This window comes from Paenibacillus agri, from assembly GCF_013359945.1.
In the GTDB taxonomy this organism is placed as follows: Bacteria; Bacillota; Bacilli; order Paenibacillales; family Paenibacillaceae; genus Paenibacillus_AQ; species Paenibacillus_AQ agri.
In genome coordinates this window covers 1-173,557 of record NZ_JABWCS010000208.1, presented here as the reverse complement: position 1 = coordinate 173,557, position 173,557 = coordinate 1, and the positions used below count along the sequence as shown (strand labels likewise).

Genomic DNA, 173,557 nt, shown 5'->3' with positions numbered 1-173,557 from the left:
TTGATCCCGGAATTTTCGAGGGTGGATAACACTTCTTCGGAGACTCCGCGCTCCTTGATATGGCCGATCATCGTGTCGGGATTCAGGGATGCCATGCCGCATTCATAGTGGCCCACAACGATGACTTCATCCGCATTCAGCTCGTATAGCGCAACCATAACACTACGCATAACACTGCCGAATGGTTGGGAGATAATGGCGCCGGCATTTTTAATAACTTTGACATCACCGTTCTTGAAATTCATTGCTTTAGGCAGCAGTTCTACTAGACGTGTATCCATACAGGTAATTACCAGCGTTTTTTTAGCCGGGTACCGACCGGTGAGGTAGGCTTCATATTCTTTGTTTTCTACGAATTTTTTATTATGTTCTAGAATGTCGGATACTTGGCTCATGTTCTTTGTTCCTCCTTGGGGTTTAACGGGTAATTTCCGCCGGGCATGCTGCTCCTTCACCAGGAAGCGGGGCTTCTGTACCTCGTATATCTCTTATTAGTATATTTTTTCCGTAAATCTGTGAATCGCTATCCAGCTTAAATGAAGTGAACCGTTCTTCGCCATCCAGCCGCATTTTGTCTTCATAGAAGATTTCCTGCTGCCGACTGACGATGAAAGGAAGGCCGCCAGCGTCGATCCTGAGATCTTCGGGACCAGCTTGATCCACGATCAGGAGTACGTTGATGCCGTCACAGCCGCACCCTTGCGTATCATAAAAGAGCTTGAAAATACCTGGCTGATCTCCAAGCCTTTCTTTCAATTTCCTCTCCGCTAAGGGTGTAACTTGAATGATCAATGCCTTTCACGCTCCTTTAGCATAATGTGAAGTCCAGTTGGCTTCGAGTAGTGTAATCAAAGTATTTCAAATTAGAGAGTTCAAGCTCTGAAACTGATTATACGGATTATAATAAACAGTAGTCAATATTCTAAAGTATTCTTAGTTTTTTCGAACTGTGGTCAATATATTCACCCTTGTGATGGAACAGAAAATGATTTCCACCTCCTATTTTTGAAATACTACAGAAAAATAGTTGAGGATACAATATGCAATTATTCTAATTCAATGAAGGCAGGACCGCTGCTTTTAAATAATGCCTACTAACTTCATTTAGCTATATTCTTGTAGGTAAAGTTGCTTATCAGTATTTAAAAAAGTATCATCAAGAGGAGCAGACAAAATAGAGAAAGCAGGTGCTCCATACATGGAACAACAAGTATCGCAAGAGTGGGAGAAATTCAGTGGTTTATTGTCTAAAATGAGCGGTTACCGCGAGGCCATCGGGCTTCTGCATTGGGATCTGCGTACAGGCGCACCGCGCAAGGGTGCGGAGATCCGTTCCCAGACTGTAGGGATGCTGAGTGGTGAATATTTCAGACTGGAGACCTCGCCCGAGATGGGGCAGTTCACCGAATATTTCAGCCGTCCTGATATTCAGAGTCAATTGAATGAGGTTCAGAATAAGATAGTGCATGATTGCCGTAAGGAATATGAGCGCTCTAAGAGCATTCCGCCGGAGAAATATGAGGAATATGCTGTATTGGCAGCTCACTCGGAAACGAAGTGGGAAGATGCCAAGGAGAACAGCGATTTTGCCGGCTTCGAGCCTTTCCTTACGAAGATTGTAGCCTTTAAGCAGGAGTTTATTGATTACTGGGGAGTAAATGGCACCCGCTACGACACTTTACTCGATATGTATGAGCCGGATTTGACGGTTGAGAAGGTTGATGAAGTGTTCGGTCGTCTGCGCAGCCGTCTCGTTCCGCTAGTAGAGAAAATCGCAGCTTCTCCAAACAAGCCGGACACAAGCTTTTTGCAGCAAATCTTCGAACAAGAGGGGCAGGAGCAATTTGGACTCTTCATCTTGAAGCAGATGGGTTATGACTTTGATGCCGGACGTCTGGACGAGAGTGTGCATCCTTTTGCCACAGGACTGAATCCGGGAGATGTGCGCATTACGACCAACTATATTCCTGATAATGTCACTAGCGCTGTGTTCAGCTCGCTACATGAAGGCGGACACGCCCTGTATGAGCAAAATATCAACCCCGAGCTTGTAGGCACACCACTCGCTCAAGGTGCATCCATGGGAATTCATGAATCCCAGTCCCGTTTGTGGGAGAACATGATCGGCCGCAGCCTGCCTTTTTGGGAGCGGTATTACAAGGATCTGCAGCACTACTTCCCGGTACAGCTTGCCGGTGTTGACGTTAAGGATTTCTACCGGGCCATTAACAGTGTGGACAATACGTTCATTCGCATTGAAGCAGACGAGTTGACCTACAACCTCCATATTATTGTCCGCTATGAAATTGAGAAGCTAATCTTCAATGAAGGACTTGCCGTGAAAGACCTGCCGCAGGTCTGGAATGCCAAGTACCAGGAGTATCTGGGGATTACCCCTCCAACCGATGCGCTGGGCGTATTGCAGGACGTGCATTGGTCGGGTGGAGACTTTGGCTATTTTGCCTCCTATTCGCTTGGGAACATGTATGCCGCTCAGATTCTGAACACGCTCCGTAAAGAGCTGCCAACGTTCGATGAACTGGTTTCGTCCGGCAACCTGCTTCCTATTAAGGAATGGCTGACTGACAAAATTTATCGGTACGGACAAAGTTTAACGCCTTCACAGATTATTGAGCAAGTAACTGGCGAACCACTGAACCCGGATTATCTGGCCGATTATCTGGAAGAGAAATACACAGCGCTCTATCAACTGTAAGCCATAAGACAGGCGCGGGGGTCATCCGGCAGAGTGGAATGGCACCCGCGGAACGGCTATAATAGAAGGAAACCGCAAACGGAAGGATTTGGGTATGGCAAATACGTATACTTACAGTCGCCGGGAAGAGGTCGCAAATGCGATTACGCATGGAATCGGTACGGTCCTTAGTGTAGCCGCGCTGGTCCTGCTTGTTGTTTTTGCAAGTTTGAAGGGAACGGCTTGGCATGTGGTCAGTTTCTCCATTTATGGAACTACCATGCTGCTTCTGTATCTCAATTCAACATTGGTTCATAGCCTCAAAGAGGGTAAGGCGAAGGATTTGTTCGAATTTTTCGATCATTCTTCCATTTACTTGTTCATCGCGGGAACGTACACTCCGTTTCTGCTGGTAGCTATTCGAGGGACCCTCGGCTGGTCGTTGTTTGGCATTATTTGGGGAATTGCTGCTTTCGGTGTGTTCTTCAAGGCCTTTTTCGTCAAAAAGTTTCTGTTCATGTCCACCGTCTTCTACATTGCCATGGGCTGGCTGATCGTGATCGCCTGGAGCCCCTTGTCAGCTGTAGTGGCTAGTGGAGGGATGACGCTGTTGGTTGCCGGCGGTATCTTGTATACCTTGGGGACGGTCTTCTATGTATGGCGTGCGTTCCCGTTCCATCATGCCGTCTGGCATGTCTTCGTGCTGGCAGGCAGTGTGACACACTTCTTCGCCGTGTTGATTTACTTGCTGCCCATCCGTTTATAAAGAGCAAAAATCGCATACATGGGGCATACATGGCAACAAATTTGCTTAAAGAAAAAGATGACAAGCAAAAAAGCTTGACATCTTTCTTTGTTTTGGGTAATATAAGGGACGTTGTGAAGCTGTAAAGTGTTTTTCCTTGACGAAGGGAGTGCCCTTAATGAGTCAGGAGAATAGGCTCGAGAAAACGAATCGAATCAATTTGCTTTTCGCTTTTTACGAACGGCTGCTTACGGATAAGCAGCAGACGTTCCTTAAATATTATTTTCACGACGATTTCTCCTTGGGTGAAATCGCCGCTGAGTTTGATATCAGCCGCCAGGCGGTGTACGAGCATATCAAGCGGGCGGAACAGGTTCTGGAGAATTATGAAGAGAAGCTCGGTTTGCTGGTGAAGCATGAGACCCGTAGCCGATATTTGGAAGAATTGCGCAGACTGCCGGATGATGGGATGCTGCCTGAGCAATATAAAGTGCGGTTCATGGACATTGTGGATCGTTTGCAGAGGTTAGAATAGCATGAAGGGAGGAACTGCATATGGCGTTTGAAGGTTTGACCGGAAGGTTGCAGAATGTATTCAGCAAGCTTCGCGGCAAGGGTAAGGTATCCGAAGATGATGTCAACGAAGCCATGCGCGAAGTGCGGCTGGCCCTGCTGGAAGCGGACGTTAACTTCAAGGTCGTCAAGGACTTTGTGTCCAAGGTGAAAGAGAAGTCCGTCGGCAAGGAAGTTATGGATAGCTTTACGCCCGGCATGGTCATTATCGACATCGTTAACAAAGAGCTGACTGAGCTGATGGGCGGAAGCCAGGCGAAGCTGGCCAAGTCGAACAAGCCACCGACCGTGATTATGATGGCGGGTCTGCAAGGGGCGGGTAAGACCACCACTTCAGGCAAGCTGGCAAAATTGCTACAGAAGGGCAATCACCGTCCGCTTCTGGTAGCGTGTGATATTTACCGCCCGGCAGCGATCAAGCAGCTTGAAGTGCTTGGTGAGCAGATCAAGGTTCCAGTGTTCTCGCTGGGAGACAAGATCAGCCCGGTAGAAATCGCTAAGCAAGGCCTACAGCATGCCAAGGACAACAACTTGGATTATGTCATCATCGATACCGCAGGCCGCCTGCATATTGATGAAGCGTTGATGGAAGAGCTGAAGCAGATTCACACGGCTTTGACTCCTGATGAAGTGTTGCTCGTCGTTGACGCCATGACAGGTCAGGACGCCGTTAACGTCGCAGATAGCTTCAACAAACAGCTTGAACTGACTGGTGTTGTGCTGACCAAGCTGGATGGTGACACCCGTGGTGGTGCTGCATTATCCGTCAAAGCTGTTACTGGCTGCCCGATCAAGTTCGCCGCGCTAGGCGAGAAGATCGACGCGCTGGAGCCGTTCCATCCGGAGCGGATGGCTTCTCGTATCCTCGGCATGGGTGACATGCTGTCGCTGATTGAGAAAGCCCAAGCGAACATTGATACAGAGAAAGCCAAGGAAATGGAACGTAAGATGCGTAATGCAGAATTTACGTTCGACGATTTCCTTGAGCAAATGGATCAGGTTAAGAAGCTTGGCCCGATCGACCAGATCCTCGGTATGCTCCCTGGAATGAATCAGGCCAAGGGCATAAAGGACCTCAAGGTCGATGACAAGCAGATGGACCGTGTCGAAGCCATTGTTCATTCCATGACTAAGGCTGAGAAACAGCAGCCTGAGATCATCAATCATAACCGTCGCAAACGGATTGCAGCCGGAAGCGGCACCTCAGTTGCTGAGGTTAACCGTCTCATCAAGCAGTTCGACGAGATGCGTAAGATGATGAAGCAGTTCTCTGGTATGATGGGTGGCGGAGGCAAGGGCTCCAAGAAGAATGCCATGAAGCAGCTCAAAGCACTTGGCGGTAAAGGCATGAAGTTCCCTTTCCGTTAAGTTAATTATCCACAGTATAACGTAGGATAATTCTTCTTAGTCTTTAAGCTTTTGATTTTAATCTTTTGAACTTGTTGATTGTCCACAGTATAACGTCGGACAATCAATGGTCTTCCTAGATACAGTAAGTAATCAAGCGTGTCCCGCAAGGGACGATAAGCGCTCATGCATCTCCCGTCCTTAGGTACCGCCACTCTGAACACCTACGCTAGTTGCACTTAGCAGGTGTCCAGAGGGTGCAACCCTTTGGGGCCCTCCCTTGGAAGGGAGGGTTTGGGAGGGATCGATACTTTTATAAGGAGGTGAATTTCGTGGCAGTACGTATTCGTCTGAAAAGAATGGGTGCACATAAAGCGCCTTTCTATCGTGTAGTGGTTTCCGATTCCCGGTCCCCTCGTGATGGTCGTTTCATCGAGGAAATCGGTTACTATAACCCGGTTGAACAACCGGCAGTAGTGAAGATCGATGAGGAAAAAGCTCTTAAATGGCTTCAAACAGGTGCGCAAGCATCCGACACCGTTCGCAACTTGCTTTCCAAAGCTGGTGTGTTGAAGAAGTTCCATGAGCTTAAGAATCAGAAATAATGACTGATTGCGAGGGTCCTCTATGGAAGAATTAGTTGGTGTTATTGCTAAGGCTTTAGTGGATCATCCAGAGGATGTGGCCGTACGTATCGTGGAGAAGGATCACCTGATTGTCTATGAACTTTCCGTTCATCCTGATGATGTCGGCAAGGTCATCGGCAAGCAGGGTCGGATCGCCAAAGCGCTCCGTACCGTAGTCACATCTGCAGCAGTCAAGAGCGATAAGCGCGTAACCGTAGATATTTTATCTTAACTGATACGCACAAAGAGGGGCTAGGGATTGTATATCCCGGCTCCTTTTTGTTCAATTATATAAGAACGGATAAGTCTCACATGGTAAAGGAGAGGAATGTATGACCGAAGAATTAACCGTAGGCAGGCTTGTCAACACTCACGGCATTCGCGGGGAGATCAAGATTCTGTCTCATACGGATTTTCCGGATGTGCGGTTTGCGCCTGGCAAGAAGCTAATTGTGATTCCGGCAGATGGCAGCCCTAAATTTGATGTGATCGTAGACAGCGCACGGGAGCACAAGGGTATGTATATTGTTAGACTCAAAGGCTATACCAACATCAACCAGATCGAAAAGTACAAGGGAAGCATGCTTAAAGTGCCAAGTGATGATTTGGTAGAGCTGCCGGAGAACGAGTACTATTTTCACCAGATTGTAGGCTGTGATGTGTACACCGAAGACAATGACAGTCAGCCACTTGGGACAATCACTGAAATTCTTCAGCCTGGAGCCAATGACGTATGGGTGGTTAAGCCACCAAAAGGACAGGATATCCTGATTCCAGTCATTAACGATGTAGTAGTGGATGTTGACATCCAGGCTAAGCGTATTAAGGTCCGTTTGATGGAAGGTCTACTTCCATGATCAGAATTGATGTGTTGACGCTCTTTCCCGAGATGTGTGAAGGTGTCTTCGGCACAAGCATTCTGGGAAAGGCTCGTGAGAAAGGGATTGTGTCGCTGAACGCCGTGAACTTCCGTGACTTCTCCGGCAATAAGCACAATACCGTGGACGACACACCGTACGGCGGAGGTGGTGGGATGGTACTGAAGCCCGATCCAATCTTCGCAGCGGTGGAACATGTGCTGGCAGAGTCTACTGGTTCTACTGTTGTATCATCTGAGTATTCTACTGAGGGACACATGGATCAAGAAGGTACTAAACCACGAATTATTCTTATGTGCCCGCAAGGCAAAACCTACACTCAGCAGATTGCCGAAGAACTGGCACAGGAAGAACATCTGATCTTTATCTGCGGCCATTATGAGGGCTACGACGAGCGAATCCGGGAGCATCTAGTGACGGACGAACTGTCCATAGGCGATTACGTATTGACTGGGGGAGAACTCCCGGCAATGACCGTTATTGATTCGATCGTTCGCTTGCAACCGGGAGCGCTTGGCAATGAGACCTCAGCGGTGAGTGATTCGTTCAGCACAGGACTGCTGGAGTACCCGCATTATACTCGTCCAGCAGAGTTTCGTGGCTGGAAGGTGCCAGATATACTGCTCAGTGGTCATCATGCCAACATTGAAACTTGGCGTCGGGAGCAAGCCTTGCAGCGAACACTGGAACGTCGTCCGGATCTCTTAGAGACTGCAGAGCTTACAGCGAAGGATCGGAAGACCCTGGAACGTCTGAAAAACGATGGTCAAGCCTGATTTGGAGAAAAGTTGCTCATATTTGTCATATTTAACGCCTCTTTAACGTAATATATAACGTTGAGGAGGCGTTTTTTGTGATGTCCGTTTCTGAAAGCATCCCAATATCGTTTTTCTAAAAAATGATATATATATATAAGATGAACAAAAGAAAGTAACAAAAAGCGAGAAGGAACGAAGGGGGAAGTTTGGAACTGTAGGAGCGAAGCGCTCGCCTGAAAGCTTTTCGCAGGAAAGCTCGCATCGGAAGCCTAAGCTGTCTCCAGATTTCAACCGCTAGAAGCGGTTATAAAGAGGAAATCTGGGGACAACAGCGACCGGAAGTCCAAACATTCCGCCGTAGTGACGACCGAGTCTTACGTGAGGATCATCTTAAGTTCATATTATATAGAAGAATCACATCAAAAGGGCCATTGTGCGTTGCAAGCTTATATTTGGGGTAATAAAGAGAGGTGCCGAAATAAACTATCCCGCTGAAAACGCAGCTAATTCAAGATAAGCGAAAGGAATGACTACAGTGACTACGACTACGAATACGCAGAAAGAATTCAAGCAGACCGTGGACGATGTCCAGCAGGAAGCGGAGCCGCTCCGCACGGTGAACGATATTATCGATTTCTATACGAATCGAAAATCCTAAACAAATGAATTCTTATCCGCATAATCAACTCCCTTAGTATAGCAAAACAATAAGACCATTAAAGCTAGACGATGACAATCGCTGCTTTAATGGTTTTATTAATATTAAGGTATGTTTCTGTGCAAAACATCATAGCTTTTAGGGGCAACTTGTCTCTTGTTATTTATTAGCAAAAACAGTACTATTATTATACCTATGCAACACCAAACCAAGGAGGGGCTGGTTGTATGGCTAAAAAGAGTAGCCTATTTATTAACGAAGGTGTGCTGCGCATCGCCATATTCATTATGCTGTCATCGCTTACGTATACGGTCCGCAACTATTCATGGGCAGTTACATTCCTTGTGCTTCTAGCCATTTACTCGCTTGTAACAGGTGTATTCAAGCTCTTTAAGGAGTCTTGAATAGGCTTACATGAATGTAGGCTAACCCTTCATGGGTTACGTACCGCTAACTAACATGTATCCTCGATTAACACATCACGACTGTTATCCTGGAGGTAAGCTTTAAAACCAAAAGCAGCACCGCTCAGGCTACGAAACCTGAAAGGTGCTGCTTTGTTCTTCTTCTGAAATCGGAGTAACAGGATTTGAACCTGCGACCTCGCCCACCCCAAGGGCGTGCGCTACCAGGCTGCGCTATACCCCGGCAAAGGTAGCTTGCTCGGCAATAAGGAAAATGTTCTAGGGTATATCCAATATATGTAATCTATAAACTATATATAACCCAAAATCGCTTGTCGTGCAAGTGAAAAATGAAATTTAGAGCAGATGTTTTTTAGTGATATGTAAACGTTAACAATATGAATCTAGTATTGATAAATTGTTAATAAATTGTATTGGATATTTTACAAAGGCTGTGCTATACTCTTGGCACAAGGAAAGGAGGTGCGTTCACATCAAGCATGACATGTTGAGCGTATCCCTTACCCGGACCAACGGCTAATATCATTAGCTTTGGTGGCGCGGGATACGGATCAAAGTTTTAAACTAGCGCCTTGGGTAGAAAGACCGTCTTCGGACGGTCTTTTTTATGTTTTCTACTTATATTTAAGGCTACCTTGTCTTCTGATACCTGTCACTTCGCCGTTACCGGCTGATCCCTCCCCTCATAAAATACACTACTACGAATGAGGAGGAGTTATTTGGTGGAGGCTTATCATAACTGTTTGCGCTGCATGAATAGACGCGTGCGAATTTTGACTGTAGATGGACAGCGGCATGAGGGAGTTATCGTGAATGTTGACAGAAATAATGTTTATTTAAAAAGTGATGGAGCTGACAGGGTGCAGACGTCAGCATTTTTCGGAAATCCTTTTGCTGCCAATGATATTTTGGTCCTGAGCTTGTTTACGCTGCTCGCTATCGCGCTGGTATAAGGAATTAGGCTGCAAAAGACCGCCCCTCGTGATGAGTGGCGGTCTTTTGCAACTGCTTAGGCATATGGCCGGAGGGCTGCAAGAGCCTCATAGCCAGAGTTAATGTTACTTGTGAACGGTTATTGCGCCAATATCAGAGCTTAGGGAGACCAGCGGCCCGCCGTTACCCACCGTGCTCTTTCCTTTGGCAGCTCCTTTGATCTGACCGATCTCACTGGCGGTCTCGAGACTGTAGTTCAAACCGTCGGCCAGGGTAGCTGTAATGGCTCCGACATCCGTCTTGGCTTTCAGGCTGCTTCCTTCGTTGAGGGTGGCTATGTTCAGAGTAATGCTCCCTGTATCGGACTCAATGGTGGACTTGCCGGCAATCGTAGCATCGCTAATGTGGATAGCTCCTACGTTGGTGCTCACCCGGTACGTTCCTTGCAAACCGCTCAGCTGGATTTCACCGACATCGTTAGAAACCTGGTACATATCTACGCTCTTTGGAACCTCAATGACATAATCAATGCTGAAATCAGAAGAGCCATACTTGCGCTGTGCCCAGCTCCACAGATCTTTCTTAGGAGCGTCTTTGGCATGGGTGGAGATGATTAGTTTATCTCCGCTGGTCTGAACAGAAACCTCGGCGTTGTCGAGGATTTCCTGACGTTCTTGCTCGCTGTTGAAGTTTTTATAGGACTGAACCGTGGCCTTTACGTTAATTTGATCTCCACCAACGGCCCTTAGCGCTATGGCACCTACGGAATTTTCGATACTAAGCGCGGATGCAGACCCGATTGTCTGAGATACCTGCAGTTCCTTGGTTATGCTGCCTTCCTTGAAGCCTGCCACGACTTTATCTGCTGTATCCTGTGCGGCTTGTGTAACAGCTGCTGCAGCTTGGCCCAGCCCTTGCTTTACAGCCTCACCGAGGTTTTGTTCCACGCCATCCGGCTGGGATTGTTCCGATTCCTGGTTTACTTTGGCTTTGCCGGGCAACTCCGTGCATCCTGCCAGCAATGTTAAGGATACAACGGCGAGTGCTGCGATCATTTTTGGACTATTTTTTTTCATATGTATGGCTCCCCCTTGAAATTGTAAAGACCCTGCACTGCTAATTCGCTCAGTCAATACGTATTATAATTAGTATAACTGTTATGGGAATTTATTGAAAACAGGCTGTGGGCGGGTTGTCATCCTAGACCTAAGACTAGGCATAGGACCCCAACTGTAATTGAGCTTCTAGATGTGATAAAATCAGTTCATATGAAGCTTAGCTGCGGGTTCATCCAAAACAAATCAGGGAGGGAATAGCGAATGGCTTATATTGTTGGCCTTATTGTTTTGCTGGTGTTGACCGGGGTGTATGTTATATTCCTAAACCGAACTGCCAAACGCAAGAATGAGCGCAGTGGGATGAACAGCAAGGTCATCTCAATGGAAAGCCACCGCAGAGCGAAGCATTCCTCCGGCGAACAGCTATGCTCCTCCTGCAAAAAGAAAAACGGTAAGCTGATCTTTTATGCCCAAGATAATGGAACTGTGGTCGGTTTGTGCAAGGATTGCAAAGCTCAGGCCAAGAAACGTGACATGTTGCCGCTTTAAAATAAAAATAAGTATATGTTGAAATGGCCCGTCTTTTATGATATTATTACTTTTGTTGTGTGGAATACGGTGGTCCGCTGTCGATAATGAGGGAGAGCCAAGATCTCTCCGGAAGAGGCATGAACACCTGTACGGAAGGAGGAAGTCCTTAATGAGTATCCTACAAGAAATTACCCAAGAGCAACTTCGCAAAGATATCCCGAGTTTTCGCCCGGGTGACACTTTGAAAGTGCACGTAAAAGTTATCGAGGGAACTCGTGAGCGTATCCAGTTGTTCGAAGGCGTTGTAATTAAACGTCGCGGCGGTGGAATCAGTGAGACTTTTACGGTTCGTAAAATTTCTTACGGTGTTGGTGTGGAAAGAACATTCCCTATCAACTCGCCTAAACTCGAGAAAATCGAAGTGGCTCGTCGCGGTAAAGTTCGTCGTGCGAAGCTGTACTATCTTCGTGAACTGCGCGGTAAAGCTGCGAGAATTAAAGAAATCCGTCGCTAGAATTAGTGACAAAGGGAAGGGGCTTGAATTCAAGCCCCTTTCGTTTTACCATGAGAGTATTAAGTATATGGATTTTCAGGCTGTTTCCTGAGATTACAGGGAGAATAATCATTTAGGATGGATTCGGCAGCATTTCAAAGAGACACTCTGTCTGGCTGGAGTACTCTCATTCAATTTGTATACAATGCATCAGAGATATAGAGCGCTGGGGATCGGCTTCTCCGAAAAGGCCTCCTGAAGGAGTAACTATGGAGGGGTTTTTGGCAGGAGTTTTTTTGTGTTGTATAGTTAGTGTAGCATAAAGAGAGGATGGTGAACTATGCAGCAGGATTTGCAGCAGGGTCAAGGGGAGTCCGAAGAGTCCACTCGGCAGAACCCACCCAAGCAGAAAAATGAGGTATTGGAATGGATTAAGGCAATAGCGATTGCATTAGTTCTGGTTATTCTGATCCGCTGGCTTTTGTTCAAGCCGTTTATTGTAGACGGACCTTCCATGCGGCCTAATTTTCACACCGGTGAGCGGGTAATCGTCAATGAGATACTGTACGACATTCGTTCTCCGCAGCGGGGAGAAGTCATTGTATTCCACGTTCCATCCGAAGGTCGCGACTTTATTAAGCGTGTAATCGGGGTGGCCGGTGATACGGTGAAGGTTGAAGGGGATGTCGTTACAGTTAACGGCAAACCTGTGAATGAAACTTACATTCAGGGTGCTATTGATGAGGCGCATAAGAATAACACGCTGTACAATAATAAGAACTTCCCTAATGAAGATTTTACGGACGGTACGGTACCTGAGGGTCATGTCTTCGTAATGGGAGATAACCGTTCAGACAGCACAGATAGCCGAATGATTGGTTATGTGCCGCTGGGTGATATTGTCGGCCGTGCGGATCTAATCTTCTGGCCGGTGAAGGATATTACCTGGATTAATCATTAAAAAGAATGACACAGAGATGAATCAAAGGAGGTGACGGCAATGGCCATTCAATGGTTTCCTGGTCATATGACGAAGGCTAGACGACAAATCGAAGATAAGCTGAAGCTAATTGATGTGGCGATAGAGCTGCTCGATTCCCGTCTGCCGCTTTCCAGCCGCAATCCGATGATTGACGATATTTTGCGGGATAAGCCCAGATTGATTATTTTGAACAAAGCAGACTTAGCCGATCCTGAGGCCACACGGAAATGGCTGGAGTATTTCAAGGCGCAGGGGCACGTAGCTTATCCTGTGGATGCTTCTACCGGAACAGGTGTCAAGGATATCCCTGAGCAGGTCAAGCTGCTGCTGAAAGAAAAGATTGATCGTCAGATTGCTAAAGGGATGAATCCGCGTCCGATGCGTGCACTGATCGTCGGTATTCCCAATGTCGGAAAGTCTACTCTGATTAACCGGATGGCAGGACGCAATATTGCTGCTACTGGGGACCGTCCTGGTGTTACTAAAGGACAGCAGTGGATCAAAACAGGCGGAAATCTGGAGCTGCTGGATACCCCTGGTATTTTGTGGCCTAAATTCGAGGACCAGAATGTTGGTTATCGTCTTGCCGTAACAGGGGCAATCAAGGAAGAAATTCTGAATGTCGAAGACATTGCTTTTTATGCGGTGAAGTATCTGGTGAAGGATTATGGTTCCAGATTCAAGGAGCGGTTCGGCGTAACTAAGCTTCCAGAGGATCTGGAGAATCCTGATGAGATTGTAGCCGTGATGGAAGCCGTCGGACGTAAGCGCGGTTGTCTGGTTAGCGGCGGCAGGGTTGATCTGGAAAAGGCTTCCCGTACGCTGCTGCACGAACTTCGTGCCGGCAAGCTCGGACGATTCACGTTGGAAGTGCCGGAAGACCAAGGTAGCTTGCAAATATAGAAGACCGGGTATGGACGAGCCATCCGCTTAGCGGGTGGCTTTTTTTGATCCAATCGAGTGGGAAGGGCTCAACATGTAGGTACTTTTTATAAGGATTCTAAGGAGATGCTGTATTATTTTATAGGTTTTCGCAAGGGTAATCCTGTGTTAAGCTGGCTTAAAAGAAGAGTAGGCAGTTTTTTTTATAATATTAATAGAATAGATGACTGGTGGGTGTAGAAGCGTGAGTATCGATATGTTGCTGTATGAAAAGGAAGGCTGGGAGCAGTCGTATCAGCGGATTGCTGGTGTAGATGAAGTAGGAAGGGGCTGTCTGTTCGGGGACGTCGTTGCTGCGGCGGTGATCCTGCCGGAAGGCTTGATCATTGAAGGCGTGGATGATTCCAAGAAGCTGTCTGCCAAGAAGAGGGATGCTCTGTTTGAGCTCATTATGGAGCAGGCGCTGGCGGTTGGTGTAGGTCATGTGGATGCTACCGTTATAGATGAGATTAACATTAAACAGGCGTCCAGGCTGGCGATGAGAAAAGCGGTGGAGGGTCTGAACCACTCCCCTGATTATATGCTGGTCGATGCAGAAAAGGTAGATCTGCCGCTGCCGCAGCGGGCCATAATCAAAGGGGATGCCAACAGTCAATCCATTGCCGCAGCTTCCATCGTAGCGAAAGTGACGCGGGACAGGCTGTGTGAAGGTTTGTGGGAAGAATTATACCCGAACTACGGCATTGCGATACATAAAGGTTATGCGACCAAGCTGCATCGTGAACAGATTACAGCGCTCGGTCCGACACCGATGCACCGGCGCAGTTTTATCGGTAGAATTCTGGCAGAGCAGCAGACGTTGTTCTAGTTGGTCATGAGCCCGCAGTTTGTTCTTATAAAAGAATGATTTTTTCCGATATATATGTAAAAGAACAACTGGAGGAGGGCAAAAGATGAATATCGGTTCACTGATCCGTGGGCTGCTTGGTGACAGCAAGCCGGGTGAGCCCAAGTCTGTGGAATTAAAGGAAGGTCAGGTCGTTCGCGGTGTGGTTCTAAGCGTATCTGATTCGGGAAAAGAGGCTGTGGTGCAAATTCAGGGTGCCCCTGTCCGGGCGGAGCTGGAGACACCGCTTCAACCGGGGCAGACGTTGAATCTGCAAGTAGCTCCTCCTGGAGAAAACGGATTGCCGGTTCTAAAGCCGGTCTCCCCTGGGCAAACGGCTACCCCGCAGAGTATGGGTGAAGCATTGGAATCGCTTGGATTGACGGATGCCAAAGCTGGACGGGAGATTGTGCTGGCGATGCAGACCGGAGGTCTGGCATTAACAAAGGAAACGGCTGCAAAGCTGAATATGATCATGAATGCCAAGCCACCCGGTGTTCCAGTAGAACAGTGGCTGGAAGCGGCCGTGATCTCTGTTAAAAGAGGACTACCTGTAACGGCTGAAAGTGTGAGAGGGCTGCAGCAGGCTGTGTTTGGTCCTCCATTACACCAATTGTTATCAGCGCTCGAGGAACAATTGAACCTGTGGGCAGAACAGGGGGCCAGCAAAGCGGGCGCAGAAGGCAAGGGAGCAGCGGTTCCGCCAAACCCGGGAACTGCGAACGGTATGAATGCTGCCCCGGCATCCGTTGGTAACTCTCAGCTGGAGGGAGGAGCTTCCCAAGGCAAGAATGTGGGTACAGCTGCCATACCAGTTGCAGACAATGGGGCTGGTAAAGCAAATGGAGCGATAGCGACGACTGGTACTTCTGCTGATGTTGAAAGTGCTGCTAATCCGAGCACGTCGGGAACGACAGGAACTGGAGTCAATTCAGCGGGCACAAGTAACGCCGGAACTTCCGCTGGCAGTTCTGCACCGTTGAATGGCAGCGTTAATGCCGGTGGGAGCGGAGGGGCTGCATCGGTGGCTGTGGATCAAGCTTCTGTATTGACGGGGGTTGCCACTGGGGGTGGCGAAGAGGAGAGCCCGGGGGTTAATGTTGCTAGAAGCAATGAAGCATCGACGCCAAAAGCTTCTGCAGCCGCGTCTTCTGCCGGGGCAGAGGCAGTTGGTGCCGCCGAAGAAGAGGCGGCACCGAATAGCGCCGCGAAGCTCAGCGGCGCAAGCGATGGGCCTGCTGGGTCTGCAGCAGGCAAGCTGACGGCCGGACCGGCAGAGCCGTCCGGCACTGCCCTGCTCGCGAAGCTGCAGGGCGTACTGTCCGAGCTGCGCAGCACGCTGCCGCAGCTCACAGCTGCCCCGCCCGCTAGCGCGGCGGGCGGTCCCCAAGCCCCTGCGGCTGATACGCCGCTGGGGCAGATCGCCCCGCCTCCAGCTGCGGCGGGGCAAGAGCCCGCGCTGGCAGCGCCGCGCGGGGAACGGCATGCTGCGGCAGTGACGCCGCAGCCGGGCACCGCCCCGGCCCACGACACTGAGTCGTGGGTGGGGCGGGTGCTGAAGCTGCTCGGTGCGGAGCACGAGCAGCAGGCCGTCCGCGGCAGCGGCGCAGCCGCCGCGGAGGTGCGCCCCGCGGCCGTGCCACTGGCGGCCGCGGGAGGGCGTGAGGCCCAGCTGCCGCAGGCGCTGGGCGGGGCGTCCGGCGCCGGGCATGACGGCGCCGAGACGCTCAAGGGCGTGCTGCTGCAGGTGATGGGCAGCAGCGAGGTTCCGCCCGCGGTCAAGGAAGCCGCGGGCCAGTTAGTGCAGCAGCTGACCGGGCAACAGCTGCTGCTGAATACAGACCGCACGGCTCCTTTTGCCCAGGTCACCCTGTTCCTGCCTCTTCATGGACAGGATGGTCAAGAGACGGCCTCTGTCCATATTCAATCCCGGCGGGGACGCAAAGGGGAACTGGATGCGGCGAATTGCCGGCTCTGGTTCGATTTGGATATGAAGCAGCTCGGGCAGACTCTGGTTGACGTGCAGGTGGTGAATCGTATTGTCAGCCTGAAGATGCACAACAACCATCCGGCGGTGCTGGAATTGCTGGAGCAGCGGCGTGACGATATCGGGGTGGCTGTGGAGTCGATAGGCTATCAATTATTGTCTTTAAGAACAGAGCCGTTACCGGAGAAGAGCTTGGCTGACCATTCAGATAGTGGCAGCAAGCTGGCTGACTATGTCCCGGATTCGTACAAAGGAGTAGATTACCGTATATGAATGAGCCTGAGAATGAAATCCGGCAAAATTTTAAAAAGGCAGTTGCGCTGAAATATTCCCCTGATCAGGCCGAGGCTCCAGTCGTGGTCGCCAAGGGACAGGGCGTTGTTGCGGATATCATTCTTCAGAAGGCCAAGGAGAGCGGTGTAGTTATCCAGGAGGATGCGGCGCTGGTCGAGGTACTCTCCAAACTGGATCTGGATCAGCAGATTCCGCCCGAACTGTATCAGCTGGTGGCGGAGATATTAAGCTTTGTCTACCAGAGCGACCGTGCTGCATCGGAGCTGGAACTATAATGGAGAGCGGAGCTTCAGGAATACCTTATAACCGCAAGCAAAAGGGTGCCGCTGCCGAGGCGGCGGCGGTATATTACTTGTCCTCTCAGGGATACATCATTGTAGAGCGTAATTGGCGCTGCCGAAGCGGTGAGATTGACATCATAGCAGAGCACGAGGGTAGCCTGATCTTTGTAGAGGTCAGAAGCCGAAGTGGAACGCTGCGGCAGGGTACACCAGAAGAATCGGTCAATGGTCGTAAGATCCAACAGGTACGCAATATGGCACTAATTTATCTGCATATGACAGGTCAGGAGGAGCGACGGATTTTGTTTGATGTGATCGCTGTTTGGTTGCAGGAAGATCTTAGCGTAGCTTCCATGACCCATATCCGTGGGGCGTTTTAACAAGGCTTGTTTCCCGGTTACATCAAGAAGCCATTCCGGAGCCTCTGCACAGGTGGGTCATTTCTGAAAAGAAATGGGTAAACATTAGTGTAACTTTTCATTAGCACCACGAGGAGGGCTTCCCATTGAAGAACCAGCCACTAGAGATACAGGTGAATTTTGCATGTCAGCATTGCGGACAGAAGCTTGAAGCCAAATTGGGTGCCGAGCCAATGTCAATTGTTTGCTGTAGCCAGTGCAGCAAGACCTTTACCGTCATGCGGCCGGCCATTTCCGAAGAAATACTGATTGATTGGGAGAATGAAGCCCTGTTTCAGAAAATACGCGCTGAGAAGACCCAGAGCAGTAATAGCAGTCTCTTGGCACTTATTATAAGAGTTATAGAATTGCTGACCTGGCGGGACAAGGGTAATGGACAGGTAGAAGCCATTAAGGAAATGCGCGGCTGGCTGATTGAGAATGAAAGTGTACCTCCTTTGGAAGAATTAATTCAGATGGATATGCAAGACCGGATAAACAGGCGGGATTTCGGAAAATAACCGGCAGAACCTATATTTATTCAGGAAAAGAGGACGGATAATGGCAAAAGTATTTTTTACCTCTGATCATCATTTTGGTCATAAGCTGATTATTGACTTTGAGTCCCGGCCGTTTGCCGATGTCGCCCAAATGAATGAGAGCATGATCGCAAGCTGGAATACTGTCGTCGCTCCGGAGGACAAAGTGTTTCATCTGGGAGACTTCTCTTTTCTAAACAAAGAAGACACCAGCAGCATTGTTGCCCGGCTGAACGGGTACAAAACCCTCATTTTAGGTAACCATGACCGTGGACGAAGCCGCAATTGGTGGCTGGAGACGGGATTCCATGAAGTTAGCGAATATCCGATCATCTATAAGGACTTCTTTTTTCTCTCCCATGAACCGATGTACATGAACAAGCATATGCCTTACGTAAATGTGCACGGTCATATTCATGGGCAGAAATATGAAGGGAAAAATCATTTCAATATATGTGTAGAACACTGGGATTATCGCCCGCTTTCCTTTGAACAGATTAGAGATTCTGTTGTAGTTAGCGAAGAAGGATAATGACGAAGTGTTTTGCATATTTATGCAAGTTCGAGTCTTTTTACATGGGTGCGAGGAATGTTAGATGGGGACAACCTTCAGAAGCAGATTGCTTAAGGACAGCAATTGAATTTATAATGAACCTTAACCATGAAAATCATAGGATTTACCGGAAAATTAGGAAGCACCTATTTTCTTGAAACGATAGCGCCTGTTAAGGGCATATTTCAAGAGGAGAGGTGTTTTTTGTTATGTACGGAAAGATTTATAGTGCCTGTTTGTATGGAATAGAAGGCATCATGATTGGCGTTGAGATCGATATTGCGGATGGATTACCCCAAACGACTATTATCGGATTACCTGATTCAGCAATTCGTGAAGCTGTGGAACGAGTACGTGCTGCCGTTAAAAATTGCGGGTACCGCTATCCGCAGCAGCGGATCACGATTAATCTGGCCCCCGCAGATCTGCGCAAGGAAGGTTCTGCCTTTGATCTGGCCATCGCTGTCGGCATACTGGCGACTAGCGGTCAGCTTGTCATGCCCACAGCATCAGAAATGCTGTTGCTTGGCGAACTTGCACTTGATGGCAGCATAAGACCCGTGAATGGTGTGCTGCCTATGGTTGAGGCTGCGCGCAGTGCCGGTTTACGGTCTGTGCTGCTGTCCCGGGACAACGCTGCAGAAGCCGCGCTGATCAGTGGAATGACTATTTACGCTGCTGACCATTTGCGAGATATCCCTGAACCGGATACAGGAGAGAGCGTTCAGATCAAGAATAGTACACAGATTAAGAATAGTGCACAGATTAAGAGAAGTACGCTGATTCAGCAGGCTCATTCAGCCGGGGACAAGCAATATACTGATTTAATGACCACCGCACGATGCGATAATCATTATGACACAGACACAGACACAGACACAGACACAGACACAGACACAGACACAGACACAGACACAGACACAGACACAGACACAGACACAGACAATTTAGCTCACTCCAGAGGCAGAGGGGGTGCTCCCCAAGCAGAGCTTCCTTTTCCCGTAACCGTAGTTAATGGTCCTGCTGTAAGAGAACGCCCGCCAACAAAGGTGCTTTCTCTGGAGCATCTTAAATATACTCCCCGGAACCTCTCTTCCCGCGACTCTGAAGTAACAGAGAACGAAATGACTGAGGATTACAGTGATGTATTGGGACAGCAGCATGTCAAACGCGCGCTGATCATCGCAGCCGCTGGGATGCACAACATTATGCTTATGGGCCCTCCAGGAACAGGGAAAACCATGCTGATTAAGCGGTTGCCGGGTATTCTGCCATCCTTGAATGAACGGGAAGCGCTGGAGGTGACCAAAATTTTCAGTGCAGCCGGAAAGCTAAAGGATGCCGGAAACGGGCTACTGCGAACCCGTCCGTTCCGCTCTCCGCATCATACGATTTCGGCGGCAGGTCTGATCGGCGGCGGGGGCACGCCAAAGCCGGGTGAAGTCAGCCTTGCTCACCGCGGAATTCTGTTTCTGGACGAGCTTCCCGAATTCTCGCGAAATGTGCTTGAAGTGTTGCGGCAACCGCTTGAAGATGGAGTGGTCACGATAAGCCGGGCACGGGCGGCTTTCACTTTTCCGGCTCGTGTGATGCTGGCCGCATCGATGAATCCGTGCAGCTGTGGCTTTCTCGGAAGCGGGAATCCGCAGCAAGTATGCACGTGCAGCCCAGCCAAGATTGCAGCTTACCGGGCCAAGATTTCGGGGCCGCTGCTAGATCGAATTGATCTGCAAGTGGAGGTGCCACGTCCAAGAGAATGGGAACGGCAGGGACATGTACAGTCTTCCGCCGAGATGCGTGCTGAAGTGGCTGCAGCCCAAGCCATTCAGGCAGAGCGATACAAGCGGCTGCCGATCTCATGGAACAGCGAATTATCCGGCGCTGCCTTGCGCCGGTATGCCAAGCTAGGTCCGGCAAGTTCAGTGATACTATATGACATTCTGGAGAGTCTCGGACTCAGCATGCGTGCGCATGACCGGATCATCAAGCTGGCCCGAACCATCGCCGATCTGGCCGGAGCATCGGACATAGAATCAAATCACATCGCCGAAGCGGTTCAATACCGCAACTTGGACCGGCAGGTGACGGCCTTGGAATAACAATGTAGAGGAAGATTCCCAATCCTAAGTTATTGATTTGACTATATTAGTGAAATGAAGATTCAAACAGAAGATCAGACGTGATTCTAAGATACTGTTAATTATTCCGGTTTCTATGCAGTAGCTGGTGAAGTTAGGGCTTTAGGGGCAAACCGCGCCTCCCCTTTACCAGTCATCTTAACAGAGAAAAATGTTCTACTTCCCAAATTAAGTGCAATTTCGTACCTTATTTTTCTTGAATATAGGCAAAAGAAGTAAATAAGGGCATTTTTGTATCTTAATTTTCGAAAAAGTACCCTGAACGGGGTATTCTGGAAGATTTAAGCTACAATATTGCACTTAGTTGCCGCTAAGTCTTAGCTGCAGAGTATTTAAGGTACAAAAATGCCGTTAATTGCACTTCGGGAATAACTTCTAGACTTTGTTAATGTGTTCTATACAGCACGCGACCGGAAGTCCAAACATTCTACTGAAGTGACGAGCGAGCTTTACGTTCGGATCTTTAAGTTCTCCTTATAGAGCAAGAAAAAAGACTCAACAACTACATTGCTTTCAAAAGGAACTGGTCAAACCATCTACATAACAGTAACCCCTTCCGTAGGCTGGAGTTTATTTATGGGAGCGAACGGACCGTATAGCTGCTAATGTTCACATGAAGTTGTCCTGAAAGATGGAGCGGACTCAGATGACGTTATTTCCTACAAAACAGCGAAAGCTGAACGGGATTTCTGCCCATAGGGTCTTTAGAGTCCGTTATCTTTCTAAATGGCTGGATGTATAGGCAATAAGGACTCTGAAGTCCGCTCCTTAACTAAGCAAGCAATGATTTTGTAGTCGTGACGTGAAAAACACCCCTTATTATAATTGAGGCCACTGAAAAAGACTCTACAAAAAATACACGAGAAAAACGAGCCTCTAGAATGGCTTCTACGGCTCGTTTCGCGTTCCGGGAATCATATTTGACCCCCTGAAATTGTTGTGCTTCGATAAAACAAGTAGTTTTTCAGTGGCCTCTTCTAATTACTGGATATATCAATCAAGCATGTAGTCCAGTATTATTTTAAGAAGTACACTTTAGGTGCCCTAGAGGGTCTTTTGTTATTTATGGTTTAGTAAGTTCAGAAACATCTTTTTCGAATGCTTGCATGTACTGCTTGAGCTTGCCGTTATCCAGTTTATTGCTAGAATCGTTGGCCTTTGGAGGATTAGACTGTAATTGCTGGTACAAGAAATCCACTTCAGCAGATAATTTTCCCCAAGTATTTTTAACCGAGCTGTATTCGTCGGAAAGAGATTGTATGTATTTATCGTACTCTGATTTTTTGTCGATGGCTTTCCCTAATTGCTCCATTGTAAAATCAATATCCAGGCTTTCACCTGTACTGCTTGTTCCGTCGGCGAGGTACCAGCTTATATCAACAAATCCGGTATTCCAAATGTCTGAAACAATAAAATTTTGAATTTCTTGAAGTGTAGCTTTAGGATCGGTAGCAGAATTCTCTACAGAAGAGTTCTCAGGAATTGGGTGCTTAAATTCTTTCCTAACTACATCAAATGTTTGCTTGTCCGTAGCACTTGTAACCCAAACTATTTTTTCGTCTACGAACAGGACGATTATTTCACTGTTAGGAAGGGATGATTTTGTTCCTTCTATTAGGACGATCTTGTTTTTCTTGCCTTCCTTGTCTTTATAATCTTGCGATTCAAGGACTTTGGGGTCTTGAAGCTTTGAAGATTCGGGGATCTCTTTAGCTGCAAGTAATTGGAATATCGGCTGGGCCTCCGTGTGGATATTGTCAGTTATGAATGCTTTCTTGGCTTCAGGATCAGTTCCGTTCATAAAGACATTAACATATTCAAGAGCTGTCTTTTCATATGCATTTAGTTTCTTCTCTTTTTTTGAATCTGCAGCAATGGTGTTTTTATTTGTGTTAGAATCTGTATTTGCTTTAGAATTTGTGTTTATGTTTGTATTCGATGCTTTACCGTCAGAAGAGCTACAGCCAGATAGTAAAGTTGCCGTAATAACAATACCTAGAGCCAATTGTTTTTTAGAAATCTTAATTACCCCCTCAAAATATTAATTAATAAAAGCATAATTATAGAAATATATGTTAATATTACCTTTCTGTTGTTGATATCCAAATTATACGATGGGTAATGTATAAGGTTTCGTAAATTTAGCAGAAGGCAGTGAACAGTAAGGTTTCGATAATTAGACAACAAGGAATCTGAAAATACTAAATCGAATAAGAAAGATATATTAATCAATGCATGGTTCTTTAAGACAGATCAAACTTTCGATACCATGAGAACTATGAAAATTACCGCGTAGGATGGAGTGATGCTGTACATGGAATGTTTAGGATGTAGAATCGCTAACGGTATTGAACCCAACTTGAATATTGTTTATGAAAATGAATTTATTACTTGTGTGCTTGATATTGCTCCATTTAATGAAGGACATACTCTAATCCTCCCCAAAAAGCATTATAGGGATGTCGAAGAGATGGAATCAGAGACTGCTTATGCTATTATGGATGCTTCGAAAAAACTTTCAATTGCCTTGAAAAGTTTGTTTAAACCTGACGGTATAAGGATTTGTCAAGATGGAGGACAATTTAATGACCTTACTCATTACCACATGCATCTGATTCCAAGGTACGAAGGTGATGGATTCACCTGGGGCGAACCACTACACCCACATGGTGCTGAGAAACGATTAAACCAAACCAAAGAAAAGATTCTCAAGGAATTAAGTGAGGAATAAATCAACATTGTAGTTAAATGTAACTAAAAGTAAAGTCTAGAGACAGAACTTTGAAACGCAAAAACAGCCACCCGGCACTCCGGGTGGCTTGTTTGTATCGCGCTGATTCCAAGCGTATAAGGCATATTACATAACAGAGGCAAAGATTAATTTTTTTGAAGAGGTGCGGTAGATAAGTCCAGCTTGCTTACAGTACGTTCAATTCCACTGCAATATTACCGCGGGTAGCGCGGGAGTAAGGACAGGCACCGTGAGCGGCTTCTACAAGAGAAACTGCGGTGTCGTGGTCAACGCCTTTTACAAGAACATCCAGTTTGACTGCGATGCCGAAGCCGCCATCTTCCACTTTGCCTAAACTTACAGTTGCAGTGACTTCGCTGCCTTCGATTTTTACTTTACCCAGTCGTGCTACCATGTTCAGCGCGCTGTCGAAACAAGCCGAATATCCTGCAGCGAACAGTTGCTCAGGATTAGTTCCTTCACCGCCAGCACCGCCCAATTCACGTGGTGTGCTGATATTCAAGTTAAGCTTTGGAGTTTCGGATTCGATATAGCCGTTTCGTCCACCCACCGCTTTTACTGTTGTTTCATACATTTTTTGTTGGATAGTCATCATTATAAATCTCTCCGTTCCGTTATTTATATATTGTACACAATTTAATTTAACACAAATAAAATAATAGTCAAACTATTTTTTGCAATAATTATGATATCGAGAGTGATTTATGATAAAATAGTTCTATAAGGTGGGTGAAGAGATATGCAAGAAAAGTCAACAAACACCGAGCTTTTGCTCGATAATCATCTATGTTTTACCATTTATGCCTGTTCACGTGAGATAACGAAGCTGTATCAGCCTTATCTCGACAAAATAGGCGTGACGTATTCGCAATACCTCGTAATGATCGTGTTATGGGAACGAGAACAATGCACGGTGAAGGAACTGGGTGAAGCTCTGTTTTTGGACTCCGGCACGCTGACACCACTCCTGAAGCGTCTTCAAGCGGCAGGGCTTATTTTGCGGGAGCGTTCGCTTCAGGATGAGCGCAAGGTACTCATTTCCCTGACACCGCTCGGATGGGATTTGCAGAAGGAAGCAGCTTGTATTCCAAGTAAAATGATGGAAGGTACGGACATGTCTGAGAAAGAACTGGGAGACCTTCTGGTTCAGTTCAAAGATTTGCTGGGGCGTGTTCATAGTGCGAATACGAGTGCTTCCAAGAAATAGTAGCGGAATGAAGTCAAGATGATTGTTCGCATTCCGGCATGAAACCAAGCGAAAATGTGTGTATAAATTATGAATTATTTTAAGGAAAGCGTTTCAAAAACGTGTTACAATATTCTGGGTTTCCTTTTTGGGCATATAGGTTATATGTAAGCTAAGTCTTAGATGAGACCTTATGTTTCCCGCAGAAACGCAAGCCGTCCATACGGGCGGTTAATCCGTTTCTACCTGCTCCGGGCAAGTGAACTGTTGTACCGGCCTGAACCCGGGCATCGCGGCAATCAAAACGGAAAGCGGAATGACTGCAGGCTGCCTGCTCGGTCACCGCAACACTTTAGGAGGCTTCCGGAATGAATATCCACGAGTATCAGGGAAAAGAAGTGCTTAAGAAGTACGGCGTAGCCGTACCGAACGGAAAAGTAGCTTATACGGTGGAAGAAGCGGTCGCAGCCGCAGAATCACTGAGCACCCCGGTGGTAGTTGTGAAAGCTCAGATTCATGCAGGTGGACGCGGCAAAGCTGGCGGCGTGAAGGTGGCCAAGAATTTGGATGAGGTTCGCAGCTATGCTGCTGAGATTCTCGGCAAGACACTTGTCACTCATCAGACCGGCCCGGAAGGTAAAGTGGTGAAACGGCTTCTCATCGAAGAGGGCTGCCAAATTGTGAAGGAATATTATATCGGACTTGTTGTGGACCGCGGAACTGGCCGCGTCGTAATGATGGCTTCCGAGGAGGGCGGAACGGAGATTGAAGAAGTTGCCGCTACACATCCCGAGAAGATTTTTAAGGAAATTATTGATCCGGCAGTAGGGCTTCAGACCTTTCAGGCCCGTAAACTTGCATACAGCATAGCCATTCCGAGCGAATTGGTAAATAAAGCCGTCAAGTTCATGCAAGCGCTATATTTGGCTTTTGTGGATAAGGATTGCTCCATTGCGGAGATCAACCCGCTGGTCGTTACAGGTGACGGAAATGTTATGGCGCTGGATGCCAAACTGAATTTTGATTCCAACGCTCTGTTCCGCCATAAGGACATTCTGGAGCTTCGTGATCTGGAGGAAGAAGATGAGAAAGAGATCGAAGCCTCTAAATACGACCTTAGCTACATTGCCCTGGATGGCAATATTGGCTGTATGGTGAATGGTGCGGGCTTGGCTATGGCTACTATGGATATTATTAAATATTATGGCGGAGAACCCGCCAACTTCCTCGATGTAGGGGGCGGTGCTACTACTGAGAAAGTTACTGAAGCATTTAAGATTATTTTGTCCGATGCTAAGGTTAACGGAATTTTCGTCAACATCTTCGGCGGTATCATGCGCTGTGATGTCATTGCCAACGGTGTGGTGGAAGCTGCCAAGCAGCTCGGATTGACCAAACCACTGGTGGTGCGTCTTGAAGGTACCAATGTGGCACTAGGTAAGGAGATTCTGGCCGGATCGGGACTGAATATCGTACCTGCCGACTCGATGGCGGATGGGGCCCGTAAGATTGTTTCTCTCGTATAATAATAGCCCTGCGGAGTGGTTTCGCAGTGGATCGTATTTGACAAAATGATTAGGGATGTGACGAAGAATGAGCATTCTTGTAGATAAAAATACGAAAGTGATCACGCAGGGAATTACGGGTTCGACCGGTTTGTTTCATACCAAAGGCGCGCTGGATTACGGAACCCAGATGGTTGGTGGTGTAACGCCAGGTAAAGGCGGAACGACGGTCAACATTACGCTGGAGAATGGGGAAGAGGTCAGTCTGCCGGTATTTGACACTGTAGTCGCAGCCAAAGCGGCAACAGGTGCAACCGCTAGTGTAATCTATGTACCGCCAGCATTCGCCGCAGACTCTATCATGGAAGCCGTAGATGCGGAACTGGATCTCGTAATCTGTATTACAGAGGGGATTCCGGTACTTGATATGGTGAAGGTATCGCGTTATATGGAAGGCCGTTCCACAGTCCTGATCGGGCCTAACTGTCCTGGAGTCATTACCCCTGGAGAATGCAAAATTGGCATAATGCCAGGTTATATCCACTTGCCGGGCTATGTCGGCGTAGTCTCACGCAGTGGAACTTTGACCTATGAGGCGGTTCATCAGCTGACTACGCGGGGAATTGGACAATCCTCTGCCGTAGGTATCGGTGGTGATCCTGTCAAAGGTTCGGAGTTTATTGATATTTTGAAGTTGTTTAATGAAGATCCGGGTACTAAAGCGGTCGTCATGATCGGTGAAATCGGCGGTACAGCGGAGGAAGAAGCAGCGGTTTGGATTCGCGATAATATGACTAAGCCGGTAGTCGGCTTTATTGGCGGGGCTACTGCACCTCCAGGCAAGCGGATGGGTCATGCCGGTGCCATTATTTCGGGCGGAAAAGGTACAGCCAGTGAGAAGATCGCTGTTCTGGAAGCATGCGGAATTAAAGTGGCGCCGACTCCGGCAGAGATGGGCTCTACTTTGGTAAGCGTGCTTGAAGAACGCGGTATTTTAAGTACATTTACCACTCACTAGCATTTATTTTAACGTTAATAATATGTACATGAAAGGCTCTGCGCTGCAGGGTTCTTTCGTGTATAATGTGATCAGAGGTAAGCAACCTTTTGTTCCTGCGGGAATGGAAGGTTGCTTTTTTGCGTATTTGCGCAAATCCGGGATTGTAGAGAGGACTTGCAATTATAAGCGGTGTGTCACAAAATAGGGAGGTCGGTCCTTCCATTAAAAGGGAGAGAGTGCAAAATGAAGGAACGTGATTTATTATTCGGTCTGAATGAGGTTCAGGGGGTCGGTTGGAAGAGCATTGATAAGATTTGTGCTGCCGGTTTATTGTCGGAAAAAGCATTTGCTTGTGTTCCTGAGGATTGGGAGCGCATCGGACTGAACGGGAAAGTGGCGGCTGCCCTTGCCTCCATATATACACCCGAATGGATCGCCGAGAGACACTCTTTAATAGAAGAAAGAGGAATTGGTCTGGTAACTATACTGGATGAGGATTACCCCGCTATGTTAAAAGAAACGGTAGAGCCCCCTTGGATACTATACTATCGCGGACGACTGGAACTGTTATCCCGCCCTGGAATTGCCATGGTGGGCACCCGTGTGCCTACTGCATACGGTATCAAGGTTGGTGAAATGCTGGCAGGCGAATTAAGTGCAGCCGGTCTGACGGTAGTCAGTGGTCTTGCCAGAGGGATCGACAGCGTCTGTCATAAAGCTGCCCTGAAAGGTCGCGGAAGTACGATTGCTGTGACAGCAACGGGAATGGATAAGGTCTACCCTCCCGAGAACCGGGAGTTGCTGCGGAACGTTGCACAAGACGGGCTGGTGCTGACCGAATACCCTTTAGGGACGCCGAGTCACCCGGGTCTCTTTCCAAGGCGCAACCGGATTATTGCGGGTCTGTCCCTTGGAACCGTGGTAGTGGAAGCCGACAGCCGCAGCGGTTCGCTTATTACAGCTGATGCAGCTTTGGAGGCAGGGCGTGATGTGTTTGCTGTTCCAGGACCACTTACATCTCCCAAAAGCAGAGGGGCGCTAGATTTGATTAAGCAGGGGGCGAAGCTTGTCACAGGCAGTGCAGATATTGTTGAAGAATATCAGTTTTGTCTGCCTCAACCTCCAGTAAATACAAGAGATAACGGGGATGCTGAACCTCTGGACAAAGAGGGGCCCGGTGAAAAGAAATTGACAAGAGAGGAGTCCCAACTATACCATATACTGCATCAGGGGCCCTTTACCTTGGATGAGCTTCTAGCGAGAAGCCAGTGGGATTTTGGACTTTTGCATTCAGTTCTGTTATCTTTAATCATAAAAAAAGCGGTAACACAATTACCGGGTGCCATTTATAAGATTATTTAAAAATATAAGAGGACATCATGATGATGAATCTTCCTTGTATTTTCGAAGGAACTTATTTATTTTCGAAGGTCCCCGCCAATTTTTGAAGAAGACCGCAGTATAAAGGTTTGGGTAGAGGGGCTATCTTGTATAGAAGGTTTTAGTGTTAATGAGGAGGACGTATTATGGCGGATACATTGGTTATTGTCGAGTCGCCCGCGAAAGCGAAGACGATCGGCAAATATTTGGGCAGTAAATATATTGTTAAAGCATCCATGGGGCATGTTCGTGACTTGCCTAAAAGTCAGATCGGCGTAGAGGTCGAGAATGACTTCAACCCGAAGTACATTACTATTCGTGGCAAAGGCTCCGTGTTGAAAGAATTGAAGGATGCCCGCAAAAAAGTGAAAAAAGTATATCTGGCGGCTGACCCGGACCGCGAAGGAGAAGCTATTGCCTGGCATTTGGCCCATGCGCTGGATCTGGATAATACCGAAGAATGTCGGGTGGTTTTTAACGAAATCACCAAGCAAGCCGTTAAGGACGCATTCAAGACCCCGCGGAAAATCAACATGGATCTGGTGAATGCACAGCAGGCTCGCCGGATTCTGGATCGGCTTGTGGGTTACAAGATCAGTCCATTATTATGGAAGAAAGTCAAAAAAGGCTTGTCTGCCGGACGGGTTCAATCGGTTGCTGTCAAAATTATTATGGACCGCGAGAACGAGATCGGTGAGTTTGTTCCTACGGAATATTGGAGCATTACCGCCAAACTTGGTATCCGCGATACGAACTTTGAAGCTAAGTTCCATAAGCTGAACGGTGAGAAGAAAGAACTGAACCAAGAGAGTGATGTTCAGGAGGTTCTTCAGGCGATCAAGGGAGCCGATTTTACAGTTAGTCAGGTAAAGGAAAAGGAACGGCAGCGTCATCCTTCTGCGCCGTTTACCACCAGTTCATTGCAGCAGGAAGCGGCTCGTAAGCTCGGTTTCCGGGCAGCCAAGACCATGTCGGTAGCTCAGCAGCTGTATGAAGGTGTGGAATTAGGCAAAGAAGGTACTGTTGGTCTTATAACTTACATGCGTACGGACTCTACGCGGATTTCGGCGACGGCGCAAGAAGAAGCAAAAGAACTGATTCTGTCCAAGTACGGTGAGAAGTTTGTACCAGAATCTCCGCGTCAATATTCCAAGAAGGCTGCTGGAGCCCAGGATGCGCACGAAGCGATTCGTCCAACCTCCGCTCTGCGTGAACCTGAGACAGTAAAGGAGTTCATGAGTCGTGATCAATTCCGTCTCTATAAACTCGTCTGGGAACGGTTTGTTTCCAGCCAGATGTCTTCAGCCCTGCTGGATACGCTTTCGGTGGATATTGCCGCAGGACCAGCCATTTTCCGTGCTGTGGGCTCCAAGGTATCTTTCCCCGGCTTCATGAAAGTGTATGTGGAAGGGAATGATGACGGCACGACGGATGAGGAGAAGTTCCTTCCGCCGCTTCAGTCAGGAGATCACCTGAATACACAAGACATCGATCCGAAGCAGCATTTTACACAGCCGCCGCCACGTTATACGGAAGCAAGGCTCGTTAAGACGCTGGAGGAGCTGGGCATAGGGCGTCCAAGTACGTATGCCCCAACGCTGGAGACGATCCAGAAGCGTGGTTATGTGGCCATTGAAGAGAAGAAATTCATGCCGACAGAGCTGGGTGAATTAGTCATCGAGCAGATGGAGGAATTCTTCCCGGAGATTCTGAACGTTGAATTCACAGCCAACATGGAAGGCGATCTTGACCATGTGGAGGAAGGCTCAGAGGACTGGGTGAAGGTACTGGCTGAGTTCTATGAATCCTTCGAGAAGCGGCTGGAGTTCGCTGAAGAAGAAATGAAAGAAATCGAGATCGAGGATGAAGTCTCCGACGAGCTCTGTGAAAAATGTGGCAAGCCAATGGTGTATAAGCTTGGCCGCTTCGGGAAGTTTCTGGCTTGTTCGGGATTCCCGGATTGCCGGAATACGAAGCCAATCGTCAAAGATATTGGCGTTAACTGTCCGAAATGCCATGAGGGCAAAGTAGTAGAACGTCGCAGCAAGAAGGGTCGCGTCTTCTACGGCTGTGATCAGTACCCGGGTTGTGATTTTGTCTCCTGGGATCGTCCGTCTTTGAAGCCTTGTCCTGCTTGCGGTTCTTGGATGGTAGAGAAGCGCAACAAACAAGGGGTCAAGCTGCAGTGTACCTCATGTGATCATACAGAAGCAGTTCTGGACAATGATAGCGACAACGAAGAATTAGCAGAATAATAGGTTCAGGAGGAAAAGAAGTTGACGGATATTTCGAGAGTTACAGTAATTGGTGCCGGTTTGGCCGGTAGTGAAGCAGCCTGGCAGATTGCCTCGCAAGGGGTGCCGGTTAGATTATATGAGATGAGACCGGTTGTGAAGACTCCGGCCCATCATACAGACAAATTTGCCGAACTGGTGTGCAGCAACTCGCTGCGCGCCAACGGACTAGGCAATGCTGTAGGCGTATTGAAGGAAGAAATGCGCCGCTTAAATTCGCTTGTTCTGGGAGCAGCGGACCGGAATGCGGTCCCGGCTGGTGGTGCGCTTGCAGTGGATCGCGACGGTTTCTCCGGCGAGATTACCTCTACTTTGCACAATCATCCTCTCATTGAGGTTATAAATGAAGAGCTTACGCATATACCGGAGGAAGGGATCGTTGTCATTGCGACTGGTCCGCTGACCTCCCCATCGTTGTCCGCTGAGATTAAGGCTCTGCTGGGAGAAGAATATTTCTACTTCTATGATGCGGCTGCTCCAATCGTCGAGAAGGACTCTATCGATATGGACAAAGTCTATTTGGCTTCCCGTTATGACAAAGGTGAGGCGGCATATTTGAACTGCCCGATGACAGAAGAGGAGTTTGATGTCTTCTATGATGCGCTGATCACTGCAGAAACAGCGGCACTTAAAGAATTTGAGAAAGAGATTTATTTTGAAGGCTGTATGCCGATTGAGATTATGATGAAACGTGGCAAACAGACCGCGTTGTTCGGGCCGATGAAGCCAGTAGGCTTGGTTAACCCGCATACAGGTAAGCTGCCTTATGCCGTTGTGCAATTGCGTCAGGATAATGCGGCAGGAACGCTGTATAACCTTGTAGGGTTTCAAACCCATCTCAAATGGGGCGAGCAAAAGCGAGTGTTCTCTCTGATTCCAGGACTTGAGAATGCGGAGTATGTTCGTTATGGCGTTATGCACCGCAACACCTTTATTAACTCGCCTAAGCTGTTGCATCCTACCTATCAGATGAAGGGTCATGAGCGGCTGTATTTTGCCGGTCAAATGACAGGTGTAGAAGGTTATGTAGAATCGGCAGCTTCCGGCCTAATCGCTGGTATTAACGCCGCCAGAGCCGCTAAGGGACAGGAAGGTCTGATCTTCCCTGGGGATAGTGTGCTTGGTAGTATGCCTGCTTATATCACTTCGGCCGACCCAGAGCACTTCCAGCCGATGAATGCTAACTTTGGATTGTTGCCGAAGCCTGAAAAGAAAATTCGCAACAAGAAGGAAAAGAACGAGCTGCTGGCCCACCGTGCGCTGGATAGCTTGGCTGAATACGCAATTCGTGAACAATTGAATTATATCGAACCTGAGATCAGCGAAGTCCAAGAAGAGGAAGAGAGCTTATCTTGATAAGGAGGCAGCAATCATGATTCCCAGCTTTCATGCAACTACAATTTGTGCAGTAAGACATAACGGTCAGGCGGCGATAGCCGGCGACGGCCAGGTTACATTCGGAGAAAGCGTCATTATGAAGACGACAGCCAGAAAAGTACGGCGCCTCTATCGGGGTCAAGTCATTGCTGGCTTCGCAGGTTCTGTCTCTGACGCTATTACATTGTTCGAGAAGTTTGAGGGTAAGCTGGAGGAGCATCACGGTAACTTGCAGCGCGCAGCAGTAGAACTGGCCAAGGACTGGCGTCAGGACCGTGTCCTGCGCAAGCTGGAGGCACTAATGATTGTGATGAACAAGGAAGGCATGCTGCTGATTTCCGGTAACGGAGAGATCATTGAACCGGATGATGATGTGTTGGCTATCGGTTCGGGCGGCAACTTTGCCTTAGCTTCTGGTCGTGCTCTTAAACGTCACGCGTCGAATCTGACTGCGGCAGAGATTGCGAAGGAAGCCTTGCAGATTGCATCCGAGATTTGTGTATATACGAATTCCAATATTATTGTTGAACAATTATAGGCATAGCAGCCATAGAAGAGATGGAGGAAGTCACGATGGTGAATCAATCGCTAACCCCGCGCCAAATCGTAGCTGAGCTGGATAAATATATCGTAGGTCAGAAGCAGGCCAAGAAATCCGTGGCCGTTGCACTCCGCAATCGGTATCGGCGCAGTCTGCTTGCCGAAGAACTGCGTGATGAAGTTGTTCCGAAGAACATTCTGATGATCGGACCTACCGGTGTGGGTAAAACTGAGATCGCCCGGCGTCTGGCCAAGCTGGTCAATGCGCCTTTCATCAAGGTCGAGGCTACGAAGTTTACCGAGGTTGGTTACGTCGGCCGTGATGTAGAGTCCATGGTTCGGGATCTTGTGGAGACTGCCATCCGGATGGTGAAGCTGGAACGGACCGAGAAGGTTCAGGACCGGGCGGAAGAGCTGGCTAACGAACGGATCGTTTCTATTCTGGTGCCTTCCTCCTCCAAGAACAAATCCCAGCGTAACCCCTTTGAGATGATTTTTGGGGGGAATGGGGGCCAGGATGAGTCCAAGGAGGAGACCGAGCAGGACAGTAGCCTCAGCGAACGCCGTAGAGGGGTCAGATTCAAACTTCTGGCCGGGCAACTGGAAGAGGATATCATCGAAGTGGATGTAGAGGACGCATCTCCTAATATGATGGATATGTTTGCCGGACAGGGTAATGAGCAGATGGGGATGAACATGCAAGAAATGTTCGGCAGCCTTCTGCCTAAACGCACCAAGAAGCGCAAGCTGCCGATTAAGGAAGCCCGCAAGGTGTTGATCCAGGATGAAGCTTCCAAGCTGATTGATATGGATGATGTAATCCAGGAGTCTGTGGCGAGAGCCGAGCAATCCGGGATTATTTTTATCGACGAGATTGACAAGGTAGCTAGCCAAGGCAAAGGTTCGGGTCCAGATGTCTCCCGTGAAGGCGTGCAGCGTGATATTTTACCTATCGTCGAGGGATCAACGGTGATGACCAAATACGGCCCTGTGAAGACCGATTACGTGCTCTTCATTGCCGCAGGTGCTTTTCACATTGCTAAGCCGTCAGACCTTATTCCTGAGCTTCAGGGGCGCTTTCCAATTCGGGTTGAGCTGAACAGCTTGACGCTGGAGGATTTTGTATCTATTTTGACGGAGCCGGAGAATGCATTGACCAAACAGTATGTTCACTTGCTCCAGACAGAGAACATCGAAGTGCAGTTCCAGAAGGAAGCCATTGAGGAAATCGCTAAGATTGCAGCGTCTGTTAATCAGAACATGGAGAATATCGGTGCCCGCCGTTTGCATACCATTTTGGAGAAGCTGCTGGAGGATCTTTCCTTTGAAGCGCCTGAGCTGACACTGGATACAATGGTAATCACTCCGGAATATGTTCGTGACAAACTATCGGGTATTGCCCAGGATCGTGATTTGAGCCAATACATTCTTTAAATTGACAGCATTCGAGATTATTCGAATTTAGGTAGTTGGAATTAGAAATATGCAATATCTCCTCGATCTCGAGGAATATTATGTAAATATATGAAGAATATTATTTTTAATATAAGGAGCAATGTAATAAAATAGCATTTTTGTGCTTTAAGCCCTCTCTTTTCTGAAAAGATAGGGCTTATTTCTTATTGTAATAATATACAAATTCTAAGAGAATCAAAGTATGTGAGATCGCTAGTGGAATAAACCACTGACAACTTTCGACCTATAACCAGACATTGGGCACTATTTTGGACTTATTTGTCGAATCAAGAAGGGATTCGTAAAGTTGCTGTGGAATTCTTTTTATTACGAAAGCTTTTGGAAGGAGGATTTCCGTGGGATTGCTGAATAGTGTCAGTTTTCAACGATTGCAGGGAGGCATTGAAGCTGCTAATCAACGACAATCTGTGCTGGCTAATAATGTGGCCAATGTCGATACACCAAATTTCAAACGCTCCAATGTTTCATTTGAGAGTATTCTTCAGCAGCAAGAGCTTGGGCTTCAGTCGGATCTGAACGCTAGAGTGACAGATCGCCGGCATTTTCAATTCGGTTCAAACAAGATCGTACCGGCTTCCGTCTACAGCACAGATCAAACCACCTCAATGAACAATAACAACAATAACGTAGATGTTGACAGAGAGATGGCTTTAAGCGCTGAAAATCAGCTCAGATACAATTCATATGTCGGGCTGTTGAATAGCCAATTTACGATGATGCGCTCAGTTGTTGAAGGGAGATAATGCTCAATGAACTTTGGTAGCAGTTTTGGGATAAGTGCTTCTGCATTAACCGCTCAGCGGTTGCGGATGGACGTAATCAGCTCGAATATTGCCAACGCAGAAACGACAAGAGCTTCGGTAGTGGATGGCAAGGCTGTTCCTTATCGGCGGAAGATGGTCGTTCTGGAGACAGCAGAAGGCAACAAGTTCTCGGACATCCTTCAAAATAAGATGAATGGTGACGTCAAGGGTGTAACCGTCCAGGCCATTACGGACGATTCTTCTCCGTTCAAGCCGGTATTCAATCCAAGTCATCCCGATGCAGATGAGAATGGATATGTGTATATGCCGAATGTGGACATCACTAAGGAAATGGTGGACATGCTGTCTGCATCTCGCTCCTACGAAGCGAATGTAACGATGTTGAATGCATCGAAGGCCATGGTAAGCAAAGCGCTCGAAATCGGACGCTAACCGTAAATTTGACCAAGGGGGAACATAGTTGATACCGAATAATCTAGCTATAGGCTCACAGGGAGTTCAGCAGCTTGCACTTAAACCGGCAGCATCACAATCTTCATCTGGTCCGGCAGTGAATGACACACAAAGCTTTGGCTCTTACCTGGAAAATGCATTGAATCAAGTGGCTGCCCAAGAGCAGCAGTCGAAAGAGATGAGTAACAAGTTTATTCTCGGAGAAGTGAACGTGGACGAGGCAATGATTTCTTCGCAACAGGCATTGCTTAGTTTGCAGCTTACGACACAAGTCCGGAACAAGGTGATAGAGGCCTATCAGGAAATTATGAGAACTCAAATCTAAATAATCCTAGCTTAGTTTCGGATGGGGTGACACTGTGAATGAAAGATTTGCCCAGTACCGGGAAAAAGCAGCCCAGTATTGGAACAGATTCAGCAACCAACAGAAGATATTATTCTTTGCTACACTTGGCATTATTATTGTAATTATTGTGGTTCTTACGATGCAGTTGTCCAAGACAGAATATGAAGTTGCATTCAGGGATCTGGACAGTACGGATTCCGCGGCAGTCATGACCTATCTGGACTCCAAAGGAACACCTTACCGGTTGAGTCCTGACGGAAAGAGCATTTCTGTACCAAGTACGGAGGCAGCACGGATCAAGGTGGACATCGGTTCGCAGGGAATTGTGCAGGGTGGCTCCATCGGGTACAAAATCTTTGACGAGAACTCGTCTATGATCGGTACAACAGACAGTGAGTTTAATGTGAAATATAACAACGCTCTGAATGGTGAAGTAGAGCAGTTGATGAAACGGATGCAAGGCATTCAGGATGCCAAGGTGCTGGTCAATTTGCCGAAAGAGACGGTATTTGCCTCACAGGCTAACCAGGAGAAGGCTTCCGCTTCCGTTGTACTTACATTTAAACCTGGATTCAGACCAAGCCAGGATAATATTGACGGATACTTCAATCTCGTGAAGACTGCTGTGCCAAATCTGCCAGTTGAGAACATTACGATCGCCAACAATGAGGTTGAGCTGATGCCAACGGCCAAAGGCGGCCAAGGCGGAGTCTCCAATCAGGTGGAAGAGAACTTTGCGCTGCAGAAGAAATTCGAAGAAGATGTCAAAAAGGATGTTAAACAATTTCTTAGCAGACTGATGGGACCTGAAAAGGTAGATGTACTCGTCATGTCCAAGCTGAACTTCGACAAGGAGAGCCGAAAGGAAGATCTTGTCGCACCGGTTGATACTGAGAATATGAAGGGGATCGAGATCAGTTCCCAGATTATCAGCAACTCTTATTCCGGTCAAGGTAACACTACGGGTGGCGTGGCTGGTACGGGTTCCCAGGATGTTGCCGGATTCCCATCTGCAACAGGTACGGGGCAGTCGACTTCGGATGAATCTTCGGAGACTAGAAACTTTGAAGTGAACCGAATCACTAAAGATATCGTTGCGAGTCCGTACTCTGTAAAAGATTTAACCATTAATGTTGCAGTTGAACCACCTGATGGACAAAATTCTTTGGATCAGCCAACAACAGCTGCTATCCAGAACATTTTGGTCAATGTTGTACGGGCATCCTTGGCTGGTTCTGAGGTTACTTATACAGACGCAGAGTTGGCTAAAAAAGTTTCGGTGTTCTCGCAACCATTTGGTTCCAGTACTGCAGCAGCCGCTGCTACCGGACTTGCTAAATGGATGATTTGGGCCATTGGCGCCGCTGCGCTGCTTGTGGGTGCCGGAGTGGGATACTTCATCTATCGGAGACGCAACAGAGCCGAGGAAGAAGAAGAGGAAGAAGATATTCCTCTGCAAGTTCCGACTGAGTTTCCTTCCATTAATTTGGAGAGCGTGACGAATGAAAGCCAGGTTCGCAAGCAGCTTGAGAGTCTGGCCAAAAAGAAACCGGACGAATTCGTAAATCTGCTGCGTACATGGCTTGCAGACGAACAGAGGTGAACTGATTAATGGCAAAAGCTACTCAGCAGACACTTAGCGGTCGCCAAAAGGCTGCAATTCTGCTAATCACACTTGGGCCGGAAGTGTCGGCGCAAATATTCAAACATTTAAGGGACGATGAAATCGAACAGCTTACGCTGGAGATTGCCAATGTGCGTAAGGTTGATAGCGGTGAAAAAGAGTCGATTATGGCGGAATTTCACCAGATTTGTCTCGCCCAGGAATATATTTCACAAGGCGGTATTAATTACGCCAAGGAGATTCTGGAGAAAGCACTGGGCTCGCAGAAAGCACTGGAGGTTATCAACCGTCTGACAGCTACGCTGCAGGTACGGCCGTTCGACTTTGCTCGGAAGGCAGATCCCAACCAGATTCTCAACTTTATTCAGAACGAGAATGTACAGACCATTGCACTTGTCTTGTCCTATCTTCAATTTGAGCAGGCTGCGGCGATCCTGTCTTCATTACCACAGGAGAAACAAGCAGAGGTTGCACGGAGAATTGCCGTCATGGACAGTACTTCTCCAGAAGTCATTACCCAGATTGAACGAGTGCTTGAGCAAAAGCTGTCGGCGACGGTTACTCAGGACTACACCAACGCTGGTGGCATAGAGTCCATCGTCCAAATCCTGAATGGCGTAGACCGCGGTACAGAACGCACGATTCTGGATTCCTTGGAAATTCAGGATCCGGAGCTTGCTGAAGAAATCAAGAAACGGATGTTTGTCTTCGAGGATATTGTCAACGTGGACAACCGTTCGATCCAGCGTATTATCCGCGATATCGAGAATGCAGATTTGCAGCTCGCCCTCAAAGTGGCCAGCGAGGAAGTTCGGGATGTTATTTTCCGCAACATGTCCAAACGTATGGCAGAAACATTCCGCGAGGAAATGGAGTACATGGGTCCGGTGCGGCTGCGTGATGTGGAAGAAGCCCAGACTCGTATTGTTGGTACGATCCGCAGACTGGAAGAATCCGGTGAGATTATTATTGCCCGCGGTGGAGGAGATGACATAATTGTCTAAGCTGATCAAACACTCCCAATATGTTCCGGTAGATGTACTCAAGAGGTTGGAACAGGCCCGGCATTATGCCGGCCTTACCGAAGAACCCGATCCGGAGGAATCTACTGGAGAAATCCACTATCAGGATCCCGCACAGGAAGAGGCGGAGCAGGCCCGCAAGCAAATGCTGAAGGATGCGAAGGAGTTTGCCGAAGGCCAGGTGCGAGATGCCTCCCTTGAGGCCGAGTCCATTGTGGAAGCGGCGCAGGCGGAAGCCGAAGAGTGGTGGCGGCAACGTCGGGAGCAGGATGAGCACCTTGTAGAGGCAGTTAAATCCGAGGCATTTCAGCAAGGCTATCAGGAAGGCATCCAGAAGGCAGAGGAAGAGATGCAGCGGAAGTTAGCCGAGATGATGGAAGAAGCCAGGGCAGTATTGCAAGAAGCCTATAAGGCAAGAGACGTTATTATTCAGGAGGCTGAGCCTTTCCTCGTAGAACTGAGTTGTGACATTGCTGAGAAGATCGTGGACAAGCAGTTGACCTTGGAGCCGCAATTCGCAATGGAACTAATTCGTAAGAATCTGGCGCGTAAGCGCGAGCAAGGATTGATCTCGCTCTGTGTGTCACCTGCACAGTTCGCGTTTGTGAATGCAGCTAGAGAGGAATTGGCGCTCGCGGTGGATTCTCAAGCAGAGCTACAGATTTTGCCCGACTCAACGGTAAAAGACCAGGGCTGTGTGATCCGGTCTTCCTTTGGCAGTATTGATGCCCGTATCGATACCCAGCTTTCGGAGATAAAGAAAGAACTGGTACGAATCGCGCTGGATACCGAGGAGCATGGAAGTGGTGAAGAGTATGCTTGACAGTGGACGTTACAAAGAGCAACTTCGTAATCTCGATCCGGTCAGAATTAACGGTAAGGTTACGCAAGTTATTGGTCTTATGGTGGAATCGGAAGGACCAGACGCCAGCATTGGAGATGTATGTTACATCTACCCGACTAAGGGCAGTAAGCCATTGCAGGCTGAGGTCGTGGGCTTCCGTGATAATAAAGTATTGCTGATGCCTCTGGGTGAGCTTCAGTCCATCGGTCCAGGCTGTGACGTAGTCGGTACAGGGAAACCACTTAGTGTTCAAGTTGGCTCCGAACTGCTCGGCAAGGTGCTTGACGGCCTTGGCCAGCCGCTTGATGGCTCGCTAATACCGGCCCGGATGCCTCATAGCTCGACTTTTAATATTCCGTCCAATCCGCTGACCCGGCCACGTGTGCATGAACCGATCAGTATTGGAGTGCGCGCTATTGATGGGCTGTTGACCATTGGCAAAGGACAGCGGGTTGGGATTTTTGCGGGTTCAGGAGTCGGAAAAAGTACACTGATGGGCATGATCGCCCGCAATACCTCGGCAGATGTGAATGTCATCGCGCTCATTGGAGAGCGGGGCAGGGAAGTGCTTGATTTTATTGAACGTGATTTGGGTCCGGAAGGATTGCAGCGTTCAGTAGTTATTGTAGCTACCTCGGATCAGCCAGCGCTGATCCGCATCAAAGGGGCATTGATCGCTACCACCATCGCCGAATATTTCCGCGATCGCGGACTGAATGTCATGCTGATGATGGACTCTGTTACCCGCTATGCGATGGCTCAGCGCGAAGTGGGACTTGCAGTCGGCGAGCCGCCGGCGATGAGGGGGTACACCCCTTCCGTTTTTGCAAGCCTGCCGAAGCTGCTGGAACGTGCAGGGACAGGTCCAACCGGATCAATAACGGCGTTCTACACAGTGCTGGTGGATGGGGATGACATGAATGAGCCGATCGCAGATGCGGTTCGGGGAATATTGGATGGTCATATTGTGCTTAACCGTAGCATTGCTAACAAAGGACATTTTCCAGCCATTGACGTGCTCGCCAGCATTAGCCGTGTTATGAAGGATATCGCTCCGGAAGAGCAGATAGCGGCTGCAGAGAATGTGAAGCGGCTCATGGCCGTGTATAAGGATTCAGAAGATTTGATCAATATCGGAGCCTATCAACAAGGCTCTAATGCCCAGATCGATGAGTCGATCCATTATATCGACAGCATTTGGGAGTTCACCAGACAGAAGGTCAATGAAAAAGTGACGCTTACTGAAGTTCAGGAATCTTTAATTTCCCAGTTCTCAAGGAGTTGATTCAGTATTATGAAATTTCATTATACGTTTCAAAAGGTCGTAGACTTGAAGGGTAACGAAAAGACACAGGCAGAGTGGATGCTCTCAAGCGCGCTCGGAGAACTGCAGGCACAGGAGAAAAGCCTCGAGGAATTGACTGCCCAGCGCAGCGATTTGATGATGGCTCTGCAAAACGCAGCGGAACACAAAACACCGATGGTGAAGATACGGGAAATGCAGGATTATGTTGATTATCTGGACAAATGCATTGTTCGCAAGCATGCGGATATCGGCCGTGCACATCAGGAAGTTCAGAGAAAGCAAGATCAACTCAGCAATAAAATGTTGGACGAAAAAGTATGGCTGAAGGCAAAGGATAAAGCCCAGATGCTGTTTCAGCAAAATATGATTTTACGGGAACAAAACGAACTGGATGAGATGGCTACCGTCCGCTTCGCGATGAAATCCCTCTAACCCGGGAGGTTTCCCCTAGTGGCAAATAACGAAGTTGAATTGGAAAACGAAGGGTCAGCAGGAAAGTTTGAGCGTTTCTTGTTCTTGATGATACCGATTATATTTACGCTCGTACTGCTAGGCGTACTGTTGACACTTTTCAATATGGATATCCGCAATAATGTGTTTGCGATTGCGAATAAGATTCCTATTTTGGAAAAATGGATTCCTGATCCGCCAGCGGATCCTTCCAAACCTGCGGATCCGAAGCAACAGGCCCAGAAGCAAGCCGAAAGCTCAAATTCTACTATTAAAGAATTGAAGTCACAGCTTTCCAAGCAAGAGGAGAACTTGAAGAAGATTACTGAAGAGAAAACGGCTCAGGACAACAAGGTCCAGGCGCTTGAGTCTCAGGTGGATGCGATGACTCAGGAAGCAAAGGCTGCCGAAGAAGCAAAAGCTGCTACCACTGAAGATGATTATCTGAAGCAGGTCAAGGATTTGGCCAAGCTTTACGCCGGGATGAAGCCTTCCAAGGCAGCACCGATCATGGAGAATTTGACACAAGAGGAAATGGTGCAAATCTTCAGCGTGATGAATAATGCCAGCAAAACCGCAATCCTTGAAAAGATGGATCCGAAGAAAGCAGCGGATGTTTCTATTAAGCTGAAGGAAGAGACAACTTCTTCGGACCTGGCTATTGCTGCCCTTCAGTCTCGACTGAAACAAGATTCCAAAGCAGCAGCGGCAACGCCTGCAAATACAAGCAAGAATCTGGACAAGGAAAAGCTGAATCAAACATTCTCCACGATGACACCTGCAAATGCGGCATCTCTGCTCGGAGAAATGTACAAGATCAGTCCGGATAAAGTAATTACGATTCTGAACACCGTTAGTGATTCGGTTCGATCATCTATTTTGGGAGAAATGACGAAAAATGATAGTCCTCAGGCTGCCAAGATTGTCAACCGGCTGATGGGTGGCAAGTAAACCTGAAAGGAGGTGAACAATTACAATGAGTTTGATTATTCAATCCCTTTTGGGCAGCAATGCATTAGCTGGAAATTCTCAGTCTGGGACTGCAGCGGGTGCTGCCACAGCCACAACACAGCCTTTCGCCCAGACACTTGTACAAACGATGGGTACAAATGCTACGTCAGTTACCCCGCAGACAGTGGGAGACTTAACCTCATTGCTGATGGGACTGCTCACCGCTACGCAGCAAACTGTAAGCGAATCTGGTGATCAGCAAGGTCAGCAGAAGCCTGAGGATTTGCTAAAAGCTATGACAGAGGAACTGGAGAAACAGGATGACAAGATCAGCAATGATCCTGTGCTGCAAGCGGCGCTTCAGGGATGGTTGATGCTGGTGGCGGCGGTAGGAAACACGCCTCAACAGTCAACTGAAGGTGGAGGTTCTAGAGGTGAAGGCCTGGAGAGTAGCTTACCGCCTCTAGCCCAGCACTCAGCCACTTTGCGATTTGCGCTTCAGGATGAGCTTCATCATCTGGTCAATGTGATTCAGCAATCAGCGGATAAAGGAGACGAAGCTGCAGTCGCCAAAGGTGTTGAACTGGTAAACCAGCTCTCGGCAATGCTAGAACAAGTAGTGCCATCTGTTAAACAAACGAGCACAGCAAATGCTCCTAACGTTCAGTCATCCACGGCTTCCTTTGAACAGCTTTTAGGTGTGGACAGTAAGGATAAGACTCAAGAGAAGGCAGCGCCTGTGCTTCGGCCTACTCTAGTAGACGCGACGACAGTTAAAGGCACGGCGGTATCCTCCCCAACCACTGTACAGCAAAGTATAACGGGAGAACAGGCTGGCACCCCAACTGTTTCTGAAGCTAAAGCAGTAACGGCTGGTTCTGTCACAGCGGTTTCGAAGGAAGAGGAGTCGGCACAGGTGAAACCAGCAGAAGCTGGCGATCATGAAATCATCACTGCAGGTCAATTATCTCTACGTGGCGGCGTTACTTCGCTGCATAAAGCGGAAGCCCCTATACCTCAGGTTCCTGTACATCAGTTTGCTGAAGAAATGACAGGCTTTATTACAGGAAAGTTAGAGATCGTGAGAAAAGGCAGTGCTGCTGAAGCTACGATTTCATTATTCCCGGAACATCTTGGACAGGTTGATGTCAAAATTACGATGCAGAATGGTCATCTTGTCGCGCAGTTCATGACTGAGCATGCAGCCACTAAAGATATGCTGGAACAGCAAATGACTCAGCTACGTGCGGCATTGCAGTCCCAGGGCTTGCAGGTAGAGAAACTGGAAGTGACTCAGAACAATACACCACTGCATTCCCAATTCGGGCAGGAAGGACGCCAACCAGGCTCAGGTGGACAACAGTCCGGAAACAACCGTTCGAAGCAACGCAGTGAAGACTCTGGAGATGCCGTTCTTGCGGCGGAGCTTACTGGTGAATGGAGAGATTGGGTAGCGAGTGAAGGAAGCGAAGAACGTAATCACGGAGGTTCCTTCTCAGCTAAAATCTAAACGGGAAGAAGAGAGGTGAACGACGATGGCTACAACAACACCACCGGTATCGAGCAGGGACCAGTGGAATTTTAATCCTGAGGATAACAACAAGAAGACAACCGGTGATTCCAAGTTGGGAAAAGATCAGTTTCTGAAAATTTTGATTACCCAGCTGCAAAATCAAAATCCACTGCAACCGATGGAGGATAAAGAGTTTATTGCTCAGATGGCACAGTTTACTTCGGTAGAGCAGCTCACAAACATCTCAAAGCAGCTGACGGAAATGAACCAGTCACTTGGCTCTGTTTCTGGGCTGATCGGAAAGCAAGTAACCTGGATGGATAGTAAGACTTTTGAGGAGAAATCCGGCAAAGTAGACTCCATTCTGGTGAGCAATGGTCTTCAGTATGCGGTGGTTGGCAATGACAAAATTGCATTGACTGACATTACCAAAATTCAGAATGAAGTGCCGCAAACCGAGAATACACCAGACAACGGAACTGGAAATAATGACGCAAGTCCAGTCGATACCAAAGCGGACGCTAATGACGTTGGAGATTCTTCGGTCAATGACAAGGAGAGCGGGGCGGAGCAATGAGTGACCGGATGACCATAGGCCAGCTGTATCCGGCAGCCGTTCATCCTTCAATCCTGCAGCGACCGTCCGTTGCCAAAGATGCAGCAGCCCCGGAGTCATCCTTTGAGAGCTTACTGCAGCGGAATATGCTGAAATTCAGCAACCATGCCGCTAAGAGATTGGAACAAAGAGGGATTGAACTTGGAAGTCGTCAGTTGGATGAGATTTCATCCGCAGTAGACAAGGCTGCTGCCAAGGGAAGCAAAGAGTCATTGATATTAATGAAGGATATGGCGCTGATTGTCAGCGTACCTAACCGCACAGTGGTTACGGCTATGGATGGCAGCTCGATGAAAGACAACGTGTTTACGCAAATTGATAGTGCAGTAATTATATCTTAAAACCGGCCGGTCCTAACGGAGAGCCGGAGAGGCCGCCGACCGACTGAAGCGGTTCTTAACTCCAAATAGCTTTACATTCCACGAGTCATATAGACTCTATAATCTGGGAGGACGACATTAAATGTTAAGATCAATGTATTCTGGGGTCTCAGGAATGCGCGGTTTCCAAACCAAGCTTGATGTCATCGGTAACAACATTGCAAATGTCAACACTGTAGGTTTCAAATCCGGTCGAGTTATGTTTAAGGACATCATGAGTCAGACGGTATCCGGTGTTACGGCTCCAACCGATGGCGGACAAGGCGGGGTGAATGCGAAGCAGGTAGGTCTTGGTGTAAGCATTGGTTCTATTGATACGATGCATCTGCAAGGTAGTGCGATGACCACCAACAATCCAACTGACCTGCGGATTGACGGGGATGGATTTTTCCTCGTGAAGCTTAATGGAGACCAGGAAACACCTTTCCTGACGCGTGCAGGGGATTTCAAGCCGGATTCAGCAGGCAACCTCTTAACCTCTGACGGTCTGCATGTTGTGGATTCCAACGGGGATCCCATCGTGTTCGACGAAGACGTAACAGCTTTCTCCATTTCCAGCGACGGCACGATTATCTTATCGAGAGCTGACGGCACAACCGAGCCAGGACCTCAAATCGGAGTCGGCAAAGTTGCCAATCCGCAAGGTTTGGAGAAAATCGGTGGAAATCTGTACCGGATGACCTTGAATGCTAATCCGGATGGCGTACTTGAGCCTACCACTGCGAACAATGCTGAAGCCGGAACGGGGTCCATCGTTGCAGGTCAGCTGGAGATGTCCAATGTGGATCTCACCGGAGAGTTTACGGAAATGATCGTGACACAGCGCGGTTTCCAGGCCAACTCACGCATTATTACAACTTCTGACGAAATTCTGCAAGAAGTTGTGAATCTGAAGCGTTAATTTTAAATAACGTTATTAATGAATCAATTTCATAATGCGGATTTTCATCCGAATAGGGGCAGTATCTAGTTATACCAAAAACATGTACAACTAGATATCGATGATTAGACGCTCACTTATGGAATTATGAAATTGATTTAATAGCTTGCTATTATAAATTATAACGTTCGCCAATAGGCGAGGATGCACAATCGGGGGAGAGGTTCTCCTCTCCCTATTTTTGTTAGGAGGCCTGTCATGATTTCCGTAACAAGATTAAATGGTACACCCATGTGGCTGAATGCCCTGCTGGTGGAGATGGTTGAGGAAAGCCCGGACACGTATATTACGCTGGTGACGGGAAAGAGACTGATCGTGCTTGAGAAAGCCGATGAGGTCATTGCAAAAATCCGTGATTACAACAAGGACATCGGCACGAATGCGGCCACCATTAAATTCCAAAACTTGGAGGAGCTTTCATGAAAAAGATGCTGCCTTGGCTCATTACAATATTACTGGCAATCACTTTGATAGTAGTGGCTGCGTTTCTGTTAATGGACAAGCTATTCCCAAGCAATTCCAATGATGTGGATCAAGCCGTGCAAAATGTGCAGACGAAGCGTTTAAGTGCTGATGAGATTGTCGCACTAACGGCTGAAATCAAGGACATCAAAACTAATTCAGCTGACCCCGATTATATCGTTTTAATAAATTTGGCTTTTCAACTGGATTCTGTGAAATCCAAAGAAGCGTTTGAGAAGATCCAAGAGATTAAAATCAAACCTATTATTATCAAGACGCTTGCGGACTCAAAGCCTGAAGAGTTAAATGGAGCAAGCGGTAAGGATCAGCTTACCAGCAAGCTAGTCAATCTGATTAACAAATCGTTGACTGAAGGCAAGCTGACTCAGATTCAAGTTACCAATTTCGTACTTGCAAGACAGTAGTAACCGGGGGATAAATCCTTGATGGGGGGGTGATTGAATTGGTTGATGTACTTTCACAAAACGAAATTGATGCTCTGCTTGCTGCACTGTCATCCGGTGAAATGGATGCCGATGAGCTTAAGAAAGAAGAAACACAGAAAAAGGTTCGCTCCTATGACTTCAAACGGGCTGTACGTTTTTCGAAAGATCATATCCGCAGTCTTACGCGGATTCATGAGAATTTCGCCCGCTATTTGACAACGTACTTTTCAGCCCAATTGCGCACGTTTGTGCAGATCAATGTCGTTCAGGTAGAGCAGCTCCCTTATGATGAGTTTATCCGCTCCATTCCAAAAATGACGATTTTGAATATCTTTGAAGCCGAGCCCCTGGAAGGGCGAATGGTTATGGAGGTACACCCGAATATCGCTTTTGCCATGCTTGACAGGCTACTTGGCGGTTTCGGAACTGCACCATCCAAAATTAATTCGTTAACCGAAATTGAAACAACGATTATGGAGCGCATTTTCAGCCGGTGCTTTGAAAGCTTGCAGGAAGCCTGGAAGACGGTTCTGGATATTGAGCCGCGTATGGAAGCGCTGGAGACCAATCCACAGTTTATGCAAATCGTGTCACCAAATGAGACGATTGCCCTGATTTCCTTAAGCACTAAGATCGGGGACACAACTGGGATGATCAATTTATGTATTCCTCACGTCGTGCTGGAGCCAATTATGTCCCGACTTTCGGTGCACCAATGGTTCGTTTCAGAGAAGAAGACGAGAGATCCAGAAGAAATTAATGCAATAAAAGCAAGGGTACATAAGGCACAGCTACCGATTGTGGCTGAGCTTGGTGAATCCAGGCTGTCCATAGCCGAGTTTCTCGGACTTAGTGTCGGTGATGTAATCTCACTGAACAGAAATGTGGATTCCGGACTGTCGATTAAGGTAGGAGACAAGCTGAAATTCATTGGAAGTCCCGGCATGATTAAGGATCGGGTAGCGGTTCAAATAGACGAGATTGTCCATGAAGGAGTTGAGGAACTTGACGAGTAAAGACTACTTATCCCAGGAAGAAATCGACGCTCTTCTGCGACAATCTGCGGAGGGCACGATGCCTGCAGCGGTAAAGACGGTAGATGATTTTCTGACACCGTTTGAGCAGGATGCCTTGGGTGAAATAGGGAATATAACGTTTGGCAGTGCGGCGACCGCATTGTCCACATTGCTGGGCAAAAAGGTTGATATTACAACACCTCAAGTATCTATTATTACACGGGGTGAGTTTGAAGAGACGTTTCCTAAGCCGCATGTAGCGGTTCATGTGCAATATGTCGACGGGTTCCAAGGAATTAATTCACTCGTGATCAAGATCCGTGATGCACAGGTTATTGCTGATCTAATGCTTGGCGGAGAGGGTGAACCTAAGGAAGAAGAGCTGAACGAAATCCATATCAGTGCAGTTCAGGAAGCTATGAACCAGATGATGGGGTCTTCCGCAACGTCGATGTCGACCATCTTCAATCGGTTTGTTAATATCTCACCACCCGGGATTGACATTCTTAACATGTCTAGCGGAGAAGGCGTAGGAAGTCTGCCTGATGATGAGACACTGATTCGCATTGCTTTCCGGCTTAAAATCGGTGATTTGATCGATTCGACCATCATGCAGCTTTTGCCCGTGCGTTTTGCCAAAGACATGGTTACGATGCTGATTGGTGATGTAACGCCTACTGAGCAGGAGACAGCAGCTTCAACAACGATGTCTGCACCAGCACCTGCCCAACCGGCTCCAGAAGCACCTCCGGTCCAGCAGGCGCCGCCACAGCAGCCTCAGGGAGGGGCTCAGCAGCCTTATCCGCCACAGGGAGTGCCGCCGTATCCGGGAATGCCGGAAGGTGGGTACTATTATCCGCCAGCAGGAATGCCTGCGTATGGAATGCCTGGTATACCGCCATACGGGATGCCGCCGCAAGGAATGCCATATGCGCAGACACCACCGCTGCCTAACCCGGCACAGAATCGCAATGTCAATGTCCAGCCGGTGCAATTTGCCAATCTTAATGGGGGCGCCTTCGGCAACATTGACGAAAATAATTTAAATTTATTGATGGACATACCACTGAAAGTCACCGTAGAATTAGGAAGGACCCAGAAGCAGATTAAAGATATTTTGGAAATGTCGCAAGGCTCGATTATCGAGTTGGACAAGCTGGCCGGTGAGCCTGTAGACATCCTGGTTAACAACAAACTTATTGCCAAAGGGGAAGTCGTAGTTATCGACGAGAACTTCGGTGTTCGTGTTACGGATATCGTCAGCCAGTGGGACCGTATTCAAAAATTACAATAGCGTACTTAGGGAGGATTTTGTAAAAATGGCTAATCGAATTCTAATCGTGGACGATGCAGCATTTATGAGAATGATGATCCGGGATATCTTGACCAAGAACGGATTTGAAGTAGTGGGCGAAGCCCAGGACGGTTCTCAGGCGATCGAGAAATTTAAGGAACTGCGTCCTGATCTGATCACGATGGACATTACTATGCCTGAGATGGACGGAATTGCCGCCCTGAAAGAAATCAAAAAAGTGGATGCAAGCGCCAAGGTTATTATGTGTTCCGCCATGGGCCAGCAGGCTATGGTTATCGATGCAATCCAAGCGGGTGCTAAGGACTTTATTGTGAAGCCGTTCCAAGCAGACCGTGTTATTGAAGCGATAAACAAAACGCTGGGCGTGTAGGAACCAGATATGCCGAGCAACACAGAACCGCTTGGAACGGGTAATACCCTGCTGAACTTGTTTAACGTTATTTTAGTTCTTGCGGTGATCATTGTTCTTATTGTGCTGCTGATCCGCTTTCTTGGCCGCCGCAATCAGACTTGGATGAGCGGACGCTCCATGCGCACACTTGGTGCGGTGGGGCTTGGTCCGGGCAAGTCGATGCAAGTCATTGAGGTTGGCAGCAGCCTGTACCTGATCGGAGTCGGAGAGGACGTATCCATATTGGATAAGGTGACCGACCCGGATGAGGTAGCGTTGATTATATCGGCCTTCGAGGATCAATCCTCGGGCCGTAACAACTTTCTCGTGCCGCTTATCTCTAAACTAAGAAACAGGCAGCGCGGGAAGGTTTCATCTCAGGAAATTGAACTTAGTGAAACATCATCCTTTTATGAGACACTTCAATCCAAACTTCGCTCTGCGCCTGAGCGCAAAGAGAAGATGGAGGAGCTGCTTCGGGAAGATGCCGCCAAGAATGAGTCGAGGGATTTATGAAAAAAAAGCTAATTCTCGCTTTTCTGCTGCTCAGTAGCCTTAGCATTCTTATGATTCATACGATGCACGCTGATCCTATCCCTAATATTAATGTGCAAATTGGGGGTAGTGATAGTTCCAGCGGGGGTACCAGTTCTATATCCATATTGCTTCTTATTACGGTTCTGAGTGTTGCCCCGGCATTTGTTATCCTGATGACCAGTTTTACCCGGATTGTCATTGTACTGGGCTTTGTCAGAACCTCGCTCGGTACACAATCGATGCCGCCGAACCAGGTGCTGGTAGGGCTTGCTCTTTTCCTTACGCTATTCGTGATGGCACCAACATTCTCAACCATTAATGAGACGGCACTGCAGCCTTATATGAAAGGTACAATTACTCAGAGCGAGGCGCTGAACAAGGCAGCTGATCCAATGAAGGAATTCATGTTCAAACAGACGAATTCCAAAGACCTGTTACTGTTTATGAAATATACAGGGTATACGGGGACAGACAAGCCGGCTACATACAGCGACATCCCATTAACGGTCATTGTACCTGCTTTTGCAATCGGTGAAATGAAAAAAGCATTTACTATGGGTTTTCTTATTTTCATACCATTCTTAATTATTGATATTGTGGTAGCCAGTACCCTGATGGCAATGGGGATGATGATGCTACCGCCAGTTATGATCTCGTTACCTTTCAAAATTATGCTCTTTGTACTAGTAGACGGCTGGTACCTGGTCATAAAATCACTGCTATTGAGCTTTAACACCTGACGTTTATGAGGAGGCATAGGGATGAGTACGGAATTTATTATCGGTCTAGCTGGCCAAGCCGTATATATCGTGCTGGAAACTAGCGCGCCCATGCTGATTCTGGGTCTGGCGGTTGGGCTAATTATCAGTATCTTTCAAGCTACGACACAGATTCAGGAGCAAACGCTAGCGTTTGTTCCCAAAATCGTCGCAGTAATGCTGGCCTTGCTGCTGTTCGGGCCTTGGATCATTACGAAATTGGTCGACTTTACAAGCCAGATTTTGGGCAATCTCCATATGTACATCGGTAAGTAACGGATATGGAGATCATGCTGCAAAGTTTTCCCGTCTTTCTGTTGTTTTTTTGTCGAATTTCAGCATTTTTTGTTGTCGTTCCTGTGTTTTCGTCCAATGGAGTGCCGATGACCTTCAAGATCGGTCTTTCCTTTTTTGTAGCACTGGTAGTGTTTAGTGCGAGTGGAACCGGGTTGGTTGTTCCGCAGGACATTAGTTATGTTCTACTGATTGCCAAAGAGATTTTAGTTGGACTCCTACTGGGTTTCATAGGCTACCTCATCTTTATGGCGATACAAACAGCGGGTTCCTTTATTGATATCCAAATCGGATTCGGGATTGCGAATGTCATTGATCCGATGACTGGAGCTTCCGCACCGATTTTCGGTAACTTCAAGTATATGATTGCGCTACTGATGTTCTTGAGTATGAACGGACATCATTATCTGCTGGATGCAATCGTGTACAGCTATAATTGGGTTCCTATTAATAATGAACTATTCCTGAAAATGATAGACGGCAGCTTGTCGGAATTCCTTGTTCGTACATTTGCCCAATCGTTTATCCTTGCTTTTCAAATGTCTGCGCCCTTGGTGGCGGCATTGTTTCTGACGGATATTGGCCTTGCTTTTCTGGCTAGAACGGCTCCTCAATACAATGTATTTGTGATTGGGGTTCCGCTTAAAATCATTATTGGTCTGGCGCTTCTACTTTTGCTGATGCCAGGTTTGGCAGTTCTTTTCAGAAGCATGTTCGATATTTTGTTTGAATCTATGCACAACTTGCTGAAGCTGATGGGGAATAGTCCATAGGTGACCATAAGGAGAGATAGTTATGCCGCAGCCTAGGCGCTATAAACTGGATCTTCAGCATTTCGGGGGAGAAAAAACAGAAAAAGCAACCCCTAAAAAACGACAGGATGCGCGCAAAAAAGGCCAAGTAGCCAAAAGTGCGGAGCTGTCGGGTGCTGTCGTGCTGTTATCCGCAGTGCTAAGTTTATCCATGTTTGGCGGTTATATGAAGGAACGCTTTATGACTTTGTATATGGATATTTTTCAAAATAGGATGCTGCAGGAGATTACACCAGAGAATGTGATGAAAATGTTCAGCGGGTACGGAGTGCAGGTGCTTTTGCTACTGGCTCCGCTGTTTGGGGTTACTTTTTTTATGGCATTGGTCTCCAATATCATGCAGGTCGGCTTTATGGCATCCGGACAAGGGCTAACCCCCAAGTTCAGCAAAATTAATCCGATCAAAGGATTTAAAAATATTTTTTCTATGCGCTCACTGGTGGAATTTCTTAAATCCATCCTCAAGCTGCTTCTGATTGCGTATTTAGTCTACAGTACGCTATGGGGGCAAAAAAGAAACATCATGTCACTGTCGCATATCGATACGGAAGGAATTTTCAAATTCGTAGCCAAGCTGACAATGACACTCGGACTCAAGATAGGCGCAGTACTGATGGTTATGGCTTTTCTCGATTATATGTATCAGAAATATGAGCATGAGAAGAGTCTTAAAATGTCCAAGCAGGATATCAAGGACGAGTATAAGAAAATGGAGGGTGACCCTCTAATTAAAGGCAAGATCAGGGAGCGCCAACGCAGGATGGCTATGCAGCGGATGATGCAGGAAGTTCCTAAAGCGGATGTGATCATAACGAATCCGACGCACTTTGCAGTAGCACTGAAATACGACGGTTCCATGATGGAGGCGCCACAGATTATTGCCAAGGGCCAGGACTACGTGGCACTCCGAATCCGGGAGCTGGCCAAGGAGCATGGCGTTGTGACTATGGAAAACAAGCCGCTTGCACGGGCGCTGTTCCAGAGGGCTGAAATCGGGGATACCGTCCCTGCAGATTTGTTCCAGGCAGTTGCCGAAGTACTGGCGTATGTATACAAGCTTAAAGGTAAGAAGAGATAAGGCGGGGGAGGTTAAGGACATTGAAAGCTAGAGATCTATCTGTTTTGGTGGGCATCATCGGTATTGTGCTTATGATGATTCTGCCTATCCCGTCCTGGCTTCTGGACGTTTTACTGGTTGTTAATATTTCAATTGCGTTAACCATCATATTGGTGGCTATGAATACTAAGGAAGCTTTGCAGTTTTCAATCTTTCCTGCATTGCTTCTGATTACAACGTTGTTCCGCCTGGCGCTGAACATCTCAACAACCAAGCTGATTCTCTCTGAAGGTGATGCAGGTGCTGTTGTTGCTACCTTCGGTAGCTGGATTGCCGGCGGACAAATTGCTGTCGGTTTTGTCGTGTTTCTGATTCTGGTAGTTGTTCAATTTATAGTTATCACCAAAGGTTCCGAGCGTGTCGCCGAGGTAGGCGCGAGATTCACACTCGATGCGATGCCCGGAAAGCAAATGAGTATAGATGCCGATCTCAACGCCGGCATGATCAATGAACAGCAGGCCCGTGAGCGTCGTCAGAAAGTAGAACGTGAAGCAGACTTCTACGGTGCGATGGACGGGGCCAGTAAGTTTGTCAAAGGGGACGCTATTGCCAGCATCATTATCCTCCTTATTAACCTGATCGGCGGATTTATCATCGGGATGGTAGTGCACGGAATGCCTTTTGCTGAAGCACTGTCAACTTATTCTGTACTGACTATTGGTGACGGACTGGTCAGCCAGATTCCTGCCTTGCTCATCTCGACCGCTGCCGGTTTGATCGTTACCCGCGCTTCTTCGGAAGGCAATCTGGCAGAGGATTTGACAGGACAATTATTGTCTTATCCAAAGCTGCTATATATTGTAGCTGTAACGGTAGCCTTCCTGGGATTATTTACACCGATTCATCTCACAACAACGTTGCCGTTAGCTGGATTGATGGCCTTTGCTGCTTACCGGATGAGTCAGAATCTCAATAAAAAGCAGATTGCGGAAGAACAGCTTGTGGAAGAAAAGCAGATCGAAGAAGTGCGCAGCCCCGAAAGTGTTATCAACTTGCTTTCAGTCGATCCGATTGAGTTCGAATTTGGCTACGGCTTGATTCCTTTGGCAGATACGGGCCAGGGCGGGGACTTGCTCGACAGAATTATCATGATCAGGCGGCAATGTGCGCTTGAGATGGGACTAGTGGTGCCTGTTATTCGCATTCGCGACAATATTCAACTAAAACCGAATGAATATGTCATCAAAATTAAAGGAAATAACGTTGGCGGCGGTGAATTATTACTTAATCACTATCTTGCCATGAGCCCAGGATATGATGATGAGTCTATCAACGGGATTGAAACCGTGGAGCCTTCTTTTGGACTGCCAGCTCTGTGGATTGACGAATCCGTAAAAGAACGTGCTGAGTTGTCAGGTTATACCGTAGTAGACCCGCCGTCTGTAGTAGCGACACATCTTACTGAACTGATTAAGCGCCACGGGCATGAGTTGCTCGGACGTCAGGAAACCAAAATGCTGGTCGACAATTTGCGGGAGAACTACCCTGTACTTGTGGATGAGCTCATTCCTTCGGTATTGGCCATTGGGGATGTACAGAAGGTGCTGGGGAAATTACTTCGTGAGAAGATTTCCATCCGGGATCTCGTAACCATCTTCGAGACGCTCGCAGACTATGGAACCTACACCAAGGACCCTGACATTCTTACCGAGTACGTGCGTCAGTCCTTGTCGCGACAAATTACCCAACAGTTCTCCCAAACCGGGGAGACGCTGCGGGTAATAACCGTAGGGCCGACACTGGAAAAGAAAATCTCGGAAAGTGTGCAGCAATCGGAGCAGGGCAGTTATCTTGCACTGGATCCGGTGTCCACACAAACGGTCTATCAGCGACTGACCGAGCAGATCAATCGGCTGCTTCAGTCGGGACAGCAACCAATTGTGCTGACCTCACCGAATATCCGCATGTATTTGCGGCAGGTGATTGAACGCACGATGCAGGATATTCCGGTGCTCTCTTACAGCGAGCTTGAACCGAACATTGAAATTCAAAGCGTTGGAGTGGTGAATCTATGAGAGTGAAGCGTTATGTGGTGGATACGATGCCTGATGCTATGTTGTCCATCCGCAATGAGCTAGGCAGCGACGCCGTCATTCTTAGTACCAAAGAGATCAAAGTAGGCGGGTTTATCGGACTCTTCCAAAAGAAAAAGATAGAAGTGGTTGCTGCCGTAGAGAAGGAGCAGAAGCCAGCTGCTCCGGCACCGCCGCCAGCGCCTTCTCTTAGCATACCGCGCAATGCCGTTCCGCAGGCGTATAAAAGAGCATCTGCCACGCCGCAGGCTGTTGAAGAGAAACCAGCTCCTGCGGAGAACCGCACGTTTGCCGAGATTGCCGCAGCCCTGTCTGAGGCCATAGGTATTCAGGAGGCACCGGTTGTGCCAGCTCCGGCCTTGCGACAAGATCCGCCTTCGACTTCGGAGGAGATGAAACAGCCTTTGCTGAGTAAGGAGCCTGAGTTCCCGCTCCTAAATGTTGACTTCATAGAGGAGGCGAGAAGGCCTGTTATAAATGAAGCATCAGCGCCTGATCCTGAGGTGTTGCGGGAAATTCGCGAAATGAAGCAGTGGATGGAACGGATTGCTCGTCACTCCTCAGGCTCGCGTGAATTGCCGGATAGCCTGGAGATACTCAGGAGCCAACTGGTGGATCAGGAGATGGATACGGTGCTGGTTGAAGAGTGGATTAGCACTATTTTTGACCGCTGGAATGATGAAGGGCGAACCTGGAGACCTGAGCAGTTCGATCAATGTTTGGCTGAACAGATCAGCAGCTTTCTCAAGGGCCGTGTAGCTCAGGGGATAAGCCCGGATACACAGATCGTATACATTGCCGGACCTACTGGCGTTGGTAAAACAACGACAATTGCCAAGTTGGCCGCCGAGCAACTCTTCAAGTATGGCCGTAGAGTGGGCTTGATCACCTCGGATACATACCGGATATCGGCTGTAGATCAGCTACGAACCTATGCGTCTATTCTGAACATTCCACTGGAAGTGGTTCAGTCACCGGGAGATCTGCAGCGGGCGATGTTCCGACTCGAAAGCTGTGATCTCGTATTGATGGATACAGCGGGACGCAATTACCGCAATGAGATGCTTGTTGCTGAATTGCAGAGCCTGCTGGCCAAGGAGCTAAGGAGCGAGACTTATCTGGTTCTTAGCATGACCTCCAAGAGCCGGGATATGAAGAAGATTGCCGAGCATTTCGGCAGGTATCCGCTGGATAAAGTAATCTTTACGAAGCTGGATGAAACGGGAAGCTACGGTCCTCTTTTCAATGTACTGAATGATTTTCCGTTAACCTTGTCTTACTTGACCAATGGGCAGAACGTTCCGGATGATCTCTTACTTGCTTCTGAAAAAGAACTATCTGATATGCTCTTGGGAACAGGTGGGTATTAATGGATCAAGCGCAATCTTTAAGACATCTTGTGTCCAGCCAAGACACCAAACGTATAACCAAGGAAGGTTCTGCTGCCAGGGTTATTACAGTCTGCAGTGGAAAAGGCGGTGTTGGCAAATCGAATTTCACACTGAATTTTGCGTTGGCCCTTCAGTCACTGGGCAAGAAAGTTCTTTTATTCGACGCTGATATCGGGATGGCGAACATAGATGTGTTAATGGGGGTCTCTCCCAGATATAATCTCTATCATTTGCTAACAAGAGAAGCCGATATTCACCGGGTCGTTCAACTCGGGCCGCAAGATCTTCCTTTCATTGCAGGAGGCTCTGGCATGGACGTGCTGTTCTCGCTCTCTGAGGCTGATCTCAATTATTTTACAACCCAGATCGCCGAGATTGCCGACAGCATGGATTTTATTCTGTTTGATACAGGTGCTGGCTTGTCCAAGGAAACGATGAAATTCATCTCGTCTGCCGATGACTGTCTGGTGGTCACCACCCCAGAGCCAACGGCTATAACTGACGCCTATGCACTAATGAAAGTGGTACATAACTCTCAACCCGATGTTTCTTTCAGACTTATTGTCAATCAAGCCGGGGACATACGGGAAGCAGCAACAACTAGTGATAAAATTCGAATGGCAGCTAGCCGGTTTTTACAACTGAATCTTCCTTTCTTGGGTCATATCAGCAGTGATTCCCATGTGGTTCAGGCCGTGAAAAGACAAGTACCGTTCATTCTAGCCTACCCAAACAGCGCAGCAGCTAAAGACGTTCATCTTCTAGCTGTTCGTTATCTGGCAAGCGATGCTGCCATAGAAACCAAAGTTCAGGGGATTAAGGGGTTTATTCGCAAGTGGTTAATACGAAACAGGTAGTACATGTTCTGAACTCAGGAACAGAGGTGGAAATGATATGAAGCCATATAAAGTTTTGGTTGTTGATGATTCTGCATTTATGCGCAAGATCATTTCCGATTTGATTGAAAACGATGCTGACTTTCAGGTAACGGCAACGGCAGCCAATGGCCGTGAGGCGATTGAAAAAGTAAACGAGCTATGCCCCGACCTTGTGACCATGGATGTGGAAATGCCGGAAATGAATGGCCTGGAAGCGCTGAAAATAATCATGGCCGAGCGTCCGCTTCCCGTAATTATGCTGTCAGGCATCAACGAGGAAGGCATGAAGGAGACCATTCTAGCACTGGAGTGGGGGGCCTTCGACTTCATCCGCAAGCCATCGATTTCCAGCTCACAAGATATCATCGCCGTGGGGGAATCGCTGCGTGAGCAGATGAAAGAAGCGATGCTGGCCCGTCATCAGAGACAAGTCAGAGAAACTGCTATTCATGCCATCGAAGTTACACCTGTTGAGCCTGTAGCGCCACAGGAGCAAGCCGCTAAACCAAGTATACAAGCTGTAAGAAAGAGTCTGGAGCTTCCAGCCAACAACTCCGGGTTGCCGGCAAACAAGCAAGCCGATGCAGATAGAGCGATTAAGCCGGCAGAGGTGACTCGCACTGCTAATCCTGTCCAGAAAAAAGCTGCACCGGAGAGCAAAACCACGAAGAAATCGGTTTTACCACCGCCAGCTTCTGCAAAGCCTGCTTCTGAGAAGTTCAGGAGTCGCCTCAAAACAGAGCGTGAGTCTACGAATGTACTCCGGTTACAACAGGAAGCCACTGCTGAACCGGCAGAGATGACCGGCGCTCCAACCCCGGTCCGGAACTCCGGTTCTGCGAAGGGGCTCAGCAAAATCGTCGCTGTAGGTTGTTCAACCGGAGGGCCACGAGCCCTCAAGGCGCTACTGGAGAACATACCGGCCGATTTCCCAGCCCCGATCGTGATTGTGCAGCATATGCCGCCTAACTTCACGAAGTCGCTGGCACAGCGACTGAATACCTTCAGTCCGCTGGAAGTGGCAGAGGCGGAGCCGGGTATGATATTGCGGCAAGGGGCCGCCTATATCGCCCCGGGTGGCTATCACATGAAGGTTATTCCAACCGCTGGCGGGCAATATACCCTTTCTCTTACGAAGGAAGAGGCACGCAACGGCCATAGGCCGTCTGTAGATATATTATTTGAATCCTTGCTTCCGCTTTCGTCGTTGGAACGTCATGCTGTGCTCATGACAGGAATGGGAAGCGATGGAGCACGAATGATGAAGGCTCTCTATGAATCCGGCGTTTGTTCAACCTTTGCCGAGAGTGAAGAGACTTGTGTTGTATATGGGATGCCGCGCTCTGCGGTTGAACTGCAGTGCGTTAGACATATCCTGCCGTTGCAGGAAATAGCTCCAAGACTGGTGCAAGCCGTTAAATAACGGAAAAGCGAACTCGAAGGGGAGGTACCCGCTTATGGACATGAATCAGTATTTATCCATGTTTATTGATGAGTCAAATGATCATCTGCAGTCATTGAACGAAAATATGATGGGGCTGGAAGCAAATCCTGAGGATCTGAGCATCGTACAGGTAATTTTCCGCTCTGCGCATACCTTAAAAGGTATGGCGGCTACTATGGGCTTTGAGGATTTGGCTTCACTCACTCACCAAATGGAGAACGTGCTTGACCTGGTTCGTAACAACAAATTGCGGATGCAGGATTTCATTTTTGACACCTTATTCAAAAGTCTGGATGCCCTGGAATCGATGGTTCAGGACATTACTGGGGGCGGAGAAGGCAAGGCAGATGTTTCTGCCATTGTAGCCGATCTTCAGGCCATTGTTCGCGGTGAAGTTCCTGCAGCAGGTGGTGCATCGACTGGGAGTGCTCCAGCAGCTTCCGGGCAGGCTGAGACTCCAATACATCTGGACGAGTTCCAGTTCTCTGTCCTGGAGCAGTCTATTCAGGAAGGCCATAAGGTTATGTTCGTGGAGGTTGCAATTCGTGAGGATTGTCAGCTTAAAGCGGTACGCTCTTACATGGTGTTTGATCTCTTGGAACGCTCCGGTGAGGTCGTTAAATCCTTCCCTTCCGTTCAAGATATTGAGCAGGCGAAATTTGATCACAGCTTTTCACTCTATTACATAACTCAAAAGGATGCTAGTGAAATTCAGGCCATGATCCTGAACCTGTCGGAAATTGACAAGGTGACGGCTATTGCGCTGGATCAGGAATCCTTACATCAGCTTGGTCAGGACACGGCGGCAGCCACTGCCGAAGCAGCTGCCGCTGCTTCTGAGGTAGCTGTTGCTGTGGAAACTCCTGTTGCACCAGCTGCTACATCCACTCCAGCACCAAGAGCGGCTGCTAAAGAGGAAGGGGCCAAGTCCCCGGCTGCTGGCCGAACGGGCGGTACGCCGTCGCGAACCATCCGGGTGGATATTGAGCGTCTGGATGTCCTGATGAATCTGTTCAGTGAACTGCTTATTGACCGGGTCCGTCTTGAACAGCTGGCTTCGGAAATGCAAAGTGGTGATCTTACCGAAACGGTAGAGCATATGAGCCGGGTTAGCGCCGATTTGCAGAATATCGTAATGAAGCTGCGCATGGTGCCGGTGGATACGGTATTCAACCGGTTCCCGCGGATGATTCGTGACCTTGCCAAGTCTTTGGACAAGAAGGTTGATCTTGTAATTACCGGTGCTGAGACTGAGATGGACAGAACCGTCATTGATGAAATCGGCGATCCGCTCGTGCACTTGCTGCGCAATGCCGTTGACCATGGGATCGAATCTGTTGCCGACCGGATTGCTGCTGGCAAGCCGGAGACCGGAACTGTTAACCTGCGCGCATTCCATAGCGGTAACCATGTATTTATTGAAATTGAAGAAGATGGAAGAGGGATTATCCCTGAGAATGTTCTGAAGTCTGCTGTTAAGAAAGGGATTCTTACCCAAGAAGAAGCGGCAAGCAAGACGGATGAAGAAGCTTATCAAATGTTGTTCGCCCCAGGCTTCAGTACGGCGGAAGTCATCTCCGACGTTTCCGGACGTGGCGTGGGATTGGACGTTGTTAAGGCCAAGATTACTGCGCTGGGCGGCAATGTTACCATTTACTCCACACCGGGTAAAGGGACTAACTTCTCGGTACAGCTTCCACTTACACTGTCGATCATTGCGGCAATGATGATTAAGCTGGGCTCGGAGAAGTATGCGATTCCGTTATCCTCGATTGTAGAGACAGGCATCATCAAGCAAACTCAAATCCGTACCATTCATGGCAACAAAATGCTGGAGTTCCGAGGCAGCCATATTCCGCTCGTTTCCTTGAGCCGCATATTCTCCATACCCGATTATGATGAAAGTACTGAGGAAGAAACAGAAATCGTTGTGGTCCGTAAGGGAGAACGTCTCGTGGCCCTGGCGGTACAGGATTTTATCGGGCAGAACGAGATCGTAATCAAGAATCTCGGCAAATATCTGCCTGAGATTCAAGGCATATCCGGCGCTACGATTCTTGGTGACGGACAGGTGGCACTCATTATTGATCCGAACGCTTTTATTAAATAACTAGGATAGAACAGGGAGGTTCATTCCATGGCTGAAGATATTAAAGTGATAGTGTTCAAATTAGGTGTCGAAGAATACGGCATTGAAGTGGATAAGGTGCAGACCATCGAGCGTATGATGCCGATCACACGTGTACCAAAGACGTATTCTTTTATCAAGGGAGTAATCAATTTGCGCGGGGTTGTGATCCCTGTGATTGATCTTCGCGGCCGCTTCGGCATTGCTGAGGCTGAGCACACCGACCAGACAAGAGTAATTATAGTAGCTGTGAACGAGATGGAAGTAGGCTTCATCGTAGATTCCGCCAATGATGTCATTGATCTTAACAGGGATTCCATTGATACACCTCCAGATGTTGTGGGTGGCATCAAAGCCAAGTACTTGGACGGGGTGGCCAAAATCGGGGAAGACCGTCTGCTGATCATGCTCAATTTGTCCGAGGTGCTCAACAAGAGCGAAATCGTACAATTGGAAGGCCTGGAGGGCTAACCAGTGGAGTTGTTCAAAAACTTCAAGGATTTCAAAATGGACGTGCTCAAGGAAGTCGGTAATATAGGAGCAGGTAACGCTGCCACCGCGTTATCTCAGCTGCTGGGCAAACCGATTGATATGGCCGTACCAAAGGTCCAGCTGCTCAACTTTGAGGAAATTACTGAGAAAGTCGGCGGAGCCGAAGAATTGGTGTATGCCGTATTCCTGCGGGTTGAAGGTGATGCACCTGGCAATCTGTTCTTCATCCTTACACCGGAAGCTGCCGTCAATCTGCTCAGCCGTGTGGCCGGGATCGAGCTGTCTGGTGGGGAAGAATTGAGCGAAATGGAATTATCCGCATTGAATGAAATCGGCAACATTTTGGCTGGTTCCTATCTGTCCTCACTAGCCGATTTTACTTCGCTTACCATGTACCCAACGGTGCCGGCACTCGCAATGGACATGGCCGGTGCAATTCTGGGCTACGGCCTGTTACAGTTTGGGCAAATGGGCGATGATGCTTTGCTGATAGATACGACGTTTCTGGAAGGGCAAAATGAGATTGAAGGACAATTCTTCCTCATCCCCGATCCGGAATCGTTCCCGAAAATCTTCAAATCACTAGGAGTTCCTTTCGACAATGATTGATGAACAAACCATCATAAAGGTAGGCATGGCAGATCTTAATGTCGGGAGTCAGGGTCTGATTCGTACAACTGGACTTGGCTCCTGTGTAGGATTGACCCTGTATGATCCGGGCAAAAAGCTGGCGGGAATGGCGCATGTAATGTTGCCTTCCTCTGAAATTGCCAGGGAGGGGCAGCTCAATATCGCCAAGTTTGCCGATACAGCTGTGCCGGAACTATTGAACCGTCTGCTGGCACTTGGGGCGGTCCGCAGCCGAATCGTCGCCAAGATGGCCGGAGGCTCGCAGATGTTTGCCTTTGCTGGAGGGAGTGACACCATGAGGATCGGGCCTCGTAATGTGGAATCCTGTAAGTTGGCACTTGAAGCTTTGAACATTCCGTTAATCGCTGAAGATACCGGCGGCAATTATGGCCGTACGATAGAGATCGCCTGTAGCACCGGAGTCTTGTATATCCGAAGTGTGCAAAAAGGCGCTAAGGAATTATAATGATGATTGGAAACATTTTGATAAATTTGCTGTCTGGCGTGGTAGGATTTATGTTGACCTTCCTTGTCACTTACGGAAATAACTTACTAATGACCAGTCTGATTCGAGGATTATTTGGATTTATCACCTGGTTCTTGCTTGCATTTCTTCTTAGATGGGTATTGGGTGTTATGATGAAACAAACGGAACCACAAGAACTCACGGACCCTGCTGCAGGGGATGGCGAAGAAGCGCTGGGTGCCAGACTAAATATCAGCACTCCGGATGAGGATGAGGAATTGAAGAATCTTTTGAAGCCTAAGCCGGCCGAAGGGAATGGGGATAACGGAGGATTCACACCGCTAAATCCGCCCAAGCTGGTTACTATGAAAGATCCTGAAGAATTGGCCAAGGCCGTTCGTCACCTGAAAGAAGAATAAGGTAGTGCTGCAGGAACCGGTATTCGGCCAAGCTGTACGGTTCCTCACTCAGGGCACGCTGACTAAACTTTGGGAAGGGTGAAAGCTGTTGAACGAGCGTAAAGCTTCTCAATCGGAGATAGACGAGCTATGGACACAGTGGAAAGAACACGGCGATCCTGAAGCGAAGAAAAAGCTGATTGAGAGTTATCTCCATATTGTAGATTACGTATCCAGCCGTTTGGCTGTAGGATTGCCCAAGAACGTATCCAAGGATGATTTAGCCAGCAATGGTGTTATGGGACTGATTGATGCCATTGAAAAATTCGACTATAAGCGGGGGCTCCAGTTCCAGACCTATGCCTCCTGGCGGGTACGTGGGGCGATCCTTGATTCTTTGCGCCAGAGTGACTGGGTTCCCCGGTCGGTGCGGGAGAAAGCCAAAAAAATCGAAGATGCTTATCAACAGATGGAACAGAAATATTTACGGTCTGTTACCGACGAAGAAATGAGTCAATACCTGAATATTAGCGAACAAGAATTTCAAAATATGCTGCAGGATGTGGCCGTTATGTCACTCTGCTCACTGGAAGACCCCATTCGCGAAGAAGAATCGGAGACCCGGATGTCCATCCTTGTGGATGACAAGGCAAAGAACCCGGATCGCAAGGTGAACGAATTTTATTTGCGTGAGACCCTTACCAAAGGCATTGAGAAACTAACGGTGAAAGAACGGACCGTGGTGTCCCTTTTATATTATGAAGATTTGTCTTTAAGCGAAATTGCCGAGGTCATGTCACTATCCCCCTCGCGGATTTCGCAGCTCCATTCTAAAGCTATTTTGCGGCTGAGGGGAACGCTGGAGAAAAACCGTGATCTTCTTATGCAAAACGATTAACCGTACTGCGGTGACAAGGGGGAGTATAATTTGATCGGTCATTATGCTTTGAATCAGTACCTGAGCATTACATTCTCGGATGACAAAGGAATTGCTTACCTCCAGTTTTCCAAAAAAGACGAGAATTTTTCCTGTTCGATCGAAGAGCTGGAGGCTTTTCTGCACAGTCATAATATCAGATATGGTATTCAACGGGATATTGTCCAGCGTCTCAGTACTCATCCCGAGGAGTATTTCTTCAATAGAGTACCTATAGCGATTGGAGACTCCGCCGAGAATGGTACCGATGGACGAGTTGTTCTTACCATTGATATGGAAGAGAACCGTGGGCCGGCTGAGAAGGCTGACGGGAAGGTCGACTATAAGGATTTGGTCCGGCTACAAAATGTCCGTAAAGGCCAACTGATTGCCAAGACCGTTCCTCCATTAGCCGGTAAACCAGGTAAAATGGTGACGGGTGAAGAACTACCATTTAAGGCTGGTCGGGAAGCCCAGTTTAAAGTCGGTAAAAATGTCCTGGTCAGCAATGAAGAGACCTCGATGTATGCTGCAATAGACGGCCTTGTGACGATTACGGATAAAGGCAAAATCAACGTATTTCCGGTGTATGAAGTCAACGGTGATGTGGATTACAGTACGGGAAATATTGATTTTGTGGGTACCGTTGTTATCCGTGGTAATGTTCTCACCGGGTTCTCTGTTAAATCGGAGGGCGATATTCGGGTGGTTGGTGGAGTGGAAGGTGCTGAACTAATCGCCGGAGGCTCCATCGAGATTACAGGCGGCATTATCGGTTATCACAAAGGCCATGTCAGCGCTGGTAAAAATGTAAAGGTGTCCTTTATCCAAGACGGGAATGTAGCTGCAGGAGAAGACGTTATTGTCTCGCAGAGCATTATGCACTCTGATATACGTGCTGGACACGACGTAGTGTGTAATGGCACAAAAGGTCTGATTGTCGGTGGAACTGTTCAGGCCGGCGAGCGGGTGATCGCACGGACAATAGGTAACACGATGTCTACGGCAACAGCTCTTGAAGTGGGGGTATTACCAGAGCTGAGGAATGAGATTAATGAACTCCGTCAACAGCTCCGCCAACTGCTTGAGAATGATGACAAGACCACCAAAGCCCTTTATCTTTTGAATCAATTGGCGAATAATGGTCAGCTGTCTCCCGACAAAATAGCACTTCGCGTCAAGCTTAATGCAACAAAGCAATCCCATCAGAGGGAAGAGACAATTATCAAGAGCAGAGTGCTTGAGATCGAGAAAATGCTAGAGGATACAGGTAGAGCCAGGATAGAAGTTGTCAAGACGATATACGGAGGATGCAAAATCGTAATTGGCAGATACACTAGATATGTAAAAGACCCGACAGAGCGGGTCGTTTTCGCGTACAGCGAAGGTGATATTTCAATCACGCCGTACATCTAAACTCAGGTGGGCAGCATCGGCGGCCGGCCATTTACAAATTCCTATTTTGTGAAAAGAGGGTCGACATGAGTCTGAAACCGGTGGAGTTGCAAATTGCTGTGCCTCGGACAACAGAGGCGGGAAGAATTCAGAACGAGCTTCAGCATCGTCCTGCAGCAGACCAGCAGCAGCTAGCTGCACAGAATGTTAAGCAAAGCCAGGAAATGACTCAGCGCACTGGGGAGGTCGATGATCCTTCAGAGCCTGCCTTGCGTGATGATGGTGGACGGGGCAACAATCCAGGAGGACATTCTTCGCAGGAAAAAGGTCACAAGTCTGATGGAAGCCGTGATGCCGAGCATCCGTACAAAGGGCGCCGGATCGATTTGAGCCTATAACGAACTAATATTATTTTTTAACAAAAGGGGATTTGGCACTTGCAACCATGGGGGTATATTGTGCTGGTGGGCGCTGTCACAATCGTGTACGCCCTGATTATGCCGGCGCGGGCCCGGGAGGGCAAGAAAACAGAACAGCAAAGCCTTAAGGAGACTGAGGCGGCGCTTGAGCTCTATATGGCGGATATGGAGCGCGAGAATGAAGAGCTGGTTCAATTAGTGAGCAGCATCAAGCAGCAGTCCCAGAGCAACCAGGCGACACTGACTGAGCAGATCATGGATCTGCAAGGGGCTTTGAGCGAACAGCAGGAGCATTCCAAGCAGCTCGAAGCCAGAATGAACGAAGAAGCGGAAACCTTGCGTCAATTGGCGGCCTCACTTGAAAATCAAGCGAATATTCAAACAACTGTTGCAAATGACGTCGAGCATGTGGTGGCACCGCCTGAGATAAAGCCAAAGCCAGTGAGTTCCATTAAACTGCGTTACCCGCGTTTATTTGAACTGCATGAGGAAGGCAAGTCCATAGACTCCATAGCCAAGACTGCAGGGCTTCAGCGGGGAGAGGTGCAACTGATTCTCCAGCTTGCCAAACAGGAGGAATCGATAGGATGAAGAATCGTTCCTTTCTGCTTGGACTTGGCTCTGGCCTAGTTGCCGGGGCTCTGCTGCTTCAGGTTATGATCTCGGGCAATGCAGCGCCGCTCACGAAAGAGCAGGTGCTCAAGGGGGCGGCGCAGCTGAACTTGAAAGTCTCTGATGAATCAGGCAAGCTACTTACGCCTGGGGAGTCTGCGTTGGAAGTTCAGCCCGGTAGCACGGAAGGTCCATTGGGCGAGGCAGGAGACACCCGAGAACCGGTTAGTACGGAGGTGCCAGCCGTCATGGAGGCTTCTCCGCCGCCCTCGGCACCGGCTACAGCAGTCGTTCCGTCGCCTGCTGCCACGCCGAAAGCTACCGAGCCTTCGACTCCTGCAGTTCCCTCTTCGCCAGCAGAAGAGATTGCTCAGCAACCGAAGGATACAGGGACTCCAGACGTTCCAGAGCAGCCTGAGACACCAAAGTCACCTAAACCAGAAGTGGTGACTGTGCGGATTCCAAGCGGCATCACTTTGACAAGAACAGCTGATTTGCTGGCCCAGTCGGGTGCGGTCAAAGATAAAGAGGCTTTTCTGAAGTCGGCTAAAGAACGTAAGATCAACACAAAGATTCAGTATGGTACCTACAGCTTTGAAAAGGGTGAGAGCATCGACTCCATTATTGAAAAGCTGATTACGCTGAAGAAGTAGAGTCGATAGAGCTTGGATGCAGCTATAGCATTATTTTGTAGAAAGATGGAAATCCTGTTCCGGCAGTCATTAAACTGCTTGAAATACGGGATTATCCATCTTTTTTGCTAAAATTACAAGTTGGGCGTTGCAACCATTATTAAATTATGGTATATTAATTGACGGTGTTAAAACACACGCCGGTTGATTTCAGGCAAGCGGTGCTTTCTTTCGAAGAAAGTCTTGCCGAAAAATGACACATGGCGGAGGAGACACACAATAAACCAAAATTAGGAGGTGTGTGAAGATGGCAGTAATCTCCATGAAGCAGCTTCTCGAAGCTGGGGTACATTTCGGTCACCAGACTCGTCGTTGGAACCCAAAAATGGATCGTTATATCTTCACTGAAAGAAACGGAATTTACATTATTGACCTGCAAAAAACGGTTAAAAAGGTAGAGGAAGCTTACAACTTTGTTAAGAGCGTCGCTGGCGACAACGGCACTATCCTTTTCGTAGGAACAAAGAAACAAGCTCAAGATTCCGTAAAAGAAGAAGCTGAACGTTCGGGTATGTTCTACATTAACCAACGTTGGCTGGGTGGTACCCTTACTAACTTCCAAACTATTCAAAAGCGTGTTGATCGCCTGAAGAAATTGGAAGCTTGGGAAGAAGACGGTACCTTCGCAGTTCTGCCTAAGAAAGAAGTTATCCTTCTTCGCAAGGAGAAAGATCGTCTTGAGAAATTCCTGGGCGGAATCAAGAACATGAAAGGTCTGCCAAGCGCGTTGTTCATCATTGATCCGCGTAAAGAGCGCATCGCTGTTGCGGAAGCTCGCAAATTGGGTATTCCAATCGTTGCTATCGTTGATACCAACTGTGATCCAGACGAAATCGACTACGTAATTCCAGGTAACGACGACGCGATTCGCGCTGTAAAACTGTTGACTGGTAAAATGGCTGACGCTGTTGTCGAAGCTCACCAAGGCGAAGACACAACTACAGCTTAAGTAGTAGTTACAACATAAACAAGAACTTAAATGAAAAGGGTGGTTGGCAGGTGGATAACCTCTCACTGCCCTTTTTTTAGGATATTAGCAAGAAAACGACAACATATCTGGAGGGAATAATCAATGGCAGTAGATGCAAAGGCAGTAAAAGAGCTTCGTGAAAGAACAGGCGCAGGTATGCTGGATTGCAAAAAGGCGCTTGAAGAAGCAAACAATGACATCACGAAAGCCGCTGAATTGCTTCGTGAAAAAGGTTTGTCCGCAGCAGCCAACAAAGCTGGACGCGTTGCAACAGAAGGCGTTGTAGAATCCTACATCCACGCTGGCGGCCGTATTGGCGTACTCGTCGAAATCAACTGTGAAACTGACTTCGTTGGTAAAACAGATTCCTTCAAAGAGTTCGCACGCGATATCGCTATGCAAATCGCAGCAGCTAACCCGCTTTATGTACGTCGCGAAGAAGTTCCACAAGCAGACGTTGAGAAAGAAAAAGAAATTTTGAAGGCTCAAGCCCTGAACGAAGGCAAGCCTGAGAAGATCGTTGAGAAAATGGTTGAAGGCCGCATCAGCAAGTTCTATGAAGAGTACTGCCTGCTTGAGCAATCCTTCGTTAAAGACCCTGACAAAACCATCTCCCAATTGCTGAACGAAAAAATCAGCACCATTGGTGAAAACATCTCCATCCGTCGTTTTGTACGTTATGAGTTGGGTGAAGGTCTGGAAAAGAAAGTTGATAACTTCGTTGAAGAAGTTATGGCACAAGTTAAACAATAATCTAGTCCTCCGGGTAACCGGGAGAATTGAATAAAGGCAAGCATCAAAAGAGCGGAACACGTACACTTAGTGTTCCGTCTTTTGTAAGAAAGTGAGGGTATACAATTGGAACAGCCGGTATTTAAGAGAGTAGTCCTTAAAGTTAGCGGTGAATCATTAGCGGGACAAAACGGATATGGTATTGATGCCGACACGATTATCTCCATCGCGGAACAAGTTAAAGAAGTTGTAGAACTTGGAGTACAGGTAGCCATCGTCTGCGGCGGCGGCAACATCTGGCGCGGAATCGCTGGTAGCGCAAGCGGCATTGATCGGGCAACTGCCGATTATATGGGCATGCTGGCTACAGTGATGAATTCTCTTGCCCTGCAGGATGCACTGGAGCAAATCGATGTGCCTACACGTGTGCAGACTTCGATTTCAATGCAACAGATTGCTGAGCCGTACATTCGTCGCCGGGCGATCCGTCATTTGGAGAAGGGCCGTGTTGTGATTTTCGCAGCAGGTACAGGAAATCCGTTCTTCTCTACAGATACCACTGCAGCTCTACGGGCAGCCGAGATTGAAGCAGAGGTTATTCTGATGGCGAAGAACAAAGTGGACGGTGTATACTCCGCCGATCCTTTCAAAGACAGTACAGCTGAGAAGTACGAACAGCTTACCTACATGGATGTACTGAATAAGAATCTTGGCGTGATGGATTCCACCGCTTCATCTCTCTGCATGGATAATAATATACCGCTCATCGTGTTTGCCATTACAGAACAAGGTAATATCAAACGAGTCGTTCTTGGTGAGAAGATCGGGACGATTGTTAAGGGGAGTGTAGATTAATGCCACAAACGATTAAGAAAAATGCTGAAGAGCGTATGGAAAAAGCGATTTTGTCGCTGAAGCGTGATTTGGCAACACTGCGTGCGGGCCGTGCTTCTACAGCGCTTTTGGACCGTATCCAGGTAGAATATTATGGTGCACCTACACCTGTGAATCAGCTCGCGAACATCAGTACACCGGACTCCCGGACACTGCTGATTCAGCCGTGGGACAAATCTTCGTTGTCTGACATCGAGCGTGCGATCATGAAATCGGATCTTGGCTTGACGCCGGCTAATGACGGCACCATCATTCGTCTGTCTATCCCTCCACTAACTGAGGAGCGCCGTGCAGAACTGGTGAAGTTCACCAAACGGTTCGGTGAGGATGCAAAAGTGGCGATCCGCAACATCCGCCGCGATGCTAACGACGATATCAAGAAGCTGGAGAAAAACGGAATCTCTGAAGACGAATCCCATGGACATCAGGAAGATATCCAAAAGGCTACTGACAAGTTCATAGCCGAGGTTGATAAAGTGCTCTTGTCCAAGGAAAAAGAGATTATGGAAGTTTAAAGATAATCAAGAGATTAAGGCCCCTCCGTCATTGGTGGGGTTTGTCTCTTTCTGATAAGAGCTTGGAGGAAACGGAAATGATCAAACGGGTTCAAGCGTGGTTGGGCCGTAAAGACAGGCAGCAGCCAGTCGAGATTTCACCGGATAACATCCCCCTGCATGTAGCGGTAATTATGGACGGTAATGGACGCTGGGCCAAACGGCGCGGCTTGCCGCGAATTGTCGGCCACCAGAATGGGATGAAAGCCGTCAAGCGAGCAACCATTGCCGCAGATGAACTGGGTATCAAATACTTAACGATGTACGCATTTTCAACCGAAAACTGGAAGCGTCCCAAGGATGAGGTTGAGTTCCTAATGCGACTGCCAGAAGAGTTTCTGGCGATTGAACTTGATGAATTGATCGAAAAAAACGTGCAGGTACGTGTCATGGGCGACGCCGAAGCACTACCTTCATATACCCGCAAGGCGATGGAAGAAGCAGTTGCCAGAACCCAAAACAATACCGGACTTATTTTGAATTTTGCCCTGAATTATGGGGGGAGAAAAGAAATTACAGATTGCATGCGCAGTTTGGGCAAGGATATAGAGGCAGGGGTATTGAAACCGGAAGACATTACGTCTGAAGTGATCGACAGCAGACTTTTATCCGGCGGATTGCCAGACCCCGATCTGCTGATCCGTACTAGCGGTGAAATGAGAATTAGCAATTTTATGTTGTGGCAGCTTGCCTACAGTGAACTGTGGTTTACGGATGCATACTGGCCTGAATTTAACAAAGAACATTTGCTGCAGGCCGTTGCCGAATATCAGCGGCGTACACGCCGCTACGGTGGACTGAAGTAGCCTGATTGGAGATGGAGACCTTTGAAGCAGCGCTTGATTACCGGTGTTGTTGCCGGAGCTATATTTTTGGGTTTATGCCTTTTGGGAGGCTGGCCGTACCAGCTATTGCTGGCCGCCATGGCTCTCATCGGCTACTATGAGTTCGTGAAGATGACCGGTTCGCCAGCGTTTGGCGGTACGGCTCTGCTCGGTTATGGCGCAATTGCAGCTTTTATGATACCTTGGAATTTGCTTGGAGTGACCGCGTTATTGTCCTGGGAACAAGGGATTTGGCTCTTGCTGCTCCTTTTTCTGTTGGTCACAGTTTTCACTAAAAATAAAATGGATATTCGGATTACAGCGCTGCTGTTTGCCGGTATCGTCTATATAGGCATGGGATTCTCCTATATGGCTATGGCCCGGTCTTCTAGTGACGGTTATGGCTTGCTATGGACCTTCCTGCTGCTCTTCTGCATTTGGGGGAGCGATGCTGGAGCGTATTTTGTAGGTAAGAGCTTTGGCAAGAATAAGCTTTGGCCTGCGATCAGCCCTAACAAAACTGTGGAAGGTGCAGTGGGAGGCGTTTTGATCGCCATGCTGATTTCCATTGTTTTTGCGATTTTTGCTCCTGATCAGTTGACCCTTGGACGAGCTCTGCTCATTGGTCTTTCTTGCGCGGTGCTAGGTCAGCTCGGAGATCTTGTACAATCTGCCTATAAACGTGTGTACGGTATCAAAGATTCAGGTTCGCTGCTTCCTGGTCATGGAGGCATCCTTGACCGTTGCGACAGCTGGATTATCGTATTTCCGTTCGTACATATTGTAATGCTTATGCCTTACTATTAATGTCAGGGAGAAGGTACTGCTGTGAAGAAAATAAGTATCCTCGGTTCTACCGGCTCCATCGGCACTCAGACATTGGATGTCATCGCGATGCACCCGGAGAAATTTGAAATTGATGGATTGGCGGCTGGAAGTAACACTGCGCTCTTGCTGGAGCAGGTTCGTAAGTTCAAACCGCGCAGGGTATCTGTCGCCAGCGAAGCGCTTGCTAATGAGATTAGAGGAGCTCTGCCAGCAGGTACGGAGCTTTTTAGCGGAAGCCAGGGCTTGGTGGAGATCGCTGCAGGAGGCGATGCCGATACGATCGTTACTGCGGTGGTGGGCAGTGTCGGGCTGCAGTCTACGTTAGCTGCGATTGAAGCGGGTAGAACGATCGGACTCGCCAACAAGGAGACACTTGTGACAGCAGGACATCTCGTGACAGAGTTGGCCCGCAAGAAGGGTGTGCGCATACTTCCTGTGGACAGTGAGCATTCTGCGATTTTTCAATGCTTGAACGGGGAGAACCGGAGCGATGTCGAGAGCATCACTATAACAGCGTCTGGTGGTTCTTTTCGAGATTACACCCGTGATCAGCTTGTAGGGGTTACGGTGGAAGACGCGCTGCGACATCCGAACTGGAGCATGGGTGCGAAGATTACGATTGACTCAGCGACCATGGTTAACAAAGGTTTAGAGGTCATAGAGGCTCATTGGCTGTTCGATCTTCCTTATGAGCAGATCAATGTGCTGCTGCATCCGGAGAGCATCATTCACTCTTATGTAGAATTTCGTGACAGCAGCATTATTGCCCAACTTGGCACCCCGGATATGCGTGTTCCGATCCAATACGCCTTGACCTATCCAGATCGCTGGCATTCCCCGGCAAAACGCCTCTCGTTGGCCGAAACTGGCCGGTTGACGTTCCGGGAGATGGATTTTGAACGTTATCCGCTTCTTAGACTGGCAATTGAGTGTGGTAAAGCAGGGGGAACCGCTACAACAGCATTCAATGCGGCGAACGAGATTGCGGTGGATCGCTTCCTGCGCGGCGAAATTTCATTTCTGCGTATCGAGGAAATCATTGATGAGGTGCTACAGCGCCATATCAACGAAAGTAATCCTGATCTGGAGCAAATCGGGTATTGTGACCGAGCGGCGAGGGAATTGGCGGTACAGCTGTAAACATCCTGCTTTTTTTAACTGCTAATCATTGCCTGGCCCTAAAAATAGGTTCGGACTGTTGATTCTCTTGTGCCTGATCGGAGAATAATGATAAATTAAGAGGACATACTTCGGTCTTACACCTAAAGGGGGATGTTACGCTTGGAAATGGTTCAAGTCGTTTTTTTAACGGTGCTGATGTTTTTTGTATTGGTAACCGTACATGAATGGGGACATTACTACTTTGCCAAACGCGCTGGCATACTTGTCAGAGAATTTGCTATCGGTTTTGGTCCAAAACTGTTCTCCTATAAACGCAATGAGACCCAGTTCACGTTGCGTCTACTGCCCTTTGGCGGGTATGCGCGAATGGCTGGAGAGGATCCAGAGATTGTCGAGATCGGTCCGGGTCAGACCATTGCTGTAAGACTGGGACAGGACAATAAGGTCAAGAACATTTATCTGGATGCGCTCGACACTCGCAAAAACGTGATTCGTGGTGAAGCACAGCATACGGACCTTGAGGAGAAGCTGAAAATTTCGCTGGATGTGGACGGAGAAGTGACCATTTATGATGTTCACCCGCAAGCGATGATGGTCAGAGGCAGTCAACAGACACAGATTGCGCCTAAGGACCGCCAATTCGGCAGTAAAACCGTAGGTCAACGCGCGCTTGCCATTGTTGCCGGACCAGTTATGAATTTCTTGCTTGCTTTCGTACTGTTTGCGCTCCATATTCAGATGGCTGGAATCGCTATTGAGAACCCTAGCACTGTCAAGATCGGTGATGTCAGCAAGGGCATGCCGGCCGAAGAGGCAGGTCTCAAGAAAGGTGATATCGTCGACTCCGTTAACGGCCAGAAGATTGGCGGTGACTTCCAGAAGATGATCACCCTGACTGCAGCCTCTAAGGGCAAGGAAATGAAGTGGGAAATTCTTCGAGGTAACGAAACATTGGACTTTACTCTCATTCCGCGTTCGATGGAAGGGGAAGACGGTGCCAAGGTCGGTATCACTCCCGAAATTCAGACCCGTAAGGCTGGTCTTGGAGAGACATTTACAGGGGCCGGACAGGATATGGTCAATACCACAAAAATTATTTTTATCGGCTTTAAGCAACTGATCAATCAGTTCAACATGGATGATATCGGCGGACCGGTTCGTACCTTCCAACTGACAGGACAGATTGCCGAACAAGGTATTCAATACTTAACCAAATGGGCAGCGATTCTCAGCCTGTACCTCGGTATTTTCAACCTGTTGCCGATTCCTGCACTTGACGGAAGCCGTCTGGCGTTCCTTGGTGTTGAGGCATTGCGCGGCAAGCCGGTTGATCCCGGCCGGGAAGGCATGGTTCACTTCGTTGGGTTCGCGTTGCTCTTCCTTCTTATGATAGCAGTAACTTATAATGATATATTGCGCTTGATTAGCGGATAATTTTGCTTTTATTTACGGGAGGAATTCCAGCACATGTCAAAAGATAAACAATTCGTAACGGAAATTACGCCGCAAGGCGAAGATTTTTCACGCTGGTATATTGATGTTATTAAAAAAGCGGATTTGATGGATTACTCTCCAGTGCGGGGTTGTATCGTCTTCAAACCGGACGGTTTTGAAATTTGGGAGCATATCCAGGAAGAGATGAACCGTCGCTTCAAAGCAACAGGTCACCGTAACGCCTACTTCCCAATGTTTATTCCGGAGAGCTTTTTCCAAAAGGAAAAGGATCATATCGAAGGCTTCAATCCTGAGCTGCCATGGGTAACAGAAGCGGGTGGAGACCAGTTGGAAGAACGTCTGGCCATCCGTCCAACTTCGGAGACCATGATCGGACATATGTACTCCAAGTGGATTCAGTCCTACCGTGATCTGCCGGTGCTGATCAACCAATGGGCGAACGTCGTGCGTTGGGAGAAACGTACACTGCCGTTCATCCGTACTAGCGAGTTCCTCTGGCAAGAAGGGCACACAGCGCATGAGAACGAGGAAGAAGCACGGGCAGAGACGATGCAAATGCTGGAGGTTTATCGTGATTTTCTAGAAGGCTATCTGGCTATTCCGGTCATCGCGGGTCAAAAAACGCCTTCTGAACGCTTCGCGGGTGCGGTGGATACGTTCTCCATTGAAGCTATGATGAAGGATGGAAAGGCTGTTCAAGCGGGTACTTCCCATTATATGGGCACCAAGTTTGCTGTAGCTTTTGATATCCAGTACCTGAGCCGTGACAACGTGCTTGAGTATGCACACACCACCTCCTGGGGGACAAGCACACGGATGATCGGTTCGATGATCATGGTGCACGGTGATGACCGCGGTCTGGCGTTGCCGCCGAAGGTAGCTCCAACACAGGTGATTATGATTCCGATCGGACCTCCAAAGACGCGTGAAGCTGTAATCGGGCGGACAGACGAGCTGTTCAAGGAACTGAAAAGCGCCGGCATCCGTGTCCGCGTTGACGATCGTGCGGATGTAACACCAGGCTGGAAGTTCAACGAATATGAAATGCGCGGAGTACCTGTTCGTTTGGAACTCGGTCCACGTGATATGGAGAACGGCGTTTGTGTTCTGGTATCACGGGTTACTGGCGAGAAGAAAGTCATTCAGCAAGAGAACCTTGTAGAAGAAGTACAGGCGATGCTGGAGCAGGTACACAACGAAATGTTCGAACGGGCACTCAAATTCCGTGAAGATCACTTCTACTCGGTTGATACCCTAGATGAGATGAAGGCCTCCATGGAAGAAAAACGCGGCTTTGCACTGGCAGGCTGGTGTGGATCTGAAGAATGTGAGTCCAAGGTTAAGGATGAGACCGGAGCAACCAGCCGGAATATTCCGTTCAATCCTGCGGAGCAGAAGGAAGTCTGCCTCTGTTGTGGAAAGCCTGCTGCACATACCGTTGTATTTGCTAAAGCGTACTAATCTAGAGCGACTTTACAAGATATAGATTTACTTCATGCAGCTTCTGGCGAAAGGAGTCGGCGGGCCGAAAGAACCCAATGCTTTTTGACCCGGAAGCTTTTTATCATTGGCAAGTTAGGGCGATCATAAGGTGGAGGGAAGCCATGGAACAAAACGTAGAAAGAAGAAAAAGGTTCGAGCTTCTGATGAAGCAGGGCGAAATACCGCCTGCACTCATCGATCCTTATTTTCTGGATGGAAGTATTGAGCGTGTAGAGATTAGCCGTGGCAACCGGGATTGGCGTATTGTTATTGCCAAAGAAACTCTAGTACCTGCGCAGGCTTACCGAACCTTTTGTCTGAGAATGCGGGAGAAGCTGCAGCATATTGCGAAAGTGAGCTTTTTGTTCCAATATGCGGAGAACGTTAGCAGGGCAGATCTGGTGGCAGAGTATTGGGGGTTGTTCCTGGAGTGGGTTCAGCGTGAAATCCCGTCGGTTAACGGTTGGTTGACACGTTCTTCGCAGGAACTTCAAGACGGTACTCTGGTGCTGACGATGAGCGATGCAATGTCTCAGGAACTAGCCCGTAAAAAGGGCATCGACTCAGCCATTATAAAATTTTACGATAAATATTTTGCTCTCCCGCTCAGGGTTAAAATTCAGGTGGCGGAAAATCAGGATAATACGGTTGTCTTCGAAGAATTCCAGCAGAAGCTCCAGCAAGAGCAGCGTGAATTCATTGAGCAAATGATGACTGAGGTTGAGCCGGAAGCCGTTGTAGATGAGGGCGATCCTAATGAAGTCGTGAAGCTTCAGGTGGGTTATGATATCAAAGAACCGCCTGTGCCGCTTATTGAGATTCAGGATGAAGAGAAGAAGATCACGATTCAGGGGACTATTTTTGGTCTGGAAAGCAAAGAACTGCGTAACGGCAGCACACTCTTTACTTTCTTCCTTACCGATTTTACCGACTCCCTGCAAATGAAGATGTTCGCTAAGAACAAGGAAGACCTCAAGATCATGGGCCAGCTTGCTAACGGGAAATGGGTAAGAGCGCGGGGAAGAGTGGAGTATGACCGGTTTATGCAAATTCCGGAACTGGTGATGATCCCATCTGACTTGTCCGAGGTTGCGGCGCCACCTGCACGTAAGGATAACGCTCCAGTCAAAAGAGTAGAGTTCCATCTACACACGACTATGAGCACGATGGACGCTGTGACGCCAGTCGATGTCTATATCAAAACAGCGGCCAAATGGGGCCACACGGCAATGGCCGTTACCGATCATGGCGGAGTTCAAAGCTTCCCGGAAGCGAACCATGCTGCCCATAAGAACAAGATTAAAATGCTGTACGGTGTGGAAGCCAATGTCGTGAATGACGCGGTGAATATCGTTGAGAATCCGAAACCGCTTGATTTGAAGACAGCTACCTATGTAGTTTTCGATATCGAGACCACGGGCTTATCAATCACCCGCAATAACATTACAGAGCTTGCAGCGATCAAGATGTGCGAGGGGAAAGAGCTGGATCGGTATACCACCTTTGTTAACCCGCACGAGAAGATTCCTTATCATATCCAGCAGTTGACGAATATTACGGATGAAATGGTCAAGGATGCTCCTGATCTGGAGCCAGTCCTGCACGATTTTGTAAAGTTTGTAGGTGACAGTGTGCTTGTGGCACATAACGCCAGATTCGATATGGGATTTATTCAGGCTTCTCTGGCCAAGCTGGGGCAGCCCAAGCTGACTAATCCGTCACTGGATACGCTGGAGTTAGCAAGGCTGTTGCATCCTACGATGAAGAATCACCGTCTGAACACTCTGGCGGATAAATATAAGGTGCTGCTGGAAAGCCATCACCGGGCGGTTGACGATACGATTGCCCTGGGTGGTATTCTGAACGGTCTGCTTGCGGATGCTGAGAAGCTAAAAGGGATGACAAGTCTGGAGCGGCTCAATGATTATGTGGGGAATGATCTCTCCAACACACGGCCGTTTCATTGCTGTATATACGCTCTTAATGCAATCGGTAAGAAAAATCTCTATAAGCTGATTTCGCTATCACATACAGAGTATTTCAAGCGGGTTCCTTGTATTCCAAAATCGAAGCTTGAAGAACTGCGGGACGGATTGCTGGTCATCTCAGGTTGTGAACGGGGAGAATTCTTCGAATCTGTACTCAACAAAACAGTGGAGGAAGCGATGGAAGTCGCCCAATTCTACGACGTGCTGGAGATCCAGCCACTGACAATGTACATGCATTTGGTGGACAAAGGGTTTGTAGCCAGTCCTGAGGAACTGCGTGACGTGGTACGCAAAATTTGCGAGATTGGTGAGCAGCTGGGCAAGCCGGTAATCGCTACAGGAAATGTGCATTATCTCGAGCCGCGCGACAAGCTGTACCGTGACATTACGATAAACGGCATTACTGGCTTTAGCCCGCTGAAGGATATGCGTAAGCCAGACGCCCATTTCCGGACGACAGAGGAAATGCTGGCTGAGTTCGATTTCCTGGGTCCTGAAAAAGCGATGGAGGTTGTGGTGACGAACACGGTGGAACTGGCCGATCGCTTTGAGGAGCTGGAATTGTTCCCGGATAAGTTGTTTACTCCGATTCTTGAAGGAGCAGATGAGGAAATCCGCGAGACCTGCTACACGACAGCGAAATCAATATACGGCGAGGAATTGCCGGAGGTCGTAGTGGCCCGTTTGGAAAAAGAATTGGAGCCGATTATCAAATACGGATTCTCGGCCAACTATCTGATCTCTGAACGTCTCGTTAAAAAATCGAACCGCGACGGTTATCTTGTCGGATCACGGGGTTCAGTAGGCTCTTCCGTAGTAGCTACTTTTCTTGGCATCTCGGAGGTTAACCCGCTTCCTGCGCATTACGTTTGTCGCAATGCCGAGTGCCGGCATAGTGAGTGGTTCCTGGACGGTAGTGTACCGAGCGGATTTGACCTGCCGGACAAAGTCTGTCCGGACTGTGGCGGGATGCTGAAGGGCGAAGGACAGGATATCCCGTTCGAGACCTTCCTTGGTTTTAAAGGTGACAAGGTTCCCGATATCGACCTTAACTTCTCCGGTGAATATCAGCCACAAGCGCATAATTTCACGAAGACGATGTTCGGTCCGGATAACGTATTCCGTGCGGGCACAATCGGTACGGTAGCGGAGAAGACTGCTTTTGGTTTTACCAAGAAATATGAGGAGCATCACCAGAAACGCTGGCGTGGTGCCGAGGTTAGCCGTCTGGCGGCAGGATGTACAGGTGTCAAGCGGAACACCGGGCAGCATCCCGGCGGGATCGTCGTTGTGCCAGACTATATAGACGTAGAGGATATTACTCCTGTGCAGTTCCCGGCGGATGATGTCAATGCCGAATGGAAGACTACGCACTTTGATTATCACGCTTTTGATGCGAACCTGCTCAAGCTCGATATTCTGGGTCACGATGATCCGACCATGATGCGGATGCTGCAGGATTTGACCGGAGTGGACCCCACGACAATCCCGATGAATGACCCTAAGGTAATGAGCATGTTCAACTCTACGGAAGCGCTTGGCGTTACGCCCGAACAGATCCGCTCACCTGTGGCCACGTATGGGGTGCCGGAAATGGGGACCAAGTTCGTGCGGCAGATGTTAATCGAATCGAAGCCGTCGAGTTTTGCCGATTTACTGCAAATTTCAGGGTTGTCGCACGGAACAGGCGTATGGCTGGGAAATGCCCAGGAACTCATCAAGAATAATACCTGCAACATCAAGACGGTAATTGGTTGCCGCGATGACATCATGCTTTTCCTCATCTATAAAGCGGGTATGGATGCCAGTCTGGCCTTTAAAATTACCGAAAGTGTCCGGAAGGGTAAGGGTCTGCCGCCAGAATGGATCGAGGAAATGAAACGATGCAAGGTACCTCAGTGGTACATTGATTCTTGCCTGAAGATCCAGTACATGTTCCCGAAGGCGCACGCAGCAGCGTATGTTATCTCTGCAGTGCGTACTGCCTACTTTAAGCTCTATCATCCGATTGAATATTATGCGACCTACTTCTCTGTACGGGCAGCGGATTTTGACATTGATCTTTGTTGTCAGGGTTATGAGGCCATCGGTCGTCAGATCGTGGAGATTGAGCAAAAGGGATTCCAGGCGCTGCCTAAGGAAAAGGCGATGCTGCCGATTCTGGAAATGGCTCTGGAAATGACCGCTCGCGGTCTTACGTTCAAGAATATCGATTTGTACCGCTCTGATGCTACCCGCTTTACAGTGGATGGCGACAGTCTCATCCCGCCGTTCTCTGCACTATCGGGCATCGGGGATAACGCAGCGATCAATATTGCTGCCGCTAAGGACGCCGGAGAGTTCCTGTCGATAGAGGATTTCCAGCAGAAATCTAAAGCTAGTAAGACGGTTATCGAGCTTCTTACCGGTATGGGCTGTTTCCGGGGACTACCGGAGAGCAACCAGCTTTCTCTTTTCTAACGACCTCATTTGCGCATAGATTTGCTGCCGGATATAACAGGTTGATTGCGGGAAACTGCAATGGTCATGTCTCCTGAAAAGGGGGAGTCAAGGGCTGGCACTTGTCAGTGCCCACGCACTATGTTATAATTTTTTTGGTAATAATGAGATAAGTCCGTTGTGTAAAGAGTGGGGAAACCCACTCTTTATCTTTGGTATATAGCAAAAGACAAGTTCGTGGAGGTTAATTTTTTGAGCACACCCAAATCCAAAATTAAACAAACGGTAGAGCAGATGCTCGGACCCTATCTGGACGACAATGGCTTTGAGCTGGTAGACGTAGAATACGTAAAGGAAGGTTCCAACTGGTTCCTGCGTATATTCGTTGATAAGGAGGGCGGCATTGATATCGATGACTGCGGCTCCATTAGCGAATATTTCAGCCAGAAGCTGGATGAGAATGATCCTATTCCCGAGGCTTATTTCCTTGAAGTGTCCTCACCGGGAGCGGAACGTCCGCTCAAGAAAGCCGCAGATGTGGCCAAGGCGGTAGGAAAAGACGTATATGTGACGGTTTATGAGCCGATTCAAGGACTCAAGGAATTCGAAGGTCGTTTGCTTTCGTTCGAGAACGAGGAACTGCTCATCTCCGCGGGCAAAAAAGAACATGTTGTGCCATATGCCAAAGTCGCCAGCGCGAGATTGGCCATTATTTTTTAACGTCTTGAAAGGGGGACCGGGATTTCATGAGTATGGATTTTATTGAAGCTATGAATGAACTGGAAAGGGAGAAGGGCATCAGCAAGGATGTGCTGTTTGAAGCCATTGAAGCTGCGCTGATCTCCAGCTATAAACGCAACTTCAATGCAGCACAGAACGTTCGTGTGGACATGAACCGCAACACTGGAGTAATCAAGGTGTTCGCACGTAAGCTGGTGGTCGAGGAGGTTCTGGATTCACGGACCGAGATCTCGCTGCCAGCAGCTAGAGAGATTAACCCTCACTTCCAACTGGAAGATGTGGCCGAGCTTGAGGTCACCCCGCGTGATTTCGGGCGCATTGCTGCTCAAACGGCTAAACAGGTAGTTACTCAACGTATTCGCGAAGCAGAGCGTGGACTCATTTATAACGCTTTTATCGACAAGGAAGAGGATATTGTTACCGGCCTTGTTCAGCGTCAGGATATGCGCAACATCTATGTGGACCTTGGTAAGATCGAAGCGGTTCTGCCGCTAAGCGAACTCATGCCTGGAGAGAAATTCAAGCAGAGCGAGCGTATCAAGGCTTACATCACCAAGGTTGAGAACACCACTAAGGGGCCACAAATTCTGTTGTCCCGCAGCCATCCTGGCCTCTTGAAGCGTCTGTTTGAGCTTGAAGTACCTGAGATTTTTGACGGTGTGGTGGAGATTCGTTCCGTAGCCCGCGAAGCTGGCTTCCGTTCCAAGATTGCTGTATTCTCGCGCAACCCGGAAGTGGATCCGGTCGGCTCTTGCGTAGGCCCTAGAGGTATGCGTGTACAGACGATCGTTACCGAACTGCGCGGCGAGAAGATTGATATCGTCCGTTATTCCGAGTCGGTGGAAGAATATGTGGCCAACGCGCTGAGCCCGTCCAAGGTACTTGAAGTTCAAGTATTCGAAGCGGAGAAAATGGCGCGGGTGATCGTTCCTGATTATCAATTGTCGCTGGCTATCGGCATCAAAGGGCAAAACGCTCGTTTGGCTGCTAAGCTGACCGGCTGGAAGATCGATATCAAGAGCGAGACCCAGGCGGAACAGGAATACGGCAGACCTAAGTCTGTCAGTGATGAAATGCATCAGGATTCCGTCTCCATTGATTAATTAACGTGTCAAGGCGGGGGGCGATACAATGAAACAAAAAAAGGTTCCACTGCGAAAATGCGTAGCCAGCCAGGAAATGATGCCCAAGAAAGAATTGATCAGGGTGGTCAGAACTCCTGAGGGCGAGGTGCTTATCGACCTGACAGGCAAGAAGTCGGGCCGGGGTGCTTATATTTGCGGTAAGCTGGAATGCTTCAAACTGGCCCAGAAGAACAAAGCGCTTGACCGGGCCTTAAAATGTCAGGTAAGCTCCGAAATCTATGCCCAGCTTGCCCGGGACTTTGCGTCCGTTGAGGAGCAGTTCTTGGCAGCAAAGGATAGTGAGGATAATGAGTAAGGTACTTTCTTATTTAGGACTTGCGATGAGAGCAGGCAAATTAGTCACCGGCGACGAGATCGTGCTCAAAGCGGTACGGTCATCGGAGGCGAAGCTGGTCGTTCTTGCGGGTGACGCGTCAGACAACACCAAGAAAAAGTTCCGTGATAAATGCGGAACCTACGATATTCCACTAGTAATCGCTTTTCACCGGGATACCCTCGGTGCAAGTATTGGTAAAGACCAGCGCGTAGTGCTGGCCATTACGGATAAAGGATTCGCGGAAATGATCTCCAAGCAGCTCGGAGATACAGTCGGAGGTGTATTTATTGACTAAAGAAGACAATAAAGACAAATTGCGTGTGTATGAATATGCAAAATCACTGAATATGAGTAGTAAAGAAATTATTACAATTCTGAAGCGTTTGGATGTTCCTGTGAATAATCATATGAGTGTAATGGAGAACGGCGCTGTCAATAAAGTAGAGCAATTCTTCAAGGACATCAAATCAAACGCTGCGGCCAAGCGGGATAACGGCGCCAGCAGCCGTCCGGTGACAACCGGATCGGTAACAGCCAATCCGCAAAGTGCCCAGAATGCCAACAAAAATCAACCGGAAAAGCAGGTAGGTATGAACAGTAACCAAAACAACAACCAAACTACAACGTCCCCAAGGCCCCAAAGCGGACAAGATTCCCGCAGAACACAATCAGGTTCCACACAAAATGCGCGTCCACAGCAAGGCGGAGCGCCACGTACTGGCAGTAACAACGGAAGCCGTCCACAAGGACAAGGCAATTCGACAGGTGGCAATCGTCCACAAGGTAATTCCGGCGGCAACCGTCCGCAAGGCAGCAATACTGGTGGTGGCAACCGTCCACAAAGCGCTACTAGCGGCAGTCGTCCGCAAGGTAGCGGCGGCACCGGTAACCGTCCACAAGGCGCTACTAGCGGCGGTAACCGTCCGCAAAACAGTACAGCCGGCGGCAACCGTCCACAAGGCGGCGCACCGCGTACTGATAGCCGGCCACAGCAAGGTCAAGGTGGAGATTTCTCCCGTGGCGGCGCTGGCGGTCCTAAGAAGAATACGACTGGCGGCAGACCGAATTCGAACCAACGTCGTTTTGATGATGGTAAAGGCGGTAACTTCCGTGGTCGCGGTGGGAAGAACAACCGTGGCGGACGTAACCAATCGATGGAGCGCCGTGAGAAGATTGACAATACACCGAAGAAAATCATCGTGCGTGGCAGCATGACTGTAGGCGAAACTGCCAAGCTGCTCCATAAGGATGCTTCGGAAGTTATCAAAAAGCTGATTTCTATGGGCGTTATGGCGACCATTAACCAAGAGCTTGATATCGACACCATTCTGCTGCTTTCCGGTGAATTCGGAGTAGAAGTAGAAGTGAAGATTCCAGTGGATGAGGATAGCTTCGAAACCGTTGAAGAGAACGATTCCGAAGACGATCTGCAATCCCGTCCTCCAGTAGTTACAATCATGGGTCACGTTGACCATGGTAAAACAACATTGCTGGATGCTATCCGTTCCACGAATGTAACGGGCGGAGAAGCAGGCGGAATCACTCAGCATATCGGTGCTTATCAAGTTGAAATCAACCACAAGAAAATCACGTTCCTGGATACACCGGGTCACGAAGCGTTCACCGCAATGCGTGCTCGTGGTGCTCAGGTTACAGATATGACGATTATCGTTGTAGCAGCCGATGACGGTGTTATGCCACAGACGGTAGAAGCAATTAACCATGCTAAAGCAGCGGGCCTTCCAATCATCGTTGCCGTCAACAAGATTGATAAGCCGGGAGCAGATCCGGATAGAGTGAAGCAAGAACTTACGAATTATGAACTGGTTCCTGAAGAGTGGGGCGGAGATACGATCTTCGTTAACCTGTCCGCTAAACAACGCATTAACCTGGAAGAATTGCTTGAAATGATTTTGCTCGTTGCTGAAGTTAATGAGTACAAAGCGAACCCTGACAAACGGGCACGCGGTACCGTTATAGAAGCCGAACTTGACAAGAACCGTGGACCGGTTGCACGTATTCTCGTGCAGAATGGTACCCTCAAAATTGGGGACGCATTTGTAGCAGGTAACTGCTTCGGTCGCGTACGTGCTATGGTGAATGACAAAGGACGCAAGATCAAAGAAGCAGGACCATCCACTCCAGTGGAAATTACGGGTCTGACAGAGGTTCCACAAGCGGGCGATCCGTTCATGGCCTTCGAAGACGAGCGTAAAGCCCGGGCTATCGCTGACAGACGTTCCACGTCCCAGCGCCAGTCAGAGCTGAACACGAACACCCGTGTTACATTGGATGATCTGTTCCAGCACATCAAAGATGGCGAGATTAAAGATCTTAACGTAATTATCAAAGCTGACGTGCAAGGTTCAGTAGAAGCACTTAAGAGCTCTTTGGCCAAAATCGAAGTGGAAGGCGTACGCGTGAAGATTATTCACAGCGGTGCCGGTGCTATCACAGAGTCCGATATTACCTTGGCAGCAGCATCAAATGCTATCGTAATCGGCTTCAACGTTCGTCCAGATGCTCAAACTAAAGTAGCTGCTGAGCAAGAGAAAGTGGATGTTCGTCTGCACAACATTATCTACAACGTAATCGAAGAAATCGAAAGTGCTATGAAAGGTATGCTTGATCCTGTCTTTAAAGAGAACATTATCGGGCATGCTGAAGTACGTAACGTCTTCAAAATCAGTAAGGTGGGTAATATTGCAGGATGTATGGTTACTGACGGCAAAATCACCCGCAGTGCTGAAATGCGCTTGATCCGCAGTGGAATCGTTGTGTTCCAAGGTAAGATCGATACCCTGAAGCGCTTCAAGGATGATGCCAAAGAAGTGGCGCAAGGTTATGAATGCGGCATAACTTTGGAACGCTATAATGACATCCAAGAGGGTGACGTTATCGAAGCGTTCATCATGGAACGTGTAGAGCGCTAAGCGAAGAGGTGAATATTGATGTCTAAAATCAGAGCTGGACGCGTTGGTGAGCAGATCAAGAAAGAACTTAGCCAACTGATCCAAAGTGAATTGAAAGATCCCCGAATTGGTTTTGTAACGGTGACTGGCGTGGACGTGACGAACGACTTGTCTCAAGCTAAAGTTTACCTTAGCGTGTTCGGGGATGAAGAACAAAAAGCCAAGTCGCTTAAAGCGATCGACAAAGCCAATGGCTTTCTCCGCACAGAGCTTGGCAAGGCAATCCGCCTTCGTCATACCCCAGAGCTGATCTTCAAGTTTGACGAGTCCGTCGCTTACGGCAGTCATATCGAGAAGCTGCTTGGTGATATTGGCAAGAACGAAGAGAGATAGTCAACTTAAAAGGAGACGGCGAATGCAGAGCTATGAACAAAGTCTCCAGCAGACCCGTGAGTTTCTGCTGGACCATGACGATTACCTTGTAGTGTCGCATGTTCAGCCGGACGGAGATGCAGTCAGCTCCACCCTAGCGGTGGGCTGGCTTCTCTCATGTCTGGGCAAAAAATACACTATGATCAATGAAGGTCCAATTCCGAAGCGGATGGAGTACCTGTGGCATGCCAGTGAGATCGTCAATATGTCTGAGCAGGAGCTATCTGGCCAATATAGCCATATCATCTGTGTGGATTGTGCCGACTTTGAACGTGTAGGAAGAACACAGCGTTATTTTGCCGAAGGGGCGAAGATCCTCAACATTGACCACCATCCCACCAATAACGGGTATGGAACGGTCAACCTGATCAAGCCGGATGCAGCGGCGACCGCAGAGATTCTATTCGATCTGCTCAAAGTTATCGGAGTAGAATGGAATCTTGAGATTGCGACTGCTATCTATACCGGATTGTTGACGGATACCGGCGGTTTCCGTTATTCCAATACTTCACCGAAGGTAATGGCTACAGTCTCTGAACTGTTGTCACTTGGTGTGAATGGTCCGGAACTGGCGGAGAATCTGCTGGAAGAAATGACATTGCCGCAGGTTAAGGTATTAAACCGGGCTCTGAGTACATTGCAGCTGTCACCTGAAGGGCACATTGCCTGGGTTCACGTGACTCCGCAGGACATGATTGATTGTGCTGCAGAGAATGAGGATCTCGAAGGGATTGTGAACTATCCGCGCAATATTCGTGGGGTAGAGGTTGGCATTCTGTTCAAGGTCATTCATGAGAATGCAGTTAAGGTTAGCCTACGCTCTGCGGGCAAGGTTGATGTTGCCGCACTGGCGCAGACGTTTGGCGGCGGCGGACACACCCGTGCAGCCGGAGCCAAGGTAGAGGCGCCACTGGAGCAGGTTATTCCGCTTATCCTTGAGGAGGTCAGACGTCATTTATGAGTGAACTTTCAGGAGTTTTGGCCGTGTATAAGCCAGCTGGGTTCACGTCCCATGATGTTGTGGCCAAAGCCCGGCGCATTCTAGGCATGAAGCGAATCGGTCATACGGGAACACTTGATCCCCAAGTGACGGGTGTGCTGCCGTTATGTCTGGGACGGGCTACCCGGGTGGTGGAGTATATTCAGGAGCTACCCAAAGAGTATGTTGCTACGCTGAGACTTGGCATGGCCAGTGATACAGAGGACTTGACCGGAACGATTACAGAGACCGTTGACGAAGTAAATGTCACGGATGAAGAGATCGCTGCGGTACTAAACTCTTTTCAAGGTGTAATTTCTCAGGTGCCACCGATGTATTCTGCAGTCAAGGTAGATGGCAAACGGCTATACGAACTGGCTAGAGAAGGCAAGACCGTAGAACGGAAAAGCCGGGAAGTGGAGATTTACGAAATCGAGCTGTTGAATGTGACTCGAAATGGTAATTATCCCGATATTACCTTCCGTGCACGCTGCTCCAAAGGCACTTATATCCGTACGCTTTGCGTCGATATTGGCCGGGCACTGGGCGTGCCAGGGGTGATGGTTAAGCTGGAACGAACGATGTCTGCTGGCATTACTGCCGAGCATTGTCTAACACTTGAGGAGATTGCAGACCACAAGGAAGCAGGTACGCTGGACAGCCATCTGCTTGCTGCTGATGAAGCGATTGCCCATTTGCCACAGCATAAGGTGATGGACGAGAAGAAGAAAGCAGCCCTGCAGGGCCAGCGCCTTTCCTTACGTTTTGTTGCTCCGGAAGTCGAGACGGACGGTGATTTCCGGCTTTACGATTTGCAAGGCGAGTTCCTTGGGATTTACAAGCTGGATGAGACAGGAGCGATTGCTCCGGTCAAAGTTTTTGCACAAGTCTAATATCAATTTTACAAAGTGAATTGTAGGTGAGAGACAGCGTGAGAACCGTAACGTTAACCTATCCAATGCCTCCGGAGACAGCCGCGCAATGGGCGCAGCCGCAAGTAGTTGCCCTTGGGCAGTTCGACGGTCTGCATCTTGGCCATGTCAGTGTCATTGCCTCGGCTGTGGCTCTGGCCCGCAAAGAAGGCGTGCCGGCTGCCGTAATGACCTTCCACCCCCATCCGAAGGATGTTATGGGTAAAGGAGATTATGAAGGGTATCTGACTCCACAGGCGGACAAGCAGAAACTGCTTGCGGACATGGGTGTTGATATTTTGTATATAGTTGAATTCAATGAGCAGCTCTCCAGAGTTAGCCCGCAGAACTTTGTCTCTGTCATGCTGCTGCCGCTGCATGTGATTACTGCCGTTGTCGGCTTTGATTTCCGTTTCGGCTATCAGGGCGAAGGCGATGCAGAGATGCTGAGTGAACTGGGAGGCGGGGCCATGAATGTCGAGACTGTGCCTCCTTTCCTACTGAATGGCGAGAAGGTCAGCAGTTCTGGTATCCGCAAAAGCCTTCAGACCGGTGAGTTGGAGCTGGCGAACGCCTGGTTCGGCCGCTTTTATCATCTGCGTGGAATGGTTGGACATGGTGAGAAGCGCGGACGTACCATCGGTTTTCCGACAGCGAATCTGCAGCTCGATGACCGGTTCGTCACACCCGCTAAAGGCGTATACGCCGTTCGCGTGTTCTACAATGACCAGGTGCTGCATGGGGTCATGAATGTTGGGGTGAAACCGACCTTCCATGAAGGCGTGATCGCGCCTAGCTTTGAAGTACATCTATTCGATTTTGCCGGCGATTTATATGATAAGCATCTTAAAGTCGAACTGGTCTCATACATCCGGCCGGAGCGCAAATTCGAGTCCATTCCGGCTTTGATCGCTCAGATTGGGCAGGATTCCGAAACGGCCAAACAGCTTTTACAGCAATATTTATAATAGGCAGTGGACATGCCGTTTACATTTGTCGGTGAAGATGCTATACTGATAAACGTTGCGGCACTTTGGCATCATAACCTTAGCTTGGTTGCTTGTTCTCACCGACGGCTACGAGGCTATTGGCGATTATTATGAAGGAGGTGAACAGGATGGCATTGACTCAAGAACGTAAACACCAATTGATCGACGAGCACAAAACTCATGAATCCGATACTGGATCCCCTGAGGTGCAAGTTGCTATCCTTACGGAGAACATCGTTAATTTGACTGACCACTTGCGTACGCACAAGAAAGATCACCACTCCCGTCGTGGATTGTTGAAAATGGTTGGCCAACGTCGTAAACTGCTGGCGTATTTGAAAAACAAAGACGTCCGTCGTTACAGCGCCCTGATCGAAAAACTGGGATTGCGTCGTTAATATTCCATAAGCTTACTCTTAAAGCAGCCTGGTTGTATACCGTACGTCCTTTTCGGAGCGACAGCGGGACAACTGGGTTGCTTTTTGAAAATTATGGGGAAACTATTGAAAGTATGAAAGAAGATATGATTCGCAAAAAACGGCTTCATCATCTCGCTGGGAGGACAAGCCGTTTTTGCTTGTAGTTGTATACAGAATTTGTGTATCTTAACGGTTAGCAAATTCGTTTACTTCAATTAAGGAGGGACTTTATGGAACAACGTGTGGAAATGCAGTTGGGCGGAAGACGCCTTGTGCTAGAAACAGGCCGTTTGGCCAAACAAGCTAATGCAGCCGTAATGGTGCGTTACGGTGATACTTCAGTATTGTGTACGGTTACAGCCTCGAAAGAGCCGAAGGATCTGGATTTTTTCCCGCTAACGGTTAACTATGAGGAAAGATTATATTCGGTGGGTAAAATCCCGGGTGGTTTTATTAAACGGGAGGGCAGACCGAGTGAAAAAGCGATTCTGTCGAGCCGCTTGACAGACCGTCCTATACGCCCGCTGTTCCCGGAAGGTTTCCGGAATGATGTACAAGTCTTGAACCTTGTTATGAGTGTGGATCAGGATTGTGCACCGGAAATTGCCGCTATGATTGGTACTTCTGCAGCACTTAGCATTTCGGATGTGCCGTTTGATGGACCTATCGGTGGCGTTGCCGTAGGCCGGATCAATGGTGAGTTTGTAATTAATCCGGATGTAGCTCAGCAAGCCGACAGCGACATTTATGTCGTGGTTGCCGGAACCAAAGAGGCCATCATGATGGTTGAGGCGGAAGCAAGTGAAGTATCGGAAGATGTGATGCTTGAAGCGATCATGTTCGGGCATGATGAAATTCGCAAAATCGTCGCTACCATTGAAGAACTAGTCAAACTGGCTGGTAAGGAAAAAATGGCTGTGAAGCTGCATGCGGTAGATGCTGATGTGAACACTGAGGTTCGTGCTTTTGCGGAGAGCCGTTTGGTGGAAGCTGTCAAAATTGCCGAGAAGCATGCACGTCAACAGGCGATCGATGTTGTGAATGATGAAGCTGTTGCGTATTTCGTTGAGAAATACATAGAAACCCCTGAGCTTCTGAAGGATGTCAAGGAAGTGCTTCATGACATCGTGAAGGAAGAAGTCAGACGACTGATTACACATGACAAGGTACGTCCAGATGGCCGTAAGCTTGATGAGATCCGTCCAATCGAATGCGATACAGGTCTGCTTCCGCGTACACACGGCTCCGGTCTGTTCACACGTGGACAAACACAAATTCTTAGCGTATGTACGCTGGGTGCATTGGGCGATGTGCAGATTCTAGACGGTATTGATTTGGCTGAAACAAAACGTTTCATGCACCATTATAACTTCCCTCCGTTCAGCGTAGGGGAAGCTCGTCCGCTTAGAGCACCTGGCCGTCGCGAGATTGGTCACGGCGCACTTGGAGAACGTGCACTGTCTAAAGTAATTCCTAGTGAGACTGAATTCCCATACACCATTCGTTTGGTATCGGAAGCCATTGAATCGAACGGTTCGACTTCCCAAGCAAGCATTTGCGCCAGTAGTATGGCGATGATGGATGCAGGTGTGCCGATTAAAGCACCAGTAGCCGGTGTAGCCATGGGTCTAATCAAAGATGGAGAGCATGTTTCCATTCTGACCGATATTCAAGGTATGGAAGATCATCTTGGCGATATGGACTTTAAAGTAGCGGGTACTGCAGAAGGCGTAACGGCGATTCAAATGGATATTAAAATTGCCGGTATCGACCGGAAAATTCTTCAGGATGCTTTGCAGCAAGCCAAAGAAGGCCGTTTGTTCATCTTGGATAAAATGAATGAAGTGATTTCCGAGGCAAGACCGAATCTGTCCAAATATGCTCCGAAAATTATCATCATCAACATCAACCCGGACAAAATCCGTGATGTTATCGGAGCTGGCGGTAAGATCATCAACAAAATTATCGAAGAAACCGGCGTGAAAATCGACATCGAACAAGATGGCCGTGTATTCATTGGTTCCTCTGATGAAGAGATGATTCAGAAAGCCCGCACCATTATCGAAGGCATTGTACGTGAAGTGCAAGTCGGTGAAATTTACGTGGGTACCGTTAGACGCATCGAGAAATTCGGCGCATTTGTTGAGCTGCTGCCAGGTAAAGACGGTCTGGTGCATATTTCTCAGCTGTCCACCGAGCGTGTAGCTAAGGTAGAGGATGTTGTGGCTATCGGCGATACAATCACTGTAAAAGTCACCGAGATCGACCAACAAGGTCGTGTCAACCTTTCCCGCAAAGCGGTGCTGACTTCCGAAGGCGCAGCCAAGGCATAGGTTTTACACGAGGGCTGTGAGGGTTAAAAGAGACAGAAGCGCAAGTATTCTGGCTCTTTTTCTCATTACACTTTTATAGTTAGTATTTAGATTTAACAATATAGGAATTAGAGGCAGGGCACCGTAAGGTGCTTTTCTTGTTTTCATCAGAGTATACTTGTGGCGATAATCCGCTGCATGCATAATTTCCTCGAATCTTTCATAGGCTGGGACAAAGCCTCCCCGCACAGCGATGTGCAGGAGAGATTGGTTTGTGCCGGAGGAGGAAAGGATCATGAAGACGGAAAAGGTCGCACTCGTGCTGGCCTGCATTGCTATAATTATTGGAATAGGGAGCACGAACGGCCCTGTGAAGGACATGCTGGTCCAGTTGAAGCCGCAGGAAGGATTGGCCGTGTGGAAGGACGAGTCAGCCATAGTGCATGATGATTTACGAAGCCAGATCGAGGCCAATGCGGCCAAGCTCTCCGCTCCACCGGTGGATGCAGTGCTGGACAGGGTATGGAAAGCCATTCCCGGTTACAATGGTCTGGAAGTGGATGTGGAATCCACCTACAGGAATGCGCTTTTGCAGCCTAAAGAGCCGCTTAAATATGTATACCGACAAATCCCGCCCAAAGTATCCTTGGATGATCTCGGGGCACAGCCAATCTTCAGGGGAAATCCAGGCAAGCCGATGGTCTCGCTGATGATCAACGTGGCTTGGGGCAATGAATATATTATTCCGATGCTGGATATTTTGGATGAAGAAAAAGTGAAGGTGACGTTCTTTCTGGATGGGAGCTGGCTGAGTAAAAATCCGGAGCTGGCTGCAGAAATGCAAAAACGCGGTCATGAGATGGAGAACCATGCCTATACACATCCTAATATGAGCAGTTTGAGCCATGCGCGGGCCACAGCTGAAATTGAGAAAACGCAGAAGCTGCTGAAGCAGACGCTGGGGGTTACGAACAAATGGTTCGCTCCGCCGTCGGGGGATTTCAACCAGCAAACCGTAGAGATTGCTGCAAGTCTGGGACTCAAAACTGTGCTGTGGACCCTGGATACGGTGGATTGGCGCAATCCTTCTCCGGAATTTGTCATTGTCAAAATCACGTCTAAAGCAGAGCCGGGTACGCTGGTGCTCATGCACCCTACAGCGTCCTCCTCCAAGGCACTGAGAGGCATGATACAAGGCATCCGCAAGAAGGGGCTGAGCCTCGGCACGGTTAGTCAAACCTTGTCAGCGGAACGCATTCTGCCCCCAGAAGTTGAGTGAGCGTTCTATTTCTGGTACGATAAAAAGCACGTTGGAAATATCATTATAGATAGAAACAGGGTTATGCCAGGAGGGCTTTCAATTGGAAAAAATAGTGTTATCGAACGGTTTGCGGGTAGTCACTGAGACCATTCCTACGGGACGCTCCGTTTCCTTCGGGATCTGGGTCAAGACGGGGTCCAGGAATGAGAAGCCTGAGAACAACGGGATCTCCCATTTTGTTGAACATATGCTTTTTAAGGGGACGGACCGTTATAGCGCCAAGGATATTGCAGAGAAGTTCGATGCGATCGGCGGCAATGTTAACGCGTTTACCTCGAAAGAATATACATGTTATTATGCAAAAGTGCTGGATGAGCATTTGCCGATAGCGGTGGATGTGCTTGCGGATATGTTTTTCCGTTCCAAGTTCGATGCTGAAGAACTGGCCAAGGAGAAGAATGTGATTCTGGAGGAAATCGCCATGTGCGAGGATACTCCGGATGATTTAGTGCATGATCTGATGTGCGAAGCGGCCTACCAGGACCACCCGCTGGCTTATTCCATTCTGGGACTGAAGGAACGCTTGCTGGAGATGACGCCAGATCACCTTCGCGCCTATATGAAGGAACAGTACACGATAGAGAATACCGTGATCAGTGTAGCCGGGAATATCAACGACGAACTGATTGATCTGCTGGAGCAGCATTTCGGCTCGTTCGACAACCACGGAACGTCTGCAGCGCTGACTGTGCCGGATTTCCATGGAGAACTGCTGTTTCATCGCAAAAAGACAGAGCAAAATCATATCTGTATCTCCCTTCCAGGCGTTCGCTCCGGCGACCCGTTGCAATATGCAATGGTGCTGATCAACAACGCGGTTGGCGGAGGGATGAGTTCGCGAATGTTCCAGGAAATCCGGGAAAAGCGCGGTCTGGCTTACTCTGTATATTCCTACCACAGCTCCCAGGCAGATAGTGGCTTGTTCACCGTGTATGCCGGAACTGCTCCTAAACAGACCAAAGAGGTCTTGGAGCTAACCAAAGAAATGTTGTATGAACTTGCGGATAAAGGGCTCAGTGAGGATGAGCTGGACAAAGGCAAGGAGCAAATGAAGGGCAGCCTCATTCTCAGCCTTGAGAGCACCAGCAGCAGAATGAACCGTATCGGTAAAAATGAGCTGATGCTCGGCAGACATGATACGCTCGATGATATGATTGCCAAGATCCAGCAGGTGACGATGAATGACATCAACGCTGTACTGGACAACATGTTCGCCGAGCCGTTGGCTATGGCCATGGTAGGCTCTACAGATAAAGCTATAGTTAATGTTAGGAGAGATGATCTTGTCTTACTTCGTTCAAATTCATAAACAACCAGGGAATGAGGATGTATCCCTACCACGTAAAATGTCAGAACAGGCCTCCGGTTACGATCTCTATGCTGCTGTTGACAGTGATGTCGTACTTGAGCCGGGTGCACGCGCGTTAATTCCGACGGGCATTTCGCTCGCCATGCCGGATGGACTGGAGGCGCAGATTCGCCCACGCAGTGGTTTGGCTCTGAAGCACGGTATTACCTGCTTGAATACACCGGGCACCATTGATGCCGATTACCGCGGAGAAATCAAGGTGCTGCTGATCAATTTAGGCCAGGAGCCGTTTGCCATTGCTCGTAATGAGCGTATCGCCCAAATGGTCTTCCAAGCGGTGCCGGCAGTGACACTGGTTGAAGTAGAGGAACTGTCTGCAACCGTTCGTGGTGAAGGCGGATTCGGGCATACAGGGAAATAAACGATAAACAAGATACAATAATAGCTACATATTTGAAAAAGCTTACGGGAGCTGTGCTGTTTAAAGCTCATTCCGTGAGCTTTTTTTGCGTTGTTAGCCGACTTATTGAGATAGCTCAGGACATTAAATCGGCGTTCCCTCAGCGTATCAACCCTGCGTGTCAACTACTGTTTGTCTTTTGCAAAATTCAGGTTTTACAGGTATTTCTACTCCGCTTTTCACCCATCCCGAATGCCCAGCATAAGATGCCTTATAGCCTTGGAGTGTAATGTGAAAGGAGCGTCATCCCTATGCTTACTGGCGTCAGGATCGTGTTCCTGGGCGGGGACGCAAGACAATTGGAAGTGATTCGGAAGTGTGTGGAAATGGATGCAACGGTAAGCGTTGCCGGGTTCGATAAATGGGAAGCCCCTTGCCCGGGGGCGAGCCTGGAACAAATGTCAGTGGCGCTGCTGGGAAATGCCGATGTGCTCGTGCTGCCAACTGTGAGCTGTGATGATGAAGGCAATATTAGTGCGCTTTTCTCTTCTGAGCCACTTAAACTGCTTGAGGAGCACGTAGCTGCTTTGCCGCCACATTGTAGCATCTATACCGGAATGGCCAAAAACTATCTGCGCAGGCTGTGTACTAAACATGAATTGAAGCTGATCGAATTGCTTGGCCGTGATGATGTGGCGATTTATAACTCCATTCCGACGGCGGAAGGAGCACTGGTCATGGCGATTCAGAATACGGATTTTACCATTCATGGATCCAAATCCATGGTTCTGGGAATTGGAAGAACTGGTTTTACGATGGCCCGGAGCCTCCAGGGGTTAGGGGCGAAGGTGAAAGTAGGCGTTAGGAGACAGGAGCATTATGCAAGGGCGGAGGAAATGGGCTGGGAGCCTTTTATGACAGACAATTTAGTGGCCCACGTTTCGGAGGCGGATCTGATCTTCAATACGATTCCGGACATGATCATTACGGCCCAGGTCCTGTCCCGGATCCCCAGACATTGCTTAATTGTTGATTTGGCCTCTGCCCCGGGTGGCTGTGATTTTCGCTATGCGGAGAAACGCGGCATCAAGGCATTGCTGGCTCCCGGGCTGCCGGGAATCGTTGCCCCACGGAGTGCCGGAATCATCATGGCAAATGCACTGGTACAGTCGATATCGGACGGGACTTTGAACAGGGGGGATGTATAATGAACTGGCACGGAAAAACAGTAGGGTATGCCATTACCGGCTCACATTGCACTTTTGCCGAGGTAATGCCGCAGATCCAACGCTTTATAGATGATGGTGCGAACGTGGTGCCCATCGTATCAGGATCGGTACTGGCAACGGACACGCGGTTTGGCACATCGGAAAGTTGGCTAAAACAGTTGAAAGATATAACAGGGAATGATATCATTTCTACAATTGTTGAAGCGGAACCGCTGGGTCCTTCCAAGCTGCTGGATGTGCTGACGATTGCGCCCTGCACAGGCAATACCACAAGCAAGCTGGCTAATGCCATGACGGACAGTCCTGTATTAATGGCGGCGAAATCGCAGATGCGCAACGGCCGTCCGCTTGTGCTGGCGATCTCCACCAATGACGGACTGGGTCTGAATGCTGCCAATATCGCGAAGCTGCTTGTGACCAAAAATATTTATTTTGTACCGTTCGGCCAGGATAGTCCTCACGGCAAGCCTAACTCACTTGTGGCCCGGATGGAACTTATTCCGGAGGCCTGCTATGCCGCTCTGCAGGGAAATCAGTTGCAGCCCATGATCATCGAACGGTTTCATTCAGCATAATTAAAGAAACGATTTGAGACTGCCTTTAACTTTTGAAGGGGAGATGCACAAGGGATGTGGTGAATGTTGATGCCACGGACCATCGACGATTGTTGATTTCATCGCTTGACAATTATACAGCTCGTCTGCTGCCGTCCTCATTTACGAGGGCGGTACAACCATTTTTCAAACAATATACCGTTGAAATCACGACTTTCGCAGCGAACATTGCTCTTCTAAAAGAGCCTGCTTTCTGCGTATTTATTAGTGTGCTTGCTTCGATAGTAATGGAGGAATAATACATGGGTATTTTGGTGCAAAAATTTGGCGGAACGTCACTCTCCACGCCTCAGGCGAGAGAGCATGTCATCCGTCATGTCAAACGGGAACTGGCAAGCGGGTATAATCTGGTGATTGTGGTCTCGGCCATGGGACGACGTGGGGAGCCCTATGCCACAGATACACTGCTGGATTGGGCTGTTCAGAACGGTAACGCGCTTGGTGACCGTGAGAAGGATCTGCTGATGTGCTGTGGGGAGATTATCTCCGCCACGACGCTCTGCGGGTTACTGGAGAATGAGGGTATTCCTTCAACGGTGCTGACCGGAGCCCAAGCAGGGTTCGTGACGGACAACAGCTATGGCAATGCCAGAATTCTGGATGTGCGGCCGGAGCGTATTCTTCGTGAACTCAGAGACCAGAAAGTAGTCATTGTAACCGGGTTTCAGGGACAGACAGAAGCCGGAGATTTCACAACGCTTGGACGAGGCGGAAGCGATACATCGGCAACTGCGCTCGGGGCGGCGCTACGTGCAGATATGGTCGATATCTACACCGATGTGAACGGAATTCTGACAGCAGACCCTCGTATAGTCGAGGATGCCAAGCCTTTGACCATTGTCAGCTATACGGAGATCTGCAATATGGCCCATCAGGGAGCAAAGGTTATTCATCCACGGGCTGTGGAAATCGCCATGCAGGCGCAAATTCCCGTTCGTGTGCGTTCTACCTTCTCCGATACGGAAGGGACTTTGGTTACGCATCCTGAGGGCTTCAATGATGTGCAGGCAGGTATCGTAGACCGTTTTGTTACCGGGATCGCTTATGTCAGCAATGTGACGCAGATTTCGGTGGAATGTCCGGATGGAAACGGGACGGGAATGCAGCTGCAGATTTTCAAAAGCATGGCGGACAACGGAATCAGCGTTGATTTTATTAATGTCACTCCTACCGAAGCTCTCTATACTGTCTTTGATGATCATTCTGAGAAAGCTATCGCAGCACTGCAGGAACTGGGTCTTCGTCCGAAGAGCTTGTCCGGTTGTGCCAAGGTATCCGTCATTGGCGGCGGGATTAATGGTGTTCCCGGCATTATGGCGCAGATCGTGGAGGCGCTCAGTTCGCAGAACATTCAGATTTTGCAGTCAGCGGATTCCAACACAACCATTTGGGTGCTCGTGAAGAAGGAAGACATGGTGCAGTCGCTGCGAGCGCTGCATGCCAAGTTTGAATTACACCGTTAAAGGAGGAATTCAAAATGGATTTCGGGAGATTGATTACAGCAATGGTCACCCCCTTCGACGAAGCGGGAGAAGTCAATTGGGAAGAAACTTCACGGCTCGTTGATTATTTGATTGAAGAGCAGAAATCCGAGGGTCTGGTCGTTTGCGGGACAACTGGCGAATCTCCGACCTTAAGCGATGAGGAGAAGCTGAAGCTGTTTGAATTCGTATTGGAAAAAGCTCGTGGACGCTGCAAAATTATTGCTGGTACAGGCAGTAACAACACGAAGCACTCTGTTCATCTGACGAAGGAAGCGGAGCGGATCGGCGTAGATGGTGTGCTGGTGGTAGTGCCGTATTACAACAAGCCTAACCAGGAAGGGCTATATCAGCATTTTGCGACCATTGCCAGAGAGACAGAACTTCCGGTTATTCTGTACAATGTGCCTAGTCGGACGGGAGTCAGTCTGAGCGCGGCTACAACGCTGAGGCTTGCAGAAATTCCGAATATCGTTGCCACCAAGGAATGTGCTTCGGTAGACCAGATTACCTGGATTGCCGCGGCTTGTCCGGAGGATTTCCATGTGTACACTGGCGATGATTCCGCAGGGCTGGCAGCACTGGCTGTGGGTGGTCATGGCATTATCAGTGTGGCAAGCCACATTGTCGGCTCCGAGATGTTGGAGATGATTGAGACGTATAATTCAGGGAATGTACGGCGTGCTGGGGAGCTTCATCGAAAGCTGTTCCCGGTTTTCAAGGGCTTGTTCGAGTCCCCGCAGCCATTGCCGAATCCCGCAGCTGTGAAATACGCACTGGGTCTTAAAGGTGTGAATGTGGGCTCCGTAAGACTTCCGCTTATTGGCCCGACAGAGGAAGAGGCCGCGTTTATTGAAGCTCTCCTGAACTGATAGTCGTGAAAGGAGACGACAGCGGCTGGAAGTCCAAACATTTTCCGCAATGCGGATTTAACCTCAAGTAAGAATCCTAAGTTCAATCTTTAAGTTTGTAACAAAAAATGACTATCTTCAACCGGTTCTCCATGTGGGGAGCCGGTTTTTTACAATATGAAGGGCGTTTTTTTATAAAATAATGGCGATGTTTTGAGGAAAGAATAGAGATACGGATTGGACGACTTGTCTTTTGCCAAAAAAATCATGTATAATGATGTTAAGTGACTGGGTGCGGTTAAAATTAAATATGCGGTAATCTTCCGTCAATGTTATACATTGTGAGACAGGATAGGTCCTTGAATAAGTCTGTTCAGAGCATGGCAGGGGCTTCGCGCAAGGGGCGCGGCGGTGAATTTTGACGGTTTGACCGCTTCAATGGTGCACTTCATTGCCCGGGTTCGGGAGCTTTCGCATTGCATGTTTATATAAGGTCTTACGGAATTTTCCTGTCGATTGAGTGGAAGCTATCGGCTGTTTGAAGAATGTATTCATTTACAGAATGTATTCAACGCCGCTGAAATAATGAAGTTTCAGTATTTAAAAAATAAAATGTATGACGTCCAACATCATAGGAGGGTTAGATTCATTTGTCCAAGAAAAATAACAATGATAAATTAACGATTTTCGCTTTGGGCGGAGTCGGAGAAATTGGTAAGAATATGTATGTCGTTCAATATGGTTCCGACATCGTCGTAGTTGATGCGGGTTTGAAGTTCCCGGAAGAGGATATGCTCGGCATTGATATCGTCATTCCGGATATCTCGTATTTGACAGAGAACCGCGACAAGGTTAGAGGAATCGTGTTGACACACGGACACGAAGATCACATCGGCGGTCTTCCTTATGTCCTGAAGAATTTGAACGTTCCGGTATACGGAACCAGACTGACTTTGGGCCTTGTAGAGAACAAGCTTAAAGAAGCTAATCTGCTGGGTGAAACCAAACGGATTCTGATCAACGAAGATTCAGAGATCCAACTGGGGAACTCACTGAAGGCAACCTTCTTTAGAACCAACCATAGTATTCCCGACTCTGTCGGCGTATGCATCGAAACACCAGAAGGTAATGTCGTGCACACAGGTGACTTCAAATTCGACCACACCCCAGTCAATGGTCAATTTGCGAACCTGCACCGGATGGCTGAAATCGGCCGCAAGGGCGTACTCGCTCTGATGTCCGACAGTACCAATGCTGAGAAACCGGGCTTTACACCTTCGGAGAAGAATGTCGGCATCGTGCTTGAAGATATTTTCCGCAAGGCAGAGCAACGTGTTGTGGTTGCAACTTTTGCTTCCAACGTACACCGTATCCAGCAAGTTGTGAACGCCGCTGAATCCACTGGACGTAAAATTACAGTTATCGGACGCAGCATGGTTAATGTTGTATCTATCGCTTCTGAGCTTGGTTATTTGCATGTACCGGATGGTATGCTGATTGAGCCTGAAGAAATGAACCGGATGGCTGCTAACCGCGTAGTGGTATTGTGCACGGGTAGCCAAGGCGAGCCGATGTCAGCATTGACTCGTATGGCACGCTCCAGCCACCGTAAGGTGGATATCCTGCCGGGCGATACCGTTATTATTGCGGCAACTCCGGTACCGGGTAATGAGAAGTACGTAGGCCGTACCATTGATGAACTGTTCCGTCTTGGTGCCAACGTTATTTATAGCGGCTCCAATTCCGGCGTTCACGTATCCGGTCACGGTAGCCAGGAAGAGCTGAAACTAATGCTTAACCTGATGCAGCCAAAGTATTTCTTGCCGATCCACGGTGAATTCCGTATGCAACGCAGACATGCGCTTCTGGCAGAGTCCGTGGGTGTAGACCCAGCGAACATTTTCATCACAGAAATTGGTGAAGTTGTTGAGATCCAGGGCGGAGCAGCACGCAAAGCAGGCAAAGTAACTGCCGGCAACGTACTGATCGATGGTCTGGGTGTAGGTGATGTGGGTAACATCGTATTGCGCGACCGCAAGCTGCTGTCTCAGGATGGTATTCTTGTAGTTGTAGTTACCCTAAGCAAGCAAAACGGGGCGATCGTCTCCGGACCTGACATTATCTCGCGCGGATTTGTATATGTGCGGGAATCGGAAGGACTTCTGGATGAAGCGAACCGGATCGTCTCCAGCACGCTTCAACGCCTGATGAGTGAGAAGGTCAATGAGTGGGCATCCCTCAAGACCAGTGTTAAAGATTCGCTCGGCCGTTTCCTCTATGAGCAAACACGCCGCAGACCGATGATCCTGCCAATTATCATGGAAGTGTAATATACACTTACTTTCAGTTTAACTTATAAATCAAGCCTCTCTCTCCCGGAAATATTGGACGGTTTCCAGGGAGAAAGAGGCTTTTTTGCGCCCATTTCAGCAAAATCTATTATGGTGATGCTTTTTTCGTGTCTTGCGTTGCAGTTTCATGCCTTGGTATGTGTCCTGTATTTAAAGCCGCTGAATAACAGGGTGCCCTGAAATGTCATACTAGGATAGTTAATATGACTGAAGCACTTAACGGAAAGGGCGTGTCAGGAATCATGAATAATATGACAGGTAACAATGCGGGGAGCAATGAGGAAACCATGCCAGGGCAGGATACACCAGAGCCAGGTCAGGCACTTCCTCCCGGTGCCGTAGGAACATTGAAGGAACTGGGACAGACGGCCGTTCCGGCAGCGGAACCGGATATTTTTTGCATCACCATTATCGGGCAAATTGAAGGGCATATTGTCATGCCTCCGCATAATAAAACAACCAAATATGAGCATATCATTCCGCAACTCGTAGCCGCCGAGCAGAACAAAAGTATCCATGGCCTGCTGATTATTCTCAATACTGTAGGCGGCGATGTCGAGGCTGGACTGGCTATTGCGGAAATGATTGCTTCGCTGACCAAGCCGACGGTGACGGTTGTGATTGGTGGCGGACATAGCATCGGCGTTCCGATTGCTGTAGCCTCCAGTTATTCAATCATCGCCGAAAGCGCTACGATGACTATTCATCCGATTCGCATGAACGGTCTTGTCATCGGCGTGCCCCAAACTTTTGAGTACATGGAGAAAATGCAGGAGCGTGTGGTCAAATTCGTCACTTCCCATTCCCGCATTACGGAAGAACAATTTAAGGATCTGATGTTCAAGACAGGAGAACTCAACCGGGATATAGGAACAGCCGTCGGCGGGTTAGATGCGGTGCGATACGGGCTGATGGATGAGGTTGGAGGGATCGGTGCGGCGCTTAGTCGTCTTAATAGCATGATTGCGGAGCGATCAGGTCCCACGACGGCGGGCACGAACGTACCGCTGCATGGAGGGATACCACAATGACCTTGTTCACAGTGATGCCTATGGAGCAGGTGTGGGAGGGAGCATTAACTACCGGTTCAGGACAGCTTGAAGTCCACTATCAGGGCATGCTTATGCAGGTGGAGCCTCTAGACGAAGGGCGTGCGCGTATTGTAAGGCTGCTGAATTGTCCGCTTGCCACATATCTTGATTCTTCGCTCGCCCCCGGAGCGATTATTTCATTAACATAATTACTCAATATATGACAAAACAGAACATAGGTACGCCACGCCATTATATGGTATAATGTTGTTCCGGGGGTGTATGGTGTGGCTAAACGTAAACAGAAGAAGAAAAAAGCGCTGCTGGGCAGTGTTCTAAAATATGAAATCTATGGAATTATGCTCATCACCATATCTGTCATTGCATTATCCGGAGAGGCTGCAGTGGGACGTTCTCTTTCCAGCCTGGCCGGCTATTTGCTTGGCAGATTTTATTTTGTATTGCCACTGGTTGGCATATTTTTAGGTCTAATGGTGATGATTCACAGGAGATGGCCATCTACCTGGAACAGTCGCCATACTGGTGTACTGCTTCTTGTAATGTCTATGACCTTGATGAGCACTATTTCCGCGATGGAGCAGAAGCTTGGACCGTTAAATATGCTGCATCCAGGCAATGTGTTCACCCAAATACATAATGACCTTAATGGCTCACTTACTCCTGCAGCTAATAGCAGCAGTGTATATATGCTGGGCAAAGATATCAGTGGAGGATATCTGGGCGGTCTAGAATATGCGACTCTTTTGTGGCTGTTCGGAAGTCTCGGGGCCAAGCTGTTAATGATTGTGATGCTGGCGATCAGCTTCATGTTAATCACCAATCTGTCCTATGTAGAGCTGTTTATGCTGTTGCGTGTTCGTGCGGTTAAGCTGGCTGAGGATCTGCGCAAGCGGGCGGCTAACCGTCCGCAGGCTGTGCCTGTATCAGCCAAGCCTTCCAGGGCCAAAGCTTCTGCTCCGCGTCAAGTTCCTCAAGAGATCGAGGATGACGAGGAGGATGAGCAGCAGCTGCCGAGACGGAAGGCACCGCTGCTGTTCCAGAAGATCTCGCAATGGACCTCTGGTGCTTCGCGTGAGCAAGGGACGGGAATTCCGGTGAAAGGCGAAGATATTGAATATAATCCTGCTGACGGTCCGATTATCTCGGGGCTATCCTCAGGGGTACCTGTTTCTCCGTATGACGAAGTGGAGGAGGATTTCGACGATGAGGCCTTTGACACACCAATTATTCGTGATTTCTTCCAGCATATCCGTACGGAAGGCTTGAACGACGAGGATCGTGAGGAGTGGAGCGAATTCTCTCCGGCAGCAAGAAACGGTATCAAGACAGGTTTACAGGAGCCAGAAATTATTGCTGATCCCGGGGCAGATGTCAGCGAGACTTTCGGAGCGAATGCCGCAGAGGGATCGCCGGGTCTTACCGAAGTAGAGGGGCTTGTGACCGCGCCAGTTTCGGATATGACCGAAGAGGGAGGAACTCTGCCTGCTTCTCCGCCACCACCACCTCCGAAGCCGTACAAGCTGCCTTCGTTCAGGCTCTTGTCGAAACCGAATAATGGCGGCAAAGCTGGAGACCAGAATGATTATATGCAGACAGCCCGCAAGCTGGAGGCTACGCTGGAGAGCTTCGGAGTTCGAGCCAAGGTATTAGAGGTGGTTCGCGGTCCTGCGGTTACGCGTTATGAGATACAGCCGGATATCGGGGTGAAGGTGAGCCGAATCGTAAACCTCACGGATGATATCGCATTGGCTCTGGCGGCTAAGGATATTCGTATGGAGGCACCGATTCCGGGTAAATCCGCGATTGGAATTGAGGTGCCGAATCCGGAAGTGTCCGTCGTCACCATGCGTGAGGTCATGGAGACCCAGACCTTCACCGAAGCAGAGTCCAAGCTGTCCATTGCCTTTGGACGGGATATCTCCGGACAGACGATTATCGGCAATCTGGCGAAGATGCCCCACTTGCTGGTGGCCGGTGCCACCGGCTCTGGTAAATCTGTTTGTATTAACGGTATTATTACCAGTATTTTATACAAAGCGAAGCCTAATGAAGTTAAGTTCCTGATGGTCGATCCCAAGATGGTGGAACTGAATATTTACAACGGGATACCGCATCTTATGGCTCCGGTTGTCACTGATCCTAAGCGGGCCAGCCTGGCCTTGAAGAAAATTGTAGTGGAGATGGAAAAACGGTATGAGCTGTTTTCCAAATCCGGTACCCGGAACATGGAAGGCTATAACAATCTTATGAAGGACAATCCGGCTGCTGTACTGCCGTATATCGTTGTTATTGTGGACGAGCTTGCTGATCTCATGATGGTAGCCGCGAACGATGTGGAGGATGCTATCTGCCGGCTGGCACAAATGGCCCGGGCGGCGGGAATACACTTGATCATCGCGACCCAGCGTCCTTCAGTGGATGTCATTACTGGTGTGATTAAGGCCAATATTCCATCACGGATTGCCTTTGGTGTATCCTCACAGGTGGATTCACGGACCATTCTTGATATGGCTGGTGCCGAGAAGCTACTAGGTCGGGGAGACATGCTGTTCATGCCGATGGGCTCCTCCAAGCCTATTCGCGTTCAGGGAGCTTTTATGAGTGACCAAGAGGTGGAGACGATCGTGCAATACGTCAGCAGTCAGGGTGAAGCCACCTATGATGAATCCATTGTGCCTGAGATTGATGATAGCGGAGCCCAAGAGGATGAACCGCAGGATGAATTGTACGAACAAGCGGTACAAATTGTTCTTGAAGCCAAGCAAGCATCCGTATCGCTGCTTCAGCGCCGCATGAGAGTCGGTTACACCCGCGCTGCGCGCCTAATTGACTCAATGGAGGCCCGCGGGGTGATCGGCCCTTACGAGGGCAGCAAGCCGCGTGAGGTGCTGGTCTCGCTGGAACAGTATCAGCATAACCGTATCAGTTCATAACAGAATTATTGACGCATTGAACAACAACATGAGAAGGCCCGCTCCAGGACAGGATAATCTGTTCTGGAGCGGGCCTTTTTTAACCTTACAGGAAGCAACGTTTTTACTTGTCACCACTATACTTGGCAAGTACCTCGAAAGATATTGATTCTGCTTCTGCACCTGTTGAAACATCAATTTTCTGCTGAATCAATTCAGGAAACGGTTTACCCCAAGGTTACTTTATTCCGGCATAGATGATAACCATTCTCATTAGCGACGAATTCCTGACCCTTCTCCACTGCCATGCATAGGAAGAGCTGACAGTCGTCATAATAACTTTAGCCATCCATGCAGAACTTACAAGAGAAAGGTAGAGCGATGCCCTATGAAGAATAAGAAGCTATGGTTACTTGCCGTACTGACCCTTGCTATAACCACCGCCCCTTTTGCAAACAGCATCATGTTCAGTCAAAAGAGTGCTGCAGCACGTAACGTGGAGAGCAACAGCGTTTCTCCTTCCCAAGAGGTGAGCAACTATGAGCAGGAAGCTTTACCGGCTTTTAGCACAACAACTGTTAAATACGGAGCTTCCGGCAAAGATGTATACGAGCTGCAGGGCCGCCTGAAATTCTTGGGTTATTACGATGGGGCGATAGACAGCCAGTTTGGCTCTACGACCCTGGAATCTGTGAAGTGGTTTCAGTGGAAATTCGGTATGCCGGCTGATGGTGTTGTAGGTGCCAAAACCAAACTGAAGCTGTATAACGCGACAAAAGACTGGAAGCCAACGGAACCGCCAACCGGTACTGCCTCCAAGGCTCCAAGTGGCGGTGCGGGGAAAGCAGATAATAATTCGAATAATACCGCAGAACTGTCGTCGGGTAACACGATGGGCCTCTCGGAAAATGATCTTAAGATTATGGCAAATGCCGTATACGGGGAATCCCGCGGTGAGCCTTTTGAAGGTCAGGTTGCTGTTGCTGCCGTTATTCTGAACCGTGTGAAGTCACCAAGCTTTCCGAATACGCCGTCCGGTGTAATCTTTCAGCCTGGTGCATTCACAGCCGTAGCCGACGGCCAGATTTATCTGGAGCCGAACGAGCAAGCGCGTAAAGCTGTGCAGCAGGCCCTCAACGGCTGGGACCCATCCGGGGGATGTCTGTATTATTTCAACCCGAAGACGGCGACCTCCAAATGGATTTGGACTCGTCCGCAGGTAAAAACAATCGGGCAGCACATCTTTTGTATGTAAAAGAGAACTGACCGCCTGCTTATGCAGCGCTCAAGCTGAATAATCCGTAAGAGCAACCGGGGCCTAACCTTCGGTTGCTTCCTTACTTTGGAATGGTTTAGAATGGAAAGTACTTCATAAACATGATGTATAGCATTTATCTACGCTGTAAAGGAGTTTTGGACTTGACTAATAATGGTTTTCAACATGGCAGCGTCGCAGGCATGCGTATTCACGTACTGCCGACGAAGGCGTTCAAGACCTTCGCCATCTCACTTTATGCCGGCGTTCCGCTCAAAGAAGATACCGTAACTCCAACAGCGCTGGTTCCTTTCGTGCTGCGTAGAGGTACGGCCTCCTACCCGGAGACGACTCAGTTCCGTGAGCAGCTGGAAGAGCTGTATGGCGCGGGTTTCGGTTTTGATGTATACAAAAGAGGCGATTACCAGATCGTGCAGTTCCGTATGGATACGATCAATGATTCCTTTGTCCAAAGTAAGGAAAGTCTGCTGGGCGAGTCCTTTGCGTTCCTGGGCGAAGTTTTGACGAAGCCCGCGCTGGAGAACGGAACTTTCCGTCCGTCCTATGTTGCTACAGAGCGGGAAACGGTCCGCAAGAAGCTGGAAGCTATCGTGAACGATAAAATCCGCTATGCGGCTGAACGCTGTATCGAAGAAATGTGCCGCAATGAACCTTACCGCTTGCACCCGCTGGGACAACGCGCTGATCTAGACGGCATTACGCCGGAGAGTCTGTATAAGTCATACAACTCTTGGCTGGATGGAGCGATCCTGGATCTTTATGTGGTAGGAGATACGACCCCGGAAGAGATAGAGAAGCTGGTTAAGCGTCATTTTGGCCGTAGCGATGCTGCTGTCGCAGCGTATTCTTCCAATTTCAAACCGGTATCCGTAAGTGAAGTCCGTACGATAGAGGAGAAGCTGGATGTCAGTCAAGGCAAGCTGAATATGGGGTTGCGCACTTCAATTACTTATAAGGACGATACTTATGCGTCAGCCTTGATGTATAATGGGATTTTGGGCGGCTACCCGCATTCCAAGCTCTTTGTTAATGTGCGTGAGAAGGAGAGTCTCGCTTATTACGCTTCTTCCCGTTATGACGGACATAAAGGGATCGGAACGATTCAGTCCGGTATTGAGATTCAGAATTACAGCAAAGCGGTGGATATTATCCGCCAGCAGCTTGACGAGCTGAAACGCGGTAACATTAGCGATCTGGAACTGAATCAGACCAAAGCAATGATTCGCAATTTGCTCTCGGAGATTCAGGATTCCGCCTTTGAGCTGATTTCATTTGATTTTAACCGCCAGTTTTCCGGAAAAGACCGGTCTGCGCAGGAACTGCTGACGCAAGTGGAACAAATCGGATCTGGCGATGTTAAGGCCGCTGCGGAATCGTTCCAACTCGACACGATTTATTTCCTGACAGGGCAGAAGGAGGAATAGCGGTGGAACAGTTACGTTACGACAAGCTTCAAGAGACATTATATCATGAGGTGATGGACAATGGATTGCAGGTGTATGTACTGCCTAAGCCAGGGTTCCGTAAAACCTACGCGACATTTGCCACTAAATACGGATCGGTGGATAATCATTTCCGGGTAGCCGGCGGGGAAGAAACCACGGTTCCTGATGGGATTGCCCACTTTTTGGAGCATAAAATGTTCGAGGAGCCGGAAGGCGATATTTTTGCTACCTTTGCCTCCAACGGTGCTTCCGCGAACGCATTTACAAGCTTTGACCAGACGGTCTATTTGTTCTCGGCAACGGAGAATATTGAGACTAACCTTAGCACTTTAGTTGATTTTGTGCAGCGGCCTTATTTCACAGATGAGAATGTGGAGAAGGAAAAAGGCATCATCGGTCAGGAAATCAATATGTACGCCGACAATCCGGACTGGCGCGTCTATTTTGGCCTTATTGAAGCCATGTATGACAAGCATCCGGTTCATATCGATATCGCCGGGACCATTGAGTCTATCGCGACCATTACGAAAGAGACATTGTATACGTGCTACAATTCGTTTTACCATCCGAGCAATATGTTGCTGTTCGTCGTAGGTGGTGTTGAGCCGGAAAAAGTTTTCGAGCTCATCCGCAGCAATCAAGCGGGGAAATCTTATGATAAACAGGGCGATATTGAACGCATTTTTGAAAAAGAACCAGAGCAGGTAGCCACCAAGCGCAAAGAGAGCAAACTGGCTGTCTCCATGCCGAAGTGTCTGTTCGGTTTTAAAGAGAAGGAACTCGGTCTTACTGGTGAAGCTGCTGTTCGGCGTGATCTGACGACCAAGCTTATGCTGGATCTGCTGCTGGGCAGCAGCACGGCATTGTACCAGAAGCTATATGACGAGGAATTGATCTCCGACAGCTTTGGTCATGAGTTCAACAGCTCGCCGCAATACGCATTCTCCGCTATTGGCGGCGATACGAAGGACCCTGATTTGTTGCTGAAGCGGATTAAGGAAGAGATTGAACCGCTACTGCAATCCGGATTTGCCGAGAAGGATTTTGAGCGGGCACGCAAAAAGAAAATCGGCGGCTATCTTCGCATGCTGAATTCACCGGAAAATATTGCTCATGAATTCACCCGCTACCAGTTCCGTGGTGGAGATCTCTTTGAAGTGCTTCCGCTATATGAATCCATCACACTGGATGAAGTCAATGCACGTCTGCGCAGCCACGTAGATTGGGAACAGTTGGCGGTTTCGCTGGTGGTGAGCCCTTAATGCCGTTTCAGGGAGAGAACAGCAAGCCGATTGGAGAAATGACTGTGCTTATTACCGGCGGAAGCGGGGGAATCGGCGGCGCTATTGCCGAACGTTTTGCATCGGTGGGCATGAATATTGTAATCCATTATATGAACTCTCATGAAGCGGCGAATGACGTTGCCCGCCGCTGCATGGCCCTGGGGGCAAGAGTGATGACAGTGACTGCGGACGTCAAAGACCGCAGTCAGCTTTTGCGTATGGCGGAAAGACTGGAGAGCTGCGGACTTCAGCCAGACATCCTCGTTAACAATGCCGGCAAAGCTCACTACGGGATGCTGGCAGACCTTTCCGAAGAGGAATGGGATGAGATTATGGCGGTAAATTTGAAGGGGACATTCCTCTGTAGTCAAATTTTCATGCCGTATATGGTTTCACAGCGTTTTGGGCGAATTATCAACGTGTCCTCCGTGTGGGGGATTTCCGGGGCCTCCTGTGAGGTGGCCTACTCCGCCAGCAAAGGCGGCATCAATGCTTTCACTAAGGCGCTGGCCAAAGAGCTGGCGCCTTCCGGTGTCACGGTGAATGCTGTGGCGCCAGGTGCGGTGAATACGGCGATGCTGGCGAATCTGGAGGAGGAGGAAGTGCGCATGCTGGAGGAAGAGATTCCTGTTGGACGGCTTGGAGCGCCTGATGAAATCTCTTCGCTCGTATATTTTCTGGCACTGCCTGAATCCGGATATATTACAGGACAAGTTATCAGTCCGAACGGGGGCTGGATTACCTAAAAGTTTCGGGCTTGGAGAAAAGCTCCAGCATAAGAACTCCGTATCCGAGACATATTATTACTGTTGATTTTAAATCTCACGCAAGACGGCGGTTCTTTCGCTTTAGACGAAGGGATTGACCGTAAACATGAAGGAGGATTTAAGATGTCAACAGAGAATACGGTAATCAAAAACTTCGATACCTGGAAAAAATTTCTGGGTGAACGGGTCGTTCAGGCCGAGAAGATCGGGATGAGTGAAGACACCATCTCTAAGCTGGCGTTTGAAATCGGGGAATTCCTCGACAACAAGGTAGATCCAGCGAACTCTTCGAACCGGGCGATCAAAGAGCTGTGGGATGTCGGCAATGACGAAGAGAAGCAAACAATTGCTAAACTCATGGTCAGACTGGCGAAAAAACACGCATAAGCTCGCGGAAAAAGCTCCCCTCGGGGAGCTTTTCTGTAATTATTACAGTACTGACCTTGCCTTTCATTTTTTTTTTATATATCATTAACATGACCCGTGTAATGCAGCGCCTTGTCGATTCAGAGGTTTTTTTGACGTCTGGACAGGTGCAGGGAAAAGGAATCTATGAGGTGTACAAGTGGAACATAAACAGTGGTATATGGAATATAAGATACATAAGAACAGACCTGGTCTGCTCGGTGATATCGCTTCTATGCTCGGGATGCTGGAAGTCAACATTATTACGATTAACGGTGTAGAAGGCAAGACTCGGGGGATGCTGCTCGAGACGAACGATGAAGAGAAGATAATGCTGATGGGCGAGATGCTCAAAAAGGTTGATAATATTACCGTTACGGCTTTGCGTCCTCCACGGCTCGTGGACAAGCTGGCTGTTCGGCATGGACGATATATAGATCGGGATTCGGATGACCGCAAGACGTTCAGGTTCACGAGGGATGAACTGGGGCTTCTGGTGGATTTTCTCGGAGAGCTGTTTAAGCGTGAAGGCAATCAGGTAATAGGACTGCGTGGGATGCCTCGTGTAGGCAAGACGGAGTCCATTATTGCTGGGAGTGTCTGTGCAATGAAGAGATGGACCTTTGTGTCCTCGACACTATTACGGCAGACCGTGCGCAGCCAACTTGCAGAGGATGAGATGAACCCTCATAATGTGTTTATTATTGACGGTATCGTCAGTACGATCCGTTCCAATGAGAAGCATTACAATCTGCTGCAGAACGTGATGAGCATGCCGAGTACGAAGGTTATTGAGCATCCAGATATTTTTGTGCGTGAATCGGAGTACAGCTTTGATGATTTTGATATCATTATTGAACTGCGAAATTCTCCTGCTGAGGAGATTTTGTACGAGACATTCACCGGAAGCTACAATGAGGACCTATAAACATGAGAGAACAAGGAGGTGATGGTATGTCGGAACTGGGCCGGCAATTGAAGGAGGCGCGCCTGCAAAAAGGTATGAGTCTTGACGATGTCCAGGAAGTTACGAAGATCAGAAAAAAATATTTGGAAGCCATCGAGGCGGGGGATTATAAGGTGCTCCCTGGAAGTTTTTATGTCCGGGCGTTCATCAAAACCTATGCGGAAGCAGTGGGGGTTAACCCTGACGAGCTGTTAGAGGAGCATGGCAATGTACCAGCACCTCCAGTGGAAGCCACCCCAATGGAAACGGTCATTCAAAAGCGCAGCCGCAGACCTGAGACGGAACGCAACGCCAAGTGGTTGCCAACGCTATTAATGTGGACTTTTCCAGTCCTGATTATTGTTGTCATCTATATGTACGCATCTAATCTGAATAAAGGCGAAAGCAATCAGGTGGACCCGACTAAGGTAACGGATGCTCAGCAGGACCCGGCGACAGCTCAGACTCCGCCGCCAGCAGCGGGCAATACAGCCAAGCCTGCGGCCACCGAGGGCACTACCAGCGTGGAACCTACGCCGGAGCCTACATTGCAGCCTACCCCTTCGCCAACGCCGCCTCCACAGGCCGTTACGGTCACTGAGGATCGCAAATCAGGCAAGAGCACAGTCTTTAAGGTGTCTGCCCCTCCAGGAAGTGCGGTGCAGGTGAAGATTGCAGCTAACGGAGTCAGCTGGCTGGAAGTCTACAAAGGCTCTAACTCCAAGGGTGAGAAGCTTTCCTTCGGTAATACTGCTGCGGGAGATAATTTGACATTTACACTTGATAGCACAGGAATGTACATCAAATCGGGCTATTCGCCAGCAACAATCATTACGGTTAATGGTCAACAGGTGACAGACGGTAAGTCTTCGTCCCGCATTTTGCTTGAGCTGGATGAAGCATCCGGCAGTAATGGTTCTGCGAACAGCGGTACAACGGATAGCGGTGCAACGAATTCGGAAACCACTTCAACCGAGTAAACGGCAGGAATGCATAGGCTTTGGCTTTTTGGGGAACATAAGAAGGATTTACAGTTCTCACGCCAAAGCGAGGTGTATTCTATCATGACTGTCAGCTGGATTGTAGCAGGGCTAGGTGTAATCGTTACGCTCCTGGGATATTACCTGACACCAAATGCCTGGGGTTATGGAATCCTTGGGTTCGGACTGGCGCATATTGTGCTGGGGATTCTGGACATGTTTCGGTCACCTTCCCGCAGCCGATAGGTCCTGCATTCAGGGAATCAAGCGTCTCCCGAGCCTTCGAGCCTCCGGGAGGCGTGTTTTTGTAGGGAATGGCAAAGCTCCACACTGTGGGGCTGTTTTGCATGTCGGGTCATTGTTTTCTTCCATAATTAGACTTGGACAAATCTTTCTCATATAATAATAAAAGAATAAATGTAAGCAAAGGACGTGAAGTAATGGCTTCGGAAAGTTCGTTTGACATTGTATCAAAAATGGACATGCAGGAATTAACCAATGCTGTTCATCAGACAGAGAAGGAAATCGATAATCGGTTTGACTTCAAAAACAGCAAAAGCAGTTTGAAACTTGAGAAAGATGCGCTTATTATTTCCTCTGAGGATGAATATAAGCTGAACGCTGTCATCGACATTTTGCAGTCCAAGATGGTGAAACGCGGCATTACTCTCAAGAACCTGGATTTCGGAAAGGTTGAGCCTGCGTCACTGGGAACAGTACGTCAACGCCTGGGCCTGAAGCAGGGGATTGATCAAGATAACGCGAAGAAGATCAATATTCTGATTCGTGATTCCAAGCTGAAGGTGAAGAGCCAGATCCAGGGTGACCAAATCCGGGTAACTGGTAAAAGCCGTGATGATCTGCAACAAATCATCCAAATTCTGCGCAAAGCTGATTTGCCGCTCGATTTGCAGTTTAACAATTTAAAGTAAGATACCTGTGCCCCGCTGTGCTGTACCAGCACACAAGCTTGCGGGGTGCTTTCTGTTTTTGTTGGAAGAGAGGGTATAAACATCCCGGATTCTCATCATCATAGCAAGACGGGGAATTGTTACTTTTGTGGCTCAAATTACATATGGATATTGCAGCAGTTTTTTGAATAGATAGAGAGAGTAGAATCCAGCCAACTGTCCATGGTGCCCACAGTATTCCGGGATAAATGAGATAGGGCAGCCGCTATTGCCTGCGGCCGTTTTATGGCTATAATATACTTGCGTAAGAAATAGTTAGAACAAGATTCGGATGATTGATTAGGGGAGGAACTTCAGTGAATTTGCCCAACCGCATCACGCTTGCTCGTATTTGTCTTATCCCTATTATGATGTTTTTTTTGCTGGTGGATTACAGCTTCTATCCGGAGCCGCTACACTGGGGCTCATTCCAGCTTTCTGTTAACCATCTGGTAGCGGCGGTGATTTTCTTGCTGGCAGCTAGCACGGATGGAATAGATGGCTATATCGCCCGGAAATATAATATGGTCACTAATCTTGGTAAGCTGCTTGATCCGCTCGCGGATAAGCTGCTGGTTACCGCTGTGCTTATTTCGCTAGTGGAGCTGGGCAGATGCGATTCCTGGATCGCCATTGTCATTATTAGCCGCGAATTTGCAGTCACTGGGCTTCGTCAGGTTGCACTGCTGGAAGGCAAGGTAGTAGCTGCCAGCAAATGGGGCAAGATCAAGACGATTGTTCAAATTGTCGCCATCTCACTGCTGCTGCTTAACAATTTCCCGTTTCAGTTCATCAGCATTCCGGTCGACGATATTGCTATCTGGGCCGCAACGTTGATCACGATCTATTCGGGGATCGATTATTTTATCAAGAACAAGGATTTGCTACAGCTCCATAAAGCATAATAATCGAACGGTTCACTCTATATAATCAGGAGGCTTCAGCCCGTTATGAAAGCAGAAATCATCGCAGTCGGCACTGAGCTTTTGCTCGGCCAGATCGTCAACAGCAATGCCCAGTTCTTATCAACGGAGCTTGCTGCGCTAGGAATCGATGTTTATTTTCAGACGGTAGTCGGAGACAATAGCAACCGCCTGCAGCAAGCGATCGAAATTGCCCGGAGCCGTGCGGATCTGATCCTCTTCACCGGCGGTATCGGCCCCACCGAAGACGATCTTACCAAGGACGCTCTGGCTGCGGCGCTGGGTCGTGGTTTGCATATCGATACCTTGGCCATGGATCATGTACAGCGCTTTTTTGACGCACGTAAGATCGTAATGACAGAGAACAACCGCAAGCAAGCTTTGATTATTGAAGGCACAACTCCACTTCCCAATGAGATTGGCTTGGCTGTGGGCGTAGCTCTGGCGCATGAGGATAAGTATTATATTGTTCTGCCTGGACCTCCGCGTGAGATGAAGCCAATGTTCACGGACAAGGCCAAACCATGGCTACTGCAGCATGCGCTGACGGACGAAATGCCGATTTACTCGAAAATGCTCAAGTTTGCCGGTATCGGTGAATCCTTGCTGGAGGACAAGCTGATTGATTTGATCCGCAATCAGACGGATCCAACGATTGCTCCCTATGCCAAGGAGGGCGAGGTGACGGTCCGCATTTCCACCAAGGCCCCTTCCGAGCATGACGCGCTGAAGAAGCTGGATGTTCTGGAAAAGCAGATCAAGGATATCCTTCCGGAACATATGTATGCGAACATTGACGTACCTCTGGAACAATTGATTGTGGACTGGATGGCGGATGCAGGGCTGACTTTGAGTGCGGCGGAGAGCTGCACTGGCGGCCTGCTGATGGAAAGCATTACGAATATTCCCGGCAGCGCGTCGATGTTCGCCGGTGGCATCGTTTGTTATTCTAACGATATTAAGAAGAAGCTCCTGAACGTACCGAGTGATTTTCTGGAGGGCACCAATGCTCCGGGCGCCGTTAGCCGTGAGGTTGCTGAGGTGCTGGCCGAGCAGGTGAGAATGATTGCGGACAGCGATTTCGGACTGTCGGTTACCGGCGTTGCCGGACCGGGTTATTCTGAACGCAAGCCGGTGGGACTCGTCTTTATCGGAATTGCTGAGCGGAACCGCAAGACTGAAGTGTTTGAGCTGAATCTGCAGGGTACACGTGAGAATATCCGGCTGCGTTCGGTAAAAGCACTGTTGTATCGTCTCTGGCGCAGGCTGGAGGAGCGGCAGGTGGAGACTCCGCTGGAAGGCTCCGACTTGTAATCTCTTTGGAAGACGTTGTATAATTGACACATACGGAAGAACCGTGGCGCAGAGCTTTCTATGCCGCGGTTTTTTGTTTGAGAATCAGGGTAAGATGCATTCTCCTGGCCGCGAAGCTCTTATTATTTGCAACCGGAAGGGGGCTTACAATAAAAGGGAGAGATAGGCTGGAAGTCAAAAAAAACGAATGTATGTTCGAAAAAAAGCTTGGCAAGGTCTTCAAAACAAGTTATTATATATATTATAAACAACAGTGAAGGAAGTGGTCTGATTGTCAGATCGTCGTGCGGCGCTTGAGATGGCGCTTCGTCAAATAGAAAAGCAATTCGGTAAAGGTTCTGTAATGAAACTGGGCGAATCCACCCACATGCAAGTGGAAGTTGTACCTAGTGGAGCTTTGGCACTGGATATCGCATTGGGGATTGGCGGATTTCCGAAGGGACGTATTATCGAAGTATACGGACCGGAGTCTTCCGGTAAGACCACGGTTGCGCTTCATGCAATTGCGGAAGTACAAAAGCTTGGAGGACAAGCTGCATTTATTGATGCGGAGCATGCGCTTGACCCGAGATATGCTAACAAGCTGGGCGTGAACATAGATGAATTGCTGCTTTCGCAGCCGGATACAGGCGAGCAGGCGTTGGAAATTGCTGAAGCACTTGTCCGCAGTGGAGCGGTAGATATCATTGTTGTTGACTCCGTGGCAGCTTTGGTGCCAAAGGCAGAGATTGAAGGCGACATGGGGGATTCTCACGTAGGTCTGCAGGCTCGTCTAATGTCTCAAGCTCTGCGGAAGCTGTCTGGTGCGATCAACAAATCGAACACCATTGCGATCTTTATTAACCAGCTTCGTGAGAAGATTGGTGTGATGTTCGGTAACCCTGAGACGACTCCTGGTGGACGGGCTCTGAAATTCTATTCATCCGTTCGACTTGATGTACGTCGCGTTGAGAGCATCAAGATGGGCAACGATGTTGTGGGTAACCGGACGAAAATCAAGGTTGTTAAGAACAAGGTAGCGCCTCCGTTCAAGCAGGCGGATGTAGATATTATGTACGGTGAAGGGATTTCCAAGGAAGGCAGTCTTGTGGATATCGGTACAGAGATGGATATCGTAAACAAGAGTGGTGCCTGGTATTCCTATGAAGGTGAACGTCTTGGTCAAGGACGGGAGAATGCTAAGCAGTTCCTGAAAGAACATCAGGACATCGCCCTCGTGATTGAGAACAAGATTCGTGAAGCCAGCAATCTGACGACGATTGTGGCTGCTCCAAGTGAGTCTGAGATTGCAGCAGAGCAGGAAGAAGAAGAAAATCTGCTGATGGAAATCGAATAGTCTGAATTGAATATTCGCTAAGTATAGGCGCCCTGTGAACGACATGACAGGGTGTCTTTTCATAATCATAAGACGTTGAAGAAGGTATACGATAATTGCAATGAGGTGACAAGCAACATGGTTATACAACTTGATTCGGAGCCGGAAGAGCAGGAGGAACAGGCGTTATCTGATTTTCCGGATGATGGGGTGCTTGAAATCACGCGGGTAGAGCGGCAGAAGAAGTCGGATCACCGCTACATCATTCATTTCGGCCCTTATACGATGACCGTTCATGAAGATGTCATGATTAAATACCGGATGATCACGGGCAATTCTTTTATCAAGGCTGATCTGGAGGAGATTGTAGTTGCGGATGAGCGCCAGCGTGCTTATGTAGAAGGTCTCCGCTATCTGGAGCGCAAGCCGCGGACTGCGCAGGAGATGGCCCGCCGTTTACGGCAGAAGGAAATAGGAGAGACTATTATTGCGGAAGTGGTGCAGCGGCTGCAGGAGGAACGTTTTATTGATGATCCGCTGTACGCCAAGCAGTGGGCGGAGCAGCGCCTCACGAACCAGCGCAAGGGTAAGATGTGGATTCGGCAGGAGCTGCGTGAGAAAGGAATCGATAAGTCACTGATTGCAGAAGCGCTGGAGAATATCAGCCCGGAGGACGAACTGGCGAGTGCACTCCAGACAGGACGAAAGAAGTGGAATATGATTCGCGGGGAAGTCGTCAACAAAAGGCGCAAGACGGGAGCCTTCCTTATGCGGCGCGGTTTTCCGGGAGAAATGGTGCGCCAGGTGATCAACATCTTGCTCGAAGAAGAGAATGCAGAAGGGCAAGAAGAGGATCCATACTTCATGGATTACTAGACTTGACTTTACTTAAGGGATGAGCTCTCTTGACAATGTCTTTTTATAAATAATAAAATATAACATGAATCGGCAAAAGTAAGAACCCTTTTTCCTTCCCAAAAAGGTGATTCTGTTTGCGGTTCGCATACAACTCATATGATATGTAATCGCCGGATATGGCGGGCAGTGTGCATGTGCAGCATGTGCAGTATGGCAATCGGTGAGGTTACCGGTTTTTTGTATGGTGATGAAACGGATAGTTGAACAACTGCACAAATTCCCAAGGCATACCTTGGAGGAACCAACGAGGAGGTGAACAGATGCCAACTTGGGCCTGGATCATTATCGTTCTCGTTGTAGCTGCCTTATTCTTTGGGTTCGGTTATTTTATTCGTAAATCCCTTGCAGAAGCTAAAATTTCAAGCGCTGAGAAAGAAGCCGTAGTCATCGTGGAAAACGCGAGGAAAGAGGCTGAAGCGCTGAAGAAGGAAACGGTATTGGAAGCTAAGGACGAAGTCCACAGAATCCGTACCGAGGCTGATAAAGAAACTCGTGAACGTCGGAACGAAATCCAACGACAAGAGAGACGTTTGCTGCAAAAGGAAGAATCGCTGGATAAAAAAATGGAATCGCTCGAGCGAAAAGAAGAACAAGTAGCTAACAAAGAGAAACGAATCGATGAAACCCAACAACAAATTGATGTCATTTACAAGAACCAAGTTACTGAATTGGAGCGTATCTCCAATCTGAGCATCGACGATGCAAGAAGCATTATTCTCAGCAATGTAGAACAGGAAGTTCGCCACGAAACCGCACAAATGATCAAGGAAATCGAACAGCAGGCGAAGGAAGAAGCGGACAAGAAATCCCGCGAAATCATTACGCTCGCCATTCAACGCTGTGCAGCTGATCACGTTGCGGAGACAACCGTCTCGGTTGTTACGCTGCCGAATGAAGAGATGAAGGGACGGATTATCGGTCGTGAAGGCCGCAACATCCGGGCACTGGAGACTCTCACCGGTATTGACCTCATTATTGATGATACGCCGGAAGCAGTTATTCTATCAGGATTTGATCCAATCCGTCGCGAAGTGGCCCGTACGGCACTTGAGAAGCTGGTTGCAGATGGACGTATCCATCCAGCCCGCATTGAAGAGATGGTGGAGAAATCCCGCAAAGAAGTGGACGAACGGATTCGTGAATACGGTGAGCAGGCTACCTTCGAGGTGGGTGTTCACGGCTTGCATCCAGACCTGATCAAGATTCTGGGCCGCTTGAAATTCCGTACAAGCTATGGACAGAATGTATTGAAGCACTCCATGGAGGTCGCTTATCTGACAGGGCTTATGGCCGGTGAGCTTGGGGAAGACATCGTGCTTGCAAAACGTGCCGGATTGCTCCATGATATCGGCAAAGCGCTGGATCATGAAGTAGAAGGCTCACACGTAGAAATCGGCGTCGAACTGGCGAAGAAGTACAAGGAACATCCGGTAGTTATCAACAGTATTGCGTCCCACCATGGTGACTGTGAAGCCACTTCGGTGATTGCAATGTTGGTTGGTGCGGCTGACGCTCTGTCGGCAGCAAGACCTGGCGCTCGTCGGGAAACACTGGAAACGTACATCAAGCGTCTGGAGAAACTTGAAGAAATTTCTGAATCTTTCGAAGGTGTTGAGAAATCATACGCCATTCAGGCGGGCCGTGAGGTTCGCGTAATGGTACAACCTGAGAAGATTGACGATGCGGAAGCTTTCCGTCTGGCTCGTGATATTACGAAGATGATTGAGAATGAACTGGATTATCCGGGACATATCAAAGTCACTGTAATCCGTGAGACTCGGGCGGTAGAATACGCTAAATAAGCAAATGAAGAATAGTGGCCCCCAAACGGGGCCATTTTTCTGTAAATACGAGTTTCAAACCAAGTGCAAGTCTAGGAGGAGAGTCTTATTAAAGTACTATTTATTGGTGATATCGTCGGCAATACCGGAAGAAAAGCGTTACGTGAAATGCTGCCTTCTCTGAAAAGTAAATACCAACCCCACATCATTATCGTTAACGGTGAGAACGCGGCTGCTGGCCGCGGGATAACGTCGGCCATTGCGAACGAATTCTTCAACTGGGGTGTCCACGGCATCACGATGGGTAATCATACATGGGATAACCGTGATATTTTTGAGTTTATTGATGATGAGCCCCGGCTGATTCGTCCGGCGAACTTCCCTCCGGGCACACCAGGACGCGGATATACGGTAGTAAAAGCTAACGGCAAGCAGCTAGCGATTGTGAACCTGCAGGGACGCACCTTTTTACCAGCTATCGATTGTCCGTTCCGCACGGGCGACGAGATTGTGGAGGAGCTGCGCAGACAGCACAAATGTATCCTGGTCGATTTCCATGCGGAAGCAACCTCCGAGAAGATTGCCATGGGCTATCATATGGACGGACGTGCGTCGATTGTTGTCGGCACCCATACGCATGTGCAGAGCAATGACGATGTGATTTTACCTGGGGGAACGGCCTACTTGACCGATGCTGGCATGGTTGGTTCAAGAGAAGGAATACTGGGTATGGAAAAAGAAGCGGTCCTATACAAGTTCAAGACTCAGCTTCCGTCACGTTTCGTCGTGGACGAAGGGAAGTGGCAGTTACACGGTTTGTTTGCAGAGCTGGACGAGGCTACTGGAGCGGCTACCAAACTGGAGAAGATCCGCATGCGCGAAGGCGATTGGATCATGGATTAAGAGGAGCGGTCAAAATCTAAGATGAATCGGGCGAAAGCAACGTTTTAGGATGAAGTGTGATCTTTTTTATATCGAAAAAGAGTATCTTTTGTACCAATTTGAGTAGAAGTAGCCCGCAAAAAGAAGGAATTATTTCTTCTCCCGCGAATAACATCTACAGAGTGGAAGAACACCATCATTTTTCCCAGGGGAGGTACTTACATGGATGTATTAAAAGTATCAGCTAAATCCAATCCAAATTCCGTCGCCGGTGCATTAGCAGGTGTTCTCCGTGAACGTGGAACGGCCGAATTGCAGGCAATAGGAGCTGGAGCACTGAATCAGGCAGTGAAAGCTGTAGCCATCGCCCGGGGATTTGTGGCACCAAGCGGTGTTGATTTGATCTGCATTCCTGCCTTTACCGACATAGTTATTGATGGAGAAGACCGGACGGCGATTAAACTTATTGTTGAACCGAGATAATAGAAATTGATCTGTTTAAAGCCTGTTTACTTTGGTAAACAGGCTTTTTTGCTGCATAGTTACAGATAACACCCCGGGTCTCGGCATAGAATCTGAAGGAGGCTCCATCGTCCGGAAAGTGAAAGGTGGCAGCAGAAAGGGAGGGGAATGCTGTGAGGAAAGCAGACATGAAAGTAGCAGATTTCCACTGCGATGTACTGAGTAAAATGCAAAATTTCGGCGATATTGACTTTCGGAAGGATCCGCGGCTTGATGTAACGGCCGAGCGGCTGGCAGCAGGGAATGTGGATCTGCAATGTTTTGCTATCTATTTGTCGGAGCGCGGGGGGAAGCTGGGGTTTGAGCGGATATTGGGTCAGATCGATCTTTTTCGTGAAAAAGTAGTAAGGTCAGAAGGCTTGCAGTGGCTCCGCTGGAAGGAGGAAGTTGAGAGTCAGGTCCTTGGCGGGTCCAGCGCGGGAATGCTCTCTGTGGAGGGCGTAGACGGTCTGGAGGGCAATCTGTTCTACGCCCAGCTTTGTTTTGAGCTAGGTGTGCGATTTCTGGGGGTCACCTGGAATTATGCTAACTGGGCTGCAGATGGGGTACTTGAGCGACGAAATGGAGGATTTACGGAAAAAGGCAGGAGGCTGGTGGAGTGGTGCAATCAAAGCGGAATGCTGCTGGACGTGTCGCATCTCTCTCCATCGGGTTTCTGGGAGCTTACAGAGCTGAGCGATCGGCCGTTTATTGCCTCTCATTCCAATGCAGCGGCGATATGTGGACATCCACGCAATCTGGCTGATGAACAGATTAAAGCGCTGATTGCTATGGATGGAAGAATGGGGCTGACCTTTTTTCCGTGGTTTGTAGAAGATGGAGGAAAGGCTGGACGAGAAGACCTGCTGAAGCATATTGAACATGTATGCAGTCTTGGCGGGGAACGGATTCTGATGTTCGGCTCGGATTTTGACGGGATTGACACATGGGTGGAGGGGCTGGAGCATCCGGGAAAATACCCGGAATTTGCGGAGCTGCTGCTCCGGCATTATCCTGAAGAGCTTGTAAGCGGGTGGCTGTACGGGAATGCTATGACTTTTTTAGGAGAGAATTTGCCTTCAAAAAAGAGTAAGCATAGTCCAGCTTAGAAGTTTGTGGATATAGTGGACGGAATGGCATCAAAATACGTGTCAAACAGGCCAAAGGTGTTAACTAGTGCCAAACATACTAATCGATGTTAAAAACGTTAAACGTGCCAATTAGCAAACACACTAAACGCGCTAAACCACCAAACACCCCAATAACACAGGCTGTTCATATCAAAATTCACTCCTTTAATATAATAATTAATTGGAATTTATTGTTTCTCTATGTGTCCAATACAAGAAATTATCTTAAAAAGTGACAAGGTTCCTTTAGGTTTTGGGTATTTAGTTGTATAATGTTCTGTGGCTTGTACAGATACTAGAGAAAATTCAAGGAGTGACTTACAATGAGCAAGACTGTACCCGTAGGTGTGTCGGCTAGACATATTCACCTTACGCAAGAGCACGTGGAGGCTTTGTTTGGCCCAGGCTACCAATTGACTGAGTTCAAACCCCTCTCCCAACCCGGCCAATTCGCTGCGAATGAAACTGTAGCGGTAATCGGCACCAAAGGCAAATTTGACAAAGTAAGAATTCTTGGACCAGCTCGTCCGGCTTCCCAATTGGAAGTGTCCCGTACTGATGCATTCGCGCTTGGCGTGAAGGCTCCTGTTCGTGAATCCGGCAATATCGAAGGCACACCGGGCATTACCCTGAAGGGCCCTGCTGGCGAAGTGGAACTGGAAACCGGCGTTATTGTGGCAGCTCGCCATATTCATTTTCATACTTCCGATGCTGAAGCTTGGGGCATCGCTGACAAGCAACTGCTGAAGGTTCGCCTTGGCGGCGAGCGCGGTCTCGTGCTGGAGAACGTAATTGCGCGTGTATCCGACAGCTTTGCACTGGATATGCACATTGATACGGACGAAGCCAATGCAGCTGGTGCCAACAATGGCGATACTGCTGAAATTGTCGACTAGTCTTAATACGTATACAGTTTGAAGAAGCGGGGGAGCAATCCTCCGCTTTTTTTGTGCGCTTTTTTTCGCAGATAGTAGCCTTGCACAATTAATCGTTATTTTTAGTTTGGTACAGGGTTTGGTATGATAGAGCGGATGGTCAACAATTGAAGTAACGCGAATGGAGGGTACATAATGAAGTATGATGCCAGCAGTCCGGAGGACTATATTCATCAACTGCCAGAGGAGCGACAGCAAGCGATGGAGGTATTGAGAAAGACGGTTTCCGATAATCTGCCGGAAGGCTTCCAAGAGACCATGACCTATGACATGATCGGTTATGTCGTCCCGCACAGCATCTATCCATCTGGTTATCATGTGAAGCCCGAGGAGCCCCTCCCGTTTATCAGCTTAGCTTCCCAGAAGAACCATATCGCTTTTTATCATATGGGCATATATATCTTTCCCGAGGTGCTAACCTGGTTTCAGGAAGAGTACCCGAAGCATGTCCAGACCAAACTTGATATGGGAAAAAGCTGCATACGCTTCAAAAATCCAGCGGTCATTCCTTACAATCTGCTCGCGGAGCTGTGCCGCAAGATTTCGCTGGCGGATTATCTACAAAGATATGAGGACGGATTACGTACGCTTAAGAAAAAATAAAGGCTGCCTTCAGCCGTTAGAAACGGAGCGGGCAGCCTTTCAATATGGATGATTGCGTAACTGTTACAACCCGGATACAAGCGCTCCGGCCTGATACGCACGAAGTTCTTCTTGCAGCCCGGTGCTGATAGACATCAGTGGCAGCCGAAGGGTATCGGAACCAATGACTCCAGTATGGCTAAGCAGCCATTTGATGGGAGCGGGATTGGATTCTTTGAATAGCAGAGAGATCAGTGGAGTCTGACGCTCGAAGGCCGCTTTGGCCTGCTCCAGTTGTCCGGAAGCAAAATATTCGTAGATCTCGATGAATTCTGCCGGACGTACATTCGCCGAAGCCAGCATTCCGCCAGCAGCGCCGCGTCCCAGCATATCCAAGAAATGCTGATCATCGCCGCACAGAATGGGCTTGGAGCCGTATTTGGTCAGCTCGGTGACCAGCAGTGGCGAACCTGAGCAGTCTTTTAGACCAACAACATTGTCCATCTCCAGAATCGTCCGTGCTGTATCGACAGTCATGCCAACACCGGTTCTTCCGGGAATATCATAGGCCATGATCGGTACGCCAACCTCTGCAGCCTTGCGGAAATGCTCAATAATGCCTTGCTGCGAGGGACGACTGTAATAAGGAACTACAACGAGTGCGGCATCTGCGCCCAAATGACCGGCCAGCTCTGTACGTTTTACAGTGGATGCGGTATCGTTCGTTCCAGTACCAACCATAAGCGGGATAGAGGATTGCTTTAAAAGCTCACGGGATGCATTGACCAGGAGCTGAAATTCTTCCACGGTAACCGTCGGCGATTCGCCAGTGGTTCCGTTTACAACCAGACCCTGAATATTATGCTTAATGATGTTGTTCACATAATGCTCATACGAATCCAGATCAACTTCACCGGCTGTATTGAACGGAGTGACCACGGGGACATATACTCCAAAAACCTGTTGTTCTGTAAGCATGATTATCGGCCTCCAACATTTTAGTTGCTGTAAGATTACTTTACCATGGAATAATTCATCGGTGTTATCTATAATAAATGATATGGATCATCATTATTATTGATGTTAGGGTGAGATTATGGATTTGACATACTTGAGAACATTCCGTGAAGTAGCTAAGCGTCAGAGCTTTACCCGTGCCGCCGAGGAGCTGGGTTATGCCCAGTCGAGCGTTACGATGCAGATCCAGAAGATCGAGAAGGAGTATGGTGTTCCGCTTATGGAAAGGCATGGACGCCAGCTGCGCTTGACTCCTCCGGGGGAGGAGCTGTTAAAGCTGTTTGTGGAAATGCTGGATTTGTATGATCGTTCCAAAGAAACGATTGCTCAGCAAATTGGCGGGACACTGACGATCGGAACGATAGATTCCCTGGCCGCGTTTTATTTGCCTCCTTTTCTTCAGCAGCTGCGGACCCGGTTTCCGGGATTGAACATTCATCTGCAGACACAGCAGGAAGCCAATCTGGTCAATAAAATAAAGGACGGGGAAGTTGATATCGGACTTATGCTGGACCGCAGCACGGCAGATTCCTTCCTGAACCGCACGATTATCCGGGAGGAGCCACTGGTACTAATCGCTCCCGTTGGACATCCACTGGCTGCACTGGACAGCGTTAAGCTCAAGCATTTGAATAATTGTGAATTCATTGTCTCGGAGGAAAGCTGTATTTACCGGAGTCTGTTCGAGAATTTGCTCAAGGAGCATGGCATTGTGTTCCGCATAGGCTTCGAGCTGTCCAACCTGGAGGCGATCAAGCGCTGTGTCATGAACGGACTGGGCATTGCGCTGCTTCCACGGATTGTGGCCCAGGAGGAGATTGAGCGGGGCTATCTGGCCGAGCTGAATTTTAATCATCCTGAAATCCATTTTGATTTGCAATTGCTAATTCACCCCAAGAAATGGAAGTCTCAACCCCTGCAATCTCTGATTCAGATGCTGATGCAGGATGCGGGAACGCAGGCAGCAGGGCTGTGAAAGTGATACATGAATCATGCAGTGAAAAGCCAGGAATTCTAGCAAAAATGCAGTAATATATTGACATCTAAAATTATTATATGGTATATAAAAAGAAGTGTTAGCACTCACTGGAGTGGAGTGCTAATCATTTTGTTGTTTTGACCATATGAGACGAATAAAAGAGGTTAACAAAAAGCGAGAAGGAATGAAGGGGAAGGTTTGGAACTGTAGCAGCGAGAGCGTCCAGCCTGAAAGCTTTCCGAAGGAAAGCTCTCATCGGAAGCATAAGCTCACCGGATTTCAACCGCTAGCAGCGGTTTATAATAAAGAAATCTGGGGACAACAGCGGCCGAAAGTCCAAACATTCACCGTAGTGACGATCGAGCTTACGTTCGGATCATACATTCGTCTTATAAAGATGCTTATCTTGAAAGGAGATCAATTTATTCATGGCCAAAAAAAAGTTTAAAGCCGAATCCAAGCGCCTGCTGGAGATGATGATTAACTCCATCTATACGCAGCGGGAGATTTTTCTCAGAGAGCTGATCTCGAATGCCAGCGATGCTATTGATAAAATCTATTACAAAGCGTTAGCCGACGATTCGCTGGTCTTCAATAAAGAAGATTACTATATTAAAGTGACTGCTGATAAGGCAAACAGAACGCTGACCATTACCGATACAGGTATCGGTATGACTGCTGAGGAATTGGAGAACAACCTTGGCGTTATCGCGAAGAGCGGCTCCCTGGCCTTCAAGGAAGCGAATGAAGCGAAGGACGGCCATAACATTATCGGTCAGTTCGGTGTTGGCTTCTATTCCGCCTTTATGGTCGCAGACGATGTAACGGTTATCAGTAAGGCGCTGGGCAGCAGTGAAGCGTTCAAATGGGAATCCAAAGGCGCTGACGGCTATACCATCGAACCGGCTGAGAAAGACAGTGTCGGTACCGAGATCACACTGAAGATCAAGGCGAACACCGAAGAAGATCAATATGATGAATACCTGGAAGAGTATCGTCTGAAGTCTATCATCAAGAAATACTCTGACTTCATCCGCTTCCCGATCAAGATGGATATCACCACCAGCCAGCCTAAGGCTGACAGCGAGAACGAGTTCGAGGAAATCTCCGAAGAACAAACCGTGAACAGCATGGTGCCGATCTGGCGGAAGAATAAGAACGAGCTGACGGACGAGGATTATAACAATTTCTATGCCGAGAAGCGCTACGGTTTCGACCAGCCGCTCAAGCACATTCACATCAGTGCAGACGGTGCGGTTGTCTATAACGCGATTCTGTTTATCCCTGAGAATACGCCGTTTGACTACTATACTAAGGAATATGAGAAGGGCCTGGAGCTGTACTCCAACGGCGTCCTGATCATGGACAAATGTAGCGATTTGCTGCCGGATTACTTCAGCTTTGTCAAAGGGATGGTAGATTCAGAAGATCTGTCGCTGAACATTTCCCGAGAGCTGCTGCAGCATGACCGCCAGCTGACTTTGATTGCCAAGAACATTAAGAACAAGATCAAGAGCCAGCTGCAAAGCCTGCTTAAGGACGAAAGAGAGAAATACAATCAGTTCTACAGCGCCTTCGGCAGACAGCTTAAATTCGGTGTATATAACGATTACGGCATGCATAAGGACACGCTGCAGGACCTGCTGATGTTCTACTCTTCCACAGAGAAGAAGCTGGTTACACTGGACGAATATGTGTCAAGAATGCCGGAAGATCAGAAGTATATCTATTATGCCGCAGGTGAGTCCGTAGAGCGTATCGAGAAGCTGCCACAGACCGAACTGGTTGCTGATAAAGGCTATGAAATTCTCTACTTCACCGATGATATCGATGAATTCGCGATCAAGATGATTACGTCTTACAAGGAAAAAGAATTCAGATCCGTCTCCAGCGGCGATCTTGGCATCGAGACTGATGCTGCAGACAAGCCTACCGATGCTGAAGAGAATGAGAACAAAGAGCTATTCGAAGCAATGAAGGGCATTCTGTCCGGCAAGGTTAAGGATGTCAAGGCTTCTAAACGCCTTAAGACTCATCCAGTCTGTCTCTCCACTGAAGGCGAGCTGACCATCGAGATGGAGAAAATCCTGAAATCCATGCCGAACGGCCAGGAAGTGCAAGCAGACAAGGTGCTGGAGATCAATATCAATCACGAAGTGTTCCAGTCCCTGAAGGCGGCTTCGGACAATGATAAAGAGAAGCTGAGTCTGTACACGAACCTGCTGTACAACCAAGCTCTGTTGATTGAAGGTCTGCAGGTAGGCGATCCTGTGCAGTTCACGAACGATATTTGCAAAATCATGGTGTAATTGCGTAGCCAATTAACACCTCTATAAAGAGTAAATAACCCGTCTCTGGTGCATACCAGGACGGGTTATTTGCGTTCTCTATAAAGCTTACGTCTTAGCCAAAGCATTCAATAAATTTGGCTGCCAGCGAGGAGAGATATTTGTCCTTCATCCAGATGGCAGCAACGCGGGTGCGCAGCGTCTCGCTGCGAATCTCCTTGTACAACAAATTACTGTTATTCACGAGTCCAAAGGCAGATTTGGGAATAATACCGACACCCAGCCCGGCGTTGGCCCAGAGCAGTGTGGTACGGGCATCATCATTCATGCAGAAGAAGGAGGGTTCAAAGCCCTGATCGATACAGGCTTCGCGGATTAGCTGTTCGAACCGCCGATAAATGATCAGCGGTTTGTTTTGCAGCTCACCAACCTCCATGAATGCTTCACCCTCGCTCCAATCGTAGTCGGGGGTCATCACGGCGATCATAGGCTCTGCACTGCTGTATTTGCATTCAAGATTCGTAGTGTTAAAAGGAGTGCGGACAATGCCGACCTCTACGATTCCTTTATTGAGAAGGTCTATTACCATAAAAGTATTGCCTTCATGAATTTCAAATTTGATACCAGCATACATTTTGTGGAATTCGCGCAGTCTATCCTGAAGCAGCGTCGCGCCGGAGGAGGAGACGGTCCCGACAGTAATCGTTCCTTTCATACCTTTGGCGAAGTCATTAATCTCCCGGGTAGTGGAGTCGGCCAGCTCCAGAATCTGCTGCGCCCGGTTTCGTAGAATGATGCCTGCATCGGTGAGCTGTACGCTACGGGGGCCACGCTCGAAGAGCTTGACGCCGAGCTCATCTTCAAGAAGCTTGAGCTGCTGGCTCAGAGGTGGCTGGGCCATCTGCAGCTTGCGTGCAGCGGAAGTGATTTGACCTTCCTCGGCGATAGCCAAAAAGTATTTGAGCTGCCTGATGTCCATGGGAAACCTCCAGTTGAGATATGTATATCGTATCGCACTGATACGAATCAAATATTATTAATATGAAAAAAGATATGACATAATCATAACTGGTCTTATAGAAAAATCAAATACTACTTCTTAGGTTAGGTGTGGATTCCTGTGTTCAAAATTGCTGTGTATTTAAAACCGTATCGAAAAGAAGCCATCATCGGCCCCATCTTCAAGCTGCTGGAGGCGATCCTGGAGCTGCTGCTGCCAACCTTTGTTGCCCTGATTATCAATAATGGAATCGGGCATCAGGACAGCGGATATGTGTACCGGATGGGCGGGCTGATGCTCCTGATGTCGCTCCTCGGCTTCGGCTGCTCGATGATCTGCCAGTATTATGCTGCCCGGGCCTCACAGGGTTTTGGTACCACGCTTCGCAACAAGATGTTTCGTCACATCTCGTCATTGTCTTATGCCGAACTGGATACCTTTGGGACGCCTTCGTTGATCAACCGGATCACGAATGACGTGAATCAGCTGCAACTGGCCGTTGCCATGCTGATCCGCCTGGTGATCCGGGCACCGTTTATCTGTATCGGAGCGATTATCATGTCCATGATTCTCGACTTCCGGTTGTCCCTGATTCTGCTGGCAGCCACGCCCGTATTCGGGATTATTCTATACTTGATTATCAGTCGGACATCTCCATTATATCGCCTGTATCAGAAGAAGCTGGATGCATTGGCACTGGTACTGAGCGAGAATCTGTCCGGTCTGCGTGTTATTCGCGCTTTTGCCAAGAGCCGCCAGGAGCGCGCTCGTTTTGCAGAGTCCTCCGATGATTTGACAGCTACGGCGATTCGGGTTGGACGCATCTCTGCCTGGCTGGGACCGCTCACCACATTAGTGGTGAACGCAGCGATTATAGCTATCCTTTGGGCCGGTGGCTTTCACATCGATAGCGGCCGTCTCTCGCAAGGGGAGATCATTGCTTTTATCAACTATGTTACGCAGATCCTACTGGCACTGATTGTGGTCTCCAATCTGGTAATCATTTTCACCAAGGCATCTTCTTCAGCGAGCCGAATCAATGAAGTGCTGGCGGTAACTTCCTCGGTACAAGACACCGGTCTTAGCGAGCCTGCCGGTCACCGGGAGGTACCCAAGATTGCCTTTGACCAAGTGTCCTTCGGATACAGCAGTACCGGTGAGCTGGCACTGGATAATATCTCTGCGGTTATAAATAGGGGGGAGACGATTGGACTGATCGGCAGTACCGGTTCCGGGAAGTCTACCTTTGTGAATCTGATTCCCCGTTTCTATGATGCAGTGGAGGGAAGCATCACTGTGGATGGCCTGGATGTTAGAGAGTATCCGCTCTCCCGGCTGCGGGAGAAGATTGCGATTGTTCCGCAGAAAGCACTGCTATTCACGGGCACTATCGCGGATAATATCCGCTGGGGTAATGAAGGGGCAACAGAAGAGGAGATCCTGCGGGCAGCCGAAGTAGCCCAAGCAGCTGAATTTATTCACAAGCTGCCGGAAGGACTGAATACCAAGGTGTCCAGAGGAGGAATGAATCTGTCCGGCGGACAGAAACAGCGTCTGACTATCGCACGCGCTGTCATCCGTAAGCCACAGGTTCTGATACTGGATGACTCATCTAGCGCGCTTGATTTTGCCACAGATGCAGCACTGCGCAAGGCGCTAAAAGAATACAGCCGGGAAATGACCGTGCTTGTGGTGTCCCAACGGGTAAGCACGGTACGGCAATCGGATAAAATTATCGTATTTGAGGAGGGGCGGATTGCCGGCATCGGAAGTCATGAAGAACTGATGGACAGCTGTGCAGAGTATAAAGAAATCTGCCTGTCCCAGTTATCGAGTGAGGAGTCTGGACAATGAAAAGAAATAATACGTGGAAGAGACTCATCGTCTATACATCCCAGTACCGAAGCCTGATGATTCTCGCGGTCATCTGTGCCATTCTAAGCGTGGTGGCCAGTTTAATTGGGCCGCTCCTGATCGGTAAGGCAATTGACTTTATGATCGGTCCGGGAAAAGTTGATTTTTCGGCCGTTCTGCGCCTGCTGCTCATTCTCGGTGCTATCTATCTTGTCGGCAGTCTCTTTGGATGGTTGCTTACGGCGCTGATGAACCGGATCGCTTACCGGACTATCAATGATATGCGGCGTGAGCTGTTTGACAAGCTGAACGTCTTGCCGCTGAAATTTCATGATAATCATCCGCAAGGTGATAGCATCAGCCGTTTTGTCAACGACATGGATGCTGTCTCGGACGGGTTGCAGCAAGGCTTTTCTACCCTTCTGACCGGTGTGGTTACGATTGCGGGAGCGATAGGGCTGATGCTCTACATCAGTCCGCTCATGACTCTGGTGGTGCTCTTGTCCGCTCCGGCTTCGTATTTTGCAGCGCGTTTTATTACGACCCGTTCGCAGCAGATGTTCCGGGATCAGGCTAAAATTCTTGGTGGGCTGAACGGTTATGTGGAAGAGCTGGTTGGCGGGCAGAAGGTTGTTCAAGCTTATCAGTATGAAGAGCGTGCTTTTGCAGCGTTTGCTGAGCAGAATGAAGCGCTGTACCAGACAGGTGTAAAATCGCAGTTCTATGGTTCACTATCGAATCCAACGACCCGACTGGTAAACAATCTGACATTCTCGGTCATTGCGATGATCGGCAGTGTCATGGTCATTATGAACCACCTGACAGTAGGGGATCTCTCCAGTTTCTTGATCTATTCGAACCTGTTCGCTAAGCCGTTCAACGAAATCACTGGAGTGATTACACAATTGCAAGCAGCGACGGCCTCAGCGCAGCGTATCTTCGCGATAATGGATTTAGCACCGGAAAAACCGGATGCCGAAGGGGCTGTGGAGCTTCATACCAGCCAGGGAACGATCACGTTCGATCAAGTGCGTTTTGCTTATGATCCGGAGCGGCCACTCATTACCGGGTTCAGCCTGGAAGTGAAGCCGGGAACCCGGGTGGCGATTGTAGGGCAGACGGGAGCGGGGAAGACGACGCTGGTCAACCTGCTGATGCGCTTCTATGATGTCGATAGCGGGACCATCGCGATTGACGGAGTAGACATTAACACCATCACCCGGGACAGTCTGCGCCGCAATTTCGGGATGGTGCTGCAGGAGACTTGGTTGTTCGGTGGCACCATCCGCGAGAATATCGCGTATGGCAAGCCAGAGGCCAGTTATGAAGAGGTGGTTGCTGCGGCCAAGGCTGCCAATGCACATGGCTTCATCAAGCGTCTGCCGGAAGGGTATGATACCCGGATCAGTGGCTCCGGGGACAATCTGTCACAGGGTCAGAAGCAGCTGCTGACGATTGCCCGGGTCATGCTGGTGGATCCGCCAATGCTGATTCTGGATGAGGCGACCAGCAGTATTGACACCCTGACAGAGGTACGGATTCAGAAAGCGTTCCTGAAAATGATTGCCGGGCGTACCAGCTTTGTGATCGCCCACCGCTTGTCAACGATCCGTGAGTCTGATCTCATCCTCTACATGAAGGACGGCGATATCGTGGAGAGCGGAACTCATGATGAGCTGCTGGTGAGCGGAGGCTATTACGCCCGCTTGTACAACAGTCAATTTGCCGCTGTGTAGTGTCGTGATTGTCTAATGTTAAAAAGCGTCCACTCCCTAATGAAATGCCGGGAGCGGACGCTTTTATGTTCTCTTAGGAGTCTCAGCTCCATTCGGGAACGGATTTCAGCTCTTTCAGTTCTTTTAGATTTTTACGGTATTCGTTGGGGCTGCAGCCGTTGTCCAGCTTAAACAGCTTGGAGAAATGTGAATAGTTCGAATATCCGACCTTGCTGGCGATGGTGTAAACCGACTGCCTGGTGGTTTCCAGCAGATGCTTAGCAGCCGCCAGTCGGGTCTGGATGATATAGTTGCCGAGTGAGATCCCTGTCTCCTTCTTGAAGAGCCGGGCCAGATAATCCGGGTTGAGATAGACAATCTCTGCGAGGCTGTTCCGTGTCAGATCATTACCGCAATGTGTTTTAATGTAATGAGTGATTTCTTCTACGACTGACTTAGGCTGCTCGGCAAAATTGCGGTATTCCGCTGCTGTGTTGACTAGATAACCGATATATTGCTGCATATCCTCAATTGAATTCAGGGAATGGATGAACAGTTGGTCCCCGGCTCTGCCCATGTAGAGCTTATGTGCTTCGATCTCCTTGCTCTTGAGATGAGCGTATACGAGCTGTACAATGTCTAACCGCAGCAAGCTGAGCACCGAGGTGTTGACGATTTGGCCCTGAATCAGCTCGTGCAGATAGCTTAAGGTCAGCTCCAGAAACGCAGTGTAATTATTCTCATTCAGCAGCTGCTCCAGCAGGATTAGATCGGGCGGGTTATAAATTGCTTCGGATTTGCGGTAGTGCTCCAACAGAAAGGTCTGGTTACGGTGCTTGATCATTTCCTCATTCATTACCAGCAATTCTTGAATCTCCTTGCGGATCGCCCCGAGCGTCAGGGATTTGCCAATGTTGCAGCAGGCGTCGCATTTCAGGAATTTGTTGGCCTGGGCAATGAAGACGGAGCAGTGGCCTTCGAGCATTCCAGGATCAGGACTAATGTTCCATTTTAGAATAATCATCCAGTTATAATCCTTGATCTCTGTAATTGCTTCCACTTGAAAGAGGGGATGCTGGTACAATTCATGCATCACATTTAGCAGCGCATAGTCGAACAGGTTCTTGTCTTCTTTGCCCAGACTTCGGTCATAGGGAAACAGATTAACCAGTACGGGCAGGAATAGATCACAGGGCTGATAAGGAAGGTTCTGCTCAGCTAGATAAGGGGCTAGATTGGCAGGGTCCGTCGGGAAAGATTTACCAGTGATCAGCCTGCGCCAGCTGTGCTCAATCATCTTGCTTCTGTTTTTCTGCCACAGCACGCCTTCACGGATCGCTTTTTCGTTATTTTGCTGCTCCTTAGCCTTGGCAACAGCCTTATGGATAATCAGGGTCAGCTTGTCGAACTCAATCGGCTTCAGGAAATAATCGAAGCTTTGCAGTTCTATCGCTTTCTGCGCATAATTGAAGTCAGCATAATTGGTCAGGAATATCGTCTGGATGCTGTATTGCTCGGAACGAATCCAGGCAAGCAGCTCCAGCCCACTTCCCTGAGGCATTTCGATATCACAGATCAGAATATGCACCGGATGCTGAAGCAGAATTTCACGTGCTTGTGCTACATTGTAAGCGGTATAAATATGATCAATAGACAAAGCGGACCAATCAATCCTTTTCTCCAGTGCGGTAATTACAAAATAATCATCATCCACAAGCAAAGCATTCATCGGCAAACTCCCTCCTCGTCAGCTTCATGTCTGTGGTACTTTGGGAAGCAGGATGGTTACGCAAGCCCCGCCGCTCAGCATATTGGAGAAATGAACCTCCGCCTGCCGCCCGTACAGCAGCTCCAGTCTTTGCTGGGTATTCGTGATCCCGATCCGGTGTCCATCGGTTTGATCTAGTAGGTCTCCCCGCGACAGCTTCTCCAGGATTTCCGGCGGAAAGCCCGGCCCGGTATCGGTGATCCGGATACAAGCCTTGTCACCTGCTTCCACATTAAAAGGGGTAAACACCGACAGCCTGATTTGCAGCTCCTGATCTCTTGAGACTGCATACTTTACGGAATTCTCAATGAAGGTCTGGAGCACCAGGGGCGGAATCTGCAGTCCTTCCATACTCACAGGACGTTCGATATGATAAGAGAATGCATTCCGGTAACGAGACTTTTGAATATCCAGATAGATTCGCACGTGCTCGATTTCATCCTCCAGCCGGACGAAATTTTCTCCGCTCTGAAAAATGTACCTAAAATACTTAGATGTAGCCATCGACATTTCTTCAATTTCTTCATACATTTGAATTTGGGCCATGCTGTAAATGCTGGTCAGACAATTCAGGAAAAAATGGGGTTTGATTTGCATTTTCATGTAATCGAGCCGAATCTTCTGCTTCTCCAGCTCCTGTTCATACATCTCGATTTTGAATTTTTTTAGCTGCTCCACAAGCTGCTTGAATTGTCCATTAGCCTGCTCGAGCTCGATGATGGTGCTGCTCTCGAAATCAGCCGGTTCGCCCTCCGCATTGATGCGGCCCAAATTCTCCGAGAAGCTCTGGATGGGGCTTAGCACCTTGCGCATGAACAGTATCATTACAGCGCTTAGGGTGAAGATCAGCAGGAAAAACAGGACAAGAATCAGCAGCTGGGCAATCATGATTTTCTCAAAGGTGCCGAATTTAATGACCATTTTGACGCTTAATGAGGCGTTGGCAAAATCGCTGATCACCGTAGTCCGGGATTGGATCAGGTCAAGAAAGGATGGCTTAGACTCTTCCTGCAAGGGTGGTTCCTGACCTTTTTCATAGTCTGGTCCCGAAACGATCGTGCCATGTTTATAGACTAGGGAGGCATAGCCGTCGGCACCCAGGTTCATTTGCTGTAGAGGAGCAATCAGGTCATTCGCGGAGATGAGCCCCACCAGGTAGCGGTCATGATACGGTACAAAGCTAATAATGAAATACTTGCCATTGGCGAGAATAGGGGTCCACTTCGAATAGAACTTGTCGTAAACCCCTTTGTTCTCGGTCAAAGAGATAATTTGCCTTTTGACTTCCAGATAGTCGCTGTAGGAGAGGGTCATCGGCGCGCAGTTTAGAAAGAAGTTATGGTTCTCCAGATAGAAGAAAAAGTTATACCCCTGACCGTAGTTTCTTTGCAGCTCCGCAAAACGCATACGCAGCTTCTCGTTCGCCTCCCGGAAGTCAATGCTTTCCACGGGGGAATTACTCATAGTCTTGATGTTATCATCATTGGCTAAAGCCCAACCCATAAAGTGACTGATGTAGTTAAAGTCATAGTTAATGCGGTTGATATAGAGCTCAGCGGTGTCTTGCAGATACCGGGTGGACTGCTGTTTGACTATGGAGATGGAGGCAATGCTGATCGCGAGGTCCACAACTAATGCGATGAAGGAAATGACGAGCATAATTCGTACGTAATATTTGATGGAATACGGCTTGCTCGGTTTGTGTTTTGCCATAGGCCAGGGGCGCGGTCCTTTCTGGATCCATAGTAATGAATGCGTTTTATTTGGTAATAAACACATTATAAGACTTTCATTTTAAAAAAACATGGCTAAAAATACGCTTTTGACAGCAAAGTCCGGAAAGAACATGGAAAAGTCTGGATTTCAATATGCTTTTGTCATGCGGCAGGGGAGGGATAAATTTTGCAGGGAATATGGAGCTGGAAATGTCCGAATAGCGGTGCTATGAGGTCCGATATTGTTGCACTGGGACCGCTATACTGAAGATGTTCAATCGATTGAGCAGCGTGAGCGGAGGAAAGCTTAGGCCACATCTTTTGGGGAAGGGAATGGATTCATATGTCATCCGGTCAATTCAGTACAGGACGGACATGGGCACAAGTCAGGCGTAACTGGGGGCTCTATGTACTGCTTTTTCCCGCTGTAATACTGACCCTGCTGTTCGCCTACAAGCCGATGTACGGGGTTCTCATTGCATTTAAGGATTACAGTCCGGCTTCTGGAATAGGAGGCAGTCCTTGGGCGGGGCTCAAATACTTTGAGAAGTTCTTCAACTCCTATCAATTTTCTGCAACCCTGAAGAACACGCTGGTGATCAGCCTTTACAGCATGGTGACTTTCCCGATTCCAATCATGCTGGCATTGATGGTTAACCAGATGCGGCCGAACCGGTTCAGACGTTTTTTTCAAACGGTATCTTACATGCCACACTTTATCTCGACGGTCGTTATGGTGGGCTTGATGCTAATCTTGTTCTCTCCTAGCACGGGCTTGGTCGGCAATCTCTACAATCTGTTTGGTGCAGATCCTCCCGACCTGATGGGTTCGTCTGCATTGTTCAGCAGTGTGTATGTCTGGTCCGATGTGTGGCAGCATGTCGGCTGGGACAGCATTATTTTCATCGCTGCACTGTCTGCGGTGGACCCGAGCTTATATGAAGCTGCAACCGTGGACGGAGCCAGCCGCTGGCACAAAATCCGGTACATCGACATTCCCATGCTAATGCCAACGGCGGTGACGCTACTGATCCTGCGGGTCGGCGGACTACTGGGTGTCGGATTCGAAAAGGTGTACCTGATGCAGAACGATCTGAACTTACCATCCAGCGAGATTCTATCTACCTATGTTTATAAAATAGGGCTGCTAAGCAGCCAGTACAGCTTCTCGTCGGCAATCAATCTGTTCAATACGATCATCAACTTTATTCTGCTGATCATTGTGAACCAGATCTCCAAGAAAGTTAGTGAAAACAGTCTATGGTAGGAAGGGGGGTGCACAAATGAGCGAATTGGAGCCTGTAATCCAGCAGCGTCGGAGCATTAGGAACCGATCTTCCGACTGGGTGATGGAGTTTGGCGTTTACATTGTTGCGGTGTTGTTCCTTGTGATGCTGATCTACCCGCTGTATTTTATTGTAATCGCTTCATTTAGTGATCCATCCGCCGTAGCAAACGGGAGGGTGTGGTTCTTTCCCAGCGGCTTCACACTGGATGGGTATAAGGAGCTGCTAAAGCATGACAACATCTGGATCGGCTATAGAAATACTATCCTGTACACCGTAGTCGGCACGGCGATCGGGTTAGTTGTTAATGTCTCAGCGGCGTATGCGCTATCTCGCAGAGACCTTGTCGGACGCAAGTTTCTGTCTCTGTTCTTCATCTTTACGATGTTCTTCAACGGCGGACTGATTCCGACCTTTCTGACGATTCGGGATTTCCATCTGTATGACACGTTTCTCGTGATGGTTTTGCCCTTTTCCGTAGTCGTGTTCAATATCATCGTAGCCAGGACCTTCTTCCAATCCAGCATTCCCGGTGATTTGTGGGAGGCGGCTCAGATCGACGGTTGTGGCAACCTCCGGTACTTTACTCTGGTAGTACTGCCGCTGTCCAAAGCAATCATAGCCGTGCTGGCACTCTGGATTGCCGTAGGGTATTGGAATTCCTTTTTTAACGCGCTGATCTATCTGAAGAATCCGAATCTGTATCCGCTGCAGTTGATTCTGCGCAACATTCTCATCACCAACCAAATGCAGTCGGGAATAGGAACCGGTGAAGCTGCGCAGATTGCCCTGCGACTCGCCAGCATGATGCGCTATTCCGTCATTATTGTAGCTACGGTACCGATTATGTGCATTTATCCATTTGTGCAAAAGTACTTTAACCAGGGGGTGATGATCGGCGCCGTGAAAGAGTAGATAAGAACTTCTTATAACAATGAAACGGGGGATAATGTGATGAGCAAATCTACCAAAGCTTCAGTTAAAAAAATGGCGACGATGATGCTTGCGGCTACATTACTGTTTGGACTCACAGCATGCGGGGGAGCAAATGACAATACTGCGGCCAAGACACCGGGCAGCTTCAACAAGGAAGGCTTACCGATTGTGACAGAGCCGGTGACCCTGAAAGTTCTGACCATGCGCTGGGGCAATATGGGCGATACCTTCACTAACAACCAGTGGCTTAAGGATCTGGAGAAGAACTCGAATGTTAAAATCGAATGGCAAGTGGTCTCCTCCAATGATTGGGCTGAGCAGAAATCCATCATGCTGGCCAGTGGTACGCTGCCTGACATCATCATAGGTAACCAAACGTTCACCGATTCGGATATCGTGAATAACCTGAGTTATTTCCGCCCGCTGGATGATTATATCGCCCAGTATATGCCTAACCTTAAAGCGGCCATGGATGAGACACCAGAGCTTAGAAAGATCAGCACTTATCCTGATGGAAAAGTATACTCTTTGCCAACCAGGCTGCCGGCCCGGCCGCAGAGCAAGAACCAGCCTGTCATCAACAAGGCATGGCTTGACAAACTGGGACTGAAGGTCCCGGACACGATTGACGATCTCCACAACGTACTGAAAGCTTTCAAGGAGCAAGACCCTAACGGAAACGGCAAGAATGACGAGATTCCTTTTACGGAGAATGGACTGGGGGATTTTCTTACGCCTTTTGGCATCACAGATATCAATTTAAACAGTATGATGGTCAGAGACGGCAAGCCGCTCTTCATCCCGGTGTCCGAGGAATATAAAGAAGGCCTCAAATGGGCACATCAATTATACAGCGAGGGCTTAATCGACAAAGAGCTATACACGCAAGACAACAGCATGACATCAGCCAAACAGCAGAATGCGGATGCCGCTATCGTCGGCTTCACGTATCAATGGACGCCGGATGCCGTATTCGGCAAGTGGAAGGATCAATATATTGCAATTCCACCGCTTACCGGTCCAGACGGGAAGAAGTATCAGCCTGGAGATCCGAGTGGTCTGAGCTATAACCGCAACGAGATGCTGATTACGACGTCTTGCAAAAATCCGGAGATCGCCGCTCGTTGGGCCGACCAGTTCTATACGAATGAAGCCAGTATCCAGAATTTCTGGGGCGCAATCGGTACCGTGATCCAAAAGAATGACGATGGCACGTATACCCTGATGGACCCGCCAGCCGGTACCAGCGCGGATGCCTGGTATTGGGAGCAATCGCTGCGTGATTTTGGACCGAAATATGTAAGCCCTTCGTTCGAGAAGGACATCGTACTGAATCCAGAAACCGGGGATGGACTGAAGCAGGAACTCGACAAACTGGGCAACAAATTCGTGACGACGCCGTTCCCTAATGTAATGTACACAGCGGAGGAGTTCAAGGAATTGCCGACACTGACTACGGATATTGATGGCTACGTGGCCACCATGCGCGCCCAGTGGGTCACCAAAGGCGGAATCGACGATACCTGGGATGTGTACATCAAGAAGCTGAACGACATGGGCTTAGAGCAATTGATTAAAATCCGGACAGATGCTTACGAACGCTATATGAGTGTAAAATAAGTTTCCTGTAGGTGATTTGGGAAGCACAGAAATAAGGTTTTTTGAAAAGGGGAGGCCCTTGCCGCAGATGGCAGGGACCTCCCTTTAAATTGTGCAGCTATCTGGCCAACCAGCCGCCATCTACGGCCAAAAGATGGCCGTTCATATAGTCGGAAGCGGCCGAGGCCAGGAAGACAGCCGGACCTTTAATATCGTCCGGTGATCCCCAGCGACCTGCAGGGATACGCTCCAGAATTGATTCAGCCCGCTTCTCGTCGGCCCGAATTGGCGCGGTATTGTCTGTAGCCATGTAGCCCGGGGCGATGGCGTTGATGTTGATCCCATGAGGTGCCCATTCATTGGCCAAGGCCTTGGTCAATCCGGCGACGCCGTGCTTGCTGGCGGTATAGCCAGGAACGGTGATGCCACCTTGGTAGGAGAGCATGGAGCAGATGTTGATGATTTTGCCGGATTTGCGTTTCAGGAAGTGGCGTCCGGCAATTTGCGAGAGCAGAAAGACGGTATGCAAGTTAAGGTCGATGACATCGAACCAGTCCTGTTCGCTGTGCTGCTCCGCGGGTGCCCGGCGGATGATTCCGGCATTATTGACGAGAATATCGACATGCCCGGTAAGGGTCAGGGCTTCGTCAAAGACAGCCTGAAGCCCGCTGTGCTGACTGAGGTCTGCTTCGATGCCCAGCGTCTTGACACCAAGGGCTGCGGCAGCTTCCAGTGTATGGTCGCTAGGATTGAAGGAGACCGAGACGATATCCGCGCCTGCTTCGGCTAACCCAAGCGCGATGCCCTGTCCAAGTCCGCGGGCGCCTCCGGTAACGAGAGCCGTTTTGCCGGACAAGCTGAATAAGGAAGACATATGAATTACACTCCTTTTTAAGCCTCTGAAGGTAGTTAATATCTAGGTATTAATTCTGCGATCCGCACTCCAGGGTTACACCGGCGCTCCGGAACTGTTGTGCGGTCTCCGCTGGGAGGCCACTGTCAGTAAGGATGAGATCTACTTCCTCCAGCGAGGCGAACGTACGGAGTGCGGTGTGGCCGAATTTGTGATGGTCCGCCACCGCAATTACTTGCCGGGCCGTGGCAACCAAGGCTTGCTTGAATTCGATTAAATCTCCGGTATAGATAGACAGACCGTGTTCGAGATGTACGGCGGTTGCCGAGAGAAAGGCTTTTTGAATGTTCAGCTTCTGCACATAGGCGACAGCTTCGGGACCAGCCAACATGTTGCGGACACGGTACCCTCCGGGAACGACGAGACGGATGTGCTCCTTGGGAGCCAGTTCGCCGATGATATGCACATCATTGGTGATGACGGTCAGCGGCCTGTTGTCGAGCCGCCGGGCGATTTCGAGCGTTGTACTGCCCCCGTCCAGCGCGATAATATCATCCTCTTCAATGTGGGCCAGTGCACGCTGCGCGATCTCGCTTTTCTCCTCGGCGTATTTGTCCAGCGGCTCCCGGGACGGCAGAATGCCGAACTGGTCGCTCTGCGCCAGCACGGCACCGCCGTGCACACGGACAATCAGCCCCTGTTCCTCCAGTCGGGTCAGGTCTTCACGAATCGTTTTACCTGTGACCTGGAGCTTGTCACTCAGTTCATTGACCGTTACATCCTTTTGGTTCAGCAGAACCTCCATAATCATCTCATGCCGTCGAATCGGGTTCATCCTTGTGCCTCAGCTTTCCGTAAATGTAGTGATTCTATTGTAATTCTTTTATGGATACGGGGTCCATATCATCATATCTTTTATTATCACCGGCCATGCTCCAGATAAATGTATAATTGCTTGTGCCTACGCCGCTGTGGATCGACCAGCTTGGAGAGATGACCGCTTGCTCGTTGCTCATGACAATATGGCGGGTCTCGTCTGGCTCACCCATAAGGTGAAACACTGCTGCGTCTTCCGGGAGTCCAAAATAGAAGTAGGCCTCCATCCGGCGTGGATGAATATGGGCAGGCATCGTGTTCCACATATTGCCCGGTTTCAGTTCAGTCATGCCCATCACCAGTTGTGCGCTTTGCACACCATCAGCGTGGATGAAGCGGTAAATGGTGCGTTCGTTGGAGTTCTTGATATCTCCCAGAGCGCTGGAATCGGCCTCGGCCAGTGTGGTCTTAGCAGTAGGATAGGATAGATGCGCAGGAGCAGAGTTCAGATAGAACTTAGCCGGCTCTGCGCTATCATTGCTTTTGAAACTAACTTCCTTAGAGCCCTGACCTACGTACAGACATTCCTTCGTGCCCAGGTCGTAAGAGGTACCGTCAACAGTAACTGTCCCTGCGCCACCTACATTAATAACACCAAGCTCACGGCGTTCCAGGAAATACGTGACACCGAGTTCCTTTAGATCTGTTGTCAGTTGGACTTCTTGCGTCACCGGCTGCGCGCCGCCAATGATCATGCGGTCCTCATGGGTCAGCACGAGCTTCAGCTCATCGGGAACGAAGAGGACGGGAATATGAAATTCCTTGCGCAGGCGCTCAGTATCGAATTGTTTGACTTCTTGGGGATGGGATGCGTAGCGTCTTTCCATGGTGTGATCAGTCTCCTTTTTGAATCGGAATTGGTTTCTATATGTTCAAATTACTCCATTTGGGTTCATTTATCAAGTGTAAATACTTTTTAGGTTCATTTGTTTGGAGTTGGATGATGGATAGGAGAAGAACTATTGACAATCTGTCATAGCGCTGTTATTTTTAATGCATAATTAATAAAGATCATTTATAAAGTGTATTTATATATTAAGAGGGATAAATCTAATGGACACTCATTGCAAGATTATTAGGGTTCTTTTGAATGCAGTATGGTCAGTAGTTGTATATGTATGAAGATGAAGGAGGTCCTGGAATACATGCTGTCACAGAACTGCGGCGCAAGCGGAGAGGAGCAGTCGGGGTGGACGGAAGAGGATTGGGATTGTTGGGAAGAGCATGGATATTTTCTGCGGCGGCGGGCCGTTCCGAAATTTTATATTCTGCGTCTTCTTTCCCTGATGCCAGCTGAAGCAGACAGACAAGGGGCCTTATGGAATAAGGATTTATCCGTAATACGATCTCATCCATACATGTGGGATATTCTGCTGCGTTATAAGGTATATGAAGCTTTTTCCGGACTATGGGAGCAGCCTGGACTATGGTTGTATCTCGAAGGGCTGAGAATTAGGGGAAACGATGCCCAGGCAGCTTCAATGCAGAGTCCAAAGATAGAGGGCTGCATTTCTTTGTTAGCCCAGCAAGTGGAGTTTCATTATGCTGATCACTCTGGAAGAAGGCTTACAATAGCTGTTGAGGTGGGGGATTTACTGATATATGCCAGTGATAAACTGGTTTTGCTTAGTCAGACTTCGGATTTGCTGCCAGTGACTATGGTTCCAGCGCAAGATAGTGAGGATTGCAGGAGCGACCGGATTCTATTCTGGAATGAGATCCACCAGACAGGACAACACGGGAGGGTGATTCTGAACGAGCTTGGTGAACGATTGCTGGGACTGTCCGCTTGGTAATCTGAGATGAATAGAGTGTGTCTCTTGGGCTGGAAAGTCCAGATCTAAAATTATGGAGGTAACGACGATGTGGATACTAACAGGAATAGTGCTCTTGATCGTACTGTGTGGTTCGGTACTGGGGCTGGCGGCGATACCGATCAAGATGCATCAGCGGCAGCAGCCAGCTGCCGTTAAGGGCGGTAATGGAAATCACAAAGCTGATAAGTCTGCTGAGGAGCGCGATCCCTTTCATCCACTATTTGATGTGTATGGGGCTTAACTCACTGGTACTGAAAAATAAGCTTTTCTTTGTCTAAGAGGCACATTTTCCTCGCAGCATTACGGTTTTCGTAATCTTTATTGTATATAGGTGGAGACAATACTTAAAATAAAAGGTATTATCCTAGTAGGCAATAGGGAAATATAGGATGGACTTTCGTCTTGAACTATGGCCTAAACCTAAACTATAAAGAAAACAATGCGGAGGTATGAACGGTGTCAGAGACTGAATTTCGCGTGGAAAAAGACTTTCTGGGCAGTAAACAGGTAGAAAAGCACGCCTATTACGGTATTCAGACGCTACGTGCGGTCGAGAATTTTCCGATTACCGGCTATCGGGTGCATGGTGAATTAATCAAAGCGATGGGGATCGTGAAGAAAGCCGCAGCTCTGGCCAATATGGAAGTGGGCAGATTGTACAAAGGACTTGGAGAAGTGATTGTACAAGCCGCAGGGGAGATCATTGATGGTAGGTGGCATGACCAATTTATTGTGGACCCTATTCAGGGTGGTGCCGGTACTTCGCTGAACATGAATGCCAACGAGGTAATCGCTAACCGTGCACTGGAGCTGCTGGGCAAGGAGAAGGGCGATTATCTGCAGCTCAGCCCGAACTCCCATGTTAACATGGCTCAGTCGACGAATGACGCCTTCCCGACGGCGATACATATTGCCACACTGTCACTGCTGGAACAACTGCTGGCCACCATGCGGAGTATGCATGAGGTATTTCTGCAGAAAGCCCAGGAGTTCGATCCGGTGATCAAAATGGGCCGGACGCATCTTCAGGATGCCGTACCGATCCGTCTTGGCCAGGAATTCGAAGCCTATAGCAGAGTGCTGGAGCGCGATATCAAGCGTATCGAGCACTCCCGTCATCATTTATATGAAGTGAACATGGGGGCAACAGCGGTAGGCACCGGGCTGAATGCCGATCCTGGTTATATTGTGCAGGTGGTCCGTCATTTGGCGGAGATCAGCGGCTTCCCGCTGGTGACTGCAGACCATCTGGTGGATGCCACCCAGAATACAGATGCTTACACAGAAGTGTCGGCGACACTGAAAGTCTGCATGATGAACATGTCCAAAATCGCCAATGACCTGCGGCTGATGGCCTCTGGTCCGCGTTCCGGATTCAACGAAATCTCGCTTCCGGCTCGTCAGCCAGGCTCCTCGATCATGCCGGGTAAGGTCAATCCGGTTATGGCAGAGGTCATTAATCAGGTGGCCTTCCAGGTTATTGGAAACGATCACACGATTTGTCTTGCTTCACAAGCGGGCCAACTGGAGCTGAACGTAATGGAGCCAGTGCTGGTCTTCAACCTGATCCAGTCGATCAGCATTATGAACAATTCGTTCCGGGTCTTCACAGACTATTGCTTGGCCGGAATTGAAGCGAACAAAGAGAAGCTGGAACAGGAAGTGGAGCGCAGTGTCGGCATTATTACCGCTGTCAATCCGCACCTGGGTTATGAGGTCGTCTCCCGAATTGCGCGTGAGGCCATTCTGACCGGGGAATCTGTACGAGAGCTGTGTCTTAAGTACAATGTACTGACCGAGGAAGAGCTGAACATGATCCTTGATCCTTATGAAATGACCCATCCGGGAATTGCGGGAGCATCGCTGCTGCATAGAGAGTAGAATTTATCAAAAAGCGAAAGTACGGACAGCAGCGCAGAGGAACATCGAGGCGGCGAATGTTCCTCTTTCGCTTTTTGACGTTATGAAGAACCGCTAAAGGCCTGATTTCTATTCTAAAAATGAGGTGATGGCATGGATTATCGTATAGAAAAGGATACGCTTGGAGAAGTGCAGGTGCCAGCAGATAAATACTGGGGTGCTCAGACCCAGCGCAGCCTGCAGAATTTCAAAATCGGCAGCGAAAAAATGCCCCGCGCTCTGATCTATGGACTGGCGCTGATCAAGAAGGCGGCGGCACAGGCGAACGCGGAGCTAGGCGTGTTGGATAATGCCAAGATGCAAGCCATCGTACAGGCGGCGGACGAGATTTTGGCTGGTGACTTTGACGAACATTTCCCACTTGCAGTGTGGCAGACGGGCAGTGGTACTCAGACTAATATGAACGTTAATGAGGTCATTGCCCGCCGGGGGAATGAAATTCTAAAGTCCAGCGGCGCTTCGGCCGTGATCCATCCCAATGATGATGTGAACAAAAGTCAAAGTTCCAATGATACTTTTCCTACAGCAATGCACATTGCCGCATATCTTGCCGTAGAGCGGCAGGTGCTGCCTGCGATCCGGCAACTGGCGGCTACGTTAAGCGCAAAAGCAGAATCGTTCAAAGACCTTATCAAGATCGGGCGGACTCATCTGCAGGATGCAACCCCGATCACCCTTGGTCAAGAAATCAGCGCCTGGGCGGCTATGCTCGAGAAGTGCGAGCAGTTCATTGAAGTCAGCTCGAAGTCGTTGCTGGAGCTGGCGATCGGCGGAACCGCGGTGGGCACAGGCATCAATGCCCATCCGGAGTTTGGTGACAGGGCGGCGGCAGGGATTGCCGCAGAGCTGTCCGGTGAATTTACTTCCGCCGCCAACAAGTTCCATGCACTGACGAGCCACGATCAACTCGTGTATGTGCATGGCGCATTGAAGGCGTTGTCCGGCGATCTTATGAAGATCGCCAACGATGTCCGCTGGCTGGCGAGCGGCCCGCGCAGCGGCATCGGCGAGATCAGCATCCCGGAGAATGAGCCGGGCAGTTCTATTATGCCGGGCAAGGTCAACCCGACCCAGAGTGAAGCGATGACGATGGTGGTGTGTCAGGTATTCGGCAACGATGTGACCATTGGTATGGCGTCCAGTCAGGGGAATTTCCAGCTGAATGTGTTCAAGCCAGTCATCATTCACAGCTTCCTGCAATCGTGCCAGCTGCTCGCCGACACGATGATCTCGTTTGATGAGCATTGTGCGCGTGGGATCGAGCCCAATGTGAACACCATTGAACGGAACCTGCATCATTCTCTGATGCTTGTGACTGCACTCAATCCACATATCGGCTATGAGAATGCGGCTAAGATCGCCAAGCTTGCCCACAAAGAAGGGCTTACCCTTAAAGAAGCCGCCGTGCGCCTAAATCTGCTGACTGAAGAGCAATTTGACAGTATGGTCAAGCCGGAGGATATGATTTAATACAGCTTACTCTATCAGATCTGTTTAAGAAAATTAAATTTACTGCGATAAGTGAGGGTGCTTTTTCCCTCGCTTTTTTCTTAAACTTTGAATCCATTGTTCTACATAAGTCTGACTGAAGAGGAGATCGCAGCGATGGATTTCGTTAGAGCGCGAAATCCGTCTCAGCCGGATTGATCCCAATCATCTAACGGCCGATTTGCTTTGATGTGACGCTGAATATTCGGCATAATGTTCATAGGTGAAAAAAACATCAATAGGCAAGGAGACGAACATCATGCAGCGAATCAGCAGGCAAAAACGGATAGAAGGAACCAGGGTGCCCGGTATCATTAATAACAATCAGTATTTTTATATTAATGTGGATGTCTACGAGGACGGTATGGTCAACTGCTGGGAACTAGTAGATTTGACAGGGGCAAAGGAAAAGCTGGAAGCGGGTTGGCTTGTTACGAGAGTCCCGGAGGGCGAAAGTCTGTCGATCCATGGATTGGGTGCATACAAGATTGCGTCTGCTGAGTGGGCTTTTGATGAGACCTCTTACTTAAGATATCTGCAAGACACCGTCCGTACACTTAATCCTGAACTTGAGAATCTCTATACGATTTCAGTGCGTGACAAGCAGCAGCAGCATGGGCGCCGGGTGATCCATTCGCCCAATGCTAGCGAGTTCTACGTGCAAACCGAACAATTTTATCAGACAGCTGCAGGTGACGGCTTCACGATGTTTCTGAAGCATGAGGGCCAGAATTATATCGCCAATATTGTTGTCTATGAAGACGGTCTTGTATCCTGTTACACGCCGGCATTTGAATGGAAGATGACTTTGGACGAGGTCGGGGACTTGTTTCGGAATGGCACGTTGTTCACCAGCTTCACAGAGTCTACTACGGTTAGATTTGATAATTTGGGGATCATTACATTTGATGAAGTCTTGTATAGTGCTGAACCGGAGGAGAAGTATAAGGAGCTGGCCAATGCATATCAGAAGCTCAGCGGCGGCGAGACCTCTTTGGAGAAGTGCCGGCAGGCGTATTACAGCTACTTGGAGTATCCCACTGAGCATGCCAGGGCCAGACTGAAGGAATTGTATGAAGAAGTCCCGGAGCATGAACGGATGTATTTGGGCGATATGGACATTAAAGATTACGACTATGCCAGAATCATTTATAATCCGGAAGAGAAGAGAGAAGTGTAACGGTGTTGAGGTATGATCTTAAATCCAATCGCGGGTTTAAATAAAATATAATGCTATTCAACCGAAAGCATGTCCCACCTGGGCCATGCTTTTTTTACGTGCTCGTAATACTTTTACCCTGTTCAAGAATACGAATTTCAGTGAAAATTGACATCAAGAGAAGCGAATTTGCAAGTAAGGAGAAGATGGTAATGGCGATCCTCCAGTTGAGGTCCACAAACCCGCAGTTTTCATTTTTAATCAAAAAGAATCCCGGTTCCGGTATGATGCTTCGCCCTGTTCGTAAAGGCATAGCCTATGGATGGTATACCGATGCTCAGACGTATAATGTGTATTTTAAAGATGCGGATAATGAAATTTCTTACAAGCAGCATGAGCAGGAGAACTTCGAGTATTTGAATGTGTCGCGGTACAATACACCGTTGTTTCCACTGAATGCAATGAACGAATTTTTCTCAGCACCGCTAAAGGTACAGGATGAGCGAGATGTTGAGGGGTATGAGCAGACCTTGTTCATAGGCATGATTCATATTGAACTGGTGAGGTACATTCATTTTTTTGAAAAGCACTTGCCGGACTTCACGTTCGAAATGAGTCATCTGGCGTATAAAAGTTATTCCTTAACGGTGAAGACGAGCAAAAGCCTCTACCAGCTCCTGCATGTTGCGGGTGTACTGTGTTTGTTCCTCTCGGCCTTCGGCAATGAGTACATCGATATTTCAGAAAGTATCCTTGATAAATATATCAAGAGCGTGAACGTCATGGATGCGCCATTTTATATCCGCAGCCTGTTCGTTCGAAATTTTCTATCGTCGAAGGACCGGTTCCACAAATACAAGGGTGAGCTGGAAAAAACAGATCGTTATGATATCCAGTTTGCCTATGGAGGAACGGCACTACAGCGCAGAATACATATTGGCAATGTCTTAGCCTTCGATAAGTCGATTGTAGATATTGGCTGCGGAGAAGGGTTCTATGCTATTCCTTTTGCAGGAAAGCTGGAGGCTAGCTATTATGCGATTGATATTGACGAAGAGCGCCTAGAGACGGTAAGACGCAAAGCAACGGCCAAGACGATCGACAATATTGTTCTTGCAAGCTCCATCGATCAGTTCCTGGAAAGCTATAACGGGGAGCAGGTGGACGTGATTTTAACGGAAGTGATTGAACATATGAGTCTGGATGAGGCTGCTAAGTTAATCCGGCAAATCTGCACGTCTATTGATTTTGACCAACTCATTATTACGACCCCTAATGCGGACTTTAACCGCTATTATGAACTGAAAGATTTCCGCCATGAGGACCATAAGTGGGAACTTGGGGAAGAGGATTTTCAGAAATGGATGATTCATGTGATTCAAGATGCCGATGTGTATGCCGAGTTCATAGCCATAGGTGATTGTGTAAACGAAACCCGAACCACACAAGGCGTTATTCTTAAGCAAAAGGGGGCCTAATCGATGCTTATTCAGACAAAGGTTCATACGATCTTTATGTTAATCGGTTCTACAGAATGCGGTAAAACGACATTTGCCAAGGAAGTACTGATTCCCGGGCTGCAGTTTGAAGATCACAATCGTGCCGTGCGGGCCAATGTCCAGTACCTATCCTCTGACCAGATCCGTCAGGATATCCTCGGCTATGATTATGATAAGTACGATCAGGTTATGCTGGAGTCCAGTGAGCAAGCTTTTAAGCTGTTGTTCGAACGACTGAAATTGGTAACGTCCTTTCCTATCAATGCGGAGTTTGTGGTGGTCGATACCACAGGCCTGTCAGAGGACTTTCGAGCGAAGGTCAAGGGGATTGCCCAAGAGAACAACTACAATTTAGAAGCCATCGTTTTTGATTATCGACAACGTAGTGATTATTATGCGTCAGAACGTTCCAAGAAACTGATTACGAGCCATATTAACCGTTTGAAGACGGAAGTCCTTGGCTCCTTGGCCCGTGAAGGATATTCGAAGGTTCATCGAGTGCGGGCTAAGGATTTTTATGTACCGGAAGAAGGAAAAGCCAATTCAGAATACAGTATCGTCGTAGAGGATTTACAAGCGTATCTATCCAGTGTATTGCCGCAAGACCAGCAGTATATCATCGTTGGCGATGTTCACGAATGCGTGGACGACCTGCAGGGACTACTACTGGATTACGGATACAAGATGGAAGATGGTAAGTTGATTCCCGGAGAGAAACTGAAGCGAACCAAGGTGATTCTGGCCGGGGACTGGATTGATAAAGGAAAACGGACGAGGGAGATCATTCAATTTCTGTACGACAACCGGGAGCACCTGGTTCTTGTTCTGGGGAACCATGAGAACTTCGTAGATAAATATTTGCGTGGTGAAGTGAAAGGTGTGGATCAAGAACTGCTTCATTCGTACTTTGACTCTACCCAGACGCTTCTGCAAGATCCGGAATTGCTTGAGAAATTTCAGTGTCTGGTTGCCGTGTCGAAGCCGTTTTACCGATATGTAGGTGTTAATGGACCCTCTTATTATGTTACCCATGCGCCTTGTCGGAACAAGTATATAGGCAAGCTGGATACAAATTCGGTTCGCCATCAGCGGAATTTCCGGTTGGACCGGGAAGGGCTGGTGGAGGAGCAGCTTTCTTTTTTACGGGAGGAAGCGGTTAAAAATCACCCGTATCATATCTTCGGGCATATTGCGGCGAAGCAAGCTTTTCGAATCTATAATAAAATTCATATCGATACCGGCAGCGTCCATGGCAACCAGCTCACAGCGGTCACCATAGGGTACAAACCGTTTGTACGGTCACATCGGTCGAGCAGGGCGGTCATTCCGGAAGAACTGCCAATGCTGTTCCAGGAACCTAGAAAGGTCTCACTTCAGGATCTGGAGGAAGAAGAGGCACGCCGTCTCCGTTACGCTACTTGCCATAAAGTGAACTTTATCTCGGGTACGATGTCCCCGTCAGATAAAGATGAGGAGACACAAGAACTGGAATCGTTAAAGCAGGGCTTGGCGTATTTCCAGAAGCGTGGTGTTCAGCAGGTGATACTGCAGCCGAAATATATGGGCTCAAGATGCAACATTTATCTGCACAAGGAGCGGGAACAGTGTTTTGCTATTAGCCGTAACGGCTACAGGATTAAAGGAGCAGATTTATCGGAGATTTATACCGGGCTGTACGAGAAGTTTAGCAGCTTCATGGAGAAAGAGAAGATAGCGATGCTGATTCTGGATGGGGAGCTTCTGCCATGGAAGGCGCTCGGAGAAGGGCTGATCGAACGTCAGTTTAAGCCGATCGAGGCGGCGCTTGGAACAGAGTTGACCTTTTTGCAGGAAAATGGTTTTGAAGAGGCGTATCACGGGCTTGTTGCTGCTTATGAAGCAAGTGGCTTTGAGCAGGATCAGAATCGTACTGCCAAATCTGCTTTGAGTGAGAAATATGGGGCAAGTGTGTATCAGACCTACAAGTATATTCACGATATAAAGGCGAGTTATGTGCCGTTAGCCGATCATCAGAATGCATATGATGTCTACAAGCGGCAGCTGGAGTTATACGCTGGGGACGAAGTCATGGAATATAAGCCTTTTGCTATCCTGAAAATCGTCTACGAAGATGGACGTGAGCAGCAGCCGGATTGGAAAACATCCGAGATGTACAGCTTTCTGTCGGATGACGAAGCGATTGTATTAGATCTTGCAGAACCGGATAGCTGGGAAAGAGCAGAGCGATATTTCTCCAAGCTTACGCTTGAGAGTGGTATGGAGGGCATTGTGATCAAGCCAGAGACATGGGATGGAAGCACAGTGCCTTATATGAAGGTACGTAACCCGGAGTACTTGTCCATCATCTACGGCTATGACTATAAGTTCCCGCATAAGTACCGGAAGCTCTTGAAGCAGAAGAATATTGCCCGGAAGCTGCGTACTTCCTATAATGAGTATAAACTGGGAAGAGATCTGCTGGCGATCCCGTTTGATGAGATCAACTCTGAACATGAAGGATACAAAGAGATCGCTGCAAATTTGCTGTTTGAAGTGGCTAAGGAGCGGGGGATTGACCCGCGGTTGTAAGGATTGTAGAGCGTCCATCCGTATTAACGGATAGGGCGCTTTTTTTGCGATGGAATCATAAAAGAATATGAGATTGATCCCTTGAATGGAATCATTGACAACTAATAAACATTAAATTAATATCTAATTAGACAATTGACTAATTTTATGGATGTTCAAATACGATCTCAAGAAAGGTGCATATCAGATGAGCGATCAAGATCAAGCATTGAAAGCATCTGTTATCCGCAACTTCTCCACAGCCGATGGACGGTTGCAGAGCATTCCAGTACAGCGCAAAAAGAAGCTTATTATCTTGGAGTACCTGATTTCCAAGCTGGAGCCGGGACGTCCATATCCCGAGAAGGAATTGAATATGTTTATCAAAGGTTTTCATGAGGATTTTGCCACGATCCGCAGGGAATTTATTGTGCATGGATTCATGACCCGGGAGAATGAGGTATATAGGTTGGCCCCGCAGGAAAACTGGGCGACATAGGGTGGATTAGCCGCAGGCTACTAAGTAGCGCGAGGTTAATAGGGAACTTCATGAGTGTAGAAAAGAGGGGCGGGGTGCCTCTCTTTTTTCATATCATTGAATCCGTCTTCATCCAGCGCACCCACGTCGTGCTGAATCGTAAGGCTAACGCTATCAGTTCCAAGTTGATCCACAGCGGTGACCCCCGATTCCGGGAGAAGTTCCCCGATCGCTGCGACGAAAGCTTGAGTTTCACTATCTTGCTATTGTATTCCAAAATGCGTACAGGCAGGCCTGGATAGGGGTATACTATCCATAGAGGTGAGCGGAATGAAGAGTGGAATCGAACGCGAAATGGAAAGCAAAGACGAGAGTCGAACAGAGCACCGGACAGAGCATAACATGGAGAAACTGGCTGTGAGTCGAACGGAGCGCCAGAATGAGCGCAACACGGAGAGCCAAATCGAACTCCAGACCGAGGACAAAGTGGATGAGTTATTGACGGAAGAGAAATGGCAAGCCATTCTGTCTAATAACGCCGCGTGCGACGGTACTTTTTTCTATGCTGTGCGGACTACGGGTATCTTTTGTCGTCCATCCTGCAAATCGAAGGCCCCGAAGCGCGAGAATGTCGCTGTCTTCTCGGTAGCGGAGCAAGCGCTGGCAGCCGGGTTCCGCCCCTGCAAACGTTGCAAGCCCACCGGGGAGCGATTACCGGATGCAGAATGGGTTGAAATTATGACCCGATACATGGACAATCACCTAACTGAACCTGTAACGCTTGGACATTTGGCCGAGGTATGTCATGGCAGTCCCTATCATCTGCACCGGACGTTTAAGAAGATCACGGGTATCACCCCGGTGGATTATCTCCAGCAGCAGAGGGTGGCTAAGGCCAGACAATATCTGCTTCAATCGGAGCAAGGAGTGGCCAAGATTGGCCAAAGTGTTGGTCTACCCAATACCTCTTATTTTATTACCCTGTTCAAGAAAAAAACGGGCTACACGCCCTCTCAATTCCGCCAGATTTACCAGGCAACGACGCAAGCTGCGGAAGATAATATATCAGCCAAGGAGGCATCCATATATGAGTAAAGAGACTAGTCCAGTTATCTATTGGACGTTGCTGGATTATAAAGAATGGCATTTTTACATCGCTGCTACTGAGAAGGGGCTCTGTTATATCGGCTCGCAGGGGAAGCCATTTAGTGAAACGAGCACGTGGGCTGAACGCCGTTTTCCGGGCAGTCCGCTTATAGAAGATGAGGCTCGGCTACAGCTATATCTAGCTGAACTGAAAGAATACCTGGACGGAGAACGTCAGGATCTAATCTCTCCAGCCGATTTGATTGGCACCCCCTTTCAGCTTGAAGTATGGCGAGCGCTTCGTGAAATTCCATATGGCAGTACGTGGTCCTACTCGGATATTGCAGAGCATATCGGTCGTCCGTCCGCAGTGCGGGCAGTGGGGACCGCGATTGGAGCCAACCCGGTCTTAATTACTGTTCCGTGCCACCGGGTGATCGGCAAAAATGGAAGTCTAACCGGCTTCCGGGGCGGGCTGGAGATGAAGAAACGGTTGCTGGAACTGGAGCAGGGCATTGCTATTGCTGGAGAACAGCGCCTGCAATTTTAAGCAGGGAGTTTGGTGAAGGGGAATTCTTTTTATAAATGTCGGGTAGGGACATGTTATAATGAGAAGGAGCATTCATACTTCGTTTTATCTTAAATTGTAATGGCTTATTGGAGGTACAGTGTGGCAAAAGCAAAGGTAGCAAAACGGCCGACGAGAGACGAGTTCGTGCTCGAAGAACTTGGCAATCAGCTGGCAGAAGCCAAGATGGAAGAATCTGAAATTCTTTTGACCGTATGGGGGCAGGAAGAGCAGGTACGTGGTGTTATTGTTGACATGGACCCTCGAACCGGTAAAGTGCATCTCAGCTATCATGAGACTCTTATAAAAGTGCCTTTTATGGATATCATGCAAGTCAATTATCCCAGGGACTAATACTCATGACTCGAACCCCAATTCTGCGATTGGGGTTCTTTACTGCCAAGCGATCTTTGCCCCGTAAGGAAAAATCACATATATCTATATACTGCGAGGTGAACAGGATGGCTACGGAGCTTTTGTACAAACAGCCGAAGACACTGCTGAATAAAGGAACGGGATTTCTGTCGGGCTACAGCCACTCTCTAAACCCATACACGGGTTGTTCTTTTGCTTGCTCTTACTGTTATGTGCGCCAAATGCCGGTCTCGATCTTCCGTAAGAAAGAGTGGGGCACCTGGGTGGATATTAAGCAGGGGGCGGCGGAGCTTTTACGCAAGGAACTGCTCCGGGCAAAGGCGAAGGGACCGGTCACTATATTCATGTCCTCCAGTACAGATCCCTATCAGCCGGTTGAATATAAAGAACAGGTCACCCGTTCGCTACTGGAGGTCATGGTGCAGGAACAGCCGGACTTTCTGCTAGTGCAGACACGGAGCCCGCTGGTGCGGCGGGATATGGATCTGCTGCGGGAGCTCGGAAACCGTGTACGGGTCAGCCTGACCGTGGAGAGTGATCTGGATGAGATCCGCAAGCGCTTTTCCCCTGCTGCTCCGCCCATCGCTGCCCGTCTCAAGACATTGGAGCTGCTCAAGGAGGCAGGCATTCCCGCTCAGGCTGCGATTGCACCGGTGCTGCCAAGCAGCCCGGAATTCCCGAAGAAGCTGAAAAAAGTAGTGGACCGGGTCTGTGTGGACGATTATTTCATGGGTGACGGTAGTGGAGGCAAACGTACGCGGAAGCTGGGAATATCTTCGTTATATGAAGAACAAGAGCTGGAAGAATGGTATAACCCATCTGCATGGCGTATCGTATATGACCGGATGAAGACGGTTTTTTCGGAAGAGCAGGTATTGCTCAGCCAGCAAGGTTTTGAGCCTTGATGACTATCCTTGACTGGATGTAATATGAAAGGGAATTGAATGAAAGGTTGATGATGATGCAAGCGGGTAAAACCAATGCAATGCGAATTCTGGATGCGAAGAAGATTCCATACGATATCTTTTCTTACGATCATGAGGATGGGCAAATCCATGGGACTGCGGTCGCCGATAAAATAGGCCAGCCGGCAGAGCAGGTCTTTAAGACGCTCGTTTCGCACAGCGGCCCTAATATATACGTGTTCGTGATTCCCGTTGGCGAAGAGCTGGATTTGAAGAAGGCCGCCAAAGCTGCCGGGGAGAAAAAGATTGAAATGCTGCCAATGAAGGATTTGCTGAAGTGGACAGGCTATATCCGCGGGGGCTGTTCCCCGGTAGGCATGAAGAAGCTATACCCGACCTATATTGATCAAAGTGCAGAGTCCCTTGAGATGATGGCTGTCAGTGCAGGGAGAGTTGGCACACAGATGGGGGTTGCCCCGCAGCAGCTAGCGGATACTGTATCCGCAGTATTTAGGGAGCTGATTAAACAGCCTTGATGCACATTAAGCGGAAGCCTGAAAGAATCAAGTGAGGTTCCGCTTATTTGTTGTTCAGCACAGAATGGATTTTACGGTCTTCTCCCCCTGATTGTGGGTATTTGCGGAGATTGGTCGACAAACATAGTATATCATGATATATTATTATGTATAAGATGAAATAATGAAAGTCAGGAGAACCGATGGCCATGAGTGAGACAACTTCTTCCAAGCCGATGTATGAGAAAATCTTTGACGAAGTGAAGCAGGATATTGTTACCCAAGCTTACAAGCTTGGTGAGCGTGTTCCTTCCGAAAAGGAACTGGCTGAAGCTTATAATGTAAGCCGCATTACCAGTAAAAAAGCGCTGGAGCTGCTGGCAGCCGAACGGTTGATTGTGCGTAAGCCGGGAAGGGGCTCTTTTGTAGCTGATCCCGTGCATGACTATATAGAAGAGGAAGCGTCTTCAACAGGACAACCCGACGAGCCCTCTGCCAAATTTGCGCATCAGAAAGAGAAGACGATTGGCCTGATTATTACCGATTTTGGCAACAGCTATGGTACAGGGTTGATCTATGGCATGGAACAGGCTTCCCGCGACAAAGACTGCTTTCTGGTGCTGAGAAGAACCTTTGGCATCCCTGAGAATGAGGAGCAGTCGATTCAGAAGTTGCTGGGCCTTGGCGTAGATGGGCTGATTGTGTTCCCGGCCCAGGGTGAATATTTCAATGCGGAAATTCTAAAGCTGGTGATCGACCGTTTTCCACTGGTCCTTGTCGACCGGCATTTGAAGGGTGTGGCAGCGGCTTCGATCAGCTCTGACAACCTGAAGGCTGCGCTTCAAGGCACAGAGTATCTATTTGATCTTGGACATACGCATATTTCCTTTCTGTCCCCGCCGCCGGTGGATACGACCGCAGTGGAGGACCGGATTGAAGGGTTCATCCAGGCGCATGCGCAGCGGGGGATCATGGTTGACAAAGGGCTATGGGTCAGTGATCTGACCTCAACGCTGCCCAATTCTTTTAATGATGAGAACATTGAGCGCGACATATCACGCCTGGTCTTCCATTTGCAGAACCATCCTTCCATTACAGCCTTGTTCGCCATCGAATACAACATTGCTCTGCTGGCCAAAACAGCGGTGGAACGGCTTGGTCTGCGTATCCCTGAAGATATTTCGATCATTTGCTTTGACAGTCCGCCTACACATTTGGGCGGGGGGTATTCTTTCACTCACATGCAGCAGAATGAAGAAGAGATGGGACAGCTTGCAGTAGAGAATGTGCTCAGTATCATGAACGGAAACACCGTCCCGAATAAAATCATGCTGGAAGCCCGGTTGATCACCGGTGAATCCACCGGTCCAGCCCGAGTCACAGGCACCGTCTAGCGGTATTGGTGTCAACGAAATATATCCGTCCAGAATCGTTATCCCCTTAGAAACCTGTCAGCTTGTGATGGGTTTTTTGGGGTTCTTTGTGCATTTATTTGTCCTTAGTATCGATATAACAATATATCATTATCGAAAATAAAACATATTGACATATTGATGGTATACCAATATACTAATTTGTGAAAGCGCTTTATATTAAAGTGAAAATGGGGAGGTTATGAAGCTGAGCTCAAACAATCAAATTCCGCAGGCCATAAAAGAACTTATAGCCACAATACATGAGAAGCTGGGGGATCGCCCCAGACTGGCAGGGATGTTTGAGAAGTGTTTGTTGAACACATGGAATACGACGATCAAACGTAAGCCCGATGGTACCACCTTTGTCATTACTGGAGATATTCCAGCTATGTGGCTGCGGGATTCGGCGGCCCAAGTTAGGCCTTATCTGATCCTTGCTTCCAAGGATGAGACAATCGCAGATATGATCCAAGGGCTGATCGACCGGCAATTTGCCTATATCCAGCTTGATCCTTATGCCAATGCTTTTAATGAAACTGCTGCTGGCCAGGGCCATCAGGACGATCTGACAAAGATGAATCCCTGGATATGGGAAAGGAAATACGAGATTGACTCCTTATGTTACCCCATTCAGCTGAGTTATCTGTTATGGAAGAATACAGGGCGGACCTCCCAGTTCAACCCGAATTTTGTAACAGGGGTCAGAAGGATACTGGAATTGTGGAGCAGGGAACAAAATCATGAAAGCGATTCGGCTTATCGGTTTCAGCGCTTGAATTGCCCACCGACGGATACACTGATCCGTGACGGCCGGGGAAGCCTCACCGCTTTCACAGGAATGACCTGGTCAGGCTTTCGCCCCAGTGATGATGCCTGTGAATACGGTTATCTGATACCAGCCAATATGTTCGCAGTTGTAGCTCTGCGGTATGTGGAGGAAATTGCCCATGAGGTGCTGGGGGATATTGAAATGGAGACAGCTGCTTCCAGGCTCAGGGCGCAGATAGATGAGGGCATCCGCGAATATGGAATCGTGCAGCATCCGGAGTTCGGCGATGTGTATGTCTATGAGGCAGATGGTTTGGGAAATGTGAATCTTATGGATGATGCTAACGTGCCCAGCTTGCTGTCCATTCCCTATCTGGGCTATGCAGAAGCCGATGATCCCGTCTATCTCAACACCCGCAGGCTGATCCTAAGCAGGGAGAATCCTTATTATTATGAAGGCAGCGCTGCAGCCGGTATTGGCAGTCCACACACGCCTGAGCGATATATCTGGCATATTGCGCTGGCGATTCAGGGGATGACGGCGACAAGCCGGGAAGAACAGAAAGGACTGCTGGATTTACTGGAGCGTACTGATGCCGGAACAGGCTTCATGCATGAAGGTTTTCATGTGGATGATCCCGGACAGTTTACGAGACCCTGGTTCTCTTGGGCCAACATGATGTTCTGTGAGTTTTTGTTAATGACCTGCGATATATCCGTTAAGCGAAGCTGAGAAGGCAGGCGAATGCAACGTCTTGCCGCTGCACATGTCTGTTGAATGCAGTGTCGTTCATTTAAGCTTTATCACACAACAAAAGGGGATGAGAATATGAAGAAATGGTTGGTTACGGCGGTTACACTCAGTATGGTTACTGTTCTAGCGGCAGGCTGTGGAGGCAGTAACGGAGCTTCTGAGAAAGGGGATACCGGAAAGGGCGATGCCGGAGGCAACGGTAAGAAAACAGAGCTTACCTTCTGGGGAGACTGGGGCGGTGAAGGCCAGAAGCAATTCGAGACAATGGTCGATGCCTTTAATAAATCGCAGGATAAAATTCATGTTAAATATGTGCTGCAGCAGGATATGATCACGAAATTCCTGACCGCAGCCACCAATGGCGGTGCACCGGATGTGCTGTTCTGGGATCGCTGGCGGACCTCCCTGTATGCGCCCAAGAATGTCCTTCATCCTGTGGATGAGTATCTGGCACGTGACGGCATATCCAAAGATGATTTTTACAGTGAATCTCTGAAAGAGCTTACCAACGACGGGAAATTGTACGGCTTGCCGCTCACAGTAGATGCTCGCGCTCTTTTCTACAATAAGAAGCTGCTGACCGAAGCCGGACTTCAGCCTCCGACGACATGGGATGAACTGGAATCTGCTGCAACGAAGCTGACCAAATGGAAGGGTGACAAGCTGGAAGTAGCCGGCTTCTCCATGGGCGATCTTGGATTGTTCAATATGTATCTGCAACAGGCGGGCGGCCAGATGCTGACTGAAGATGGTAAGACAAACTTTAATAATGACAAAGGCAAGCAGGTGCTGGAGTTCTGGGACCGCCTGATGAACAAAGATAAAGTGTACAAAGTCGGCTTCGAATTGGGACTTGGCGAAGGTCAGGATGCTTTTGTCACAGGAAAGGTTGCTATGCTGTATTCCGGTCCTTGGATGCTAAGCACCTACAATAAATACGGCAAAGACCTGGATTATGGCATCGTACCCCCACCAGCAGGACCAAGTGGCGATAAGGGCAGCGTTATGGGCGGATTTGGCCTCGTGATCCCTGAAGGCTCCAAGCACAAGGATGAGGCATGGGAGTTCATCAAATGGTGGACAGCGAACAAGGACAATGCACTTCTTTGGGCGAAGACCAGTCTGAATTTGCCGGGCTTCAAGCCATCGCTGGAAGATCCGTTCTTCAAAGATGATCCGAAGTGGAAGCCATTCATGGATACGCTGGAATTCGCGAAGATTCGCCCAACCCACCCTGGCTACTCGGTTATGGAGACTGATGCACTCTCACCGAACCTCCAGCTTAATCAGCAGAACAAGCAGAGCATTGAGGATACGCTGAAGAAAGCACAGGAACAGGGCGATAAAATGCTCAAGGACAACGAGGTTGTGAAGTAAAACGAAGGAAAGCAATATGGAAAATTACTGAATGGAATATAGAGGGGGAACCCAAGTGACATCCGTCAGAAGGATTGAAAGGCATCAGGCGAGAACAGCATATTTGTTTATTACGCCGACAGTGCTGCTGTTTGTAGTATTTACGGTCATCCCCGTTGTTATGGCCTTATATTTAAGCTTTACGAATTACGATGTGCTCAGTCGAAATGATTGGATTGGATTCGATAACTATCGGCGTCTGGCCGAGGATGATCTGCTGTGGAAAACTTTTCGGAACGTGTTTCTGTATGCGGTAGTATTCGTTCCATTAAATATCCTAATCTCGGTGCTGCTGGCAGTTCTGCTCAGCCGGGCATGGCGCGGGGTCAAGCTGTTCCGGACGCTTAACTATCTGCCGACACTAACCTCTGCCGTAGCTGCGGCTACCGTTTGGATTTGGCTGCTGCATCCCGAATTCGGAGCTGTGAATGGGCTGCTCTCTTATGTAGGGATTACAGGCCCGGCCTGGCTGTCGGAGACGCGCACAGCGATGTTGTCGATTATTATGCTTACACTGTGGCAATCCGTCGGTTCCAATATGATCATTTACCTGGCTGGCTTGCAGGGTGTTCCCGATTATCTCTATGAATCGGCGCGGCTGGACGGCGCGAACAAGTTCGATTGCTTCCGGTACATTACGTGGCCGCAGCTTCGGCCGACAACCTTTCTGGTCAGCACGATGTCGATCATCGGTGCGCTCCAGCTGTTCGACCAGGCTTTCGTACTTACACAGGGTGGTCCGGCCAACATGACCAAGACGCCTGTCTATTTAATCTATCAGCAGGGCTTCAATCAGCTTCAAATGGGCTATGCGTCCGCGCAGGCATTTGTACTCGCGATGGCGATTCTCATCTTTTCGCTGATCAATATGCGGATATCGAAAGCGGAAGACCCGATCGTATAGACGCATGCCAAGCAGAAGGGGGCTCAAAGGAATGGATACCAGCAGCAATTCCGCGCTGAAGCGGGGTTTAGGCAAAACATTTTATTATATCTTATGCATCGTTATAGCGCTTGTCATGTTCCTGCCATTTTACTGGAGCGTGCTGACATCGCTGAAGCCGGATGAAGAAATCTTCGCGATGCCAATCAAGTGGTTTCCGTCACAACTGACATTCGAGCATTACCGTAAAGCGTTCACGACCGTACCGTTCGGTCTGTACTTCTGGAACTCACTGGTGCTGGCGGTATCGGGTGTACTGGCCAACTTGTTCTTCGGATCGATTAGCGGCTATGCCTTTGCGAAACTGAAGTTCAAACTGAACAAGCCGATTTTCCGTGTCCTGCTGGCAGCCATGATGATTCCGGGCATCGTCACTATGATTCCGACGGTCTATGTTATGCGCCATATCCCGCTTATCGGCGGCAATGATATTTTTGGCAGCGGGGGTATGGGGCTGATGAATTCCTTCTGGGGCATTATTTTGCCGGGTGCATCAGGGACCTTCGCGGTATTCTTTATGCGACAGTTCTTCCTGACCCTTCCGAGCGACATGATGGAGATGGCCCGGATTGAAGGCTGCGGGGAATTTATGATCTTCTGGCGCATCTATCTGCCGCTGACGAAGCCAGCGCTGGCTACCCTGAGTATCTTTACTTTTCAGGCAGGCTGGAACAGCTTCTTGTGGCCGATGATCGTACTGAATGATCCTGATAAAGCGACCATCCAGATGGGGCTGCAAGCATTCTCATATAATTTCCAGACCGATTATGGGCCAATGATGGCCGGGGCACTCGTGGCAATTTTACCGATACTCGTGTTGTTCCTGGCGTTGCAGCGTTATTTTGTGCAGGGAATTGCCTTCAGCGGTATTAAGGGTTAACTGCTCGACTTCAACACGGTAATTATCTGAATGTAGACAAAATGACGGGACTTTAAGCTGCTCTGCCAGAATCGGGGACGGCTTGGGAAGAACCGGGAGACCAGGGAGAGAAGCATATGAACCAACTGAAGCTTAAGCTATGGGATGAACGCGCGGACCAGGCGCAGGAAGCACTGGATACGCTATTCTGGAATAATGATATCGGGATGTACAACATCGAGACACCTTGCCCAAATGGGGAATGCAACACGATTTTTCACTATTGGTGGATGGCCCATGCTGTAGATGTAATTGTGGATGGACTGCTGCGTACCGGTGACACCCGCTATGCCGATCGATTAACCGCTTTGCATCAAGGGCTGCTGAAGCGCAATGGCGGTGTGTGGCCTAATGAGTTATATGATGACATGGAATGGATGGCCTTGGCTTGGTTACGTGCCTATCAGGCTACGGGTCAGGAGGCGTATAAAGAAACGGTGTTTATCCTTTGGGAGGATATTCTCACTGGTTGGAATGAGCATATGGACGGCGGTATTGCTTGGCAGAAATCGCAGCTGGATTACAAGAATACGCCTGCTAATGCACCGGCAGTGATTCTTGCGGCACGTCTGTATCAAACATTCGGCGATGCCGAAGCCTTGAACTGGGCCGAGCGGATCTATGCGTGGCTAAAAGGGCATCTGGTCGATGCAGATACAGGCTTCGTCTGGGATGGCATGAACCGTGCCGGAGACGGCGGCATCGACAAGGACTGGAAGTTCACCTACAACCAAGGGGTGTACATCGGCGCAGCCGTAGAGCTGTACCGGATAACGGGCGAAGCTGGTTATCTGGAGGATGCCCGCCGCACCTTCCAGGCGGCGGTGATGGAGCTGGCCGATGCCGGGCATGGCGGCCTGCCGGATGAGGGCGGCGGGGATGCCGGGCTGTTCAAAGGCATCCTGGTCCGCTACACGGCCGAGCTGTGCAAGGCCGATCCGGGATCTGGCGTGGCCGCGGATTTCCTCCGCGCCAACGGCGATTTGCTCTGGGCGCGCGGGAAATCCGGCGACGGCGCGCTGTTCGGCACGGACTGGAACCGTGCGGGTGGCGAGATCATCCAGTTGAGCTCCCAGCTCAGCGGAATCAAGCTACTGGAGATGTTGGCTGAGTTGGAGAGAGCGCGGAGCTAATTGGACAATAGATGTTATTTTATAGAGTGCTAACAATGTGAAGGAAATGATATATCAACAGTCTAACGATAGACTAATAGCGAACATTGAACAACGAACTAACAACAAGCTAATCGGATTAACCATGGGTACGCTATTACTAGAAGATGAGGTGCAGCTGATGTCAGACCTGATACAGACAGTGGACATGGACAGTTGGAAGGAACGGGCGGAGTGGTACCAGCAGCAGCTGCTTCATAACTATTACAACGCAGAGACCGGAATTATGAACCAATGGTACCCGCAAGAGAATAGCCCGGCTGATGAAAACTTTTATTATTGGTGGCAGGCCCATGTTATAGATGTGCTGGTAGACGGGCTGGAACGAACCGGCAGCCAAGGGTATGCGGACAGAATTCGAGAATTGAGCCGGAGTCTTCGCGCATATAACGGTGGAACCTACTCACATAATTACTATGACGATATGGAATGGGCGGCGCTTGCGCTGCTGCGGGCTTACAAGGTGACAGGGGAAGAAGAATATAAGCTTGCGGTGCTGGAACTGTGGGAGGACATCAAAACTGCGTGGAATGATCATTTTGGCGGCGGGATGGCCTGGAAGAAGGATCAGAGGGACTATAAGAATACTCCGGCGAATGCCCCGGCAGCTATTCTGGCCGCCCGTCTATATGGCCTATTTCAGGATGAGAAGGATTTGAACTGGGCGGAGCGCATCTATGAGTGGAACAAAGCCCATCTGGTAGACCCGGCTACCGGCTTTGTCTGGGATGGAATTAACAGGCAGGGTGATGGAGAAATTGATTACGACTGGGAATTCACCTATTGTCAGGGGGTGTTCCTGGGCGCTGCACTTGAACTGTATCTTAACACGGGTAACAGTAAATATGCGGCGGACGCGCGCCGTACTTCAGAAGCTTGTATCGGGCGGCTTTGTGATGCGGATACACGGATGCTGCCTGATGAGGGCATAGATGACACGGGGTTGTTCAAAGGGATTCTAATTCGATATTGGGTACAGTTGTACCGTCAAATTCCGGAGCAGGAGCAGGTACGAGAGATCATTCTCCGAAATGCCGGGCGGCTATGGGAGTCTGGTCTGAACAAACAACTGGGCTTATGCAGTCCGTCATGGGAAAAAGCACCGGAACTGCCGGTTCAGTTGAGCGTTCAGCTCAGTGGACTGATGCTGCTGGAAGCAGCAGCGGTAGTACAGGAGAAATGCGGGTGACAATAAAAATGAAGCAACATAGGCATTAGGGTTTTACTAAAACATTCAAGAGCGTTCTAAATGAAGGTCAAGGCTGTTAATTGATGTTCAGGCAGTTAGAGAATCGTTCACCGTTGTCAAATGATAAAAAATCGCCAGGTGTCCCGTAAGCCATTAATGGCTATGGGGCGCCTTTTTTTGAATTGCGGATCTGTGTGGGCACTGAGATTCTTCTTAGATATGCTCTTAGGCGTTGTTAAGTTTTGCTCAAAGCTGCGTTTGAGTTATACTTAGTTGATATGCGAAGCAAACTATGCTCAGACAAGGAGAGGTGGCTGTTCTTAAAACCACTTCATCCCCCACGCTTCAACATGAAATAAAGCATCGCCGAGTTCTTTCCCTTTCTCGGTCAACGTATATTCTGTGCGGACAGGCCGTTCTGGAATGACGTGGCGCTTTAGAATATCGTATTCTTCAAGCTCCTTCAGTCGTTCATTCAGCATGCGTTTGCTGAGGACGGGAATAATGGCGTTCAGCTCGTTGAACCGTTTCGGTCCTTCCATGAGTACATGGATGATCAGGTTCACCCATTTTTTCCCGATGATATGGTAAGCACTTTCGACTTTGGCATGTAATGGCTTGGGAGGTTCTTTCATAATTAGGCTTCATCCTTTTTTTGTGGTTATCATTAATATCTTTCTTACTATAACACAGTATAGTGAAATGAATACCTTCTGTAAATGTCGAAATGATGTTGACGAATGGACATTATCGTCGTATGATGTGTGATATAAAAGTTAAGAAGTAATTAATAGTAACCTCATAAATATATATTAACAACAGGAGGAATTAAAGTGGAATCATCAACTTTTGTGTTATTTGGCGCTACCGGAGATTTGGCAAAACGGAAAATTTATCCCGCTTTATATAACCTGTTCTTAGATGGTAAAATATCGACACCTTTATCCGTAATCGGACTCGGCAGACGGGAACTGTCAAATGAAGCGTTTCAGGCGCAGGTTCTGAATTCCCTTCAAACCTTCTCCAGAAAACCGGCGGAAGATTCTGAAAAATTGCGGACATTCATTCAGGCGTTTGAATATACGGTGCTGGACGTGGGTCGTCCGGAAGACTATGTGAAGCTGCTGGGACATGTCAAGGCTAGAGAAGAAGATCTGGGGATTCCTGAGAACCGAATGTTCTACCTGTCTGTCGGTCCTGAATTCTTCGGTGAAATTGCAGCCAACATCAATTCCAGCGGTCTTGGTTCCACGAAAGGCTGGAAGCGCCTGGTGATTGAAAAACCGTTCGGTACGGATCTGGCGTCGGCGAGAGTGCTGAATGAGAGCCTTTCGGCTGCGTTCAAAGAAGAAGAAATCTTCCGTATTGACCACTTCCTGGGCAAGCCAATGGTGCAGAATCTGGAAGTGCTCAAATATTCCAATCCAGTGCTGAGAGCGCTTTGGAAAAACCGTTATATCGCCAATGTGCAAATTACAGCGAGCGAAACAGTTGGGGTAGAGGAACGTGCTGGTTACTACGACAAGTCCGGCGCGCTGCGGGACATGTTCCAGAATCATATGCTCCAGTTGTTGATGATGACAGCCATGCAGCTTCCTAAAGGCAGCACACCAGAAGATGTCAGCAACAAGAAGCGGTATGTAATGGAATCGCTCCGCCCGTTGATAAAAGACGATCTTACACGTGATGTCGTGCTGGGACAATATGCAGCCGGAGAAATTAAGGGCAATCCAGTGCCAGGCTATTTGGACGAACCGGGAATCGACTCCAGCTCGCGGAACGAGACCTACATTGCTGCCCGCCTTTGGATTGAAGATCCGATGTGGAATGAAGTTCCGATATATATTCGGACCGGGAAGCGGATGAAAGAGAAGTCCACGCGAATTGTCATTGAATTCAAAGAACCACTTAATGATTATAACAATCTGAATAAAGGGAACACTGACCCTAACCTGCTGATTATTGATATCAGTCCGAATGAAGCGATTACTCTGCAGCTCAACACTAAAGATCCGCTTCGTACCGGCAAGCTGGAACCTGTCCGCATCAATTATCAGCTCGGTAACCCGGAAATTCCGGAATCTTATGAGAACCTCATCTATGATGCCCTGCGTGGCGACTCGACCTTCTTTGCACATTGGGATGAAGTTGAGCTGTCCTGGCAATGGGTTCAGCCGATCCAAGAAGCGATGGAAGCAGGAGTTCTTCCGCTGCACAGCTATGCTGCTGGCTCTCACGGTCCTGCTGCGGCAGCAGAACTTCTTGGCGATGACCACTGGTGGCTGGACGAGAATGAGGAACCGGAGGCTCAAGAGATTCAATCCGTACCGGCAGGTGTTCTGTAATTTCTAAACGCGTCCAGGGGCCTCGGCCTCTGGATATTCTTTTTCTATACACCTTTAAAAGGAAGTATTTGGACCATACATGAACATACACAGGAGGGAATTTAGATGAAAGTAGGATTAATTGGACTTGGAAAAATGGGCTTTAACCTTGGACTGAATCTGCTGGAACACGGACATGAGGTGGCAGCGTTTGACCTGAATACACCAGCTGTGGAAGAGATGATCAAGAACGGTGCGGAAGGTGCAGCAAGTCTGGCAGAACTTGTGGGGAAATTAGAGCAGCCGCGTATTCTCTGGATCATGGTTCCCCATCCGGTCGTGGACAATGTGATCGCTGAGCTGACTCCGCTGTTATCACAAGGTGATATCGTCATTGAAGCAGGAAACTCTCATTACAAGCAGTCCATTAGCCGTTATGAGGCCCTGCGTCAGCATGGAATCAGCTTCATGGATGCCGGCACCTCGGGTGGGATGGAAGGTGCGCGAAACGGCGCCTGTTACATGATTGGTGGTGATCCGGAAGCTTGGGCGATTGTTGAGCCACTGTTCCGGGATACTTCCGTGGAGAACGGATATCTCTATGCGGGCAAATCCGGCAGCGGGCATTTCCTGAAGATGGTGCATAACGGGATTGAATACGGGATGATGGCTGCCATCGGGGAAGGCTTCGAGGTTCTGGAGAAAAGCGGGTATGATTTCAACTTCGAACAGGTAGCCCGGGTATGGAACAATGGCTCCGTTATCCGTTCCTGGCTGATGGAGCTGGTGGAACGCGCTTTCTCCAAGGATGCCAAGCTGGAAGAGATCAAAGGGGTGATGCATTCTTCCGGTGAAGGCCGGTGGACGCTGGAAACTGCGTTTGATCTTCAGGCTGCTACACCGGTTATCGCGATGTCGCTGCTGATGCGCTACCGGTCACTGGAGACCGATACCTTTACCGGCAAGGTAGTTGCAGCACTGCGCAATGAGTTCGGTGGTCATGCCGTAGAATCCCAGGAGAAATAAACTGGCGATTCCTCTAACAGCGTATCTTTGTCCACAATCCGCGGATGCTTTTCATTTCAGCCGCCCTTTCAGGAATAATGACGACCTTACTCCATGTAAAATCCAAGTGTGCGTTGGGTTGTAATGTTCTGTTCACTTTCAGTACAAATTAGGCCGATATACTAAAGTGATAATTGTCAGGGAAAACAACTGGATGAGGTGTGGTACAGCGTGACAACAATTTTGGTGGCGGATGATGAAGCGCATATTCGGGAACTGGTTAGCCTTTTTCTGAAGGATGAGGGTATGGAAATTGTAGAGGCAAGCAATGGCGCGGACGCCTGGAGCTATTATGAGAAACATGATGTTGATCTCGTAATTATAGATATTATGATGCCCGGTATGGACGGATGGGAATTGTGCAGACGGATTCGTGAGGCCGGAGACAGACCGGTCCTGATGATCACAGCTAAAGGCGAGCCTGCCGACAAAATCAAGGGCTTTCGCCTTGGCACCGACGACTATCTCGTTAAGCCATTTGATCCGATGGAGATGGTCATGCGGGTCAAGGCGCTGCTGAAGCGATACGGCATTTCCACATCCCATACCATCAAGCTGGGTAGCATTACGTTAGACAAGAGGGGTTATCATGTTCTGCATGACGATACCGGTCAATTGACTACGTTGCCGCTTAAGGAATTTGAGGTACTGTGGAAGCTGGCAAGTTACCCCGGTCAAATCTTCACTCGCGATATGCTAATCCGCCAGATTTGGGGCTATGAATATTTTGGTGATGAACGAACCGTAGATACACATATCAAACGGCTGCGGGACCGGTTCCAGCCGCACAGCGGTGATTTCCGGATTGTTACACTTCGAGGAGTAGGTTACAGGCTGGAGGTTCTGCATGATTAAGTCGCTGTATGTACGTGTGGTACTGACCTTTCTGGGGGCTGTTATCCTTAGTATTTTCACGGCATCGCTGTTGATAAATCACATATATATAGGACAAATCAAGAAGGCACTACAGGATCACATGATATCCAGCGGAAAAATGATGATCAAGGCTTACGAGCAGGCTGAGGGGGGAGATCTGGATTACCTGATGACAGGGGTATCCGCCCTCCCTGGCTATGCTGTACATATGTACGATAGCAAGGGGAAATTGCTGTATGTGAGCAGTGAAGTTCACCAAAGGCAGTTGGAGCTGGAAGCAGTCCATGTTCCGGAGGTTCTCCATGGGGGCGTTTTTCGCAGTGGAATTAACAAAGGTGAGGGAGGCATGACAGTCGGCCTTCCATTGACCGTGAATGGCTCACCCGGCGCATTATTCATCACACCGGAGGTCAATGAACTGGTGAGCATGATCGGCGGTTTCCTGAAAACCCAACTGCTCTTTATTCTGGGCTTCGGCAGTCTGTTCATTCTGATCGCTGCCAGGTATATCGTTCAGCCGCTGCGGCGGTTGACCCGTGCGACCCGGAGAATGTCCAAGGGAGATTTCAGCGTCAGCCTCAGCACCAAGCGTGGTGATGAAATCGGCCAACTGACTCAGAGCTTTAATGTGATGGCGAAGGAACTGGGAACGCTGGAGGAAAGCCGCAAGCGGTTCGTCTCGGATGTATCCCATGAAATTCAATCTCCGCTGACATCGATTAAGGGGTTCACGCAGGCACTTAAATATAAGCAGCTTGATGAACAGACACGCATGCGGCTGCTCGATATCATTGAGGCAGAGAGCGACCGTCTGTCCAGGTTGAGTGGTGATTTACTGCAGCTATCGACGCTGGAATACGAGCATATGCAGCTGTCCCCGGGGAAATTCTCACTGGATGAGCAGCTTCGTCAAGTGGTGATTGCTCTGGAACCTCAGTGGTCTGCCAAGGAGATGACAGTCAATCTGGATGTACTTCCCGTAATCATCGAAGCGGACGAAGACCGGTTGAGTCAAATATGGAGTAATTTGTTAAGCAATAGTATCAAGCATACGAACAACGGTGGAACTATTGACATTAAAGTATCTTTAAGTGGAGAACAGGTATTGGTGGAGATTGCTGACACTGGATCAGGAATTCCTGAGGAGGAACTCCATCATATTTTTAAACCTTTCTATAAAGTGGATAAATCCAGAGAACGAAAAGTTGGCGGCAGCGGCCTCGGGTTATCCATCGTCAAGCGAATTGTCGACCTGCATAAGGGTCAGATTGAAGTCGCCAGCACTCCGGGAAAAGGAACGACTGTCTCTGTTCAACTCCCCCAATTCTACTACAAGCCCGAATTGTAATCCTCAGTTCACATTGAGGACAAATTCGGGCTTTATACTGTGGTCAGATAGAGGAGGAGAAGAGGAATGAACCTTTTGAGTAAAATCAGTTTAAAAAATTCAGTGGCTGTGCTGATCTTGTTTGCCCTTATTATGGGCTATGGCGTATATTCAGCGACACAGATCAAGCAACAGACTTTCCCGGATATCGAATTCCCTGCGGTATTTATCCAGGCAATTAATCCTGGGGCATCCACAGAGGAAATGGAGACAGGAGTTACAAAGCCAATTGAGGACAGCCTGAAGAACTTTGCCGGGTATGATTCCTTAACTAGTACTTCTACAGAGAATGCGTCCAGCATCTCGATCCAGTTCCCATTCGGTTCCGATATGGACAAATTGTCTACAGATATTGAGGCCTCGGTGGCAAAATTGAAGCTTCCGGAGAATGCTAAGGTAAGTGTGCAGCGTCTTTCGGCTGGTGCTATGCCAATCTACCAGGCGGCAATTTTTTCTACAGGCAAAGACTCTGGAGAATTAACCAGAAAGCTAGAGGACGATGTCGTTCCGGCCTTGCAGAAGCTTGAAGGGGTCAGCTCGGTGACACTGAAGGGAGCAGCCTCGGACCAACTGCAAATTGTCGTCGACAAGGAGAAGGCTTCCAGACTGGGGATCTCGCTGAGTTCTATCCAGACAGCCCTTCAGGGCTTAAATTATGCTTTGCCGCTGGGAAATGTAAACGAGGGTGAGACCACAATTCCGATCCGGCTCTCAGGCTCGGCGACTACCCTGCAGCAAATCAAGGATTTGCCGCTCGGCCCAGCCGGCGGAGTAGGCGGAGGCGTGGCAGCTGCGCCTGGTTCTTCTGGCGGGGCTGGGCAGCAGCAGGCGAGAGGAGCCGCCGGAGGTGCTCAGGTGGCCACGCCGCCTCCTGCGATCAAACTCTCCGATATTGCAACAGTAACCAGTTCTGCGCAAGTAGATGAAATTACACGTTACAACGGGGAACCGAGCTTTGTATTGGAAGTGGTCAAGACCCAGGATGCTAATACAGCTGATGTAGGGGATGCGGTTCAAAGCTTGCTGGATTCCTACAAGAACGATCATATAGAGGCTCATGTGATTTCGAACCAGGGAGAGGAAATCAAGGAATCGGTTAATTCATTGATTAGAGAAGGATTGTATGGGGCTTTATTCTGTATCATCATTATCTTCCTGTTCCTGCGTAATGTAAGGGCAACACTAATCTCCATTCTGTCACTGCCAATCTCTATTTTCGCCACAATCGCAGTGATGAACCAAATGGGATATACCCTGAATATTATGACGCTGGGTGGGATTGCCGTATCCATCGGCCGTATCGTCGATGATAGTATCGTGGTCATTGAGAATATTTATAGATGGCGTCAAGAGAAAGGTACTTCACTTAAGAGCAAGGACTTGACCTACCGGGCGACCAAGGAAGTAATCAGTCCAGTACTGTCCTCGACGATTGCCACAGTCGTAGTATTTGCACCGCTTGGTTTCGTCAATGGCGTGATTGGTGAGTTCTTCCGCCCGTTTTCTCTCGCAGTCGTAATCTCTATTGTGGCGAGTTTGCTGGTCGCTGTGATGCTTATTCCAGTGCTCGGTGCCTCTTTCTTCAAAAAGGTAAAGCCACATAAGAGCGAAAGCAAACTTACGGGCGTATATGAGCGTCTGATTAAAGCTGCACTGAAACGCAAGTGGCTGGTTATGATTCTTTCATTGGTACTTCTTGCTGGCTCGCTGAGCACTATTCCTTTGCTGGGTGTTGCGTTCCTGCCGGCAGATTCCGTGCCAACGGCTTCCATTCAGCTGACGCTTCCAGCCGGAAGTGGCACAGAGCAGGGCGATCAGGTCAGCAAAAAAGTAGAGAGCTATGTCAAAGATCTTAACGGAGTGACGAATTACCAGGTCGCTGTTGGCGGCTCAGCAGATAATCCGATGCGATCCTCAGGCAGTACGGCTAACCGGGCAACAGTGACAGCACAGTTTACGAAGGATATTGACATGGAAGCTGTCATTGACAAAGCCAAGGCTGACCTGCCGGCGCTAGTGGAGAATGTCATTCCCGGCACGACAGTGACAGTCAGGGCAGGCGAGCAACAGGGTCTGCCTAGCGGCAACAATATTGATGTCAGCCTTTATTCAGACAATATGGATGATTTGTCCAAGGCCTCTAAGCAAATAGAAGACCTGATGGGGCAAAACAGCAATCTCAAGGATGTTACAAACAATATGAACGAGGTTACTCCGAAATGGGAGCTTACCCTTAATCAACAAGGAATAGATGAGAAAGTCAGTCCTTATGTGCTCATGCAGGCAGTATCAGAGCAACTCAAGCCTGTCCATGCAGGGAGTTATACACTGGACAATAAGGAACAGACAGTTACACTGTCCTATCGCCAGCAGATTACCTCACTGGAGGAATTGAAGAGCATACCAGTACCTACGGCAGGCGGAATTCGTACTTTAGGCGATGTAGCTGATATCTCTGTCCGCGATGCCCTGGTTACTGTCAATCATAACGATGGCAAAACCTATGCCAGAGTTTCAGGGACCGTCAAAGGAGACAACACTTCAGTCGTCACCCGTGAGGTGCAGAAGGATATTTCAGCCCTGTCCCTGCCTGATGGTGTTGAAGTCAGCTATGGCGGCGGTATGGCGATGATGCAGGAGGGCTTTACGAATCTTGGGATTGCAATGGCGGCAGCGGTTGGACTTGTATTTCTGGTCATGAGCATCACCTTCGGCGGTGTAGTTACCCCGCTGATTATCCTGTCTTCCCTGATCTTCATTCCGGTCGGTTCTCTGGGCGCATTGCTGGTTACCGGGCAGGCCTTGTCCATGAGCGGAATGATAGGCATGCTGATGCTGGTCGGCATTGTTGTGACGAATGCAGTCGTTCTGCTTGACCGTGTGGAGAAGAATCGCAAGAGTGGCCAGCCGATCACCGAAGCCATTGTCGAGGCTTGCAAAACACGGCTTAGACCGATCCTGATGACCGCACTGGCGACAATGCTGGCCCTGTTGCCGCTGGCATTGTCCGGGTCCTCCACGAGTCTGATCTCTGGCGGCCTGGCAGTGACAGTGATCGGCGGTTTGTTCACTTCAACTTTGCTGACGCTGATTGTGGTTCCGGTCCTCTACGAGATCGTGTGGAAGAAGCGGAAGGTCAGAGAAGTTGAGAATTTTTAACCGAAATTAACCAAACGATATGTTATATAGCCAAAGGGTAATACTTAATAAAAAGATGCATAGAGAGGAGGCGGCATATGTTAAGAGGACTCAAAGAGCGATTGTTGTTTCTGTATAAGTTCCTGCAGGCCCCCTTATCGACAGGGAATATTGTTCCCAGTTCGCGCAGGTTGGCGCAAGCGCTGCTGGAGTCCATTCCTTGGGAGCAGGTAAACTCTCTGGCAGAGCTTGGAGCAGGCACAGGCGCGGTTACCCGGCATCTGCCGTCGGCACAGCAGCCTATGCAAGTTCTTTTGTTCGAGAAAGATCCGGAACTCCGCCGCCGATTGAAACTGCAGTTTCCTGACTACCGATTTTATCCGGACAGCTCCCGGCTGCGGCTGGCGTTGCATAACGGTAAGCTGGAGAAGCTGGATTGCATTGTGAGCGGTCTTCCGTTCTGGAGTATGGGGAGCGAGAAGCGGATGCAATTGCTGTCACAAATTTCCGCTTCCCTGAAGGATGAGGGGATGTTCGTGGTCTTCAGTTATTATTTTAAGCAGATACAAAAAGACCTGAAGCCATTCTTCGACATCCAGAGATCGATGTTCGTTCCGCTGAATTTCCCACCGGCGGTAGTCTATGTCTGCCGTAAAAAGGCGAATGCAGACAGCGAAAAGAAAGTCCCGTGGCTTTCAGTGGTTGCTGCCAAGGACTCCCGGGTGCTGCTTGAAAGATGACTGTTAGTTGAATAGAAGACTAAGTAGAGTGCAATGTCAGAGAAGGGCCGTTTCCCGCAGGGGAGACGGCCCTTCTTTTTAAGTACGCCCAGCATGGGCGTCATCTCTAGGGTGAAAGTCCCGAGCGGGGGCTGGCAAGCGCCTACCGTTAGCCAAAGGCAAGGGTATCCACCGTGAGGTGGAATCTGAAGGAAGCCGGAGGCAAAAGCACGGTCTGAGGTACACGAATCCAATTTGAGGCGGTTGCAGCTGGATGAGTCACCTTAACATGACAAAATCCAAAGCTGCCAAGAGCTGCAGCCGTAAACTTGGGCAGGCGCGGGCGGAAAGATGGCGTTCTTATCTGGGGAGGCCTGCCGGGTAAGCAAGGAAAAAAAACTTGTAACCGCAGCCGGGAGGCTGCGCTGAACCGGCAGGAGTCAGCAGAGGCCATAGTACGTCAGCTGTTGCAACAGCTGACGGAAGGGCTGAACCGAAAGGAGAGAGGAAA

The 173,557-nt window shown here is 48.8% G+C and carries 165 protein-coding genes, 1 tRNA gene and 1 pseudogene; 153 read left to right on the top strand and 14 right to left on the bottom strand.

Annotated elements, in window-relative coordinates:
• On the bottom strand, window positions 1–395 hold a 395-nt coding region (locus HPT30_RS14050), incomplete at its 3' end, for a carbonic anhydrase (RefSeq protein WP_175371977.1).
• A gap of 22 nt (window positions 396–417) precedes the next feature.
• Window positions 418–792 carry an iron-sulfur cluster biosynthesis family protein gene (locus HPT30_RS14045; protein ID WP_175371976.1) on the bottom strand — a complete coding sequence of 125 codons (375 nt, stop codon included), beginning with the start codon at window positions 790–792 and terminating at the stop codon, window positions 418–420.
• 406 nt (window positions 793–1,198) lie between these two features.
• On the opposite strand from HPT30_RS14045, the gene HPT30_RS14040 reads away from it, so the two are divergent.
• The 10 genes from HPT30_RS14040 to HPT30_RS14000 all read left to right on the top strand — a co-directional run bounded on the left by HPT30_RS14040 (window position 1,199) and on the right by HPT30_RS14000 (window position 8,684).
• Window positions 1,199–2,716, top strand: coding sequence for a carboxypeptidase M32 (locus HPT30_RS14040; protein WP_175371975.1), 1,518 nt, complete (start codon window positions 1,199–1,201; stop codon window positions 2,714–2,716).
• A gap of 94 nt (window positions 2,717–2,810) precedes the next feature.
• Window positions 2,811–3,461 (top strand): PAQR family membrane homeostasis protein TrhA, encoded by a 651-nt coding sequence (gene trhA, locus HPT30_RS14035; RefSeq protein WP_175371974.1) that lies wholly within the window; start codon window positions 2,811–2,813, stop codon window positions 3,459–3,461.
• 157 nt (window positions 3,462–3,618) lie between these two features.
• Window positions 3,619–3,975 (top strand): putative DNA-binding protein, encoded by a 357-nt coding sequence (locus HPT30_RS14030; protein WP_175371973.1) that lies wholly within the window; start codon window positions 3,619–3,621, stop codon window positions 3,973–3,975.
• Between the two features lie 20 nt (window positions 3,976–3,995).
• Window positions 3,996–5,381, top strand: coding sequence for a signal recognition particle protein (gene ffh, locus HPT30_RS14025; RefSeq protein ID WP_175371972.1), 1,386 nt, complete (start codon window positions 3,996–3,998; stop codon window positions 5,379–5,381).
• A 311-nt stretch (window positions 5,382–5,692) separates the two neighbouring features.
• Complete coding sequence (gene rpsP / locus HPT30_RS14020; protein WP_066362232.1) at window positions 5,693–5,965, top strand: 30S ribosomal protein S16; 273 nt, start codon at window positions 5,693–5,695, stop codon at window positions 5,963–5,965.
• A gap of 22 nt (window positions 5,966–5,987) precedes the next feature.
• Entirely contained in the window at window positions 5,988–6,218 is a 231-nt protein-coding gene (locus HPT30_RS14015) for a KH domain-containing protein (RefSeq protein WP_066362231.1), read from the top strand.
• A 100-nt stretch (window positions 6,219–6,318) separates the two neighbouring features.
• Entirely contained in the window at window positions 6,319–6,843 is a 525-nt protein-coding gene (gene rimM / locus HPT30_RS14010) for a ribosome maturation factor RimM (protein ID WP_175371971.1), read from the top strand.
• Window positions 6,843–7,640, top strand: coding sequence for a tRNA (guanosine(37)-N1)-methyltransferase TrmD (trmD, locus tag HPT30_RS14005; RefSeq protein ID WP_175371989.1), 798 nt, complete (start codon window positions 6,843–6,845; stop codon window positions 7,638–7,640). The genes rimM and trmD overlap by 1 nt, the downstream gene beginning before the upstream one ends.
• Window positions 7,641–8,148: 508 nt before the next feature.
• Window positions 8,149–8,280: a hypothetical protein gene (locus HPT30_RS30405; RefSeq protein ID WP_281364492.1), complete on the top strand. Its 132-nt coding sequence runs from the start codon at window positions 8,149–8,151 to the stop codon at window positions 8,278–8,280.
• 227 nt (window positions 8,281–8,507) lie between these two features.
• The gene (locus HPT30_RS14000; protein ID WP_175371970.1) at window positions 8,508–8,684 is read left to right on the top strand and encodes a hypothetical protein; all 177 of its coding nucleotides are present in this window, start codon (window positions 8,508–8,510) and stop codon (window positions 8,682–8,684) included.
• A gap of 170 nt (window positions 8,685–8,854) precedes the next feature.
• On the opposite strand, the gene HPT30_RS13995 is transcribed toward HPT30_RS14000, so the two are convergent.
• Window positions 8,855–8,928: transfer RNA gene (locus tag HPT30_RS13995), tRNA-Pro, on the bottom strand.
• A 499-nt stretch (window positions 8,929–9,427) separates the two neighbouring features.
• Between HPT30_RS13995 and HPT30_RS13990 the strand changes: the two genes are divergently transcribed.
• Window positions 9,428–9,658 (top strand): hypothetical protein, encoded by a 231-nt coding sequence (locus HPT30_RS13990; RefSeq protein ID WP_175371969.1) that lies wholly within the window; start codon window positions 9,428–9,430, stop codon window positions 9,656–9,658.
• Between the two features lie 105 nt (window positions 9,659–9,763).
• Here HPT30_RS13990 and HPT30_RS13985 read toward each other — a convergent pair whose 3' ends face one another.
• Window positions 9,764–10,714: a DUF4097 family beta strand repeat-containing protein gene (locus HPT30_RS13985; RefSeq protein WP_175371968.1), complete on the bottom strand. Its 951-nt coding sequence runs from the start codon at window positions 10,712–10,714 to the stop codon at window positions 9,764–9,766.
• A 243-nt stretch (window positions 10,715–10,957) separates the two neighbouring features.
• Here HPT30_RS13985 and HPT30_RS13980 point away from each other — a divergent pair, with 243 nt between their 5' ends.
• The 11 genes from HPT30_RS13980 (at window position 10,958) to HPT30_RS13930 (ending at window position 20,621) form a co-directional block, all read left to right on the top strand.
• Window positions 10,958–11,245, top strand: a complete 288-nt coding sequence (locus HPT30_RS13980) for a hypothetical protein (RefSeq protein WP_175371967.1) — start codon at window positions 10,958–10,960, stop codon at window positions 11,243–11,245.
• A gap of 151 nt (window positions 11,246–11,396) precedes the next feature.
• Window positions 11,397–11,741, top strand: a complete 345-nt coding sequence (rplS, locus tag HPT30_RS13975) for a 50S ribosomal protein L19 (protein ID WP_066362226.1) — start codon at window positions 11,397–11,399, stop codon at window positions 11,739–11,741.
• Window positions 11,742–12,060: 319 nt separating this feature from the next.
• Complete coding sequence (gene lepB / locus HPT30_RS13970; protein WP_175371966.1) at window positions 12,061–12,681, top strand: signal peptidase I; 621 nt, start codon at window positions 12,061–12,063, stop codon at window positions 12,679–12,681.
• Between the two features lie 39 nt (window positions 12,682–12,720).
• Window positions 12,721–13,605 (top strand): ribosome biogenesis GTPase YlqF, encoded by an 885-nt coding sequence (ylqF, locus tag HPT30_RS13965; protein WP_175371965.1) that lies wholly within the window; start codon window positions 12,721–12,723, stop codon window positions 13,603–13,605.
• 202 nt (window positions 13,606–13,807) lie between these two features.
• Window positions 13,808–14,452: a ribonuclease HII gene (rnhB, locus tag HPT30_RS13960; protein WP_175371964.1), complete on the top strand. Its 645-nt coding sequence runs from the start codon at window positions 13,808–13,810 to the stop codon at window positions 14,450–14,452.
• Window positions 14,453–14,537: 85 nt separating this feature from the next.
• A complete protein-coding gene (locus tag HPT30_RS13955) occupies window positions 14,538–16,730 on the top strand; it encodes a TP0910 N-terminal domain-containing protein (protein WP_175371963.1) in 2,193 nt (730 codons plus the stop codon).
• Window positions 16,727–17,026, top strand: a complete 300-nt coding sequence (locus HPT30_RS13950; protein ID WP_175371962.1) for an EscU/YscU/HrcU family type III secretion system export apparatus switch protein — start codon at window positions 16,727–16,729, stop codon at window positions 17,024–17,026. The genes HPT30_RS13955 and HPT30_RS13950 overlap by 4 nt, the downstream gene beginning before the upstream one ends.
• A complete protein-coding gene (locus tag HPT30_RS13945) occupies window positions 17,026–17,412 on the top strand; it encodes a YraN family protein (protein ID WP_175371961.1) in 387 nt (128 codons plus the stop codon). Before HPT30_RS13950 ends, HPT30_RS13945 begins: the two co-directional genes overlap by 1 nt.
• A gap of 125 nt (window positions 17,413–17,537) precedes the next feature.
• Window positions 17,538–17,951 (top strand): hypothetical protein, encoded by a 414-nt coding sequence (locus HPT30_RS13940; protein ID WP_175371960.1) that lies wholly within the window; start codon window positions 17,538–17,540, stop codon window positions 17,949–17,951.
• Window positions 17,952–17,991: 40 nt separating this feature from the next.
• On the top strand, window positions 17,992–18,501 hold the full coding sequence (locus HPT30_RS13935; RefSeq protein WP_175371959.1) for a metallophosphoesterase: 510 nt from the start codon (window positions 17,992–17,994) through the stop codon (window positions 18,499–18,501).
• 230 nt (window positions 18,502–18,731) lie between these two features.
• Window positions 18,732–20,621 (top strand): YifB family Mg chelatase-like AAA ATPase, encoded by a 1,890-nt coding sequence (locus tag HPT30_RS13930; protein ID WP_175371958.1) that lies wholly within the window; start codon window positions 18,732–18,734, stop codon window positions 20,619–20,621.
• A gap of 1,102 nt (window positions 20,622–21,723) precedes the next feature.
• On the opposite strand, the gene HPT30_RS13925 is transcribed toward HPT30_RS13930, so the two are convergent.
• The gene (locus HPT30_RS13925) at window positions 21,724–22,665 is read right to left on the bottom strand and encodes a hypothetical protein (RefSeq protein ID WP_175371957.1); all 942 of its coding nucleotides are present in this window, start codon (window positions 22,663–22,665) and stop codon (window positions 21,724–21,726) included.
• Window positions 22,666–22,974: 309 nt separating this feature from the next.
• Between HPT30_RS13925 and HPT30_RS13920 the strand changes: the two genes are divergently transcribed.
• On the top strand, window positions 22,975–23,391 hold the full coding sequence (locus HPT30_RS13920) for an HIT family protein (protein WP_175371956.1): 417 nt from the start codon (window positions 22,975–22,977) through the stop codon (window positions 23,389–23,391).
• 187 nt (window positions 23,392–23,578) lie between these two features.
• Here HPT30_RS13920 and HPT30_RS13915 read toward each other — a convergent pair whose 3' ends face one another.
• Window positions 23,579–24,007, bottom strand: coding sequence for an organic hydroperoxide resistance protein (locus tag HPT30_RS13915; RefSeq protein ID WP_066362203.1), 429 nt, complete (start codon window positions 24,005–24,007; stop codon window positions 23,579–23,581).
• A 144-nt stretch (window positions 24,008–24,151) separates the two neighbouring features.
• Between HPT30_RS13915 and HPT30_RS13910 the strand changes: the two genes are divergently transcribed.
• The 96 genes from HPT30_RS13910 to HPT30_RS13435 all read left to right on the top strand — a co-directional run bounded on the left by HPT30_RS13910 (window position 24,152) and on the right by HPT30_RS13435 (window position 122,739).
• Window positions 24,152–24,619, top strand: a complete 468-nt coding sequence (locus HPT30_RS13910) for a MarR family winged helix-turn-helix transcriptional regulator (protein ID WP_066362202.1) — start codon at window positions 24,152–24,154, stop codon at window positions 24,617–24,619.
• Window positions 24,620–24,966: 347 nt separating this feature from the next.
• Complete coding sequence (gene sucC, locus HPT30_RS13905) at window positions 24,967–26,124, top strand: ADP-forming succinate--CoA ligase subunit beta (protein ID WP_175371955.1); 1,158 nt, start codon at window positions 24,967–24,969, stop codon at window positions 26,122–26,124.
• Window positions 26,125–26,191: 67 nt separating this feature from the next.
• Window positions 26,192–27,121 carry a succinate--CoA ligase subunit alpha gene (gene sucD, locus HPT30_RS13900; protein WP_175371954.1) on the top strand — a complete coding sequence of 310 codons (930 nt, stop codon included), beginning with the start codon at window positions 26,192–26,194 and terminating at the stop codon, window positions 27,119–27,121.
• A gap of 225 nt (window positions 27,122–27,346) precedes the next feature.
• Window positions 27,347–28,465, top strand: coding sequence for a DNA-processing protein DprA (gene dprA, locus HPT30_RS13895; RefSeq protein WP_175371953.1), 1,119 nt, complete (start codon window positions 27,347–27,349; stop codon window positions 28,463–28,465).
• Window positions 28,466–28,629: 164 nt separating this feature from the next.
• Window positions 28,630–30,738, top strand: a complete 2,109-nt coding sequence (gene topA, locus HPT30_RS13890) for a type I DNA topoisomerase (RefSeq protein ID WP_175371952.1) — start codon at window positions 28,630–28,632, stop codon at window positions 30,736–30,738.
• Window positions 30,739–30,759: 21 nt separating this feature from the next.
• Complete coding sequence (trmFO, locus tag HPT30_RS13885) at window positions 30,760–32,133, top strand: FADH(2)-oxidizing methylenetetrahydrofolate--tRNA-(uracil(54)-C(5))-methyltransferase TrmFO (protein WP_175371951.1); 1,374 nt, start codon at window positions 30,760–30,762, stop codon at window positions 32,131–32,133.
• A 16-nt stretch (window positions 32,134–32,149) separates the two neighbouring features.
• Window positions 32,150–32,692, top strand: coding sequence for an ATP-dependent protease subunit HslV (gene hslV, locus HPT30_RS13880; protein ID WP_066362188.1), 543 nt, complete (start codon window positions 32,150–32,152; stop codon window positions 32,690–32,692).
• Window positions 32,693–32,727: 35 nt separating this feature from the next.
• Window positions 32,728–34,128, top strand: a complete 1,401-nt coding sequence (hslU, locus tag HPT30_RS13875; RefSeq protein ID WP_175371950.1) for an ATP-dependent protease ATPase subunit HslU — start codon at window positions 32,728–32,730, stop codon at window positions 34,126–34,128.
• A gap of 377 nt (window positions 34,129–34,505) precedes the next feature.
• Window positions 34,506–34,913 (top strand): flagellar basal body rod protein FlgB, encoded by a 408-nt coding sequence (flgB, locus tag HPT30_RS13870; protein ID WP_175371949.1) that lies wholly within the window; start codon window positions 34,506–34,508, stop codon window positions 34,911–34,913.
• 6 nt (window positions 34,914–34,919) lie between these two features.
• Window positions 34,920–35,366 carry a flagellar basal body rod protein FlgC gene (gene flgC / locus HPT30_RS13865; protein WP_175371948.1) on the top strand — a complete coding sequence of 149 codons (447 nt, stop codon included), beginning with the start codon at window positions 34,920–34,922 and terminating at the stop codon, window positions 35,364–35,366.
• A 31-nt stretch (window positions 35,367–35,397) separates the two neighbouring features.
• Window positions 35,398–35,712: a flagellar hook-basal body complex protein FliE gene (gene fliE, locus HPT30_RS13860; RefSeq protein ID WP_175371987.1), complete on the top strand. Its 315-nt coding sequence runs from the start codon at window positions 35,398–35,400 to the stop codon at window positions 35,710–35,712.
• Window positions 35,713–35,746: 34 nt separating this feature from the next.
• A complete protein-coding gene (gene fliF, locus HPT30_RS13855; RefSeq protein ID WP_175371947.1) occupies window positions 35,747–37,336 on the top strand; it encodes a flagellar basal-body MS-ring/collar protein FliF in 1,590 nt (529 codons plus the stop codon).
• Window positions 37,337–37,344: 8 nt separating this feature from the next.
• On the top strand, window positions 37,345–38,361 hold the full coding sequence (fliG, locus tag HPT30_RS13850) for a flagellar motor switch protein FliG (protein WP_175371946.1): 1,017 nt from the start codon (window positions 37,345–37,347) through the stop codon (window positions 38,359–38,361).
• Window positions 38,354–39,202, top strand: a complete 849-nt coding sequence (locus HPT30_RS13845) for a FliH/SctL family protein (protein WP_175371945.1) — start codon at window positions 38,354–38,356, stop codon at window positions 39,200–39,202. The genes fliG and HPT30_RS13845 overlap by 8 nt, the downstream gene beginning before the upstream one ends.
• On the top strand, window positions 39,195–40,508 hold the full coding sequence (gene fliI / locus HPT30_RS13840; RefSeq protein ID WP_175371986.1) for a flagellar protein export ATPase FliI: 1,314 nt from the start codon (window positions 39,195–39,197) through the stop codon (window positions 40,506–40,508). Before HPT30_RS13845 ends, fliI begins: the two co-directional genes overlap by 8 nt.
• Window positions 40,509–40,517: 9 nt before the next feature.
• Complete coding sequence (gene fliJ / locus HPT30_RS13835) at window positions 40,518–40,961, top strand: flagellar export protein FliJ (RefSeq protein ID WP_175371944.1); 444 nt, start codon at window positions 40,518–40,520, stop codon at window positions 40,959–40,961.
• 18 nt (window positions 40,962–40,979) lie between these two features.
• Window positions 40,980–41,930 (top strand): MotE family protein, encoded by a 951-nt coding sequence (locus HPT30_RS13830; RefSeq protein WP_312876336.1) that lies wholly within the window; start codon window positions 40,980–40,982, stop codon window positions 41,928–41,930.
• A 25-nt stretch (window positions 41,931–41,955) separates the two neighbouring features.
• Window positions 41,956–43,440 carry a flagellar hook-length control protein FliK gene (locus HPT30_RS13825; protein WP_175371943.1) on the top strand — a complete coding sequence of 495 codons (1,485 nt, stop codon included), beginning with the start codon at window positions 41,956–41,958 and terminating at the stop codon, window positions 43,438–43,440.
• A 25-nt stretch (window positions 43,441–43,465) separates the two neighbouring features.
• Window positions 43,466–44,020, top strand: coding sequence for a flagellar hook capping FlgD N-terminal domain-containing protein (locus HPT30_RS13820; RefSeq protein ID WP_175371942.1), 555 nt, complete (start codon window positions 43,466–43,468; stop codon window positions 44,018–44,020).
• Window positions 44,017–44,400, top strand: a complete 384-nt coding sequence (locus tag HPT30_RS13815) for a TIGR02530 family flagellar biosynthesis protein (RefSeq protein WP_175371941.1) — start codon at window positions 44,017–44,019, stop codon at window positions 44,398–44,400. The genes HPT30_RS13820 and HPT30_RS13815 overlap by 4 nt, the downstream gene beginning before the upstream one ends.
• A 121-nt stretch (window positions 44,401–44,521) precedes the next feature.
• The gene (flgG, locus tag HPT30_RS13810; RefSeq protein ID WP_175371940.1) at window positions 44,522–45,340 is read left to right on the top strand and encodes a flagellar basal body rod protein FlgG; all 819 of its coding nucleotides are present in this window, start codon (window positions 44,522–44,524) and stop codon (window positions 45,338–45,340) included.
• 237 nt (window positions 45,341–45,577) lie between these two features.
• Window positions 45,578–45,802 carry a flagellar FlbD family protein gene (locus tag HPT30_RS13805; RefSeq protein WP_066362138.1) on the top strand — a complete coding sequence of 75 codons (225 nt, stop codon included), beginning with the start codon at window positions 45,578–45,580 and terminating at the stop codon, window positions 45,800–45,802.
• Complete coding sequence (locus tag HPT30_RS13800) at window positions 45,799–46,266, top strand: flagellar basal body-associated FliL family protein (protein WP_175371939.1); 468 nt, start codon at window positions 45,799–45,801, stop codon at window positions 46,264–46,266. Before HPT30_RS13805 ends, HPT30_RS13800 begins: the two co-directional genes overlap by 4 nt.
• Before the next feature lie 38 nt (window positions 46,267–46,304).
• The gene (gene fliM / locus HPT30_RS13795; RefSeq protein WP_175371938.1) at window positions 46,305–47,303 is read left to right on the top strand and encodes a flagellar motor switch protein FliM; all 999 of its coding nucleotides are present in this window, start codon (window positions 46,305–46,307) and stop codon (window positions 47,301–47,303) included.
• A complete protein-coding gene (gene fliY / locus HPT30_RS13790) occupies window positions 47,293–48,597 on the top strand; it encodes a flagellar motor switch phosphatase FliY (RefSeq protein ID WP_175371937.1) in 1,305 nt (434 codons plus the stop codon). The genes fliM and fliY overlap by 11 nt, the downstream gene beginning before the upstream one ends.
• 25 nt (window positions 48,598–48,622) lie before the next feature.
• Window positions 48,623–48,988 (top strand): response regulator, encoded by a 366-nt coding sequence (locus tag HPT30_RS13785; RefSeq protein WP_066362129.1) that lies wholly within the window; start codon window positions 48,623–48,625, stop codon window positions 48,986–48,988.
• 9 nt (window positions 48,989–48,997) lie between these two features.
• Window positions 48,998–49,525: a flagellar biosynthetic protein FliO gene (locus HPT30_RS13780; protein WP_175371936.1), complete on the top strand. Its 528-nt coding sequence runs from the start codon at window positions 48,998–49,000 to the stop codon at window positions 49,523–49,525.
• Window positions 49,522–50,286, top strand: a complete 765-nt coding sequence (gene fliP, locus HPT30_RS13775) for a flagellar type III secretion system pore protein FliP (RefSeq protein WP_175371935.1) — start codon at window positions 49,522–49,524, stop codon at window positions 50,284–50,286. Before HPT30_RS13780 ends, fliP begins: the two co-directional genes overlap by 4 nt.
• A 21-nt stretch (window positions 50,287–50,307) precedes the next feature.
• The gene (gene fliQ / locus HPT30_RS13770; protein ID WP_175371934.1) at window positions 50,308–50,580 is read left to right on the top strand and encodes a flagellar biosynthesis protein FliQ; all 273 of its coding nucleotides are present in this window, start codon (window positions 50,308–50,310) and stop codon (window positions 50,578–50,580) included.
• A gap of 5 nt (window positions 50,581–50,585) precedes the next feature.
• The gene (gene fliR, locus HPT30_RS13765) at window positions 50,586–51,371 is read left to right on the top strand and encodes a flagellar biosynthetic protein FliR (RefSeq protein WP_175371933.1); all 786 of its coding nucleotides are present in this window, start codon (window positions 50,586–50,588) and stop codon (window positions 51,369–51,371) included.
• A gap of 22 nt (window positions 51,372–51,393) precedes the next feature.
• Entirely contained in the window at window positions 51,394–52,488 is a 1,095-nt protein-coding gene (flhB, locus tag HPT30_RS13760; RefSeq protein ID WP_175371932.1) for a flagellar biosynthesis protein FlhB, read from the top strand.
• Between the two features lie 20 nt (window positions 52,489–52,508).
• On the top strand, window positions 52,509–54,542 hold the full coding sequence (gene flhA / locus HPT30_RS13755; RefSeq protein WP_175371931.1) for a flagellar biosynthesis protein FlhA: 2,034 nt from the start codon (window positions 52,509–52,511) through the stop codon (window positions 54,540–54,542).
• Complete coding sequence (gene flhF / locus HPT30_RS13750; RefSeq protein WP_175371930.1) at window positions 54,539–55,930, top strand: flagellar biosynthesis GTPase FlhF; 1,392 nt, start codon at window positions 54,539–54,541, stop codon at window positions 55,928–55,930. Before flhA ends, flhF begins: the two co-directional genes overlap by 4 nt.
• Window positions 55,930–56,808, top strand: a complete 879-nt coding sequence (locus tag HPT30_RS13745) for a MinD/ParA family protein (protein WP_175371929.1) — start codon at window positions 55,930–55,932, stop codon at window positions 56,806–56,808. Before flhF ends, HPT30_RS13745 begins: the two co-directional genes overlap by 1 nt.
• Window positions 56,809–56,845: 37 nt before the next feature.
• The gene (locus tag HPT30_RS13740) at window positions 56,846–58,252 is read left to right on the top strand and encodes a protein-glutamate methylesterase/protein-glutamine glutaminase (RefSeq protein WP_175371928.1); all 1,407 of its coding nucleotides are present in this window, start codon (window positions 56,846–56,848) and stop codon (window positions 58,250–58,252) included.
• A gap of 34 nt (window positions 58,253–58,286) precedes the next feature.
• Window positions 58,287–60,383 carry a chemotaxis protein CheA gene (locus tag HPT30_RS13735; protein ID WP_175371927.1) on the top strand — a complete coding sequence of 699 codons (2,097 nt, stop codon included), beginning with the start codon at window positions 58,287–58,289 and terminating at the stop codon, window positions 60,381–60,383.
• A 27-nt stretch (window positions 60,384–60,410) separates the two neighbouring features.
• On the top strand, window positions 60,411–60,872 hold the full coding sequence (locus tag HPT30_RS13730) for a chemotaxis protein CheW (protein ID WP_066362105.1): 462 nt from the start codon (window positions 60,411–60,413) through the stop codon (window positions 60,870–60,872).
• Window positions 60,873–60,908: 36 nt separating this feature from the next.
• On the top strand, window positions 60,909–61,502 hold the full coding sequence (locus HPT30_RS13725; RefSeq protein ID WP_217622385.1) for a chemotaxis protein CheC: 594 nt from the start codon (window positions 60,909–60,911) through the stop codon (window positions 61,500–61,502).
• Window positions 61,495–61,989, top strand: coding sequence for a chemotaxis protein CheD (locus tag HPT30_RS13720; protein ID WP_175371925.1), 495 nt, complete (start codon window positions 61,495–61,497; stop codon window positions 61,987–61,989). Before HPT30_RS13725 ends, HPT30_RS13720 begins: the two co-directional genes overlap by 8 nt.
• 2 nt (window positions 61,990–61,991) lie before the next feature.
• Window positions 61,992–62,408, top strand: coding sequence for a hypothetical protein (locus tag HPT30_RS30975; protein WP_376767036.1), 417 nt, complete (start codon window positions 61,992–61,994; stop codon window positions 62,406–62,408).
• An 88-nt stretch (window positions 62,409–62,496) separates the two neighbouring features.
• Window positions 62,497–63,285 carry a FliA/WhiG family RNA polymerase sigma factor gene (locus HPT30_RS13710; RefSeq protein ID WP_175371923.1) on the top strand — a complete coding sequence of 263 codons (789 nt, stop codon included), beginning with the start codon at window positions 62,497–62,499 and terminating at the stop codon, window positions 63,283–63,285.
• A gap of 30 nt (window positions 63,286–63,315) precedes the next feature.
• Window positions 63,316–64,719 carry a flagellar assembly protein A gene (locus HPT30_RS13705; RefSeq protein ID WP_175371922.1) on the top strand — a complete coding sequence of 468 codons (1,404 nt, stop codon included), beginning with the start codon at window positions 63,316–63,318 and terminating at the stop codon, window positions 64,717–64,719.
• Window positions 64,720–64,784: 65 nt separating this feature from the next.
• Window positions 64,785–65,096 (top strand): hypothetical protein, encoded by a 312-nt coding sequence (locus tag HPT30_RS13700; protein ID WP_175371921.1) that lies wholly within the window; start codon window positions 64,785–64,787, stop codon window positions 65,094–65,096.
• A 39-nt stretch (window positions 65,097–65,135) separates the two neighbouring features.
• Entirely contained in the window at window positions 65,136–65,708 is a 573-nt protein-coding gene (locus HPT30_RS13695) for a hypothetical protein (RefSeq protein WP_175371920.1), read from the top strand.
• Window positions 65,705–66,382, top strand: a complete 678-nt coding sequence (locus HPT30_RS13690) for an endolytic transglycosylase MltG (protein ID WP_175371919.1) — start codon at window positions 65,705–65,707, stop codon at window positions 66,380–66,382. Before HPT30_RS13695 ends, HPT30_RS13690 begins: the two co-directional genes overlap by 4 nt.
• Before the next feature lie 286 nt (window positions 66,383–66,668).
• Window positions 66,669–67,370, top strand: coding sequence for a 30S ribosomal protein S2 (gene rpsB, locus HPT30_RS13685; RefSeq protein WP_066362087.1), 702 nt, complete (start codon window positions 66,669–66,671; stop codon window positions 67,368–67,370).
• A 123-nt stretch (window positions 67,371–67,493) separates the two neighbouring features.
• Window positions 67,494–68,144 carry a translation elongation factor Ts gene (gene tsf, locus HPT30_RS13680; protein WP_175371918.1) on the top strand — a complete coding sequence of 217 codons (651 nt, stop codon included), beginning with the start codon at window positions 67,494–67,496 and terminating at the stop codon, window positions 68,142–68,144.
• 105 nt (window positions 68,145–68,249) lie between these two features.
• Complete coding sequence (gene pyrH / locus HPT30_RS13675) at window positions 68,250–68,978, top strand: UMP kinase (RefSeq protein WP_066362084.1); 729 nt, start codon at window positions 68,250–68,252, stop codon at window positions 68,976–68,978.
• Window positions 68,978–69,532, top strand: coding sequence for a ribosome recycling factor (frr, locus tag HPT30_RS13670; RefSeq protein WP_066362082.1), 555 nt, complete (start codon window positions 68,978–68,980; stop codon window positions 69,530–69,532). Before pyrH ends, frr begins: the two co-directional genes overlap by 1 nt.
• A 77-nt stretch (window positions 69,533–69,609) precedes the next feature.
• The gene (uppS, locus tag HPT30_RS13665) at window positions 69,610–70,377 is read left to right on the top strand and encodes an undecaprenyl pyrophosphate synthase (RefSeq protein ID WP_175371917.1); all 768 of its coding nucleotides are present in this window, start codon (window positions 69,610–69,612) and stop codon (window positions 70,375–70,377) included.
• Window positions 70,378–70,398: 21 nt separating this feature from the next.
• A complete protein-coding gene (locus HPT30_RS13660) occupies window positions 70,399–71,202 on the top strand; it encodes a phosphatidate cytidylyltransferase (protein WP_175371916.1) in 804 nt (267 codons plus the stop codon).
• Window positions 71,203–71,223: 21 nt separating this feature from the next.
• Window positions 71,224–72,363: a 1-deoxy-D-xylulose-5-phosphate reductoisomerase gene (locus tag HPT30_RS13655; RefSeq protein ID WP_175371915.1), complete on the top strand. Its 1,140-nt coding sequence runs from the start codon at window positions 71,224–71,226 to the stop codon at window positions 72,361–72,363.
• A 141-nt stretch (window positions 72,364–72,504) separates the two neighbouring features.
• Window positions 72,505–73,779: an RIP metalloprotease RseP gene (rseP, locus tag HPT30_RS13650; RefSeq protein WP_175371914.1), complete on the top strand. Its 1,275-nt coding sequence runs from the start codon at window positions 72,505–72,507 to the stop codon at window positions 73,777–73,779.
• 33 nt (window positions 73,780–73,812) lie between these two features.
• Window positions 73,813–75,261, top strand: a complete 1,449-nt coding sequence (proS, locus tag HPT30_RS13645; RefSeq protein ID WP_175371913.1) for a proline--tRNA ligase — start codon at window positions 73,813–73,815, stop codon at window positions 75,259–75,261.
• A gap of 143 nt (window positions 75,262–75,404) precedes the next feature.
• Window positions 75,405–79,730, top strand: coding sequence for a PolC-type DNA polymerase III (locus HPT30_RS13640; RefSeq protein ID WP_175371912.1), 4,326 nt, complete (start codon window positions 75,405–75,407; stop codon window positions 79,728–79,730).
• Window positions 79,731–79,961: 231 nt separating this feature from the next.
• Entirely contained in the window at window positions 79,962–80,429 is a 468-nt protein-coding gene (gene rimP / locus HPT30_RS13635; protein WP_066362070.1) for a ribosome maturation factor RimP, read from the top strand.
• A 26-nt stretch (window positions 80,430–80,455) separates the two neighbouring features.
• Window positions 80,456–81,553, top strand: a complete 1,098-nt coding sequence (gene nusA / locus HPT30_RS13630) for a transcription termination factor NusA (protein ID WP_066362068.1) — start codon at window positions 80,456–80,458, stop codon at window positions 81,551–81,553.
• Window positions 81,554–81,581: 28 nt separating this feature from the next.
• Window positions 81,582–81,890: an RNase P modulator RnpM gene (rnpM, locus tag HPT30_RS13625; protein WP_066362066.1), complete on the top strand. Its 309-nt coding sequence runs from the start codon at window positions 81,582–81,584 to the stop codon at window positions 81,888–81,890.
• The gene (locus tag HPT30_RS13620; RefSeq protein WP_066362065.1) at window positions 81,883–82,206 is read left to right on the top strand and encodes a YlxQ family RNA-binding protein; all 324 of its coding nucleotides are present in this window, start codon (window positions 81,883–81,885) and stop codon (window positions 82,204–82,206) included. The genes rnpM and HPT30_RS13620 overlap by 8 nt, the downstream gene beginning before the upstream one ends.
• Window positions 82,199–84,844 (top strand): translation initiation factor IF-2, encoded by a 2,646-nt coding sequence (gene infB / locus HPT30_RS13615; protein WP_175371911.1) that lies wholly within the window; start codon window positions 82,199–82,201, stop codon window positions 84,842–84,844. The genes HPT30_RS13620 and infB overlap by 8 nt, the downstream gene beginning before the upstream one ends.
• A gap of 18 nt (window positions 84,845–84,862) precedes the next feature.
• Complete coding sequence (gene rbfA / locus HPT30_RS13610; RefSeq protein ID WP_175371910.1) at window positions 84,863–85,216, top strand: 30S ribosome-binding factor RbfA; 354 nt, start codon at window positions 84,863–84,865, stop codon at window positions 85,214–85,216.
• Between the two features lie 22 nt (window positions 85,217–85,238).
• On the top strand, window positions 85,239–86,216 hold the full coding sequence (locus HPT30_RS13605; protein ID WP_175371909.1) for a DHH family phosphoesterase: 978 nt from the start codon (window positions 85,239–85,241) through the stop codon (window positions 86,214–86,216).
• Window positions 86,213–87,127 (top strand): tRNA pseudouridine(55) synthase TruB, encoded by a 915-nt coding sequence (gene truB, locus HPT30_RS13600; RefSeq protein ID WP_175371908.1) that lies wholly within the window; start codon window positions 86,213–86,215, stop codon window positions 87,125–87,127. The genes HPT30_RS13605 and truB overlap by 4 nt, the downstream gene beginning before the upstream one ends.
• 38 nt (window positions 87,128–87,165) lie before the next feature.
• On the top strand, window positions 87,166–88,113 hold the full coding sequence (locus HPT30_RS13595) for a bifunctional riboflavin kinase/FAD synthetase (protein ID WP_175371907.1): 948 nt from the start codon (window positions 87,166–87,168) through the stop codon (window positions 88,111–88,113).
• A 149-nt stretch (window positions 88,114–88,262) separates the two neighbouring features.
• Window positions 88,263–88,532, top strand: coding sequence for a 30S ribosomal protein S15 (gene rpsO, locus HPT30_RS13590; protein WP_066362055.1), 270 nt, complete (start codon window positions 88,263–88,265; stop codon window positions 88,530–88,532).
• 251 nt (window positions 88,533–88,783) lie between these two features.
• Window positions 88,784–90,886: a polyribonucleotide nucleotidyltransferase gene (pnp, locus tag HPT30_RS13585; RefSeq protein WP_175371906.1), complete on the top strand. Its 2,103-nt coding sequence runs from the start codon at window positions 88,784–88,786 to the stop codon at window positions 90,884–90,886.
• A 274-nt stretch (window positions 90,887–91,160) separates the two neighbouring features.
• The gene (locus HPT30_RS13580; protein WP_175371905.1) at window positions 91,161–92,144 is read left to right on the top strand and encodes a polysaccharide deacetylase family protein; all 984 of its coding nucleotides are present in this window, start codon (window positions 91,161–91,163) and stop codon (window positions 92,142–92,144) included.
• Between the two features lie 82 nt (window positions 92,145–92,226).
• A complete protein-coding gene (locus HPT30_RS13575; protein ID WP_175371904.1) occupies window positions 92,227–93,495 on the top strand; it encodes a M16 family metallopeptidase in 1,269 nt (422 codons plus the stop codon).
• Window positions 93,464–93,916 carry a dUTP diphosphatase gene (dut, locus tag HPT30_RS13570; RefSeq protein ID WP_217622374.1) on the top strand — a complete coding sequence of 151 codons (453 nt, stop codon included), beginning with the start codon at window positions 93,464–93,466 and terminating at the stop codon, window positions 93,914–93,916. Before HPT30_RS13575 ends, dut begins: the two co-directional genes overlap by 32 nt.
• 290 nt (window positions 93,917–94,206) lie before the next feature.
• Window positions 94,207–95,103, top strand: coding sequence for a dipicolinate synthase subunit DpsA (gene dpsA / locus HPT30_RS13565; RefSeq protein WP_175371903.1), 897 nt, complete (start codon window positions 94,207–94,209; stop codon window positions 95,101–95,103).
• Window positions 95,103–95,699 (top strand): dipicolinate synthase subunit B, encoded by a 597-nt coding sequence (locus HPT30_RS13560; protein ID WP_066362032.1) that lies wholly within the window; start codon window positions 95,103–95,105, stop codon window positions 95,697–95,699. Before dpsA ends, HPT30_RS13560 begins: the two co-directional genes overlap by 1 nt.
• 281 nt (window positions 95,700–95,980) lie before the next feature.
• Window positions 95,981–97,201 carry an aspartate kinase gene (gene dapG, locus HPT30_RS13555; RefSeq protein ID WP_175371902.1) on the top strand — a complete coding sequence of 407 codons (1,221 nt, stop codon included), beginning with the start codon at window positions 95,981–95,983 and terminating at the stop codon, window positions 97,199–97,201.
• Window positions 97,202–97,215: 14 nt separating this feature from the next.
• Window positions 97,216–98,091, top strand: a complete 876-nt coding sequence (gene dapA / locus HPT30_RS13550) for a 4-hydroxy-tetrahydrodipicolinate synthase (RefSeq protein ID WP_175371901.1) — start codon at window positions 97,216–97,218, stop codon at window positions 98,089–98,091.
• A 629-nt stretch (window positions 98,092–98,720) separates the two neighbouring features.
• Entirely contained in the window at window positions 98,721–100,400 is a 1,680-nt protein-coding gene (locus tag HPT30_RS13545) for a ribonuclease J (protein ID WP_175371900.1), read from the top strand.
• A gap of 263 nt (window positions 100,401–100,663) precedes the next feature.
• Window positions 100,664–101,452 carry a ClpP family protease gene (locus HPT30_RS13540; protein WP_281364494.1) on the top strand — a complete coding sequence of 263 codons (789 nt, stop codon included), beginning with the start codon at window positions 100,664–100,666 and terminating at the stop codon, window positions 101,450–101,452.
• Entirely contained in the window at window positions 101,449–101,661 is a 213-nt protein-coding gene (locus HPT30_RS13535) for a YlzJ-like family protein (protein WP_175371899.1), read from the top strand. Before HPT30_RS13540 ends, HPT30_RS13535 begins: the two co-directional genes overlap by 4 nt.
• Window positions 101,662–101,739: 78 nt before the next feature.
• Window positions 101,740–104,406 carry an FtsK/SpoIIIE family DNA translocase gene (locus HPT30_RS13530; RefSeq protein WP_175371898.1) on the top strand — a complete coding sequence of 889 codons (2,667 nt, stop codon included), beginning with the start codon at window positions 101,740–101,742 and terminating at the stop codon, window positions 104,404–104,406.
• A gap of 367 nt (window positions 104,407–104,773) precedes the next feature.
• Window positions 104,774–105,640 carry a spore cortex-lytic enzyme gene (gene sleB, locus HPT30_RS13525; RefSeq protein ID WP_175371897.1) on the top strand — a complete coding sequence of 289 codons (867 nt, stop codon included), beginning with the start codon at window positions 104,774–104,776 and terminating at the stop codon, window positions 105,638–105,640.
• Window positions 105,641–105,843: 203 nt separating this feature from the next.
• Window positions 105,844–107,085: an EF-P 5-aminopentanol modification-associated protein YfmF gene (gene yfmF, locus HPT30_RS13520; protein ID WP_376767035.1), complete on the top strand. Its 1,242-nt coding sequence runs from the start codon at window positions 105,844–105,846 to the stop codon at window positions 107,083–107,085.
• A 2-nt stretch (window positions 107,086–107,087) separates the two neighbouring features.
• Window positions 107,088–108,368, top strand: coding sequence for an EF-P 5-aminopentanol modification-associated protein YfmH (yfmH, locus tag HPT30_RS13515; RefSeq protein ID WP_175371895.1), 1,281 nt, complete (start codon window positions 107,088–107,090; stop codon window positions 108,366–108,368).
• The gene (ymfI, locus tag HPT30_RS13510; protein ID WP_175371894.1) at window positions 108,368–109,135 is read left to right on the top strand and encodes an elongation factor P 5-aminopentanone reductase; all 768 of its coding nucleotides are present in this window, start codon (window positions 108,368–108,370) and stop codon (window positions 109,133–109,135) included. The genes yfmH and ymfI overlap by 1 nt, the downstream gene beginning before the upstream one ends.
• Window positions 109,136–109,279: 144 nt before the next feature.
• A complete protein-coding gene (locus HPT30_RS13505; RefSeq protein WP_175371893.1) occupies window positions 109,280–109,543 on the top strand; it encodes a DUF3243 domain-containing protein in 264 nt (87 codons plus the stop codon).
• Between the two features lie 178 nt (window positions 109,544–109,721).
• Window positions 109,722–110,489 (top strand): DUF3388 domain-containing protein, encoded by a 768-nt coding sequence (locus HPT30_RS13500; protein ID WP_175371892.1) that lies wholly within the window; start codon window positions 109,722–109,724, stop codon window positions 110,487–110,489.
• Window positions 110,490–110,515: 26 nt separating this feature from the next.
• Window positions 110,516–111,487, top strand: coding sequence for a RodZ domain-containing protein (locus HPT30_RS13495; protein ID WP_175371891.1), 972 nt, complete (start codon window positions 110,516–110,518; stop codon window positions 111,485–111,487).
• An 84-nt stretch (window positions 111,488–111,571) separates the two neighbouring features.
• Entirely contained in the window at window positions 111,572–111,733 is a 162-nt protein-coding gene (locus tag HPT30_RS13490) for a hypothetical protein (protein ID WP_175371890.1), read from the top strand.
• A gap of 194 nt (window positions 111,734–111,927) precedes the next feature.
• On the top strand, window positions 111,928–112,419 hold the full coding sequence (locus HPT30_RS13485; protein WP_066361986.1) for a YajQ family cyclic di-GMP-binding protein: 492 nt from the start codon (window positions 111,928–111,930) through the stop codon (window positions 112,417–112,419).
• Between the two features lie 335 nt (window positions 112,420–112,754).
• Window positions 112,755–113,342: a CDP-diacylglycerol--glycerol-3-phosphate 3-phosphatidyltransferase gene (pgsA, locus tag HPT30_RS13480; protein WP_175371889.1), complete on the top strand. Its 588-nt coding sequence runs from the start codon at window positions 112,755–112,757 to the stop codon at window positions 113,340–113,342.
• A 45-nt stretch (window positions 113,343–113,387) separates the two neighbouring features.
• Window positions 113,388–114,674 carry a competence/damage-inducible protein A gene (locus tag HPT30_RS13475; RefSeq protein ID WP_175371888.1) on the top strand — a complete coding sequence of 429 codons (1,287 nt, stop codon included), beginning with the start codon at window positions 113,388–113,390 and terminating at the stop codon, window positions 114,672–114,674.
• A 271-nt stretch (window positions 114,675–114,945) separates the two neighbouring features.
• A complete protein-coding gene (recA, locus tag HPT30_RS13470; protein WP_175371887.1) occupies window positions 114,946–116,010 on the top strand; it encodes a recombinase RecA in 1,065 nt (354 codons plus the stop codon).
• A gap of 117 nt (window positions 116,011–116,127) precedes the next feature.
• Window positions 116,128–116,865 carry a regulatory protein RecX gene (locus HPT30_RS13465; protein ID WP_175371886.1) on the top strand — a complete coding sequence of 246 codons (738 nt, stop codon included), beginning with the start codon at window positions 116,128–116,130 and terminating at the stop codon, window positions 116,863–116,865.
• A gap of 302 nt (window positions 116,866–117,167) precedes the next feature.
• The gene (gene rny, locus HPT30_RS13460) at window positions 117,168–118,709 is read left to right on the top strand and encodes a ribonuclease Y (protein WP_175371885.1); all 1,542 of its coding nucleotides are present in this window, start codon (window positions 117,168–117,170) and stop codon (window positions 118,707–118,709) included.
• An 87-nt stretch (window positions 118,710–118,796) separates the two neighbouring features.
• Entirely contained in the window at window positions 118,797–119,591 is a 795-nt protein-coding gene (locus HPT30_RS13455; protein ID WP_175371982.1) for a TIGR00282 family metallophosphoesterase, read from the top strand.
• Between the two features lie 201 nt (window positions 119,592–119,792).
• Window positions 119,793–120,053, top strand: coding sequence for a stage V sporulation protein S (locus HPT30_RS13450; protein WP_036656334.1), 261 nt, complete (start codon window positions 119,793–119,795; stop codon window positions 120,051–120,053).
• A gap of 167 nt (window positions 120,054–120,220) precedes the next feature.
• Entirely contained in the window at window positions 120,221–121,180 is a 960-nt protein-coding gene (locus tag HPT30_RS13445; RefSeq protein ID WP_175371981.1) for a dipeptidase, read from the top strand.
• 344 nt (window positions 121,181–121,524) lie between these two features.
• On the top strand, window positions 121,525–122,097 hold the full coding sequence (pduL, locus tag HPT30_RS13440) for a phosphate propanoyltransferase (RefSeq protein ID WP_066361969.1): 573 nt from the start codon (window positions 121,525–121,527) through the stop codon (window positions 122,095–122,097).
• Between the two features lie 174 nt (window positions 122,098–122,271).
• Window positions 122,272–122,739 carry a DUF1801 domain-containing protein gene (locus HPT30_RS13435; RefSeq protein WP_175371884.1) on the top strand — a complete coding sequence of 156 codons (468 nt, stop codon included), beginning with the start codon at window positions 122,272–122,274 and terminating at the stop codon, window positions 122,737–122,739.
• A gap of 63 nt (window positions 122,740–122,802) precedes the next feature.
• Here HPT30_RS13435 and dapA (HPT30_RS13430) read toward each other — a convergent pair whose 3' ends face one another.
• The gene (dapA, locus tag HPT30_RS13430) at window positions 122,803–123,696 is read right to left on the bottom strand and encodes a 4-hydroxy-tetrahydrodipicolinate synthase (protein ID WP_175371883.1); all 894 of its coding nucleotides are present in this window, start codon (window positions 123,694–123,696) and stop codon (window positions 122,803–122,805) included.
• A 118-nt stretch (window positions 123,697–123,814) separates the two neighbouring features.
• Between dapA (HPT30_RS13430) and HPT30_RS13425 the strand changes: the two genes are divergently transcribed.
• A complete protein-coding gene (locus HPT30_RS13425) occupies window positions 123,815–124,711 on the top strand; it encodes a LysR family transcriptional regulator (RefSeq protein ID WP_175371882.1) in 897 nt (298 codons plus the stop codon).
• Between the two features lie 431 nt (window positions 124,712–125,142).
• Complete coding sequence (gene htpG / locus HPT30_RS13420) at window positions 125,143–127,023, top strand: molecular chaperone HtpG (protein WP_175371881.1); 1,881 nt, start codon at window positions 125,143–125,145, stop codon at window positions 127,021–127,023.
• 94 nt (window positions 127,024–127,117) lie between these two features.
• Here the strand turns inward: htpG and HPT30_RS13415 are convergent, their stop codons facing one another.
• Complete coding sequence (locus HPT30_RS13415; protein WP_175371880.1) at window positions 127,118–127,981, bottom strand: LysR family transcriptional regulator; 864 nt, start codon at window positions 127,979–127,981, stop codon at window positions 127,118–127,120.
• 141 nt (window positions 127,982–128,122) lie between these two features.
• On the opposite strand from HPT30_RS13415, the gene HPT30_RS13410 reads away from it, so the two are divergent.
• Together HPT30_RS13410 and HPT30_RS13405 are read left to right on the top strand one after the other, a co-directional pair.
• A complete protein-coding gene (locus HPT30_RS13410) occupies window positions 128,123–129,856 on the top strand; it encodes an ABC transporter ATP-binding protein (RefSeq protein ID WP_175371879.1) in 1,734 nt (577 codons plus the stop codon).
• Window positions 129,853–131,592 carry an ABC transporter ATP-binding protein gene (locus HPT30_RS13405; RefSeq protein WP_175371878.1) on the top strand — a complete coding sequence of 580 codons (1,740 nt, stop codon included), beginning with the start codon at window positions 129,853–129,855 and terminating at the stop codon, window positions 131,590–131,592. Before HPT30_RS13410 ends, HPT30_RS13405 begins: the two co-directional genes overlap by 4 nt.
• A gap of 82 nt (window positions 131,593–131,674) precedes the next feature.
• Here the strand turns inward: HPT30_RS13405 and HPT30_RS13400 are convergent, their stop codons facing one another.
• Window positions 131,675–133,300 carry a response regulator transcription factor gene (locus HPT30_RS13400; protein WP_175371877.1) on the bottom strand — a complete coding sequence of 542 codons (1,626 nt, stop codon included), beginning with the start codon at window positions 133,298–133,300 and terminating at the stop codon, window positions 131,675–131,677.
• A gap of 24 nt (window positions 133,301–133,324) precedes the next feature.
• Entirely contained in the window at window positions 133,325–135,052 is a 1,728-nt protein-coding gene (locus HPT30_RS13395; protein WP_246317068.1) for a sensor histidine kinase, read from the bottom strand.
• Window positions 135,053–135,397: 345 nt separating this feature from the next.
• Between HPT30_RS13395 and HPT30_RS13390 the strand changes: the two genes are divergently transcribed.
• Genes HPT30_RS13390 through HPT30_RS13380 form a run of 3 tightly spaced genes read left to right on the top strand, consistent with a single transcriptional unit; the run spans window position 135,398 to window position 138,896 of the window.
• Window positions 135,398–136,321, top strand: a complete 924-nt coding sequence (locus HPT30_RS13390) for an ABC transporter permease (RefSeq protein ID WP_175371876.1) — start codon at window positions 135,398–135,400, stop codon at window positions 136,319–136,321.
• A gap of 16 nt (window positions 136,322–136,337) precedes the next feature.
• A complete protein-coding gene (locus HPT30_RS13385) occupies window positions 136,338–137,255 on the top strand; it encodes a carbohydrate ABC transporter permease (protein ID WP_175371875.1) in 918 nt (305 codons plus the stop codon).
• A gap of 39 nt (window positions 137,256–137,294) precedes the next feature.
• Window positions 137,295–138,896, top strand: a complete 1,602-nt coding sequence (locus HPT30_RS13380; protein ID WP_175371874.1) for an extracellular solute-binding protein — start codon at window positions 137,295–137,297, stop codon at window positions 138,894–138,896.
• Window positions 138,897–138,993: 97 nt separating this feature from the next.
• On the opposite strand, the gene kduD is transcribed toward HPT30_RS13380, so the two are convergent.
• From kduD to kduI, 3 genes are read right to left on the bottom strand one after another with little or no spacing between them, the layout of a single operon-like run.
• Window positions 138,994–139,749: a 2-dehydro-3-deoxy-D-gluconate 5-dehydrogenase KduD gene (gene kduD / locus HPT30_RS13375; protein ID WP_175371873.1), complete on the bottom strand. Its 756-nt coding sequence runs from the start codon at window positions 139,747–139,749 to the stop codon at window positions 138,994–138,996.
• Between the two features lie 49 nt (window positions 139,750–139,798).
• Entirely contained in the window at window positions 139,799–140,563 is a 765-nt protein-coding gene (locus tag HPT30_RS13370; RefSeq protein ID WP_175371872.1) for a DeoR/GlpR family DNA-binding transcription regulator, read from the bottom strand.
• Between the two features lie 34 nt (window positions 140,564–140,597).
• The gene (gene kduI / locus HPT30_RS13365; RefSeq protein WP_175371871.1) at window positions 140,598–141,431 is read right to left on the bottom strand and encodes a 5-dehydro-4-deoxy-D-glucuronate isomerase; all 834 of its coding nucleotides are present in this window, start codon (window positions 141,429–141,431) and stop codon (window positions 140,598–140,600) included.
• 318 nt (window positions 141,432–141,749) lie between these two features.
• Here kduI and HPT30_RS13360 point away from each other — a divergent pair, with 318 nt between their 5' ends.
• The 20 genes and pseudogenes from HPT30_RS13360 to HPT30_RS13265 all read left to right on the top strand — a co-directional run bounded on the left by HPT30_RS13360 (window position 141,750) and on the right by HPT30_RS13265 (window position 163,537).
• Window positions 141,750–142,400, top strand: coding sequence for a hypothetical protein (locus tag HPT30_RS13360; protein ID WP_175371870.1), 651 nt, complete (start codon window positions 141,750–141,752; stop codon window positions 142,398–142,400).
• 67 nt (window positions 142,401–142,467) lie between these two features.
• Window positions 142,468–142,662: a hypothetical protein gene (locus tag HPT30_RS13355; protein ID WP_175371869.1), complete on the top strand. Its 195-nt coding sequence runs from the start codon at window positions 142,468–142,470 to the stop codon at window positions 142,660–142,662.
• Window positions 142,663–142,877: 215 nt separating this feature from the next.
• Window positions 142,878–144,302 carry an aspartate ammonia-lyase gene (gene aspA / locus HPT30_RS13350; protein WP_175371868.1) on the top strand — a complete coding sequence of 475 codons (1,425 nt, stop codon included), beginning with the start codon at window positions 142,878–142,880 and terminating at the stop codon, window positions 144,300–144,302.
• A 132-nt stretch (window positions 144,303–144,434) separates the two neighbouring features.
• Window positions 144,435–145,811 (top strand): class II fumarate hydratase, encoded by a 1,377-nt coding sequence (gene fumC, locus HPT30_RS13345; RefSeq protein ID WP_175371867.1) that lies wholly within the window; start codon window positions 144,435–144,437, stop codon window positions 145,809–145,811.
• Window positions 145,812–146,088: 277 nt separating this feature from the next.
• Complete coding sequence (locus HPT30_RS13340) at window positions 146,089–147,009, top strand: DUF7638 domain-containing protein (RefSeq protein WP_175371866.1); 921 nt, start codon at window positions 146,089–146,091, stop codon at window positions 147,007–147,009.
• A gap of 191 nt (window positions 147,010–147,200) precedes the next feature.
• On the top strand, window positions 147,201–148,466 hold the full coding sequence (locus HPT30_RS13335; protein WP_175371865.1) for a class I SAM-dependent methyltransferase: 1,266 nt from the start codon (window positions 147,201–147,203) through the stop codon (window positions 148,464–148,466).
• A 3-nt stretch (window positions 148,467–148,469) separates the two neighbouring features.
• A complete protein-coding gene (locus HPT30_RS13330) occupies window positions 148,470–151,055 on the top strand; it encodes a metallophosphoesterase (protein WP_175371864.1) in 2,586 nt (861 codons plus the stop codon).
• 208 nt (window positions 151,056–151,263) lie between these two features.
• Window positions 151,264–151,533, top strand: a pseudogene (locus HPT30_RS13325) (DUF2087 domain-containing protein); the annotation flags it as partial.
• Between the two features lie 309 nt (window positions 151,534–151,842).
• Window positions 151,843–152,607 carry a bifunctional transcriptional activator/DNA repair enzyme AdaA gene (locus HPT30_RS13320; protein WP_246317066.1) on the top strand — a complete coding sequence of 255 codons (765 nt, stop codon included), beginning with the start codon at window positions 151,843–151,845 and terminating at the stop codon, window positions 152,605–152,607.
• Window positions 152,600–153,148: a methylated-DNA--[protein]-cysteine S-methyltransferase gene (locus tag HPT30_RS13315; RefSeq protein WP_175371862.1), complete on the top strand. Its 549-nt coding sequence runs from the start codon at window positions 152,600–152,602 to the stop codon at window positions 153,146–153,148. The genes HPT30_RS13320 and HPT30_RS13315 overlap by 8 nt, the downstream gene beginning before the upstream one ends.
• A gap of 120 nt (window positions 153,149–153,268) precedes the next feature.
• On the top strand, window positions 153,269–153,520 hold the full coding sequence (locus tag HPT30_RS13310) for a YolD-like family protein (protein WP_175371861.1): 252 nt from the start codon (window positions 153,269–153,271) through the stop codon (window positions 153,518–153,520).
• A 107-nt stretch (window positions 153,521–153,627) separates the two neighbouring features.
• Window positions 153,628–154,446 (top strand): SPL family radical SAM protein, encoded by an 819-nt coding sequence (locus tag HPT30_RS13305; protein WP_175371860.1) that lies wholly within the window; start codon window positions 153,628–153,630, stop codon window positions 154,444–154,446.
• 56 nt (window positions 154,447–154,502) lie between these two features.
• Window positions 154,503–154,982, top strand: coding sequence for a Cys-tRNA(Pro) deacylase (ybaK, locus tag HPT30_RS13300; protein ID WP_175371978.1), 480 nt, complete (start codon window positions 154,503–154,505; stop codon window positions 154,980–154,982).
• Between the two features lie 188 nt (window positions 154,983–155,170).
• Window positions 155,171–156,355, top strand: coding sequence for a GntR family transcriptional regulator (locus HPT30_RS13295; RefSeq protein ID WP_175371859.1), 1,185 nt, complete (start codon window positions 155,171–155,173; stop codon window positions 156,353–156,355).
• Between the two features lie 220 nt (window positions 156,356–156,575).
• Window positions 156,576–157,877: a glycoside hydrolase family 125 protein gene (locus tag HPT30_RS13290; RefSeq protein WP_175371858.1), complete on the top strand. Its 1,302-nt coding sequence runs from the start codon at window positions 156,576–156,578 to the stop codon at window positions 157,875–157,877.
• Between the two features lie 96 nt (window positions 157,878–157,973).
• The gene (locus HPT30_RS13285) at window positions 157,974–159,275 is read left to right on the top strand and encodes an ABC transporter substrate-binding protein (protein ID WP_175371857.1); all 1,302 of its coding nucleotides are present in this window, start codon (window positions 157,974–157,976) and stop codon (window positions 159,273–159,275) included.
• A gap of 55 nt (window positions 159,276–159,330) precedes the next feature.
• Window positions 159,331–160,218 carry a carbohydrate ABC transporter permease gene (locus HPT30_RS13280; protein WP_376767034.1) on the top strand — a complete coding sequence of 296 codons (888 nt, stop codon included), beginning with the start codon at window positions 159,331–159,333 and terminating at the stop codon, window positions 160,216–160,218.
• Between the two features lie 31 nt (window positions 160,219–160,249).
• Window positions 160,250–161,137, top strand: a complete 888-nt coding sequence (locus tag HPT30_RS13275) for a carbohydrate ABC transporter permease (protein WP_175371855.1) — start codon at window positions 160,250–160,252, stop codon at window positions 161,135–161,137.
• 116 nt (window positions 161,138–161,253) lie between these two features.
• Window positions 161,254–162,309: a glycoside hydrolase family 76 protein gene (locus HPT30_RS13270; RefSeq protein WP_175371854.1), complete on the top strand. Its 1,056-nt coding sequence runs from the start codon at window positions 161,254–161,256 to the stop codon at window positions 162,307–162,309.
• Window positions 162,310–162,469: 160 nt separating this feature from the next.
• Complete coding sequence (locus HPT30_RS13265; protein WP_175371853.1) at window positions 162,470–163,537, top strand: glycoside hydrolase family 76 protein; 1,068 nt, start codon at window positions 162,470–162,472, stop codon at window positions 163,535–163,537.
• Window positions 163,538–163,857: 320 nt separating this feature from the next.
• On the opposite strand, the gene HPT30_RS13260 is transcribed toward HPT30_RS13265, so the two are convergent.
• On the bottom strand, window positions 163,858–164,172 hold the full coding sequence (locus HPT30_RS13260) for a winged helix-turn-helix transcriptional regulator (RefSeq protein WP_175371852.1): 315 nt from the start codon (window positions 164,170–164,172) through the stop codon (window positions 163,858–163,860).
• A 198-nt stretch (window positions 164,173–164,370) separates the two neighbouring features.
• On the opposite strand from HPT30_RS13260, the gene zwf reads away from it, so the two are divergent.
• From zwf to HPT30_RS29580, 7 genes are all read left to right on the top strand, one after another.
• On the top strand, window positions 164,371–165,882 hold the full coding sequence (gene zwf, locus HPT30_RS13255; RefSeq protein ID WP_175371851.1) for a glucose-6-phosphate dehydrogenase: 1,512 nt from the start codon (window positions 164,371–164,373) through the stop codon (window positions 165,880–165,882).
• A gap of 105 nt (window positions 165,883–165,987) precedes the next feature.
• Window positions 165,988–166,887 (top strand): phosphogluconate dehydrogenase (NAD(+)-dependent, decarboxylating), encoded by a 900-nt coding sequence (gene gnd / locus HPT30_RS13250; protein ID WP_175371850.1) that lies wholly within the window; start codon window positions 165,988–165,990, stop codon window positions 166,885–166,887.
• Between the two features lie 210 nt (window positions 166,888–167,097).
• Complete coding sequence (locus HPT30_RS13245; protein WP_175371849.1) at window positions 167,098–167,781, top strand: response regulator transcription factor; 684 nt, start codon at window positions 167,098–167,100, stop codon at window positions 167,779–167,781.
• On the top strand, window positions 167,774–169,150 hold the full coding sequence (locus HPT30_RS13240) for a HAMP domain-containing sensor histidine kinase (RefSeq protein WP_175371848.1): 1,377 nt from the start codon (window positions 167,774–167,776) through the stop codon (window positions 169,148–169,150). Before HPT30_RS13245 ends, HPT30_RS13240 begins: the two co-directional genes overlap by 8 nt.
• A 66-nt stretch (window positions 169,151–169,216) precedes the next feature.
• Window positions 169,217–172,348: an efflux RND transporter permease subunit gene (locus HPT30_RS13235; protein ID WP_175371847.1), complete on the top strand. Its 3,132-nt coding sequence runs from the start codon at window positions 169,217–169,219 to the stop codon at window positions 172,346–172,348.
• A gap of 77 nt (window positions 172,349–172,425) precedes the next feature.
• Window positions 172,426–173,067: a class I SAM-dependent methyltransferase gene (locus HPT30_RS13230; RefSeq protein ID WP_246317065.1), complete on the top strand. Its 642-nt coding sequence runs from the start codon at window positions 172,426–172,428 to the stop codon at window positions 173,065–173,067.
• Between the two features lie 308 nt (window positions 173,068–173,375).
• A partial coding sequence (locus tag HPT30_RS29580) for a hypothetical protein (protein ID WP_217622370.1) occupies window positions 173,376–173,557 on the top strand: 182 nt, incomplete at its 3' end.

Bases quoted from the DNA above. Each gene is read 5' to 3' on its own strand.
- HPT30_RS14040 (WP_175371975.1), top strand. From the start codon at position 1,199: ATGGAACAACAAGTATCGCAAGAGTGGGAGAAATTCAGTGGTTTATTG.
- trhA (WP_175371974.1), top strand. From the start codon at position 2,811: ATGGCAAATACGTATACTTACAGTCGCCGGGAAGAGGTCGCAAATGCG.
- HPT30_RS14030 (WP_175371973.1), top strand. From the start codon at position 3,619: ATGAGTCAGGAGAATAGGCTCGAGAAAACGAATCGAATCAATTTGCTT.
- ffh (WP_175371972.1), top strand. From the start codon at position 3,996: ATGGCGTTTGAAGGTTTGACCGGAAGGTTGCAGAATGTATTCAGCAAG.
- HPT30_RS14015 (WP_066362231.1), top strand. From the start codon at position 5,988: ATGGAAGAATTAGTTGGTGTTATTGCTAAGGCTTTAGTGGATCATCCA.
- rimM (WP_175371971.1), top strand. From the start codon at position 6,319: ATGACCGAAGAATTAACCGTAGGCAGGCTTGTCAACACTCACGGCATT.
- HPT30_RS30405 (WP_281364492.1), top strand. From the start codon at position 8,149: ATGACTACAGTGACTACGACTACGAATACGCAGAAAGAATTCAAGCAG.
- HPT30_RS14000 (WP_175371970.1), top strand. From the start codon at position 8,508: ATGGCTAAAAAGAGTAGCCTATTTATTAACGAAGGTGTGCTGCGCATC.
- HPT30_RS13985 (WP_175371968.1), bottom strand. From the start codon at position 10,714: ATGAAAAAAAATAGTCCAAAAATGATCGCAGCACTCGCCGTTGTATCC.
- HPT30_RS13980 (WP_175371967.1), top strand. From the start codon at position 10,958: ATGGCTTATATTGTTGGCCTTATTGTTTTGCTGGTGTTGACCGGGGTG.
- rplS (WP_066362226.1), top strand. From the start codon at position 11,397: ATGAGTATCCTACAAGAAATTACCCAAGAGCAACTTCGCAAAGATATC.
- lepB (WP_175371966.1), top strand. From the start codon at position 12,061: ATGCAGCAGGATTTGCAGCAGGGTCAAGGGGAGTCCGAAGAGTCCACT.
- ylqF (WP_175371965.1), top strand. From the start codon at position 12,721: ATGGCCATTCAATGGTTTCCTGGTCATATGACGAAGGCTAGACGACAA.
- rnhB (WP_175371964.1), top strand. From the start codon at position 13,808: ATGACTGGTGGGTGTAGAAGCGTGAGTATCGATATGTTGCTGTATGAA.
- HPT30_RS13955 (WP_175371963.1), top strand. From the start codon at position 14,538: ATGAATATCGGTTCACTGATCCGTGGGCTGCTTGGTGACAGCAAGCCG.
- HPT30_RS13950 (WP_175371962.1), top strand. From the start codon at position 16,727: ATGAATGAGCCTGAGAATGAAATCCGGCAAAATTTTAAAAAGGCAGTT.
- HPT30_RS13945 (WP_175371961.1), top strand. From the start codon at position 17,026: ATGGAGAGCGGAGCTTCAGGAATACCTTATAACCGCAAGCAAAAGGGT.
- HPT30_RS13935 (WP_175371959.1), top strand. From the start codon at position 17,992: ATGGCAAAAGTATTTTTTACCTCTGATCATCATTTTGGTCATAAGCTG.
- HPT30_RS13930 (WP_175371958.1), top strand. From the start codon at position 18,732: ATGTACGGAAAGATTTATAGTGCCTGTTTGTATGGAATAGAAGGCATC.
- HPT30_RS13920 (WP_175371956.1), top strand. From the start codon at position 22,975: ATGGAATGTTTAGGATGTAGAATCGCTAACGGTATTGAACCCAACTTG.
- HPT30_RS13915 (WP_066362203.1), bottom strand. From the start codon at position 24,007: ATGATGACTATCCAACAAAAAATGTATGAAACAACAGTAAAAGCGGTG.
- HPT30_RS13910 (WP_066362202.1), top strand. From the start codon at position 24,152: ATGCAAGAAAAGTCAACAAACACCGAGCTTTTGCTCGATAATCATCTA.
- sucC (WP_175371955.1), top strand. From the start codon at position 24,967: ATGAATATCCACGAGTATCAGGGAAAAGAAGTGCTTAAGAAGTACGGC.
- sucD (WP_175371954.1), top strand. From the start codon at position 26,192: ATGAGCATTCTTGTAGATAAAAATACGAAAGTGATCACGCAGGGAATT.
- dprA (WP_175371953.1), top strand. From the start codon at position 27,347: ATGAAGGAACGTGATTTATTATTCGGTCTGAATGAGGTTCAGGGGGTC.
- topA (WP_175371952.1), top strand. From the start codon at position 28,630: ATGGCGGATACATTGGTTATTGTCGAGTCGCCCGCGAAAGCGAAGACG.
- hslV (WP_066362188.1), top strand. From the start codon at position 32,150: ATGATTCCCAGCTTTCATGCAACTACAATTTGTGCAGTAAGACATAAC.
- hslU (WP_175371950.1), top strand. From the start codon at position 32,728: ATGGTGAATCAATCGCTAACCCCGCGCCAAATCGTAGCTGAGCTGGAT.
- flgC (WP_175371948.1), top strand. From the start codon at position 34,920: ATGAACTTTGGTAGCAGTTTTGGGATAAGTGCTTCTGCATTAACCGCT.
- fliG (WP_175371946.1), top strand. From the start codon at position 37,345: ATGGCAAAAGCTACTCAGCAGACACTTAGCGGTCGCCAAAAGGCTGCA.
- fliI (WP_175371986.1), top strand. From the start codon at position 39,195: ATGCTTGACAGTGGACGTTACAAAGAGCAACTTCGTAATCTCGATCCG.
- fliJ (WP_175371944.1), top strand. From the start codon at position 40,518: ATGAAATTTCATTATACGTTTCAAAAGGTCGTAGACTTGAAGGGTAAC.
- HPT30_RS13825 (WP_175371943.1), top strand. From the start codon at position 41,956: ATGAGTTTGATTATTCAATCCCTTTTGGGCAGCAATGCATTAGCTGGA.
- HPT30_RS13820 (WP_175371942.1), top strand. From the start codon at position 43,466: ATGGCTACAACAACACCACCGGTATCGAGCAGGGACCAGTGGAATTTT.
- HPT30_RS13815 (WP_175371941.1), top strand. From the start codon at position 44,017: ATGAGTGACCGGATGACCATAGGCCAGCTGTATCCGGCAGCCGTTCAT.
- flgG (WP_175371940.1), top strand. From the start codon at position 44,522: ATGTTAAGATCAATGTATTCTGGGGTCTCAGGAATGCGCGGTTTCCAA.
- HPT30_RS13805 (WP_066362138.1), top strand. From the start codon at position 45,578: ATGATTTCCGTAACAAGATTAAATGGTACACCCATGTGGCTGAATGCC.
- HPT30_RS13800 (WP_175371939.1), top strand. From the start codon at position 45,799: ATGAAAAAGATGCTGCCTTGGCTCATTACAATATTACTGGCAATCACT.
- HPT30_RS13785 (WP_066362129.1), top strand. From the start codon at position 48,623: ATGGCTAATCGAATTCTAATCGTGGACGATGCAGCATTTATGAGAATG.
- HPT30_RS13780 (WP_175371936.1), top strand. From the start codon at position 48,998: ATGCCGAGCAACACAGAACCGCTTGGAACGGGTAATACCCTGCTGAAC.
- fliP (WP_175371935.1), top strand. From the start codon at position 49,522: ATGAAAAAAAAGCTAATTCTCGCTTTTCTGCTGCTCAGTAGCCTTAGC.
- fliQ (WP_175371934.1), top strand. From the start codon at position 50,308: ATGAGTACGGAATTTATTATCGGTCTAGCTGGCCAAGCCGTATATATC.
- fliR (WP_175371933.1), top strand. From the start codon at position 50,586: ATGGAGATCATGCTGCAAAGTTTTCCCGTCTTTCTGTTGTTTTTTTGT.
- flhB (WP_175371932.1), top strand. From the start codon at position 51,394: ATGCCGCAGCCTAGGCGCTATAAACTGGATCTTCAGCATTTCGGGGGA.
- flhF (WP_175371930.1), top strand. From the start codon at position 54,539: ATGAGAGTGAAGCGTTATGTGGTGGATACGATGCCTGATGCTATGTTG.
- HPT30_RS13745 (WP_175371929.1), top strand. From the start codon at position 55,930: ATGGATCAAGCGCAATCTTTAAGACATCTTGTGTCCAGCCAAGACACC.
- HPT30_RS13740 (WP_175371928.1), top strand. From the start codon at position 56,846: ATGAAGCCATATAAAGTTTTGGTTGTTGATGATTCTGCATTTATGCGC.
- HPT30_RS13735 (WP_175371927.1), top strand. From the start codon at position 58,287: ATGGACATGAATCAGTATTTATCCATGTTTATTGATGAGTCAAATGAT.
- HPT30_RS13730 (WP_066362105.1), top strand. From the start codon at position 60,411: ATGGCTGAAGATATTAAAGTGATAGTGTTCAAATTAGGTGTCGAAGAA.
- HPT30_RS13725 (WP_217622385.1), top strand. From the start codon at position 60,909: ATGGACGTGCTCAAGGAAGTCGGTAATATAGGAGCAGGTAACGCTGCC.
- HPT30_RS13720 (WP_175371925.1), top strand. From the start codon at position 61,495: ATGATTGATGAACAAACCATCATAAAGGTAGGCATGGCAGATCTTAAT.
- HPT30_RS30975 (WP_376767036.1), top strand. From the start codon at position 61,992: ATGATTGGAAACATTTTGATAAATTTGCTGTCTGGCGTGGTAGGATTT.
- HPT30_RS13700 (WP_175371921.1), top strand. From the start codon at position 64,785: ATGAGTCTGAAACCGGTGGAGTTGCAAATTGCTGTGCCTCGGACAACA.
- HPT30_RS13690 (WP_175371919.1), top strand. From the start codon at position 65,705: ATGAAGAATCGTTCCTTTCTGCTTGGACTTGGCTCTGGCCTAGTTGCC.
- rpsB (WP_066362087.1), top strand. From the start codon at position 66,669: ATGGCAGTAATCTCCATGAAGCAGCTTCTCGAAGCTGGGGTACATTTC.
- tsf (WP_175371918.1), top strand. From the start codon at position 67,494: ATGGCAGTAGATGCAAAGGCAGTAAAAGAGCTTCGTGAAAGAACAGGC.
- frr (WP_066362082.1), top strand. From the start codon at position 68,978: ATGCCACAAACGATTAAGAAAAATGCTGAAGAGCGTATGGAAAAAGCG.
- uppS (WP_175371917.1), top strand. From the start codon at position 69,610: ATGATCAAACGGGTTCAAGCGTGGTTGGGCCGTAAAGACAGGCAGCAG.
- proS (WP_175371913.1), top strand. From the start codon at position 73,813: ATGTCAAAAGATAAACAATTCGTAACGGAAATTACGCCGCAAGGCGAA.
- HPT30_RS13640 (WP_175371912.1), top strand. From the start codon at position 75,405: ATGGAACAAAACGTAGAAAGAAGAAAAAGGTTCGAGCTTCTGATGAAG.
- nusA (WP_066362068.1), top strand. From the start codon at position 80,456: ATGAGTATGGATTTTATTGAAGCTATGAATGAACTGGAAAGGGAGAAG.
- rnpM (WP_066362066.1), top strand. From the start codon at position 81,582: ATGAAACAAAAAAAGGTTCCACTGCGAAAATGCGTAGCCAGCCAGGAA.
- HPT30_RS13620 (WP_066362065.1), top strand. From the start codon at position 81,883: ATGAGTAAGGTACTTTCTTATTTAGGACTTGCGATGAGAGCAGGCAAA.
- rbfA (WP_175371910.1), top strand. From the start codon at position 84,863: ATGTCTAAAATCAGAGCTGGACGCGTTGGTGAGCAGATCAAGAAAGAA.
- HPT30_RS13605 (WP_175371909.1), top strand. From the start codon at position 85,239: ATGCAGAGCTATGAACAAAGTCTCCAGCAGACCCGTGAGTTTCTGCTG.
- truB (WP_175371908.1), top strand. From the start codon at position 86,213: ATGAGTGAACTTTCAGGAGTTTTGGCCGTGTATAAGCCAGCTGGGTTC.
- rpsO (WP_066362055.1), top strand. From the start codon at position 88,263: ATGGCATTGACTCAAGAACGTAAACACCAATTGATCGACGAGCACAAA.
- pnp (WP_175371906.1), top strand. From the start codon at position 88,784: ATGGAACAACGTGTGGAAATGCAGTTGGGCGGAAGACGCCTTGTGCTA.
- HPT30_RS13580 (WP_175371905.1), top strand. From the start codon at position 91,161: ATGAAGACGGAAAAGGTCGCACTCGTGCTGGCCTGCATTGCTATAATT.
- dut (WP_217622374.1), top strand. From the start codon at position 93,464: ATGATCTTGTCTTACTTCGTTCAAATTCATAAACAACCAGGGAATGAG.
- dpsA (WP_175371903.1), top strand. From the start codon at position 94,207: ATGCTTACTGGCGTCAGGATCGTGTTCCTGGGCGGGGACGCAAGACAA.
- HPT30_RS13560 (WP_066362032.1), top strand. From the start codon at position 95,103: ATGAACTGGCACGGAAAAACAGTAGGGTATGCCATTACCGGCTCACAT.
- dapG (WP_175371902.1), top strand. From the start codon at position 95,981: ATGGGTATTTTGGTGCAAAAATTTGGCGGAACGTCACTCTCCACGCCT.
- dapA (WP_175371901.1), top strand. From the start codon at position 97,216: ATGGATTTCGGGAGATTGATTACAGCAATGGTCACCCCCTTCGACGAA.
- HPT30_RS13540 (WP_281364494.1), top strand. From the start codon at position 100,664: ATGAATAATATGACAGGTAACAATGCGGGGAGCAATGAGGAAACCATG.
- HPT30_RS13535 (WP_175371899.1), top strand. From the start codon at position 101,449: ATGACCTTGTTCACAGTGATGCCTATGGAGCAGGTGTGGGAGGGAGCA.
- sleB (WP_175371897.1), top strand. From the start codon at position 104,774: ATGAAGAATAAGAAGCTATGGTTACTTGCCGTACTGACCCTTGCTATA.
- yfmF (WP_376767035.1), top strand. From the start codon at position 105,844: ATGCGTATTCACGTACTGCCGACGAAGGCGTTCAAGACCTTCGCCATC.
- ymfI (WP_175371894.1), top strand. From the start codon at position 108,368: ATGCCGTTTCAGGGAGAGAACAGCAAGCCGATTGGAGAAATGACTGTG.
- HPT30_RS13505 (WP_175371893.1), top strand. From the start codon at position 109,280: ATGTCAACAGAGAATACGGTAATCAAAAACTTCGATACCTGGAAAAAA.
- HPT30_RS13495 (WP_175371891.1), top strand. From the start codon at position 110,516: ATGTCGGAACTGGGCCGGCAATTGAAGGAGGCGCGCCTGCAAAAAGGT.
- HPT30_RS13490 (WP_175371890.1), top strand. From the start codon at position 111,572: ATGACTGTCAGCTGGATTGTAGCAGGGCTAGGTGTAATCGTTACGCTC.
- HPT30_RS13485 (WP_066361986.1), top strand. From the start codon at position 111,928: ATGGCTTCGGAAAGTTCGTTTGACATTGTATCAAAAATGGACATGCAG.
- HPT30_RS13475 (WP_175371888.1), top strand. From the start codon at position 113,388: ATGAAAGCAGAAATCATCGCAGTCGGCACTGAGCTTTTGCTCGGCCAG.
- HPT30_RS13465 (WP_175371886.1), top strand. From the start codon at position 116,128: ATGGTTATACAACTTGATTCGGAGCCGGAAGAGCAGGAGGAACAGGCG.
- rny (WP_175371885.1), top strand. From the start codon at position 117,168: ATGCCAACTTGGGCCTGGATCATTATCGTTCTCGTTGTAGCTGCCTTA.
- HPT30_RS13450 (WP_036656334.1), top strand. From the start codon at position 119,793: ATGGATGTATTAAAAGTATCAGCTAAATCCAATCCAAATTCCGTCGCC.
- HPT30_RS13445 (WP_175371981.1), top strand. From the start codon at position 120,221: ATGAAAGTAGCAGATTTCCACTGCGATGTACTGAGTAAAATGCAAAAT.
- pduL (WP_066361969.1), top strand. From the start codon at position 121,525: ATGAGCAAGACTGTACCCGTAGGTGTGTCGGCTAGACATATTCACCTT.
- HPT30_RS13435 (WP_175371884.1), top strand. From the start codon at position 122,272: ATGAAGTATGATGCCAGCAGTCCGGAGGACTATATTCATCAACTGCCA.
- dapA (WP_175371883.1), bottom strand. From the start codon at position 123,696: ATGCTTACAGAACAACAGGTTTTTGGAGTATATGTCCCCGTGGTCACT.
- HPT30_RS13425 (WP_175371882.1), top strand. From the start codon at position 123,815: ATGGATTTGACATACTTGAGAACATTCCGTGAAGTAGCTAAGCGTCAG.
- htpG (WP_175371881.1), top strand. From the start codon at position 125,143: ATGGCCAAAAAAAAGTTTAAAGCCGAATCCAAGCGCCTGCTGGAGATG.
- HPT30_RS13415 (WP_175371880.1), bottom strand. From the start codon at position 127,981: ATGGACATCAGGCAGCTCAAATACTTTTTGGCTATCGCCGAGGAAGGT.
- HPT30_RS13405 (WP_175371878.1), top strand. From the start codon at position 129,853: ATGAAAAGAAATAATACGTGGAAGAGACTCATCGTCTATACATCCCAG.
- HPT30_RS13400 (WP_175371877.1), bottom strand. From the start codon at position 133,300: ATGAATGCTTTGCTTGTGGATGATGATTATTTTGTAATTACCGCACTG.
- HPT30_RS13395 (WP_246317068.1), bottom strand. From the start codon at position 135,052: ATGGCAAAACACAAACCGAGCAAGCCGTATTCCATCAAATATTACGTA.
- HPT30_RS13390 (WP_175371876.1), top strand. From the start codon at position 135,398: ATGTCATCCGGTCAATTCAGTACAGGACGGACATGGGCACAAGTCAGG.
- HPT30_RS13385 (WP_175371875.1), top strand. From the start codon at position 136,338: ATGAGCGAATTGGAGCCTGTAATCCAGCAGCGTCGGAGCATTAGGAAC.
- HPT30_RS13380 (WP_175371874.1), top strand. From the start codon at position 137,295: ATGAGCAAATCTACCAAAGCTTCAGTTAAAAAAATGGCGACGATGATG.
- kduD (WP_175371873.1), bottom strand. From the start codon at position 139,749: ATGTCTTCCTTATTCAGCTTGTCCGGCAAAACGGCTCTCGTTACCGGA.
- HPT30_RS13370 (WP_175371872.1), bottom strand. From the start codon at position 140,563: ATGAACCCGATTCGACGGCATGAGATGATTATGGAGGTTCTGCTGAAC.
- kduI (WP_175371871.1), bottom strand. From the start codon at position 141,431: ATGGAAAGACGCTACGCATCCCATCCCCAAGAAGTCAAACAATTCGAT.
- HPT30_RS13360 (WP_175371870.1), top strand. From the start codon at position 141,750: ATGCTGTCACAGAACTGCGGCGCAAGCGGAGAGGAGCAGTCGGGGTGG.
- HPT30_RS13355 (WP_175371869.1), top strand. From the start codon at position 142,468: ATGTGGATACTAACAGGAATAGTGCTCTTGATCGTACTGTGTGGTTCG.
- fumC (WP_175371867.1), top strand. From the start codon at position 144,435: ATGGATTATCGTATAGAAAAGGATACGCTTGGAGAAGTGCAGGTGCCA.
- HPT30_RS13340 (WP_175371866.1), top strand. From the start codon at position 146,089: ATGCAGCGAATCAGCAGGCAAAAACGGATAGAAGGAACCAGGGTGCCC.
- HPT30_RS13335 (WP_175371865.1), top strand. From the start codon at position 147,201: ATGGCGATCCTCCAGTTGAGGTCCACAAACCCGCAGTTTTCATTTTTA.
- HPT30_RS13330 (WP_175371864.1), top strand. From the start codon at position 148,470: ATGCTTATTCAGACAAAGGTTCATACGATCTTTATGTTAATCGGTTCT.
- HPT30_RS13320 (WP_246317066.1), top strand. From the start codon at position 151,843: ATGAAGAGTGGAATCGAACGCGAAATGGAAAGCAAAGACGAGAGTCGA.
- HPT30_RS13315 (WP_175371862.1), top strand. From the start codon at position 152,600: ATGAGTAAAGAGACTAGTCCAGTTATCTATTGGACGTTGCTGGATTAT.
- HPT30_RS13305 (WP_175371860.1), top strand. From the start codon at position 153,628: ATGGCTACGGAGCTTTTGTACAAACAGCCGAAGACACTGCTGAATAAA.
- ybaK (WP_175371978.1), top strand. From the start codon at position 154,503: ATGCAAGCGGGTAAAACCAATGCAATGCGAATTCTGGATGCGAAGAAG.
- HPT30_RS13295 (WP_175371859.1), top strand. From the start codon at position 155,171: ATGAGTGAGACAACTTCTTCCAAGCCGATGTATGAGAAAATCTTTGAC.
- HPT30_RS13290 (WP_175371858.1), top strand. From the start codon at position 156,576: ATGAAGCTGAGCTCAAACAATCAAATTCCGCAGGCCATAAAAGAACTT.
- HPT30_RS13285 (WP_175371857.1), top strand. From the start codon at position 157,974: ATGAAGAAATGGTTGGTTACGGCGGTTACACTCAGTATGGTTACTGTT.
- HPT30_RS13275 (WP_175371855.1), top strand. From the start codon at position 160,250: ATGGATACCAGCAGCAATTCCGCGCTGAAGCGGGGTTTAGGCAAAACA.
- HPT30_RS13270 (WP_175371854.1), top strand. From the start codon at position 161,254: ATGAACCAACTGAAGCTTAAGCTATGGGATGAACGCGCGGACCAGGCG.
- HPT30_RS13265 (WP_175371853.1), top strand. From the start codon at position 162,470: ATGTCAGACCTGATACAGACAGTGGACATGGACAGTTGGAAGGAACGG.
- HPT30_RS13260 (WP_175371852.1), bottom strand. From the start codon at position 164,172: ATGAAAGAACCTCCCAAGCCATTACATGCCAAAGTCGAAAGTGCTTAC.
- gnd (WP_175371850.1), top strand. From the start codon at position 165,988: ATGAAAGTAGGATTAATTGGACTTGGAAAAATGGGCTTTAACCTTGGA.
- HPT30_RS13240 (WP_175371848.1), top strand. From the start codon at position 167,774: ATGATTAAGTCGCTGTATGTACGTGTGGTACTGACCTTTCTGGGGGCT.
- HPT30_RS13235 (WP_175371847.1), top strand. From the start codon at position 169,217: ATGAACCTTTTGAGTAAAATCAGTTTAAAAAATTCAGTGGCTGTGCTG.
- HPT30_RS13230 (WP_246317065.1), top strand. From the start codon at position 172,426: ATGTTAAGAGGACTCAAAGAGCGATTGTTGTTTCTGTATAAGTTCCTG.